This window comes from Pseudobacteroides cellulosolvens ATCC 35603 = DSM 2933, assembly GCF_001262605.1.
In the GTDB taxonomy this organism is placed as follows: domain Bacteria; phylum Bacillota; class Clostridia; order Acetivibrionales; family DSM-2933; genus Pseudobacteroides; species Pseudobacteroides cellulosolvens.
Map to the genome: position 1 here is coordinate 1 of NZ_LGTC01000001.1, position 230,686 is coordinate 230,686.

General features: G+C 35.7%; 221 protein-coding genes and 8 pseudogenes (1 of these 229 cut by a window edge). 177 read left to right on the forward strand and 52 right to left on the reverse strand.

Annotation, left to right across the window (positions count from 1 at the left end):
• The first annotated feature begins 124 nt into the window (after positions 1 to 124).
• From Bccel_RS31920 to Bccel_RS00040, 9 genes are all read left to right on the forward strand, one after another.
• Positions 125 to 475: a recombinase family protein gene (locus Bccel_RS31920; protein WP_082225105.1), complete on the forward strand. Its 351-nt coding sequence runs from the start codon at positions 125 to 127 to the stop codon at positions 473 to 475.
• A gap of 84 nt (positions 476 to 559) precedes the next feature.
• A complete protein-coding gene (locus Bccel_RS00005) occupies positions 560 to 976 on the forward strand; it encodes a hypothetical protein (protein ID WP_160317673.1) in 417 nt (138 codons plus the stop codon).
• 127 nt (positions 977 to 1,103) lie between these two features.
• Entirely contained in the window at positions 1,104 to 1,544 is a 441-nt protein-coding gene (locus Bccel_RS00010) for a recombinase family protein (protein WP_050752920.1), read from the forward strand.
• Positions 1,534 to 1,830, forward strand: a complete 297-nt coding sequence (locus Bccel_RS31925; protein ID WP_160317674.1) for a recombinase family protein — start codon at positions 1,534 to 1,536, stop codon at positions 1,828 to 1,830. Before Bccel_RS00010 ends, Bccel_RS31925 begins: the two co-directional genes overlap by 11 nt.
• Entirely contained in the window at positions 1,790 to 2,833 is a 1,044-nt protein-coding gene (locus Bccel_RS00020) for a recombinase family protein (protein WP_050752922.1), read from the forward strand. The genes Bccel_RS31925 and Bccel_RS00020 overlap by 41 nt, the downstream gene beginning before the upstream one ends.
• Positions 2,799 to 4,406: a recombinase family protein gene (locus tag Bccel_RS00025; RefSeq protein WP_035269295.1), complete on the forward strand. Its 1,608-nt coding sequence runs from the start codon at positions 2,799 to 2,801 to the stop codon at positions 4,404 to 4,406. The genes Bccel_RS00020 and Bccel_RS00025 overlap by 35 nt, the downstream gene beginning before the upstream one ends.
• Complete coding sequence (locus Bccel_RS00030; RefSeq protein ID WP_050752923.1) at positions 4,406 to 4,729, forward strand: recombinase family protein; 324 nt, start codon at positions 4,406 to 4,408, stop codon at positions 4,727 to 4,729. The genes Bccel_RS00025 and Bccel_RS00030 overlap by 1 nt, the downstream gene beginning before the upstream one ends.
• A gap of 125 nt (positions 4,730 to 4,854) precedes the next feature.
• Positions 4,855 to 6,066, forward strand: a complete 1,212-nt coding sequence (locus Bccel_RS00035; RefSeq protein WP_081926836.1) for a phospholipase D-like domain-containing protein — start codon at positions 4,855 to 4,857, stop codon at positions 6,064 to 6,066.
• 39 nt (positions 6,067 to 6,105) lie between these two features.
• A complete protein-coding gene (locus tag Bccel_RS00040; RefSeq protein ID WP_050752924.1) occupies positions 6,106 to 7,098 on the forward strand; it encodes a PDDEXK nuclease domain-containing protein in 993 nt (330 codons plus the stop codon).
• A gap of 361 nt (positions 7,099 to 7,459) precedes the next feature.
• Here Bccel_RS00040 and Bccel_RS00045 read toward each other — a convergent pair whose 3' ends face one another.
• The 4 genes and pseudogenes from Bccel_RS00045 to Bccel_RS32410 form a co-directional block, all read right to left on the reverse strand.
• Positions 7,460 to 7,909: a manganese catalase family protein gene (locus Bccel_RS00045; RefSeq protein ID WP_081926837.1), complete on the reverse strand. Its 450-nt coding sequence runs from the start codon at positions 7,907 to 7,909 to the stop codon at positions 7,460 to 7,462.
• A 70-nt stretch (positions 7,910 to 7,979) separates the two neighbouring features.
• On the reverse strand, positions 7,980 to 8,228 hold the full coding sequence (locus Bccel_RS00050) for a hypothetical protein (protein WP_160317675.1): 249 nt from the start codon (positions 8,226 to 8,228) through the stop codon (positions 7,980 to 7,982).
• Complete coding sequence (locus Bccel_RS00055; RefSeq protein WP_036939259.1) at positions 8,188 to 8,718, reverse strand: hypothetical protein; 531 nt, start codon at positions 8,716 to 8,718, stop codon at positions 8,188 to 8,190. Before Bccel_RS00055 ends, Bccel_RS00050 begins: the two co-directional genes overlap by 41 nt.
• Positions 8,719 to 9,018: 300 nt before the next feature.
• Positions 9,019 to 9,114, reverse strand: a pseudogene (locus Bccel_RS32410) (hypothetical protein); the annotation flags it as partial.
• A gap of 656 nt (positions 9,115 to 9,770) precedes the next feature.
• Here Bccel_RS32410 and Bccel_RS00060 point away from each other — a divergent pair.
• From Bccel_RS00060 to Bccel_RS28520, 5 genes and pseudogenes are all read left to right on the forward strand, one after another.
• A pseudogene (locus Bccel_RS00060) lies at positions 9,771 to 10,859 on the forward strand (ABC transporter ATP-binding protein); the annotation flags it as partial.
• 419 nt (positions 10,860 to 11,278) lie between these two features.
• Positions 11,279 to 12,070 (forward strand): ABC transporter permease, encoded by a 792-nt coding sequence (locus tag Bccel_RS00065; RefSeq protein WP_036939265.1) that lies wholly within the window; start codon positions 11,279 to 11,281, stop codon positions 12,068 to 12,070.
• On the forward strand, positions 12,067 to 12,879 hold the full coding sequence (locus tag Bccel_RS00070) for an ABC transporter permease (RefSeq protein ID WP_036939267.1): 813 nt from the start codon (positions 12,067 to 12,069) through the stop codon (positions 12,877 to 12,879). Before Bccel_RS00065 ends, Bccel_RS00070 begins: the two co-directional genes overlap by 4 nt.
• Positions 12,869 to 14,392 carry an ABC transporter substrate-binding protein gene (locus Bccel_RS00075; protein WP_036939270.1) on the forward strand — a complete coding sequence of 508 codons (1,524 nt, stop codon included), beginning with the start codon at positions 12,869 to 12,871 and terminating at the stop codon, positions 14,390 to 14,392. The genes Bccel_RS00070 and Bccel_RS00075 overlap by 11 nt, the downstream gene beginning before the upstream one ends.
• 195 nt (positions 14,393 to 14,587) lie before the next feature.
• Positions 14,588 to 14,755, forward strand: coding sequence for a hypothetical protein (locus Bccel_RS28520; protein ID WP_242853090.1), 168 nt, complete (start codon positions 14,588 to 14,590; stop codon positions 14,753 to 14,755).
• Between the two features lie 36 nt (positions 14,756 to 14,791).
• On the opposite strand, the gene Bccel_RS31930 is transcribed toward Bccel_RS28520, so the two are convergent.
• Together Bccel_RS31930 and Bccel_RS00080 are read right to left on the reverse strand one after the other, a co-directional pair.
• Positions 14,792 to 14,926 (reverse strand): hypothetical protein, encoded by a 135-nt coding sequence (locus tag Bccel_RS31930; RefSeq protein ID WP_276326137.1) that lies wholly within the window; start codon positions 14,924 to 14,926, stop codon positions 14,792 to 14,794.
• 119 nt (positions 14,927 to 15,045) lie between these two features.
• Entirely contained in the window at positions 15,046 to 15,225 is a 180-nt protein-coding gene (locus Bccel_RS00080) for a hypothetical protein (protein WP_036939272.1), read from the reverse strand.
• Positions 15,226 to 15,911: 686 nt separating this feature from the next.
• Here Bccel_RS00080 and Bccel_RS00085 point away from each other — a divergent pair.
• Positions 15,912 to 17,687, forward strand: a complete 1,776-nt coding sequence (locus Bccel_RS00085; protein WP_036939274.1) for a sensor histidine kinase — start codon at positions 15,912 to 15,914, stop codon at positions 17,685 to 17,687.
• 2 nt (positions 17,688 to 17,689) lie between these two features.
• Complete coding sequence (locus Bccel_RS00090; RefSeq protein ID WP_036939277.1) at positions 17,690 to 18,334, forward strand: response regulator; 645 nt, start codon at positions 17,690 to 17,692, stop codon at positions 18,332 to 18,334.
• A 247-nt stretch (positions 18,335 to 18,581) separates the two neighbouring features.
• Here Bccel_RS00090 and Bccel_RS00095 read toward each other — a convergent pair whose 3' ends face one another.
• A complete protein-coding gene (locus Bccel_RS00095; RefSeq protein ID WP_036939281.1) occupies positions 18,582 to 20,816 on the reverse strand; it encodes a lipase/acyltransferase domain-containing protein in 2,235 nt (744 codons plus the stop codon).
• Between the two features lie 187 nt (positions 20,817 to 21,003).
• Here Bccel_RS00095 and Bccel_RS00100 point away from each other — a divergent pair, with 187 nt between their 5' ends.
• From Bccel_RS00100 to Bccel_RS00115, 6 genes are all read left to right on the forward strand, one after another.
• Positions 21,004 to 21,579 (forward strand): nitroreductase family protein, encoded by a 576-nt coding sequence (locus Bccel_RS00100; RefSeq protein ID WP_036939285.1) that lies wholly within the window; start codon positions 21,004 to 21,006, stop codon positions 21,577 to 21,579.
• An 86-nt stretch (positions 21,580 to 21,665) separates the two neighbouring features.
• A complete protein-coding gene (locus tag Bccel_RS31115; RefSeq protein ID WP_242856977.1) occupies positions 21,666 to 21,827 on the forward strand; it encodes a hypothetical protein in 162 nt (53 codons plus the stop codon).
• Positions 21,828 to 21,829: 2 nt separating this feature from the next.
• Positions 21,830 to 22,390: an endo-1,4-beta-xylanase gene (locus Bccel_RS00105; protein ID WP_050752926.1), complete on the forward strand. Its 561-nt coding sequence runs from the start codon at positions 21,830 to 21,832 to the stop codon at positions 22,388 to 22,390.
• 271 nt (positions 22,391 to 22,661) lie between these two features.
• Positions 22,662 to 24,281: an ArnT family glycosyltransferase gene (locus Bccel_RS00110; RefSeq protein WP_036939288.1), complete on the forward strand. Its 1,620-nt coding sequence runs from the start codon at positions 22,662 to 22,664 to the stop codon at positions 24,279 to 24,281.
• 695 nt (positions 24,282 to 24,976) lie between these two features.
• Positions 24,977 to 25,147: a hypothetical protein gene (locus Bccel_RS30685; RefSeq protein ID WP_162838924.1), complete on the forward strand. Its 171-nt coding sequence runs from the start codon at positions 24,977 to 24,979 to the stop codon at positions 25,145 to 25,147.
• Between the two features lie 76 nt (positions 25,148 to 25,223).
• Complete coding sequence (locus Bccel_RS00115) at positions 25,224 to 26,879, forward strand: recombinase family protein (protein ID WP_036939291.1); 1,656 nt, start codon at positions 25,224 to 25,226, stop codon at positions 26,877 to 26,879.
• Positions 26,880 to 26,885: 6 nt separating this feature from the next.
• On the opposite strand, the pseudogene Bccel_RS31120 reads toward Bccel_RS00115, so the two are convergent.
• Both Bccel_RS31120 and Bccel_RS00120 read right to left on the reverse strand, forming a co-directional pair.
• A pseudogene (locus Bccel_RS31120) lies at positions 26,886 to 27,011 on the reverse strand (manganese catalase family protein); the annotation flags it as partial.
• 10 nt (positions 27,012 to 27,021) lie between these two features.
• Positions 27,022 to 27,420: a helix-turn-helix domain-containing protein gene (locus tag Bccel_RS00120; RefSeq protein WP_050752927.1), complete on the reverse strand. Its 399-nt coding sequence runs from the start codon at positions 27,418 to 27,420 to the stop codon at positions 27,022 to 27,024.
• Positions 27,421 to 27,652: 232 nt separating this feature from the next.
• Here Bccel_RS00120 and Bccel_RS29985 point away from each other — a divergent pair, with 232 nt between their 5' ends.
• Genes Bccel_RS29985 through Bccel_RS00130 form a run of 3 tightly spaced genes read left to right on the forward strand, consistent with a single transcriptional unit; the run spans position 27,653 to position 30,810 of the window.
• Positions 27,653 to 27,808, forward strand: a complete 156-nt coding sequence (locus Bccel_RS29985) for a hypothetical protein (protein ID WP_154673445.1) — start codon at positions 27,653 to 27,655, stop codon at positions 27,806 to 27,808.
• Positions 27,777 to 29,261 carry a recombinase family protein gene (locus tag Bccel_RS00125; RefSeq protein ID WP_036939293.1) on the forward strand — a complete coding sequence of 495 codons (1,485 nt, stop codon included), beginning with the start codon at positions 27,777 to 27,779 and terminating at the stop codon, positions 29,259 to 29,261. The genes Bccel_RS29985 and Bccel_RS00125 overlap by 32 nt, the downstream gene beginning before the upstream one ends.
• Entirely contained in the window at positions 29,224 to 30,810 is a 1,587-nt protein-coding gene (locus Bccel_RS00130) for a recombinase family protein (protein ID WP_036939296.1), read from the forward strand. The genes Bccel_RS00125 and Bccel_RS00130 overlap by 38 nt, the downstream gene beginning before the upstream one ends.
• Before the next feature lie 119 nt (positions 30,811 to 30,929).
• Here Bccel_RS00130 and Bccel_RS00135 read toward each other — a convergent pair whose 3' ends face one another.
• Entirely contained in the window at positions 30,930 to 31,148 is a 219-nt protein-coding gene (locus Bccel_RS00135; RefSeq protein WP_036939298.1) for a hypothetical protein, read from the reverse strand.
• Positions 31,149 to 31,287: 139 nt separating this feature from the next.
• Here Bccel_RS00135 and Bccel_RS00140 point away from each other — a divergent pair, with 139 nt between their 5' ends.
• Positions 31,288 to 31,863 carry a sce7726 family protein gene (locus Bccel_RS00140; protein ID WP_036939301.1) on the forward strand — a complete coding sequence of 192 codons (576 nt, stop codon included), beginning with the start codon at positions 31,288 to 31,290 and terminating at the stop codon, positions 31,861 to 31,863.
• Here the strand turns inward: Bccel_RS00140 and Bccel_RS00145 are convergent.
• Complete coding sequence (locus Bccel_RS00145) at positions 31,832 to 32,914, reverse strand: beta family protein (protein WP_036939305.1); 1,083 nt, start codon at positions 32,912 to 32,914, stop codon at positions 31,832 to 31,834. The genes Bccel_RS00140 and Bccel_RS00145 overlap by 32 nt on opposite strands.
• A 494-nt stretch (positions 32,915 to 33,408) precedes the next feature.
• Between Bccel_RS00145 and Bccel_RS00150 the strand changes: the two genes are divergently transcribed.
• From Bccel_RS00150 to Bccel_RS00175, 6 genes are all read left to right on the forward strand, one after another.
• Positions 33,409 to 34,518, forward strand: a complete 1,110-nt coding sequence (locus Bccel_RS00150) for an AAA family ATPase (RefSeq protein WP_036939308.1) — start codon at positions 33,409 to 33,411, stop codon at positions 34,516 to 34,518.
• Positions 34,511 to 36,817 carry a S8 family peptidase gene (locus tag Bccel_RS00155; protein WP_036939310.1) on the forward strand — a complete coding sequence of 769 codons (2,307 nt, stop codon included), beginning with the start codon at positions 34,511 to 34,513 and terminating at the stop codon, positions 36,815 to 36,817. Before Bccel_RS00150 ends, Bccel_RS00155 begins: the two co-directional genes overlap by 8 nt.
• A gap of 50 nt (positions 36,818 to 36,867) precedes the next feature.
• A complete protein-coding gene (locus Bccel_RS00160) occupies positions 36,868 to 37,068 on the forward strand; it encodes a hypothetical protein (protein ID WP_036939312.1) in 201 nt (66 codons plus the stop codon).
• Positions 37,069 to 37,381: 313 nt separating this feature from the next.
• Positions 37,382 to 38,041: a hypothetical protein gene (locus Bccel_RS00165; protein WP_036939315.1), complete on the forward strand. Its 660-nt coding sequence runs from the start codon at positions 37,382 to 37,384 to the stop codon at positions 38,039 to 38,041.
• Between the two features lie 137 nt (positions 38,042 to 38,178).
• Positions 38,179 to 39,114 (forward strand): hypothetical protein, encoded by a 936-nt coding sequence (locus Bccel_RS00170; RefSeq protein WP_036939316.1) that lies wholly within the window; start codon positions 38,179 to 38,181, stop codon positions 39,112 to 39,114.
• Positions 39,115 to 39,468: 354 nt separating this feature from the next.
• Positions 39,469 to 40,131 (forward strand): hypothetical protein, encoded by a 663-nt coding sequence (locus Bccel_RS00175; RefSeq protein ID WP_036939318.1) that lies wholly within the window; start codon positions 39,469 to 39,471, stop codon positions 40,129 to 40,131.
• Between the two features lie 357 nt (positions 40,132 to 40,488).
• Here Bccel_RS00175 and Bccel_RS00180 read toward each other — a convergent pair whose 3' ends face one another.
• From Bccel_RS00180 to Bccel_RS00195, 4 genes are all read right to left on the reverse strand, one after another.
• The gene (locus Bccel_RS00180; RefSeq protein ID WP_036939319.1) at positions 40,489 to 42,147 is read right to left on the reverse strand and encodes an ADP-ribosylglycohydrolase family protein; all 1,659 of its coding nucleotides are present in this window, start codon (positions 42,145 to 42,147) and stop codon (positions 40,489 to 40,491) included.
• 3 nt (positions 42,148 to 42,150) lie between these two features.
• On the reverse strand, positions 42,151 to 42,831 hold the full coding sequence (locus Bccel_RS00185; RefSeq protein WP_036939321.1) for a DUF4433 domain-containing protein: 681 nt from the start codon (positions 42,829 to 42,831) through the stop codon (positions 42,151 to 42,153).
• Positions 42,828 to 44,243 carry a 3'-5' exonuclease gene (locus Bccel_RS00190; RefSeq protein ID WP_036939324.1) on the reverse strand — a complete coding sequence of 472 codons (1,416 nt, stop codon included), beginning with the start codon at positions 44,241 to 44,243 and terminating at the stop codon, positions 42,828 to 42,830. Before Bccel_RS00190 ends, Bccel_RS00185 begins: the two co-directional genes overlap by 4 nt.
• 300 nt (positions 44,244 to 44,543) lie before the next feature.
• A complete protein-coding gene (locus tag Bccel_RS00195) occupies positions 44,544 to 45,440 on the reverse strand; it encodes a hypothetical protein (RefSeq protein WP_036939325.1) in 897 nt (298 codons plus the stop codon).
• A gap of 1,362 nt (positions 45,441 to 46,802) precedes the next feature.
• Here Bccel_RS00195 and Bccel_RS00200 point away from each other — a divergent pair.
• A complete protein-coding gene (locus Bccel_RS00200; RefSeq protein WP_242853091.1) occupies positions 46,803 to 48,416 on the forward strand; it encodes a recombinase family protein in 1,614 nt (537 codons plus the stop codon).
• Between the two features lie 49 nt (positions 48,417 to 48,465).
• Here the strand turns inward: Bccel_RS00200 and Bccel_RS00205 are convergent.
• The 3 genes and pseudogenes from Bccel_RS00205 to Bccel_RS00215 form a co-directional block, all read right to left on the reverse strand.
• A pseudogene (locus Bccel_RS00205) lies at positions 48,466 to 48,564 on the reverse strand (manganese catalase family protein); the annotation flags it as partial.
• 38 nt (positions 48,565 to 48,602) lie between these two features.
• Positions 48,603 to 48,851: a spore coat protein CotJB gene (locus Bccel_RS00210; RefSeq protein ID WP_036939331.1), complete on the reverse strand. Its 249-nt coding sequence runs from the start codon at positions 48,849 to 48,851 to the stop codon at positions 48,603 to 48,605.
• Between the two features lie 14 nt (positions 48,852 to 48,865).
• Positions 48,866 to 49,072 (reverse strand): spore coat associated protein CotJA, encoded by a 207-nt coding sequence (locus Bccel_RS00215; protein ID WP_152965880.1) that lies wholly within the window; start codon positions 49,070 to 49,072, stop codon positions 48,866 to 48,868.
• Between the two features lie 361 nt (positions 49,073 to 49,433).
• Between Bccel_RS00215 and Bccel_RS00220 the strand changes: the two genes are divergently transcribed.
• Positions 49,434 to 50,810 (forward strand): PhoH family protein, encoded by a 1,377-nt coding sequence (locus tag Bccel_RS00220; protein WP_036939332.1) that lies wholly within the window; start codon positions 49,434 to 49,436, stop codon positions 50,808 to 50,810.
• A gap of 132 nt (positions 50,811 to 50,942) precedes the next feature.
• Here the strand turns inward: Bccel_RS00220 and Bccel_RS00225 are convergent, their stop codons facing one another.
• Both Bccel_RS00225 and Bccel_RS00230 read right to left on the reverse strand, forming a co-directional pair.
• Positions 50,943 to 52,538, reverse strand: a complete 1,596-nt coding sequence (locus Bccel_RS00225; protein WP_322786997.1) for a glycoside hydrolase family 57 protein — start codon at positions 52,536 to 52,538, stop codon at positions 50,943 to 50,945.
• The gene (locus Bccel_RS00230; RefSeq protein WP_036939334.1) at positions 52,535 to 53,107 is read right to left on the reverse strand and encodes a DUF4912 domain-containing protein; all 573 of its coding nucleotides are present in this window, start codon (positions 53,105 to 53,107) and stop codon (positions 52,535 to 52,537) included. The genes Bccel_RS00225 and Bccel_RS00230 overlap by 4 nt, the downstream gene beginning before the upstream one ends.
• Before the next feature lie 543 nt (positions 53,108 to 53,650).
• Between Bccel_RS00230 and Bccel_RS00235 the strand changes: the two genes are divergently transcribed.
• Both Bccel_RS00235 and Bccel_RS00240 read left to right on the forward strand, forming a co-directional pair.
• Positions 53,651 to 54,874 carry a glycosyltransferase family 4 protein gene (locus Bccel_RS00235; protein WP_036939337.1) on the forward strand — a complete coding sequence of 408 codons (1,224 nt, stop codon included), beginning with the start codon at positions 53,651 to 53,653 and terminating at the stop codon, positions 54,872 to 54,874.
• A 146-nt stretch (positions 54,875 to 55,020) separates the two neighbouring features.
• Positions 55,021 to 56,688 carry a ribonuclease J gene (locus Bccel_RS00240; RefSeq protein ID WP_036939339.1) on the forward strand — a complete coding sequence of 556 codons (1,668 nt, stop codon included), beginning with the start codon at positions 55,021 to 55,023 and terminating at the stop codon, positions 56,686 to 56,688.
• A gap of 117 nt (positions 56,689 to 56,805) precedes the next feature.
• Here the strand turns inward: Bccel_RS00240 and Bccel_RS00245 are convergent, their stop codons facing one another.
• Positions 56,806 to 58,089 (reverse strand): nucleotidyltransferase, encoded by a 1,284-nt coding sequence (locus tag Bccel_RS00245; RefSeq protein WP_036939343.1) that lies wholly within the window; start codon positions 58,087 to 58,089, stop codon positions 56,806 to 56,808.
• Between the two features lie 160 nt (positions 58,090 to 58,249).
• Here Bccel_RS00245 and Bccel_RS00250 point away from each other — a divergent pair, with 160 nt between their 5' ends.
• Positions 58,250 to 59,239 (forward strand): asparaginase, encoded by a 990-nt coding sequence (locus Bccel_RS00250; RefSeq protein ID WP_036939346.1) that lies wholly within the window; start codon positions 58,250 to 58,252, stop codon positions 59,237 to 59,239.
• A 72-nt stretch (positions 59,240 to 59,311) separates the two neighbouring features.
• Here Bccel_RS00250 and Bccel_RS00255 read toward each other — a convergent pair whose 3' ends face one another.
• The gene (locus Bccel_RS00255) at positions 59,312 to 60,292 is read right to left on the reverse strand and encodes an ICP22 family protein (protein ID WP_036939349.1); all 981 of its coding nucleotides are present in this window, start codon (positions 60,290 to 60,292) and stop codon (positions 59,312 to 59,314) included.
• 310 nt (positions 60,293 to 60,602) lie between these two features.
• Here Bccel_RS00255 and Bccel_RS00260 point away from each other — a divergent pair, with 310 nt between their 5' ends.
• From Bccel_RS00260 to Bccel_RS00280, 5 genes are all read left to right on the forward strand, one after another.
• On the forward strand, positions 60,603 to 60,899 hold the full coding sequence (locus tag Bccel_RS00260; protein ID WP_036939351.1) for a hypothetical protein: 297 nt from the start codon (positions 60,603 to 60,605) through the stop codon (positions 60,897 to 60,899).
• A 139-nt stretch (positions 60,900 to 61,038) separates the two neighbouring features.
• Positions 61,039 to 61,524 (forward strand): zinc ribbon domain-containing protein, encoded by a 486-nt coding sequence (locus Bccel_RS00265; RefSeq protein WP_050752928.1) that lies wholly within the window; start codon positions 61,039 to 61,041, stop codon positions 61,522 to 61,524.
• A 345-nt stretch (positions 61,525 to 61,869) separates the two neighbouring features.
• Positions 61,870 to 62,559, forward strand: a complete 690-nt coding sequence (locus Bccel_RS00270; RefSeq protein WP_036939353.1) for a TFIIB-type zinc ribbon-containing protein — start codon at positions 61,870 to 61,872, stop codon at positions 62,557 to 62,559.
• Between the two features lie 36 nt (positions 62,560 to 62,595).
• The gene (locus tag Bccel_RS00275; protein WP_050752929.1) at positions 62,596 to 63,180 is read left to right on the forward strand and encodes a 5-formyltetrahydrofolate cyclo-ligase; all 585 of its coding nucleotides are present in this window, start codon (positions 62,596 to 62,598) and stop codon (positions 63,178 to 63,180) included.
• A gap of 30 nt (positions 63,181 to 63,210) precedes the next feature.
• Positions 63,211 to 64,158 carry a CPBP family intramembrane glutamic endopeptidase gene (locus tag Bccel_RS00280; RefSeq protein ID WP_036939355.1) on the forward strand — a complete coding sequence of 316 codons (948 nt, stop codon included), beginning with the start codon at positions 63,211 to 63,213 and terminating at the stop codon, positions 64,156 to 64,158.
• 77 nt (positions 64,159 to 64,235) lie between these two features.
• Here the strand turns inward: Bccel_RS00280 and Bccel_RS00285 are convergent, their stop codons facing one another.
• Complete coding sequence (locus Bccel_RS00285; protein WP_036939357.1) at positions 64,236 to 64,550, reverse strand: hypothetical protein; 315 nt, start codon at positions 64,548 to 64,550, stop codon at positions 64,236 to 64,238.
• A 257-nt stretch (positions 64,551 to 64,807) separates the two neighbouring features.
• Here Bccel_RS00285 and Bccel_RS00290 point away from each other — a divergent pair, with 257 nt between their 5' ends.
• A complete protein-coding gene (locus Bccel_RS00290; protein ID WP_036939359.1) occupies positions 64,808 to 65,212 on the forward strand; it encodes a recombinase family protein in 405 nt (134 codons plus the stop codon).
• On the opposite strand, the gene Bccel_RS00295 is transcribed toward Bccel_RS00290, so the two are convergent.
• From Bccel_RS00295 to Bccel_RS00315, 4 genes are all read right to left on the reverse strand, one after another.
• Complete coding sequence (locus Bccel_RS00295) at positions 65,205 to 66,746, reverse strand: recombinase family protein (RefSeq protein WP_036939363.1); 1,542 nt, start codon at positions 66,744 to 66,746, stop codon at positions 65,205 to 65,207. The two genes, Bccel_RS00290 and Bccel_RS00295, sit on opposite strands and share 8 nt — an antisense overlap.
• 270 nt (positions 66,747 to 67,016) lie before the next feature.
• On the reverse strand, positions 67,017 to 67,574 hold the full coding sequence (gene bamE, locus Bccel_RS00305) for an outer membrane protein assembly factor BamE domain-containing protein (protein WP_050752931.1): 558 nt from the start codon (positions 67,572 to 67,574) through the stop codon (positions 67,017 to 67,019).
• A 15-nt stretch (positions 67,575 to 67,589) separates the two neighbouring features.
• Positions 67,590 to 67,775: a DUF6199 family natural product biosynthesis protein gene (locus Bccel_RS00310; RefSeq protein ID WP_036939366.1), complete on the reverse strand. Its 186-nt coding sequence runs from the start codon at positions 67,773 to 67,775 to the stop codon at positions 67,590 to 67,592.
• 279 nt (positions 67,776 to 68,054) lie between these two features.
• Positions 68,055 to 68,423 (reverse strand): helix-turn-helix domain-containing protein, encoded by a 369-nt coding sequence (locus Bccel_RS00315; protein WP_050752932.1) that lies wholly within the window; start codon positions 68,421 to 68,423, stop codon positions 68,055 to 68,057.
• A 138-nt stretch (positions 68,424 to 68,561) separates the two neighbouring features.
• Between Bccel_RS00315 and Bccel_RS29990 the strand changes: the two genes are divergently transcribed.
• The 53 genes from Bccel_RS29990 to Bccel_RS00560 all read left to right on the forward strand — a co-directional run bounded on the left by Bccel_RS29990 (position 68,562) and on the right by Bccel_RS00560 (position 106,526).
• Positions 68,562 to 68,708 carry a hypothetical protein gene (locus Bccel_RS29990; protein ID WP_154673446.1) on the forward strand — a complete coding sequence of 49 codons (147 nt, stop codon included), beginning with the start codon at positions 68,562 to 68,564 and terminating at the stop codon, positions 68,706 to 68,708.
• 55 nt (positions 68,709 to 68,763) lie between these two features.
• Positions 68,764 to 68,952 carry a hypothetical protein gene (locus Bccel_RS00320; RefSeq protein ID WP_036939368.1) on the forward strand — a complete coding sequence of 63 codons (189 nt, stop codon included), beginning with the start codon at positions 68,764 to 68,766 and terminating at the stop codon, positions 68,950 to 68,952.
• Positions 68,953 to 69,013: 61 nt separating this feature from the next.
• A complete protein-coding gene (locus Bccel_RS00325) occupies positions 69,014 to 69,367 on the forward strand; it encodes a hypothetical protein (protein ID WP_152965881.1) in 354 nt (117 codons plus the stop codon).
• Positions 69,368 to 69,476: 109 nt separating this feature from the next.
• Positions 69,477 to 71,492 (forward strand): hypothetical protein, encoded by a 2,016-nt coding sequence (locus Bccel_RS00330; protein ID WP_050752933.1) that lies wholly within the window; start codon positions 69,477 to 69,479, stop codon positions 71,490 to 71,492.
• Positions 71,493 to 71,524: 32 nt separating this feature from the next.
• On the forward strand, positions 71,525 to 71,656 hold the full coding sequence (locus tag Bccel_RS31935) for a hypothetical protein (protein ID WP_276326138.1): 132 nt from the start codon (positions 71,525 to 71,527) through the stop codon (positions 71,654 to 71,656).
• 27 nt (positions 71,657 to 71,683) lie between these two features.
• Complete coding sequence (locus Bccel_RS29995) at positions 71,684 to 71,827, forward strand: hypothetical protein (protein WP_154673447.1); 144 nt, start codon at positions 71,684 to 71,686, stop codon at positions 71,825 to 71,827.
• A 48-nt stretch (positions 71,828 to 71,875) separates the two neighbouring features.
• Positions 71,876 to 72,061, forward strand: a complete 186-nt coding sequence (locus Bccel_RS00335; protein ID WP_036939374.1) for a hypothetical protein — start codon at positions 71,876 to 71,878, stop codon at positions 72,059 to 72,061.
• 131 nt (positions 72,062 to 72,192) lie between these two features.
• Positions 72,193 to 73,080: a recombination directionality factor gene (locus Bccel_RS00340; protein ID WP_050752934.1), complete on the forward strand. Its 888-nt coding sequence runs from the start codon at positions 72,193 to 72,195 to the stop codon at positions 73,078 to 73,080.
• Positions 73,077 to 73,535, forward strand: a complete 459-nt coding sequence (locus Bccel_RS00345; RefSeq protein WP_036939376.1) for a hypothetical protein — start codon at positions 73,077 to 73,079, stop codon at positions 73,533 to 73,535. Before Bccel_RS00340 ends, Bccel_RS00345 begins: the two co-directional genes overlap by 4 nt.
• Before the next feature lie 3 nt (positions 73,536 to 73,538).
• Entirely contained in the window at positions 73,539 to 73,772 is a 234-nt protein-coding gene (locus Bccel_RS00350; RefSeq protein ID WP_036939378.1) for a hypothetical protein, read from the forward strand.
• A 3-nt stretch (positions 73,773 to 73,775) separates the two neighbouring features.
• Positions 73,776 to 75,242: a DEAD/DEAH box helicase gene (locus Bccel_RS00355; protein ID WP_036939381.1), complete on the forward strand. Its 1,467-nt coding sequence runs from the start codon at positions 73,776 to 73,778 to the stop codon at positions 75,240 to 75,242.
• A 3-nt stretch (positions 75,243 to 75,245) separates the two neighbouring features.
• Positions 75,246 to 75,659 carry a single-stranded DNA-binding protein gene (locus tag Bccel_RS00360; RefSeq protein WP_036939383.1) on the forward strand — a complete coding sequence of 138 codons (414 nt, stop codon included), beginning with the start codon at positions 75,246 to 75,248 and terminating at the stop codon, positions 75,657 to 75,659.
• A 13-nt stretch (positions 75,660 to 75,672) separates the two neighbouring features.
• Positions 75,673 to 75,939: a hypothetical protein gene (locus Bccel_RS00365; RefSeq protein ID WP_036939385.1), complete on the forward strand. Its 267-nt coding sequence runs from the start codon at positions 75,673 to 75,675 to the stop codon at positions 75,937 to 75,939.
• Between the two features lie 10 nt (positions 75,940 to 75,949).
• Entirely contained in the window at positions 75,950 to 78,325 is a 2,376-nt protein-coding gene (locus tag Bccel_RS00370) for a phage/plasmid primase, P4 family (RefSeq protein ID WP_036939387.1), read from the forward strand.
• A gap of 361 nt (positions 78,326 to 78,686) precedes the next feature.
• Positions 78,687 to 78,902, forward strand: a complete 216-nt coding sequence (locus tag Bccel_RS00375; RefSeq protein ID WP_050752935.1) for a hypothetical protein — start codon at positions 78,687 to 78,689, stop codon at positions 78,900 to 78,902.
• A gap of 13 nt (positions 78,903 to 78,915) precedes the next feature.
• Entirely contained in the window at positions 78,916 to 79,323 is a 408-nt protein-coding gene (locus tag Bccel_RS00380) for an RNA polymerase sigma factor sigma-70 region 4 domain-containing protein (RefSeq protein WP_050752936.1), read from the forward strand.
• Between the two features lie 14 nt (positions 79,324 to 79,337).
• A complete protein-coding gene (locus Bccel_RS00385; RefSeq protein WP_036939395.1) occupies positions 79,338 to 79,589 on the forward strand; it encodes a hypothetical protein in 252 nt (83 codons plus the stop codon).
• Positions 79,590 to 79,745: 156 nt separating this feature from the next.
• Entirely contained in the window at positions 79,746 to 80,000 is a 255-nt protein-coding gene (locus Bccel_RS00390) for a hypothetical protein (RefSeq protein ID WP_036939397.1), read from the forward strand.
• Positions 80,001 to 80,095: 95 nt separating this feature from the next.
• Positions 80,096 to 80,254 carry a hypothetical protein gene (locus tag Bccel_RS30000; RefSeq protein WP_154673448.1) on the forward strand — a complete coding sequence of 53 codons (159 nt, stop codon included), beginning with the start codon at positions 80,096 to 80,098 and terminating at the stop codon, positions 80,252 to 80,254.
• Positions 80,255 to 80,258: 4 nt separating this feature from the next.
• On the forward strand, positions 80,259 to 80,459 hold the full coding sequence (locus Bccel_RS00395; RefSeq protein ID WP_036939400.1) for a hypothetical protein: 201 nt from the start codon (positions 80,259 to 80,261) through the stop codon (positions 80,457 to 80,459).
• 43 nt (positions 80,460 to 80,502) lie between these two features.
• Entirely contained in the window at positions 80,503 to 80,727 is a 225-nt protein-coding gene (locus tag Bccel_RS00400) for an HNH endonuclease signature motif containing protein (RefSeq protein ID WP_242853093.1), read from the forward strand.
• A gap of 341 nt (positions 80,728 to 81,068) precedes the next feature.
• Positions 81,069 to 81,821: a hypothetical protein gene (locus Bccel_RS00405; protein ID WP_036939406.1), complete on the forward strand. Its 753-nt coding sequence runs from the start codon at positions 81,069 to 81,071 to the stop codon at positions 81,819 to 81,821.
• The gene (locus tag Bccel_RS00410) at positions 81,790 to 82,020 is read left to right on the forward strand and encodes a hypothetical protein (RefSeq protein ID WP_036939408.1); all 231 of its coding nucleotides are present in this window, start codon (positions 81,790 to 81,792) and stop codon (positions 82,018 to 82,020) included. The genes Bccel_RS00405 and Bccel_RS00410 overlap by 32 nt, the downstream gene beginning before the upstream one ends.
• Positions 82,021 to 82,272: 252 nt before the next feature.
• On the forward strand, positions 82,273 to 82,668 hold the full coding sequence (locus tag Bccel_RS00415; protein WP_050752937.1) for a P27 family phage terminase small subunit: 396 nt from the start codon (positions 82,273 to 82,275) through the stop codon (positions 82,666 to 82,668).
• 22 nt (positions 82,669 to 82,690) lie between these two features.
• Complete coding sequence (locus Bccel_RS00420) at positions 82,691 to 84,412, forward strand: terminase large subunit (RefSeq protein WP_050754021.1); 1,722 nt, start codon at positions 82,691 to 82,693, stop codon at positions 84,410 to 84,412.
• On the forward strand, positions 84,412 to 85,611 hold the full coding sequence (locus Bccel_RS00425) for a phage portal protein (RefSeq protein ID WP_036939414.1): 1,200 nt from the start codon (positions 84,412 to 84,414) through the stop codon (positions 85,609 to 85,611). The genes Bccel_RS00420 and Bccel_RS00425 overlap by 1 nt, the downstream gene beginning before the upstream one ends.
• Entirely contained in the window at positions 85,601 to 86,179 is a 579-nt protein-coding gene (locus tag Bccel_RS00430) for an HK97 family phage prohead protease (RefSeq protein ID WP_322786998.1), read from the forward strand. Before Bccel_RS00425 ends, Bccel_RS00430 begins: the two co-directional genes overlap by 11 nt.
• A complete protein-coding gene (locus Bccel_RS00435; protein ID WP_242853094.1) occupies positions 86,137 to 87,606 on the forward strand; it encodes a phage major capsid protein in 1,470 nt (489 codons plus the stop codon). Before Bccel_RS00430 ends, Bccel_RS00435 begins: the two co-directional genes overlap by 43 nt.
• 32 nt (positions 87,607 to 87,638) lie before the next feature.
• Entirely contained in the window at positions 87,639 to 88,847 is a 1,209-nt protein-coding gene (locus Bccel_RS00440; protein WP_036939420.1) for a carbohydrate binding domain-containing protein, read from the forward strand.
• A gap of 157 nt (positions 88,848 to 89,004) precedes the next feature.
• Complete coding sequence (locus Bccel_RS00445; protein WP_036939423.1) at positions 89,005 to 89,976, forward strand: acyltransferase; 972 nt, start codon at positions 89,005 to 89,007, stop codon at positions 89,974 to 89,976.
• 139 nt (positions 89,977 to 90,115) lie between these two features.
• Entirely contained in the window at positions 90,116 to 90,397 is a 282-nt protein-coding gene (locus Bccel_RS00450; RefSeq protein WP_036939426.1) for a hypothetical protein, read from the forward strand.
• A complete protein-coding gene (locus Bccel_RS00455; RefSeq protein ID WP_036939429.1) occupies positions 90,394 to 90,717 on the forward strand; it encodes a hypothetical protein in 324 nt (107 codons plus the stop codon). The genes Bccel_RS00450 and Bccel_RS00455 overlap by 4 nt, the downstream gene beginning before the upstream one ends.
• Complete coding sequence (locus tag Bccel_RS00460; protein WP_036939432.1) at positions 90,717 to 91,109, forward strand: HK97-gp10 family putative phage morphogenesis protein; 393 nt, start codon at positions 90,717 to 90,719, stop codon at positions 91,107 to 91,109. Before Bccel_RS00455 ends, Bccel_RS00460 begins: the two co-directional genes overlap by 1 nt.
• The gene (gp17, locus tag Bccel_RS00465) at positions 91,106 to 91,501 is read left to right on the forward strand and encodes a tail completion protein gp17 (protein WP_036939435.1); all 396 of its coding nucleotides are present in this window, start codon (positions 91,106 to 91,108) and stop codon (positions 91,499 to 91,501) included. The genes Bccel_RS00460 and gp17 overlap by 4 nt, the downstream gene beginning before the upstream one ends.
• Before the next feature lie 5 nt (positions 91,502 to 91,506).
• Positions 91,507 to 92,247, forward strand: a complete 741-nt coding sequence (locus tag Bccel_RS00470; RefSeq protein WP_036939437.1) for a carboxypeptidase-like regulatory domain-containing protein — start codon at positions 91,507 to 91,509, stop codon at positions 92,245 to 92,247.
• 13 nt (positions 92,248 to 92,260) lie between these two features.
• The gene (locus Bccel_RS00475; protein ID WP_036939439.1) at positions 92,261 to 92,569 is read left to right on the forward strand and encodes a hypothetical protein; all 309 of its coding nucleotides are present in this window, start codon (positions 92,261 to 92,263) and stop codon (positions 92,567 to 92,569) included.
• Between the two features lie 47 nt (positions 92,570 to 92,616).
• The gene (locus Bccel_RS00480) at positions 92,617 to 92,856 is read left to right on the forward strand and encodes a hypothetical protein (protein ID WP_036939441.1); all 240 of its coding nucleotides are present in this window, start codon (positions 92,617 to 92,619) and stop codon (positions 92,854 to 92,856) included.
• 6 nt (positions 92,857 to 92,862) lie between these two features.
• Entirely contained in the window at positions 92,863 to 94,860 is a 1,998-nt protein-coding gene (locus Bccel_RS00485) for a phage tail tape measure protein (protein WP_050752938.1), read from the forward strand.
• A 3-nt stretch (positions 94,861 to 94,863) separates the two neighbouring features.
• A complete protein-coding gene (locus tag Bccel_RS00490; protein ID WP_036939443.1) occupies positions 94,864 to 96,339 on the forward strand; it encodes a hypothetical protein in 1,476 nt (491 codons plus the stop codon).
• Positions 96,332 to 96,799 carry a hypothetical protein gene (locus Bccel_RS00495; RefSeq protein WP_036939444.1) on the forward strand — a complete coding sequence of 156 codons (468 nt, stop codon included), beginning with the start codon at positions 96,332 to 96,334 and terminating at the stop codon, positions 96,797 to 96,799. The genes Bccel_RS00490 and Bccel_RS00495 overlap by 8 nt, the downstream gene beginning before the upstream one ends.
• A gap of 5 nt (positions 96,800 to 96,804) precedes the next feature.
• Positions 96,805 to 97,377, forward strand: coding sequence for a hypothetical protein (locus tag Bccel_RS00500; protein WP_036939446.1), 573 nt, complete (start codon positions 96,805 to 96,807; stop codon positions 97,375 to 97,377).
• 57 nt (positions 97,378 to 97,434) lie between these two features.
• Positions 97,435 to 97,707, forward strand: a complete 273-nt coding sequence (locus tag Bccel_RS00505; protein ID WP_036939448.1) for a hemolysin XhlA family protein — start codon at positions 97,435 to 97,437, stop codon at positions 97,705 to 97,707.
• 21 nt (positions 97,708 to 97,728) lie between these two features.
• Complete coding sequence (locus Bccel_RS00510) at positions 97,729 to 98,493, forward strand: N-acetylmuramoyl-L-alanine amidase (protein WP_050752939.1); 765 nt, start codon at positions 97,729 to 97,731, stop codon at positions 98,491 to 98,493.
• A gap of 2 nt (positions 98,494 to 98,495) precedes the next feature.
• The gene (locus Bccel_RS00515) at positions 98,496 to 98,873 is read left to right on the forward strand and encodes a hypothetical protein (RefSeq protein ID WP_036939450.1); all 378 of its coding nucleotides are present in this window, start codon (positions 98,496 to 98,498) and stop codon (positions 98,871 to 98,873) included.
• A 58-nt stretch (positions 98,874 to 98,931) separates the two neighbouring features.
• Positions 98,932 to 99,684 (forward strand): DNA adenine methylase, encoded by a 753-nt coding sequence (locus Bccel_RS00520; RefSeq protein ID WP_036939452.1) that lies wholly within the window; start codon positions 98,932 to 98,934, stop codon positions 99,682 to 99,684.
• A 203-nt stretch (positions 99,685 to 99,887) separates the two neighbouring features.
• Positions 99,888 to 100,322: a hypothetical protein gene (locus tag Bccel_RS00525; RefSeq protein WP_036939454.1), complete on the forward strand. Its 435-nt coding sequence runs from the start codon at positions 99,888 to 99,890 to the stop codon at positions 100,320 to 100,322.
• A gap of 23 nt (positions 100,323 to 100,345) precedes the next feature.
• Entirely contained in the window at positions 100,346 to 100,804 is a 459-nt protein-coding gene (locus Bccel_RS00530) for an Ada metal-binding domain-containing protein (protein ID WP_036939455.1), read from the forward strand.
• A 51-nt stretch (positions 100,805 to 100,855) separates the two neighbouring features.
• A complete protein-coding gene (locus Bccel_RS00535; RefSeq protein WP_036939457.1) occupies positions 100,856 to 101,653 on the forward strand; it encodes a hypothetical protein in 798 nt (265 codons plus the stop codon).
• Between the two features lie 34 nt (positions 101,654 to 101,687).
• Positions 101,688 to 101,999 carry a hypothetical protein gene (locus Bccel_RS00540; protein WP_036939460.1) on the forward strand — a complete coding sequence of 104 codons (312 nt, stop codon included), beginning with the start codon at positions 101,688 to 101,690 and terminating at the stop codon, positions 101,997 to 101,999.
• A 1,067-nt stretch (positions 102,000 to 103,066) separates the two neighbouring features.
• Positions 103,067 to 103,321: a recombinase family protein gene (locus tag Bccel_RS00545; RefSeq protein ID WP_276326234.1), complete on the forward strand. Its 255-nt coding sequence runs from the start codon at positions 103,067 to 103,069 to the stop codon at positions 103,319 to 103,321.
• A gap of 74 nt (positions 103,322 to 103,395) precedes the next feature.
• Positions 103,396 to 104,079, forward strand: coding sequence for a recombinase zinc ribbon domain-containing protein (locus tag Bccel_RS00550; RefSeq protein WP_050752941.1), 684 nt, complete (start codon positions 103,396 to 103,398; stop codon positions 104,077 to 104,079).
• Between the two features lie 57 nt (positions 104,080 to 104,136).
• Positions 104,137 to 105,921 (forward strand): DUF5050 domain-containing protein, encoded by a 1,785-nt coding sequence (locus Bccel_RS00555; RefSeq protein WP_050752942.1) that lies wholly within the window; start codon positions 104,137 to 104,139, stop codon positions 105,919 to 105,921.
• The gene (locus tag Bccel_RS00560) at positions 105,864 to 106,526 is read left to right on the forward strand and encodes a trypsin-like peptidase domain-containing protein (protein ID WP_050752943.1); all 663 of its coding nucleotides are present in this window, start codon (positions 105,864 to 105,866) and stop codon (positions 106,524 to 106,526) included. Before Bccel_RS00555 ends, Bccel_RS00560 begins: the two co-directional genes overlap by 58 nt.
• A gap of 57 nt (positions 106,527 to 106,583) precedes the next feature.
• Here Bccel_RS00560 and Bccel_RS00565 read toward each other — a convergent pair whose 3' ends face one another.
• Positions 106,584 to 107,810: a cofactor-independent phosphoglycerate mutase gene (locus Bccel_RS00565; RefSeq protein WP_036939463.1), complete on the reverse strand. Its 1,227-nt coding sequence runs from the start codon at positions 107,808 to 107,810 to the stop codon at positions 106,584 to 106,586.
• A 225-nt stretch (positions 107,811 to 108,035) separates the two neighbouring features.
• Here Bccel_RS00565 and Bccel_RS00570 point away from each other — a divergent pair.
• The 8 genes and pseudogenes from Bccel_RS00570 to Bccel_RS00605 all read left to right on the forward strand — a co-directional run bounded on the left by Bccel_RS00570 (position 108,036) and on the right by Bccel_RS00605 (position 113,479).
• Positions 108,036 to 108,634 (forward strand): annotated as a pseudogene (locus Bccel_RS00570) (flavodoxin family protein).
• Positions 108,635 to 108,643: 9 nt separating this feature from the next.
• Positions 108,644 to 109,411: a tRNA threonylcarbamoyladenosine dehydratase gene (locus Bccel_RS00575; RefSeq protein WP_036939468.1), complete on the forward strand. Its 768-nt coding sequence runs from the start codon at positions 108,644 to 108,646 to the stop codon at positions 109,409 to 109,411.
• A 22-nt stretch (positions 109,412 to 109,433) separates the two neighbouring features.
• Positions 109,434 to 110,099 carry an ATP synthase gene (locus Bccel_RS00580; protein WP_036939471.1) on the forward strand — a complete coding sequence of 222 codons (666 nt, stop codon included), beginning with the start codon at positions 109,434 to 109,436 and terminating at the stop codon, positions 110,097 to 110,099.
• A 44-nt stretch (positions 110,100 to 110,143) separates the two neighbouring features.
• Positions 110,144 to 110,839: a PilZ domain-containing protein gene (locus Bccel_RS00585; RefSeq protein ID WP_036939473.1), complete on the forward strand. Its 696-nt coding sequence runs from the start codon at positions 110,144 to 110,146 to the stop codon at positions 110,837 to 110,839.
• A 9-nt stretch (positions 110,840 to 110,848) separates the two neighbouring features.
• Positions 110,849 to 111,055, forward strand: coding sequence for a 4Fe-4S dicluster domain-containing protein (locus Bccel_RS00590; RefSeq protein ID WP_036939476.1), 207 nt, complete (start codon positions 110,849 to 110,851; stop codon positions 111,053 to 111,055).
• 55 nt (positions 111,056 to 111,110) lie between these two features.
• Positions 111,111 to 112,169 carry a 3-methyl-2-oxobutanoate dehydrogenase subunit VorB gene (locus Bccel_RS00595; protein WP_036939479.1) on the forward strand — a complete coding sequence of 353 codons (1,059 nt, stop codon included), beginning with the start codon at positions 111,111 to 111,113 and terminating at the stop codon, positions 112,167 to 112,169.
• Between the two features lie 25 nt (positions 112,170 to 112,194).
• Complete coding sequence (locus Bccel_RS00600; protein WP_036939481.1) at positions 112,195 to 112,941, forward strand: thiamine pyrophosphate-dependent enzyme; 747 nt, start codon at positions 112,195 to 112,197, stop codon at positions 112,939 to 112,941.
• A 4-nt stretch (positions 112,942 to 112,945) separates the two neighbouring features.
• Positions 112,946 to 113,479, forward strand: a complete 534-nt coding sequence (locus tag Bccel_RS00605) for a 2-oxoacid:acceptor oxidoreductase family protein (protein ID WP_036939484.1) — start codon at positions 112,946 to 112,948, stop codon at positions 113,477 to 113,479.
• Between the two features lie 106 nt (positions 113,480 to 113,585).
• On the opposite strand, the gene Bccel_RS00610 is transcribed toward Bccel_RS00605, so the two are convergent.
• The gene (locus Bccel_RS00610; RefSeq protein WP_036939487.1) at positions 113,586 to 115,676 is read right to left on the reverse strand and encodes a glutamine synthetase III family protein; all 2,091 of its coding nucleotides are present in this window, start codon (positions 115,674 to 115,676) and stop codon (positions 113,586 to 113,588) included.
• 399 nt (positions 115,677 to 116,075) lie between these two features.
• Here Bccel_RS00610 and Bccel_RS00615 point away from each other — a divergent pair, with 399 nt between their 5' ends.
• Complete coding sequence (locus tag Bccel_RS00615; RefSeq protein WP_050752944.1) at positions 116,076 to 117,287, forward strand: transglutaminase-like domain-containing protein; 1,212 nt, start codon at positions 116,076 to 116,078, stop codon at positions 117,285 to 117,287.
• Between the two features lie 50 nt (positions 117,288 to 117,337).
• Here the strand turns inward: Bccel_RS00615 and Bccel_RS00620 are convergent, their stop codons facing one another.
• Positions 117,338 to 117,658, reverse strand: coding sequence for a YmaF family protein (locus Bccel_RS00620; RefSeq protein WP_036939492.1), 321 nt, complete (start codon positions 117,656 to 117,658; stop codon positions 117,338 to 117,340).
• Positions 117,659 to 117,943: 285 nt separating this feature from the next.
• On the opposite strand from Bccel_RS00620, the gene typA reads away from it, so the two are divergent.
• The 6 genes from typA to Bccel_RS00650 all read left to right on the forward strand — a co-directional run bounded on the left by typA (position 117,944) and on the right by Bccel_RS00650 (position 125,086).
• Positions 117,944 to 119,767: a translational GTPase TypA gene (gene typA / locus Bccel_RS00625; protein ID WP_036939496.1), complete on the forward strand. Its 1,824-nt coding sequence runs from the start codon at positions 117,944 to 117,946 to the stop codon at positions 119,765 to 119,767.
• A 46-nt stretch (positions 119,768 to 119,813) separates the two neighbouring features.
• Positions 119,814 to 120,905 carry an endolytic transglycosylase MltG gene (gene mltG, locus Bccel_RS00630; protein ID WP_242856979.1) on the forward strand — a complete coding sequence of 364 codons (1,092 nt, stop codon included), beginning with the start codon at positions 119,814 to 119,816 and terminating at the stop codon, positions 120,903 to 120,905.
• 97 nt (positions 120,906 to 121,002) lie between these two features.
• Positions 121,003 to 121,641, forward strand: coding sequence for an O-methyltransferase (locus Bccel_RS00635; RefSeq protein WP_036939779.1), 639 nt, complete (start codon positions 121,003 to 121,005; stop codon positions 121,639 to 121,641).
• A gap of 17 nt (positions 121,642 to 121,658) precedes the next feature.
• Positions 121,659 to 122,882, forward strand: a complete 1,224-nt coding sequence (locus Bccel_RS00640; protein WP_036939499.1) for a peptidase U32 family protein — start codon at positions 121,659 to 121,661, stop codon at positions 122,880 to 122,882.
• Between the two features lie 69 nt (positions 122,883 to 122,951).
• Positions 122,952 to 124,622, forward strand: coding sequence for a peptidoglycan D,D-transpeptidase FtsI family protein (locus Bccel_RS00645; protein WP_036939502.1), 1,671 nt, complete (start codon positions 122,952 to 122,954; stop codon positions 124,620 to 124,622).
• Between the two features lie 107 nt (positions 124,623 to 124,729).
• A complete protein-coding gene (locus Bccel_RS00650; protein ID WP_036939781.1) occupies positions 124,730 to 125,086 on the forward strand; it encodes a sigma-70 family RNA polymerase sigma factor in 357 nt (118 codons plus the stop codon).
• Between the two features lie 76 nt (positions 125,087 to 125,162).
• On the opposite strand, the gene Bccel_RS00655 is transcribed toward Bccel_RS00650, so the two are convergent.
• Positions 125,163 to 125,405: a hypothetical protein gene (locus Bccel_RS00655; protein ID WP_036939505.1), complete on the reverse strand. Its 243-nt coding sequence runs from the start codon at positions 125,403 to 125,405 to the stop codon at positions 125,163 to 125,165.
• Positions 125,406 to 125,632: 227 nt separating this feature from the next.
• On the opposite strand from Bccel_RS00655, the gene Bccel_RS00660 reads away from it, so the two are divergent.
• The 3 genes from Bccel_RS00660 (at position 125,633) to Bccel_RS00670 (ending at position 128,771) form a co-directional block, all read left to right on the forward strand.
• Positions 125,633 to 126,724 (forward strand): Gfo/Idh/MocA family protein, encoded by a 1,092-nt coding sequence (locus Bccel_RS00660; protein WP_050752947.1) that lies wholly within the window; start codon positions 125,633 to 125,635, stop codon positions 126,722 to 126,724.
• Between the two features lie 169 nt (positions 126,725 to 126,893).
• Positions 126,894 to 127,103, forward strand: coding sequence for a hypothetical protein (locus Bccel_RS00665; protein WP_036939507.1), 210 nt, complete (start codon positions 126,894 to 126,896; stop codon positions 127,101 to 127,103).
• A 129-nt stretch (positions 127,104 to 127,232) separates the two neighbouring features.
• The gene (locus Bccel_RS00670) at positions 127,233 to 128,771 is read left to right on the forward strand and encodes a recombinase family protein (RefSeq protein ID WP_050752948.1); all 1,539 of its coding nucleotides are present in this window, start codon (positions 127,233 to 127,235) and stop codon (positions 128,769 to 128,771) included.
• Between the two features lie 269 nt (positions 128,772 to 129,040).
• On the opposite strand, the gene Bccel_RS00675 is transcribed toward Bccel_RS00670, so the two are convergent.
• Positions 129,041 to 129,454 carry an Lrp/AsnC family transcriptional regulator gene (locus Bccel_RS00675; protein ID WP_036939513.1) on the reverse strand — a complete coding sequence of 138 codons (414 nt, stop codon included), beginning with the start codon at positions 129,452 to 129,454 and terminating at the stop codon, positions 129,041 to 129,043.
• Between the two features lie 109 nt (positions 129,455 to 129,563).
• Here Bccel_RS00675 and Bccel_RS00680 point away from each other — a divergent pair, with 109 nt between their 5' ends.
• Entirely contained in the window at positions 129,564 to 130,316 is a 753-nt protein-coding gene (locus tag Bccel_RS00680; RefSeq protein WP_036939514.1) for an MBL fold metallo-hydrolase, read from the forward strand.
• 6 nt (positions 130,317 to 130,322) lie between these two features.
• On the opposite strand, the gene Bccel_RS00685 is transcribed toward Bccel_RS00680, so the two are convergent.
• Entirely contained in the window at positions 130,323 to 131,846 is a 1,524-nt protein-coding gene (locus Bccel_RS00685; RefSeq protein WP_036939516.1) for a recombinase family protein, read from the reverse strand.
• Positions 131,847 to 131,961: 115 nt separating this feature from the next.
• Between Bccel_RS00685 and Bccel_RS00690 the strand changes: the two genes are divergently transcribed.
• Both Bccel_RS00690 and Bccel_RS00695 read left to right on the forward strand, forming a co-directional pair.
• Positions 131,962 to 132,153, forward strand: a complete 192-nt coding sequence (locus Bccel_RS00690; protein WP_036939520.1) for a hypothetical protein — start codon at positions 131,962 to 131,964, stop codon at positions 132,151 to 132,153.
• 81 nt (positions 132,154 to 132,234) lie between these two features.
• On the forward strand, positions 132,235 to 132,522 hold the full coding sequence (locus Bccel_RS00695; RefSeq protein WP_242853095.1) for a sigma-70 family RNA polymerase sigma factor: 288 nt from the start codon (positions 132,235 to 132,237) through the stop codon (positions 132,520 to 132,522).
• A gap of 97 nt (positions 132,523 to 132,619) precedes the next feature.
• On the opposite strand, the gene Bccel_RS00700 is transcribed toward Bccel_RS00695, so the two are convergent.
• Entirely contained in the window at positions 132,620 to 132,922 is a 303-nt protein-coding gene (locus Bccel_RS00700) for a carbohydrate-binding protein (RefSeq protein WP_036939790.1), read from the reverse strand.
• Positions 132,923 to 133,233: 311 nt separating this feature from the next.
• Between Bccel_RS00700 and Bccel_RS00705 the strand changes: the two genes are divergently transcribed.
• Entirely contained in the window at positions 133,234 to 133,677 is a 444-nt protein-coding gene (locus Bccel_RS00705; protein WP_036939523.1) for a cell wall hydrolase, read from the forward strand.
• Positions 133,678 to 133,791: 114 nt separating this feature from the next.
• Positions 133,792 to 134,253: a hypothetical protein gene (locus Bccel_RS00710; RefSeq protein WP_050752950.1), complete on the forward strand. Its 462-nt coding sequence runs from the start codon at positions 133,792 to 133,794 to the stop codon at positions 134,251 to 134,253.
• Positions 134,254 to 134,581: 328 nt separating this feature from the next.
• On the opposite strand, the gene Bccel_RS00715 is transcribed toward Bccel_RS00710, so the two are convergent.
• The 10 genes from Bccel_RS00715 to Bccel_RS00760 all read right to left on the reverse strand — a co-directional run bounded on the left by Bccel_RS00715 (position 134,582) and on the right by Bccel_RS00760 (position 145,814).
• Positions 134,582 to 136,186 carry a spermidine synthase gene (locus Bccel_RS00715; RefSeq protein WP_036939526.1) on the reverse strand — a complete coding sequence of 535 codons (1,605 nt, stop codon included), beginning with the start codon at positions 136,184 to 136,186 and terminating at the stop codon, positions 134,582 to 134,584.
• A 68-nt stretch (positions 136,187 to 136,254) separates the two neighbouring features.
• Positions 136,255 to 138,711 carry a DUF5050 domain-containing protein gene (locus Bccel_RS00720; protein ID WP_050752951.1) on the reverse strand — a complete coding sequence of 819 codons (2,457 nt, stop codon included), beginning with the start codon at positions 138,709 to 138,711 and terminating at the stop codon, positions 136,255 to 136,257.
• A gap of 19 nt (positions 138,712 to 138,730) precedes the next feature.
• Positions 138,731 to 140,413, reverse strand: coding sequence for an extracellular solute-binding protein (locus Bccel_RS00725; RefSeq protein ID WP_036939529.1), 1,683 nt, complete (start codon positions 140,411 to 140,413; stop codon positions 138,731 to 138,733).
• A gap of 120 nt (positions 140,414 to 140,533) precedes the next feature.
• Positions 140,534 to 141,466: a hypothetical protein gene (locus Bccel_RS00730; protein WP_036939532.1), complete on the reverse strand. Its 933-nt coding sequence runs from the start codon at positions 141,464 to 141,466 to the stop codon at positions 140,534 to 140,536.
• A 187-nt stretch (positions 141,467 to 141,653) separates the two neighbouring features.
• On the reverse strand, positions 141,654 to 143,000 hold the full coding sequence (locus Bccel_RS00735; protein WP_036939535.1) for a CCA tRNA nucleotidyltransferase: 1,347 nt from the start codon (positions 142,998 to 143,000) through the stop codon (positions 141,654 to 141,656).
• Between the two features lie 192 nt (positions 143,001 to 143,192).
• Positions 143,193 to 143,570 (reverse strand): GerW family sporulation protein, encoded by a 378-nt coding sequence (locus tag Bccel_RS00740; protein WP_152965884.1) that lies wholly within the window; start codon positions 143,568 to 143,570, stop codon positions 143,193 to 143,195.
• The gene (locus Bccel_RS00745; protein WP_036939538.1) at positions 143,560 to 144,213 is read right to left on the reverse strand and encodes a DUF2953 domain-containing protein; all 654 of its coding nucleotides are present in this window, start codon (positions 144,211 to 144,213) and stop codon (positions 143,560 to 143,562) included. Before Bccel_RS00745 ends, Bccel_RS00740 begins: the two co-directional genes overlap by 11 nt.
• Before the next feature lie 2 nt (positions 144,214 to 144,215).
• Positions 144,216 to 144,644, reverse strand: coding sequence for an anti-sigma factor family protein (locus Bccel_RS00750; protein ID WP_036939540.1), 429 nt, complete (start codon positions 144,642 to 144,644; stop codon positions 144,216 to 144,218).
• A 1-nt stretch (position 144,645) separates the two neighbouring features.
• Positions 144,646 to 145,221, reverse strand: coding sequence for an RNA polymerase sigma factor (locus Bccel_RS00755; protein WP_036939543.1), 576 nt, complete (start codon positions 145,219 to 145,221; stop codon positions 144,646 to 144,648).
• A gap of 233 nt (positions 145,222 to 145,454) precedes the next feature.
• Complete coding sequence (locus Bccel_RS00760) at positions 145,455 to 145,814, reverse strand: DUF5362 family protein (RefSeq protein ID WP_036939546.1); 360 nt, start codon at positions 145,812 to 145,814, stop codon at positions 145,455 to 145,457.
• A gap of 275 nt (positions 145,815 to 146,089) precedes the next feature.
• Between Bccel_RS00760 and rpsB the strand changes: the two genes are divergently transcribed.
• From rpsB to Bccel_RS00855, 19 genes and pseudogenes are all read left to right on the forward strand, one after another.
• Positions 146,090 to 146,845 carry a 30S ribosomal protein S2 gene (rpsB, locus tag Bccel_RS00765; RefSeq protein WP_036939548.1) on the forward strand — a complete coding sequence of 252 codons (756 nt, stop codon included), beginning with the start codon at positions 146,090 to 146,092 and terminating at the stop codon, positions 146,843 to 146,845.
• 93 nt (positions 146,846 to 146,938) lie between these two features.
• Positions 146,939 to 147,586 (forward strand): translation elongation factor Ts, encoded by a 648-nt coding sequence (tsf, locus tag Bccel_RS00770; protein ID WP_036939550.1) that lies wholly within the window; start codon positions 146,939 to 146,941, stop codon positions 147,584 to 147,586.
• A gap of 235 nt (positions 147,587 to 147,821) precedes the next feature.
• Entirely contained in the window at positions 147,822 to 148,529 is a 708-nt protein-coding gene (gene pyrH / locus Bccel_RS00775) for a UMP kinase (RefSeq protein WP_036939553.1), read from the forward strand.
• 16 nt (positions 148,530 to 148,545) lie between these two features.
• Positions 148,546 to 149,103: a ribosome recycling factor gene (frr, locus tag Bccel_RS00780; protein ID WP_036939555.1), complete on the forward strand. Its 558-nt coding sequence runs from the start codon at positions 148,546 to 148,548 to the stop codon at positions 149,101 to 149,103.
• Positions 149,104 to 149,107: 4 nt separating this feature from the next.
• Complete coding sequence (locus Bccel_RS00785; RefSeq protein WP_036939558.1) at positions 149,108 to 149,308, forward strand: hypothetical protein; 201 nt, start codon at positions 149,108 to 149,110, stop codon at positions 149,306 to 149,308.
• Between the two features lie 247 nt (positions 149,309 to 149,555).
• On the forward strand, positions 149,556 to 150,323 hold the full coding sequence (locus Bccel_RS00790) for an isoprenyl transferase (protein WP_457920556.1): 768 nt from the start codon (positions 149,556 to 149,558) through the stop codon (positions 150,321 to 150,323).
• 3 nt (positions 150,324 to 150,326) lie between these two features.
• Positions 150,327 to 151,181, forward strand: a complete 855-nt coding sequence (locus tag Bccel_RS00795) for a phosphatidate cytidylyltransferase (RefSeq protein ID WP_036939564.1) — start codon at positions 150,327 to 150,329, stop codon at positions 151,179 to 151,181.
• Between the two features lie 77 nt (positions 151,182 to 151,258).
• Positions 151,259 to 152,401, forward strand: a complete 1,143-nt coding sequence (locus Bccel_RS00800) for a 1-deoxy-D-xylulose-5-phosphate reductoisomerase (protein ID WP_036939566.1) — start codon at positions 151,259 to 151,261, stop codon at positions 152,399 to 152,401.
• Positions 152,402 to 152,462: 61 nt separating this feature from the next.
• The gene (gene rseP, locus Bccel_RS00805) at positions 152,463 to 153,827 is read left to right on the forward strand and encodes an RIP metalloprotease RseP (protein ID WP_036939568.1); all 1,365 of its coding nucleotides are present in this window, start codon (positions 152,463 to 152,465) and stop codon (positions 153,825 to 153,827) included.
• A 19-nt stretch (positions 153,828 to 153,846) separates the two neighbouring features.
• Entirely contained in the window at positions 153,847 to 154,899 is a 1,053-nt protein-coding gene (gene ispG, locus Bccel_RS00810) for a flavodoxin-dependent (E)-4-hydroxy-3-methylbut-2-enyl-diphosphate synthase (RefSeq protein ID WP_457920557.1), read from the forward strand.
• A gap of 287 nt (positions 154,900 to 155,186) precedes the next feature.
• A complete protein-coding gene (rimP, locus tag Bccel_RS00815; RefSeq protein WP_036939811.1) occupies positions 155,187 to 155,651 on the forward strand; it encodes a ribosome maturation factor RimP in 465 nt (154 codons plus the stop codon).
• Positions 155,652 to 155,679: 28 nt separating this feature from the next.
• Positions 155,680 to 156,891: a transcription termination factor NusA gene (nusA, locus tag Bccel_RS00820; protein WP_050752952.1), complete on the forward strand. Its 1,212-nt coding sequence runs from the start codon at positions 155,680 to 155,682 to the stop codon at positions 156,889 to 156,891.
• A 66-nt stretch (positions 156,892 to 156,957) separates the two neighbouring features.
• Complete coding sequence (gene rnpM / locus Bccel_RS00825) at positions 156,958 to 157,233, forward strand: RNase P modulator RnpM (protein WP_036939574.1); 276 nt, start codon at positions 156,958 to 156,960, stop codon at positions 157,231 to 157,233.
• The gene (locus Bccel_RS00830) at positions 157,223 to 157,573 is read left to right on the forward strand and encodes a L7Ae/L30e/S12e/Gadd45 family ribosomal protein (RefSeq protein ID WP_036939577.1); all 351 of its coding nucleotides are present in this window, start codon (positions 157,223 to 157,225) and stop codon (positions 157,571 to 157,573) included. Before rnpM ends, Bccel_RS00830 begins: the two co-directional genes overlap by 11 nt.
• Positions 157,551 to 161,066, forward strand: a complete 3,516-nt coding sequence (gene infB / locus Bccel_RS00835) for a translation initiation factor IF-2 (protein WP_050752953.1) — start codon at positions 157,551 to 157,553, stop codon at positions 161,064 to 161,066. Before Bccel_RS00830 ends, infB begins: the two co-directional genes overlap by 23 nt.
• Before the next feature lie 138 nt (positions 161,067 to 161,204).
• Positions 161,205 to 161,558, forward strand: a complete 354-nt coding sequence (gene rbfA, locus Bccel_RS00840; protein ID WP_036939584.1) for a 30S ribosome-binding factor RbfA — start codon at positions 161,205 to 161,207, stop codon at positions 161,556 to 161,558.
• A gap of 29 nt (positions 161,559 to 161,587) precedes the next feature.
• A complete protein-coding gene (locus tag Bccel_RS00845) occupies positions 161,588 to 162,544 on the forward strand; it encodes a DHH family phosphoesterase (RefSeq protein WP_036939587.1) in 957 nt (318 codons plus the stop codon).
• On the forward strand, positions 162,545 to 163,432 hold the full coding sequence (gene truB / locus Bccel_RS00850) for a tRNA pseudouridine(55) synthase TruB (RefSeq protein ID WP_036939591.1): 888 nt from the start codon (positions 162,545 to 162,547) through the stop codon (positions 163,430 to 163,432).
• Between the two features lie 9 nt (positions 163,433 to 163,441).
• Positions 163,442 to 164,385: pseudogene (locus tag Bccel_RS00855) on the forward strand (bifunctional riboflavin kinase/FAD synthetase).
• A 6-nt stretch (positions 164,386 to 164,391) separates the two neighbouring features.
• Here the strand turns inward: Bccel_RS00855 and Bccel_RS00860 are convergent.
• On the reverse strand, positions 164,392 to 165,300 hold the full coding sequence (locus Bccel_RS00860) for a substrate-binding domain-containing protein (protein WP_338053624.1): 909 nt from the start codon (positions 165,298 to 165,300) through the stop codon (positions 164,392 to 164,394).
• Positions 165,301 to 165,348: 48 nt separating this feature from the next.
• A complete protein-coding gene (locus Bccel_RS31125; protein WP_242856980.1) occupies positions 165,349 to 165,441 on the reverse strand; it encodes a TetR family transcriptional regulator in 93 nt (30 codons plus the stop codon).
• 352 nt (positions 165,442 to 165,793) lie between these two features.
• On the opposite strand from Bccel_RS31125, the gene Bccel_RS31130 reads away from it, so the two are divergent.
• The 21 genes from Bccel_RS31130 (at position 165,794) to Bccel_RS00950 (ending at position 187,416) form a co-directional block, all read left to right on the forward strand.
• Positions 165,794 to 166,258, forward strand: a complete 465-nt coding sequence (locus tag Bccel_RS31130; protein ID WP_242856981.1) for an acylphosphatase — start codon at positions 165,794 to 165,796, stop codon at positions 166,256 to 166,258.
• On the forward strand, positions 166,183 to 168,120 hold the full coding sequence (hypF, locus tag Bccel_RS00865; protein WP_242857061.1) for a carbamoyltransferase HypF: 1,938 nt from the start codon (positions 166,183 to 166,185) through the stop codon (positions 168,118 to 168,120). The genes Bccel_RS31130 and hypF overlap by 76 nt, the downstream gene beginning before the upstream one ends.
• 28 nt (positions 168,121 to 168,148) lie before the next feature.
• Entirely contained in the window at positions 168,149 to 168,373 is a 225-nt protein-coding gene (locus tag Bccel_RS00870; RefSeq protein WP_036939600.1) for a HypC/HybG/HupF family hydrogenase formation chaperone, read from the forward strand.
• A complete protein-coding gene (hypD, locus tag Bccel_RS00875; protein WP_036939603.1) occupies positions 168,366 to 169,454 on the forward strand; it encodes a hydrogenase formation protein HypD in 1,089 nt (362 codons plus the stop codon). The genes Bccel_RS00870 and hypD overlap by 8 nt, the downstream gene beginning before the upstream one ends.
• A 1-nt stretch (position 169,455) precedes the next feature.
• Positions 169,456 to 170,460: a hydrogenase expression/formation protein HypE gene (gene hypE, locus Bccel_RS00880; RefSeq protein ID WP_036939606.1), complete on the forward strand. Its 1,005-nt coding sequence runs from the start codon at positions 169,456 to 169,458 to the stop codon at positions 170,458 to 170,460.
• Positions 170,461 to 170,595: 135 nt separating this feature from the next.
• A complete protein-coding gene (locus tag Bccel_RS32270) occupies positions 170,596 to 171,147 on the forward strand; it encodes a hypothetical protein (RefSeq protein ID WP_338053592.1) in 552 nt (183 codons plus the stop codon).
• Positions 171,105 to 171,887, forward strand: a complete 783-nt coding sequence (locus Bccel_RS32275; RefSeq protein WP_338053593.1) for a M16 family metallopeptidase — start codon at positions 171,105 to 171,107, stop codon at positions 171,885 to 171,887. The genes Bccel_RS32270 and Bccel_RS32275 overlap by 43 nt, the downstream gene beginning before the upstream one ends.
• Positions 171,888 to 171,955: 68 nt before the next feature.
• Entirely contained in the window at positions 171,956 to 173,248 is a 1,293-nt protein-coding gene (gene yfmH, locus Bccel_RS00890; protein WP_036939611.1) for an EF-P 5-aminopentanol modification-associated protein YfmH, read from the forward strand.
• A 2-nt stretch (positions 173,249 to 173,250) separates the two neighbouring features.
• Positions 173,251 to 173,748 (forward strand): prolipoprotein diacylglyceryl transferase, encoded by a 498-nt coding sequence (gene lgt, locus Bccel_RS31940; protein WP_276326209.1) that lies wholly within the window; start codon positions 173,251 to 173,253, stop codon positions 173,746 to 173,748.
• The gene (locus Bccel_RS31945; protein WP_276326210.1) at positions 173,745 to 174,251 is read left to right on the forward strand and encodes a prolipoprotein diacylglyceryl transferase; all 507 of its coding nucleotides are present in this window, start codon (positions 173,745 to 173,747) and stop codon (positions 174,249 to 174,251) included. The genes lgt and Bccel_RS31945 overlap by 4 nt, the downstream gene beginning before the upstream one ends.
• Before the next feature lie 24 nt (positions 174,252 to 174,275).
• The gene (locus Bccel_RS00900) at positions 174,276 to 175,409 is read left to right on the forward strand and encodes an FtsW/RodA/SpoVE family cell cycle protein (protein WP_036939613.1); all 1,134 of its coding nucleotides are present in this window, start codon (positions 174,276 to 174,278) and stop codon (positions 175,407 to 175,409) included.
• A 229-nt stretch (positions 175,410 to 175,638) separates the two neighbouring features.
• Positions 175,639 to 176,076, forward strand: a complete 438-nt coding sequence (gene mraZ, locus Bccel_RS00905; protein WP_036939616.1) for a division/cell wall cluster transcriptional repressor MraZ — start codon at positions 175,639 to 175,641, stop codon at positions 176,074 to 176,076.
• Positions 176,077 to 176,113: 37 nt separating this feature from the next.
• On the forward strand, positions 176,114 to 177,058 hold the full coding sequence (rsmH, locus tag Bccel_RS00910; RefSeq protein WP_036939619.1) for a 16S rRNA (cytosine(1402)-N(4))-methyltransferase RsmH: 945 nt from the start codon (positions 176,114 to 176,116) through the stop codon (positions 177,056 to 177,058).
• Positions 177,059 to 177,708: 650 nt separating this feature from the next.
• Positions 177,709 to 178,182, forward strand: a complete 474-nt coding sequence (locus Bccel_RS00915; RefSeq protein ID WP_036939622.1) for a cell division protein FtsL — start codon at positions 177,709 to 177,711, stop codon at positions 178,180 to 178,182.
• A 273-nt stretch (positions 178,183 to 178,455) separates the two neighbouring features.
• Entirely contained in the window at positions 178,456 to 180,633 is a 2,178-nt protein-coding gene (locus tag Bccel_RS00920; protein ID WP_036939624.1) for a penicillin-binding transpeptidase domain-containing protein, read from the forward strand.
• 35 nt (positions 180,634 to 180,668) lie between these two features.
• Complete coding sequence (locus tag Bccel_RS00925) at positions 180,669 to 182,120, forward strand: UDP-N-acetylmuramoyl-L-alanyl-D-glutamate--2,6-diaminopimelate ligase (RefSeq protein ID WP_036939627.1); 1,452 nt, start codon at positions 180,669 to 180,671, stop codon at positions 182,118 to 182,120.
• A 36-nt stretch (positions 182,121 to 182,156) separates the two neighbouring features.
• Positions 182,157 to 183,539 (forward strand): UDP-N-acetylmuramoyl-tripeptide--D-alanyl-D-alanine ligase, encoded by a 1,383-nt coding sequence (locus tag Bccel_RS00930; protein WP_036939629.1) that lies wholly within the window; start codon positions 182,157 to 182,159, stop codon positions 183,537 to 183,539.
• A gap of 41 nt (positions 183,540 to 183,580) precedes the next feature.
• A complete protein-coding gene (gene mraY / locus Bccel_RS00935; protein ID WP_036939632.1) occupies positions 183,581 to 184,546 on the forward strand; it encodes a phospho-N-acetylmuramoyl-pentapeptide-transferase in 966 nt (321 codons plus the stop codon).
• A 48-nt stretch (positions 184,547 to 184,594) separates the two neighbouring features.
• Positions 184,595 to 185,704 carry a putative lipid II flippase FtsW gene (gene ftsW, locus Bccel_RS00940; RefSeq protein ID WP_036939635.1) on the forward strand — a complete coding sequence of 370 codons (1,110 nt, stop codon included), beginning with the start codon at positions 184,595 to 184,597 and terminating at the stop codon, positions 185,702 to 185,704.
• An 11-nt stretch (positions 185,705 to 185,715) separates the two neighbouring features.
• Entirely contained in the window at positions 185,716 to 186,810 is a 1,095-nt protein-coding gene (gene murG, locus Bccel_RS00945; protein WP_036939637.1) for an undecaprenyldiphospho-muramoylpentapeptide beta-N-acetylglucosaminyltransferase, read from the forward strand.
• 240 nt (positions 186,811 to 187,050) lie between these two features.
• A complete protein-coding gene (locus Bccel_RS00950) occupies positions 187,051 to 187,416 on the forward strand; it encodes a UDP-N-acetylglucosamine 1-carboxyvinyltransferase (RefSeq protein WP_036939638.1) in 366 nt (121 codons plus the stop codon).
• A 114-nt stretch (positions 187,417 to 187,530) separates the two neighbouring features.
• Here the strand turns inward: Bccel_RS00950 and Bccel_RS00955 are convergent, their stop codons facing one another.
• The gene (locus Bccel_RS00955) at positions 187,531 to 188,097 is read right to left on the reverse strand and encodes a hypothetical protein (RefSeq protein WP_050752954.1); all 567 of its coding nucleotides are present in this window, start codon (positions 188,095 to 188,097) and stop codon (positions 187,531 to 187,533) included.
• 456 nt (positions 188,098 to 188,553) lie between these two features.
• Here Bccel_RS00955 and Bccel_RS00960 point away from each other — a divergent pair, with 456 nt between their 5' ends.
• Both Bccel_RS00960 and Bccel_RS00965 read left to right on the forward strand, forming a co-directional pair.
• Positions 188,554 to 189,312 carry a sigma-70 family RNA polymerase sigma factor gene (locus tag Bccel_RS00960; RefSeq protein ID WP_036939641.1) on the forward strand — a complete coding sequence of 253 codons (759 nt, stop codon included), beginning with the start codon at positions 188,554 to 188,556 and terminating at the stop codon, positions 189,310 to 189,312.
• On the forward strand, positions 189,305 to 191,245 hold the full coding sequence (locus tag Bccel_RS00965; RefSeq protein WP_036939642.1) for a PA14 domain-containing protein: 1,941 nt from the start codon (positions 189,305 to 189,307) through the stop codon (positions 191,243 to 191,245). Before Bccel_RS00960 ends, Bccel_RS00965 begins: the two co-directional genes overlap by 8 nt.
• A gap of 122 nt (positions 191,246 to 191,367) precedes the next feature.
• Here the strand turns inward: Bccel_RS00965 and Bccel_RS00970 are convergent, their stop codons facing one another.
• The 4 genes from Bccel_RS00970 to Bccel_RS00985 form a co-directional block, all read right to left on the reverse strand.
• A complete protein-coding gene (locus Bccel_RS00970) occupies positions 191,368 to 192,123 on the reverse strand; it encodes a hypothetical protein (RefSeq protein ID WP_050752955.1) in 756 nt (251 codons plus the stop codon).
• Complete coding sequence (locus Bccel_RS00975) at positions 192,120 to 193,064, reverse strand: anti-sigma factor domain-containing protein (RefSeq protein WP_050752956.1); 945 nt, start codon at positions 193,062 to 193,064, stop codon at positions 192,120 to 192,122. The genes Bccel_RS00970 and Bccel_RS00975 overlap by 4 nt, the downstream gene beginning before the upstream one ends.
• 113 nt (positions 193,065 to 193,177) lie before the next feature.
• A complete protein-coding gene (locus tag Bccel_RS00980; protein ID WP_050752957.1) occupies positions 193,178 to 193,393 on the reverse strand; it encodes a hypothetical protein in 216 nt (71 codons plus the stop codon).
• 71 nt (positions 193,394 to 193,464) lie between these two features.
• Positions 193,465 to 194,691 carry a hypothetical protein gene (locus Bccel_RS00985; protein ID WP_050752958.1) on the reverse strand — a complete coding sequence of 409 codons (1,227 nt, stop codon included), beginning with the start codon at positions 194,689 to 194,691 and terminating at the stop codon, positions 193,465 to 193,467.
• Between the two features lie 378 nt (positions 194,692 to 195,069).
• Between Bccel_RS00985 and Bccel_RS00990 the strand changes: the two genes are divergently transcribed.
• The 6 genes from Bccel_RS00990 to Bccel_RS01015 all read left to right on the forward strand — a co-directional run bounded on the left by Bccel_RS00990 (position 195,070) and on the right by Bccel_RS01015 (position 200,900).
• Entirely contained in the window at positions 195,070 to 197,343 is a 2,274-nt protein-coding gene (locus Bccel_RS00990; RefSeq protein ID WP_036939651.1) for a DEAD/DEAH box helicase, read from the forward strand.
• A 111-nt stretch (positions 197,344 to 197,454) separates the two neighbouring features.
• Positions 197,455 to 198,699 carry a ribonuclease H-like domain-containing protein gene (locus tag Bccel_RS00995; protein WP_036939654.1) on the forward strand — a complete coding sequence of 415 codons (1,245 nt, stop codon included), beginning with the start codon at positions 197,455 to 197,457 and terminating at the stop codon, positions 198,697 to 198,699.
• Positions 198,700 to 198,859: 160 nt separating this feature from the next.
• On the forward strand, positions 198,860 to 199,111 hold the full coding sequence (locus tag Bccel_RS01000; RefSeq protein WP_036939656.1) for a hypothetical protein: 252 nt from the start codon (positions 198,860 to 198,862) through the stop codon (positions 199,109 to 199,111).
• Positions 199,112 to 199,569: 458 nt separating this feature from the next.
• Positions 199,570 to 199,902 (forward strand): hypothetical protein, encoded by a 333-nt coding sequence (locus Bccel_RS01005; RefSeq protein ID WP_036939658.1) that lies wholly within the window; start codon positions 199,570 to 199,572, stop codon positions 199,900 to 199,902.
• A gap of 177 nt (positions 199,903 to 200,079) precedes the next feature.
• Positions 200,080 to 200,292: a hypothetical protein gene (locus Bccel_RS01010; protein WP_036939661.1), complete on the forward strand. Its 213-nt coding sequence runs from the start codon at positions 200,080 to 200,082 to the stop codon at positions 200,290 to 200,292.
• Between the two features lie 323 nt (positions 200,293 to 200,615).
• Positions 200,616 to 200,900 (forward strand): hypothetical protein, encoded by a 285-nt coding sequence (locus tag Bccel_RS01015; protein WP_036939663.1) that lies wholly within the window; start codon positions 200,616 to 200,618, stop codon positions 200,898 to 200,900.
• Between the two features lie 261 nt (positions 200,901 to 201,161).
• On the opposite strand, the gene Bccel_RS01020 is transcribed toward Bccel_RS01015, so the two are convergent.
• Complete coding sequence (locus Bccel_RS01020; RefSeq protein WP_050752959.1) at positions 201,162 to 202,001, reverse strand: AraC family transcriptional regulator; 840 nt, start codon at positions 201,999 to 202,001, stop codon at positions 201,162 to 201,164.
• 281 nt (positions 202,002 to 202,282) lie between these two features.
• On the opposite strand from Bccel_RS01020, the gene Bccel_RS01025 reads away from it, so the two are divergent.
• The 10 genes and pseudogenes from Bccel_RS01025 to Bccel_RS01060 form a co-directional block, all read left to right on the forward strand.
• Positions 202,283 to 206,785, forward strand: a complete 4,503-nt coding sequence (locus Bccel_RS01025) for a non-ribosomal peptide synthetase (RefSeq protein ID WP_036939666.1) — start codon at positions 202,283 to 202,285, stop codon at positions 206,783 to 206,785.
• A gap of 152 nt (positions 206,786 to 206,937) precedes the next feature.
• Positions 206,938 to 210,060, forward strand: a complete 3,123-nt coding sequence (locus tag Bccel_RS01030; RefSeq protein ID WP_036939669.1) for a cyclic peptide export ABC transporter — start codon at positions 206,938 to 206,940, stop codon at positions 210,058 to 210,060.
• A 56-nt stretch (positions 210,061 to 210,116) separates the two neighbouring features.
• On the forward strand, positions 210,117 to 210,878 hold the full coding sequence (locus tag Bccel_RS01035) for a thioesterase II family protein (protein ID WP_036939671.1): 762 nt from the start codon (positions 210,117 to 210,119) through the stop codon (positions 210,876 to 210,878).
• A gap of 23 nt (positions 210,879 to 210,901) precedes the next feature.
• Positions 210,902 to 214,150: pseudogene (locus tag Bccel_RS32415) on the forward strand (condensation domain-containing protein); the annotation flags it as partial.
• A 180-nt stretch (positions 214,151 to 214,330) separates the two neighbouring features.
• Positions 214,331 to 215,152: pseudogene (locus Bccel_RS32420) on the forward strand (AMP-binding protein); the annotation flags it as partial.
• Between the two features lie 258 nt (positions 215,153 to 215,410).
• On the forward strand, positions 215,411 to 217,327 hold the full coding sequence (locus Bccel_RS32425) for a phosphopantetheine-binding protein (RefSeq protein ID WP_409372121.1): 1,917 nt from the start codon (positions 215,411 to 215,413) through the stop codon (positions 217,325 to 217,327).
• Positions 217,327 to 218,613, forward strand: a complete 1,287-nt coding sequence (fabD, locus tag Bccel_RS01045) for an ACP S-malonyltransferase (RefSeq protein ID WP_036939679.1) — start codon at positions 217,327 to 217,329, stop codon at positions 218,611 to 218,613. Before Bccel_RS32425 ends, fabD begins: the two co-directional genes overlap by 1 nt.
• An 18-nt stretch (positions 218,614 to 218,631) precedes the next feature.
• Entirely contained in the window at positions 218,632 to 224,721 is a 6,090-nt protein-coding gene (locus Bccel_RS01050; RefSeq protein WP_050752960.1) for a hybrid non-ribosomal peptide synthetase/type I polyketide synthase, read from the forward strand.
• A 24-nt stretch (positions 224,722 to 224,745) separates the two neighbouring features.
• Positions 224,746 to 225,867 (forward strand): adenine nucleotide alpha hydrolase family protein, encoded by a 1,122-nt coding sequence (locus Bccel_RS01055; protein ID WP_036939681.1) that lies wholly within the window; start codon positions 224,746 to 224,748, stop codon positions 225,865 to 225,867.
• A 30-nt stretch (positions 225,868 to 225,897) separates the two neighbouring features.
• Positions 225,898 to 230,686, forward strand: partial view of a beta-ketoacyl synthase N-terminal-like domain-containing protein gene (locus Bccel_RS01060; protein WP_050752961.1) — the 5' portion only. The gene runs 14 nt beyond the window's last position; only the first 4,789 of its 4,803 coding nucleotides appear in the window; the start codon lies at positions 225,898 to 225,900; its stop codon lies off the right edge, out of view.

A 230,686-nucleotide genomic window follows, 5' to 3' on the forward strand; every position in this document is an offset into this window, starting at 1 on the left:
GACGAATATGCAGCTCAAGTTGTCCGTGACATTTTCAAGTGGAAACTTGAGGGGATGAGCCAGCAGGGATAGCCAACCGACTAAATGAAATGGGCATCCTGTCCCCTATGGAATATAAACGCTCATTGGGAGAAAGGTACAAACAACCTTTAAAGTAAAACAGCAGGCTCTCTGGTCTGCCGTTGCAGTCAGACGAATCTTAACAAATGAATTGTATATCGTGTGTTGGAGCAGGGAAAAGAACCACTCCGAATTACAAAATAAAACGAGAGTTGAACGTCCTAAAGAAGAGTGGGTGCGAGTGGAAAATGCACATGAGCCTATAATATCAAAAGAGCTATTTACCACAGTAAATGGTTTATTGCTCCATGACACTCGGATTGCCCCTGCTGAGGAAACCGTATATCTTTTTTCAGGTATTATTGTCTGCGGGGATTGTAAAGAAAAATATGATCCGCAAGACGGTTCCTGCTAATGGGAAAAATATTACTACTACACTTGTTCTACCAACCGAAATGATAAAATAGTTGCACTACCCATAATATCAGTGAAAAGGCATTTGAAGAAGCTTTTGGTGGCTTTAAATGTACATATACGCAGTATTCTTGATATTGAACGTATTCTAACATATATCGATACACTACCTTACAAGCAAGAAGAAATATTGAAATTGGATGCTCAAATTGTCAAGGCACAAGAGGAAATAGAAAAGATTCAAAAGTATAAGCTGACATCATACGAACACTTTGTAGATAAAGTAATCACCAAAGAAGAATACCGAAACCATGTCAGCAGATATAATGCTAAAATTCAAAAGGCAGAAAAGCTTATACTAAAGCGTAAACAAGAGATTGAAGATATTATAAACAATAAGACGCCAACTAACTTATGGATTGAGAATTTTAAGCAGTACCAAACATTGAGCAGCTTACACGAAAGTAGTTGTGTCATTGATGGGAGAAATATATGTATATGAAAATGGGAAAATCGATATTCATTTTAAACATCAAGCGGAATATGAAAGTGCTATTCGTTTTATAGAAAGCGCCAGCAAATCAGACTCCTTTGATGCGAGTGTTGCGTTTTAAGGAGGCGATTTAATCATGGCAAGAAAAAGCAGAAGACAGTCTGTGATCGCACAAAAAGAAACGGTAACACAGGAGAAGGTTTTTAAAACAGGACTGTATGTCCGTCTTTCTATTGAGGATGTGCGTGACAGAAAAGATAGTGATTCCATTGAAAATCAGACATATTTGTTGAAACAATTCGTTGAGGAAAGGCCATTTTTGCAGATTTACTCAATATATACGGACAACGGAGAAAAAGGAACGAATTTTGACCGTCCTGAATTTAACAGGCTTATGGACGATGTTAAAGCAGGCAGAGTGAACTGCATTGTGGTAAAAGACCTCTCGCGCTTTGGCAGAGATTATCTTGAAACCGGAAACTATCTTGAAAAGATTTTTCCGTTTCTTGGAGTCCGTTTTATATCTATCAATGATAATTATGACAGCTTTAACCCTGAAAACAGTAATGAAGCTTGATTATTTCTTTGAAAAATCTTTGAATGATGTTTATACAAAGGACATATCCAAGAAATCATCTCTACCTTCAGGAGAAAGACAGTCGAAGGGTGAATTTTTAGGTGCACACGTGCCTTATGGATACAGCAGGCCGGATGACGGCACTTATAAACTTGTAGTTGACGAGGAAGCTGCTTTAGTCATTCGGCAAATCTACCAGTGGAAAGTAGAAGGGCTGAGCGATACTGCAATAGCTCGTCGCTTAAATGATATGGGAATACCTTCTCCAAGCAGTACAAATATTTAAAGGCGAGTGGAAAAATGCCCGTTATAATAACAATATCTGGCAGCGTCAGGCAATTAAAGCTATAACAGAGAATGAAGTATATTTAGGACACAAGATATATGGCAAAATTCAGGCATCCCTTTATGAAGGCAAGCGAAAATCAAGAGTGCCAAGAGATGAATGGACAATTATTGAAAACGACCATGAACCGATTATCGATCAAGAAACTTTTGATATTGTCCATGCTAGACGATTGGAAGTATATAAAGAATTTACTGAACGCTTAGAGCAAAACAAGCATTTTGAAAATACTGAGAATATTTTTAAGGATATTGCTATTTGCGGAGATTGCAAATGTAAACTTGTTCGCAGGAGAAGGATTAAAAATGATGAGCTTTATTATTATTTTTCATGCACTACTTACGAAACAAATAGTGGTTATAAATGCACGAGAAAGCATATAGTAGAAACTGATATGATTAAAGCAGTATATGCTGCTATTCGCAGTCAAATAGATATGGTTGCATCGGTGGATGATATTCTGAGAAAAGTAAATTCCGATGCGAGTTATGAGAATAGGAAAGACAACTTGGCTAATGAAATCAGAAAGGTTAAAGCACAAATTGAAAGGCTGCCTTCCTTGCGAAGTTCTCTTTATGATGATTATATTGAACAACTGCTTACTGAACAGGAGTATCTATATGCAAAAATTAAGTATGAGAAAGATGAAGTTGCATTAAAAGACAGACTAAATGAATTGTTGTTACAACAGAAGAAGTATGATCAAACATATTCCTATGAAAACCAGTGGTTATCTTCTTTTAGAGCATTCCGAGATGAAAAAGAATTAACTAAAGAAATGGTTGCAGCCCTCATAGAAACTGTGGAACTGTATGCCGATAGGAGTATACAGATCAATTTTAAGTTTAAAGACGAATATGAGGAATTACTTGATTATCTTAACACTATAGAAGATGAGGTGAAGCCTGATGAACAAGAATGTCTCAGTAGCTATGTACATTAGGCTTTCCAATGAGGATGCGGACATTTCAAAAAATGATGCAAAAATTGAAAGCAACAGCGTTAGTAATCAGCGTGATCTGTTGATGGATTTTATAAGTCGCCATCCTGATTTGGCAGATTCAAACATCTTGGAGTTTTGCGATGACGGCTACAGCGGTACGAATTTTGAACGTCCGGCAGTACAGCAGTTGTTAACCAAAGTAAGGCAAGGAGAAATTAACTGTATTGTGGTAAAAGATTTTTCACGATTTGGCAGAAACTACTTGGAGTTAGGGGATTATCTGGAGCAAGTATTTCCGTTTTTAGGAGTTCGATTTATATCTGTAAATGACGGATATGACAGTGCAAAAGATAATGGTATAACGGCAGGCCTTGATATTGGGTTGAAGAACCTTATCTACGACCTTTACAGTAAAGACCTATCAAAGAAAGTAAAGACAGCTAAAACAGCTAAAATGAAAAAGGGCGAGTATATTGGTTCTTTCGCTCCATTTGGGTATCTCAAAGCGAAGGATAAGAAAAATGCAATTGTTGTTGATGAGGAAGCTGCAGTTGTTGTTAAGCGAATCTTTCAATTGGCAGCCGAGGGGAACAATACAAGTGCGATCGCTAAAATACTCAATGCAGATGGAGTACCTTCACCTGCAAGGCACTACCAAAAAAATCATAATAACAAAAAGTGGAGAAAAGCCAAAGGAGATTTGGTTTGGCAAACTATGGCTGTCTTAAAAATCCTTAAAGATGAAACTTACACAGGAAAGACAATCAACCATAAGAGGGAAAAGCCTGACGTTAACAGTATGAGTACGGTGGCTGTTCCGAGGGAACAATGGATAGTGGTTCCAGATACGCATGAGGCTATAATAAGCGAAGAATTGTATTTGGAAGCTCAGAAGGTGATTCGTAAGATATCCAAACGTAAAGAGTACAAGATTGATAATACAAGAGTTCTTTATGGTAAAGTAAAATGCGGTATTTGTAAGAAGAACCTTCAACGCTCACATACAAAGGTGCCTTATTATATTTGTAAGAGCAACTATTTTGATGAAAACAGCCTTTGCTATCATGGAAGAACAGAGGAGCCAATGATTCTGGAAGTGCTATTGGAAGCAATACGGCAACAGGCTCAAATAGCCAACAAAGCAGAAAAGCTTGTACTTAAGGAAAAAGAAAAATCAGAAAGTGAAGTGGCTGATTTATTACAATCTGCAAGGAAAGCTCAGCAACATCTTGAAAGGCTAAATGCTTTAAAAATTGAAGAGTATGAGAAATATTTGGATGGGAAGATCGGAAAAGATGACTATCTGAAGCAGAGAGAAATGTACAATCAAGAGATTGAACAAACATCCTCGCAGATTAGCAAACTGGAAGCCGATTACGAACTTCAAAAACTAAAGAATAAGGAGTCGGAAAACCAATTTATCGAACACTTCAAAAGAAAACAGGAAATCAAAGAACTAAGCAGGGATTTAGTGAAAGAACTTGTTGATTCAATATACGTGTTCGGTGAAAATCAGATTGAGATTGTGTGGAACTTTGCTGATGATTATAAAAAAATATTGGAGATGTTATAATGAAGAAAGTATGGATCTACAGCAGGATTGCTAATGCTGAAAATTTAAATGATGTTTATCTGATTGGGCAAGAAAGATCGTTAAAGAAATTGGCCGAGCAACATTGTTTTAGCATAGTTGGATATTCAAAAGATATTGGCAGTGGGCTGAATCTCAATAGGAAAGGACTCAAGGAAATTGAGAATGCCATATCTGTAAATGCGATTGATACCGTTATTGTAAAAGATATGAGCAGGATTGGCAGAAATGTTTTTGATGTTCTTTCTCTTTTAAGAGAATGGAAGGAGCAAGGTATTGAATTGCTTACGGCAGATGAATTATAGAAATATCAATAAACCAAAGCAAAGGACGGATGATTCTTAATAATCTTAAACCGGGTGGTTTCGTTGAAGAAATCGCTCGGTTCTATTTTTTTATGTGAAAAATTTAAAAATTTTTTAGTTTTTACTTGACACAGGCTGATGAATGCCATCACGTTTCAGCATTTAGCTTTGAAAAGGTACTAAAGACTGCAACATCAAAGTATGTTTATGGATTATCTGCTACACCTAATCGGAAAGATGGTCACCATCCAATAATATTCATGCAGTGTGGATCAATACGTTTTAGGGATGATGCAAAGAAACAAGCTGAAAAAAGACCGTTCGAGCATTATGTTATTCCAAGATTTACGTCTTTAAGAGTTCCACTTTTTGAGGATGAGAAGAATGTTACCATACAAGAACTTTATTCTGAAATTGTTATAAATGAAGTTCGAAACCAAATGATTGTTGATGATGTAGTTAACTGCTATGAAAGTGGAAGAAATTGTATAGTGTTAACTGAAAGGACTGCTCATGTTGAATGGTTTGTAAAAAAACTAAATGAAAAAATACCAAATGTTATTTCACTTACAGGCGGTATGGGGGTTAAAGAGACAAGAGAAACTATGAAAAGAATAGAAGATATTCCTACTGATATAAACTTGGTTCTGGTGGCTACTGGAAAATATATCGGAGAAGGATTTGATGAACCACGCCTGGATACATTGTTTTTGGCAATGCCTATATCTTGGAAGGGTACATTGCAGCAATATGCAGGAAGGCTCCATAGATTATACAAAAATAAAAGCGAAGTTCAAATATATGATTATGTAGATATTCATATAAAAATGCTTGAAAGAATGTATCACAAGAGAGTTACAGGTTATGCATCCATTGGTTATAAGGCTAAGGGTGAAAACATAGAAACTGAAGCCATAAATATCATATTTAACAAGAGTAATTTCTTGCCAGTATATACTAACGATATTTTGAACTCAACAAGGGAAATATTAATTATTAGTCCCTTTATTTCAAAGAAGAGAACAATAGATATGCTTCAATACTTGGAAATAGCAATTAAAAATAATGTAAAAGTATTTTTAGTAACAAGGCCTGTAGATGACTTTAAATGGAAGGATTGTGCATTACTTCAGGAAGTGCTTAATTTACTAATTAATGCAGGAATAAATGTTGTTTTTAGGTCAAATATTCATCAGAAATTTGCAGTTATGGATCAAAAAATTGTTTGGTATGGCAGTATAAATCTGATGAGTTTTGGTAGTGCTGAAGAGAGCATAATGAGACTTGAAAATTCAAATATTGCATTTGAATTAATAAAAAGTATGGAAGAAAATTAGGAACGAATATTGTCAAATAGTGAAAGAAGGTTGTGCTTAATGGGGGCTGAAAATCTAAGATTTAATAAAATTATAGAGTTAATACATAGTGCAAGGGAAAATGCACTTCGTAAGGTTAATGAGGAGCTAATCATACTTTACTGGAATGTGGGAGAATATATATCAAAGGAACTTGAGACAAAAAGTTGGGGTGCCTCATATATAGATGAAATTGCTAAGTATATTTCAGAAAATTGTCCGGAAATCAAAGGCTTTAATCGCCGTGGGCTATATAGAATGAAACAATTTTATGAAACTTATAAGGACAATGAATTTGTGACAACAGTGTTGACACAAATTAGCTGGTCAAATCATTTAGAAATTATGTCAAATGCAAAAACAGATGAAGAGCGTGAGTTTTATATCCGGCTTTGCATTAAAGAAAAATATTCAGTGAGAGAACTGCAAAGGCAGATTGATAGTGGATATTTTGAACGATATATGCTTTCAAAGGTTACTCTTGCACCAGAATCAGTGCCGAGTAAAATTAAATCAAAATTCTTAGATACTTATGTTCTAGAGTTTTTGAATTTGCCAGATAAATTTTCTGAATTGGAATTCAAGAAAGCCATTATCGGAAATTTAAAGAATTTTATATTGGAGGTTGGTAAAGATTTTACATTTATAGGAGAGGAATATCGTGTTCAGGCTGGTGGTAGTGATTATTATATAGACTTGTTATTTTATCACAGAGGACTTGCCTGTTTAGTTGCTTTTGAACTAAAAATTGGTGCATTTAAGCCTGAGCATTTAGGTAAAATGAATTTTTACTTGGAGTGCCTCGATAGAGATCATAAGAATCCAAAGGAAAATCCAAGTGTAGGTATTATACTTTGTGCAAATAAAGATGACGAAATAGTGGAATTTGCATTATCGCGAAGTTTATCTCCAACAATGATTTCTGAATATACTCTTAAATTAATAGATAAGAAACTACTAAAACAAAAGTTGCATGAATTAACTGAAATTGCAAGCTTCGAAGATAAGGGGTAAAATGTGGGAACATACAGTAATTTATGTAAATGCAATAGACTGTATCCAAGTTAATTTGCGTTAATTCCTGTCTAGTGTGATTTTTATTACCCTAAAGCCAATTATAGGATAAAATAAATCGCACTACTCCAAAATGCAATTTTAAAATAATATTAATATGAAGAGAAGCTCAACAAATTATCCAACGGATATTCCACTAACCACCGTTCATTGAAAACATAATATTTATTATTTTAGGTACTCTCCACAAATGTGAGAAAAAGGCTTAAAGCCGTTAGGACACTTGGAGCACAAGTGGTTTTGGCAACAAAAATAAATTAGCCTTGGTTGACTAAATCTCCCAAGGCTATACTATCCATTACTACTTCTTATTTGCCATACAATCCGGTTTTTTAACAAAACATTTCTTTTCAGCCAGCTTTCTCTGAACAATATCCAATGCCTCTCCAAACCTCTGGAAGTGTACAACTTCTCTTTCTCTTAAGAATCTTAAGGGGTCTATAACATCAGGGTCATCGCACATATTTATGAGATTTTCATAAGTAGCTCTAGCTTTTTGTTCTGCCGCCAAGTCTTCTACCAGATCAGCAATTGGGTCGCCCTTTGACTGGATGTAAGCTGCTGTAAAGGGGTTACCTGCTGCACTCATAGGATATATTGCGTGGTCGTGGTCAGCATAGTAATCACCCAGACCTTCTGCTTCCATTATCTTTGCAGGAACACATTTGGTTAGTTGGTGTACGATTGAGCCCACTATTTCAAGGTGTGCAAGTTCTTCGGTACCTATATCATTAAGTATTGCCTTTGACATATTAACGAAATGTATGTAGACAAATTAACTAAATCCTTTTGCATCTTTCATTTTTTCATCTTTTACTTCACTACAACCTTATAGAAGTAAAAGTATGCCAAGTATCAATGAAATAATACTGTTTTTTTGAAACATCACATCTGCTCCGTTCTTTAATCTCATCATTTATATATGTAAGACTATAAAAATAATCTCCAACTTTTTTCTCTTCCAAGCTGGACAGGAGCTGTGGGTTCATCTGGCGTTCCAACAAACCAACCTGCTTACCTTTATCCAGTCTATCTTTTACATTTATATTTTTCAATAGCAGTATAGTCATATGGAAAGCAATCTAACACTTCTGGACTACTTACAAAACACCGATTTTTAAGTAATTCCATTTGTTGTTCTTGAGAAAGCTCATCATCTTCTATATTAATAATATCATCTTTGTCTTTTACATTATAATACAAAATATCGTCACTCCAATAATCGAGTCGAAACCTTGTTCTACATTGGGAGCTACTACCCCAACCGTCAGCTAAATCAGCCCTAGGCCTATTATTTCGACAATGGCTCCAATACAATGTTGAGTTCTCGGCTGTACTTTTATCAATTAAATTTGGACTTGATTTAATAAAAACACCCGAACGTGAAAAAAGTAAATCCCCAAACATCAAATAAGGCCATTTTGTGTTAACAATTTCAGGATGATGATCGTGGGCTAAATATTCTTCTACTTGGTATATCTCACAAAAAAATGGGTGGTATTCTATTGGGTCAACTATATTCAATCCTATCTTTTGCCAGAATTCAACATATTGTTCCAATGTGATTTTTGCAACATCATTGCCTTGCCTGCGTTTTTCTTGAAAGCTTAGGAGTAAAACATCATTTATCCTGCTTAATGCATATAACTTAAATTCTGCACCAATATCAGGTGCAGTTTTGCTAAATAAGCTATAATCATTATAATTGCTTAAACTTTTGAATACATCTGAAAGAAAGGGGATGCTTTTTACAAGTTCATCGTGATATAAGTTATATCCAGTATACTCCCAGATTCGATAATATATCTGTATTTCTGACTCTACCCAATCAGTTTGGCTTATACAAGTTGTTTTAAAAGATTATCTAGGGTTTGCTCCATTTCTGATTAGAATTTGAGTAGTTCTAATTCTATTTTCTGAAGTACAATTCCATGCCCGAACTGCATGCATCAACGGAGTATATCCATTAGTATGAACGCAATTTACATCTGCACCTTTGCATAATAATTCATTAACTTTTCATAGTTACCGGTTTCTACAGCATTATGCAAATCTCTATCAATATCTCTCACAATAAACAGCCTCCATAATCTATCTATCCAGATGATCAATATAGTTTCGTTTAGTCAAAACCATATACCCTGGCATAAAAACCATATTTCAACCAATATTAATAAATGTATTTGCTTTTTCTCCACGAAGAACTGATGGATTTAAGGCGTAGTATTTTTCCTTTAACCCTATCCATTCTTCCAGTGATTTTTTATATCTTATCAATGAACTTCTTTTTATTCTATGACTTTTTAACCCAATATGCTATGAATCAGGCTCTGTCAAATTAAGGGAAAATGAAGTTGTAAAAAAATTATCACGAATTGCAAAAATTAATTGCATTCACAAGTTTAAATTGGCATCACAATTTGATATAATTGCAAATGGTAATAAAATAAGAGCAATGGAGTTATTATTGATGTGACGTAGTTGCTATTTTTATATGAAATTATCTTTTTTGATGTCTAGGAAATTATGGTGTCTTTGACACCATAATTTCTCACGACGAATTTTCAAGGAAACAAAAGCCGCTTTGCGGTTTTGTTTAGAAGGGATCCACAATGAATAACATTAGTTCGGAAAATATTATAGAGATAAAAGGCATCAAAAAGTGCTTTGATGCCTTTGTTGCTGTTGAAGATTTCAACCTTGAAGTGAAAAAGGGAGAGTTTGTAACATTTTTGGGTCCTTCTGGGTGTGGCAAAACAACAATGCTGCGAATGATAGCGGGATTTGAACTGCCAACAGAAGGTCATATTCTTTTAAATGGGAAAGACATAAGCAGCCTACCTCCTAACAAAAGACCTATTAATACAGTGTTTCAGCGATATGCCTTATTTCCACATCTGAATGTTTTTGAGAATATTGCATTTGGTTTAAAAATGAAAATTGTAGAGGTAACATATAAAAATAAAAACGGAGATACAATTATTCGAAAAGAAAAATTATCTCGGACGGTAATCAGGGAGAAAGTGAAACGTGCACTGGAAATAGTAGATTTGGAAGGTTTTGAAAAGCGAGATATTTCTACTCTTTCCGGTGGGCAGCAGCAGAGAATTGCTATTGCAAGAGCCATTGTAAATGAGCCGGAAATTTTGTTGTTGGATGAACCTCTTGGTGCTTTAGATTTAAAAATGCGTAAAGAAATGCAACTAGAACTAAAATCCATGCACGAAAAACTCGGCATTACTTTTATCTATGTAACCCATGATCAGGAAGAAGCACTTACCATGTCGGATAAGGTTGTAGTTATGTCCGATGGAATGATTCAGCAAGTTGGAACACCGGAAGCAATTTATAATGAACCGAATAATGTGTTTGTAGCGGACTTTATCGGGGAAAGTAATATTTTTGATGGAAAAATGTACGGTAATAAGATGGTTCATTTCTGTGGAGCTGAGTTTACATGCATGGATGATTTGCCTGTAGGCTCGGATGTTGATGTTGTTGTAAGACCTGAGGACGTAGAGATGACAACTATGGAGAAGGGACAGATTAAAGGAACGGTAAGATCTGTTATTTTCAAGGGAATGCATTATGAGATTGCCGTTCAATCAGGGGACAATGAAATTTTGATAAAAAGCACCAAGAGTGCCGTTATAGGGGAATTGATTGGACTAAATATAGAACCGGACGGAATTCATGTCATTCATTCACAAACCAATATTAATGTTTATGACGGGACCCTTACGGCAATCGATAAAGTGTCTTTTGCAGATGGGGAATTTGATTGCAATATTATGAAAATATTTCCAGGTGCTAAGATTGAAAATAATTCTTTAGTAGATAAGGATGGAAACAAGATCAATGTGAATGGAACTAAAGTGACGGTTAAGGTTTCTGTATCAGCACCTTCAATGAGTGATGATATTGATGCAGGTGGAACAAAGGGACATATTATATCTCTTATTTATAAAGGTGATCACTATCGTTACATAGCTCGTACAAAAAGTGGAGAAGACATTCATTTGCATGATCAAAGCTTGTGGAATGAAAATGATTATGTCAGTATCATTATTCCAAAAGATAGTATTGAGTTGTCATTGAAAGCAGTGGAGGTGTAGTGAATATGAAAGTTCATTTTTCACGTAAACAACTTTGTATTCCTTATGCAGTATTTCTGGCATGTTTTGTTATTGCTCCGCTTATTGTTATAGTTTATTATGCCTTTACAAACGGAGATGGCAGATTTACAATATCAAATTTAGCAGACTTTTTCACTAATAAAAATACAATTGGAACACTTTTTTACAGTGCTCTAATTTCAGTTACAACAACATGCATATGTCTTCTGATTGCATATCCTGTAGCGTACATACTTGCACGAAGCAAAATGAAGAAAAAAGCTGTATTACTAGCTATTTTTATAGTTCCTATGTGGATTAACTTTACATTGCGAATATTAGCGTTAAAGGAAGTTCTCACCATGCTGGAAGGGAACCTTGCCTTTCATCCATTTTTAAACACAATAATAGGAATGACATATGATTTTTTACCTTTTATGATACTACCCTTGTATACAACTTTAATAAAACTGGACCATCATCTCTTAGAAGCTGGATATGATCTTGGTGCGAACAAAATTACTGCATTTTTTAAAATTACACTTCCTCTATCAATTCCTGGAATTGTAAGTGGAGTTATGATGGTATTTCTTCCGGCAATGACCAATTACGTAATTCTAGACATGTTGTACAACAGCACATTTAACATGGGAAGTATGATTGGAAGCTATTTCAATGCATACAACTGGAATAGCGGAGCTATGATATCCATCGTGTTACTGATGATCATTTTTGTCATAACCTGGGCGACGAAAGGTTTTGCTGAAAAGGAACCAGATAGAGAGGCAGTGCTATGATGAAGAAGATATTGAGTTCTGCTTGGCTTGGAATTGTTTTGCTGTTTATCTATTTTCCCATATTGGTACTCGTCGTTTATAGCTTTTTGGATACTCCTACAATTGGAGCATCAGGTAATTTTTCTATTCAAAATTATGTAAGGCTTTTTACCACACCAGAGTTAATTGAGATGATTTGGGGAACAATGTCACTGGCTTTGAAATGTGCTGTTATTTCTACAATTTTAGGAACCATGGGAGCAATTGGCAGTTTTTATTCTAAAAAAATGATGAAAGGATTTGTGGCTGCATCCAATCAGATTCCTATTGTGAATGCGGATGTAGTAACCGGATTTTCTATCTGTGTTCTACTGATTGTTGTTTTTGGTATGGATAAAGACACATCCATTCCTTTACTAATAGGTCATGTTGTTTTGGCTACTCCATTTGTTTATCTTTCTGTTATGCCTAAATTGAAGCAAATGGATCATTCTCTTTATGAAGCAGCACTGGATTTAGGTGCAAGTGCTGCAAAGGCCCTTAGAAAAATTGTAATTCCACAGATTATTCCTGGGATTGTTTCAGGTTTTCTATTGGCTGTAACACTTTCTTTGGATGATTATTTCATTACTACCTATACAAAACCTGCAACATTTAATACTATCAGTACTTATGTGGTTAATGCCACAAAAGGCTCCCAGACAGATATAAAAACCGCACTTTGGGCATTATCTACAGTGATATTTGTCGTTATACTTATTGCAGTACTGATTAGTAATTTTACTATCAATAGAAAGGCTGGTGAGAAGGATGGTAGAAATGAAATCTAATAGAAAAATATGGGGACATCCTTTGCTTTTCATATTATTAATTTCTTTGACAGTATTATTATCCGGAATGATACAAGTATCAATAGTGAATGCGGAAAGTAGCGATACTATTGTTCTGAAAATAGGCAATTGGGAAGAATACATTGATCAAGGTGGCTGGGAAAGTGACGAAAACATAGACCTGGAAAATGAGACGATTACCAGTGAAAATGGGATGATTTCGGATTTCGAGGATTGGTATTATGCAACCTATAAAAAACATGTGAAAGTCGAATACTCCACTTTTGGTACCAATGAGGATTTATACAGCAAGCTTATTTTAGGAGAAACCTATGATCTTGTATGTCCCTCTGAATATATGTTTTCAAAGTTGATGAAAGAAGACATGCTTCAGCCTCTGTCAGCGGATTTTTTTGATTTATCAAATGAGTATAATTATTACTCTAAAGGAGTATCTCCTTATATTAAAGGTATCTTTAACAGAAATAAAATGGACGGAAAAACCTGGAGTTCCTATGCTGCCGGATATATGTGGGGAACAATTGGGATAGTTTATAATCCTAAAAAGGTAAGCGAAGAAGATGCATCAACATGGTCGATTCTTGCAAATCCTAAATACGCAAAACGAGTAACTATTAAAGACAGTGCGAGAGAATCCTATTTCCCTACACTTGCTGTTTTAAATAAAAAATTATTGCTAAGTAAGGAGTTTAAAAGCAGTGTGGATTATTCGGAAAACTTAGCAAAGGTTCTAAATGATACCAGTCACCAAACTATTGCAAAAGCACAAGAACTATTGCGGGAAATCAAACAAAATGTATATTCTTTTGAAACTGACAGCGGTAAATCAGATATGGTTACAGGAAAAATTGTTGCTAATCTACAGTGGTCAGGAGACGCAGCGTATGCAATGGATCAAGCAGAAGATGACGGTTATTACCTGAATTATTCTGTTCCAAGGGAATGTACAAATCTATGGCTTGATGGGTGGGTAATGCTGAAGTCAGGAATCAAGGGTGATCCTGTGAAACAGAAAGTGGCAGAAGCATTTATTAATTTTATATCAAGACCGGATAACGTAATTAGAAATATGAATTTTATCGGATATACTTCCAGTATTTCCGGTGGAGATAACACCTTGATTTATGAATATGTCAAATGGAAATTTGAAGCGGAAGATGAAAAAGACACAGTAGAATACCCATTGGGCTATTTCTTTAGTGGTGATAATAATGATCGAAAATATGTACTTACGGCATCAGCTGATCAGGTTAAGCGGCAACTGTTTGCTCAATATCCGCCTAAGGTTGTTATTGATCGGAGTGCAGTAATGGGGTATTTCCCAGATGATATTAATGAGAAACTGAATCAAATGTGGATTAATGTAAGGTGCTTTAATTTTGATCAGGTACCGAAGGCCATCTGGCTAAAAGTACTTGCTGTCATTTCTATAGTTTTAATACTGACTTTTGCTCTTATTTATCGGGATAGAATATTCAGGAAACCTATATAATCTGGATATTTTAGAGTCGATTGATACTATATGAAAAGTGTTAGTAATCTTACATTTGTCAGAGCAAATAACGAACGCTTTTACGGGATTTGCGATAGACAAATGTAAAAGATTATTCACTTTTCATATAGTCATGAATTCTGGTTAATGTATTGCTATTGTAAATGCAATAAAGTAAGGAAGGAGTGGTTTGGAATGGCTCTTGAGATTAAGCTTCCTGCTACTAAACCTAAAGATGTTTCAGAATTAACAGAATCTGAACTGGATGCGGAGTTAGAGAAAGGGTTTACAGATTTGGTGAAAGGTAATATAAAACCTGCTTCGAAAGTATTTTCGGATATCCATAAGGATTACGGGATATGAAATATAATATATTTTTAACCCCCCGAAGGCTTTATTTTAGTTATCATTTTCTTTATATTGATTCACAAGTTTTTCAAACTTTTCTGTATATGATTTTATCTTTTCAGCATCTTTTATTGATGATAGGAACGGTTTCCTTTTCCCGCAAATAAGCACATCTTTGCCATCCATCAAACCATCTTCAAACTTTATGTAAGGTCTTAGTGCCCAGCCCTGAACATTAGGTAGTTTTGCGGTTAACCATGCTAATTGTTCTGTTGTGTATAAATTACTCCTAAAATCAAGTATTTCTAAACAAGCATTTTCGTATAAACGCTTATGTCTTCTTGTTTTACAGCTTTGCCGCCAAAATGGAATTCTTTTAGTTGTGAATTCTCTAAAGGATTTAAATCATCCAACATGCATGTATTCCATATGGCATTTCCAAAATAAAATCTTTCAAGATTTGTAACTGTGATTGATATATTCATATATTCTCCTTGCTTTTATAATCTTGTACATGCTTCAGTTTAAAATCCAAGCCCTCATATGCCCTGATATGTAGGCCTATTTGAAGGACTACCCCAAAAATGGGTATAAAAATACCGTGATATAGCAACCACGGACGTCTTTGGGGATCGAAATCCAATTGTTGAAAAATGGCAAAAACAAATCATGAAATTGCGGTGTTGTAAACACCATAATTTCCTAGACAATAAAAAAACACGATAACGTATCGCACTTATATAGCAAAATTTAATATTGCTATCGGGAGACGGTTACTTTTCTGTATGGCCATAAGAACAGATACAGGCTCTTTTGGCCCAATATTAAATTATAAACTAAACACCTCAAAATTTATTGTTAGCCGCATTTCCAACACTCCTCTTCAGGTTGCATGGACGAACAGTTGACAAAGACAACGACCAGTCACCTGATTATTTAGGTTTAAAATGTAAGTACTATATTATGATATTATGGTATTAGCATGAATATCAATATGCGTAATATTATTGTTTTCATTTAAAATATTTGGTTAATTGAAACATATACTATTTGTTTCATCATATTGCAATATATTGCAATAATGACAAATGACATGGCTTCTTAAATAGTATATACTTAGATATTGGGGATTTAAATATTATTTTATGGAGTAGCTTAAAGATAAATAATTATGGAAATAAAAATTGTTTTAAACCTCAGGTCTGAGCTTTTATTGATTTCAATATTAACTACGCTGATTGGTATTCTGTTCCTAGCAATTAATGCCAAACGGAATCGAGTTACTTATCTTTTTGGTGTTTTTCAATTTGCTGCTTTATTATGGTCCATTTTTGAATTTTTAGAAGTGTACTCAGGTGATACCAAAAGTAAATGGCTTGTGACACAGTTAAAATTTTTCCCTATATCTTTTGTTGGGGCAATTTGGTTAATATTTTCTTTATATTATTCTGAACAAAAGATATTAAAAAACAAGAAGACAATACCTGTTCTTTTATTTACTCCAATTATATTTTATATTTTTTGTGTAACAAACAATTATCATTATCTTTATTTTAATGTTTTTAACTTTAATGTTACCGGTTTTGGGTACATATTTTGGATGCATGTTATTGAAAGTTATATTTATGTGCTGATTGGTATAGTTCTTCTTATCAAACAAAATTTCAAATTAAGTAAAGATACCAAGCAGATATTTATATCTATAGCAATGATTGTTCCATTAATAATAAATATATTGCATGTTATAAAAGTTATTTATACTCCTTTTGATGTAACGCCTCTATTTTTTCCTTTATCTATGACAATATTTGCTATAGCCACATATCGCATGAATTTTCTCAATATATTGCCTTTTGCATACAAAAGAATTTTTGAAAACTTGGAGGAGGCTGTTATTGTTGTTGACAATCAGAATAAAATTATAAATTTTAATGAAATCTTTAAAAATACATTTTCTAAGAAGTACGAATTTAATATTGATACGGATTTTAATATTTTTACACAAAGTATGAGATTAAATACAAAAAATAACCATGCTATTGAAAAGAGTTTGCGTATTTTGGAAGGTCATGAAGGTTTATTATTTGATGGCGAAATCGAGCTGGATATTCCGCAAAAAAGAGTTTTCCAATTGAAAGTTAGACGTATATTTGATAACAATAAGGAATTAGCTGGAAGGTGTATTTTATTTCAAGACATTACTGAGTATAAGGAATTGATTGAAGACGTGGAATATAAAAATGAGGAATTAACGGCCATCAACGAGGAACTTACAACTGTTAATGAAGAACTGAACAAATACCTTTCCATTGTTGAAGAGCTTACTCTATCCAAAGAAAGAAACCGGATTGCACGGGAAGTTCACGATACGCTGGGCCACTCATTGACTATGATAATGATGATTACCAAAATTATTAAAGCCAATTTATCCGAAGATAAAAGGGTTGATGCTGTAAAACGGCTGGTTGATGTTGAAGAAATATCTCAGAATGCATTGTCTGAAATCAGAAATTCTATAAAAGGCTTGAGGCAGGAAGAAGAAAATAGCAGAGATATTGTTTATGCCATTGAAAAGATAATAAAATATTCTTCCAGCTCCAATGTTAAAATTGGCCTGGCGATTATGGGTCAGGAGTATTATCCGGATGTATTGAATTCAAGAAATATTGAAAAGCTTGTAGAAATAAGTTCCAAGGTTTGCAGAGAGGCTGTCACTAATGCCATTCGTCATGGTAAAGCTGGAGAAATAAGCATTTTTCTAAAGTTTTGTAATGATAAAATTAAAATTTATATTTTGGATAATGGTAACGGCTGCCAATCAATTAAAAAGGGATATGGTCTTATGGGTATGGAAGAAAGAGTAAAGGAAGCTGCAGGCACCATTGCATTTGGAGCAGGGGGAGAAATGGGTTTTAATATACATATTGAATTGCCATTGGAGGGCTAAAAGTGATAAAGGTTGTTTTGGTAGATGATCAGGAGATTTTCCTAAATGCACTGAAAATAATGATTGAGTCGGATGATGAGATAGTTGTTGCAGGCACTGCAAAAAATGGCTATGAGGGAGCGGAGATTTGCCGAAGACTAGATCCGGATGTTATTTTAATGGACATAATGATGCCGATTTATGATGGAGTAAAAGGTGTTGAACTTATTAAAGAGTTTAATAGTAAAGCAAAAGTAATTATGTTAACTACCCTGGATGATGATGCACATGTTTATCAGTCATTAAAAAAAGGTGCTGATGGGTATGTCTTAAAAAATACAGGCGATAAAGAATTAATTAAAGTAATCAAAGCTGCTGCTGCTGGTTTTAGCATAATACAGCAAAAGATCTTTGAACAATATAAGGAAAAGCAGCACATACCTGAAAAATATATTTTAAAAACGGAAGAATCCAATATTAAGCTCACTGAAAGAGAAAAAGAGGTACTAAGTCTTATTGTGGATGGTATGTCAAACAGAGATATTGCTGCGAAACTTTTTCTGGTTGAAGGCCGAGTAAAAAATATAGTTTCTTCATTGCTTTCAAAATTGGACGTTGTAGACCGTACCCAATTGGCTGTTTATGCCATAAAACATAATATTGTATAATATCAAAATCAGTATAGTTAATAATAATTATTATTAATGATATTTTATAGCGGATTAAGGGTGCTGTTGCACTACAATAGTGAAACAACTCCCTTAAACCTTTCTTTGAGTAATAACAGACATTTAAGTGTGATAATAAAATTACTTCCAATATACATTCTGTTAAAATTTAAGTTCCTATGTTGAATTAACTCGTCAACGCCTGCACAAAAGCGGAAGTAATCTTATATTCGTGCCTGAATCTACATCAATTTACTGTAAAGGAAATTTTTTCGGAGTACCCAATGTAAATTGTATTTGAGTTAACTTTTTTATAATTTGAAATACAATCTAGTATGTAAGTACCTTTTGGTATTCGAAGTGCGGCTAAATCGATATCAGCTGTACCTATATATTTATATTTATCCTGATAAGTAATCGTTGGTAAAACTGTATAACCGGAGCTACGGCTATTGGGATTATAAATTCTGATCTTGAGAGATTTTAAATCTATAGATGGATTAGTATTAAAAGAGGTATGTACCTTAAATGATGAATTTTCACTGATTGAACTTATTGGCGATGAAGTAAGTAAATTGTCAAAATAACAGGACGTAGCCGTTGGGGCATTATTTAATGTATAATTATCCATTATCCCAGCTTCACCCCATGTTACTCTACCTCCATAAAGTGTAAATGCCATACCACTAATCGTTCTTCCGCCAAGTCCTACTGATTGCACTGGAACTTCAAGTCTTATCCACATTCCGGTTTTAGGCAATGGCCCCATATAACGTCTGCTAACTGATCCGTTTGTTCCAAAGTTAATTTTATCCTCACCCCAATAAGCTCTATGCTCCCATGAGCCATCATTCCATTGAAGCATTAATTCTTTCGGAGGATTCGCTGGATCTATGAATACATTACAGTATAAAACTTGAGAATCATATGGTAGTATTTTATTACTGCTATTGTAAAAATAATGCTGATGCATTCCGTCATATAAACTTGACTGATGAGAGTATCTGTTTTTCAGAGCTTTTGGATTTTCATCTACCCAATTCCACGAATCGTAATCTGCTCCTGTGGATGCTGATGAAGGAATTGATCCTGATATCCAAGCATAACCCTTATTACTTTTTGCTTTTATTGTTTCAATAATCTGAATAATTATTTCTGGAGTTTTAGGTAAATCCATATGCATTACGTTTTTATAGGTAGTAATATTACTTACAAGTCCACCAGCTCTGGCACTGCCTGAAGGTATTGTACCATCACAGTCTGAGGTAGTAGTAAAACTATCATAAATAGGTGTCCTATATCCTAATAGGGTTGAGTGACCATCACTTTTGTATGTATATTTACGTTTCAAAAAGTTTAATGTACTTACTGCAAATGTTTTGCCGTCGCTTCCGCCTTCTATCAGGTGAGTATCTACCATATTGAGAACGTATGTACCATTGATAAACAAACTATCCTGGAACCTTATAGCATCATCAAAAATAGCTCCTATAGCACTATTCGCACTAATAAAACTTTCTTTTTTAATTTGTTCCGTGGTTTCATTAAAATCCAGAAAAGTTGTTTCTGTAATTTCACTAGTTCCATTTGGATAAACTGCTTTATTAATATGAGACATATATTTTCCTACATAGTCAATATACTTTCTGCTTGGAAGTAGATAATAAGTTGAAGGGGTATATCTGGAAAATTCCTTAAACTGACTACGAAAAATATCATCCAATTCATTACCAAAATAGTTACCACTTTGCATTACTTCAAATGGTTTGGGTATCCCAAAATTTGGAGTGCCTAAGTTAAAAAGTGTTTCAACCTTTTTTCTGTTATCTTCAGATAGTGCTAAGTATCCAGCTGCTACAAGTCCTCCAGCACTATGAGCAACTAATGTTACACTATCAAAACCTTTATTATTAATAAATTCCTGTAATTTTTTTGCTGTTTCTTCAAATGATAATCTCCAGTCATAGGGGAAAAAGCAAACTTCGCAGCTTGTCGACTCAAATACTTGCTTTAATTTCGTCATTATTGGACCGTATGTGTTTATGGTTCCATATATACCGTCTTTAGATACAGATGGCTCTGTTGTAATGTTATATTTAGGGTTTCCATTTGTATCAAACTCTAATCTTGAAAATTGATTACGTGCTGAAGAATATACTTCCTGAGTTTTCTTTTCAACTAATCTGTTTACAATCAATGTCCCAAGTCCAGGTAATAAAAGGTTAGCAGCAATATACTTGCCAGTTAAGCTTTGTTCTGTAGGATTTCCATTAGAATCAATATATGGATCCATAGCTTGAGGCGGCCAAACCTTAGTAGAACCTTCATATAATCTGGTACCAATATGACCAGGTATAACAATAATTCCCTTTTTATAATAATTATCAGCTCTGACAATAGTAAAATTGGATATCATAACTGTTAATAAAACTAAAAAGGCTATTATTTGTCTTACTCCCTTAATATTTATAATTCTACTCATACTTCTACCTCCTAAAATATTGTTTTTATCTACATTTAATAATTAATAAATTGTCTGGCCAGATAATATTAATTTAGATTTATTATAGCAATTAAGTAAAATATTGAGTAGTGCCTAAAGTCACGGTTTGTCTAAAGAATATATAGAAGGAAATCTAATATAATGTTATTGAGGGAGGAGATTAATTATGTCAAACTTTGCAAAAAATGAAACCTTAAAAACTATTTTAAAGAGAAGAAGCATCAGGAATTTTAAACTCGAGCAAATTAAAGATGAAGAACTTCTGTCAATTCTGGAAGCAGCAAAATATGCTCCAAGTGCAATGGGTCAACAGCCTTGGCATTTTACCGTAATTCAGAGTAAAGAAGTAATTGCTAAGCTCAACGAATTTGGAAAAAAAGTTTTTTTAAACTCAGGAGTTGAGAGGTTTGTGGAATGGGGAAAAGCAGCAAATTTCAGCCTTATCTATCATGCCCCAACATACATAATTGTATCAGGGGATGTTAATGCTATAGCACCCGTAAATGATATATCCCTTGCCATTGGTAATATGTTTATAGCAGCTGAGTCTTTAGGACTTGGTACTGTTTGGATTCATGCGGTAAATCATCTTAAGGCAATAGATGAAGGAAGGAAACTATTTAAGGAACTTAGAATACCCGAAGGATATGAACCGTTCGGGTCTTTAGCTCTAGGATACAATGGGGGAGATATACCAGAACCTGCACCAAGAAGAGAAGGAACTGTAAACATTATTAAATGATTTGTCAGTGTAAAAACGGGTTGATGCATACTTTAATTTGTATATAATATTGACATTTATTAAGGAATATAGAGGTGGTAATACCTTTGCTATTCCTTATTTATTTCGGTAAACAATGCATATATACAGATCATTCTGCCATTTTGAAAGAGGAGTTGAATATTATGAAGAAAAAGAAGATCAGAAGAAAGAAATATCAGAGTAGATATCGTCGGCTGGGAAAAGATATGAAGATGCAGATTTTATAGATGTGGTAAATGAGCCTATTAATTCGAAGCCTTTATATATTGACGCAATAGGGGGGAAAGGAGACACAGGATGGGATTGGGTTATTTGGTCATTTGAGCAGGCTAGGATACATTTTCCAAAATCAAGATTAACAACAGCTACAATGTTAACTGTTTTGGATATGCTGGCTGAAACTGGCTTGCCAATTTATATTTCAGAGCTTGATATTACAGGAGACGATGCAACCCAGCTTGCAAGATATAAAGAAAAATTTCCGATTTTATATGAGTATTCACTTGTTAAAGGTATTATGCTGTGGGAATGGATTAAGGGCCAGACTTGGCAGGCAGGTACTGAGCTTATAACAAAAGATGGTGAAGAACGCCCTGCCCTTACCTGGCTTAGAAAGTATTTGAGCCAAGTTGAGACAACCCTGACAGTAACAGCTGCAACTACTCCAACACCAACAGAACTAAAGCTTTCTGGAGATGCAAATTATGATAATGTAATAAATATGTTGGATGTGATTGTTATAGCGGGAAATTTTAATGATCAACTTATCTTTATTAAGAAGAAAACTTAAAAAATAGACTTAAAATTAAAATTCAAGTCATTGGGGTCCAGGTCGAAACAAGTGTGAATCAGGAGGGTTGTAGTAAAACAGCCTAATATTATTGCACTCTCCTTTTATTTTATGCTTTAAAAAATATAAAAAATGTGATATATTGGAAGTGAATACTAGAAAAAAGTTACTAAGAAGTGATTTAGTTAAACAATACGTTCACACTTGGGGCAGCGATCGTAATTACCTTATTTTATTTTAAAGTAAAGAATTATATAGAGGTATATGATTAATGATATATTTTTGGGGTTGTTTCAAAACTAAATTTTTAAGCCGCCATTTTTTGTGGAACGACAACACGATCCTTATCTATCTGGCTTTAGCAAAGTTAATAATTCATTTGTTGACCAGCAACGGCTATGGGTATTTTGGGGATGAACTGTATTGGCAGGCTCTGTCTAAACATCTTGATTTCGGTTATGTTGATGTTCCACCATTGGTGGCATATTTAACAGCTTTATCACGCTTTTTAATCGGCACATCATTATTTGCTATTCATATTTTACCTGCTATTGCTGGAGCAGTAATGGTCTATTTCACTGGATTGGTAACCCGGGAACTTGGTGGGAAGCGTTTCGCACAATGGTTTTCCGCCTTGACGGTGTTAGTGTCTCCCTTTTTTTTATGGGTCAATTCCGTTTCAACTTATGATCCCATTGATCAACTTTGTACTATCATTCTTTTTTATTTTGTGATCTGCATCATTAACCAAGAAACATCGGCCAGCAGTAGTATACGTCCATGGTTGCTACTTGGGGTTGTTGCAGGACTTGGTACTATGACCAAACTGTCAATGATATTTACGGTTGGGGCTATCATCTTCGCAGTACTTTTAACTTCAAGGCGAAAAAGTTTTCTCACAATCCGACCATGGCTGGCACTCATAATCGCGGCACTAATCTGCACACCATATCTGGTATGGCAATCGGTTCATGGCTGGCCTTTACTTACTTATTTTAATAATTATGCTCAAAGCTCTATCAAACCGCACCCACAACCCGTAGAATTTTTTAAGGGAGTAATTTTCTTTTTAAATCCATTCCTTCTCCCGGTTTGGCTATTTGGGTTATGTTATTTTATGTTTCACCCAAAAGGGAAAAAGCACCGAATTTTAGGCTTTACATTCATTATTTTAGCAATATTCTTTACCGGTTTGGAGAAGTTAGAGCAGAGGCAGATAGTATCCGCATGCCTACCCTTATTGGCGGGGGGGGCAATTTGGATTGAAAGGATCCTTACAGTTTCCGCTGTCAGAAACAAAAGAATTTTCTGGATCAAGCGGATTTATATTGGGATTACATTAGTTTATAGTGCTTTAGTTGCTCCGTTTTTTCTTCCCATTCTGCACATTCCAATCTTGGAAAAATATTTGGCAGTCACTCCCGCTTTTATAGAAAAAAGCATCTCTGATATACCGACCAAACTACCGTTCCAGTTTTCATTCCAGTTGGGATGGCCGGAGATGGTCAAAGAAGTCGCCGAAGTTTACCATAGCTTACCTGAAGCTGACAGAAAGAAGTGTGCAGTATGGGGCGGTTATTATTGGGATGCGGGTGCTATTGACTTATTAGGGAAGAAATATGATCTTCCCTATGCGATTAGCAATTGTCAATCCTATCAAATATGGGGATCAGAACAACTAAACTCCGGCAATGCCCCTGAAGTTGCAATTATGCTAAGGACAGCTCCCGATTTTCCTGCATATGATTATTTCGACGAAGTGACTTTGGTTAAATCATTTAATATAAGCATATATAGCGTATATTCGTCCACTAATTTGCAGGTTTATATCTGCCGTAAGCCAAAATCCAATTATAAAGATTCTTGGAAAAAACATTATCTATACTTTTGAATTAATTGGACTAATATTCATAATGACGAAGAATAAGGAATATTCTCACTTTTTTGATAGAAGAATATGATGTTGAACTGTATTTTGAAACTAATGTATCTTGGCAAAAGGAAATTTTATTTGGAGAATGGTAATGCCATTATGACACTTGGAAACCACAAGTGGCTTGAGATAATTAAATAAAACTTTTGTGTAATGATAGATCTAATACCTAAATTGACAAATGATTAGGTATTAGATCTGTCATTAACATTTATTGTGGTTTAGATTTTTATATACAGATATCTTTTCGTGGAATAACAATCTTAACAAATACCTATCAGAATAACATTAAATCAATTTTTGCAAGGCAAGTCAACAGATAGAGAAAATTAGCCCAATCTAAATTAAAAGTGCTATAAATCTTACATTTGGTATAGAAAAATAACGAACGCTTTAACGTTATTTTGTCATAGACAAATGAAAAAGATTAGTCACTTTTAATTCATTATGTTATTTCAAGAAATATGTTAAAGACTATTCAATATCAATCAACTCGTTTTAAAACATATTAATTGGCAATCCAATCATATTATCAATCTACAATTCAATTACTTAATAGTCAATAGCTTATCACGAAATCAATTATAAAAATGTCATTTCCTATTTCAAAACAATATAATAATTTAGGTTAGTAGTGTGGAGGATCAATAAGAATGTTAACAGGCAGGCAGTTTTATCTTTTAAGAACCATTGATAAAAAGATAACCAGGGAAGAATTATCGGAACTATTAGAGATTACTTATAACGATGTAGTTCTATTTGAAAACGAGAAAAAAACAATTCCTGATGAACTTTATGATAAATGGCTAAAAATTGTTAAATAATTATTGATTCTATTTAACTAATAGTATAATATTAAACACAAGGTTAGTATTGTTTAATGACATAGGAGATGTTTCCATGAAATGTGTTGCTTACTGCAGAGTTTCAAAAGATACGTCAGATCAGTTGAATTCACTGGAAAACCAGATAAGGCATTATAGTGAGTTATTTAAGAAAAAAGGGTTTGAAGGTGCTGAATGCGGCATGTATTATGCAAAAGAGGGGAAAGAAGAGATAGTCAAATATATTCCAGCTATATTTGCAGATGAAGGCATATCCGGAACCAAGTTAAAAAACAGGGAAGCTTTTAAGTATATGCTTGAGTGTGCATACAGGAAAGAATTTGACATTATTTATGTAAAGAATACTCAAAGATGGGCTAGAAGCGTCGAAGACGGTGCAGGTATATTAAAAAAGTTGAAAGTCATCGGGGTAAAAGTAATATTTGAGGATGGTAATATAAATAACTTTGATCATGAAATGACCATCAATATTCTCCTTTCAACTGCACAGGAAGAATCAAGGGCCAAAAGTGCGGCTGTCCAATTCGGGATAAAAAAAGCCCAGGAACAGGGCAAGTTTACAAGTGCTATTCCATATGGTTATAGAAAGGAAAATGGTTTTTTAAAACCCATTTCAGAGCAACTGGAGATTGTTAAAACTATTTTTAATCTGTATTTGCAAGGATGGGGAGGCACAAAGATATCCAGGCACCTTAATAACCAGAATATTCCCACTCAGAAGGGGAAAAGGTGGACTCAGGTTCAAATACATGATGTAATAACAAACCCTATATATAAAGGCATGCAGGTAACGCATACTGTTCAGAATACCGATATCAACGTTTCAGAGACATCTTATTCTGATGGAGAAAAGGAATATAAGTATAAGAGTATTAAAAAATTGGATGAAAGCGATTGGATAGTCAATCAAATTGAAGAATTACGGGCTGTATCTGATGAAGTATTCAATGAAGTTCAGGAAGAGAATGAAAAAAGAAAAGAATTGAATAAAAGAGGAAATAGGCAAAGCAATGAAAATATATTCAGTAACTTATTGTATTGCCAGCACTGCGGACGAGCTATGAGGCGGAAGAAGCTATGGGGATGGAAACGTAAGGATGGAACAAGGAATTTTGGAATAGAGTGGGTATGTGTCAGCCATGATACATATCACAATGATATTTGCAGGTTCAGAAACTCATGGCATGAAGATGTTCTGGCAAATAGAATTAAAGAAGAAATTGATAGCATAAGAAATAACCAGGAAAAGCTTGATAATACATTTTCTGAATATATGGTTCAATTCTTAAGCTCAGAAGATGTTTCGGACAGAATGACCTACCTTGAAGTAAATTTGGAAGAAATTAATGCTGAAATAAAAGCCAATTTGAAGCTGTACACAAAGAATATCATCGATGATGAGCAATATAAGGAGCAGAACGATGAACTTCAAACTCAGAAAAAAGAACTCGAATCCGAACTTGCAAAGCTAAAAAGAATTGACGAAGCAAGGGAAGAAGCGAAGAGGAAATTTCATAACTATATAAAGTTTATTAATAAAATAGATTTGGAAAATCTGGATAACTCTTTATTAAAAAGGATTATCAAAAAGATAGAAGCATACACCTATATCAATGATAAAGGTGCTGAGGAAAAGGATATTATGATAATATGGAATATGTTAGAGAAGTCTTTTGATGATATATTCTATAAGAAAGCAAAAAATCTATAGTCATTAAGTAAATATGCCCTTTGCTTCGTTGGTGGGCATGCTAAATCGCTGACTCAAATACCTTAATGAAGCTGCAAGCTCACCGTCCGGTCCGCCCGATTTCACGTTTTTATAATATGTAAAACTTAGTATTGTTAGGGCTTTACGGCTCTTCGATGATTTTTAAAACCTGTATTATTTTCCTGATCTTATCTTCAGGATAATCTTGCACTTGCATCAGTAATTTTTTTAACTCAGTACTTATCAATAATTTATTTATGCTTTCTCTCAAGTTGGCATCCGAATCAAATCCATTTAGTATGGCAGCTGTAATCTTCTTAAGATCTTCAGGATTTCTTGTGTCGGATAAGCCAGCAATATAATCCAGTGATACTTTAAAAAATTCTGCCAGTTTAATAGCTGTGAAAAGGTCAGGTGACCTATTGTCATATTCCCAGGACGAAATTGTTGTTCTGGGGATATTCATTTCCACACCTAAACGATTCTGAGATAGCCCTTTTTCCTTTCGAAGTATTCTGATACGTTCCGAAAAATAAGCCATTTCATCACTCCCAGTATTCATTTGTCTCGAATTAGTATTAGCAACATTTATGGTTTATATAGATCAAAGATTTATCCATTAACTTCCGTTGATTTGACTATATGAATGTCAATATAATTAATTTAGACGATGTTATGTCAACTGAATGAAGGTTAATTATCTGCGGGGGATTATAACCTTAGTATTTATGCCTAATATGCTGAATTCCATAATATAATTTAAAGGAGAACCAATGGCAGAAGAGCAAAAGATTACAATTATCAGCGTTAAATATAAGGATGATGAGGATGCAAGGCAAAGATTTATGGATTTTATAATTGATTTTCTCTTAAAAGATAAATCGGAGGAAAAAGAAAGTGGAAGTAAAGAGCCTGGAGACGAAACTTAAACCTGAAGATTATGCAGCCATATACGCAAGAAAGTCTATAAAGAGTGAAAATAATTCTATTCTTTCACAGCTGGCATTGGCAAGAGATGTTTTGTATAAAAATAATCTGATATTGTATAAAGAGTACTGGGATGAGGAATCTGCGACTAAGCTGCCTCCAAGTAAGAGACAAGGCTTTAGCAGGCTCCTTAAAGATGCAAAGGCAGGCAAGTTTAAAACAGTAATTGTGTTTAGAAGGGACAGATTAGCAAGACGGGTTCATGATCTGATAGAAATAAAAAATACCTTCAAAAAGTACAGGATAAAAATTATCTATTCAAATGATGGTGAATATCAACCTTCAGAAAGCTATTTATCAGACTTTATTGAAAACATAATAATGGCAGTAGATGAGCTGGAACCACAAATTGTAGCAGAAAGAACTAATACTGGTAGAGTCAAGAAAAGAGAGAGGAAGGAATATTCTGGAGCAGGAAAACTTCCATTTGGCTTTGAACGTATCAGTCAAAATGAGAAAACTTTTTACAGGTGCAACTATCAAACGGTACCTTTAATAAGGGAGTTGTTTGAAATGTATTCAAAGAACAATGATAGTAAAAGCATGATGGATATAGTTAAGGCATTAAATAATTTCTATGAAAATAAGCTGCCAACTACTTCTAACCAAGTTGGTAAAATTATTCGAAATCCTATTTATGCAGGCTATCAATTTATTAGTAGTAAATATACTGTTTTCGACTTATTTCAGTCAGACGATGTGCAAAACAACTTTAATCCGGATTTACTGCAGAAGTGTGTAAACGTACAGCCTGTGATTGATTTCGATTTGTGGGCAAAATGTATTACTGTCTGGAGAGTAAATTATAAGGCTTTCAAAAGAAAGAAGAATCAGGAATATTTATTTAAGGGATTGCTATTATGCGGCGTATGTAAAAAGCCAATAAAACTGATTAATAATAAATACAGGTGTATTTCAAAGGGTTGTTCAAGCTTTAATGCAGACTATTTCAAAAAGGAATTAATAAAGTATCTTCTTGATAATATTATACAAACTATGGGATTAGAGTCGTTTATATCCCATAAAATTACTCAACTTAAAAGAGGAATCCAAACTTATAACCGGCAGCTTAAAACAGTCGGTAATGACTTGGAGAAATATACTTTGGATTATGTAAATAATTTTAAAGATAAATACATTGCAAAGGGCTGCAAAGAACTTATATCAGATACCATGACACGAAGAGAAGATGTAAAAGCTAGAATATATGAGCTTGAAGCCAGAATCTACAGACTTCAGGAAGAAAAAGAGAAGCTGAATGGTTCTATAAACAGAAAAGGACTAACAAGGTATTTTCTTAGCAATCAGGAAAGGGCACATCATTTAATATCTACTTTAGTTGATCAGGTGATAGTTAATGGAAAAGAAAACGAGCTCAAAATCGAAATCCGCTGAACCTAATAATATTGCTGCAGCTTATATCAGAGTGTCAACAAAGAATCAGGAAGAGAAAGGTTTTTCCATTGAGGTTCAGAGAGAGAAAGCTATATCTTATGCTAAAGAAAAAAACTTGGTACTTTCAAATGATATGATTTATGAGGAGACTAAGCCAGTATCCAAAACTTCAAAGGATGACGATGAAGGCGATGGTTTTTATGAGAGGTTAAAAAGAAGACCAGCCTTAAATGAAATTATTCAGCTTATTAATGAAAATAAGATTAGCCATTTGATAATTTATACAAGGGACCGCTTAACGAGGAACTTCCAGGATTTTATTACTTTAAAGTCTTTCTTTAATAAGGCAGGAGTTACTATCCATTACAGCAGGCCCGGAGAAATATATAAAATTGAGGACACAAAAATCAATAATTTTCTGGAATTAATATTGGCCAGCGTAGCAGAACTTGAGGCTAATACTATAGGGATAAGGGTAAAGGGTGGAAATCGTTCCTGTATAAAAAAAGGATTTTGGGCCGGAGGCAAAGTTCCTTTTGGCTTTCATTCTATTCATGATCCACAAAACAAGAAAAATTCTATTTTGCGAGCAGACAAATATGAGAAGGCAATAATTGAAGAGATATTTAATATGTATTCAGAATATGGTTTTGGATATAGAAAGATATCTGATTTTATGAACGAAAAATATCCATTTATTAAATGGACTAAAAGTAAGATAGAATCAATTATTAAGAATGAAACTTATACAGGATATATTGTTTGGGACCGGAGAGGGGGAAGAAGATCTCCAGGAAAACATCAGGAGCACGATAAGTCACCATTTTTAAGTGAAGCATGTATCATATCTGCGAATCAATGGGATAAGGTAACTTCATTGAGAAAGAAAAAGGAGATTTTAAAAGATGCAAAATATTTTAATACTCCTTTTATTCTTAGAGGCAAGCTTGTTTGTGGTATTTGTGGGTCGGTTATGAAATGCAAGAATTATGGTAAGGGTAAAAAGAGTGTATATAAATGTCCTACACTCAACACAAAGGGAATAGCTGAAATGATTATTGAGAAAGAAGAAATCGAGCAATATTTTATTCAGGAACTTAAAAAACTTTTTACATATAATATGGATAAACTCTGGGATTTATATAGTGCTAGGCTTAAAGAGCAAGAAAACAATAATATGCAAATGATGAAATTAATCAATAAAAAGCTTAAGGAAATCGGTGTGCTAAAAGGCAGAATTGATTCTGTAATAGATAAGAATATAGAGGAACCTGTAAAATCAAGTATTCTCGAGCAGCGTGTTATGTTGAATAAGAAGGAACAAAGCCTTAGGAAACATTATGATGAAGTGGTTAATTTTTCGTATGAGAAATATAATAGTAAGAGTGAATTTTGTAGTGCATTAATAGGGATTAATGATAAAGTTAATATGTCTACGGATAGCAATAAACGGATGCTATTTGATATTCTTGTTGAAAGAATAGTAACTATGGAAAAGGCGGGAGGATTTAATATTGATATAATTCTAAATCCGCCGAAGGAGATATAGGCACATTAAAATGATAGTTGCATTTCTTGTTAATAGATTTGAGGTGCAAACTATTAAACCACAGACTTTATAAAAACAGTCTCATTAGTAATATTATAAAAGTAAAAACAGTTTTGCGTTTATGACATACCTTTGGATTTGAATATTTTTTTAACCTCAAGAGATATCATTTCTTTTAATTTTTTCTCATCCCAAACTAAACCCTGTTCTCGGTTCATTTTTTCCTTAATGGCTTCAGATATATAATGGCCTTTACTTCTGACTGGTAATTCTTCTAGTTTTTTAATAACAGTTTCATCATTTATAAGAACCGTAAATTTTTTTGTCACTCTAGGCATTTTTTCACATCCTTTGTAATAAATTATACTACTTATTGCGTAGTATTACAACAAATGATATAATTATTATTGTAATATAAATATAAAAATAGTAGAATTGAATTGTTTAAAATTAAAGAGTTAAGAGGATAATAAATATATGAAAACTCGTGACATTGATATAAGAGCACAATTGCATTTAAATTTAAAACACGAGCATGCAGGTGAACACGACACGCTAATAATTGATGAACTTGGACTATGTCAAGGTGATGCTAGAATAGATGTTGCTGTTGTAAACGGTTCTATACACGGATTTGAAATAAAAAGTGAAAGTGATACTCTAGAAAGGTTACCAGGACAAATAGATATTTATAACAAAGTTTTAGATTCCATAACAATAATAACTGGAAAATGTCATAACGAAGGTATTCTTAAGCTTATTCCTGAATGGTGGGGAATAGTTATTGCTGAGAAAATAAATGATGACGAAGTTTCATTTTTGGTTTCGAGGCAAAGTAATCCAAATCCTCAAATCGACCCATATTCCGTGGTTCAATTACTTTGGAGAGACGAAGCGTTAGAACTTTTAAGAAGGTTTGAATTGGAAAAGGGCTATATTAGTAAGCCAAGAAATAAAATATGGGAAAAACTTGTTGAAAGTTTTTCCCTTGAGGAATTAAAATATCATGTAAGAGAGCAACTTAAACTTCGGAAAAACTGGCGAGTTGATTAACAATAAAAGTTATGTGATGATTTGTACCGACCTTTCGCCATGTTTCTGCATTTCCGGTTGAACATTTTTCAGTAGCACAAATATAGATATAACTATCACCCCAACTGAAGTCTTTTCCACAATATAGAGGGTGATTTATCAACTTTTCTGATATAGAACAAACTTGTTTCCAGCCATTTTTCTTTATTGCCTTGCCTTTAAAAATTAAATAGTCATCATTTGTTGTGTAACGAATGTTTGCACTCATTCTCATCAAGCGTGGGTCTATTTCATTATATAATGGATTTGCTATTACATAATCACTGAAGGCTGGAATTCTTTTAATAGATTTCTTTCTATTTATTAATTCCTTCCAAATTTTCCACTCAGATCTGGGGATAACGCCAGTACTGTCAGCAGACACAGCGGAAAGTGTTTCGGGAAATGTAGTAAAAGCTAGTGTGATAGATCTCCATTCATTTACATGAGGTATGGAATTGATTATGCTTATTATTGTAAGGATATTCTTCTTTTCGTCATCAGGAGAAATTTCTTTTAAATCAATTAATATATCTACCTGTGATTGAATAACCTCAAGATATTCCATTAAGGAATTCAATCTGCTATCAATGTCTAAGAAGTCCTCATCTTCAAGTCGTATACATACTCCTAACCCGTCTTCTTTGATAGCATCTTTAACTTCGCATTTGTAATCATCATCTCTTTCATAACCGATTACAGGGATTGCAAGACACTTTTTTTTTCTAACTTCATTCATTATGAAATATATTGGATGACTGCCGTCTTCCATTCTATCATCTTCATCAAGCCAACATAAATCAATAAATAACGGTTTTTTTGGCAACCAAGAGTCCCTAATTTGTTCCCCTATGTTTGCTAAGTGTTGGTCGATTGTTTTAGCAGGAGTATCATTTACAAAATCGTATGGAACAGGAACAATTTCGATTAAGGGAGTGAATTTATCTTTTATTGAGTTTGGTAATTCTTGAAGTGCCCTTTGTTCACCCCTTTTCCATTTCAAAATTGGAATATAATGATTGCTATTAAACATTTTATTACCCCCAAATCATTCATGTATTTTAAGTAACATTATTCAACAAATAATATGTAAATTCCTGCCTGGGTGACTAATATTTAACGACGTAATTCGACATTTATAGTTATGTTGTTTTTTATTTGATTGTTTGGGGTTGCCTTGTATTGCTGACATGATAACTATAGCTACTGTTTGGGAAAATGTGCAATGATTAGTTGTGTAAAATTATTATAATTAGACAAAGTTTTTGGAAAAGCATGTAGTTGTATAATTATATTTTTTAAGGGTACTCCGAGATTGAACAAATAAGGGGATATTGGAGATGCATAAATTACAATTAAATAAGTATTTTTTTACATAAAAATTCGAAAAACTATGTACAAAAACAAAAAAATGTATTAAAATAATTACAGAACAGTCGTTTGTAATACAAAAGTGCGTGAAAGTGGCTGAAATCAATAATGAAAAATGTATTAATAAATAATGATTATGCGAAAGGATAGTACAAAATGGAAAAGGAAAGTTTTTTTCCTAAGTTAATAAGAGCAGGATTAGATAATGATCAACGTACTATACGTTCTCTATCGATGAAGTTAATAAGAAGGTTCAAACAAACTAATCCAGCAGTTGCAGAGGAGATTGCAAATGCATTAAGTTATAATGGTGTTGGGATAGAGGCAAAAAGATCAATTGGGATTGAAAGTTCTCCTTTAGATAGTGATTCGAGGCTTAATTTAATCACAGTTGAAGAGCCTTACAATACAAAGAGGCCGATTTTATCAGAGAAATTAAATATTGCTATTGATGACTTTATAAACGAAAGACAACAGTTATCAAAACTGATATCTGCTGGTCTTAATCCATCTTCTTCAATAATAGTTTATGGACCTCCTGGTGTAGGAAAGACTTATTTGGCAAGATATTTGTCAGGAGTTTTTAATTTGAAATTTGCTACTTTGAATCTTGCAACATCAATATCAAGTTATTTAGGTAAGACAGGACAGAATTTGAAAAGTGTTTTAGATTATGCTCGCAAAGAGCCGACCTTGTTGTTGTTAGACGAATTTGATGCCATAGCAAAAAAAAGAGACGATGCATCAGACCTAGGAGAATTAAAGCGTATTGTAAATGTACTATTAAAGGAATTGGAAGATTGGCCGCATTTTTCAATTATAATAGCTGCTACAAACCATCCAGATTTACTAGATAAAGCAATTTGGAGAAGGTTTGATATTAATCTAGAAATAACTTTGCCGGCCAAAGAACAGAGGTATCAAATTTTAAAGAGGCAGTTCGAGTCTGAAGAAATAAATATTAAAGACTCTGTTTTAAATGTTATAGCAGAAATGATTGAAAACTTATCCGCCGCAGATATTTGTAAATTAGCTGAACGCTCCAAAAGAAAAGCGTTAATTAATAACCAAGATTTAGTTAAAGTGTTAATTATTGAGCTTCTTGGCTTGTATGAATCTGATAATGTTGGATTTAATAAGAAATTCTGTAAATTGGTTAGACAAGAGGCAAAAGTCCCAATAAGAACTCTAGCCAGTTGGCTTGATAAAAGTCATTCTACAATTCAATACTATTTAAAAGAAAGTGAGAGTGAAGAGAATGGATGATATCAAAAGACCTATATTAGGAAATGGGCAAGAATATATCGCTCCTTATGATAAGGATTCAGGACAACTAAAAGAAGACAAACGACCTTCTTTTGATGAGGCTAAGAGTAGATTGCTTAGTGAATTAGGAAGAATTAAGGGAGATATAAAACGAATTTCTGAAGATTATAAATTGGATGAGATTATTATCAATTTAAGAATGAATGTTGATTATTCTTCAAAGTCCTATTATCCTGAGGCACTTATAACACGTTCAGCAGCAGAAGAAGTGGGATCAAAAAAATGGTCTAAGACAGTAGTTAATAAAAAAAGTCAGCGAAAAGTAAAGTTTGGTAAAGATATTTTTCTTAAAATATCTGAAGATAAGTTATCTGAATTTGAATCCTTATTATTACAGAATGATGTAAATTTTTCAAAGAAGTTTGCAGAAGATATAAGAAATGTTGAGGAAATGTATTTTGATGACCATTCAACGATTATTAATATTTTTGGCACGGATTGGACTGAAGGACGTATCGAAATTGTCATTCATCCGTTTGGCAAAAAGGAAAAAGATGTGATTAATAAATTGCTGGATTTGATTAAGAAGAATGGAGGTGATACAAATAAAGTAAGTATAAGGAGCTATTATCCTGGACCTATATTTATAAGTGCATATTTAAGGAGAACGACATTAGAGAAGATACTACCATTTAATCCGATTAGGACTGCTCATCCGTTAGAATTTAAGGGATTACCTAAGATAAGAGGTGGATTGACGAACTTTACACTACCAAGACAATCCAATAGTAATATGAAATCCAATATAATTCTTGGTGTTTTTGATGGTGGGATAAACCCAGATATACCTCATCTTGAAAGCTATGTTTCTGAATTTGAGACTATTAAAACACAAAAGGATAAAGATTATTTACAACATGGTATTGGTGTTGTTGGAGCTGCATTATACGGAGATTTAAAAAAATATTCTTCAAATGATATTCTTCCAACTCCGCCAATATCAGTGCATAGTTTTAGAGTATTCCCATTGTCTGATCCGAAAGATTACGATTTATATGAGGTTATTGATATTATAGAAAAGGAGGTTCCTAAGAATCCTAATATCAAAGTTTATAATTTATCATTAGGCCCATATGGACCAATTGAAGATGATTATATATCTAGATTTACCTATGTTATTGACGAATTGTCAAAGGATAACAAAAGGTGGTTTGCAATAGCAGTTGGTAATGATGGCGATTTGCCTAATGACGATGATAAACGTATACAAGCTCCTGCTGATGCAGTTAACAACCTTGGTGTTGGAGCATTTACATATGATAATTGTAATAATATTATAAGAGCTCCCTATAGCTGTATTGGTGATGGTAGAGAGGGATGTAAAGTGAAACCTGATATTGTTGCATTTGGTGGTTGTGATAAAAATCCATTTCAATTAATTGGAGTAGATGGAGCTTGTAAATATTTTGCACAGGGAACAAGTTTTGCATCACCTTTAGTTGCGAGAAAAGCTGCTGAAATAATAGGAAGATGTAATATGGTAGACCCATTATTGGCTAGAGCATTACTTATACATACAGCAAAACATCCTAACGGGAAGCATGACAAATTTTTAGGATATGGAGCACTCTGTGAAGATACAAGTGAAATTTTAGGCTGTAACAGCAATAAAGTAACTGTTGTATACCAAAGTACAATATTACCTTCAAAATATGCGAAACTTAATATTCCTTTTCTAAATAATTTAGACTACAGTGGTAAAGTTGAAATAGAATATACAATTGCAATTATGACACCTATAAACCCAAAGGATACAGAGGACTATACTTTATCATGTATTGAAGATACTTTTTATCCTAACATAAATATTTATACTTATTCATATAAGGACCCAAACACTGGGAAAGTGGGTAATAAAAAACGCCATAAAATTAATCAGAGGGATGATATTGAAAGACTTTTAAGTGAAGGATGGTCAGAAAGTAAGGCACCTGCATCAGATTCAAAAAATAGTAATAAGTATAAAACAGAGCAAGAAAGAAGAGCAAATTTTAAATGGGATACAGTGGTTAAAAGGAGATTACCTTATGCAAGATATAGTGCACTAGAATATCCATACTTAGTTATTCACGCTATGGAACGTCAAAATGGAGTTGTTGAAAAATTACATTATGCTGCTGTAATAACAATTAATTATTGTGATTATGATGGCAATTCTTATGAAGAAACGCAACAAATTTATAACAAGTTAGAAGCAGCTAGAGTGCGTGGAGTTAATGAAATTATGATACATTTATAAAAAATAAAAATATTTTGTAAATAAATATAAGTTTGAAGGGAGGTGATGATATGGCTAAAGATGCTCCAGGAATGAAGGGTTATCGTTCTAGAAATCAGAACGGAGAGCTAAGACAGAAAAGAGGAGATACTCATGTCTCGACAATAGAAAAAAAGTATAACAAAGACTTTGATGTAAGATCGGACATGCATTTACAAACTCTTCTTGAGAAGGAGAATGTAAGTTCTCTGGATCAATTGCTAAGAAAGTAAAATTAAAAGATTCCTTTCAAAATATTTTTGACTACCACCAAAGTATAGTGAGAGGGATTGAAAATTGAAAGAGGTGTGTTTATGTGGGAGATAAAATAAAAAAGAGCTTAATATTTAGCCCTTTTTCTGAATTGTATTGACACTAAAAATGAGATTCGAACTTAATATGAAGATATACTTACCGGCTACCACCCCAAGTAAATGTATCTTTATTTAAGCATTACTCTTTTCATAATATAATTATACATTATATTATGGTAACTTGCAAGATAGAACTTACATTTTAAATTTATAAAACAAGGAGGCAGAATTTATGTTTAAAATAAATTTTCAAGATCTTACAGCTATCATAAATAATACTTCAGCTCATGGACTTCCATATGATATGGTTCATGTAGAAACTATGCTTATTACAGATGAACCACTGCCAAATGATGCTTGTTGGTATGTTCCAGCAGGTGTCTCTGTTCCACCAGAGGTATCACAATTTTTTAATGCTGCAAATATGGGAAATTTACCAATGTATCCCATAAAGGAAGAAAACTTACTTGCAGGAACCGATGATATAAGACAACAAGCAGAAGCAGGAAATCTCCAGGAAGTAATGTCTGATGCTGCAAGATATCTTATAAGAGCTATTATGAAAAAAACATCTATATTACCTATAGCTGGTTCAACTAATAAATACATAGTTAATTATGATTATAAACTTTACCCAACTACCCAAAACACCTTCGAGTTTAAGTTTGTACTTCCTTTTGATGGTCTTGAACTAAATCCACAAGGTGGGAGAGTTCAAGCATCAATAATAACTCCAATAGGAGCTGTTATTGATCCGAATGGTACTAGAGGTAAAGCACAAGACGGTCAAGAAATAACTGAGTTTATTGCCCAAATTCAAAACACAGGCAGGAATATAATAAGCTTCTATTATCAGCTTGATCCAGAATTTATCATTCAATATAGGTATTAATTTCAGAAATTCAAACATTAAGGGATATAATTCCCTTAATGTTTGAGCAATTCTTTTATCTAATAGCTAATATTTCTTATTTAAAGTTCAATATATTCATAAAAATAAAGCAATTATTTGTAAAGGAGAGATAAATTATGTCTTCAAGTGATATTATTGCAATTATTGGAATATTGATAACAATGGCGTTTGGAATTCCAGCATTATTTATTAATTCAAATAAAGGCAATGTTTATAAAACAAGTGTAAAAGGTAACAACAATAGAATAAATAATAGTAATACTATTGTTAATAAAAAAACAAACTCCCATGATCTAGAAAGCCATAATAATAAAGGCGAAATTATTAATAATAGTAAGATATCCGGCAGCATTTATATAGACAAGTCGAAAAAAGAAACTCATATAAATTATTATAACCAAAGAATAAAAGATGAACAAAATGATGATGGCTTATTTTGGATGATTTTGATTGTAGGTATAATCAGCATCGGTTTGGCTATTACATATTATACTAAATATAAAGAGGTTATTTTGAATATATTACAATTGCCTTCTCTTGTAGGATTTATTTGTGCTTTTGTGTGGGCATCTAAAGTAATTAAACATCAATCTTATATGGAAAATAAAGTATTCAATCCATACACATTATTCTCATTACCAATGTTGTTTTTAGGTACATATGCATGTATAATGTTTCAAAAGTATTCTTTTTGTACACCACCGTTGTTAGAGGAATTTATTGCAAAATTCAAAAAAGAGGGTATATTTTCTTATCTATTTGATACTAAATATAAAATTGAAAGTATGTATTTGATATTCCAGATACTATCTACTATTTTCATTGCTATCTTCATTTTCTTATTGGTTGGTGCATTATTATATACTCTATCAAAGTGGAAAATTAATACTTCTGAACAAGAATCAAAATGGTTTAAAATATGGAAAAAGGTAGATTCATTAAAAGTTATTTCATTTGACAAAAAAATATCGGTTATTTATACTGTGGTTTTGTTTATGGTAATATTTCCTATTTCAAGTGGAATTTGGACTTTATTATTTAATAATAAATAAAACCATGCTCTCTAAGTAAAAAAAATTTTATTCAATGAGTTTTTCATTAAAAGCATATTAAAAAGGATATCTTAATTCATTTCTTAAATATAATCATGGAGCTTTAAATCCTAAAATATAAAATCATTTATAAGTACAAGTAGGCAATAAGTCTGTCACGGTATACCGTGACAGACTTATTGCCTACTTGTACGTTTCTCCAAGATGGTAGTATAAATATCCTTGTTTTATCCTACTTTTATCCTACCAAAATATTTTAAAAATGAAAATTATAAATTAAGAACATGTTTCGTAATAAAACGGTTAATTCTCTCGTATGCTGTATCATGAACATTTTTAAAGAAGTTGATTTAATTGAGAGGACATATAACAATTGATCCTGAAACTTTAAGTATTATAGAAAAAATGATTAATCAGAATTTTAATTTAAATAAAATCACGAATGTTTTAAAAAAAGATAGAAATATATCACTTTCAAATACTACTGTTGGAGGAATAGTAAAAAGAAATTTTCAAAAGGTTTGGGATAAAGAACTTAAACTATGGGTTGAGCTGAGGATAGATCCGAAAGGTTTCACATCTAATTCCCAGATAGGCATTGATGATATATTCCAATTTACATCTTCGCCAGAAAAGAAAGATAACAACATGTTACTCATTAAAAGTGAACCAAGTTCAGGACATTCAAAAGAAACACAAGTTAACTCAAACCCAAAGCTTGAAGATTTAATAAATACTATTCTTCAAAAAACTTACCGGCTGGAAAAAGGAGTAGAAGATATTAAAAAAGCACTTTCTCGCATTGAGGTTGATAACCCGAAAGAAAAACTTATTAACTTAAACAACGACTTTGTAAAAATCTTCGCCAGCGAAAAAAGCAAGGCTTCGGTCTCTATAAATTCCGAGCTTAAGGAAAAGACTAAAAAGTTCATAGAAGAGGCATATGGAATTAAGGATAATGACTCTCTAGCCATTAATATAGCATTACTGTTGGCACTTTACAACAGAAACCGTTAAATCCAAATTTTACCACTGGATTAAAGTGAAATTCTTTGCTATTATTGAAATTCTTATCGATATTTTGCAATATGTATAGGCAATATTTGCCATATTTCTGTGAAGCTCTGACGCTTAGTCCACTTTTTCGTAATTTTCCAATCTCTTCTAAAATTTAAATCTCTATTAGGCATTAGAAAACCTCCTGTCTGATATTTATTATTTCTAATAATATCAAGCACAGGAGGCTTTTACACTGTGGTATTTGTTCCACCGCTTACTCAATAGTCGCGTAGGTCGCCAGTGTCAAATGCTCCGCCATGTTCCATCCAATGTCGGGGATTTCAGTCGTTCTAATTTCACAGTGTCGACAAAGTATTATTTTTTCACAAAGCCTTTTATGAGGTCTATCATCGCTTTTTCGACCTCAAACCGCTTTGCAAGGATATCGCTTGCCTTATCACCATCTAATATGGCTTGTATAATATTCATCACTTTTCCGACAGTAATGTTCTTTTTGAACTGGGGGTTGCTGAGTAATGCAGCAATGGCGTTACTGTCCAAGACAAACTGCCGTTTCGCATTTTGCGAAGCAAGCATCTCCTGCACAGGTTCTTGTGCAGGTATTTTTGTCTGATACTGAGTCGCTGGTTGTTGTTCAGCTTTGAGTTTCGACTGGTCTGCCAAATCGTATAAGGTGGGCTGATGAGGTTGCTTCATCTCCACACCAGGTTGACTGGTTTGTTGTTTCCGCGTATCGTTAGGCTTGAAATCCTTTGTGTATAAGGTTTGCCCAAGCATGGTCTGCCACTTTTCGATTATCACGATGCCGTACTTGCCATTTGGTACGCTTTTTGAATCGACAAGCCTCATCTTACCAATTGGCGTAGTTCTCCATCGATTGTCTTGAGCTTTCGCTTCTGCGACTTCCTCCTTGGTGGCTTCTTTTTTGTTGTCCGTCAAAAGCAACTCTGTCATTTGAATAAGGCAATCATAATCCTGAACTGCCTTCCATTCTGTTGGAATCCAGTTCGTGCCACTGAGCATTCCCAATAATCCGCCAGTTATAGAAGCAATAGTATCGGTATCTGCGCCAAACGAAAACGCCGGAACTTTAATTCCGAGAGATGGATTATTGGCGTATCTTGAAGTTAAATAGATGGCGGCTAATGCAGCAACGTCTCCGGCACCGTTTGCCTTCCCGAAGCACTCTAAATCGGTCAGTACTTTTGTGTCGTCAAGGATTAAGCCCTTCTTTAGCGAAACCCTTATAAACTCAAGTTGACTTACCATGCGGGCACGGGTGTTTTCCCATTCCGTGTAAAAGTCGTATTCACGGTGTTGTTGGGCGATGCTAAGCCACTTTCCGAAAACATCAGGATTAAGGTTCGCACCCCAGTCATTCTGACCATTAATTACGGCAGTAACTAGTTCTCCATATTCCAGAACCGTCTCTTTCCTCAAAAGATAATCCAGTGCATAAGCATAACAAGTTGCACCTAAAAATGCACGTGGGTGGCCGTGAGTTATAAGGGTATCCTTAACGACGTCCATCATTACTTTAGTGATATTGGGTGTTTTCGCTGCCGCTATAACATGCGGTAGAATGCGCATTGTAGCACCGTTACCACCTGCATTAAAGTAGTCTCGAGTATAGTTGGATTGCCATAGCAAGAATCCATCTTTACAGGACTTGGCTGCCTTCAGTATAGCACTTCCACCACCACGTTCATAATTCAGCCAGAAGGGAAGTTCCTTTTCAGCGAGAAACTTCTCCCAGTCGCCTGTAATGATGCTTCGTGCCACAGATAATGTCAACTGAGTATCATCACTGTACTCGCCGGATAGAATCTTCTCGTCATGCCAACGCGGACTTTTAGAACTACGCGTCCACTCAACAAAGTAGTCGACGACCTTTGGATTTTTCGCTCTGTTTTTAGATCGCGGCTCATTAGGCCATCCCAGAGCGTCACCAATGGCGGTGGACAGCATTGCTCCTTTACATTTTTCTATTTGGGTTGGTATCACCGTACACATAGTTTAATCCTCCTCTGACCAGTCGCACTGGATCTCGTCTGGTCGACGACCATTCTTAATCATATTGCTCCAATTCGTAGTCAGCACATCTGGAGCAATGTAAAGGGGTATATGCCCCATACCATACATTGTAAGTATCGCATAGACTCGTTTTGCAACGTCCTCATTTCCAACAGCGAGTCCGTTTATATATTCTCGCGGGATGCTATCTTCTATCAGTATTTCCGCTTGCCCGTCTGTCGGGCAGGAAGAGAGCATCTTCGGCGACCTTGGATAAGCAAAAGTGGAAACAGAAGTAGCGAAAATAGAGTCGATGTTATCCATATTTCCATTTATATAAGCTCCACTTGATTTGCTCGCATTGCAAGGACAGAATTTTGCGTTTTTATATTTTAGTATGCTCAAGTCGACATACAGAACAACCCAATCTTTAAAAATTTTATCCAGATTATTCTGCATAGCCTTTTTTAAGAACCACGAGTTCGGGTACTGCACGGAGCAGCACACAAAATTCAATTCGCCGTCATAACGAGCTGTGTCGTTCACGTTTTTCGTATCTTGGCGTATTGAACTGCTCGCCAAAACACCATTCTCAGAAGTGACGATATGTGTTAGGCTCTGAAGTTTCGTAAAGTGGCATAAGCGGGTGACTCCGCGTGCTGTCAAGACATCATATGCACTCATACCACATCCTCCTCATCATGGAAATCGTAGCTGTCAGAATCCTCTGGGAACAACGGCGACAACGTCCCGCTGTAAGTCATATAAAGCCCATATTTGGATCTGGTTGCGGCAACGTAAAGAAGTTTTATCTCGTCGGCATATGCATCCTCTTCTGAGACTGCACTTGAAACCGTATCAGGGTCAGGAAGTTTGTCCACTGTCAGATATGGAATAAACACATTGTCGAATTCCAGCCCCTTTGCGGCGTGATAGGTTGTAAGGTAGACCTTCTTCAAATGAGCAAAACCAGGAGTGTCCTTGTTAATCTCAGTTGCATCACAGCCCTTGTTTTTAAGAACAGGTAAAAAAGTATCAATATCAGCCCTATTTCTGCAGACAATTACAGTGGACGATGTCTTCCCAGTAGCAATTGCTCGTTCAACGACCCAAGCCATTTCACGCTGCTTGCGTGAGAACTTCACCAGTATAGGCTTTGGCCCTTCAGCAATCTGAGCAGTTGCCTCGACCATATCTCCATCTTGCCGCCAGTATTCACTTTCGGTTATGGCTTTCGTAAATGCTGTGATGGTCGCAGGATTACGGTAGTTCACATCAAACCGCCATATTTTGTTTGCGTCCACACCTGAATCACGCCAAGACAAACGGCTGCCGTAAATCTGTTGTGCCACATCCCCAAAGAACGTAAACGAGCCACCGTCGGCTACAGCCTCTACCAATGACTTGATCATCATCGGCGAGAAGTCTTGCCCCTCGTCTACAATGATATGGGTGTATCTACGTTCACCATCATCATCCTGCAACTCGTTGAAGACGTAGAATGCCAAGTCATCCCAGTCATATTTCCGGCCAACGGCTTCGCGCAGTTCCATGTATTTTTCATATACTGCAAAAATCCACTTTCGGTTTTCGCGCTTAATGTTGGAGGAGGCACGACCGATACGCTCAGTTTCTCTGTATTCGGCGAGATTAGCAAAGCCAAATTTTTCTATAAAGGTAATCTCTTCAATAAAGAACTCCTTGGGACGTTTAAAAGTTGACTCTGTCTGGTATTTCGTTTTCAAAGCTTCTATGGCTTGCTCTATGTAGTAAGCTTTTTCTTCGGGACTCAGAATTCCATTCCAGCGCGGCATTTTCCCGCGGCTATTTAAATAGCCACGTGCGAATTTGTGGTAATTTTCGACAACGAGCTTTGTTGATTGAGAGCTACTTATCCCACGCATATATTCGACCAAAGCACCATTAAATGTGACTAGCAGCACTTTACCGCCATTTGGAATATTGGCAAGGTGGTGAGCACGCAGCAAAGCAATGGTCGTTTTGCCGCTACCGGCAGTTCCCAAAACAACGATATGTCCTTTTGCGGGAAGAGCCATGACCTCTTCCTGCTTTCCTTTTGGCGTAATTCCAAACATCACTATATCCCCCTTAGATTGTCCTCATCGACATTACAATATTTTTTCAGCAACCGAAGAATTTCTTCTTTTTTAACATTTGCCTTGTAGAGTGCAGTGGCTATGGTTGATTTTTCTCTGTGTTCTCTCTTTCAATGAACTTATGAACATATGTCACCACTTCTAAAATGTTAATTTCAAGAATATTTTATTATCTTATGGAAAAGTATACAAGTAAAATTTTTAACTGATAGTGCCATATCGAGTTCCTATTCTTTATGCCTAAATTTTGTAATCAAAAGTGTAACTGTATTGGTAATCTCAAATAGAACTTGAACTTTGTTCTATCATTTTTAAGATTTTATTCCAACCTTCCTTACTAATTATACAATTAACTGCACAATTATTTATATAATCCGACTTCACATCGTCAAAATCATATAAATTAAGAATTTTTAAGCTTAGCACGGTAACTGACAAGGATAGCCTCATCAATTGATCAATACTTTCATAATATTTATTCAAAATTTCTAATATTTGTTTATTATCAGATATTGTACTTGTTATCATATAAGAATAATTTTCTGATACAATTACTTCGGACGTAAAACAAGATATTGATTTTAATGAAGGGTGCGTAATTTCACATAATAAAGAATATAGTTCCTTCGTTTTTAAATCACTGTACATATCAAATAGTTCGATATATTTGGCACTTTTAAGTGCTTTTTTTACGTTTTCATATTTGTCTTTACTCTGAGCTGCGAATTGAAAGTGTAGTAATTTATTTTCAAGTTCATTAGATAGTAATGGCTGATTCAATTCTCCTTTTATTGCTTGATTTATATTTCTAAAGTTCAATGATAAACTTGTTGGAACTGATTCCAATGAGTAATAACTATCAGTAACAGCTTCTAAAAAACCACGAAGTGATGAAGCAAAAATCATAAGATTTTCACTTTTAATACCATATATAACACCACTAAACCATTTTTTATTTCGAATAATGCTAGTAACTGATGCAAAGTGGACTCTTAATAACATTTCCTTCCAATACACCTGCATGCTTTGATTTATTTTTCCATCGAATAATTCTTTTACATATAATTGTGAGTAGGATCCGGCTTCCATATAGTAGTATTTTTTATGATCCATATTATTTGTAAGGTCTGTAAAGTAGTAGTGAAATACGTGGATATTATCTAATTTGTTCTCCATCTAATCCCTCTCTTTTTATAATCAGACTGAAATGATCGAAAATTCTATAACCTAATTCTCTTATTAGCACCGCTGGTATCGAATTCAATGACATTTTCGGGTGTAATCTTAATGCTAAAGTCATTCAAGCTATCACCTTCTTTTTTAAATTATACCATATAAGTGTATAAAATAACCGACAAAAAGGTTGCAATTTAAAAGCAGGTATTTATCTTTGAGTTAAAAGAAATATATTTTTCGCCAAATAGTTTTTAGATGATTTTATATTCAAGGATTTATGATCCATGATTATATTTCAAGAAATGAATTACTTGAGAGTTAAAAGTTCTTAACAGAACTCATATATAATAAGCTTTATGTATTTGATTGCCCGTGTATTCTAGGTAGAAAAAAATCAAGATGTTTTTATTCCTGATTTCTTAGAGTATAAAATACGTTTTGCTGCTAGTCCTTACATATAAGGATTAGTTATAGTATTTTTTACAAATACTCTTTTTGCCTTTGATTAGCAGAATATGCTTTTTAACCGAAGCTATCATGAAGACTATAATATTTACTAAAATAACTGATAGTATTATATTAAGCCAATTTATACTAATTGGGTATTCCCAAATAGATTTAATTCCAGTATAGTAAGGAAATTTTGGTGGGTCTAGTGTAAATTGTTGTGTAACAAAATGAAACGGTTAACCCATTTTTAATCCCCTTAATTCACTTATATTACTTGCTTTAGAGGGAATAAATAAAGTTGCTATTACTAAATTAAAGCTGATTAGAAATGTGATACTAGAAAACTTTTTTTATCCATTCAATCACCATCTTAAACCTTTTTGTAATATGTTTTAATGCAGAATTCAGAGAAATTGTCCCAAAATCCGTGGAATTTGAAGTGGCGTTCCTGACGACAGTTTGATAAACTGTTGTTTGGGAAAAACAAATAACAAGAGGAGACGCCACTAATGGAATTATATCACGGAAATGAAACGAAAGTAAGAAATGGATTGAATTTATCAGTAGATTTATCAGTACTTTAGGGAATAGCAAGTAAAGGATAAAGGATAATGACTCTCTGGCGATCAATATAGCATTGCTGCTGGCACTTTACAATAGAAATGGCTAAAACAAAATTTTACCACTGGATTAAAATGAAATTATTTGCTATTTTATAAATATCCCGCAAATATAATTAACCTCATTCTGTAATCATACAAGCCATATTTTGAATATTATGGCCTAGACGATATTATGAAATGGGGTTTAAATTATGTCTAAAATTGAAATTCTTGATGATGTTATTGAAATTCTTATCAAACAAATACTTCTGGAAGAAATTAATTCAAATGAAGATAGAAGTGTGTCGGTATGGACAGAGAAATAAAATATGTTCCTCCTCTTGTCAGCGGCAACAGGTTTAAAGAATATAATGACCAGCATAAAACACTGGGGAAGTGTAATCTGGATGTTGGCGGCTATATAAGAGTATCAACTGCTAAGGAGTCCCAGAAGTCTTCTATTGAAAACCAAAAGAAGATATTAAAAGAATGGGCAAGCATAAACGGATATAACCTGGTGCGTTTTTATATCGATGTTAAAAGCGGTGCATATTCATATCTGAGGAATGAAATGCAGCAACTCAGAGAAGATATAAAAAAAGGGATAATAAACGGTGTTATTTCTAAAGAAATTGCCAGAACTTCCAGGGATATAATGGATATTCTTGAGCTTAAGAGAAGCCTCGGTGATTATGGTGCATTTTTTATTTCTCTTAAGGAGAACTATGACAGCCGGACTGATGACGATGAATTTTTGCTGGTCATTCATGCAGGGCTTGCCCAGAAGGAGCGGAAAACTACAGCCAGCAGAGTTAAGGTAACTCAGCTTTTAAAGGCCAAGGAAGGTAAAACCAATGTAGCCTCGCCAGCTTTTGGCTATATGCTGACTCCAGATAAACAGTACCTTATGGTTAATGACGAGACATCAAAAATATACAGGCTAATTGTTGAGAAGTTTCTGGAGGGGTGGGGACAGCTTAAAATATGCAAATATCTAAATAGTCAGGGGATACCCTCTAAAAGAGGCGAGAAATGGCATACAAATTCAATTAGGACAATACTAACGAATCCTGTATATTTGGGGATTACTATTTACAATGCTACAACCATGGTCAGAGACAGTACAGGCAGGCAAAAGAGGCTAGTAAGACCTGAATCGGAATGGATAATAAGACATAATACCCATGAGCCATTGATTACTAATGAAGAATATGAAAAGGTTCAGCAAATCATAAATGAAAGAAAAGAAAAAGATAGCAAGGAATGGAGCTGTGAAAAGAAATACTTGCTATCCGGATTTCTCTATTGCAGCGTTTGCAATGGTAAGATATATGGTGGCAAGCAACCAAGTAAAGCCAAAAATCCAAAAGAACCGTATTACTTCTATTATGTAGATCAGAACCGCTATGGGATTTGTGATACAAAGTCCAAGTATTGGGATATGGGAAAGGTAGACAGCCTTGTTATGGAGCACTTAAAGAATTTCTTTAAGGATAGGGAATTGCTTGAGGAGAGCATCAGGGCCAAGCAATACCTTTTTGATAAAAAACTTATACAGGAGAAAAAACTTCGTGAGGAATTGCAAAAAAGTCTTGATAAAATAAATGTAGCTATAAGGAAACAGCAGGAGGCATTTGAAAGTGAAGTCATATTAATAGACGAATACAAAGTTAGAATGTCTGAGCTGCGGGAAAAAAAGAATGAACTGATTCAAAAAATTGATGTTTTGAATAAAAAGCTTGAGAAAAGTGACAGCATAGATATAAAGCTTAATACTATACTTGATAAAGTAATTGGGTTAATTGAAAATTTAGACAAGCTGGATTATAATTTAAAAGAGGTCGTTCTTAAAAAACTTGTAAAGCGTATTTTTATTTCTGCTGATTATTCACTTAAGTTTGATTATACTTTTGAGGAAGATTAAGACTTAGAATGAATTTCATATGTAGGAAATTTGTTTATAAAAACCTTAAATCCGGCCCGCCGTATTGAGTAATAATATATTTTGCCATTCTTGGATTGGGGGTTACTATCTTAACTGGATACTCCAATTTTTTTTCATAAATCCACATTGATAAGCCTCCTTTTTGATTCTACATTCAAATACACACTATTTCTCCCATGGCCATGGACTGTCAATCCACTTCCAGGTGTTACCGTAGTTAGGACTTTGCTGGGTTAGGGGACCGTACATCTTTTCATATTTATCCCTCAGCATTCTTGACTTTAAAACACTTGAGTTAAAAAGCATTATTGCCCGCTGATCCCAAGGGTGTGTGTTTAGATATAAGCCAAGTTCAATAGATGTAAAATCTACGCTCATAATTTCTTTCAATAGACAATCACGGTTTGTATCCATATCAATACCTCCAATCAAGCATCAACCGTATATTCAGGATCTACACCATAGGGCCTGTCGAGCTCAGGGAAAATAGTTCCTCTCTTTAATCCCACTTCAGGTGTATATAAGCAGGATAGATACTGGAAAGGAACATAGGCATGAGCAAGCTTGGGCATTTCCATTGAAACCGGATATAAATCATTAGGACCATTGTAATTGTTGTTATTCATTATGTTCATTCTATTCCCTCCGAAATCTTAGTTTAATTAATGTCTAAGAAATTATGGTATATGTTATACCATAATTTCTTAGACAACCATTAAGGTTGACAAAATCATTTCATGATTTTGTATTTTAGGTTATAGGATTAATATCAGTATATGATTGTTTACATAAAGCTGTTACAAAAGATGACAATAGTGATTTTTTGAATGTTTAGGAATTATGGTGTTTTATGAATTTTGAAATATAGAGATAGCGATTTTGTTATTTGCAAACTGGAAGCTTATTCTTTATAATTAAAAGACCGATATAAATAGTAATAAATGAAGTTTGCTTTTAATACTGATAAAATATTAGGCATTCAAAGGGGTGTATTAATTGACTAAAACATATGTACTTGATACCAATGTATTGCTTCAAACTCCCTATGCATTATATTCTTTTGGTGATAATACCATAGTTATACCGGAGATTGTTTTGGAGGAACTTGACAAGTTTAAGAAAGAAAATTCAGAATTAGGAGCAAATGCAAGGCACACTGCAAGGCTTATTGATTCGCTTAGAAGTAAAGGTAATTTGAATGAAGGAATTGAACTGGAAAATGGCGGTACTCTTAAGGTTTATATGAATGACTTGGGAGGCAGGCTCCCTGAAGGTTGGGAAGATAATAATGACAACAGGATCCTTAGACTCTGCAAAGGACTTAAGGAGAAGGGTGACAATGTATTTCTTGTAACCAAGGATGTATTTGAAAGGATTAAGGCCGATGTAATTGGCATTGTAGCTCAGGATTTTTTTGCTGAGCAGGTTGCGGGATCCGAAGAGCAGTATAAGGGCAGGCTTAAGGTCTATGCCTCAGAGGAGAATATAAATGAATTTTATAAAAAGGGAAGAATGAGTATAGATGACGTTTTTTGCTATTCTCCCGATTACTGTAAAAAAGATCTTGATGAGAAGATTTGCAACCAGTTTTTTATTATTCATTCTACTACAAATGAAAAGCAAACGGCATTAGGCCGTTTTGACGGGAAGGAAATAGTTGCTTTAAAGTACCTTCAGGAGAGGCCTTTTGGAGTTACGCCAAGGAATGCAGGACAGAAGTTCATGCAGGAAGCATTGATGATGGATGCAGATAAAGCACCTCTTGTTATAATAAAAGGGCCTGCCGGTACAGCAAAAACTTTTTACTCTCTTGCAGTTGGGCTTCAAAAAATAATGCTTGATAGAAGCAAGCTATATAGAAAGATACTGGTTTGCAGGCCAAATGTCAAACTTGATGAGGACATAGGCTTTCTTCCCGGCACAGAACAGGAAAAGATAGCACCTTATTTAAGGCCAATTGTAGATAATCTGGAAGTGTTAATTGATAATGATGAAGAAGAGCGTTATAAAAGTGAGAAAGAACTTAAAGATAAAGTAGATGAACTTTTCGACAGAAAAATCATAAATACTGAAGCCATAGCATTTATAAGGGGAAGATCAATTGTTAAGCAGTGGGTTATAATTGACGAAGCACAGAACCTTACACCAAAGCAGGTTAAGGGAATAATAACAAGGGCTGGGATGGGCACAAAAATAATTCTTTTAGGCGACCCGGAACAAATAGATCATCCCTTCCTTGACATAAGGACAAACGGCTTGTGTTATGCATCTGAGAAAATGAAAGGAAGTCCTTTGTGCTATCAAGTAACTCTTACCGATGAAGAGTGCGAACGTTCTGAGCTTGCTTATGAAGGTGCAAAGAGAATGCTATAGGGCAAGGATATGATAAGATTCTGCTGCCAAGTCATGATCAAAAAATTAACTTCCGCTATAAATTTCGCTTATGTGTTGACTTAGCTCGTCAACACTTGCGAAGAAAGCGGAAGTTATTTTTTCATTCAGGCTTTACATTGTCTTATAAATTCTATAATCGATCTCAGGAAAAATATTATCCTTATTCTTCATATCCATAAGCCATTCTTCATCAATATTGTTTTCCTTGATATCATGATAGAGCCTTAAAAATCTTCCAATATGGTCAGTTGTCCTTTTGACAGCATATTGCACCATTGTGCCTGTCTTCATTATGAAAGCCCAATCACTGCTTTGAGCCAGAAGAAGCTCACGGGCTGCCTGGTTTAGTGCTTCTTTTTTTATACCTTCGGCGATCTTATTTTCATTGGCCAATTCAGTCATTCGTTCAGCACCCTTGTGGAGGTGCTTGTAAATCCAGTCATTGGAACTGTTTAGCCAAACTTCATTGTAACCATTATAGCCCCAGCTTGATGCACATGGAACAGATACTTGCATTATGGGGTTGTTGTTCATGTACTCCTTTAATGTAGTGAGATTGAAAGCACTTTGATTGGTATGAATCTTTTTAAACATTGAATATAGCCAATGGGGACCTTCATACCACCAGTGACCTAAGAGCTCAGCATCATAGGGACACACTACAATGGGTGGCCTGTCCATGATCTTTGACAGGCAAAGAATTTGTTTTTCTCTGTTTTCGATAAAATTTTCAGCATGGAAGACTGCTTTTTCTTTTGCAGCATCAGGGTTGTAGGGAGATTTATCATTGGTTTTACCGGTTATGCTGTAGTATTTTATACCTGTTTGTATCCTGTGACCATCAGGAGATATATGATCCTTAATGTATTCGTAATCCAGGTCATATCCAATATCCCTGTAAAAGTCTCTGTAGCACTTGTCGCCGGGATAGCCGTCATGAGAGCTCCAAACCTGTTTTGAAGATTCAATATCCCTGGCGAATGCTACAATACCGTTTGTAGTTACAATTGGAGCAAATGTTCCATATACTGGCTTGGGATTTGCAAAAAGCAGTCCATGGGATTCAGTGATAAAGTATTCTATTCCGTTTCGTTTTAGAGAATTTTCGACCATAGGAGTATAACCGCATTCCGGTAGCCACATTCCCTTTGGCTTAACTTTGAAAAACTTTTCATAAGTGTCAACACCTATTGTTATTTGGGCGTTTACAGCTTCAGGTGAATTGCTGAGAATTGGAAGATATCCATGGGTAGCAGCACATGCTATAATCTCTAATTTACCTGTATCCTGAAGTTTTTTAAAAGCTTGTACAATGTCACATTTACATTTGTCCCTGAACATAATCAAATCGCTTTTAAACTTATTATTGTACATTTTAGCCAAATGATTGAATTCTGGTTGGCTTTTTGTTCTATGTATTTCTTTTTCAGTCAAGTCAATAAGTTTTAAAAGGTGATCGATATACCTGTTTTGAAGTAATGTATCTGTAAGCATAGTCAATAGGGGAGGAGTAAGGGACATGGTTATACGGAAGTCTACTCCTTCATTTAATAGAGACTCAAAACATTGGATTAATGGTAAATAAGTTTCAGAAATAGCTTCAAACAACCATCTTTCTTCCAGGAAATCTTTGTGTTCCGGGTGTCTTACAAATGGAAGATGTGCATGGAGTACTATTGCAACATGACCTTTATGCAAAGTTATCATTCCTTTCCAAACAACTCAAGGGAGCTTATTCCAAAGCATTGTTCAAATTTTGAATTGAATGCAAATTCCATTGAGCTGATTCCAATATTTTTATAATAAGATTCCATGTCCAGCATTTCATAAATATACCTGCTTTCTTTTTCCAAGCCGGATTTGGAGAAATTCCTGTAATCCATAAAATAACAGGAAGCACTACTACTGACTGAATTACTTGGCGTCAGAACATAGTTGGAAGAAACTATAGGTATAAAGAATCGTTCAGAAATTTTTCTTCCATATTCAACCTCATAAAAACTGTTAATATTATCAACATGAATATACCAGTTGTTAGCATAATCATTAATTACTATTATAAAATTGCTGCCATTGGATAGATTTTTAACTTTTAATGCTGGTGATGATTTTTGCCAGAACTCAATCCCCAGCTCATCAATGAAACGTCTTGTTTCTATTCCGGATATTTCCCAATATGCAAAAAGGCAATTGGGATCCCTGGCTACAAGTACAATTTTGGTTTCACCGTAGCTTTCAGGCAGCTTATATGTATTTGGAGTGTTCGAATGATCCATATCTTTATTCCTCCTTTGTCTATTAAATGGTTTGCATTTTATTTACATTTTATTCATAAGCTAATCGAATTTTAGTATTATTTTAATAAGACTTATTTTACTATATTAATTTTTATTGTATAATGTATATGAACAAAATCGCTTGCGATTTTGCAACCTTGGTAGTTGTCGTGAGAAATTGTGGTGTAGAATACACCATAATTTCCTAGACATTAAAAAAGCAATTTTATCTTACATAATATAAGTATTGTATTTTAAAAGAAGGATTTTTTCTATATTTACAGAATATATCCGTATAAATTCAATAAATATAAAACATTATATATCTTTTCCTTGGTTAAATACTTACGGACTAAATGTGTAATAGATCAATTGTTTTAATTAAAACATATATTAAATAAAGTTATACACATAAATTGAAATAAAATACGCAAAATATTTATAAAGGAATTTTAATTATATTAAAAAGTTTATTTTAATATAACATTTTATTCTCATAAATATAATTGAAGATTTTCCGGCTAGTTTTGAAAGGAGCCGATTATGAAGATATTAATGCTTTCTTGGGAATACCCTCCAAGGATAGTTGGTGGAATTTCAAGAGTTGTTTATGATCTTGCACAAAAACTGGGAGAAAGAGATAATGAGGTTCACGTAGTAACCTTTTGTGAACCTGGAACTAAAGAATTGGAAAAGGACAAAAATGTTATAGTTCACAGAGTTCATTCATATGATGTAGGAACATACAATTTTGTCGATTGGGTTTTGCATTTGAACTTTGCTTTGACAGAAAGAGCTGTAGCTCTTATTAATGACATTGGAAAGTTTGATATAATACATGCTCATGATTGGATAGTTGCTTTTGCAGCTAAGACTATAAAGAATGCATATTCAATTCCTTTGGTTTGTACAATTCATGCTACTGAGTCGGGTAGAAACTGGGGAATACATAATGATATCCAAAGGTATATCAGTGGTGTTGAGTGGTGGCTTGGATACGAATCATGGAGGGCAATAGTAAACAGCAACTATATGAGAAACGAGGTTAAGAGCGTATTTTCTCTTCCTGATGATAAAATAAGGATAATTCCTAACGGAGTTGACTTAAATAAGTTTAATGGCTATACAAAGAATCTGGAAGTTAGAAGAAAATATGCAATGGACCATGAAAAAATAGTATTCTTTGTAGGCAGACTTGTTAATGAAAAGGGTGCTCATGTATTGTTGGATGCCGTACCTAAGGTACTCCATCATTATTATGATACCAAGTTCATCATTGCAGGGAGAGGTCCTCAGTTGGATCACTTGAAATGGATTACTGCTTCAAAAAATTTATCACACAAAGTATACTTTACCGGGTATATAAGTGATGAGGATTTGCTGCAGTTGTATAAAGTTGCTGATATTGCAGTGTTTCCAAGCCTTTATGAGCCGTTTGGCATAGTGGCATTGGAAGGTATGGTGGCTGATGTACCTGTAGTAGTTTCGGATACTGGCGGATTGGGTGAAATAGTCCATCATGGAGTAGACGGCATGAAGGCATACACCGGAAATGCAAATTCTCTGGCTGACTGTATACTTGAGCTTCTTTTTAATCCTGATAAGGCAGAGGAGATGGGAAGAAGAGCACTTGAAAAGGTTAGAAGAGTATACAATTGGGAATATATAGCGGATCAGACTATGGATGTTTATAAGGAAATAGTTGAAAGCTGTAAGCAATCATCATGGAATGTAAAAAGTATTAAGGAACAATTGGACATATTATAGCAATATTTGGATGTATTTTGTCTTTAAAGCATTAAATATATTATAAAAATCATATAGTATTGGTGTATTTATAAAATAAAACTTAGATTTATAAATACTAATTATGCTATAATATTAAAAGTTATTAATTATTTGGAGGTTAAATTGTGGCAAAAAACAGAAAGAAACTAAAGATAATTCCTCTTGGGGGTTTAGGGGAAATTGGTAAAAATATTACTGCCTTTGAATACGGCGAGGATATTATTGTAATTGACTGCGGTTTGGCATTTCCCGAAGATGAAATGCTCGGAATTGACCTAGTTATACCTGATGTTTCATATTTGGTTAAAAATAAAGACAAGGTGAAGGGTTTTGTCATAACCCACGGCCATGAAGACCATATTGGAGCACTTCCTTATGTACTTAGGGATATTAATGTACCAGTTTTTGGTACAAAGCTTACTTTAGGACTTATCCAGTACAAACTTGAAGAACATGGTATGATAAATGATGTAGTGCTGCAGAATGTAATGCAGGGGCAAACAATTGAACTTGGTGCATTTAGGGTTGAATTCATCAGATCAACTCACAGTATTGCTGATTCTGTAGCAGTTGCTGTTCATACTCCTGTAGGGGTTATTGTTCATACCTCGGACTTTAAAATAGATTACACGCCAATTGAAGGTGAGCCTATGGATTTTGCAAGGCTTGCAGAGCTTGGTAAAAGTGGCGTGCTGCTTCTTATGGCAGATAGTACCAATGTTGAACGTCCTGGATATACCATGTCTGAAAGGACTGTAGGAGATACTTTTGAAGAGATATTTATGAATGCCAGAAGCAGAATACTTGTAGCTACATTTGCATCTAACGTTCACAGGGTACAACAGGTAATCAATGCCTCAGTTAAGTTTGGAAGGAAAGTTGCTATTTGCGGAAGAAGTATGGTTAATGTTGTTAAGGTTGCTATGACTCTGGGGTATCTAAATGTGCCTGAAGGAGTCATGGTGGATATAGACAATATCGATAAGTACCCATCGGAAAAACTGGTTATAATAACTACAGGCAGTCAAGGTGAGCCAATGTCCGCACTTTCAAGGATGGCTGCATCAGAGCATAAGAAGGTTGAAATCGTGCCGGGAGACCTTGTTATTATATCTGCTAACCCAATTCCCGGTAATGAAAAGTTTATTTCGAAAGTAATAAATGACCTGTTTAAAAAAGGTGCGGAAGTAATTTATGAATCCCTTGCGGATATACATGTATCAGGTCATGCATGTCAGGAGGAATTGAAGCTTATACATAGTCTTGTAAAACCGAAATTCTTTTTTCCTGTGCATGGCGAATACAGGCATTTGAAACAGCATGCAAACCTGGCCCATAAACTAGGTATGCCTATGGAGAGGATTTTTATCATGGATATAGGCAAGGTTTTGGAGCTTACTGAGGATTCTGCAAAAATAAATGGCAATGTAGCATCGGGCAAGGTTCTTGTTGACGGACTTGGCGTTGGAGATGTAGGCAATATTGTACTTCGTGACAGAAAGCATCTTTCACAGGATGGATTGATTGTAGTAGTCATAACCTTGGAAGGTGATTCTGGAAATGTAGTTGCAGGGCCGGATATTATTTCAAGAGGCTTTGTGTATGTAAGAGAGTCTGAAAACCTTATGGAAGAGGTTAAGGAAGTTACAAAACAGGCACTTGTAAAATGTGAAGAGAAGAAGAAAAATGACTGGGCTTCTAAGAAGAATATTATAAAAGATACATTAAGAGATTACCTTTACGAAAAAACAAAGAGAAAGCCTATGATTCTGCCGATTATAATGGAAGTTTAAGAATATAATTAAGAATATAACAGGTTTTTATAAACCCTGGGAGACTAGCTCTCCCAGGGTTTTATATATGCCAAGTCAAATATGGTGTATATTGCACAACAATTTCTCATTGACCGATTAATTATTTGATAATACTTTATCAATTATAATGACTGGATTTTGGGTATAGTCCTGTCCGCCTTTCTTAAAAATGGGATTACTATATCCTAGCACATACAAGTCGGTTGATACTGCTTCTAGTTGCAGCATTTTCCTTAATAGTGGGTTGCACGAGTTTTTGTATTGTGAAGTCTTAGTTATTACAGGAAGCATACAGCTTGATTTCAACTTCTTTAAAAGCATTCTGCCGTTATCATTAAATCCCAATATCCTTACATACTGAGGCCCGCCGTAACTGTTGAAAGTTTCGAACATTTCCCTATTAAGACCTGTAAGTACACTGAAGGCAATCCTTTGTATTCTCGTGCGTGTAAACCTTTTGGTAGCTATTTCATCGATGAGTTTTTCAATGGAACCTGACTCATCTGCAGCCTTTTTGATTCTGTTTTCAAGTCCTTCGCTTACATATGGGAGATTTTTGATATTTTCCAGGCTCATTTTACGTAATTGACCTATTATATAGTTTTCAAAATGCTGAGAAAAAACCGGACCCCTTCCGGCAGAAAATTCGTCCATCAGTACATTTAAGCTTGCTGGAGGTACAAAGTTCCCCAAATCTTCCAATGAATTTGTGTTATGGTTGATATCTATAAATTTTCTAACGGCTGTTGCACTTGATATACTGCCTGTAACCTCTTCGTTATTGTAATTATTGCTCACTCTTTTGATAGTATGAAATTCTATACTGCTGTTTAGCCTTTTAACTGCTTTTATATACTCTATTCCCAGTATATTATTGGAAGACGATAGTGTGTTTAAGATTATGTCAGGTTTGTATAGGTGATTCTTAAAGTAATTTTCCAATGCGTTTTCACGGGATAGGGGATATGAATATCCTTTACTAAGGTTTTCCTGCAGATAACTCTTAAATTCTTCAGGTTCCTTAATAAGAACATCTGCGATTATTTCCAAATCACCTACATTGCCGTTTTCACTTCCAAAACAAATATAATCAACACATCCAAGGCTGTCCAGCAATTTTACCGCACCATATGCAAAATATTCAGCACTGGCCATGGAATATGCCACAGGGAGCTCTATAACCAGGTCTGCACCAGACATAAGGGCTATTTTTGTGCGTGCCCATTTATTAATAATTGCAGGTTCACCTCTTTGTATGAAATTACCGCTCATTATACATACAGTATAATCTGCACCAGTCAATCTTTTTGCTTCTTCCAAATGGTATAGATGCCCGTTGTGAAATGGGTTATACTCTACTATTAAACCTAGAACTGTCATTTAAGGTACTCCTGTAAATTTGTTAATGTCTTACCCTATCAATAATAATATTATTATAACTTAAAAATCTGTTTTTAAGAAATAATTTGTACAGCTTATGGATATATTACAACTATAACATAAACACATTAGTTTAAATAATGGACAGGAGGTTTATTTAATGCCTGTTAAAATGGTTGAGGTCCTAAGATCAGGAGTTATTGAAAGCATTCATTATGGAGATGCAGTTGTAGTAAGGGCTGATGGGCAAGTTATCTGTAGTATTGGAGATCATAATAGACTTACATTTTTCAGATCCACATCAAAACCACTGCAAACACTATATTTTCTAGAGACTGGGATTGCTGACAAATACGGCCTGGATTTAAAGGAAATTGCTGTCATAACTTCTTCCCACATTGGTGAGGATACACATATAAGTGCCTTAAGAGGTATATTAGGCAAGATAGGTGAAAGTGAAAGTGCTCTTAAGTGCGGTATCCACGAGCCTATAAGCAAGGAGGCCAGCAGCAAAATAGCAGCCGCGGGAGAGAAATTAACAGTTTTACATAATAACTGTTCGGGAAAACATATAGGCTTTATAGCAGCAGCAAAAGCAAAAAAATATGGGATTGAGAATTATTACAAAGAAAGTCATATGGTACAGAAAGAGGCATTAAATACTGTTACTGAGTTTGCAAATATGGAGCCATCCATGGTTCACAAAGGATTTGATGGCTGTGGTGTACCTGTTATTGCAGCACCTCTTAAAAATCTGGCATTGGCATATGCTAATTTATGCAATGAAGGATTTAAGGATGGAAAATATATAAAGTCCCAAAATTATTTGATAAGTGCTATGACTATGTATCCTGAAATGGTAGGAGGTAAGGGCAGAACCGATACAGAACTGATGAGACAATTTGGCAGCAGAATTATTTGTAAATTGGGGGATGAAGGTGTCTTTTGTGTAGGTATAATCGGTAAAGCAACGGGAATAGCATTAAAGATTGAAGATGGAAGTATGAGGGCTTTAGGGCCTGCGGTACTGAATTTGCTTATAAATCTTGGCATTATTGGTGCTGGAGAGATTGATGAGATAGAAGGCCTCTGGAAACCGCCGTTAATTAACCACATAGGTGACGTAGTTGGGGAGATCCACCCCATATAAAATAAAAGTGTTATATAGTAATGGGCGTTTCAAGGATTGATAAAACGCCCATTTGCTTTATGTGGTGGGAAATTACTTCTCAGAAGCTTTTTCCAAGGCATTTATGTTTGTTAGTACTACTCTTCCTTTTATATCTATGAGAGGCTGATTTTTGTCTTTGATAACCTTTTCGAGCTCACTAATAGAATAATCCAACTTGCTGACATCCTCATTAAGCTTCTTATCAGTAGTGTTTTTAAATGTAGACAAGGAAGATTTGAGGCTTGTGATATCTGCTTCTGCCACAGACCAGTTGGGTGTTAATGAATTTAAAACAGCATCCCTTGTATAATACTTAACCCTTTTAAGTTCGGGAGAAGTTTTGCTTTTATATAGGTACAAAATGTCAGGAATATAAGAGTAAAGCTTGTTTGAAGCCATGAGAGTGCCTTCTTTGTTTTTGGTAATTATGGTATTTGTAAGATTGTTGAGCGAATTGCTAAAGTTGTCTGTAAGTTCTCTTGAAGCACCTTTGCTTGATGCATCTGGCCTAAGTTCATTCCATTGATAATGAAGGCGATTAACTAATGGTGTTATTTTTGTCCATGGGTCCTGCTGTGGGGATTTTCCAGGGGATGACTGGGGTTTGTTGCCGGTATCACCCTCTTTAGGAGAAGGAGTGTTTTGAGCAGGGCTTGGGCTTTCTGAATCTTTGCTTTCACCGCCTTGGTCACTTCCTTCACCGCTTTTTTTGTCTCCCTCCTGATTGTTTTTATTGCCGGACTCATCTGTTGGAGAGTTTTTCTCCTTATCTTCCTCATTGGGGTTGGCGGTGTTTTTGGAGCCTTCATCATCCTTTGGCACAGAAGGACCTTTAAGGGCAGTAATAATGCTCTCTATACTTTCTTCAATATCTGTTAGTTGTTTTGGTACTTCTTCGTTATTTTGCCCGTTTTGGGCTGATTGCTGTTGTCCTGTCTGTCCGTTATTTTTACTTCCACAGCCAGTTATAGGTAATGAAATAATTAGTGATACAGCAAATATTCGAATTAATGTTGTTTTTAATCGTAGCATTTCGTATTCCTCCGGTTTGATCTGTAATTTCTCACAATGACATTAAGGCAAAAAAGTCACTTTGTTACTTATAGTATTTATCAATAATACTGACTTATACAAGCCATGAAAAAATTACATAAAGGGTTTTTCATCGATTATGTTTAATATTACTTAAGACATGATTATTTTTTGATCATGACTTATCATGCTATGCCCAATTAATTGATTATTTGTTATTGAAAACTACCCTTTGTTTATGTCCGACAAATTATGGTATATTTTGCACTGCAATTTTTTAAATTTTTATAATCAGGGAGGCTATTTTTTTATGTCAATAACCGTTAGCATGTGGTCAGGTAAATCCGGAGAAATTAAAAGATTTTTAAAGAGTTTTTTCCAAAAAGAAGTAAAATCAGAGGATGATATTTCTCAATGGATTTATGTATATAATAAGCCTCTTGAGGCAATAGATATAATAAGTGCACTTATGGATAACAAAGATAAGTATAAAATTTCTATGTTTATACAAATTGACAGAGGAGATTTATACCTTGTTAATGAATATAATCATAATGATATAATAAAAAGTTTAATTCAACTTGTCCATTCAAAATATATTGTATAATAATTAATAATATAATTAAAATATTTAATTAAATCATCAAAAAAATTAATATACATATTGATTTTTTTAAACAAATATTATAAAATAATAACAAGGGTAGTTGTTAAAATAATCATTTGTAATTAAAGGAGGCATATACATGTCAATGTTAGAAAGTTTTACAAGGAAAGTAACTGATACTGCAAAAGCTGCAGCAAAAAAATCCAGTGAGCTTGTTGAAGTCACAAAACTCAATATGAGTATAAGTTCTGAAGAGGATAAAATTGAAAAGTTATATTTGGAAATAGGAAAAACAATTTATGAATCCTATGCAAAAGGTGAAACTACTAGTGATTTGTTTGTGGAAAAGTGCAAGCAGATAGATTCATATAACAGCAATATTAAGGAAATGAGAAGGAAAATTCTTGAGCTGAAGAATGAAAAAATTTGTCCTAGCTGTCGGGAAGAGTTGGATATAAGTGCTCTTTACTGTTCGAAATGTGGAGCAAAACAAGAGGTTATTGAGCCTCCGGTTGCTGAAGTACAGGAAATCGTAGAAAAGAAATGTTCTGGCTGCGGTTCAGTAGTGGAAGAGGATTCATTATTCTGCACAAAATGCGGAACTAAATTAGAAGAAATAGAATAACTTAGATTGATAATTGTACTTAATTATTCAAATAATTTTACAATATTACTTATAGCAAAATCACAATTAATCCTTGTATAAGAAGACACCATTATAATGATGGTGTTTTTTTGTTTGCCAAATACAATGTTTTTATCTATAATATCTATATGAAAAGTGCTGTCTTTCTTTTGTATGTATTTGTAATAAATAACGTTTAATAACGGTTTAATAATATAAGGTATTAACAAATAATTAACTGGTCAATGGGACATTTCAAAAGTCTGAATTAATGAAATTATAAAAAATGCTTGAATAATGTATTTTTTGAAATGCCCTAAATCCTATATTTGGGAGGAATAAAAGTTGAATAATAATAGTTTAAGAATATGCGAACACTGTAAAGAGGAAATTTCATATAATGCAAGAAGGTGTCCTTATTGCGGTAGCTTGCTTGGGAACCCGGTTCAGACCGGATATTACGGGCAGCAGGGTACAGCTAAACAGTACGAGAATGATAGTAATACATTTAGTCAGGATACTGTCAAGCCGGATAATACTGATTATAACGATTATCAAAACACCAATAATAACACAAACACCAATACTAGTATAAGCACTGACACTAATATAAACACCGATATACAAAGAATTTCGCTGGATAAGCCCGACTTGTCCAAGGATAACGGACAAGCTTATACTGAGCATAACTATCAAAATAATGTACCTGATAATAATGAAGCTCATCCGGTTAAAACAAATGATACCGGGGATTCATCGGGATATAAATATTATTATAGCCATATTAATGAGATGGATTCTTATGACATAAGGCCTTTGAGCAATAGAACGAAAGTGTTTCTTACAACGTTCAGCTCTTTTATTCCATGGTTAGGCCAGCTTGTCGGTATTATTGCAGCTATTGTTTATATGAACTCGGAAGAGGATGATGATAGAAGATCATTTGGACGCTCACTGCTTGTGGCATCACTTATTACTTTTGTGATTGCAACATTTTTAATACTTTTCACAATATCAGCATTTATAAATAACTAAGGAATGACATGATCAATATAAGCTGTGGAGGTTTGAGTGGAGCTGAATAAGGAAGTTCTAAGAAAAAGTGTTTTAGAAATAAGAAAATCCATAGGACAAGAGGATAGGATACAAAAGAGCCAAAGAATTATAAGTAAACTTATAAACCTTAAAGAATATAAAAACGCAGCAACCATAATGTGTTATGTTGATTTTAAGGGTGAGGTTATTACAAGCGATATACTAAATTCAGATATTAACCGGAATAAGACAATGTGTGTACCTGTTGTTTCGGATGCAGAAGATGGAAGCAGGCATATTATTGCTTCTGTCTTAACAGATACCAAATCTGAATTGTGCAAGGGATGTTTTGGAATTATGGAGCCTAAAAGTGAATATATAAGATTATTGGATCCTAAAAAAATAGATCTTGTAATTGTTCCGGGAGTTGTGTTTGATGAAAACAGAAACAGGATTGGGTTTGGTGCCGGATTCTATGACAGGTTTTTAAGGAATGTAAGGAATGACTGTATTAAGGTAGGCTTGGCTTATGAATTTCAAATTGTTGATGATGTGCCGGTAGATGATTTTGATATTCCTATGGATATAATAATAACCGAGAAAAGGGTAATACAAAGTTAGTATATTTTATAGTCTTGAAAGGAACGTATTATGAAGAACAAAATAACAGTAACAGGTGCAAACATAACATTTTTCTCATTTACTATGGCATATATACTATTTTCCGTTGTGGCTGTTTTATTTGAAACCATATTTGGCGGTAATAGTTTAAATGCTAACTTTATATTAATTACTTTAGTCACTCAATACGTGGTTATTTTAGGCCCTGTGTTTGTCTATATGCTTATCGGTGGCATTAACATCAAGGATGTTTTTAGACTTAATAGCCCAGGACTGGCTCCAATGGTTATTATTTTGTTTGCTGCTATTCCAGCAAGTTTTGTAGGTAATGCTCTCAACATGCTTATAATTTATCCCTTGAGCCTTATAGGGAAGCTGCCTGAAACACCAATACCTGTTCCGCAGAATTTAACGGATGTTTTGCTTATGATTTTTGTGATAGCTGTTACGCCAGGTATATGTGAAGAAATACTCAACAGGGGTGTAATTTTAAAGGCATATGAGAAAAGAGGAACATATAAAGCTATTGTAATTTCGGGGATACTTTTTGGTATATTCCATTTTGATATGCAAAATCTTCTAGGTCCCATTTTCTTGGGAATTCTGTTTTCTTATTATGTTATAAGAACCAATTCCATATTTTCAAGTATGTTTGCCCATTTTCTGAATAATACTTATGCTGTAGTGATTATGTATTTAGCAAGGAATCAAGAAATTTCAGGCGGTTCCCAAATAACATTCCAGCAATTCGGATTTTCCATGTTACAAGGCATGATAGCTTTTGCACTGCTGGTTGTACTTCTGTTAATATTTACAAAGATAACTGATAATAAATCAAGATTAATTCCTCCAATAAGTAATGCGAAAAGAGATTTTATTTCTATTATTTCTCATTGGCCAATAATAGTAATATTAAGTGTTTATATTTTTATTAATGGTTTATTGCTGCTTACTATATTGGCTTCAAACCTAGGATAGAGATGAATATAGGTAATGAACCGTAAAAATTAAAGTTCATTACCTATATGTGTATATGTATAGAATTTTTGGTATTTCTAGAAAGGCCAACGAGCTGCTGGGAATGAAGGGGAAGTATGATCGGACAGGAACCCAAGGACACCTCGGCTGCCGAAAATTTCATGTTCAATTTCCTTAATCCTGGCTTCGGTATAATAATTGATTTCTCCTACCTTTTTTACTTTTTCTGCATAATCTCGGAGCGTCTCAATTTCCATATCATTAAGTGATAGTTGGCAGTCGTCGGAGTTTAATATTCGGTTGAGCTCTGTTGCATATTCATAACCATCTTCCATGTCCTTTGCCATGTCTTTGAAAAATCTGACTAGTTTTTCTGGAACATTTTTAGCCATATTTCTTCACCTCGTTTTTGTATATATAAGTTATGAGTAAATTCTTTTTAAAAGTAATCGCATATATTTTTTCGGACAAATTTAAATAAAGTTTAATATGAATATATTTATTACAGCTAATATTTTATGGAAAAAAAGCAAAATGGGTAAGAAGAAAGCTAGAAACATAATAAAAATTTATAAAAGTAGAATAAAATGCGAAAAAGTGCTGTATAGTCTATTAAAACAAAAATTGAGCCATTTAGGATGTGATATGGATGATGGGATACAAAGTGGGGATTTATGTAAGAGAAAGCAGAGATGATAATGATGAAAATTATGAAACTATTGAAACCCAGAGAGATATGCTTGTTGATTTTGTATCAAAGAATGGATTAGGAGAAGTGGCTGCAGTCTATATCGATAATAATGTTTCCGGGACAGGATTTGAAAGAGAAGGGTTAAAAAAGTTGGAGGATGATGTAAAAACTAGAAATATCAATTTGCTGTTGTTGAAAGATTTATCAAGGCTTGGAAGGAACAATGCAAAAACCTTGCTGTTTCTTGATTTTCTTGAAGAGTATGGAATAAGGGTTTTAACAACTGATGGCAGATATGATAGTACAAAGGATAATGACATGGTGGGAATAGAAACCTGGTTTAACGAGCGATATGCTATATGAGGGACGTATTGTAATTAGGGTAGATTTCTAAGCTGAAATTATCTTCTCTTTGGCCTTTGACCTTGGTATATACTGCTTTTTCGAGAACCTCTTTTAACAACGTGTTCTTTTTTACAGGATCATCTATATCATAATAAGCAGCAACGATATTTTTAATCTTATCTAACATATTAACTTCTATATTTGATTTTTCTATTTCAAGTTTAATTTTTTCCTGAGTTTGCTTTATTGCCTCATTTGTAGATAATAATCTATCTGCAATGTTTTTTGAACGTTCCAAAAAGGTGTCAATATCATATACACCCTGTTCAAGCAGATCGTGGAGCCTCTCTCTTTGGACACCCAAATCTTTCATTTCTTTCTCTAATACACTTAAATTATAAGTTAATGCACTTATTGATTTTTCTCTATCTTTATTAGAATCCATATCCAGATTGGCACTTATTTGATCGGCATACTCATCAAGGAGTTTGATTATCCTTGCTTCAATATATTTATATTTGCTGCTTTTATTTCCGCACTTTCTTTCACATATAAGATGAGCGTCCACATTAGGGTATGGCCTATATTTCATTTTGTAGCCGCATACACCACATACAACCAATCCGGCTAGACAATTACTTAATTTATTTGATGGTTTGACAGGGGGAATATACTTACTTTTATTAATAATCTGAGCCTTCTCAAAAGTGTCTGCATCAATTAATGCTTCGTGCTTTCCATCAACAACAATCCAATCTGATTCAGGGCGTGTTCTTGTCTTTTTCAATTTGCCTGGTGTTGTGGACCTGGAAGTAATGACTTTCTTCCAGCTGATTTTCCCAATGTAAACAGGATTTTTGATTATGTAGGATACAGCTCCTGTAGTCCAAGCTTGGTTCCTTAGTGTTTTCAATCCCATGGAATTGAGGTTGTTTGCAATAGTATTGAATCCTACTTTATCATTTACATACCAGTCAAAGATCAGCTTGATTATATGTGATTGCTCCGGATGCTGCACAAGAGTCCTGGAAAACTTATCTTCTTTAATCAGGTAACCGTATGGTGGCCTGGCAGGAAGATAATTTCCTTCATGAACAGATCTTATAACACCTCTTTGAAGTCTCTTGTTAATCATCTTATATTCTTTGCGGCTCATAAACGCTTCAAATTCGCTATATTCTTCATCAAATTCATTATTAAGGTCATAAGTCTTGTCAGGCGTAATGATCTTTGTATTAGCCTTTTTGAATGTTTTTAGTATGATGCCCTGCTCTTCCATATCACCACGGCCTAACCTTTGCTGATCCATAACAATAACACCGGCATACAATCCCTGTTCAACTTCCTTGAGAAGTTCCAGCATGGCAGGACGGTATAAAAGACTTTCACCGGATACAAGTTCCTCGTGAATTTTAACAATATTGAACTGCATTTTTTTAGAAAATTCAAGCAAGGTTTTTCTGTGCTTGGCAAGGGTTTCACCTTCTCCAAGTGTTTTTTCAATTTCCTCGTCAGCTCTGGATTTTCTCAAGTAGATACAGTAATTTTCCAACAGAAACACACCTTTCTACGTACGTCTAATAATAAAATGAGCATATGTAAAGAATAAAAGTAACAATAACTAACGGAATAATAAAATGAATAATTCTTTGTCTTCTTCTTAGGCTTGAACCCTTTTGAGAAGCTGGTTTCACTAATTTTCTAAAATACCAATCCCAATTCAGGATTGATGCGAGTATACATATCGGAGCAATTATAAATATAACAAGTGAGTAAAGCATAAAATCCATAATATAATTCACTCTCCTAATAAGTTTGCCTATCAGTCTCTTGAAATATTAAATTCCTTTACTTTACCATTGTCAAACTCAATTACAAGCCATTCACTATCTATTTTTAAACCTCGTTCTGGACCTAAATAATACACATAATTATTTGGAGTTTTAAAGTATTCAGTGTTTGTAGGCTCGCCTAATAAACCTTTAATTTCCTCTTTGCTCATTCCTTTCAGGTTATATTCCTTTAACATATTATCAACCATATATACTCTTTTATTAGGCTTGTTGCTCCATCTTTTCTTGTCAAAAAATGTATTTGAATAGTTTGTTAACATATTTGAGCCAAAGTATATACAAGGTACAAGCATTACTAATGAACAAATAGTAAGTAGCACTTTTCTTTCTTTTTTGCTGGCATCAAATGAATTCAATATAGACCATACACTTAAAAGTACTAAAAAAATAGAAAAAGAGAGAATTCCTATTATAGCGATGTCTGGTAAAAGCTGGTCGATAAATAAACGCATAAATAAGCAAACAATTAACATAATACCTAAGGCAATTAAAAGAAATAAAATTGATACTATTTGACTGATTATCATTTGATACACCTCTTTTTAAACACTTAAAAGACAGATTACTCCACCAATAACAAAGGCTATACCTACAAACCTAATATACTTTAGGAGATATGGATTTGTAGGCGGTTTAAATCTAAATCCATCAAACATTCCTATAACATGTGGCTTGAATATACATAGCAATCCTATAATTATAAATAATGAAGCTGTAGCATATATCATTTTAGCACTTCCTTCTAAGAAATATTCAATTTCTCTTAGGTGAAACAAGTGTAACTCATGCGAAAATTTCTTGTTGAAAATAGTCGTACTTTGTCATATAATATTTTTAGAACTAATGTTCGTTTTTTGTTTTACATAGGGGAGGCTTTACTCATGGATGATAAATACAAACAATTAATAATCGATATGGTAAAAAAAATAAATGATGTAGAATTATTAAAAAGAATCTATAACCTGGTATCCTACATCTACTTAAATAAAGCTGATAGATAGTCAGCTTTATTTTTTTGCTACCTCATCAATTATCTTTTCTATTGTCTTCCATTCATCTTCATCCAACTTGGAGAATGCCTTAAATATTTTTTTTGCAGTTTCATTATCACTTGCCATTATACGATCAAACATAGCTGTAGTATCATCAAAAGAAGTATCGAACATTTCACCTTCACCAGTCTTTAGCCATGCATAGGATACGTTAAACTCACGGCAAATTAATTTTATAAAATGTTCTTTTACTTCAACTAAATTCAACTCCATATTTTTTATAACATCTCTGCTTACACCTAATCTATCACCAAATTTTTCTTGAGATAATTTAAAATGATCTTTTCTTAAAAATCTTATTCTCTCATATATTTCAGTCAACATTATCACCTCATAAACAGTATAATTTATCCTTTTGTACATGTCAACCCAAAAAATAATCAAAAAGTATTGACAAGTACAAAATGGGAGTTTAAAATGTACATATCAACACAAAATACTATTAAAAGGAGGCAATTTTATATGCAGGATAAAACAAAACTTATGGAAACAGTCGCTGAAAAGTTCAGCAAGCTAGCTACTGATGATAAAGCTTATGTAATGGGAATCATGCAAGGCATTTTATTGACAAAGGAAAAAGCGGATAACCATTATAAAAAAACAGGGTAAACGAAGCATAGGACGGGCATAAAAACAAATAAGCTATAAGAAGGGGGGATGTTGTGTGAAAGGGGATATATACCCAGATAAACCCACAAAGGAAATGAAAATAGGAAATACAACAATCAAAATTTATGAACCTCAAATCACGAGAGAAGAAAATATAAGGCGATTAAAATCCCTTGAAGATACGATCGGTAGGATTTATGGGTGTAAATGTACGTTATATGTAGGTGGAAAGAAGTTGCCATAATTTTTTTAATAGAGGAATGGACAAGCATTTCAATATGCGAAAGGAAAGGATGGTGATAGATATGGAAGAAAACAAGGCAACCAATCTAAAAAACGTTTCAACAAACGATTTAATAAAAGAACTTGAATCAAGAGAGGGTATAGAAAAAACTACAACTGGATTATATCAGCCATATCGATTAACAAGAAAATATTGTAAGGATAGAAACGAAATTTCAGCTGATTTATTGATTATTAATCTACAGTTAAGAGAAAAAGAAAGCCTAGCTAATAGCCAGGCAGAGCAAGATTTATTTAGACGATTTACTCCAAATAAAGATACTCATGAACTTGAAACATTATGTAGAGAAAAAAATATTACACGCGATGATCTTTTGTTAATATGCGGAACGTTAAGTCTTAATGATTTTGAGTAGAATACTTGTCAGTTGCTTTCTGTAAGTGATTCTTCAGATCATCAGACACCTCCGCTTAAGAAGGTTTTACCAGAGAGGATGAATTTGCACAGGAAAGGAGGACAACCAGTTGAAAACTACTTACTACACTAAATGCGGTAAAGTTGCATTTGAAAAGAATAGTACTTCTGTGGTAACACGCTTTGAAGATGTAAATGAGCATTGTGGGCAATGTCCATTTATCCAGCATACCAATACAACTAGGAAGGGCGAAGAAGTCCACATTACATATTGTCAGGCTGGCAGCAAGAAGCCAAATCACAAGACAGAATATCATACATGTAGTGAAAATGATTCAACAACACTTGATATCATAAGCCTTGACTGGGAGTTACTCAAGGAAATTTATGAATATGCTACCAGCGTAGCCGGATGTACAGCAACAGCAGAGTCTTTCAAAAATGCATTTCATGCAACTGATAAAGCAGATTGCAGGAAAAGCCTACCTATATATTTTGAAAATAATAAAAAAGGCAAAGCAGCAAAGAAGACAATCATTGATAAGTATTTCAAAAAAACTGAATCAGATCCAGAGATCACATGTAAAGAATGCAAATCCTTTATACCGGATAAAGCATTTTCTAAAATTGGTAAATGTGAGGCAAAACATTCAATAGTTGAAATAATTCAGGCAGACAAATGTGGGAAATTTGAACCAATAAGGGAGGAGGTTAAAGAAGTGAATTGTAAAAAAGATAAATGTAGTTTTAACAATGGGGAAGGAGCGTGTGGCTTTGATGACAACGATGCAAATAATGCAATGTTTGCCCAATTGGCTCAGGAAGCAATCAAGCTTGGATGCAAAAACGCTAAGCTAAAGAAAGCCTTTCATGATCAGCCATGCATAATACAAGATGCTCCAGAGGATAAGTTTAAAGAAGAATCTGTTGATACATCTAATTTTGATAGTGAACATGTGGAACAAAACATTCCTGATACTATAAATGAAGTGTCCAACAATGTCCAAACCTTTGACTATTCCAGTGTTGATAATGATACTGCAGCTTTCCTTCAGGATAAAGCAAACAGGATTACTGAAATAAGAATCAAATCGGTTATTGCTATCGGTAAGGAGCTCAAAGAAGCTCAGGAAAAGCTTGCAAATAATAAGACGGGAACATTTCAGTCATGGGTTGAAAGTCTGGGAATTACTCCTAAAACCGCATATAACTATATAAATGGTTTTGATTATATTGTGAAAAATTTTCACAATATAGAAGATGCACAAAACATTCAACCATCTTTATTATTTGCCATATCAAAGCCTTCCTCACCAGTAGAGCTTCAAGAAAAGGTGCTTGACGGTACCGTTAAAACTCATAAGGAATACAAAGAACTTGAAGCACAATTAAAGGCTGCTAATGAACTAGCTGAAACATATAAAGCTAATTGGGAAAATGAGCGTTCTGAAAATGATGAATTAGAAGATAAGCTTTACCAAAAGAAAGAAAAGATTGATAAGTACATAAAAGAAGTCGAACTTTTAAAATCCCAATTATCCGAAGCAAAAGCATCTGGCAATGACGAGGAAGTCCACATGCTACGGGAGGAGCTGGAAGAAGCAGAGAAAAAAATATCTGACCTGGAGCAACAGCTCAAAGATACACCTATCGAAGTTCCAGCAGTTCAAGAAGTTATTCCAGATCATGTCCAACAGGAGCTGCAGCAGCTCAGGAACAATAATCAAAAAAATGCAGATTACAACCTGGTAAGCAATTTAATGGCTGGATTCAATGCCCTTCACTTTGGACAACTCCAAAATTACGCAGTTGTGCTTAGATCAAATAACAGCCGAATGGGAATTGACCGAGTTAAGGAAATGATTAAGGATTTTCGCATGAAGATTGAAAGCCTTGATGATTATCTTGATGAAGAGTCTGACCCATCTTTAAATTATCTTGAAGATACTGATCAAATAAGCATTGATAATTATGGGCATAGCTTTTGTTCTATGTGCCAGCACACGGATCCTGACCAGGTAAGTGATGAGGACCTTGATAATAACAAAGTTTATTGCTTAATTTCCTGCACATCTGTGGGCATGGACGATAAGGCTTGCAGTAATTTTGAACAAATTAATTTTTAAAACTATAACACACACGAAAGGAGATAGATCAAATGTTAAAGTGCGTTGAATGCGGTAAACCAACATGGAATTTGACTCAAATATATTGTGAATGTGGAGGTTTGGTAGAAGTAATACCTCAAAAGAAAAAGCCGGTTGCAAATCCAAAAACTAAAAAGAAATAAGTCAGGAAGGACTAAAGGTGATGAACTATGAAACAGCTACTATTTTGGATGTTGTTAATGTTAGTTGGAGGAGTATTAGAAAACTGTAGAGCAGATGCGGCAAGAACATATAGAGAATCAAGGCAGCCTTTAATAAAGAAAAACCCGGCCAACGAGGACCAGGGCAATTAAAAAAATACTTATCAAATCAAATATATCACGAAAAGGGGGCTTTTGACAATGGGTTTAATAGTTGGCGATCAAGTAGTAATGCATACATGCCTTGAAGCAGAAAAATATAAAAACAAAATATGGACAGTCAGAACGGATCCTTGGAAGTTAGAAGGCCATACAGAGGTTGTTATGTTGGAAGGTTATAGCGGATGTTTTGCGACAGAGTTTTTAACGAAATTGGATGACCCTTGAATTGATAGGGTCATCAATAGACAATGGGTGGACTCATTTGAGGATCGAAGGTGGTGGTGATTATCAATAGGCCACAGAATATCCCCGAATGTTAACTTCTTCAAAACACTCAAAGAATTGGAGGGAGATAAATGCCAATCAAAGGAATCTCAGACAAAAGAAGAATTCCAAGAGACGGAAAAATCAAACTTGGAACAAAGAAAGTAAGTCAAAGAACCGGTAAGGAATATCCGGTTCAGACCGATTACTTGGTAGTCCCTGATCCTATTAAGGAACTTTATGGGGAAAGGCCTAAAGAAATAGACATCATGTTTGCTTCAGATGATGAAGAGCAGATATTTCCACAGTATTACAAGTGTTATGGGGCCACAGGCTTAAAATGCAAAGGTGATGGAATTACAGCCATGGTTATGGCCCAGGGCGAACTTATACATAAAGATTGCACTCCGGAGGATGAGAGGTGCAGGAAGGAAGGATGCAAGCCAGTCGCAACATTAAAAGTATTACTTCCTAAAATCCCAGGCTTTGGAGTATGGGAGATAAACACAAGCAGCTGGAATAGCATTGTTAATCTAAACAGCTGCATAGAGACAATTAAGACAATGACCAACGGCCGGATATCATTTATTCCTTTAAAGCTTAAGTACGAACCCCATACCGGGCAGATCTACGATAAAAAGACAGATAAGCACATTAAAAAGGAAGTATATGTTTTATCTATCACTGTTGATGAAACTATTGAAAGCTTTTATAAGCGTTATAGACTTCCTTCACCGGAGGAAATTCCAGAGTTGGCACACATGCTTGAAGTAAATAAGAAATTCCAAATGATGCTTGAATCAAAAAATAAAGTTGAAAAGCCTGATGCATGTGCTGAGTGTGGGAATGAAATTGTTTCAACAGAAAGATCAACAGCGGACCAGCTTATTGATTATAGTGTTAAACATTATGGCTGCGAATTGTGCGAGGCCTGCTTGATGAAACGATACCAGGGGGAGAATGGAGGGGCTGCACAATGAGTTTTTCGCAGAAAGATAAGCAAGAGCGTGGTGCCAAAGGTGAGGCAGATATAACTGCCTCCCTGAAAAAAGCAAACCTCTGGAATCATAAATTTATTAATGCTGGTTACGGTACCGTATTTGATAAGTTGGTTATTCCTCCAGGTGGTGGATATGCTTTAGAAATTAAGGTAAGAGAAAAGCCAAACATTGCGTACAACAAAGGCAGCATAACCCTAAATGAGAGGAAAGGGTTAACTAAATTTATGAATCAAGTCGGACAGGACCATGCTTTTATATTGGGGATCTGGAAAACTAAAGAGTTTGAGAGAGCTTTCTTGATTCCCTGGTACATGGTTAAAGATGAGGTTTGTTCCGGGATAAGAGGCAGCATAAATATGCTGGATTATCCTGAGGTTTATAAGAAAGACGGAGTTTGGGACCTTTATTGGTTTGCAAAGACGAAGGAGGCTTAGTAAATGTCATTGTGCAAGGATTGTAAAGCAAAAATCAACTGGATATTGGGCGAATCAGGAAATTCAATACCAGTTGATACAGAAGAGATATGTATCATGCCAGACAACGAAGGTCATGTGGTTATAGTTAAGTTAGACGGCCAAGTTGTTAAAGGAAACTTGACAATGAAGGGAAGCCCTGGGAGCGTAATCGGTTACACAAACCATTATGATACTTGCCGAGCTTCCAGGAGGTGAATCATGAAGGTAACTATTGATAGCGTTCTTAGGATGAAAGAAGTTCCTCCAGATATACTGGAAAAAATCAAATCGGAGCTTACTTTGAAAAATCCTCAATACATAAAAAAGAAGCAACTTGGATTGCCTGTCTGGAATGAGCCAGAATTAATAAAACTATGGAATGAAGTGGATATTGATAATCAAAAAATATACACATTGCCAAGGGGTTATTATGCTAGGCTTTGGGAAATTGCCAGTACCAGGATGAAAATTTTTGACGAGAGAGTTGGATTTGCTAACCATATTGAATTTACATCAAAGCCAAACCTCAGAGATTATCAAAAGCCAGCAATAGACAGAGCTTTTAACTGGCAGCAAGGGACAATAATAATGCCATGTGGAGCCGGCAAGACTGAAACAGCATTGGGAGTTGTTACAGAGCTGAAGCAGCCAACCTTATGGATAACCCACACAATGGACTTACTCAAACAAAGTATGGACAGAGCAATAGAACGCTGCGGCTTAACCGGTGACCAAATAGGAGTTATCCAAGGGAAAAAATTTAAAGTAGGATCCCATATAACATTCGCAACCGTTCAGACATTAGCCAAAAGAGACTTAAAAGAAATACACAACATATTTGGCTGTATTGTTATTGATGAATGCCATCTTACTTTTAAAGACCAGGTAAAGGCAAGATTATTTGAATCGGTTATATCTCAATTTCCTGCTTTTTATCGCATCGGTATTACTGCATCAGAAAATAGAAGTGATGGGCTGATTGAAACGATGTTTCATGTAATAGGGCCAAAGATTTACGAAGTGAAACAGGAAACACTTAATGAGCTTGGAAATGTTGTGGTGCCTAGGGTTGAATTTATTGATACATATTTTATATATAATCCAGATCAGGAGTCTGACGGCGAAGAAAAAAAGGATGAGGATCCCGATGATAAAGAAAAGACTCTGCTTAATGTCAAACAAATGGTTTGTGAAATGAAGATGGACCCAGAAAGAAATGATCTTATAATGAGCTACCTCAGGAAATGCACAAATCAGGATTTTGTAATAGTTCTTGGGGATAGTCTGGAGCAGCTTGAAACACTTAGGAACATAGTTCACAGTGATGCAACACCTTCGGCCTTCGTTTGTGGAGAGACTCCAAAAAAGAAACGTGAAAAAATTATGGAGGATATGAGAAACGGCAAGTATACATATTTATTTGCAACATACCAACTGGCCAAATTGGGATTAGACATACCTCGGTTAAATAAGTTGTTTCTTATCACTCCAAAGAAGGATAAAACCAGCATACAGCAAGGTGTCGGAAGAATAATGAGAATGTGGGAAGGTAAAGAAACACCGGTTGTATATGATTTCTTTGATTACCAGGTCAAACAGTGTGTTTATTGGGCAAAAGAAAGACGGAAAGTTTACAAGAATTTAGGATGCCAGATATTTGGCGGTCCAAAGATAAGGGGGATTTAATATATGAATAAGGTTACTTTGATGGGGAGATTGGTTAGGGATCCTGAGCTTAGGTATACAACAGTAAATAATGTACCGGTTTGCAGCTTCACCCTTGCGGTTGATAAATATGTTAAGCAGGGAGAGGAAAAACAAGCTGATTTCATCCCATGTATAGCATGGCAAAAGTTAGCTGAAACAATTAGTAATTACCTTGAGAAAGGCAGAAGAATTGTTATTCATGGAAGGATCCAAACAAGGTCATGGGATGACAATGAGGGTAAAAAACACTGGGTTACTGAGGTTGTTGCTGATGAAATGCATTTTGCAGATGATAAAAAGAAAGGCGATAACCAGTCCCAATATCAGGGACAACCCCAGAGCGGAGATAATCCTCCCTGGATGAATAGTGATGAAGACTTAGACCTTCCATTTTAAGGGGTGATTACCTATGAAAATAGATATTAATACGCGTTTTGGAATTGAAATTATTGTGAATAAAGATGAAAAGCAAAAAATGCTTAATGACTTTATTGGAGTTTATAAAAAAGCAGTTCCGTTTTTAAAGTGGTATAAGGATCCTGCAAGAACTAAGGCCGAAAAAGACAAGTATAGGCAGCAAAATAAAAATGCAACCTGGTCAATTACTTGGGCATATAAGATTTTAAAAATTGCAGGATATACAGATGATGAATTAAAGAAACAATTAAAAGTTTAGGATGTTGCGTATGTCATTTAATAATATACCTAGTGAGTTAAAGCAACTGAATAGATGGGTTTGCTGGAGGATAGAAGAGAGAAACGGTAAACCCACCAAAGTTCCTAAAAACCCTATTACAGGAAATAACGCTATGTCAAGTAATCCAAGTACCTGGTCAAGTTTTTCAACAGCTATAGCAGCTGTTCAAAAATTTGGCTTTCTTGGTATAGGGTTTATGTTTAACGGTGACGGGCTTGTTGGGGTTGATATAGATCACTGTTTGGATCCTGATACCGGGATACTGAATGATACAGCTAGAGACATAATAACGACCATGGACAGTTACACGGAATATAGCCAAAGTGGTGAAGGTATTCATATTATCTGCAGAGGAAAGCTTCCGGAAGGTAAAAAACGCAAAGGACCTGTTGAAATGTACGAAACCCTCAGGTTTTTTGTCATGACTGGAAAGATTCTTGATGATGCCCATACCGACATTGAGGAAAGAACAGAGCAGCTGCAACAAGTTCATAAAACTTATCTCTTTACTGAGGAAAAGAAAAAGCCGGCTGCAGCTCCTGTGGAAATTAACCTGTCAGATGATGAACTTATACGAAAAGCCTCCGATGCTAAAAACGGCAGGCTTTTTAAGTCACTTTTTGATGGAGATTGGAAGGGCTTATATAATAGCCAATCCGAGGCTGATATGGCATTGTGTAACATGTTGGCATTTTGGGGCGGTAATGATTATAACACCATAGACAGGATGTTCCGCAGATCTGGGTTATTCCGTGATAAGTGGGATGAAAGACATGGGCCTGATACATATGGAAATATGACTATAGCCGAGGCGATTTCCAAGTCTAGCAAAGTGTATACTCCAAGGGAAAACAAAAAGCCGGCTGTAGCTCCTGAACCTCCCCAAATAGATACCGGTATTGATTATTTGGTTAATCAAGAAGAGTCACTTCCTGACTGGATAACAGGTCCTTATAATGACATGTGGAATGCGGAAAGGCTTGCAAGCAAGTATGGGAAGATACTCAAATATAATAACAATATGGGCTGGTTAATCTGGAAGGGGAAGTATTGGGAAGAGGATAGACAAGCACGAATAAGGATTCTTGCTGATGAGGCAATTAAAGACCTTTATCAATTTCAGGATCAGGTTATTAGAAAATATGGATTTGAGTCTAAACAAAATAAAAGCTTCTATGACTGGTTATGCAAGAGCCGGAATACTGGAAGAAAAGACAATATGATCAAAGAAACTCAAAACTGGGAGGGGATTTGTATGTTACCTGAAAAATTTAACAGTAATATATGGCTGCTTAATTGCAGAAATGGGACTGTGGACCTTAAGACTGGCCGTATTTATGCCCACAGCAAGGACGATCTTATTACAAAGATGATAGACATAAATTATGATAGCAAAGCAAAGGCTCCGACCTGGGATAAGTTTATGGACAGGATTTTTGATGGAAACAAAGCACTTATATCATTCCTGCAGCGTTCAATAGGTTACAGCCTAACCGGCAGCATAAAGGAGCAGTGCATATTTATCCTTCATGGAGTAGGAAAAAACGGAAAGAGTACATTTCTGGACACAATCAGGGCAATGATTGGAGGAGGTTACTCCAAGAATGCCAATTCATCTGTATTTATGAAAAGTCAAGGACAACAAAACCTGGAGGAAGTTGCACGGCTCCAGGGAGCAAGATTTGTTACAACGACAGAACCGGAGGAAGGGGAGAAACTTGCTGAAAGTTTTATCAAACAGGCAACCGGAGGCGAACCATTGACAGCAAGGCACTTGTACAAATCATCATTTGAGTACGTTCCTGAATTTAAGGTCTGGATGGGTACCAATCACAAGCCGAAAATTTCAGGATCCGACCTTGGTATTTGGCGAAGGATTAGGCTGGTACCATTCTCGGTAATTATACCGGAGGAAGAACGGGATCCTGACTTAGTTGATAAACTTAAGAATGAATTGCCTGGGATCCTGAATTGGGCAATTGAAGGTTGCCGGCTCTGGCAGGAATCAGGATTGAAGGAACCTAAGGAAGTTCTGGCAGCAACATCGGAATATAGAGGTGAAATGGACTCACTGCAAGTTTTCCTTGATGAATGTACAGAAAAAGTTGAGGGAAAGACAACTAAATCCGGGGAGCTTTATACTGTATATGAAAAGTGGTGTACCATCAATGGCGAATATCAATTAAGCTCCACTAAATTCTCCTTAAAGCTGAAGGAAAGAGGAATTAATAAGGGAAGAACAAGGACAATGCGTACATGGGAAGATATACAGCTTTCACCAACAGGAAGAAGGATGCTTTATGGAGGAACAGATAAAGAAGAACATTATGAACAGACTTCATTGCCTTGGGAAGAATTAAAATAATTATGTTAACATAAACATATGTTTTGTTTTGGTGTTGAAAGTTAGAAAAACCTATGTTAAAAATTATGTTAACTTAAACAGTGATATATTATAGGTGTAAAAATGAGTAAATAAATGGTACAAACTGGACTGACTTGTCATGCTTTTTGAAACCTGACACGCCTTACATACTCTAAGCTTTAATATACTTTTTGTGACAAGTTTATTTACTTTACTATAACTTTTTCAAAAATAAAAAAAATTATAGAAAAGTTATATGAAATCGAAAAAACCTGTCATCAAAACCCATTCAAATATAGATAGCTGTAAGGTGTGTCAGGTTTAAAATGTGTGACAGAATTAAAAAATGGAGATGATAACCATGGATAAGTATTTTGTTATAAAAAAAGATGAACTTTCAAGATATACGCATCGATTTTCAAGGGAAGCGGTTGAAACAGCAGCTAAGTTGATTGAGTTGTCAAGAAATGAAAAAGGTAAAAAGCCTAACTCATATATAGTTATTAACCGAGACGAACCCTATGCGGATCAGGTTATTGAAATTATGAAACAGCATGGCCATGATATTAACGATTGATTGGAGGTGCAGGATGAACAAAGAAGAATTATTAAAAATATCTGCAATACAACGTGAAATCGAAATAATTAAAATACAGATTAGCAGTGCAGATTACAGGTATACAGCTGATAGTGTTAGAGGATCTGAAAATGTGTTTCCGTATGTTGAAAGATCATTTTCTGTTAAGGGCTATGATTACGATTCTTACTATGCAAAACTGAATCGATTGCAAAGTAAACTTAAAAGAAAACTTGAAGAGCTTATGGATGAGCGTGACAAAGTCTTGGAGTACATTGAGACTGTACCCGATAGCATTATGAGGCAGATATTAATGCTTAAGTATATAAATGGCATGACATGGGAGCAGATCGGTATGAAAATTGGGTATTCTGCAAGATCTGTAAGACGTAAACATACATGGTTCTTTACTAAAAATTGAAAGGATGATATTTAATGAAAATATGGGAAGTTAAAATGCCAGTAGCAGGATATGTAAAATTAGAGATTGAAGCAGACGATTATCAAGAGGCCATACAAAAAGCATGGAATAAAATGAGTGATACAAGCAATGACGAATTTATGGAGCATGTTGAAACATTGAGCGTTTTGGACAAATTAGCAGATAGTGATAGTAAGATTTTATCAGATGAGGTTGAGGTTTATAAAATTGAAACACATTGCATTGAAGATCCTGACAATTTTTAAAAAGTTGGCCACCCATGGCCACTTTAAATATGTTATATTAGTATTGTCAGAAGTATGACAAAATGAATAATACCTTTTAAAAACACACAAGCAGAAAACCGCTTTAGAACAGAGACTAAGGCGGTTTTTTATTTTATCAGAAAGGAGGCAATTACAATGGTTAGATGTAAAGTAACAATTGGACCTAAAACTGAGTACGTAGCAGGCATGGTTAAGATTACAGCAACTCCAAAATCAGGTGATCCTGTGTATGGTAAGTATACCCCATCTGGCTCTGTTACTTTAGACATGGTTAAAGAAGCTGCTGATCAACTAATAGTTGGTAAAGAATATTTCTTGGATTTCAATGAAGTACCAGCAGTGACTCAGGAAGTAAAGCCTGAAGCAACATGCCAGAATACATGTAAATAGTTTTATATTGTTTTGTACAATATTTAGTGTAGATTTAACAGGCATCCTGAGTGCAATCAGGGTGCTTTTTAAGTTTATACGATGGGTGATTTATTATGGAAGACATGGTTAAAGAAGCAAACAAAGTTGTAAGCAGATATGCAGCAGATCAAATACTGATTAAGCAATGGTTTAAAAATGTATTGGGCTTTCTGGTACTTGAGATTGTTGTAACATTGGTCGTTATTAGTGCAGTAACGTTGATAAGGATGTGATTATATGATTACGAGATTTAAATTTATTCGTGAAAGTGAATTTGAGGCTTTCGAAAGAAAGCTATGGGAAGTAGTAAAAGAGGCGGATAAAGCGGGGTATGAGGTTGATATAAAATATCAGATGGCTCCAGTTGGAACAACACTTATTTATACAGCAATAGTCATTGGTAGAGGTGAGACATATGAACCTATACAAGACACCTAAATGGATCCGTAAAAGGATTGTAATTCTTAAGCGTGATGAGTACATGTGCAGAGAATGCAAGCGATATGGTAAGACTACTGCTGCAACAACAGTACACCATGTCATACCAGTCGAGAAGGATCTTAAGCTAGCCTTTGTAAATAACAACTTGCTAAGCTTATGTGCTTCGTGCCATGATGCAATGCATGACAGGATAACAAACGAGTTAACAGCACTCGGATCACTGTGGGTTACTAGGCTGGGGTTATCCCCCCACCTTGAAAAATAATTGGCACACGCCTACAGACCGGAGGGTGCCGCCTTTTCCAACTCTGAAGAAATTTTAGAAAAAGGGGGGAACAAATAGAGTAATCCTTCTACAAGGACTTTTTATTTCAGAGTTACTATTGTTGAATCAGATTAGTTTATATGGTAATATTGAATTGTAAAAATATTACTGGATGGATACTTATTTAAATAAGGAAGAACGGCATTTCCATAAACGACGCTTGTCAGAAATGCAAAGTTAGGCAAAAGATGGTGCAGTTAATATATATGTGCCGTCCATGGGTGCGAAAAAAGATTTTGGATATGTTTTTATAGTATTTATAAGTAAAGGCTGTGATTTTTATGGAAGATGTTATTAAAGAAAAAATCGATGAATTAATTTATAATTTAGGTTCGCTTTTTAGTGAGTTATTATCTGCTAAAACATTATATGATATTGGAAGAGTGAATATAGATAGCATTTCAAATGATATTTGTATTTCTCCAATTGTAGGTCCAGATTTACAAATTGAACCTATTCATATTTCAGTAGTTAAAAAATACAAAGAAAAATATCCTCACTTTATTTTTGAGGTTTATCACGGTAAAGTGGTTCAATTATTAAATAATCTTTTAGATGATATATTTGAGCAGTTAGTTAAATTTCATTTCTCTGGACAAAGGGTCTTTTCCGAATTAAAAAAGCAAGATGTAAAAATTGATTTTGCTACAGATACTGATCATAATATACAAATTAAAGATAATTTGCAGAAAGATTATTCTTTTAAAGACTTTACAGAAAGAGTAAGAATAATAAATAAAGTCCTTAATCCAAGCAATAACGGAAATACTGAGTTGGATAATGTTAAAATGAATGTAATTCTTCGTAATACTGTTCAGCATAGAAATAATATATTGGATGAATATATTTTTAGTAAATTGGGACGCTCAGAGATTCATTTACAAAATGATCAAGGTGAAAAAGTATCTTATAAAAAGGGGGATCAAATCAGTATATCTATTCCTGATATACATTTATTCATTAGATCTTTATTATTAATTATTCAGATATGGAGGAAGGGAAATGAGCAATTATTCACTGGAAGTGGTTTCTGAACCTAAACCTGGCACAGCTACAGTCTTTGTTCATACAAAGAAAGGTAAGTATTCTTTTATACAAGGTTATGGAAATGACAATTATCAATGTGGTGTATGTAAAAATATCCTTGCGGAGAAAGTTGATAGAGGACAAATTACTAGCATAGTATTCAAATGTCCTAACTGTGATAGTTTCAATGTATTAAAAGGAACCTAAAAATGAGGCACAGACGTTCGTGTCTGTTTGGCTATGTGGCACATACTTCGCATAATGCCTTGGAGCCATTGCGATATTGGGCAAAGCATTTAGAACTTTCTTAGGAGTATCGCCTCTCAGAGTTTTTGGTTCAATATCAAGTTTACCTATTAAATTACCTAATACTTAACCAAGTACTAGTTTACAAACATACGAACATTGGAGAAAATATAGGAGTAGAAAGCAAAAGATACCTTATAGGAGGGGGAACAGATGGAAGCGTCGAATAGCTTAAAGCTCATTCATGAAGATAAATTTTCTGAAATATTTTCTCAGACTGTTGAGGACATGAAAAAGCTTGGAACTTACAAACAAGAATTTTCCCCCGCAATTACCAGGTATGCAGAAATGCGATTGCAGTTTGAAATATTAATGTCCCAATGGTATTCGGAAGGGTGTAAAATTACTGAGAAATACACAAACAAAGCTGGAGCTACAAATAACAGAAAAACAGCATTATACCAGTCGATTGAAACATTGAGAAAAGAAATAACAGATTTAGAAAATATCTTTGGCCTAACTCCTGCGGGACTGAAGAAAATTAAAAATTCTGGGCTTGATGATAAAAAAACAAGTCTATTGGCAGAGGCATTAAAGAGTCTTGAATAAATTTAAAAACTTTGACATTGTAATGAAATATGCTAACGATATTGTAAGCGGGAGAAAAGTTGCATGTAAGAATCAAATTCTTTGTTGTAAAAGGTTTTTGAAGGACTTAGAAAATCCGGAATATGAATTCAATCCCAAAAATGCTGAGTTCGTTATTGGAATAATTGAAAAGACATTTTGTCACCAACAAGGCGAGAAACTTGACGGAACACCGTTAAGAGGAACGCCTTTTTTATTGGAACCGTTTCATAAGTTTATAGTATATAACCTTGTGGGCTTTTACCATAAAGGCACTGATATTGTAAGATTTCATGAGGCCCTTATTTATATACCTCGAAAGAATATTAAAACTTCTTTTGCTGGTGCTCTAGCATATGCTCTTGGTTTACTGTACCGGAAAAGCGGATCCAAGATATATATAACTGCTGCTGCATTAGCTCAGACCTTGGAAAGTTTTAATTTTATAAAATACAACATTGTAAGGATGGGCGAAGAGGATAGCTTCAGGATTATTGATAATAACAATGAGCATTCAATAAGCACTGAGTTTGAGGACGGGTTATTTTTTGTTAGGGCATTGGCAGCCAACCCAGATGCCCAGGATTCATTTAACTGCAATATTGCAATTGCAGATGAGATACATGCTTTCAAAAAACCTAAACAATACAATTTGTTCAAGGAGGCAATGAAAGCATATACAAATAAACTGATGATTGGTATAACTACTGCTGGCGATGATATGAACAGCTTTTGTTATCATCGCTTGACATATTGTAAGAAGGTCCTCAATGGTACTGTTAAAGACGAGCAGTATTTTATTTTTATCTGTGAAGCTGATCCGGATGAGAGTGGGGATATTGATTATACAAATCCTATAGTACATGAAATGGCCAATCCTGCTTATGGTGTATCAATAAGGCCAAATGAGATACTTAATGATTCGCTTCAGGCTCAGAATGATCCGCAGCAGAGAAAAGACTTTTATGCAAAGTCTCTCAATGTTTATACTTCAGCACTTAAAGCTTATTTTGATTTATATGAATTCCAAGTAAGCAACCATGAAGCAGAAAAAGCACTTGGAATTGATCCATTATGGCCTCTGCAGAAAAAGATTGAGTTTGTGAGAAAGTTGTTAATATCATTTTATGGAGGATCCGACCTGTCCAAGTTGCACGATCTAACAGCCGGATCCTTGTATGGCAGTTACAAAGACATTGATATTATATTGCCTCACTGCTGGTTTCCGATTGTTGCAGCTCATAGAAAAGCGGATGAGGATAATATCCCGCTATTCGGTTGGAAGGATGATGGCTGGTTAACAATGAGTAATTATCCAACTGTTAACCATGCAGAAATAATTAACTGGTATAAAGACCTGAAAAAGCAGGGCTTTAAAATAAAGCAGATTGGCCATGATAGAAAGTTTTGTCGTGAATATTTTATCGGTATGCAGGCAGCTGGATTTAAGATAGTTGACCAGCCTCAATACTTTTATAAAAAGTCTGAGGGCTTCCGGAGGATTGAGAAAAAAGCCAAAAACAAACAGCTGTATTACTTTGGTGCTGAGCCTTTTGAGTATTGTGTCCAGAATGTCCTGGCGATTGAAAAGACTGATGACATGATACAGTATGAAAAGGTTGAAGAAAAAAGCCGTATAGATGTATTTGATGCGGCTGTTTTTGCATGTGTAAGAATGTTAGAAGATTTAGAGCGAAGTCAAAATGCAAAGGGGTGGCTTGATTAATGAGTAAAAACAAAAAGCTTAATAACAACACAAGGGATGCACCGCAAAAGAGAAATTTTGTTGGTCTGTGTACTATGGATGCTTACAACATACTTACTACTTCGGGGTATACGAGGTTATCTAATTGCCCTGAAGTAAAAATGTGTGTGGACATATACGCTGATCTTATTAGCAGTATGACTCTGTATCTTATGCAGAATACGGATAAAGAGGGAGACATAAGGGTTAAAAATGCATTATCCAGAAAGCTTGACATTGAACCTAATAACCTTATGACACGTAAAGCTTGGATGTATAACATAGTATGGACAATGATGCTTGAGGGTAATGGAAATCAAGTTACATATGTTAGGTATTCTCCAGATGGCTATATAGAAAACCTTGAACCACTAAAACCTTCACAGGTTTGTTTCGAAGATATACCAGGAGGATATCAAATAAGATACGGTGGTGTTACATTCAGTCCCGACGAGGTTTTGCACTTTGCTATCAATCCAGATCCTGAAAAGCCCTGGATAGGTACTGGATATAAAACAGTGTTGAAGGATGTTGTAAAAGGATTGAAGCAGGCAAGTACAACAAAGCAAGCTCTAATGGAAAGTCCCAGTCCATCAATAATTGTTAAGGTTGACGGTCTTACAGAAGAGTTTTCAAGCAAAGAGGGAAGAAAAAAACTTTCTGAACAGTACCTTGATGCAAGCGAAAATGGCCGACCTTGGTTTATACCAGCAGATATGTTTCAAGTGAACCAGGTTAAGCCTCTTACACTTAATGATTTGGCTATAAGCTCAAATTTGGAAATAGACAAAAGGACGGTTGCCGGTATATTCGGAGTACCGCCTTTTTTAGTTGGTGTGGGTGACTTCAACGCTGAAGAATATAACAACTTCATAGGCTCAAAGATTTTGGGGAAAGCCAAGGTAATTGAGCAGGAGCTTACAAGAAAGCTTTTGTATGCTCCAGATCTATACTGGCGATTCAATCCTAGGAGCTTATACTCATACAGCTTACCCGACATTGTTTCTGCCGGCTCCGCTATGGTTGATAGGATGGCCATGAGGCGTAATGAGTGGCGTGATTGGATTGGAATGTCTCCTGATCCTGAAATGGATAAGTTACTGGCATTAGAAAATTATTTGCCGGCTGACAGATTGGGGGATCAGAAAAAATTAAATGGGGGAGGTGGTGATGATGAATAGAGGCGTAAGGCAAGCCCGAAGCCAAGCGACTCAGTTTAGGGCAGCTGAGGATAACGGAGAGAAGTATATTGAAGGTTATTTTTCCGTGTTTGGATCCACATATGAACTTTGGCCAGGAGCAACAGAGAGCATTGACACTCATGCATTTGACGGTGCACTGAACGATGATATAAGGGCCTTGATCGATCATGAAACAAGATTGGTCCTTGGCCGTAATAAATCCGGTACCCTTGAATTGAAAGTTGACTCAAGAGGGTTATGGGGAAAGATCAGGCTCAATCAAAATGATACCGATGCGATGAATTTATATGCCCGTGTGGAAAGAGGGGATGTAGACCAATGCTCTTTTGGGTTCGACATTCTGGAAGAGGACACAGAGTACCGTGATGATGGATCCGTTCACTGGACCATTAAAAAAGTAAAGTTGTATGAGGTAAGTTGTGTAACCTTCCCAGCATACAAGGACACTTCAATTTCCGCAAGAAAGCAGGATTTTGAAGCAATTAAAAAACGAAAGACTGATGAATGGAAAAAGAGGATGAAAGAGAGGTTGAAGAAAGAATGTTAAAACAATTGATATTAACCAGGAAGCTTAATGAGCTTAGAAAAAAGCTTGATGCACTCAGGACCAAAGATGCTGATTTTGAGACACGAAAAGCAGCTATGAAAAAGAGAGAGGAAGAACTGGAAGCTGCAATAAACGAGATCACAGATGAAACTCCTAAAGAGGATCAGGAAGTAGTTGATCAGTCTGTAACAGAGTTTGAAAATGATAAGACAGCTCTTGAGACAGAGGAGGGCGAGCATGATAAAGCAAAGAAGGACCTTGAGAAGGAGATCCAGGACCTCCAAAAAGAACTCGATGAGGTCAACAGCAGAGCAGCAGATCCAGACAAAAATAAAAGGCAGGACTACAAAAACGATGAGCAAAGAAAGGACAGTGAAAAGTATATGAGAAATAGAAATATTTTTGGCGAAAACCTTAGAAGCGTTGTCACTCAGGATGATGTAAAAGACTTTTTACAGCGTACCAGGGATTTAAGGGGACAGAAAAGAGCAGTAACAGGAGCTGAGCTTACAATCCCTATAGTAATGCTGGACCTGTTAAGAGATAACCTTCACAGGTATAGCAAATTGATAACAAAAGTAAGACTTAAACCAGTTAAAGGTAAGGCTCGTCAGAATGTAGCCGGAACAATTCCTGAGGGTATATGGACTGAGGCTATTGGAAAACTCAATGAATTAGCCCTTGATTTCAGCCAGATTGAAGTTGACGGTTATAAAGTTGGTGGATATATTCCGATTCCAAATTCAACTCTTGAGGATAGTGACTTAAATCTTGCCAGTGAAATCATGGATGCCCTTGGTCAGGCCATTGGTTTAGCAGTAGATAAGGCAATATTATATGGTACCGGCACAAAAATGCCTTTAGGTATTGCAAAAAGATTAGCACAGACTGCCAAACCAGCGGATTGGGATGCTGATGCACCTGATTGGGTAGATCTACACTTAACTAACTTGATTAAGATTGATACAACAGATTTGGTTGCAGAGGAATTCTTCGCAGCTTTGCTTCTTAAGCTTGGTGTTGCAAAACCAAATTACAGCGATGGCAAAAGTTTCTGGTGCATGAATAGAAAAACAAGAATGAAGATACTTTCAAATGCACTTACAATCAATGCTGCTGGGGCTATTGTGGCAGGAGTAAATGGTACAATGCCAATAGAAGGCGGAGAAATTGTAGAACTTGATTTCATACCTGATGGGGATATAATCGGAGGTTTTGGGTCTCTATACTTGCTGGCAGAAAGGGAAGGGTCACAATTGGCCGTATCTGAACATGTGAAGTTCATCGAGGATCAAACAGTATTCAAAGGTACTGCAAGATATGACGGAGCTCCCGCAAAAGGCGAAGGATTTGTGATTATCAACATTGATAATGCAGCACCTACAACGGCGGTTACATTTGCAGCTGATACAGCAAATGCAGGCTAATAACTTCCTATACATGAAAGGAGGAACACAAGATGCATGATACACTGGCTCGCAGAAAAACGAGCAAAAATAAAAAAGAAATTGATTTGCAAAAGGCTGATACGAAGAACTTGCAAACTAATTTAATACAGCAAATATCTAGTGTAGCACTAACAAATTTAGTTAGTAACGGCAATTTTGCTAGTGACACTACGGGATGGACATTTTCAGGTTGTGCAGGAAATGCTAATAATGGTTTTGTTGGGACAGTTAGTGCTTCGCCAGCTAAAGTTATACAGGTTACTACAAAATCACCAGTTTCCCCACATGTACTTTATATAAGTGGAGAAGCCACTGTCAATGGACCAAATTGCACAAAAATTACACTATACCTATGGAATGATGCTTTTGCTGGAACTACAAAATTATATTATGTAAATAACCCAGTACAAGGCACAACATACAAGCTTGGAGGATATTTTACAATTCCTTCTACTTGGAATGCTGGGAAAATTAGGGTAAGCATGCAGTATGATTTTAGTAACTCCGGTGCAGGCGTTGAAATTAGAACCAACAATATGATGTGCATTGATTTAACGGATGCATTTGGTGCGGATAACGAATATCGTTATAATCTTGATGCTTTACTTGCACAGTATCCAAATAAATATTTTTCAGACACAGTAAATACGCCAACAATACCAGTAGTAAATGTATTTAAAAAGGAGACTACAATTGACCCAACACATTTGCAATGGTCAGACGATATTTTTAGCAAAGGGTTTTTGCCGGCTATTACCAATGTGTTAAATAAACATTTTGGCAGTGTGTATATTGAAGGTGTTTATATGGCCCATTGCAGTCCGTTAAGTCGTTGGAATAAAGCTAATTATAATAATGGTGGTCATGTTTTTGAGGGTTTTGCGAAAGACAGGACACACAGAATAACGTTATTGGTTGTGAATAATTCTAATGAAGATAACCTTTACAGATCAGCAATTCAAGATTTTGACATAATCAATGGTACTTATGGTTGGTTAATGGTTGGATCAGATGGAGATAACCAAGCGTGGGAATTTCACAAAGATATGGCAAGGGCAAATGTGCCTTTATACATGAGGCCAGGTGCTCTACCAACAAAAATGCCTGGTAAGGATGCTAGCGGAAATGATATACCTATCAAAGACGGAGTCTTAGCGTTTGATGGAACTGGTTTAAAATTCCGGATTGGTGGAGTTTGGAAAACAGTAACCCTTTCATAAATGCGAGGTAAGGTGATGTTAGGTTAGGGGTATGGAATTATTATGGTGTATTTCCATACTTATACACAAAGCCTTACTAAAGCTGTGTAGTATATGTATACTTATTTGGATTAAAATGTTATTATAGTTAAAAATAACATTTTAAGGGAGTGGTTGTGTGGACAGGGATTTGTTTTTTGAAAATTTGCGAGGTATAGCAATACTTTGTGTAATTGCTATACATGTAATCAGTAGTGGTAATATTAATGGTTATTATGGATTGACAGTAAGGCAATTAATAGCTTTTGCGGTTCCAGTATTTGTATTTATATCAGGATACTGGATGGGCAAAAAAGAAATAGAGACAACAAATCAATACTTTGAGTTTATAAAAAAAAGATTGAGTAAAATATTAGTGCCGTATATTATATGGTCTATTATCGCAATTGCATTTAAAATGCTAATGGGTGAAAGCTTTAATCTAGTAGACATAATAAAAATATTTGTATTTGCAGAAGGTATGGGGCCGTTTTACTTTATAATAGTTATTATGCAATTATACATATTATTACCATTACTTAAAAAAATGTCTTTATGGTTAGCATTAACTATAAATTTAATGTCGATAAGTGTTCTGTACATTATGCATTATAACGGTTATGAATTTCAATCGATACGCTATGCATTGCCTTGTACTATGTGGATATTCTTTTTTGTATTAGGTATATGGTTCAATAAAAAGAATAGTTTTAATAATGCTTTTGTTTGTATATTTTTAATTGCAACTTTTGCATTATCGATGATTGAAAGTTTAGTATTAAAATATTTTGCGTTTAGTACAATAAAATTAAGTTCATTTTTGTACTCAATAGCAATAATAATTGCATTTTTTACATTAAAAGATAGGTTTAGATCCAAAACGATACTAACGAGTATTGGAGAATTTTCGTTTGGGATATATTTTACACATATGTTTGTATTAATACCTATACTTAAAGTTTTGGGGAAAGTGAGTTTTATACGTAACATAGAACCATTATACCATGTAATAGCTATTATGATTGTTGGAGCAATTTGTTATATTGCTATATTTGTAAGCAAAAAAACTATTCCTGGAAGAATTAATCAATCTGTTGGGTTTAATTTGTAGGAGGTGATAACAGAAAATGATTGTGGTATCATAACACGAAAAAGACGGCTGGTAATTAGTTCACATAAGGAAAATTTAACGATAGAGACTATCTTCCAAGGTAGTCTCTTTTATTTATCAGAAAGGTTGGTGTGTATCTATGGACAATAATTTAGTTTTGTCACTTGTAAAGGAACGCCTGGGAATCAGATCAATAGTCCGAGACACCTACTTGACAGCAATCATTAACGGAGTAGTAAAAGAGCTTGAAGATGAAAAAGGGCTTACCCTTGACAGTGCAAACAGCAGTCATCTTATGTTCCTTGTGGACTATGTCACTTGGAGGTACCAAAGCAGGGATTCTGAAATCGGTATGCCAAGACACTTACAATTCCGCTTACACAATTTAATACTTCACAAAGAAGTGGCGGTGGAAGGATGACAAAGGATTATGAGCTGGTATTGATTGATAATTCGGCATCAACGGTTAATGACATAGGTAATGTAATAACTACTGAGGTTCGCACACCGGTGCTGTGTGGGATTAGATCAGTCACACGGTCTGAACATTATGCAGCAGCAGCCAATGACCTAAAACCTGAAATTGTATTTATTATTAACAAATATGAATATACAGGTCAAAAAGAGGCCGAATTTGAGAATGCAAGGTACCGTATAATAAGGACATTTGTTCCCGATAAAAACAAAGATATTAGTGATTTTGAAGATATGGAGCTTGTTTGCAGTGGGGTGATGGAATAATGGCACGACAACAAATATCATATGAATCCAGGGTGGAACTTGTAAAACAAAAGATAAAAGAAAAGCCTGAAAATGCTCTCAAGGAGATAGGCAAATTTCTTACAAAAGAAATAAGGGCCAATACACCACGAGGCATCAAGCGAAAAATTAAACTTAAAAGTGGTAGTACTATTGAGATTAAGCCAGGACGGTTAAGGAAATCAGTTGGGTATTGGTACCGCAAAAAAGAAGGTGATCTTCAGATAGGCCTCAAGGCTTTTTATGCGGCTATGATTGAATTAGGAACATCAACACACAGAGCACACCCGTTTTTCATGAAAACTGTTGAGGCGAATATAGGGGTTATCCAGAGTATGATAGAAGAGGCACTGAGGGAGTTGAATAAAGAATGAATACTATAGAATTTTCTAAGGCAATTCGGTCATATCTGCTTACAAAACATCCTAGAGTCTACAAAGAAAAAGCACCTGCGACAGCAACATTTCCGTATATAACTTTTAATCTGCCATCAAGCTCCAATACCTACCCCAGCGAGGATTTCACCCTTGAAATAGACATTTGGGATGATAAAGAGGACACAACATCACTGGAAACATTAACAGATAGTATTGATGGTGATGGGGACGCACTTAATCCAACCGGACTAAATATAAAAACTATAGTTTCAAACGGGTTAACAGCGACTTTCTACCGGGAAACCAGGGGAGAAGTCATTGACGATGACCCGAGAATCAACCGCAGACAGCTGCGGTACAGAGTAAGAACATACTATAAAGGAGTGTGAGATATATGGCACAAGGAGATATTTTACTTGGTGAAGGCGTATTTTCTATAGGTGGTGTTGATATAGCTCTCGTTAGAGGTGGGGGATCCTTTGTTATTGAAAGAGAATACCGCCCGATTGAAGCCGATGGAGACTACGGACCTGTAAAAGGAAGAATAAGAAAAACAAAATCAGTAGCAAAACTGGCCTTGAAAGCTCTTGAATTATTACCGGCAAACTTGCCGAAGTTTTATCCTGCCATGAACCTGAATACATCAGATACTGCAAAGGATGTATTAACAGCTGCTGCAGATGTATCTGCTACAGATTATAATACAGTTTCATTTACTGGCCGGAATCTTGAAGGTAAACAGGTGTATATAGAAGTCAAGGATGCAATAAACCTTGAAAACATCAACTGGGAATTGGTTGATAAAGAAGAGGTTATATCAGAGCTTAATTACACAGGAACTTATGATCCTGCAGCCAGGACAACAGAACCTTGGAAAGTTGAATTCGCTAAAGGCACCACTTATACAGTTACATTTACAGTAACATCAAACGGCTCTGCAGCTATTTCCGGGGCCTCAGTTACATTTAATAACCGGACATTAACCACTAATGCCTCAGGGGTTGCGACTTTTGCTGGTGTTTCTGTTGGCACTAATAAACCATTTAGTGTAACAAAAGGCGGTTATAAACTGTATCAAGGAGCTGTGGATGTTGATAGTGCTGAATCCGTTGCAGTTACTATGACAGTCATATAATGGAGGGATATAGATGGAAATCAGACAGCTAAAGACAAATGATTTATTTAAAATGTCAAAGATCCTCAAGAAAATGGGTTTAAAGCTTGATACAAAGGGAAAATCCCAGGAGCAATTAGGGGCTGAACTAGTTATGTCGGCCATTGAAAATATTCATTTGGCCCAGGATGAAGTCAATGAGTTTCTTGGGGATCTTGTTGGAATGACTGGACCTGAATTTGGCGAGCTGCCAATTGATAATAGTTTTGAGATTATTCAAAAATTCAAGAGCATTCCTGGCATCGCAAATTTTTTCAAGAAAGCCGGTCAGTTGATGAAGTAGAAACACTAGATTTGTTACTGAGCCGGTACAACAATATAGATTTTATTATGCAGCTTTATTGGGTTGATGGTATTAAAATAATCAATAAAGCAGAAGAGAAACGGGAAGAGGAAAAGGCCTGGCAGATGTGGTTAACTAAGTTTCCACATATGACAAGCAAAACCTTTATCCCGTTTTCTAGTTTTTTTAAAAAAGCAAGAGAGCCTCAGGAGCTTATAAAAAGATCTGCAGAGGAAATATTGCAGGAAGCCAAAGAAATCCGGAAGGAGCTGGGGAAAGGTTGGTGATAATTAATGGAGCTTTTTAGGCTGTTTGGATCTATTTTTATACAATCAAATCAGGCGAACCAGCAACTTGATGAAGTAGACAAAAAGGCTTCCGGAGTTGGTTCAACACTTGGAGGATTGGTAGAAAAGGCTGGTAAAGTCGCACTTGGTTTTGCTGCTGCAGGTGCAGCTGCCGTAGCAGGGTTTGCAATTAAGGGTGTTAGTGCATCCGAAGAATTGCGAAAAGCCTTAAATAGTGTGCAGGCATCTACAGGGGCTGCCGATGAAGAAATGGATAACCTTAAAGGCAACATGCTCAATATTTATAATAATAACTTTGGGGAATCCTTCGATGATATTGCAAGATCCATTTCAACTGTTAAACAGCAAACTGGACAAACAGGAGTGCAACTTGAGAAATTAACTCAAAATGCTTTAATGCTTAGAGATACATTTGAATACGAGGTTAATGAGTCAACTAGGGCAGCAAATTCCTTAATGAAGAATTTTGGAGTTACCGGAGAGGAAGCAATGAACTTAATAGCTCAGGCTACTCAAAACGGTGCAAACAAAAATGATGACCTCCTGGATACTTTCAATGAATATTCAGTACAGTTCAAAAGCCTTGGTTTTTCTGCAGAACAGTTTGCAAATGTGCTTGTTGATGGTGCCAAGAATGGAGCATTTTCAATTGACAAAGTAGGGGATGCAATTAAAGAGTTTAACATCAGGGCGAAGGATGGAAGCGACAGTTCTAAGGCAGCATTTGAACAGTTAGGGCTTGATGCTGATAAGTTAACAGCCAGCTTTGCAAAAGGAGGTCCGGAAGCACAAAAGTCATTCCAGCAAGTTATACAGGCTTTGGATGCTGTCAAGGATCCTGTTGCTCAGAATACAATTGGAGTAAGTCTTTTCGGTACTCAGTTTGAGGATTTGGAAAAGCAAGGCGTGCTTGCATTTGCTAATATCGGAAGCCAAGTAAGTCTCTCCAAGTCAGCTCTTGAAGATATAAACACCGTAAAGTATGACACGTTTGGCGAGGCTTTAGCCGGATTAGGGAGAAATTTCGAAGTAGGAATATTAATACCATTAGGCGAAAAAATACTTCCTATTTTGGGTGTTTTCTCAGGCTGGATTAGCTCAAATATGCCAGCCATTCAAGGAGCGGTTGAAAAAGCGTTTAATGTAATAAGCTCTGTTATGGATAAGGTATCAATTGTGGTTATCCCATTGTTACAAACGGCATTTGATAACATATCTAATAATACGATGCCATTTTTATCAGAGGCATTAAGCTTTATAACAAATACTATCATGCCGCCTTTAATTGAAATATTCAATTTTGTTGCTACCAGCATTGTTCCGTTATTCGCCCAAAAATTCAAAGAATGGATTCCACAGGTGGGGCAGATTATGAAAGGCCTTTGGGATATAATCAAGCCAGTCATTGATAACATTGTTAAGGCATTTCAAATCGCATGGCCGCTTATCCGTGATATTGTTTCTTCATCCGTAAAAGTTATAGGGGATGTTATTTCAGGGGTGCTCAAAGCATTAAAAGGTGTAACTGATTTTGTGGCTGGTGTTTTTACGGGTGATTGGAGAAGGGCTTGGGACGGTGTCAAACAAATATTTAGCGGTGTTTGGGACGGTATAAAAGGTATTCTAAAAGGTGCTGTAAATATAATTATTGATGTTGTAAACAGCATGATTAGAGGCTTAAACAAAATACACGTATCAATACCTGATTGGATACCCGGTGTAGGAGGGAAAGATTTTGGAATAAACCTTGCCGAGATACCCCATCTTGCCGAAGGCGGAAATATTACAAAAGGTGGGAGAGTTCTTGTAGGGGAAAAAGCACCTGAAATACTTGATCTGCCGAGAGGTGCCAGAGTAACACCTTTAGACAAGGCTAATAGCGGTATAAGCATAACAATTAACGATCCGATTGTTACAGATGATTACGGACTTGACAGGCTTATGGATAGAATAACCCAGCGGATGGGAATTCTGGGGGTGTAAATAATGGGAAGAACTTGTGCAATTTACACTGAAGATTCAAGGTTGATAACTCCCAACTGGACCATAACAGATAAGTTAAATGCCAGAACAACGTTAAGTTTTACGCTTATTTCAATTGACAATGTGAATATAGGAGATACAGTGTTTTTTGAGATAACTCAAAACAGCATCTCGGTGTATAAAACATATTGCAAGATACTTACTATAGACAAATATGAGGCTATGCCTGGAAGAGTATTTTATAATGTTTCTGCTGTAGATGATTCCAGTATTGCAGATAAGCGGCTAATCGCAGCTGTTGCTGAAAACATGACAGCAGGTGACATTGTTAGAAATATTATTTTGCCTGTGCTATCTGCAGATGGGGTAATTGCTGGAAATGTACAGGATGGCCCTATAATTAAAAAAGCTGTATTTAACTATATAAAATGTTCCGAGGCACTGGATTATCTTAAGGATATCACCCAGTTTAATTGGAATATCATCCAGGAAGATGCAATTAGCTTAAACTTTTACGAAAGAAGTACCAACAAATCACCATGGATATTGTTCGATTCGGTACAACACAGTAACTTCAAACAAAAATCAGACATGACTAAATACAGAAATACTCAATATATCCGAGGTGGGAAATGTAAAACAGCTACCCAAACAAATGAAACTCCATCACCGAAGCCTGATGGTGATTCTAGAAATTTTATTTTGCGGTATCCTTTAGCAGAAAAACCTGTTATAGAAATTAATTTGAACGGAACTGGATGGACTGCTATTAACCCAGCATATATAGGAGTAAACGGAATAGACAAGAATAAAAAGTGGTATTTTGCATATAACAGCAACACAATAACTCAAGACTCAACCGAGGCTGTTTTAACTCCTAATGATGCTGTAAGAATAACATACAAAGGGCTGCGTGATCTGTTTGTCAAAATAGATAACCCTAGCGAAATTAATAATAGAAAAATGATTGAAAGCAGCTCAGGTATCTACGAAAACATCATAAAGGAAACCAGTATTAATGATACAGATCAAGCCATACAGTACGCTCAGGCTCTACTTGAAAAATACGGTGAAATAAAAGACACAATTGACTTCAATACTAACGTTCCAGGCTTGCAAGTTGGCCAATTACTTACAGTACAAAAGCCTTTATATGGTATCAACTCGGATTTTTTAATTGAGTCAATAACAATTAGGCCTGACGGTCCAGAAGAGGTTATTTACTCCGTACATGCTTTGGACGGGGCAGCAGTTGGGGGATGGGAAGAATTTTTTAAAGGACTGCTTAAAACTGACAAAGAGTTTGTTATTGCAGAAAATGAAGTTATTATATTACTGCAAAACCAGTCAGAAATCAGTTCGTTTGCAGGGCAGACCAATATAAAAGTTTTTTCTGCTCTGTATCCTTCCGAAAGTTTATATCCTTCCGAGAACTTATATCCAAATACCGCAGTTAGTGAGGTGATTATTAATGATTGATAAAGTAGGATGGGATGGTACTTGGTATATAACAACTAAAAACAAAATAACTGGTGCTATTACAGAAGAGAAAATAAAAAATAGAATCATGAATGCAGCACTTAATGCTTTTGCTGATTGCTTACTTGGTATTACACCAAATTATGAAATTAAGTATATGGCTGTTGGGACCAGTTCGGCTCCAATTACTGATACTGATACAAAATTAGGTTCAGAAATATTTAGGGTTCAGCCTGTAGCAGCCCCAACACGGACTAATACCGGCGAAATCACAACGGAATTTCAGATACTTGACAGTGAGGCTGTTGCGACCATAGAGGAAATAGGGATATTTTGCGGAAGTACTGCAACATCCTCTGCAGATACGGGAAACCTTTTAAGCCGGATATTATGGCATAAAGTAAAGAGTAGCAGCGAAGAATTAACATTCAAAAGGGTTGATAAAATCCAAAGGGGGTAATGTAAATGGCTTATGAAAAAACGATTTGGACAAATGGAGGCACACCATCCATTAATGCAACAAATCTAAATAAAATTGAGCAAGGCATACATGAAATACATAGTAGGCCAAACGCAAAACTAGTGGTTCCGCAAGACATACCAGTATTAAATTTTTCAGGAAAGAAAGTAGTATGGGGGCATGCAAATTCTGCAGATTATGGAACTCATAGAATGTCTTATGACACTCATGGGATGTTTAATGCATCAATACCAGATGAACTTGAATGCAAAGTATCCGGTAAGTATATGATTACGGTTTTCTTGACCTTTCATGGGTTGACTATTGGAGGTGGTTTACAAGCAGAGTTCTTTTATTCTAATTATCCAGACAATGAACTAGAAACACCCTTTGATCAATCATATACTTATATTCACAAGATAGTTATGCCGCTTCGCTTACAATCCAGCGTTGAACTGCATCAGGGCGATAAATTAAGATTATATGTTTATGGGTTAAATGCAGGAGAAAATGCTGTTATTATGCAAAATGGTATTTTATCTTCTTGGATAGCAATTGAATGTTTTGAACTGATTTAGTTATAAGGGGAGCCGGTTGTAATACTCAATCAACTGAATAAGAAAGGACTGAGTACAATGCCACCAGGGAATGAAGTATGTAATGAAAAACACAAGAGAGTTGACGAACAATTGAAGCACCATGAAGCATGGTTGGGAGAGCATGAAAACAAAATAGATAGGCTTGATAGGTCAGATGCAGCAAATACTGCAAGTATCAATAACTTATGTACTAAAATTAGTGACTTGGTAACAACCCTAAAATGGCTGATTGGCTTTGTAGTAGCACCATTAGCAGGAGGCTTGATAGGTCTCTTTTTTTATGCTCTGCAAAAAGGAATGTTTAGATAATATGAAGGGAGGACGATTAACTTGCGAAACGACATCCAAATAATTATCGATCCAGGACATGGTGGGACCGAAACTGGAGCTGTGGCCAATGGATACAAAGAAAAGGACCTGAATTTAGAAATTAGCCTTGAGCTTGCAAGAGTGCTTCGAGGCTATTTTTCTGGGGTTCTAATGACCAGGACAAAAGATGAATACTTTGATCTGTCCCGGAGAGCTGCTTGGGTAGCAAAAAAGGCTGCAGAGTTTTCCGGAAAAACGATATGCCCTTGTGTTCATCTTAATGCCTATAACGGTCAGGCTAGAGGGGCAGAGGTTATATACTCAATCCATTCCGATGCAAAATTAGCTACTTGTATTGTAGAAAAGATTTGTTCCTTGGGTTTGCCTTTCAGGAGAGTATTTAGCAAGGAATCTAGTGTTAACAAAGGCCAGGATTATTATTGCATGCACAGGGCAACCGGATCGGCTCAAACAGTTATTATCGAAAGTCTCTTCTTGGATAACGCATATGATGTGGCATTTTTGAAACAACCTGAATTCATTCCGAAGTTGGCCCAGAAGATAGGCGAAGGACTCCTTACTTATCTGCAAATTCCGGAAGAAAAACCAAAGCCAGCAACTCTGCAACTACAACAACCACCAAAGATCCATCAATTCAAAAAGGACAATGATGAGTTGATGGCTGCCGGGATCCTGAAGAGCGATCACACATTAACACTTGATAACCAAGCCACCGAAGGCTTTGTTATAGCACTTGTAAACAGATTAAGAAAGGATGGTAAATAATCATGAATCAATTTTTAACGCCTGAGGTTGTGAGCCTCATTATTACAGCCGTAATCGTGCCGGCACTGGTTAAAGGAATTAAGCTTGCAGGGAAGGCACTGGAAAACAAAATAGGTAATGATAAGTTTGATAAGTACATAGTTATCGCAGAGGATGCAGTGGAAACAGCGGTTGTTTCTGTGGGCCAAACGGTGGTTGATACGCTAAAGAAAAACGGTGAGTTTGACCAGGCAGCCAAGGAAGAGGTATTTACTCAAGCTAAACAATTGGCTGTTAATATAATGGGTTATGCAGCAAGAAATGAGTTAGCTAAGTTATATGGGGACTTGGACGCATGGCTTGATAATAAAATAGAGTATTATGTAAAAAAGACAAAATAACAATAGCAGGGGAAACCCTGCTTCTAATTTTAATTTAAAACATAGGGGGATACTAATTATGAAAAGCTTTATTAGTTGGATAGGTGGTAAGAACTATCTTAAGAAAACTATTTGCGACAGAATGCCAGCACACTTTGGACGATACATTGAAGTATTCGGTGGTGCTGCATGGGTACTATTTCATAAGGATAGACATGCAGAAATAGAGATTTATAATGATTATAACAGCGACCTGGTTAATTTATTCCGGTGCGTTAAATTTCATTGTGAGGAGCTGCAGAGGGAGCTTTCCTTTATGCTTAATTCCAGGGAGCTATTTGAGGATTTCAAAGCTCAGTACAATACAAGAGGTTTAACAGATATACAGAGAGCTGCAAGGTTCTTCATAGTTTTAAGAATTTCTTATGGCTCAAACGGCAGGAACTATGGATGCGTTAAAAAGGATATCCAGGTAATGGCTCAATATCTTAACAGCATATCAAAGCGGCTTTCCAAGGTTGTTGTGGAAAACAAGGATTTTGAGGACCTTATAACAGTATATGACCGTCCTGATGCACTGATCTATTGCGATCCACCTTACTATGGCACTGAAAAATATTATCAGGCTCAGTTTACCCATGAAGATCATGTAAGGTTGGGCCAGAGGCTGGAAAATATAAAAGGCAAGTTTATTCTTTCATATAATGATCATGGGTACATAAGGGAGCTTTATAGAAATTATCATATTGAAGAGGTCGAGAGACTTCATAATTTGGTTAGTCGATACGATCAGGATCGGAGCTATAAGGAATTGTTGATAAGAAATTATTGAAATTTCCAAGCGTTTGAAAATATGAAAACTTTATATGATACAAATTAAAGTTTTACAGAAAAATCTATTGTTTTTGCAACTACATTGTCAATATTTATTTATATATATATTGCTGCTGCTATATAAGTGTAATATAATTATGGTGGATTATGTACTATCTGGTAGAGAGTATTTTGTTTAATAGATATTGTTTGGAGGTATAAATGGATTCAGTTACTAAATTTCTTAATAATCAGTGGATATCAGGAGTATGTGCTTCATTAATAGCAGCAGCTATCGTATCATTGTTAAGCCGAAAATTTTTAGGTAAGAAAGCATCAGATACTGGTTATAGTATTTATTGCCTGTTCTTAGGTATGATGGGTTTTATATCAGTTGCATTTATATTTATCCTAAGTAGCGATGTATTTAAGTCTCAAACGCTAAAAATGGAAAGTGAAGGGTTTTTTGCTTTTGTTAAAATTTATATGAGTTTATTCTTTCCCATAATTTTAGGTGTGGTTTTTGTTACTCTCTTTATTATTTATAAAGATTTTTCTGTTAGATCCTTGGATTCGATAGACAAGATGGTTAAAGGAAATACAGATATTATAAAAAAATCTCTAAACAAACAAAAGGATGCTTCAAAAGGCAATTAAATAGCAGTTGTTGGGGTGTTTATATGAAGAAAATGTTTATTATAGGCAGCACCGTTATATTACTTATTGGCTCTGTAATAGGTTTTAGGCTGTACAAGTATTACAACTATTCTGGCGAGCTTATAGGCATAAGAGGTACTTACACATATCACAGGGATAATTGTGCCTTTGTTAAAAAGGCTAGTGCCGATAAGCTGATATTTATTGATAGCCTGAAAGAAGCTGCAGAACATGAATACAGGTCATGCAAAAGCTGTAATCCTCCAGCCAATGATAAGTATGTTGCAGAAATTGAAAAGCAAAAGCAATTAGTAGAAAAAGAAAGATTATCTAAAGTTAGACAAGATTTATTAGATGGTAAGTCTTTAAAAGCAGCAGATGTAATTGAACTATATGAAAAGGGATTTATAACAAAGGAAGAATATGATAAATATGAATCAAAATTTTCTGTGACTACATCAAGGTATTCCTTACCTGAATGAAGAATTTACATGCCTTAATATTTTAGATAAAATAAGGAATAAGGGAGATTTATGGATATTCAACCAACAGCTAATAAAGAAAAAATAACATCCAAAATAAAGAATTTCTTCTCGAATCCTTGGGTTGGAATTATTACTTCAATTTGTACAATTCTAGGTTTTATTTTAGCCTTTTATTTTTATTATTCATCAATAAGTAATAGGGAACTGTCTTATGCAGTCTATCCTTTAAAGGTATCAGCACTAAAGAGTGGGCAAGTATCTGACCTGAGAGTATCCTATAAAGGCAAAAATATAGATGGTGATATTAGTATTGCTCAAATAGAGATATGGAATAAAGGTAAACTATCAATAAGGCCAGGTGATATACTTGAAAATCTTAAAATAAGTACTGTTCCAACTGTTCCGATTTTAGAAGCATCAATTAGGAAAAAGAGTAGGGATATTATTGATTTAAAGCTTGATGATAGGTATTATGATAAAGGCTATGTTCCATTCAATTTCAAAATCATGGAGAAAAATGACGGTGCGGTTATTCAGCTTATTTATGTGGGAAAAGACGATGTTGAATTTAAAGTTCAAGGTATTATTGAAGGACAGCCAACTTTAAAATCAATTGAACTTACTAATAGATCTAATAAAAAAGCAAGTCCAATCCTTGAATTTTTAGGAATGCTTTTTATTGAATTTTTTATTTTTGCGATTTATATCATTATTTGTATAGTAAAAAAAGTGAAAATTGACAATGTCATTACAAGGATCATTTTATTTGCTGCTGGGATATTCGGAGTACTATGCTTACTAATTGCATTTATATCTTACACTCAAATACCTTTGAATTTTGAATAAAAATATATAGGTTCTAAATAAAGGAGATTTCACTATGAGATATGGACTTTTAGTAATTATAAGCTTAGGGGTATTATATTTTATATTTGGTTTTATTTTAGTCAAGATTGGTTGGCTTGATGCAAATACCTATAATTCATTCTCAACAATTGTTGGTGGTGTAGCCACCTTATGTGGATTATTTACATTTGCATTGCCTAAATTAACACCAAAAGATATTGAAAAATTAGAGATAGACTCCTTTCGCCGAATGTCCAAGGTAGGTGAAGAGTTGATCTCTAAGAATAAAGAAATAGATTTAAAAACCACTCCTAAAGAAATCAAAACATTAAGAATTCCAATGTAAGTGTTGATGTACATAGCTGATGTATTTTCTGGTTGTCCCTTGTATAAGCTTTCTAAAAAGTTGTATATGTTAACCAAATCTTTTTTGTCTTCATATAATTTTTTTATAAAGTAAAGGAGCAATTTCAAATTGTAAGAAAAGTCTTGTCGCAAATTACAAATCATATAATTTAATAATTCTTTCATGTTGCTTATGCCATTTGATGTGATAATGTCATCATCGTTTGAATTTACAATGAAAGCTTGTATTGTATAATCCATGTTTTCTATTTTGGTTGTAACACTTTCTTCGAGCGAGGCTAACACCAAAGATCCATCAATTTAAAAAGGACAATGATGAGTTGATGGCTGCCGGGATCCTGGAGAGCGATCATACATCAACACTTGATAACCAAGCCAATTATTTTGTTTGGTTATAATCATCATTAAAATTTATGATAATACTGGAAAATTGGTTTCAGCAAAATAAGGTGACGGGTATTGCTTTTTTTGCTATAATTAATTAAAATAGCTTGGAGGATAACTCCAAGCTATTTACTAAGTAGTATAACAATATGTACATAGCTAACAGGTAGCTAACAAACAGCTTTTGAAATGGCTTGTTATCAACGAGGACAGTTCTCAAAGAGATAATTGAAAGTCTTCGAATTGAAGAAATCTCCAAACGTTTGGAAATTTGATGTTAAGTTATACCATCTTTAACCGATATACATATTGCCATTAGTTTATTAGTAATATCAATATACATAGTATATCCTTTTCAACCCTCATTGAGGGTTATTTTTTTAATATGATATTGTAGTATTAATATAGGTATACTATAATATAAATGAGGAAATATTTTTGACTTTTCCTCCCCTTAATATATAGCTCCCAAATCGGGAGCTTTTTTTATATGTCCTTCATATAGCATATAACGAACGATACGCAAGAGACATATCGCGAAAGATCAGGGCAAATCTGAGATTTAAAATATCCAAGGGTGAATATATTGGTCATGCTCCATACGGCTATAAAAAGTCGGCCAGCACTAAAAACAAGCTAGTTGTCGATGCAGGCCAGGCTCCAATTGTAAAGAAGATATTTGAGATGTACAAGCAAGGTTACGGTTATTCATATATTGCAAGGTATCTTGATTTGCAAGGCTGTTCTCCGCCATCAGCAAAAAGCAGTTTACAAAATGGTAAGTCAGGCTGGAATGCTGTGGCTGTTCAGAGGATACTTTTAAATAGGGTTTATATTGGTAACACTGTCCAGGGTGTAAGTGAAAAGGTGAGTTTTAAGAGCAAGAAGACTAGACGGCTGCCCAGCATAGATGGGTAATAACTGAAAATACACATGAAGCTATAATAGATAGAAATGATTTTGAAGAGGTTCAGAAAATACGTGAAGGAAAATTGGTTAGGAGCCAGAGGCACAAAGGCAGGCCTAACCTTTTTGCTTCTGTTTTGTATTGTGGTAAATGTGGAAGCATTATGTACGCTAGAAGAAGAAATGGTACTCCAACAGCTTATGTTTGCAGCATCTATGCTAAATACGGAGCACAGAAGTGCAAAAGCCATCACGTTTATGAAGAAGATCTGTTAAATATTTTGTATGAAGAATTGAAATATGCTTCAAATGATAGAGAGATAGTGGAAAAAGTAAAAGTACTTATCAAAGACTATGTTACAAGAGAGTCAAACCTAACTAGAATTGACGAATTGGAGGGGATTATTGAGGAAAAGATTAGGCAGCAGGATATAATGTATCTTGATAGACTAAATGGAAAAATAAGTGAACAGCAATTTATAAGAATTAATAATGAGATTGAATCCCAAATTAATGCTGTTAAAAATGACATAATTGCCTGCAAAAACAGATTTGATACTTTTAAATTAAATGATATTGATAATTTAATTAAAAGTATTGATGTTAAAGATATTAATGTTGAAATAGTAAAATTACTTGTGGAAAAAATAATTGTGTTTGATAAAGAAGATGAGGCCGATAAAATATATGACAAAAATAAGTTATATTTTAATGATTTGGAAAATGGCAAAAATGATGGCCTCATAGTTGTCTATTTTAATCATACCTAAGGGTTTGGTAATTCATAACTGGGTTAGTGAATCTATAAAGCCAAGGAGATAAGGCATATGATTAGAAATATCTATATTGTCTTTGTTGTTGTAGTGCTGATGCTATTCCATATGGATGTCAATGCACAAGATGCCTCAAAGGATATTAGGGTTATGGTAAGGGGAGATTTCCTCACAATGGAAGACACGCCATGCATGGAAAATGGAAACACGCTGGTTCCTATGCGTGATATATTTGAGAGTCTTGATGCTTACTTGATATGGGATAACAAGTCGCAGTCAATAACAGCCTTTAAAGGTAAAAAGACTATAAAATTAAAGGTAGGCAGTAGAGCAGCATCGGTAAACGGCAATGATTTTCCATTGGATATTCCGGTTAAGGTTATAGGTGGCAGAACAATGGTGCCGCTGAGGTTTGTTGCTGAAGTTTTGGGTGCACAGGTGGAATGGGATGATGAGGATAGGATAATTAAAATTGAAAGTGGCAAAGAAGCAACGGGAAACTCTTCCGGAAATATCTTGAACTATGGATTTGCCGCCCAAGAGGGTGAGTATACTTATATTTCTGTAATTGGCAAAGGGTTATATAGAATTAGCAAGGATGGACAGGAGAAAGAAAAGATTTTAGGTGATGAGGTAATCAATATTAATGTCATTGATGGGTGGATCTATTTTACATATCCTGAAGATCATCTTTCAAAGGGTGAAAGAGGGCTGCTTTATAAAATGACAACAAAAGGGGAGAACATTACAAAACTTACAGCTTTTGCAGTTCAAAGTGTACATATCATTGGAGACTGGATTTATTACATAAATAGTGAAGACAGCAAGTTATATAAAGTCAGGATTGATGGGAAAGGAATGGAATCAATATATGATAAAAATCCTATAGGAAGTTTTACAGTCAGTGACGGCTGGATATATTTCAAGGAACAGTATGATAATGCTTTATATAAAATTAGGACAAATGGAAGTGATAAGAAGTTTTTATGTAAAGGGTTGGGGCTTGATGCACGAATAGTTGCCGAAGGAAATTGGGTTTATTATGATTCATATGGAAATATAGATGGAGTTTGTAAAGTAGATATAGATGGAAAAGAACAGCAGCAGATTATATTTGAGGTTGTAGATTCATACAATGTAGATAACGGGTATGTTTACTATAATGATTCATTTAATAATTTATATAAGGTTAGAAGTGATGGAGGCAGTAAGGTTAAGGTTGGCAGCAACATAGATCTGGATATAAATATTGCGTGTAACTGGATTTATTATAAGAATTGGGATTCAAAAGACAATGATGGCAAGGATTATAGAATAAAGTCAGACTCTACGTTAAAACAAAAGGTTATAATGGATGGACCGTTCATTGATTTAAAGGTAAATTACCTGTCAGACAAGCCAACACCAAACCCCATTACCTTGCCTTCTCATGAGTCTAAGAAGAGTAACCTTAGTACAAGGGAAGTTGCACGTGAAAAAGATGCTGTGGCTTATATAAAAACCTTTGATGAAAATGGTAATCCTATTGCCTTTGGCAGTGGATTCAATATAGACAGCACTGGCGTAATAGTTACTAATTTTGGGATATTAAAGGGAGCCGCATCTATTAAGTGTACGCTGGCAAATAACTTAACCTTTGATGTAAAGTACATTTTAAATTATAATCCTGTAAGGGACATAGCAATTCTGCAGCTTAGCGATGCGGACAATCTGCCGGCTGCGAAGTTGGGGCTTCGGCTAAAACAGAATTGGGAGAAAAAGTTGTTGCTATTGGCAATCCTATGGAATTTCACAACACTGTTTCAACAGGGGATATCAGCGGTTTTAGAAATCTATTAGGTATAGATTATATACAAACAACAGCTTTTATCGGTTCAGGAAGCGGGGGGGGGCCTCTTTTCAACATGAAGGGTGAGGTAGTAGGTATAATGGCTTTTATGTTATCAGGTACTCAAAATATTAATTTTGCAATACCAGTAGATGATCTTAAGGAGTTGTTTCCTTCGTCTGTTTTGATGCCTGTTGAAGGTATAGGTGAGCTTGAGAGTTCTATTTTTGAAAGTGAGCCTGATGATTTCTATGACAACGCGAGTGCTGCAAGATTGGAAATGGATATGGAAGGTATGTTAAGAGATAAAAAAGATGAGGATTTTTACAAGATTGAAATTAATAAACCTTGTAAAATAATAATTACCGGAACAACAAATGTATATGATGATAGAGCAAAAGATATCAGCATGATTTTGACGGACCAGGATGGCAATGAAATATGTAAAAGCCAGCTTCAGAATGAATTGGGTCAGGATTTTTTGGATATAAAAGCAGATATAAATAATGGAATATATTATCTCATTGTGAAAGCAGCTGATTCATTGGATGACACGGTGAGAAATGTTTATTATAAAGTGAGAATAACAGAAGGATACGAAAGCACCGGCGAATGATAAAACCGGTGCTTTTTCATGATGCCAATCAAAGTTTGCAAGATCACAAGTGATCTTTTATAGATCACTAAGATTTTTTAGCTTTATAAAGCTATCCATCAGGGTATAACCTTCGTCTACCATTATGCCTGTCTTTGCTGCCTGAAACTCATCATAACCATTGCTGCCTGAATCTATCTGATCACTTTTTTGGTATATGAGAAATGGCACAGGTTCTGATGTATGAGTCCTTAAGGATAATGGAGTGGGGTGATCCGGAAGAACCATAATCCTGTAATCGGGGTATTTTTCCAGTCCTTTTAAAAGTGTTCCCACTACCAATTCATCAATTAGTTCGATAGACTTGACTTTATTCTCAATTTCATGTCTGTGACCACATTCATCAGGTGCTTCCAGATGAACATAAACAAAGTCCTTTCCACTGTCAATTTCCTTTAATGCAGCCTCTGCCTTGCCGAGGAAGTTTGTGTGAACATTGCCGGTTGCTCCTTCAACATCAATGGAATCAAGACCTGCACATATTCCTATACCCTTAATTAGGTCAACTGCAGATATCACTGACCCGGTTATTTTGTACTTGTCATTGAAACTTGAAAGAGCAGGTTTTTTACCTTCGCCCCATATCCAGATTGAATTGGCTGGTCTTAGTCCTTTAGCAATTCTCTCCAAATTCACAGGATGGTCTTTTAAAATGTTGTAGCTTTCAACCATCATTTTTTCAACCATTTTACTGTACGGCCCTTGTGGCATGTACTCGGTTATTTTCCTGTCTAATATGTCATGAGGAGGAGTCAATTTAAACTCCAATGAGCCGTTATTCCAAACCATACAATGACGATAGCTTATACCGCCAAAAAATGTAATGTCTGATGTACCGAAATGACGTTGAATTTCCGCTATCAGTTCATGAGCTTCTTTGGTTGAAATTTCGTCAGAACTGTAGTCTATCATTGTTTTTTCAGAATACTCTTCCCCGTCGGAAAGCGTAACAAGGTTGCATCTGAATGTAACATCAGTATCCTTTAACTGAATACCCATGCTTACAGCTTCTAGCGGTGAACGTCCTGAGTAGTAAATCTTTGGATTATATCCCATAACAGAGAGGTTTGCTGCATCACTTCCCGGAGGTATTCCGTCAGGTACTGTCTTAACCATTCCAAGTCTTCCTTTTTGTGCAAGCTTGTCAATGTTGGGTTTCTTAGCCTTTTCCAAAGGTGTCAAATTATCCAATTCAGGCATGCGGTAGTCTGCCATACCATCTCCAAGTACAACAATATATTTCATAAAAATCGTTCCTTTTCGTTATTTATTTATATTCTTATATTGCGTTAAATCTGTAGTAATATATAATATAAGGCTTACAGAAAATAATTATATATCATAATTTTAAAAAATTCCATATTTAAATATGAATGAACTTTATTAATCTTGAAGTCAGGTTGAGAGATTGGGAATAATATCATATAATAATACATAATATAAAAATTCATAAGGCTGAGGTGCGAGAATATGTTGATTTTAGGTTTAAACGGGAGTCCGAATAAAGATGGTAATACAAAATTTCTGCTTGGGAAGGTTTTGGAAAAGGCAGCTGAATTAGGTGCAAAGACGGAAATACTTGAAGTGCCGGAGCTGTTACAGTCTGCAAAACACAGTTTTTGCAGTGTTTGCTCAAATCCATGCTCAGGAGCTTGCTATAAAGGTACAAAGCTGGAAGAAGCTTTTGAACTTATGAAAAAGGCAGACGGATTGGTTTTGGGAAGCCCTGTTTATTTTGGAACAGTAACCGGACAATTGAAAGCTTTTTTTGATAAGACAAGAAAATTAAGGGGCGAAAAGGCCTTTTACAATAAAATTGCGGCAGGGGTAACGGTTGCTACATCAAAATATGGTGGACAGGAAACTACAATGAAGGCTTTGCATGACATTATGCTGGTTCATGGAATGACTATTGTAGCTGATGGTTATTGTGAGGATGACTGCGGTCATCATGGTGTTTGTGCCCATAGGCCTGCCAGGATGATGATTTTGCCATTAAAAGAGCATCCATACTTGCAAAACGTATTGTAGAGGTTTGCGGAGCTACAAAGGTATTAAGGAAAGGATAGTTTAAATAAATGTTACATGAGTTTTCAAGAACAGAGTTATTGATCGGGAAGGAAGCATTAAAAAAGCTTGCTGATTCAAAGGTGGCGATTTTTGGCATAGGCGGAGTAGGTACTTATGCTGTTGAAGGTTTGGCTCGGGCAGGAGTTGGAAAGTTTGTGCTTGTGGATGATGATTGTATTTGTCTTACAAATATAAACAGGCAGCTTCATGCAACAAGAAAAACAGTGGGAAAGCCTAAAGTTGATGTCATGAAGGAAAGGATACTGGATATTAATCCAAAAGCCGAGGTTATTACACACCAGATGTTTTATCTTCCCGAAAGCTCTGATAAACTGATATTTGATGACTATGATTATATCGTAGATGCCATTGACACTGTTTCTGGAAAGATAGATCTTGTTGTAAAGGCTAAAAAAACGGGTATACCTATAATAAGCAGTATGGGTGCAGGTAACAAGATGGATCCTACAAGATTTGAAGTGACTGATTTATTCAGCACTTCAGTCTGCCCCCTTGCAAAGGTTATGAGATATGAACTTAAAAGGCGGGATGTATCTTCACTTAAAGTTGTTTATTCCAGGGAAGTACCGATTAAACCACAAGAAACAGAAGAATCAAGCTGTGCTGTGGGCTGTATATGCCCAAAAGGAACTACCAGAAAGTGTACAAGCCGTCACCAGATACCTGGAAGCATATCCTTTGTGCCTTCTGTGGTAGGGCTTATTATAGCAGGGGAAGTAATTAAGGATCTTATAGGCTATACTTATTCCAATTAATAATTTTAGGAAGTGGTAATTTATGTTTGATAAAAGAGTGCTAATATTTACAGGTCATTTTGGCAGCGGCAAAACCGAGGTGGCTGTTAACTGTGCAATGAAGCTGGCAGAACAATATAAAACTGCTATTATGGATTTTGATATAGTTAACCCATATTTCAGGACTGCGGATGCTAAAGAAGTATTAAAAGAAAATGGAATCAATATTGTTACTTCTGTTTATGCCAATACAAATGTCGATGTTCCTGCTGTACCAGCAGAGGTTAATTCGCTTTTTATAAATAAGGACCAGAAGGTGGTTTTGGACGTTGGTGGTGACGATATTGGAGCAAGGGCACTATCCGCCTTTAAGGAGCAAATACAAAATGATGAGCATGAAATGTATTTTGTAATTAATGTTAGAAGGCCTATGACGGACAGTGCAGAGAAAATAGAGGAAGTTATAAATGAAATACAGTTAAGCTCAAGGCTTAAGGTAACATCACTTATCAATAATACAAATATATTAAAAAGCTCTACAGGTGATGAAATCATTGAGGGCCAAAAAATAATTCAAAAAGTTTCGTCAAAGCTTGGAATTCCTATTGCTTTTACGTCAGGTTTTTACGATATATTAAATAGAGTAAGAGGAAAAATAGCAGGTGAAGTTCTGGAGATGGAAAAGTTTATTAAGCTGCCTTGGGACTAAACTTTCTTATTATCCGGAAATTATGAAAGGTATGGTTATATCTTATGAATAAAGAATTGCTTGGAAAGTATTTGAAGGTAGGTAGTATAATCAAGACAAAAATAGATGCCAGTCCTGCATGGATTACTAATATTGTATATTCAATAAGCGATGACTTTATTCAAGTTAATATAGGTTTGGAAAAAAATTATATAGAAAACTTAATCATGATTGGTGACACGGTTAAGTGTAAGTATACATCTAATGAGATTGAAATTATGTTTATAGGCTGGGTAACAAAGATTCATATGGATAATCCCCAAAGAATAACAATAAAGGTCCACCAGTTGAATGTTTTTGATAATAAGAGGGATTATGCCAGGTATGATGTATATTTAAGTGCTGTTATAAGAAAAGACAGAGAGAATAAAAATGGGGTATTTGCCATACTGACCAATATCAGTAAAGCAGGTGCAGCCTTTATCGTGAGGGAAAGTATAGATTTAGATCAGGATTATTTAAAAGATAGTATCTTATATTTTGAGGTTAATTTAACCCGGGAAAGGACTTTTACTTTTGAGGGTAGTTTTGTAAGATGCGATATAAAAGAAAAAGGCATAGAATATGGTGTTAAGTATGATTATATTGAACCCCTGAGCATAATATTACTGGAAGAGTTCTTAACTGAGCTTGCAAATGAGGATAAAGAGTTTTATAATAAACGGAGTGGATTTTGGTCTAAAAATAGTAAAATGAAGTAGGGGGGTATTATGGCTAAGGTAAAATTTAATGAAGAAAAATGTAAGGGATGCAAGTTGTGCGTTGAAGTGTGTCCCAAAAAAATAATTGTAATTAACAGCGATAAACTAAATACCAAAGGGTTTCATCCTGCAGGCGTAAAAGAAATGGATAAATGTATCGGATGTGCATTTTGTGCTACCATTTGTCCTGATGTAGTTATCGAGGTGGAAAAGTAAAAGGTTATCAAAATTGCCTTGATATTTTTTATTTTTAGAAAGGGGGATATATTTAATGGGAGAAAAAATTCTAATGAAAGGAAACGAAGTAATAGGCGAAGCAGCGTTAAGAGCCGGATGCAGACATTACTTCGGTTATCCGATTACTCCACAGACAGAAATAGCTCACTATATGGCAAAGAGAATGCCGCAGGAAGGCGGAACTTTTTTGCAGGCTGAGAGTGAGGTTGCTGCTATAAATATGGTTTACGGTGCTGCAAGTGCAGGTGTGAGGGTTATGACCTCATCATCAAGTCCAGGTATAAGTCTCAAGCAGGAAGGGATTTCATATGCATCGTGTGCGGAGCTGCCTGCTGTTGTAGTAAATATAGTTCGTACCGGACCAGGTCTTGGAGGAATATTACCGGCACAGTGTGATTACTTTCAAGCTGTTAAGGGGGGCGGACACGGCGACTATAAGATGGTAGTTCTGGCACCATGCAGCGTTCAGGAGCTTTACGAGCTTACAGTTGAAGCTTTTAACATAGCCGATAGGTACAGAATTCTGGCCATGATAATGGGAGACGGTATACTTGGCCAGATGATGGAACCTGTGGAGTTTAGAGACAGTGAAGAAATAATAAAAGTTGATAAGAATTGGGCTACTAACGGGACCAATATGTCTAGGGAGAACAATGTTATCACTTCAATTTATATTGATCCTGAGAAGATGGAGAATCATAATTTAAAGCTTCAGGCCAAGTATAAAGAAATAGAATCAAAAGAGATCAGAGTTGAAACTTATAATTGCGAAAATGCAGATATAATTGTTTCAGCTTTCGGAACAGTTGCCAGAATTATAAAAAATGTTATTACAATGGCAGAGAAAGAAGGAATTAAAGTAGGCCTCATAAGACCTATTACACTGTGGCCTTTCCCTGTCAGCGAATTCCAGAAATATGCGGAAGTACCAAAAGCTTTCCTGACAGTAGAAATGAACGCAGGGCAGATGGTAGAGGACGTGCGTATGGCGGTAAATGGTAAGAGAGAGGTTCATTTTTACGGAAGAATGGGTGGTATGATACCAACTCAGCAGGATATTCTAAATAAGATTAAGGAAATATTAAAGGGTTGATTTGAATTTTGGGAGGGAAATTAAGATGCCTATAGTTTTTGAAAGACCTCATGCATTAAAAGACGTATCGATGCATTATTGTCCCGGATGTACTCACGGTATCGTTCATAGACTTATTGCAGAAGTTATAGATGAGCTTCAAATAGAGGGAAAAACCATTGGAATTTCGCCTGTTGGGTGTACCTACAATAATTATGAATATTTTAATTGCGATATGGTACAGGCGGCACATGGACGTGCTCCTGCAGTTGGAACAGGGGTTAAGAGAGCTAACCCGGAAAATGTTGTTTTTACCTATCAGGGAGATGGAGATTTAGCAGCAATTGGTACTGCGGAGATAGTACATGCTGCAGCAAGAGGAGAAAAGATTACTACTATATTTGTTAATAATGCCATTTATGGAATGACATCTGGCCAAATGGCCCCAACTACCCTTATTAATCAGGTAACAATGACTACACCATTTGGAAGAAGTGCAGAAGCACACGGTTTTCCGATAAAAGTGTGTGAAATGCTGTCAAGCCTTGAAGGTGCAGTATATTTGGAAAGAGTAGCTGTAAATGACATAAAAAACATAAAGAATGCTAAACAGGCAATTAAAAAAGCATTTCAGGTCCAGATTGCAAAGAAGGGTTTTTCACTTGTTGAGATCCTTTCAACTTGTCCTACAAACTGGGGACTAAACCCCATTGAGGCTATAAAATGGCTTCAGGATAATATGATGCCGCATTATCCTTTGGGTAATTTCAAGGGAAAGGATCTGGAGGTGTAGGATAATGATAAAAGAGGAAATTATTATAGCAGGTTTTGGCGGACAAGGAATCTTATCTGCCGGAAGAGTGTTGGCAAATGCAGGATTGATTGAGAAAAGGAATGTTTCATGGCTGCCATCATATGGGCCTGAAATGAGAGGCGGAACAGCCAACTGCAGTGTGGTAATATCCGATGAGCCAGTAGCATCTCCAATATTAAACAGTGCTTCATCACTTATTGTTATGAACGGTCCATCACTTACAAAGTTTGAAAATTCAGTCTTAGAGGGTGGCGTTATCATTATAGACAGCTCTTTGGTAGATGTAGAGGTAAAGAGAAAAGATGTCAAAGTTTACAAGATCCCTGCCAGCAAAATGGCTGATGAGATGGGTAATGTAACATATGCCAACATAATCCTTCTTGGAAAACTCATTGCCCACACAGGTGTAATATCGACAGAGAGCTTTGAAGAATCATTAAAGAAGGTTTTGCCGGCTAGAAAACATCACATGATACCTGAAGAAATGGAAGCGTTAAAAATGGGTATAAATTTCTAATATAATAAGATAATTTATATGAAAAAGGAATTCAAACATAATAAAAAAGGGCTAAAAGCCCTTTTTTGATTTGGAAAATTACTGTGAGTGAATACTACACTATTTATTATATGTTAAAGAGTAAGTCACTGTATGTGGGTATTGGCCATAAATCTGAATCAACCAATGTTTCAAGCTTGTCAGCATCAGCTCTTACTGCAGTCATCTGTGTAAATACAGTGTCTCTGTAGTAGCAGGCTTGATTGTATGAGTCTCCATGCATGCTGGCAGCTTTTTCTGTAACCTCCTGAAGGATCTTTATATTCTTTTTCAGGGAGGACAATGAAGAAGAAACTTCAGTTAACAGTTCTGTCTGGGCTGAAATATCAGCCTGGATACCAGTATTCTTTATAGCGATTATTGAATTGGCAAGATCGGTTGTGAAAGCAATAACTGCCGGTACAATCTGACGATTAGCCATTTCAAGTGCTGTTAAAGCTTCAATATTTATTGTTTTGATATAATTTTCGAGGTTTATTTCATAACGTGATTCACATTCAGCTTTGCTAAGTACTCCATGCTTGCTCAATACTGACATGTTCTTCTCTGCAATAAGAACAGGAATAGCAGCCACAGTTGAACGAATATTTGGAAGGCCTCTTTTTTCAGCTTCTGTAACCCATTCATCAGAGTATCCGTTACCATTGAAGATAACCCTCTTATGGCTCTTGACCATTTCCTTAAGCAGTGATTGAACATCTTTGTTGAGGTCTTGTGAACCTTCAAGTTTGTCAGCAACCTGGCTTAGTATTTCAGCAACAATTGTATTCAATATAAAGTTAGCACCGGCAATTGACTGTGATGAACCCACCATTCTGAATTCAAACTTGTTTCCTGTGAAAGCAAAAGGTGATGTTCTGTTTCTATCTGTGGTATCTTTTGGAAGTGGTGGAAGAGTAGTAACACCAATTGTCAATTCTCCGCCGGATTTTGAGCTTTTAGCTCCGCCGTTCTCAATCTGATCAAGTATGTCTGTAAGCTGCTCACCGAGGAATATTGAAATTATGGCAGGAGGTGCTTCGTTTGCTCCAAGGCGGTGGTCGTTTCCAGGATTTGCAGCCGAAAGCCTCAATAAATCTGCATATTCATCTACCGCTCTTATTACTGAGCAGAGGAATACCAAGAATTGTGCATTATCATGTGGAGTGCTTCCGGGTTCTAAAAGGTTCTGGCCGTCGTTTGTAGCCATTGACCAGTTGTTGTGTTTACCGGAACCGTTAACGCCTGCAAAAGGTTTTTCATGTTGCAAGCATACCAAACCATGTCTTAATGCTACTTTTTTCATAAGATCCATAGTAAGCTGATTGTGGTCTGTAGCTATATTTGTAGTTGAGAAAATTGGTGCCAATTCATGCTGTGCAGGAGCAACTTCGTTGTGTTTAGTCTTTGCAGATATTCCAAGTGCCCACAGCTCTTCATCCAATTCTTTCATGTAATTGGAGATTCTTTCTTTTAGTGAACCAAAGTAATGATCTTCCATTTCCTGACCTTTAGGAGGCATAGCTCCAAAAAGCGTACGGCCTGTAAAGATAAGGTCCTTACGTGCATCATATAAACTCTTATCAACAAGGAAGTACTCCTGTTCAGGACCTACAGTGGTTATAACGTTTTGTGCTGTTGTGTTTCCAAATATTTTTAAAATACGCATTGCCTGTTTGTTAAGAGCTTCCATTGAACGGAGCAGAGGCGTTTTCTTATCCAATGCTTCTCCAGTGTAAGAACAGAATGCTGTAGGTATATATAAAGAGTCATCTTTTATGAAAGCAGGTGAAGTACAATCCCAAGCAGTGTATCCTCTAGCTTCGAATGTTGCTCTTAGGCCGCCGGATGGGAAAGATGATGCATCAGGCTCACCTTTAATCAATTCTTTGCCTGAAAACTCAAGTATAACCTTTCCGTCTGAAGTTGGTGAAATAAAGGAATCATGCTTTTCGGCAGTTATTCCTGTCATTGGCTGGAACCAGTGAGTAAAGTGAGTTGCACCGTTTTCTATTGCCCAATCCTTCATGGCACTTGCAACAACTTCAGCTACAGCTGGATCTAGCGGAAGACCCTCATCAATTGTCTTTTTCAAAGCTTTATATGTTGCTTTCGGAAGACGCTCCCTCATAGTTGCATCATTGAATACTTTTGAACCAAAAATTTCTGATGGACTCATGTTTTTAACCCCTTTCTGAATATACAATATGATAATATACTTAAGAGCAAAATAAAAAGAGCGAATTAAAGTAATTCAAAACGCCCTCGTTTACTCATTAATTAAGCTTCAGTAAATAATTGACATCTTTGCCTATTATTGTGAAGACTATTGTTATAAAATTTTCTTAGCTTTAATAATACCCTGTTTTTAATCAAAATGCAAGATAAAAATTTTGATCATATACAAAAATCACATATTCGTAGTATTATATAAGTATGTTACGTTAATGCTCTATGAAAGGTGTTAATAATTTTTCATTGACAGAGCAGTGATAGTGACTAAATGGATTTGTCATAAGCAAATGTAAGGGAATATTTATTCTTTATATATAGTATGGTACGGAATGGAGATTTATTAATGGATATAAACTTTGTGACAATTGCATTTGTATTGATATTCTTATTACCGATTATATCAGGTGCTTTAAGACCGTTTACAAGGGAGAGAATCTATTACTCACTTGAATCACTGTTTGAAAATATGGAGCTTATTCTTTTATTGTTGGTATCGGTATATTTAACTAAAAATATATACTTTGAACATGGGAACGGTATTTTCTACAAAGTATATGAAATGATACCACCAGGCCTTAAAAATGTTTTTACCGGAAGGGACATACTTGTGTATGTTTTTAATGTCCCAATCGTACTGGCTATTCTTCTTATTTTAATGTGGCCAATAAAGGAATTGATTTACAAATTGTTAATTGCACCTGTATCTGAAGCAGTTTATGAATTGCTCAATCCTTTAGGCAACGGGATTAAAGTATTTATTGGCGGTATGGTGCAGATTCCGAGATCAATATTGATAACTCTCATAATTGGACTGGGATTGAATTTCTTCAACTATTATTATCAGCATCCCCAGTTATCTAATCTAATGAAGGAATCTCTAGCCTATAACTTAATATATGACAAAGGGCTTACTCCTATTTTGGATTCAAGTATAGCAAAGAAAATTCCGGTACTCCTAAATGACTCTTTTGGAAATGCCAGCAGCACAGGGAACTTTATTCCTGTTCCAAACGGTAAACAGGGGGATATGGCAGATCTGGCTAAAAAAATAGCAGGACAAAATGTGAGGGTAATAGAGTACTTTAACGGAGTTACATTAGATCAGGCAATTAAATCAAATAGTGAAATTGATGATACTGCAAAGAGTATTACAAAAGGTGCTAAAAGTGATTATGAGAAGGCACAAAAAATATATAAATGGATTACAAGAAATCTCACATATGATTATGATAAGGCTGAAAGAGTAGGCATTAATCCAAGAGGAATAGAGTCTGGTTCCATAATAGCATTTAAAACCAGAGAAGGAATATGCTTTGATTATTCCTGCCTGTATATTTCCATGTGTCGGGCAACAGGATTAAAGGTCCGGATGGTTACTGGGCTTGGTTACAGTGGTGTAGCATGGGGTGACCATGCATGGAATCAGGTTTATTCAGTTGATAAGAAAAAGTGGATCAACGTAGATACCACTTTTGGAACTATGGCAAACTATTTTGACAGATCTAATTTTGATACAGACCATAAAAATGCAGAAATTCAGGGGGAATGGCAGTAATAATAGTAATAATAGTAATAATAGTAATAATAGTAATAATAGGCACAATTCTATATGAAAGCACCCTTTAATTTTGGCCTGTTTATATAGGCTATATCCTCATAGGTATAGCCTGACAATAAATGTTCATGCAAATTATTTGTTTCTAAAATATCCTCAATCTTATGAACATGACCATTGGCAGTTTTAATCGGGAACCCTGTGAACCCGGAAAAATAATGTGTATGGTTGCTGTATGAAGATACACCATAAAAGAAGTGTATATGGAATGAGTTTATTCCAAGCATACTGTCGGTATACCCTTTTACTTTGTGTTTATGCCCCTTTGAAGTTTTGGAATCTATTTTGTATTCATGTATATGAGGATTCATAAGTACCTCCATATTAATACTGTTTATCTACAGATATCGAACTGTAAAATAGTTATATCTATTTTATCTATATTAAATTGTGCAATTTATCAAAATTTATTATTATTATTTTCTGCCATGTTTTTATGCACCTTGTCTCATTTAAAATAATATGGTATAATTTCTTGCACGTAATTTATAGTATATAAATTACATTAGGTAACAATTGTATGCCATATCTTAGATTAATCACTTTTAATCTATTGTGAATATAATTGAAATTTTTTATGATAGAAAGGGATTTTTGTGAATAGTATTAGAGAAAATTTAAGAAATATTGCAATTATTGCACACGTTGATCACGGTAAGACTACGCTTGTTGATGTTATGCTGAGACAAAGCGGTATATTCAGAGAAAATGAGCAGGTTCAGGAAAGGGTTATGGACTCGAATGACCTTGAAAGGGAGAGGGGAATAACCATTCTTGCCAAGAATACGGCAGTATGTTACAAGGATACAAAGATAAACATAGTGGATACACCTGGACATGCGGACTTCGGCGGTGAAGTGGAACGTATATTAAAGATGGTTGATGGTGTATTGCTCTTGGTTGATGCTTTTGACGGGCCAATGCCCCAGACTAGATTTGTTCTTAGAAAAGCTCTGCAGCTGAACCTAAAGCCTATAGTGGTCATCAATAAGATTGATAGGCCTGAAGCAAGACCAATGGAAGTTATTGATGAAGTTTTGGAATTGTTTATAGAACTCGGTGCTGATGATGAGCAGTTGGAATTTCCGGTTGTATATGCATCTGCAAGAGATGGTTATGCTAATTTGGAATTGAATGATGGAGGCACAAATTTGGAGCCTTTGTTTGAGACCATACTAAAAAATGTTCCAGCCCCTAAGGGATCTTCAGATGAGCCTCTTCAGCTTCTGGTATCAAGCATAGACTATGACGAATATGTTGGAAGGATTGCCATAGGAAGAGTTGAGAGAGGAACAATCAAGGTTGGACAGCAGGCAGTTACATGTAGGATAGACGGATCTCTTTTTAATATGAGAATAAGCAGATTATATATGTTTGAAGGGTTAAGAAGGGCTGAGGCAAACGAGGCGACATTTGGCGACATTGTTGCGGTTTCAGGGGTTGGAGATATAACAATCGGTGAGACAATTTGTGATGTAGATTGCCCTGAAGCACTTCCGTTTATCGAGATAGACGAACCAACCATAAATATGACATTCAGTGTTAACAACAGTCCGTTTGCAGGACGTGAAGGTACTTTCGTCACATCCAGGCATTTGAGGGACAGGCTTTTTAAGGAACTTGAGACAAATTTAAGCTTAAGGGTTGAAGAAACAGAATCGGCCGACTCCTTCAAGGTGTCTGGAAGAGGAGAACTGCATCTTTCAATACTCATTGAAACAATGAGAAGACAGGGATATGAGTTTCAGGTTTCCAAGCCAAAAGTTATTTTCAAGGAGATTGACGGGGTTGAGCAAGAGCCTATTGAGCATTTGACAATAGATGTACCAGAAGATTTTATGGGTGTTGTTATGGAGAAGCTTGGAACAAGAAGAGCTGAGATGATAAACATGCACTCATCCAATCAGGGGTATATGAGGCTTGAATTCAAGATTCCGGCTAGAGGTCTTATAGGGTATAGATCGGAGTTTATGACAGACACAAAAGGAAACGGTATTATGAATCACATTTTCCATGGATATGAACCATTTAAGGGAGAGATATTTGGAAGACAAAGAGGTTCCATAATAGCATGGGAAGATGGGGAAGCTGTAACATACGGGCTTTACAATGCTCAGGATAGGGGAACATTATTTATCGAACCTGGTCTAAAGGTATATGAGGGTATGGTTGTTGGAGAAAATGCAAGAGCCGAGGATATAGTAATAAATGTTTGCAAAAAGAAACATGTAACAAACATGAGAGCATCCGGTTCAGATGAAGCATTAAGGCTTACACCGCCTCGCCAGATGAGTCTTGAACAATGCCTTGAATTTATAGCTGATGACGAACTTGTTGAGATAACTCCAAAGAATATAAGAATCAGAAAGAGAATTTTAGATACAGAAATGAGAGCAAAATACAAAAGTAAGCTAGGTTAGATTAAAAGCTTTTAAAAAGCGATTATTGTGTAAAGTGGTGGTTGATTTGGGTAATTCTAAAAAAGCAGTTAAAAAGAAAAAGTTCATAATAAGATTTGTAATAATTTTATCTCTTATTTGTGTGTTTTTTACTAGTGCTGCGTTTTCATACAACTATGTATTGAGAAACCAGGATGATAGTCTTGATAAACCATTACCCGTCATTCCTGAAAGCAAGGGGATACAATTTGAGGTTCCAAGAGGGGCTACATCAGCTCAGATTACTGATAAGCTTGCTGAAGAGGGGATAATTAAAAATACCTTTATGTTTAAGATGATATCAAAGATAAACGGATTTGATGGAACATATAAGTCCGGGACCCATATACTAAGCAAAGACTTGGATTATGATTCCTTGATGAGAATTTTATCCAGCGATCCTGTTACTTCAAAGGTATTAATACCTGAAGGATATACCTTAAATCAGATTACTGACAAGCTTTACAAGGATAAGCTTATTGATAAGGCTAAATTTGCAAATGTAGCATTAAATGAGAAGTTCGATTACAAGTTTTTAAAGGGCATACCTCAAAGAGAGAAAAGGTTGGAAGGTTACTTATTTCCCGATACTTACAATTTTGATGTGAAGAGCGGAGAAAAAGCCATCATAGACCGGATGCTATCAAGATTTGATGAAGTTTTCAAACCTGAGTATTATGAAAAGGCAAAAGCATTAGGTTTAACAGTTCATGAAGTGATAATTCTAGCATCAATAATTGAGAGGGAAGCTAAAGAATATGAGGAGAGAAGGCTTATATCGGGAGTTTTCTATAACAGGCTTAAAAGCAAGAATCCGATACATAAAAAGCTTCAATCCTGTGCAACAATACAATATATATTATTAAACAAGACTGGCGAGGTTAAACCAAAATTGACAGACGCCGATACAAAGATAAACGACCCCTATAACACATATTTGCATGAAGGGTTGCCGCCTGGTCCCATATGCTGTCCTGGTAAGGAATCTATTGAAGCAGCTTTAGAGCCTGAAACAACAGATTATTACTACTTCGTGTCAAAAGGGGACGGTACCCATGAATTTTCCACAACTTTAAGCCAGCATCAAGCAGCTGTGAAAAAGTATGGTTTGTTCAACTGATTGCTTATTAGAGTTATATGCTTAAATATAACAAAATTGTTGTGAGGCCATGTGCCTCACAATTTTTATAGAATTAAAGCCGGAGACATATGTTATTATGATTATTTATGACTATATCAATGATTATATCAGGAATACTATTAAGGAAAATGATATCATACTAAAAGAACTTGAGATGTTTGCAAAGGAAAATCATGTTCCCATTATCCAGCCGGAAGTTGCAAAGCTGCTTTTGGTTACAGGCAAACTTCTTAAGCCTAAGAGAATACTTGAAGTTGGAACTGCTATAGGTTATTCGGCCATTATTCTATCAAAGGTTTTGGATAAAGGTGGAAAAATAGATACAGTGGACAGGTATGAGCTCATGATAGACCGTGCCAGGGTAAATATAAAAAGGGCGGGTCTTGAGGATACGGTAAATATCATAGTAGGTGATGCTGTTGATGTCCTTAAGTGCCTTGATAAAAAATACGATATGATATTTTTAGACGCAGCAAAGGGGCAGTATCCCGAGTTTTTGCCTGAATGTATGAGGATGCTTAATAAAGGCGGGCTTTTGTTTTCTGATAATGTTCTTTACAAGGGCATGGTAGCAAATGATGATCTTGTTGTAAGGAGAAAGAAAACAATTGTAAAAAGGCTCAGGGATTTTCTAAGCACAATATGTGAAAGTGAAGAGCTCGATACCAGCATACTGCCTGTAGGCGACGGAGTTGCTTTAAGTTATAAAAAGTAAGCATGGGAGATGTAAGTATGAAAAAAGTAGAATTGCTGGCACCGGCGGGCAGCCTTGAAAAACTCAAAATGGCTGTTCTTTATGGGGCTGATGCTGTTTATATAGGAGGGGAAGAATTCGGCCTTAGAGCTTCAGCTGAGAATTTCAGCAGGGAAGAAATGATGGAGGGTATTAAATTTGCCCATGAAAGAGGTAAGAAGGTTTACCTGACCATGAACATAATTCCCCATAATGAAGATCTGGCCAATATGCCTCAGTTTGTTAATGAAGCTAATAATATGGGTGTTGATGCAGTTATACTATCAGATCCGGGTACATTTTCCATTGTGAAGGAAAACGCATCTGGCATGGAAGTTCACTTGAGTACCCAGGCAAACAACACCAACTGGATGAGCGCAAAGTTTTGGTATGATCATGGTGTAAGAAGAATTATTTTGGCAAGGGAGCTCTCTCTTTCTGAAATACAGGAAATCCGCCATAAGCTGCCAGAGGACCTTGAGTTGGAGATATTTGTGCATGGTGCAATGTGTATATCATACTCCGGAAGGTGTCTATTAAGTAATTATATGACAGGCCGTGATTCCAACAAAGGATATTGTGCACACCCATGCAGGTGGAAGTATCATCTGGTTGAAGAAAAACGACCTGGTGAGTATATGCCAGTTTTCGAGAATGAAAGAGGAACCTTTATATACAATTCTAAGGATCTGTGTATGATAGAATATATTCCGGACATTATAAGAACAGGTGTCACAAGTTTAAAGATAGAAGGCCGTATGAAAAGCTCTTACTATGTTGCAACTATTGTAAAAGCTTACAGGGATGCCATTGATGCATATTATGAGAATCCTTCAAATTATAGTTTTGACCCACATTGGATGGAGGAGCTTTCAAAAGCAAGCCATAGGGAGTATTCAACAGGTTTTTATCTTGGCAAACCTACAGGTAAGGGACAGATATACCACACCAGCTCATATATAAGGGAGTATGAATTTATTGGAATTGTACTGGAATATGACAAAAATACCGGTATAGCTAAAATAGAACAGAGAAACAGGATGTTTGTGGGAGATGAAATTGAAGTAGTAAGGCCATTGGGAAAATACTTTACACAGAAAATCAAAGCCATGAAGGATGAGGAAGGCAATGACATAGATGTAGCACCACATCCGCAGATGATCCTATACATGCACATGGAGGAGCCTGTTGAAGAATTTACCATGCTCCGAAAAAAAGCCTAATAAAACAATATGAATACACATCCTCTTTCCAGGTAAAAATAAGAGAAATTACCTGGAAAGAGGATTTTTATGCCTTTAAATAAAAGATTCAGTTTAGTTGTTAATTTTTTTATAATTATATTCGTATTACTTGTATCAAGAATATTTTATATACAGTTTTTTCAGGGAGAAAAGCTGGATTCTGATGCGTCTGCACAAAGAATTTCTGCTGCTACTATTGAAAAACCAAGGGGAAGTATTGTTGATAGAAATTTTATTCCTTTTACAAACAGAGCGGTGGAGAGTTCTCTTGTACTTGAACCATTACTGTTAAGGGGCAAGAATGAATATATTCAAAAGCTGTCTGGAGCTTTAGGTATAAATGTTGAAAAGTTAAAAGGAGAGATCGCTTGTAAAAAGGTGCCTATAATTATGGAAATTCAACCGGAAAAGATAGATGAAGCCCATAGCCTTAAAGGAAGAGGAGTTTCGGTCTTAAATAAATTAAAAAGGTATGGCGAATATTCGTTACTGGCTCATGTTTTGGGTTACCTGAATAAGACAGATCATGTTGGGGCAGCTGGATTGGAAAAATTCTACGATAATGACTTGAAAGCTTCAAATGAAAACTCTATAAGGATTGTAACCAATGCAAACGACAAAATTTTACAAGGAATTGGATGCAGGATAAAAAGAGCTGGGACCGATGGTGGGATGCTTGGTGTAAAGCTTACTGTTGATTACCATATACAGAAAATAACTGAGGATATAATGGCTAAGTATAGCATGAATGGTGCTGTAGTAGTGGAAGATGTAAATACAGGGGATATAGTTGCTATGGCAAGCAGCCCTGAGTTTAATCAGAATGATGTGGGAAGGTATCTTAAAAGTCCACTGAATGAGCTTTTTAACAGGGCGGTTGCATCCTACAATATTGGATCTGTCTTCAAAGTGGTTAGTGCTGCAGCAGCTTTAGAGTCCAATATTTCGTTAGGCGATGACTATATTTGTAATGGAATTATAAAGCTTGGAGACAGGGAATTTAGATGTTCCTCATATGATAGGGGAGGACATGGGAAAATTGGTTTTAGTGAGGCATTTGCAAATTCATGCAATACATATTTTATTGATCTTGGAATAAAAGTAGGTTCAAAGAGACTTATAACAATGGCAGAAAAGTTTGGATTCGGTAAGGTGACAGGGATTGGATCTCAAGGTGTTGATGAGGCAGGCGGCAATATACCGTCTGTAAAAGACAGTTATACAGACGGAGATATAGCCAATATGTCCATAGGTCAGGGAGGTATAATGGCAACGCCTGTTCAGGTTGCGGATATGATTGCGACAGTAGCAAATGGAGGTATTAAGAATCAGGTTAATATTATTGATTCAATTATTGATGCAGATGGAAAAGAGGTAAGAAAGGTCCGGAGATCGGGCTGGAATAGAGTTATTTCTAAAAATACGGCACAAAAGCTAAGTGAAATGATGGCTGCTACGGTTGAGCATGGAACCGGTACAAAAGCCAAACCGGAGGAGAATTTTATTGCATGCGGAAAGACGGGCAGTGCTGAAACCGGTGTTTATATAAATGGCGAAAAGGTTGTGCATGGATGGTTTGCGGGTTATTTTCCGGGAAATAATCCTAAATATTCGGTTGCTGTTTTTGTAGAAAACGGGAAAAGTGGAGGACAAGCGGCAGGACCCATATTCAAGGAAATAGCAGAAGGTATTTTTCGAAGTCAATCGATACCGAATTGAAAAATTCATTAAAAAAAATTATAAAAAAATGATGATAAGAATATGCACACATTCAATACTCAATATCATATATTTATAGAGTAACCTATTTTTAGGAGGTGCCCAGCTTGTTATCTGTCTTATTTCCAATGGTTGCTAATACCCTAAATAGTATGATTTTTTTGATAGGCTATGTCTCAAATGGGAACTCTTTTCCACAACCATTATCTCATGAAGAGGAACTTGAATATCTGGGTAAATTTAAGAATGGAAGCGAAGAGGCCAGAAATATCCTAATAGAGAGGAACTTAAGGCTTGTTGCCCATATTGTAAAAAAATACAATTCTTCAGGTTATGACAGCGATGACCTTATATCAATAGGAACCATAGGGCTTATCAAGGCAATTTCCACTTTTGATCAGACTAAAGGAGCACGTCTTGCAACATATGCTGTACGTTGTATTGAAAATGCTATACATATGTAGAGGAAACATATATAATATCTAAAGAAATAACTTCCTCTACAAGCTCGTAAGGGGAAGTTTATTTCTTTAACATTAGTTATTTCATATTGACGGTTTTAACGTTGACTCCCTTTAGGGATTCCAATTCTTTAGAGAGACTTTCGATTTTTTCTTCTCTGTCACGTATGTTTAATGTTATAAGGCCATGATCTTCTTCACCTGGGTCATGTATACCCACTCTGGATAAAATGCTGTCTCCAAACTTGGTCAGTATCTCCTGAACCTTTGGAGCAGATTCGGTTCTTCTGTCAACCAAAATTCCCATAATAGTAAGGCTCATACAAACTCTCCTTCATAAAAGATTTTGTTAATGTCTCTGAAATTACGGCGTATTCTACACAACAATTTCATTCTTAAAATGTACAAGTTAGGTTTTATTTATACTTGTATTTAAGCAAATGAGTGCTACGCATAATAAAAACTTCAATACAAATAATAAGAAAAACTAAAACTTAATGATAATCAATTTGGTTATCTATAAGTATTTTTAAATACGGAGGTGTTTCCTTGAAGAAAATAAGATTAGGTGTTATTGGGACTGGATATGCGTGGGAACGACTTCACTACCCGGCACTTAGTGAATTAAATGATAAGTATGAAATTGCGGCACTTGTAAATCGCACTAGAAGCGATGCAGAGCAATTCGCTCAAAAGATAAATCTTGATACAAAAAATGTATATGATGATTATAATGAGATGTTAAAGAGGGATGACATTGATGCAGTGGACATTTTAGTTCCCATAGAGGAAAACTATATTGTATCGGAGGCTGTTGCAAAAGCTGGGAAAGACTTTATCTGCGAGAAGCCGCAAGCACCCAATATGGATCAGGCAAAAAAGTATCTTGACCTTTCCAAAAAGTATAAAGTTAAAATTATGATAGCCGAGAATTTCAGATATAATGAAGAAAATAACAAAATCAGGGATATGGTTGCAAATGGAAAAATTGGAGAGGTGGTATATTTCATTAGGAATAACATAAGCTGTTTTCCTTGTGAGATGACAAAAGATACCTTTGCAGCTACTGAATGGAGGCAGCATCCCAAGTATTACGGAGGTGCCTTTCTAGATGCAGCTATTCACGATCTTGCCGGATTACGTCATATCTTTGGTGCTGTTGAGTGTGTTCAGGCGTTTGGAAAACCGCAGAGAGAGGATTTTAATCCTTTTGTTTCAGTAAATGCAAACATTTTGTTTAAAAACGGAGTAATCGGACAATACACTTATTTCCCCTCAGGACAGGAGCCTCAAAGACCTCTTGTGGGGTTTAGAATTTTCGGCACCAAAGGCGAAATATATCTGGAGGAGAAGAGCTGCGGAGTTATCAATGTTGCATATAATGACAATACCTCCGAGCAAATCAAATATACACCTGAGAGAGGTTTTTACAACGAGCTGCTGAACTTCTACAATACGTTAAATGGTACTGAAGCAATATCCGTAACACCTGAAATAGAGTATGGTGATGTTAAGATGGTCTTTGATATTTTAGAGTCCATTAATAGTAGAAATATCGTTTTTGTTGATGGTTCCAGAAAGGAATTGGAGTTTTTACACCAAAAGACAATGAGTAACCAAACACCAAAGTTTATTCAATAAATAATAGGGCTGCTAAGTTCAACTTTAGCAGCTCTTCTGCTGTTACCACATTCTCATGCTGTCTTAATTTTTGTTAACAATCGCTCGAAATCGGAAGTAATATTTTAGTCATTCCTTACTAAATACCGCATATACATTTGATAGATAGGTCAGCATCAGGAGGAGTCTAATGGCCAGGCCAAAAGATTCTTACATAATAGAAGTTCATTATCCAAAAAGCCAGGGAGGGCTTATTGAATTAAGACGGAGACTAGGGAAGGCCTATATTGAGTTTATCAAGGGTTATATAATGGGGTTGCCCATATGTGGTGAAGAAAAAGACGAATTGTATATAAAAATTATAGAGCGAATAAGGCTAAACGGTGAGAATTGTGACTAGGCGTGTTGAAAATATAACTTCCTGTATAATTTCGCTTTCTAAGTTAGCTTAACTCGCGAACAAACGCTCAAAACGGGAAGTAGTATTTCAACCATGCCTTAGTAAAAGTTTGATGAAGGAATGCTTAGCATGAAGGCAGCTATATATTCAAGGAAAAGTAAGTTTACCGGAAAAGGTGAAAGTGTTGAAAATCAAATTCAGCTTTGTAAGGAATATGCGATAAAGTACCTTAACTTTGATGAAAGTAGTTTCCTTATATATGAAGATGAGGGCTTTTCAGGGGGGAACACTAAAAGGCCGGAGTTTCAAAGGCTTTTAAAGGACGCAAAAACAAATAAATTTCAGATTTTAATATGCTACAGGCTTGACCGTATAAGTAGAAATGTTTCTGACTTTTCACAACTGATTAATGACTTAAATAAGTATAATGTAAACTTTGTATCAATAAGGGAACAATTTGATACAACTACACCTATGGGACGTGCAATGATGTACATTGCTTCTGTTTTTGCACAGCTTGAGCGGGAAACCATAGCTGAAAGAATCAGGGATAATATGATTCAGTTGGCCAAAACGGGACGTTGGCTTGGCGGGATAACACCTACCGGATATAAATCGGAGCCGGTTATTACCATTGACCAAAGTGGAAAGCAGCACAAGATGTACAGGCTTTCACCGGTTATAGAAGAGATAGGCATAATTAAGCTGATCTATGATAAGTACATAAGCTTAAAATCTATTACAGGAGTCGAAAAGTATCTGGTGGAATATAATTTTTCAACTAAAAATGGTGCAGACTTCCATACTGGCTCCATAAGACCCATATTGTCGAATCCTGTATATGCTGTTGCGGACAAAGCTTTGTACGAATATATGCTTACGAAAAATTATGATGTGTATTCCCAAATTGATGAATTTAATGGTGTTAACGGACTTATAGCATACAATAAAACCAGACAGCAGGGTAAAGATTGCAAGGACAGGTATAGAGACACCAGTGAGTGGATAGTAGCAGTGGGGCTGCATGAAGGAATTATTCCAAGTGGTAAGTGGATAAAAGCTCAAGAACTGCTAAGGTCGAACAAACAAAAGTGCTATCGCAAAGTAAAAAGCACTCAATCACTGCTCTCAGGCGTTTTGGTATGCTCAAATTGCGGCTCCTTCATGAGGCCTAAAACTGTACAGAGGAAAAATGAAATCGGGCAACAGGTTTTTTATTATATATGTGAGATGAAGGAAAAGAGCAAGAAAATCCGCTGTGATGTGCACAATATTAGTGGTAACATACTGGATAATCTTGTATTTAATGAGCTTATAAAAATTGCATGGAAAAATCCGCCTTTTATTGATGATATAAGGGTAAGCAAAAATTTGTTTTCAACTGGTCATATGTCACTTGAACTGGAAAAAGAGACACTTCAAAAAAGAATAGGTGAAATTGACCTGGGGATTCAAAATCTGGTTTTAGCTATATCAAAAGGCCAAAAAGGTGAGGTGGTGGAAGCACTCACAAAAAACATGGAGGATTTAACCGGGAAAAAGGAAAAATTGAAAAGGAAATTATTAGACCTTCAGGAAAGAGAAAATGAAGAAGGAGATGGAGATTATAATTTTGAACAGATGGCAGATAGATTGGGAGATTCAAAGATAAAGCATGGGACCTTATGAAGGTTGAGGATAAAAGAAGGATGATAAAAAGTGTTGTTGACAAAATATCCTGGGATGGTGAAAAAATTGATATGATTTTATACTAAGGAATACTTATTAGACTATATGAATTTGTTTCCGTAATGAAAGGATTGCAAATGAAATACTTATGCATATAAGATCAACTAAGAAAAATCAGAGTGAGGTTTCTCTTCAGGATCCTATCGGGTAGACCGTGAGGGTAATGAAATAACGTCTACAGGAGTGATGTATAATAATATATTATAAGATTACTTTATTTTATCAATGGATAAATTAACTCTGTAATTACCGTATTTAAGTACACCATCCAAAAATGTAAGAAGCTCCTTCTGGCTGGTTGTATTAACTTGAAGTAAGTAACAGCCCTCACCGCTTATTCTGTATGCTTCATTTATTAAATCAGACTGCATGAGGTATTTTTTAAAAGATGCATGATCTGTCGTTTTCATAAATACAGTTACAAATGCTTTTATTTCCATACCTAATTTATCCTGATTTAACTTCACGGTATATCCCTCAATAACTCCAAGTTTTTCTAACCTGTCCACCCTGTTTTTCACAGCCTGACCTGTGAGATGAACTTTTTCACCAATATCCTGCCACTGCATTCTGGAATTTTGAGTAAGAAGTTTTATAATTTCCATATCTGTCTGGTCAATCATGCTTAAAAAAATCCTTTCATCATTCAAGTAAAATGGATGTTTATCTTTCTCTTTTCAATAACTTAAAGGGGTATAATAAATATATCACAAAATGTGGGAGTGAAAAACTATGAAAATTCATTTTATACGACATGCAACTATGATATTACACTTTAAAAGTAAAAAAATATTGGTTGATCCAATGCTAAGCTCTAAAAATACTTTGTCAGCTGTAGAAAATGTTCCAAATCAAAATGATAATCCTCTAAATGACCTTCCTGTTAGTTTAGATTCACTTATGGATTGCGATGCTGTATTAGTTACCCATACCCATAGAGACCATTTTGATGATATGGCTGCAAACTTAATTCAAAAAAGTCTGCCGGTTTTATGCCAGCCGGAAGACGAGGCGAAATTTAAAGAACTTGGTTTTACCAGTGTTATACCTGTAACAGATCATTTTGAATGGGAAAATATCAAAATTATCCGCACAAAGGGTAGACACGGCCATGGTGCTATAGCTGTTAAAATGGCACCGGTATCAGGCTATGTAATTTCAGCACCTGATGAGCCCGTTGTTTATTTATCGGGAGACACTGTATGGTACTCATGTACAAAAAAGGTTATGGAAAAATATCAGCCTGAAATTGTGATAAGCTTCTGCGGTGAGGCAAGATTCGCTTATGGTAAAGCCATTACAATGGATGCACAGGATATTCTATCAATTTGTAAAATATCTCCAAAAGCTAAAGTTGTTGCCGTACACATGGATGCCTGGAACCACTGCAGATTGACAAGAAGCAATCTTCGCAATTTTTTGGAGAGCAATAATATTTCAGATCAGGTATTTGTACCGCAAGACGGTGAAGTTTTATCTTTTTAGTCATAATCAAGGGAGTTTAGGATATACAATCAGTGTAAAATTATCATTTCTTTGTTCCTTTGATTTTATATATTCCACCTTTTCAATGATATTCTTTAATAGCTTGTTTTTTGACGGAATATCATCAGTATTCCTGTATATATCCAGCAGGTGATTAAGCTTAGTTGGGGATTGCTGGATGCTGATGTTTTTTTCTTCCTCTTGAGCTTTGGACGTGACATAGCTTATGTTTTGGTTTAGCTCATCAAGGCTCTTGGCAAGGCTCTCTAATCTGCTGGTAAAAGTTTCGAAATTGTAAATGCCTTGTTCAAATAAGTCATGTATTTTGGCTTTTTGCTTATGTAAGGCAGTTAGCTGAGATTCAAGGGCAATGAGATTCTTTTTAAGTATGTTTAATCTATCGCTTACATATGATGTATTCTCCTTTGGGAGTAATTCATATTTCTTAAAATATTCATCCATAGACTTTAGTAATGACTCCTCAAGATACTTTAATTTACTGCTTTTACAGCCGCATTTCTTTGTACAGGCTATATGTGTGGCTTTATTACCATAGGGCCGCATTTTCATCTTTGAGCCGCATTGTTTGCATATCACCAAGCTTGCTAACGGGTTGCTGAGTCCACTTGTCACATGGTATGGTGCATGATATTTTCCTTTCAGTATATTCTGGGCAGCATTAAAGATATCCTCACTTACTAGTGCAGGATGCTTTCCCTGTGAGATAATCCATTCGTTTTGAGGACGCGTGTATGTTTCCTTTGATTTATCAGGTGATGCTGATTTCCTGATGCATTTTTTTTTCCAAACAATTTTTCCAACATATACAGGATTTTTGAGTATGCTGGATATGACTGAGCGATCCCATCTGACACCTGTATATGTGTTGTAGCCGAGTTTGGTCAATTCTTCGGCAATTCTTGTTGTGCCTATATTATCATTTACATATAAATCAAATATCAACTTTACGGCTTCAGCTTGGTGCGGATTAGGGAGAAGGGTGCGTGTATGTTTTTCTTCATGGATCAAATAGCCATATGGAGGGTAAGTGCCTAAATAATTTCCTTCTTCAGCAGAGCGGACTCGTCCTCCCTGAAGTCTTCTGTTGATCATTTTAAACTCTTTGCGGGACATAAAGGCCTCAAATTCTGAATATTCTTCATCAAAGTCATTAGTTAAATCATAGGTCTTTCTTAAAGTAATTATCTTGGTTTTAGACTTTTTAAAGGTATCAAGTATGAGTCCCTGCTCCTGCATGTTACCTCTGCCCAGTCTTTCCATATCCATAACAAGCACAGCTTCATAATCACTTTGACCTACTTCCTTAAGGAGCTGGAGCATTTGAGGTCTATGTATAAGGCTTTCGCCGGAGACTATTTCTTCTCGGATTTTAACTATGTTGAGATTCTTATCGTTGGCAAACTTTAATAATGCTTTCCTGTGTTTAGATAGGGTTTCGCCTTCTCCAAGCTCCTTTTCAAGCTCCTCATCAGCTCTGGATTTTCTAAGATAAATACAAACTCGGTTCATAAATTTCACTCTATATAAATACCATTCTATATATAAGTTATATTGATAACTTACAAAATAGTACTAATTATATCTATATTAATAACAACATAATTATTTTGGAAGGGGTGGTTTTGTGGGAGATAATAACCTTTATGATAAGGAATTAAATTTGTATTATGAAAGTGAAACCAGAATTGGAGATACAAGAATACTTATTGTTAAACCTGAAATAACAAAAGAGGAGACTGGGAAGCGATTAGAGCAGTTAAGCAATGCAATCTCATCAATCGTAGGGTACAGAACAGGCTTAGATGTTAAGGAATAAAGGCTGAAGCATTTGCAGTGCTGATGTAAACAAGCATATTGCCGAAATAACCCCAATAGCCGAAATATAAGTGTCACTCATGTGAGTGGTAATGAAATAACTCTGATTGATGTAATTGGTGACAATTCCGAGTCTGTAGTTGATGAAGTGGATTTAAAGATGCAGGTTGTTAGATTATATAATAAGATGAAAGCTGTGCTGAAAAACAGAGAAAAAATAGTGCTGGAGCTGCGGTACGGACTTTTAAGCGGTGTGGGAAAAACACAGAGGGAGGTAGCTTCCATGTTAGGCATCTCCAGGTCATATGTATCAAGAATTGAGAAAAAGGCAATAAAGAAGCTAAATAAAGAATTAAAGGTTGAAAATTAAAGGAAAAGTACTTAAAACCCCAAAAGCATCGGTTAGCCAAAGCTTTTGGGTTGTTCATGTTTATGATTTCAGAAAACCAAATACACTTTGTGGTTTTCTACAGCCTTGATTGTATTTCAAATGTATAATTCCGTCCGCCGTTATTGTCCCAATTGTCAGCACAATCTTTAAATGCCAGTTTGAGAGGTTTGTCATCCGATATAGGTAAATTGGCTTCGAAGCCTTCTTCGGTCTTTTGCATTTTTATGTCTTTAGTATTTTCCCAATTATCACCATATCCTACGTGCATATATACTGAATGAGCTCCTGAGTCGCTTAATATGCCTTTGTAAGTTACTGATGCATCATCACCTTTGACAACGACATTCGGGGTTATATAAACACCGTTTTTATAGTACATGTTATACAAATTTATTCGCCTCCAACTATATAGAATTTGCAAATATTAAATGAAATTAATATAAGAATCAATTGGTCCTTATATTAAAGCATGAATGAAAAATTACTTTCGCTTTCTACGAAGGTGCTGACGAGATAAGTCGACACATGAGTAAAATTTATAGCGGAAGTTATTTTTTGATCATGATTAATTTATAAAAGTGCTTAATGGCACTTATCATTTAGTATTGGTCATAAAAAAATAATTATTCTTTGTATCATAATGGTTGTTATGTAAATATAATATATAAAACATAGTTTAAGGTGGTTAAGATGGCATATTCAGAAAGAGAGTTATTTGCAAGGCTCATTAAATGTGAGGCTGGTGGGGAAGGCCTTAACGGCATGAAAGCAGTTGCTACTGTTGTCATGAATAGAGTACATGTTGCCTACGGCGAGTATCTGAGAACCGGTCAGGGGAACTTAAGGAGAGTCATTGAGCAGCCGTATCAGTTTACATGTCTTATGCCGGAGGCTTATGGGGAAGTAAATCCCCAAACAGTCTGGTCCAACGAGCCTGAGCAAATTCATTATGAGGTTGCAGACTGGGCTCTTGCCGGTAACCAACACTTTGGAGCCGGAGATTGTCTTTGGTATTATAATCCTTATAGCCCCACTTGTTCCAATTACTTTCCTTTCAACAGAACAGGAAGTTACTATAACAGGGTAGGAGAGCATTGTTTCTATTTACCGACCCCACGATATGCAGAAACATAAATTTTTATATAAAAAACAATTAGGAATATACTTCAAAAGATAATGAGTAAAAAGGAATACATTTCTTGAAAGTATCATTAAAATCAAAAATATATTAAACGAGGAGGAATTTTTGTGATATATCCACCTTTTATGCGTCCATGCGGTAATACTTACAGCAATGGCACAGCTGGCATGCAAAATTTTAGTACCAACGGAACAGAACAAATGCAAGGTATGGTGCCGGCTGGCACAATGTCTGCAGGTGCACTTCCTGCATTACCAACAGGCATGGGTACCGGCTATACACCGGGACCAGTTCCAGCACCTACAAATCAACAGGTACAGGGAATGGGCCAATCTGTTCCGATACCCCCGACTGTTCAAAGCACAATGTACACACCGGGTTTTCTTGCAACGCAGATAGGAAAATTGATGCGTGTGGAGTTTTTGATAGGGACTAACGGGCCTCTCATTGACAGAGTCGGAATTTTGATATCTGTTGGAGCAAGTTATATTCTATTAAGACCTACAGGCTCTGATGATGTTTTATTGTGTGATATCTACTCAATAAAATTTGTAACCATATTGCTTTAATGATAAACAAAAGAGTTGAATATTAAATTTGTAAAAATAATTGTTTACAAGCACCAATTAATAAAAAAAGAATAATATATAGTATCATAAATTTATGGAGGTAATCAATAATGTCTAATGGTTTATTTAAAGGATTTTTAGGTGACAACAGCGAAATATTATTCTTCATACTCATTTTCTTGTTATTGTTCTTCAATGGAAGAAACTATGATGTCTGCGATTGATAATGTAATATCTCGTAGTACTTAAAAAGTTAAGGAGATAGAATTGACTATCTCCTTGGCTTTTTTTTTATGCTTAGGTAATTATGGCACCTATATTTTGTTCTTTATTTCAAGTATTGCATGATGTTATCCCAAAATCCCTTACCCGAATTGAGTTCATTCTTGAATGATTCCAATTCATTGGCAACAATCTCATCCAATACTTTTTGCCCCATGATTTCAACCGGTGCCACTTCATCTGTAAAAACCAGTTTGGATTCTTGTATCTCTGAAAGATTTGATTTAACATATTCGCAAACCGATTTTAAAGGGCTTTGATTTTCCATTTTTTCTGAGTTATCAATAAAATAGTTTAGGGAATTAGTATCTCTTGAAGCAAATACTATTGTGTTAGTACTGTTTTTTAGTTCACATTTATATACCTTTTCCATTTGACTCTTAATGGTTTGGCAAATGTAGTCGTTAATCTGGGAGTCTTTTTTTGAGCGGATATTGATATTTACAACAATAACACCCCCAGGTTTTAAAGTTTCTTTCACAAGTCCGAAAAATTCTTTGGTAGACATATGGAATGGTATTGTTATGTCATGATATGCATCTACCATTATGAGGTCATATTTCTTGTCTTTATGGGTGTTTAAAAATGTCCTTCCGTCATTTATATAGATATTGGCCTCATCTTCCTTCAAACTAAAATATCTTTTCGAAAGGTCAACTATTGTTGGGTCTATTTCAACACCATCTGTCTTGGTGTTAGGAAAGAAGTGTTTAAGCTGTTTTGCATAAGTACCTGTTCCAAGTCCAAGTATTAAAACATCTTTGCCGGATTTAAAGTCGGTATCTTTCATAAACAGGGGAGCCATAAGAGCATAGTCATAGTATAAACCTGTTACGGTACTGTTTTTTTTGTAAATAGATTGAACACCGAAGGCTACGTTGGTGGAAAGTATGACGGACTTTGAATCCTCCGATACCTGCAGGTAATTATACAATGACTCACCCTCATAAATAATGTTTTGCTTCCAAAATGCATATGAATCATGAAAAGGTGTGACAGTCAGTACTAATACTATAAAACTCGTTATAACAGACTTTGCAAGCCTTGTTTTCTTGGAAACAAAGTAGTAAAGGCAGATTAAATTTAGGATCAAAGAAAATATTAGGAATGTTTTACTTGTTCCAACTAATGGTATAGTTATAAATGTTGGTATAAATGTTCCTATGATGCTTCCGATGGTTGAAAGGGCATAAATTTCGCCTGCTGTTTTACCGCTTTTATTAATATCGGTAATACCTAGTTTTACCAGGTATGGAGTCACCATGCCAAGTATGACAAGAGGTATGGAAAATATAATGAGGCATGATAGTATTGATCCTGAAACAACAAGGTTGTTAGGAGAAATCCACATAAAAATTGTAACTGATAGAATAATTATATATTTTCCAACAAAGGGAATAAGTGCTATATAAATAGCAGCAGTCCATATAAGTGCATAAAGCCTGTCCATGCTATTATGTTTATCTGCAGACCTTCCGCCTAGTATGTTACCGAGACTTAAGGATATCATAATAAGACCTATTACTATAGTCCATATTATGCTTGATGTACCGAAGGTAGGTGCAAGAAGTCTTGTTGCACTAAGTTCTACAGCCATTACTGACATTCCGCAAAAGAATGAAGTAAGATAAATGTAAATATTTTTACTCATGATAACCCCCATAATTTTTACTTTTATTATTTGTATAATTTTAACGCATTATTAAACTTTAGTCATGATCAATCAGTTACAAAAATAAGTTGATAGTCGCTAAAAGAATTGTTTTTATACTGGGCTGAGGGTTTGACTAAAACCTTATAATCGCCTGGATTTAACTCAATGGTTATGTTTTGAGTGGTATATTCGCTTTCATCCTTAATTATGCTTTTTGCGATATCATTACCACTTTTATCAATTAGTGAAAGATCCAAGGCTGCAATGGTACTTGTTGTATAAATTGATATTTCATTTAATCCTATAATTGTAACCTTGGTTTTAGTGTTTAATGTGAAATTAAAATAGTCAAGATCCTTTGCATCTTTAAATGTTCCTATCATATTAGTGTTTGGAAAGAAATCATTGGCTTTTAAAATTGTATTGTTGGGTTCTGATTCCTCATAAGCTTCATCAACGCTGCTTGCAGCCGAAAGTGGGATTATTGATGCAGTCGGAAATAACTTTTTTACACTGTTTATTGGAACCGCAAAGTTAATATTCTGTGAGTCTGATATGGACATGGTTGTTATGCCGATAACTTCACCATATGAATTTATCAGAGGACCGCCGCTGTTGCCGGGTGATATTGAAGCATCGGTTTGTATATAGCTTACACCGAAAATTGTTCTTAGTTCACCGCTCACGATACCTGTTGTAACTGAGTTTTGGAGCTGAAGGGGATTTCCTATAGCCACAACTTCTTCACCAAGCTCAAGCTTGTCGGAATCCCCAAGGTCTAAAACAGGCAGGTTGGAAGCATTCTTCACCTTTAATACTGCAATATCTCTTAATGTATTATAATTTAAAACATAATCAACATCATATGTTTTTGTTTTATCTATGCTGCATTTTATCGTAAAGGCTCCTTTTATTACATGGTAATTTGTTACTATAATTCCGCTGCTTTCAATGTTAAATCCTGTGCCTGAACCAATTGGTTCGCCGTTTTCATCAAAGGTTTTTATAAGGAAGATAGCTCCTGTATTTTTTGCAATGTCCTTTGGAGATAAGGTCGTTTCTGGACGTAGAGTTGATGTTATTGCTATAGGCTTTGGAGTAGTGAAGGTGGTTCCTGGCATATAGATGGGTATTGCCAGAAAAGGACCTTCATTATCCATGTTTTGCCTGACAGAGCCATCGGTCATTACTCTGAATTCCTTTGTTTTGAGGTTCGCCCTAATGTCGGTATCCATATCACTGATTGATTCTATCGGTGTTTCAAATATATTGCTATCTGATGAACTCTTTGGCAATATATAATTTGTATAATATATCCAGTGGCCTGATACATTCAAGCCGCCTTTTACTTGATTAGCTATCTTTTTCTTTCCGCTTCCATCCTCGTTTGTTTTATAGAGATTTCCTTCAAAATCATTATAATATAGTAAACCGTCTGAGGGATTGATGCAATTTACCTCAGTACTTATAAGCTTGTTTTTATTGGTTCCGTCAGTTTTAATTACATAAATTCCACTATTACTATAGCTGTCCATGCTAAAATAAATCTTGTCTTTATCATCGTTAAAACTCATGTATCCCGTCGATTCTTCGCACAAGACAGAATAATCCTTACCGTTAGTTCGCATGCGACAAATATTGCCATCATTTATAAAATAAATCCATCCATTTGAAACCATTAAATTTGAGGCGGTATAATTACTGATTTTCTGTCTACCTTTACCATCGAGCCTTATTTTATATGGTCTGCTGCTATCTGTGTTATTGATGTAATAGATCCAATCATCTACAATCAAGGCACATGAAGTAGTATCTGAGGCCAGCTTTTCAGCTGATGTTCCGTCGGTTTTCATTCTGTAAAGTGTTTTTCTTTCAGATTTTACAGGATATTTGTCCGAGTTAACAAAATAAATCCAATCTCCTATAACATTTATAAAGGATACAGGATTCACATTGATCTTTATTTTTTCAGATGTTCCATGTTTTATCTTATAGGTACCAAGATTGTAAAAGGATATGTAATCATATTCACCGCTTGAACATACGAATCCGCCATTAACAATATTTCCGGTGGTATTGTATGTCTTCTCAACCCAACTATCGGTGGAAATGGTAATGGTGCTGGTAGAATTGTCCCATTCTACTTTTGAACCCAAGGCTTCTCCAACAAACCTCAAAGGAACCATTGCTTTGCCATTTATCATGCGAGGACTTGCATCCAACATTACCTTGGCATCATTGATAAATCCTGCATTATCTCCGATTTTAAGCTTAATGACCTTGCCGCATCTTGTTGCTGTTATGGACTTTGTTTTGGCGTTCCATTCAACATACGCATCCAGGCTTTCAAATATATCTCTCACAGGAATAAGTGTCCTTCCTGATGAAACTACAGGTGCAACATCCATAGTGAGGGCTTTTCCCCTTACTATGACTTTAATTTTTGCCGGGGCAGAGTAGGAGCTGAATGAAACTATCGACTGCAATAACAAAAAAGCAAAGACTATAATGATTTTTTTCATTCTACACCTCAAAATAGGTTTATTTTATGTAAATATCATCAACATAGGTTTTGACTTGATCTTTAAATATTCTTATAGCTTCATCTCTGGATTTGATTTTTCCTGCCAGATAAGACCGCATAATGTTAATATATACATTTTCTATTATAGTATCGTATTGAGTCAGTAGTTTCCCATTCACCTTTGGAGTTAAGGATAAGAATATTTTGTAGTTATTTTGGCCTGTTATTTTGGAAATATTTTTTGAGTCAGATGAAAGCTGGTTCATCAAGCTTTTGTGATTGGGATGATCCTGATTTTCAATGCTCCACTTCTTCATAAGCTCCTGATTGGAGGTAAAAGCTTTAATGAAGTCAAAAGTGTTTTGCTTATTAGGGCTCTTTGAATTAATTCCAAACCACGTACCACCCCAGAATCCTTGATAAGGCGGATTTGCCAGTGCCCATCTTCCTCCATTGGCAGATTTCTTGTCGTTACAACCAATAATCCAGGGAATACCCCATGTTGGTATAAGCCAGCACATGGATGTTGCATCATTTGCTATGGCCACGGACCAATTAGGAGACCACCTCTCAAGGCCGGATTCATATTTATTATCACGCATTTTTTTTGCAAGATCCATAAAATCAAGCATCTTTTGGTCCATTACAAAATTATTGTTGCTTGAGACCCAGCCTTGTGATCGTGAACCCAGAAAGGAAATTAACAGTTCTTCAAATGTGGGGAAGAGGGTAACTTTTCCACCGCTTTTTGACTTTAACTTTGCAGCAGTTTCAAGAATCTTGTCAGGGGTAGAAATCATATTGGATATTTTTGCAGGATCATTTGTACCTAAATATTTTAGAGCCAATTGTTTTTTAAATCCAATTGCTATAGAAGTTATTTGATGGCTTAAAGCTCTTAATACACCATTTTTGTCTTTTCCTACATCAATGGTGTATTGATACATATTACTTGTAATGTTCTTGGATTTCTCGGTAAGATTGTCCAAAGCACCTGGCATATCAACAAATTGTTTTACAAAGGCAGACTCAAGTCCTACTACATCAGGTGTACCCGACCCGGATTTGAAGGCTGCAGTAAGTTTATTCTGATACTGCTGATCTTTATCGGGAATTAGTGTAAGGTTAACCTTTTTGTTAGGGAATAGGCTATTATATGCATCTACTATGTAAGGTCCTTCATCCTTATTGAAGTACCAGAATTCAATAGGGGAATCAGGTTCTGTATTAGTTGGATTTGTTGCTTCTATGTAGCTGTTATCCAATGAAGTATCAATTTTGTCACTTAATAGGACTACAGTGCTTGAGGCTTTGTTCCAATATACCCGCACACCAAGATTTTCAGCTACAAATCTGGTAGGAACAAATGTCCTTCCGTTTTTTACCTGAGGTGCTGTGTCAAGCCCAACGTTTTCACCGCTTACTGTTGCTTGCGGGCTATTAATAGTAAGTACAATATTTAATTCACCCTTTGTACCAGTGACAGTATTTGAATCTGCATTCCACTCGACTGTAGCTCCAAGAGCTTCAAAAATTGCTCTAAAAGGTACCATAGTCCGGCTGTTGCTTATAAATGGGTCGGCATCAAATGCCAAAGTTGTACCGTCGAGTGCAACCTTTATTTCCGATTCAGCTAAAGAGGGAGCAATAGATGAGAAAATTAAAATCAGTGAAACTGCGATGGATATTAATCTTTTCATTTCAAGTAATCCTTTCTTGAAAACATATAAGTGTATTAGGGAATGATTAAATATTAATAATCATATAAACAAAAAGGGGACATCTGCAATAAAGCTTGTCCCCTTTGTATCAAATCAATATTATTTTTTGTTGAGTTTAGTATCTATCTCTGTGGAATATACTTTCTTTGCATTTTTGCCATCAACCTTAAAAATTTCAATTGTGGAGGTATTTAAATTCTTACCTTCAACTATTATTTCCATATTATTGTCATTGTCTATATCAAGAACCATTGGTGCTAAATAAATGCATTCTTTAGCAGGCTTGGACTTTGAATATTGTTCGCGTATAACAATATTCTCTTCTTTACCGTCTATAACTTTGTTAAGTACAACCATTGAGTACGTTCCCTGACCTTCTTTACCTTCACTTTTAAACCAGGTCGCTGTGTTATAATCATATGCACTTACAAGCTTTTCAACAATTCCGTCTCCATCAAGATCTATTTCAGCTGATTTTTTAATGGATATATTGCTATCAGATAATTTGTTTTTATCAAGAACGTCTTTAACAATTTTTCCATAGGTTATGAGGTTTGATCCTGACGAATTTGGAACTCTTGGCAATGCATTCCAAGGACCGCTGATTCCAAGCTGATATATGAAAACTTTTGCGTTAAGTTCATCATTGTTGGAGTATGGGAAGTCCTGAGCAATATCAATGGATTTGTCTTCTTTGATCTTGGGTTTTATACCTGTTCCCAAAACTGAGTCATATGAGTAGTAGGTAAAAACTTCATCACCTTTTAGAAGTTTTTGAGAATCAGCTGCTTTAACCCATTTTTTGTTCTTTAAATCAAATGCACCAAGTATGTTCCCTCTGTTTACTACAATTGAAATATCACTTTCCGGTTTTTTGATACTCAAAGGATCAATTGGAGTTGGTGTGGGCTGGGCAGCAGAAGCTGACGGCTCAGGGCTGTTGGTGTTAGCATTATTGTTATCAGAGCTGCAAGAGGTAGTTACAGCTGAGAGTAATACTAACAGTGATATAAGTAGTAAGTTTTTTTTCATTTTTGGTTGCCTCCTGTAATATATTATTATGAGATAATACTAATTTGCAGTATTATTTAAAAAGCAAATATTGCCAACCATAAAGCAAATTAGGGTAACATTAAAATTATATACCTAATAAAAGTACATTACAATCCCCTTATTAAAACTATTATTTGTTTGCTTGCGGCTAACTGTCAGAATTATACTAATGAATATTTAAAAAATGGGACCTTACAATTTGACATAATTGCGAATATGTATTTAGTTCAGGGCTTTCTATCACCATATCCAGCAGCTTGTTTAAAATAAAGCCAATATCTTTGCCTTGTTTAATGCCAAGTTCAATAAGATCATTACCTTTAACTGCCAAAGCATTCAAGGTGTAGCATTCATTTGATTTAATTATTCTTTCCGATAAACATCTTATATTGTCTAATTCAACAAGCCTTGGTTCAAGATAAATTAAATTTTGTGCCCGCATATCTGCTTCTTTAACCTTTAACAGCATGAAAAATATTTCTTTTCCCATTATTCTTAATGCACTTTTTATTGATTTAATGTCACAATCAATTTTCATATCATGATACTGAACTAGTTTTAGTATAAGGTCGATTGACTTATTATCAAACCTAAGTCTTTTTAATATATCAAGTGATAAATCCATACTGACTTTCTGGTGACCGTAAAAATGGTCTGTTCCTTCCAAATCGGTGCTTTTTGTAATTGGTTTGCCAATATCATGAAGCAGCATTGCCCATCTGAGAACTTTATCATTCTCAATGCTTAATACAGCATTAATTGTATGCTCGGAAACGCTATACATATGATAAGGATTGTTTTGCCGCACTCCAATACAGTTTTCAAATTCAGGCAGAATGAATTTCAGAAGACCTGTATCATGGAGTAAAAGAAGCTTATGTGGATTTGGAGATACAAGCATCTTGGTAAGTTCTTCCCTAATCCTTTCGGGACTTATATTATTAATAAGTTCCTTGTTTTCTGATATAGCTTTTAATGTTTTTGATTCTATTTGAAAGTCAAGCTGAGCAGAAAAACGAATTGCTCTTAGCATTCTAAGTGCATCTTCCTTAAATCTTTCGTCAGCGTTTCTTACAGCACGGATGATTTGGTTATCAAGGTCTTCCATGCCTCCAAAATAATCCATTATTCCCGAGGCTGGATTATATGCAAGAGCATTTATGGTAAAATCCCTGCGGCTTAAATCGTCCTTCAATGAAGTAGTGAACTCAACCTTATCAGGCCTTCTGTTATCAGAATACTCACCATCAATCCTGTAAGTGGTTATCTCATAGTTTTCATTATTGATAACGACAATAACTGTGCCGTGTTTCAGACCAGTGTCTATGGTTTTGACAAACAGTGCTTTCGTGTCATGGGGGAGAGAATTTGTCGTTATATCCCAATCTTTAGGTTCCTTGCCGAGGAGACTGTCCCTAACACAGCCGCCTACTACGTATGCTTCATAACCTTTATTGTTAAGTTTTGCTATAATATTTTGTACATCTTCCGGTATAAATAAATCCTTTTTCATAACATCCTTTCCTTGGCTGCTTGTTTTAATGAATTAATTATACCATAAGAAAACAGTGCGGCAAAGACAGAGCAAAATCCCCTGCAATTATCCAACCTTGATTGTTGCGGTGAGAAATTGTGGATTAGAATACCCCATAATTTCCTGGACATAGAAAAAAAGCTATCGGGGTGACCGACAGCTTTAACATATTTATAATTTCTCTTCCTTATCGCTATTCTTATCACAGTTTATATGTGAAACTATATCAGGTACCATTTCAATGAGCTTATCAAGACCGCCTGTTTTTTTGATTGGCAGAAGCTGCACATCATCGCCTTTTATTACCAGCACTGCTGTAGGGGCTACTCTTGCACCCATGCCGGAACCGCCGCCAGTGCCGTTTGCTCCCTTGGGATCTTTTCCGTCACCGCCGCCTGCACCTAATCCGAAGGTGACTGTCAGAAATGGAATTATTGTTGTTTCACCGATTTTGATAGATTCACCTACAACTGTTTTGGATTTTAAGAAGTTCTCCAACTTTTCAAAAATCATGTTTATGTTTTCGTTTACATTTAAATCAATTGACATATGCTTTTTCCTCCTTGGAAAATAATATTTTTCTTACATTTTTATTGAAAATTGTTTTTAACCCGATAAATACTATTGCGATCAATATCAGTCGTCCCTTTATAAGAAAGTTACCCTCTAATATTTCTTCTTCGAATACTGCATTCACATTAACATCATATTTCATAAAAAGCGGCCGCATTATGTTAAAGGATGCAAGGGCTACTCCTGTATAAAATGGGTCTTCAAAACCATACCTCCCTTCAAGTTTGAATTTTTGTGGTTTTATATGATAAAAAAGCTCTTTTACAGCTTTCATCATGTGTTTTAAAAAGTTCTTGTCCAAAAACCTGCCGTTATTTTTTCCTGGTTTCTTATCTTTTTGCGGATTATCCGATTCTATCTTTAATGATTGCTTATCTTTTTTCCTTTTGTTAATTCCAAAACGAATATTTAGTAATCTTACATATAACATACTTTTTCTGCCGTATCTTTTGGAAAATACAAATCCCAGTAACCCGCAAAGCCAACTTCCGCTTGCCTTTATAAAGATATCTTCGTGTTTTCTGGCAATTACAGAATACCTAAATGGGATGAATAAAATTAAGAGTATAAAAATCAAAATTAATATGCAAATAACTTTTAGTACAAATAAAATAATCATGTTTATGACCTCGATTGTATAATTTTGATACTTTTTTTTATAGCCTTTCCTGAAGCACTATATATGAATGAGGAGGACTTCCTTATGCCTTTTTCCAGGAACTTCTTTCCTGGAAGATAGTTCATATACATATTTGAGTTTTCTATGTTCTTTTTCTGAAGTTCAAGAAGCTTTTTTATGCCGAAGTCACTATTATCATCAACCATGATATTGTCAATAGTTTTTTCCCGTATTGATTCCAGCTCAACAGGAAGCTCAATTTCATCAGCATTAATTTCATTAAGTTCCCAGAAAAGAAGCTTTAACATAGTTAGCTCCTTTTTGCATTTTTTACACACTTTAATATGTTCGTCAACAAATATTCTGTCTAAATCATCTATTGTTCCTTCCAAATAGTCATGCAGTAAAGCTGTATCAAACTTACAGTCCATCTTATACCTCCCAGATCCCTTTTTTAATAAGGTTTTCCTTAAGAATATTTCTTCCCCTATGTATATAGGTTTTTACAGTACCTTCGGGACAAGACATCAACTCGCCTATGGCTTTGTAGCTGTAGCCCTTTATATGCCTTAGTATTATTGCCATTCTCATTTCATAAGGCAGCTCTCTAATGGAGTTTTCCACAATAATTTTTGTGTCCTGATATATGAGCCGGCTTTCTGTATTATCTGACGAAGCCAGCTTTAGTTCTAAAGGCTCATCTTCAGGAATGATACTCTCATTGAGCGATATGTTATCGGTATTATTTTTCTTTAAAAAGTTTATACAAGTATTGACTGTGATTTTCTTTATCCAAGGAAGCAATGCCCTATCTTCATCAAAGCTATCAAGAGATTTAATAATTTTCATGTATATTTCCTGCACAAGATCCAAGGAATCATCTCTAGACGGTGCGTAAAAGTAACATATTTTATATATGTAGCGTTCATATTTTTGGATTAAGAGATCATAGCCTTCTCGATTTTTTCTCTTGCAAAGATTAACAAGTTCCTTATCTGTTACCTCCAAAGCTACACCCATCCTTTGTAATAATTTGTTTAATTTTGCTTATGTATATAAATACAATCCAAAATTAAAAAAGTTTCAAAAAAAATTAAAAAAATTAATTTTTATATTAAAAAAATTATTTAGGTATAAAAAAACGGAGAAAATCTCCGATTAGAATTAAAGACATAAATCTTCCAGGCAGCAAGGCTCCAATAGTACATGTGAAATTATATTAAAGAAGCTTATAGAGACAATTATATAGTTCCTGAAAGCTTTAGGATTATTCCTGTAATAATTCCTAAAACGAGGATACATAGGCTAATTGAAAATATAACACCTGTTAGCTTAAAAAATATATTAAGATTGTCAATTGCATTAGTTAAATTATAATAACTGTTAGATTGTGAGAAGTTCTTCATATTATCATATGCCCTAATTATTTGGCGTCCTGCAATTATAAGAGGTATGCCTGCAATTGCTGTTATAATACCTACACATAGTATTGAGCCGAAAACTATATATAGAATTCCCACATTTCTGACCCAGCTGCATAAAGGCTTACCCTGTACCACTGAAAAATCTGCTGAACTTTTTAGGAAATTAATATCTTCCATAAAATCCTCCCAATAAAAAATATTAATTGTAATATAATAGTAGTCCATACTTGATATAATTTCAAGTATGCATCAATTTATAAGTTTTGCAATAGGCTAGGAGATTTTAAAAAATAAATTATTATTTGTTTGAAATGGTTGATAATATAATTTTCTTGTGTTATACTATTTAACGGTAAAAATACGCACACCGACTGATTTCTGGAAAAGTGCTCCTAAATGAGTGTTCCTGAAAGATGAAGAGGTGGAGGTATAACTAAAAGGAGGATTATAAAATGTCAGTAATTTCTATGAAACAGTTATTGGAAGCAGGGGTTCACTTTGGTCATCAGACAAGAAGATGGAATCCTAAAATGGCGGAGTTTATCTTTACAGAGCGTAACGGTATTTACATCATCGATTTACAGAAGACTGTAAAAAAGGTAGAAGAAGCTTATTACTTCATTAGAGAAGTAGCAATGAACGGACAAGATATATTGTTTGTAGGAACAAAGAAACAGGCACAGGATTCAATCAAGGAAGAAGCTTTAAGAAGCGGACAGTACTTTGTTAATGCAAGGTGGCTCGGCGGAATGCTTACAAACTTCAATACTATCAAGAAGAGAATTGATAGATTGAACAAATTGGAAAGCATGGAAAAAGATGGGGTATTTGACGTTCTTCCTAAGAAAGAAGTTATAAAGCTTAAGAAGGAAATGGTTGATCTTGAGAAGAATCTTGGCGGAATAAAGAACATGAAGAGATTGCCTGGAGCTATGTTTATAGTGGATCCTAGAAAAGAAAGAAATGCTATTTTAGAAGCAAAGAGACTTGGAGTTCCTGTTGTTGCTATTGTAGATACCAACTGTGATCCTGATGAAGTTGATTTCCCAATCCCAGGTAATGATGATGCTATAAGAGCTGTCAAATTGATCACAGCTAAAATAGCAGATGCTATTCTTGAAGGCAGACAGGGTGAACAATTAACAGATACTGCAGCGGCAGCTGTTGAAGCTGAGGAAACTGTTGAAGTAGCAGTTGAAGCTGAATAATATTGATTAGATTAATCAATTTTGATAAAAATAAAATAAAAATAAATCATATTAAAATAAATATTATATTAATATTTTTATGGAGGATTTACTATGGTTACTGCAGAATTGGTAAAGCAGCTCCGTGAAAGAACTGGAGCCGGAATGATGGATTGTAAAAAGGCTCTTACGGAAGCTAACGGAGATATGGAAAAAGCAATAGAAGTTTTGAGAGAAAAGGGTTTGGCAGCAGCAGCAAAGAAATCTGGAAGAATAGCAGCAGAAGGATTGGTAGAAGCTTATATACATGGCGACGGAAGAATCGGTGTACTTGTTGAAGTTAATATAGAAACAGACTTTGCAGCAAAGAACGAAGAGTTCAAAGCATTTGTAAAAGACGTAGCAATGCAGATCGCAGCTGCAAAACCTGAATATGTTAGACGTGAAGAAGTGCCTACAGCAACATTGGAAAAAGAAAAAGAAATTTTAAAGGCTCAAGCTTTGAATGAAGGTAAGCCTGAGAAAATAGTTGAGAAAATGGTTGAAGGAAGAATAGATAAGTATTATAAAGAAGTATGTCTCTTAGAGCAGCCATGGATAAAGGATAATGACAAAACAATTCAACAGCTAATGACAGAAAAAATTGCTACAATCGGAGAAAACATAAACATCAGAAGGTTTGTAAGATTTGAAAGAGGCGAAGGTATTGAAAAGAAACAGGAAAACTTTGCTGACGAAGTTATGAAACAAATCGGTGGCTAATATTAAAGCAAATAATAATATCAAAATATGGGAACATAATAAATGTTCCCATATTCATATATAAAAATATTGTATATTAAATTTATTTAGTCATGATTAAAAAATAACTTACGCTATAAATTTCGCTTATGTGTTGACTTAACTCGTCAACACCCGCTTAAAAGCGTAAGTAATTTTTCACTTATGCCTTATATAATGACAATTGCTTTTAATATAAGAATCGGAGGAATTTTTGATGCTGACACCTAAGTATAAAAGGGTTATGTTAAAAATCAGCGGGGAAGCTTTAGCTGGAAATAATAAGGTTGGGATTGATACTGATACTATTAATGGAGTTTGTGACAAAATAAGTGAGATTTATAAGCTGGGAGTTGATGTAGCAATTGTTGTTGGCGGGGGAAACTTCTGGAGAGGCAGAAGCGGCAAAGGAATGGATCGTACAACCGCTGATCATATGGGAATGCTGGCAACAGTTATAAATTCTCTGGCATTGCAGGATGCATTGGAATCGAGGAATATACCTACCAGGGTTCAAACAGCTATCGAAATGAGGCAGATTGCTGAGCCTTACATAAGGAGAAAAGCTGTAAGGCATCTTGAAAAAAGAAGGATTGTTATATTTGCCTGTGGTACAGGGAATCCATATTTTTCTACAGATACAACAGCGGCATTGAGGGCAGCTGAGATCGACGCAGAAGTAATTCTTTTGGCAAAAAAGGTTGATGGAGTATATGACAGTGATCCAAATATTAATCCCGAGGCTAAGAAATTTGATAAGCTTACATATTTGGATTTGCTTCATAAAGAGCTAGGTGTAATGGACTCAACAGCAGCATCACTATGTAAGGACAATAACATACCTATAATTGTATTTGGTCTTGATCATCCGGACAATATTATTAAGGTAATTCTTGGAGAAGAAATAGGAACATCTATTAGGTAATCAGGAGGTTATAAGTATGAATAAGGAAGATTACAAACCGTTTGAGGAGAAAATGAAAAAGACAATAAACGTCCTCAGGGATGATTTGGGAGGACTCAGAGCAGGCAGAGCAAACCCGTCCATATTGGATAAGATTACAGTGGATTATTACGGTGTACCTACTCCAATAACACAGTTAGGAAGTGTTACAATACCTGAGGCAAGAATAATATCAATTCAGCCCTGGGATGCAAAAGTCCTAAAGGAGATTGAGAAGGCTATTCAAAAATCCGATATTGGCTTAAATCCAAATAGTGACGGAAAAATGATCAGATTGGTATTTCCGCCTCTTACCGAAGAAAGAAGAAAAGAGCTTACAAAGACTGTTAAGAAATATGGCGAGGATGCAAAGGTTGCTGTCAGGGCTATAAGAAGAGACGCAATTGAGCATTTTAAAGCTCAAAAAAAGAATAATGCCATAACAGAAGACGACCTTAAGACAGCAGAAAAAGACATTCAAAACATAACAGATAAAAGGATTGCTGAAATAGAAAAGGTTGTTGAAGAAAAGGATAAAGAAATTTTAGAGGTATAAGATATTGAGTTTACCCGATTTAACAGGATATGTTTTGAAAGACGGCTTGGAAATAATAAAAAAATTTTCATGTGAAGTAGATGAAATTAAGGTAACAAGTGAACCTAGAAAAACTTCAGCTGAGTACGATATGAGTTACAGGATACTTAGGTGTGATGTTATCGATAATAAAGTAAAACTGCTGTTAGCAAAACCCCTCATATAGAGGGGTTAATTATTATATGGGGATTAGTTTGTTATTGTTTTATTAGGTAAATTAATGTATTATATATATTGGCAATGACAATTAACAGATTTTATTAATAAAAATTAATGTATTTGGGTATATAAAAAGCAAATAATGTTTTACATTTGCATATGGCAAAATAAAGCTAAATCGTTCGTTATTTGCTCAGTCAAATGTAATATTATTAGTGTGTTTATTGATTAATTGCAGTGATATTTTTGGAGGAATGATGAGTTTATTTAACAGATTGTTAAAAAAAAGGGGAATTGAAGGGGAAAGTACTGGGATTGACCCTCAAAATGTACCAAACCATATAGCTATTATTATGGATGGTAATGGAAGATGGGCAAAGAAAAGAAAGCTTCCCAAGATTTTGGGGCATAGAGAGGGAAGCAATGTTCTGAAAAAGATTGTTAAGTATTGTGATAAAATTGGAGTTAAATATCTTACTGTTTATGCCTTTTCCACAGAGAATTGGAAAAGGCCTGAAAAGGAAGTTGATGAGCTTATGGATCTGCTTCTAGAAAAACTTAAAAATGCAGAAAAGGAATTAGGTGGAGACCAGGCTCAAATAAAAGTTATAGGAAATATTAAAGGACTTTCAACGGAAATCCAAAAAGAGATAAAGAGGGTCGAAGAGTCTACCGGCAAGAATTCTGGAATCTGCCTTAACATAGCATTAAACTATGGGGGAAGGGATGAAATTGTAAATGCCGTAAAGGACCTTATCACTGATGTAGAAAAGGGTATAATAAAAAAGGCTGAAATAACAGAAGAATATTTTTCAAAAAAACTCTACACATGGTATTTGCCCGATCCTGATCTTCTTATACGTACGAGTGGTGAGAAAAGGCATAGCAATTATTTGTTATGGCAGATGGCTTATACTGAATTCTGGTACACGGAAGTGCTGTGGCCTGATATAAACGAGTCATATATTGATGAGGCCATTATAGAATATCAAAAGAGAAATAGACGTTATGGAGGAGTGTAACTTTTGAAGACTAGGATAATAAGTGGGATTGTTGGTATAATAATACTTTTTGTTGTTGTTTTTTCAGGCAGTTTTTTTGTTTCTTTATCGGTTTTCCTTTTATCCCTAATAGGGATATTTGAATTTTATAATGCTGTATCTAATGTCGGATATAAACCTGTCAGGATCTTTGGATATATAGCCTGTCTGCCTGTTATTGTTATAGGACTTAAAACAGAAAACAGGGTTGTGACTGACTATCTGGATATCATAAAGTCAGCAAATTATATATCATTAGTATTATTCTTAATTATAGTATTTCTGTTTTTAGTGATAATTTTCTTTCATGAAAAGTATAACATTATTAATATAGCACTTACTGTGTTTGGAATGCTTTATGTACCATTTTTGTTTGCATTTGTTGTTTTGACAAGAAAGCTGGATAACGGCTTTTACTATATTTGGCTTATTTTTATAGGTGCTTTTGCTACCGATATATTTGCATATTTTACAGGTAAGTTCTTGGGAAAAAGAAAAATTTTACCGATAATAAGTCCAAAGAAGACAATTGAGGGTTCTTTAGGAGGAATATTGGGCAGTATGGTTCTAACCTTTGCTTTCGGGTTATTCGTGAATTATCAGCTTGAAAATGAGTTGGGCCAAACCATGCCATACTATCATTTAATTGTACTGGGAGGAATTAATGGTGTCGTTTCCCAGGTAGGTGACTGGGGGGCTTCAGCTATAAAAAGGTTTTCCCGCATAAAAGACTATGGAAATCTAATGCCTGGTCATGGTGGTGTTTTGGATAGGTTTGACAGTATCTTGTTTGTTGCACCAACTGTTTACTTTTACATAACAGTGGTTTTGTCCATTTAGAAATAAGCAAATAAAGGCATTTATCAAGGTTGCAAAATTGTCGGCGATTTTGAATTTAGCAGCAAGGAGTTGAAGTTATGGCTAAAAACATATCAATATTGGGCTCAACCGGTTCCATCGGCATACAATCACTGGATGTTGCAAGAAATTTGAAAATAAAGGTTTCAGGTTTATCAGCAAATAGTAATGTAGATTTGCTAGAAAAGCAAGCCAGAGAGTTCATGCCCAGGGTTGTGGCAATAAATAACGATTCTTTAAGATCAGATTTGGAATCAAGATTAAAGGGATTGCCAATAGAGGTTTTAAGCGGTCTGGATGGTTTAAAGGCGGTTGCTGCAATGGACGAAATAGATACTGTGGTAACATCTATAGTTGGAATTGCAGGACTTATACCTACATTGGAAGCTGTAAAGAAGGGTAAGGATATAGCTCTTGCAAATAAGGAAACCCTTGTTACAGCAGGCAATATTGTTATGTCTGAAGCAAAGAAGTATAATGTGAAAATTTTACCTGTTGACAGTGAACATTCTGCAATTTTTCAATGTTTAATGGGTAATAATTTAAATAGAGTATCAAAATTGATACTAACAGCATCTGGAGGACCTTTCAGAGGCAGATTCTATGAAGAACTTAAAGAAGTGACATTAAAAGATGCATTAAATCACCCTAATTGGGTTATGGGAAGTAAAATAACCATAGATTCGGCGTCTCTTATGAATAAAGGGCTTGAAGTAATCGAGGCCAAATGGCTTTTTGACATCCCAATAGAACGGATTGATGTCCTGATACACCCTCAAAGTGTAATTCACTCCATGGTTGAATACAGCGATGGTTCTGTGTTGGCACAGCTTGGTTCACCGGATATGCGTATACCCATACAGTTTGCACTTACATATCCCGACCGATGTCATAATGATTTTTCAAAGCTTGATCTTTTAAAGACAAGAAACCTTACATTTGAAGAGCCTGATATAAAGTCATTTCCATGTTTAGGGCTTGCTTTCTACGCATTAAAGGAAGGCGGCACAATGCCAGCTGTTTTAAATGCAGCCAATGAAGTAGCTGTTCGTTTGTTCCTTGAAGAAAAGATTAGATTTATTGATATTCCGGTTATAATAGAAGAAGCTATGGGAAAACATCAAAAGAATAATAATCCAAGCCTTGAAGATATAATAGAAGTAGATAATGATACGAGAATCATGATTTTAAACAAATCATGATTTCCTATAATAAAGCATAACTAAAATAACCGTCTGATGTTTAAATGACAGGAGGTAAAGTATGACATTACTATTATCAATAATTGCATTCAACATTATTATTATCGTTCATGAATTAGGGCATTTTATTGTAGCAAAGCTTTGTAAAATTCAAGTTCTTGAATTTTCCCTCTTCTTTGGACCCAAGATTTTCAGCATTAAAATAGGCGAAACAATGTATTCATTAAGGCTTATTCCGGCTCTAGCATATGTGAAGCTTGAGGGGGAGGAAGAGGAATCGGATAGTGAAAGATCCTTCGGAAATAAGTCTGTATTTACCAGGATGGCAGTTATTGCTGCAGGTCCTATAGCTAATATTCTTTTAGCTACAGTTCTTTTGATGGTTATTATATCCACAAGTGGTTATGAGACTACAAAAGTTGGCAAGGTTCTGGAGGGATCTCCTGCATATGAGGCAGGTTTAAGAGAAGGCGATATAATTAAGTCTTATGATGGCAAAAAGGTTTATGCTCCTGCTGAGGAAATGTTATTCTTAATGGCATCCAAGGGAAAAGAAGCTAACGTTACAATAGAGAGAAACGGTAATGAAGAAGAACTTTCTGTAAAGCCATTGGTGATTCCGGCAAATAGATTATTATTAGGCTTTAGAGCAAAGGAGTCTTATGGAAAGGAATCCAATGTTGTCAGCAGCGTTATAAGTAAGCAGGCTGATGAAAATAATAACCTGAAACCAGGAGATAAGATACTAAAGATAGATAATCAGGAAATTAAATCTATGCCTGATATTTTGAATTATTTAAAGAATGTATATGATCAAAAGCTGAAAGATGAACAGGCCGATAGAAATAAAGATGATAAAAGCAAGGAGAGTAACATTGTTCTTAATGTCAATGTTTTAAGGGATGGCAACATTGTGCCATTACAAATTAAACCATTCTTTGAACAAGGCCGGTCAGATAGCTATGATATAGGAATGGCATTTGCTCCAAGTGTAAAGGGTGGGGCTGGTGATATCGTGAGGGAAGCTTTTATAAGCACCTATTCATACACCAGGGTATCCATCTATTCTATAATATACCTTTTCCAGGGCAAATTCTCGTTTGCAGAGGTTACAGGACCTGTTGGTATGGTAGCAACTATGAATGAAGTGGTTCAGATGGTTCCAAGCATGATGGATAAGATTCTTAGCATCTTGAACTTAATGGTGTTTATATCAATAGCACTTGGTATAGCAAATCTTCTTCCGATACCGCCTGCAGACGGAAGCAGACTCATTTTATTAGCATTGGAGGCTGTAAGAAGAAAACCTCTTCCTGTAGAAAAGGAGAGGATGATTATGGCTGCAGGATTTGTATTTATGATGATATTGTTTGTTGTAGTATTGTTTAGTGATATATTCAAGATATTTAACGGAATTGGAGTATAATAATATGGGGAATTTTTCAATAAGCCGAAAGAAAACCAGAAAAATACCTATAGGCTCTTTGTATATTGGGGGAGATGCTCCTATACTTGTCCAATCTATGACAAATACCGACACAAGGGATGTCAAGGGAACTACCGAGCAGATCAAAAGGCTGGAGGCGGCAGGTTGTGATATTATAAGGGTTGCTGTTTTGGATATGGAAGCAGCTGAGGCTGTTGGCGAAATTAAGAAGGCAATTAAAATGCCTTTGGTTGCGGATATACATTTTGATTATAGGCTTGCCCTTAGGTGTATGGAAAAAGGTGTAGACAAGATAAGGATTAATCCAGGAAACATAGGCGGTATGGAGAGAGTCAGAAAGGTCGCCCAAATGGCAAAGGAAAGAAATATACCCATAAGGATCGGTGTTAATTCCGGCTCTGTTGAAAAGGATATACTTGAAAGGTATAACGGAGTTACAGCTGAAGGGATGGTGGAGAGTGCACTTTATCATGCTTCACTTTTGGAGGAGTGTAATTTCCAGAACATTGCTATCTCAATTAAGGCATCCAATGTGCCCCTTACATTAGCTTCCTACCGTATGATGTCTCAGAAAGCCGATTATCCGCTTCATTTAGGAGTTACGGAGGCGGGAACGGTCTATAAGGGAACTGTAAAATCTTCAGTGGGTATTGGTGCACTTTTAGCAGAAGGGATTGGGGATACAATTAGGGTATCCCTTACAGGAGATCCATTAGAGGAGATCAGGGCTGGCATAGAGATACTCAAGTCTTTGGAGCTTAGAAAAGGCGGAATAGAGTTCATATCATGTCCGACATGCGGTCGGTGTAGGATTGATTTAATAGAAATTGCCAACAGTATTGAGGAAAAGCTCCAGGGTGTAGAGGCGAACTTGAAAATAGCTATCATGGGGTGTGCTGTGAATGGACCGGGGGAGGCCAGGCATGCTGATATTGGTATAGCAGGTGGAGAAGGAGAAGCACTACTGTTTAAAAAGGGTGAAATAGTTCGTAAGATCCCTCAGGAGAGGGTAGTTGAAGAGTTTTTGAGCGAAGTCATGAAGATGTGTTAAAATATCTGATAATATTAATTTGCTTATAAAAGGCCCTTAAATATTGTAATATTGTAATAAATCTGTTGCTTAATGCACATAATAGTGATATAATACTCTTGGGCAAAATTTTAAAGTTTCTTTAAAAGTAGAGAAGAGTGGGAAAATCCCACTCTTTCGCATTGTTTTTCGAAAAGTTTTGAGAATTACTTGGAAAATAATTGTGGGGGCGTATGCCCTTAGCTTTTAGTGATGTTAAAAAAATAGCACTTGGTGTTAATTTTTATAGATTAAGATCGGAGGTAAATATGGCCAGGCGAAAAATTGAGGATATTGTAACGGAAATGGTTTCACCGATTACAGAAAAGAACCATTTCGAATTGGTGGATGTAGAGTTTCTTAAGGAAGGAGCCAATTGGTACCTCAGAGTTTACATAGACAAAGAGGGTGGGATATCAATAGATGACTGCCAATTAGTGAGTGAGGCACTTGGGGAGGAACTTGACAAAACTGATCCTATTTCCCAGCATTATTTTCTGGAGGTATCATCACCTGGAATTGAAAGACCTTTAAAAAGAGATAAAGATTATATAAAGTATAAGGGTGAACAGGTAGAAGTGAAGCTTTTTCAACCTATAGACGGCAAGAAAATTTTCGAGGGTAAATTAGAAGGACTGTTGGACGGTAAAATATCAATTATTGGGTCAAACAATGAGACACTCGAATTCGACAGGGAAACGGTAGCAGTTGTAAAAAGGACAATAAAATTTTAAGATTTATTTTAGGGAGGTTTAGGAATAAATGAGTGCGGAATTAATCCATGCATTGGATCAACTTGAGAAAGAAAGAGGAATAAATAAGAATATACTGATCGAAGCCATAGAGGCTGCTTTGATATCTGCATATAAACGTAACTTTGGTTCTTCACAGAGTGTTAAGGTTACATTTAATGCTGATTCTGGTGATGTTAAGGTTTATGCCTTAAAAAGAGTAAGCTCGTTGCCTGCTAACGACAACATGGAGATATCACTCGATGAAGCAAAGAGGCTGGATGGTATGCTGACTGATGGCGATGTGGCTGAAATAGAGGTTACACCAAAGGATTTTGGCAGAATAGCTGCACAGACTGCCAAGCAGGTTGTTGTTCAAAGAATAAGAGAAGCTGAAAGAGAAATAGTATATGATGAATTTTCAAACAAAGAGAGCGATATAGTAACAGGTATAATTCAAAGGTTTGAGAGAAAGAACGTAATAATAGATATGGGAAAGGCTGAGGCTATTCTTGCTTCAACAGAGCAAACCCCTGGCGAGGATTATAGATTTAACGACAGGATAAAAACTTATATTCTCGAAGTTAAAAAGACAACAAAAGGGCCTCAGATTGCAGTTTCAAGAACACATCCAGGTCTCGTTAAGAGGCTCTTTGAATTGGAAGTTCCTGAGATACATGAGGGAATTGTTGAAATTAAAGGTATAGCAAGAGAACCGGGATCAAGAACAAAAATTGCTGTTTTTTCCAAAGACCCTAACGTAGACCCTGTTGGTGCCTGTGTTGGTCAAAAAGGTACGAGGGTTCAAGCAATAGTTGATGAACTTAGAGGTGAAAAAATAGATATAATAAAATGGAGCAGTGATCCGGAAGTTTTTATATCTGCAAGTTTAAGTCCTGCAAAAGTAATAAGGGTTAATGTAAATGAAGCCGAGAAAAGTGCAAAGGTAACGGTTCCGGACTTCCAGCTTTCCCTGGCTATTGGAAAGGAAGGACAAAATGCCAGGCTTGCGGCAAAAATGACCGGATGGAAAATAGATATAAAAAGTGAATCCCAGCTTAGGGCTACAATAGAGCAGCAGCTTCTAAATTATAGTGATGGGGTGCAGGAGCAACAGTACAGTCACTTTGATCTCTTTAAACCTGTGGAAGATGAGTATAACGGGTATGATGATTCGGAAGACGAACAGGGTGAAGAACTTGAGCCTACAGAGTTTGATAACTATGATGATGAAAATAAATAATAATGTTAATTGAATGATTTTCAAGTATTAATGTTATTTCAAATAAGAAGGGAAAGGGATAAATAAGTGAAGCAAAGAAAAATACCTCTTCGGATGTGTATTGGGTGTCAGGAAATGAAGCCTAAAAAAGAGCTCATGAGAGTTGTTAAAAATAAAGAAAATGAAATATCTTTGGACCCAATAGGAAAAAAGCCGGGAAGAGGGGCATATATTTGCAACAGCCTATCTTGTTTTGAGAAAGCTAAAAAAGGTAAAAAATTAGAACGTGCATTTGAAGCAGCTATAAGTGAAGAAGTTTATAATCAACTAAGAGATCAATTGGAGGGTTTGGATGGATCATAACATATACTCATTCATGGGTTTAGCCGTAAAGGCAGGTAAGTTATTATCGGGGGAAGAAGCTTGTGAAAGAGCGATAAAAGGCAATAATGTTAGTCTTATAGTGGTAGCGGCAGATGCGTCTTTAAATACAAAAAAGAAATTTACAGATAAGTGTAAGTACAGGAATGTGGAAATTCGTTTTTTCGGTACTAAGGAACTTATGGGGAGGTATGTCGGAAAAGATATCCGTTCTGTAGTTGCGATAGTAGATGAAGGATTTGCAAGGAAGTTGGCTGAAAAGATTGACAGCTATACTGATGAATTTGGGGGTGAGCATATTGGAAAAAGTCAGAGTATATGAGCTGGCGAAAGAACTCAATACAACAAGCAAGAGACTTACTGAAAAGTTAGCAGAAATCGATATACATGTAAAGAACCATATGAGCCTTTTAAGTGATGAGGAGATTGAGGCTTTATATAACCATATAGGAATTATTAAGCAGGACAAAGCAAAGAAATTAGAAGTAGAAGAGAAAAAGGCAGTACACGCTTCAAACCCTATATTAAATTCAAACCCTGTCCCTTATGCGGCGGCAGGTGCTGACTTAAAGGATAAATCGAAGAAGGTTGCCAAGCAGGCACCTAGAATAATCAGAAAGACTGAAATAATTATCGATACAAACAATGAGACAGTAGATGAGAAGGTTGTATCAGCACCGAATACTGTTAAGACAAATGCACCTAGGGAGTCCAACAAAGATGGGAAAAATCAGAGATCATCATTTGTAAGGACTGCAGAGGCAAATTCGGGGTTAAGGGCAGGATTTGTCAGAAATACAGGTTCTGATTATATTAAAAACCAAAGCTTTAAAAATAATTACAATGTTGATAATGATAAGAGCGATAACACAAAGCACAATATAAACAAGGATAATAGAAGTAACTTAATACAGGAGTCAAAGGCTTCTTTAAACCCTGTTGAAAGTACCTCGACTGTAAAAAGTCCTACGATAAACCAAAATGAAGATATATCGCCTGAAAATGAAAAAATTGAAACAAAGAGTATTGAAAAACAGTCTGGTAATGATGGGGTGAGTAGTATAGTCGAGAAAAGTAATTTGCATGGAGCAGAAAAAGGTAAGTTGGAAGTTAATGTTTTGCATAATATTGATGTTAAAGAAACTGCTGATATTATGAAGGATGGAAGAACAGCAGATAAGGATAATGTCATTTTAGACAGACAGTCTGGTGGTGATATTAAACCTGAAGCTAAAAATCAAGAGGTTAGGGAAAAGCCTGTTAATAACGCAAATACTGATAGAAGACAGGGACAGTCATCATTTAATAGAACAGATGGGCACCATAACCAAAATCAAAATCAAAATCAAAATCAAAATCAAAATAGAAACTTCAGGTCTGATAACAGAAATGACAATAGATCGGACAACAGAAATTTTAACAGGCAAAACGATAGGCCGTATAACAACAGGCCATATGACAAGAACGCAAATACAAATAGAAATAATGACAGAAATACAGCTGCTGGTACTGGTGACAATAGAAATACAGTTGACAGGTCCGGAAACAGGCAGAATGACAGGCCATATTTCAGGCAGAATGACAACAGACAAAACGACAACAGGAATAATAACAATAACAGGCAGGGTGACAGGCCATTTAACAGACCTAATGATGGTAACAGACCATATAACAGGCCAAATGACAGACCAGCTGCAAAGCATGGTGACAGACAATTCCCTGAAATCCCTAAAGCTGATTTGACAGCTGTCCAAAAGGAAGAATTATCCTCTGCGAAGAACGAATTAAAACGTGAGTTTTCGAGCAAGGATAATGATAAGGATATAAAAAGAGATCAAAAGAAGGACACTGCAAAACCTCATGCTAATAATAAAAATGAGAGATTTAAGCCAAGCACAGTTAAGCTTACTGAAAAGAAGGGTATTTCAGAGGTTTTATCAGAGGATTTCATATTGCAGGAATTCTATGACACTGATGATTTTAAGAGGACTAAGAAGTCTTCAAGGCCAAGAAAAGATGGCAGGGGTTCAACGGAAAACAAGCATATACCGCCTAAGGCTGTTCTCACTCAGGTAAAAATAAGAGAGAGCATTACAGTTAAAGATTTGGCAGAGACTCTTAAAAAGACAGCAACAGAAGTTATTAAAAAGCTTATGGCACTTGGTGTTATGGCAACATTAAATCATGAATTGGACTTTGATACCGCAGCCATAGTATCTGAGGAATTTGGTATTAAGGCTGAGAAAGAAGTAGAAGTTAGTGAAGAAGAAATTCTCTTTGATGATGCAGAAACCAATGATGATGAAGAATTAGAACCAAGACCGCCGGTTGTTGTTGTTATGGGTCACGTTGACCACGGTAAAACATCACTTTTGGATGCTATCAGAGAAGCTGATGTTGTTAAAGGAGAAGCAGGAGGAATAACACAGCATATCGGTGCTTACTCGGTAAAAATAAACAACAGGAATATTACATTCCTTGATACTCCTGGCCATGAGGCTTTCACTGCAATGAGAGCAAGAGGTGCTCAGGTTACCGATATTGCTATTTTGGTGGTAGCTGCCGATGACGGTGTGATGCCTCAAACGGTTGAAGCAATAAACCATGCAAAGGCCGCTAACGTATCAATAATAGTTGCTGTAAATAAGATAGATAAGCCTGGTGCGAATCCTGAGAGGGTTAAGCAGGAATTGACTGAATATGGTCTTGTAGCAGAGGAATGGGGCGGAGACGTTATATGTGTAAATGTATCTGCCAAGAAGAGGGAAAATATAGACGGACTTTTGGAAATGGTTCTTCTTACTGCTGATATGTTGGAGCTTAAAGCTGATCCTAATAGGCAGGCAAAGGGTACTGTAATAGAGGCAAAACTTGATAAAGATAGAGGTCCTACGGCTACAATGCTTGTACAAAGAGGTACTTTGCAGCTTGGCGATTCAATTGTTACAGGTACCACAGTAGGTAGAATTAGAGCCATGGTGGACGATAAAGGCAACAATATTAAAAAGGCAGGTCCTTCAACACCGGTTGAGATATTGGGATTGCCTGAAGTGCCTGAAGCAGGCGAGACGTTCTATGCTATTACTGATGAAAAGGTTGCAAAACAGCTTGCTGAAAAGAGAAAGTTCAAAATTAGAGAGCAGCAGCTAAAATCAAGTGCAAAGGTAACATTGGAAGATCTCTTCAGTCAGATTAAAGAAGGTAAGGTAAAAGACCTTAACATAATAGTTAAAGCTGATGTGCAGGGTTCTGTAGAGGCTGTTAAGCAGTCTCTTGAAAAGCTCAGCAATGAAGAAGTAAGGGTAAGGATAATACATGGTGGAGTTGGAGCAATTTCCGAGTCTGACGTGACCCTGGCTCAGGTTTCAAATGCTATAATAATCGGATTTAATGTTAGACCTGGTACTAATGTTGCTGAGAAGGCAAAGGATGAAGGCGTTGATCTAAGATTGTACAGGGTTATTTACAATGCGATTGAGGACGTTAAGGCTGCCATGAAGGGTATGCTTGAGCCTACATTTAAGGAAGTAATCCAGGGGCATGCTGAAATTAGGCAGATATTCAAGGTTTCCGGCATAGGTACAATTGCAGGATGCTATGTGACTGACGGCAAATTTACTAGAAACTCTGAAGTAAGGGTGATAAGGGATGGAATAGTCGCATTTGAAGGTAAACTTGCTTCTTTAAAGAGGTTCAAGGATGATGCCAAGGAAGTTATGCAAGGCTTTGAATGTGGTATGTCCTTTGAAAAATTTAATGATCTGAAAGAAACTGATGTCATTGAGGCATATATAATGGAAGAAGTGGCAAGATAAAAGTACATTAAGTAAGATAATTTGGAATGACTAAAATTTGTTAGCTTCCGCTATTGATTTGGAAGTGATATTTTAGTCATTCCTTGATATCTGGGAAATTATGGTGTGTAATACACCGCGAATTTGAGGAGTGTTTTTATGGGAGATAGAACAAGCAGGATCTCAGAGGAAATGAGAAAAGAAATCAGCGGTATAATTATGAGTGAATTGAAGGATCCACGCCTTCCAAGCATGATTAGTGTTGTTTCTGTTAATGTTACGAAGGATTTAAGGCATGCTAAGGTTTATATAAGCGTTTTAGGCAGTGCAGAAGATAAAAAGAATGCTCAGGAAGGATTAAGGAGTGCTGCCGGGTTTATAAGACGTGAGGTAGGACATAGGATGCAGCTTCGCTATACACCTGAGATGCATTTTGAGATTGACGATTCAATTGAGCATGGTGTTTACATGACAAAGCTTATAAATGAAACTGTAAAAGGTGATAGCGAGTAAGGCGATAAGGAATAAGGCGGTGTATTGAAATGAATTTAGTTGAGATTATATCTGTTATTAAAGATTGTAATAGTATTGCCATTCTTCCACATGTCCAGGCAGATGGGGATGCATGGGGGTCTTGCCTTGCTCTCGGCACTGCATTGAAAAAGCTTAATAAGAGTGTAAAAATTATATCTGAGGAGATAATACCGCGGATTTATAATTTTCTGCCGTTAGAAGATTCTTTGATTTATGACGAAAATGCCCATTATCACTTTGATCTTGTGATAGCATTGGATACAGGGGATACCGGCAGGCTAGGAAACAGAATTAAAGTGTTTGGCAGTACAGAAAACACTGTCAATATAGATCACCATGGTACAAATACAGGGTTTGCTCGCTATAATTATTTGGATGCAGAAGCAGCAGCTACAGGTGAAATTGTATATGAACTTATAAATATTTTAAATGTTGAGATTGATACCAATATGGCTACATGCTTGTATGTTGCGATTGCTACCGATACAGGGTGCTTTAAGTTTAATAACACAACTTCCAAAACCCATGAAATTGTATCGGCTTTAGTAAAAAAAGGAGTCAATGTAGCTGAGGTGGCACAAAGAGTTTTTGATTCAACAACAAAGGAAAGAGTAATGTTAATGGGATATGCCATTAATACATTGGAACTTTTCGAAGAAGGCAGGCTTGCTTTCATAAGTATTACCAATGAAATGATCAAAGCTGCCAGTGCAAAGGAAGAAGACTGCGACGGTATAGTGAATATAGGTAGAAATATAGAAGGTGTTGAATCTTCGGTAGTCATTAGAGAAAAATCCCAGGGTGAGTATAAGGTTAATTTAAGATCCAAGTCTTATCTTGATGTTGGGCAGGTTGCCTTTAAGTTTGGTGGCGGAGGCCACAAAATGGCTGCAGGCTGCACAATAAAAGGGGATATGGATAGTGTCAAGAAATCTGTATATGAAGAATTGAAGAGGTTATTATAGGTGGATGGAATAATAAATGTATTAAAGCCTCCAGGCATGACATCTTTTGATGTTGTAGGTTACTTAAGAGGAGTGCTGAAGACTTCAAAAATTGGTCATACGGGAACATTGGACCCGGCTGCTGTTGGTGTTCTTCCTGTATGTATAGGTAAGGCTACAAAGATTATTGAGTATATGACTGATAAGGATAAGGTATACAGGGCGGAAATGACCCTTGGAATAGAAACTGATACACAGGATGGCTTGGGGAATATTATTGCTGAAAGACCTGTGAATGTTACTGGAGATGAAATAATCCGTGTATTTAATGATTTTACAGGAAAACAGCAGCAAATTCCTCCAATGTACTCAGCTGTGAAAATTAACGGCAAAAAGCTCTATGAACTGGCACGTAAAGGAATTACAGTTGAACGTAAGGCCAGAGACATTGAAATATACTTCTTAAAAATAATAAATGTTTTTGGGGATAACAGGATTTTATTTGATGTTGGCTGCTCTAAGGGGACATATATAAGGACCTTATGCTCCGACATTGGACAAAGGCTTGGAACAGGTGCACATATGTCTTTTCTTGTACGGTTGGATGCGGGCGACTTCAAAATTAAAAATGCACTGACAATTGAAGAAATAGATGAATATGCAAATAAGGGGACTCTGGATCAATATATAACTCCTATCGATAAGGCTTTCTATGGCTATAAGTATAAAATGCTGGACGAACAGCAGGAAAAAAAGCTAATGAACGGCTGTATAATTGAAAGTACTGGAGATAATTTTACTGATGGGGATCTTATAAGGCTATATAACAGGGATAAAGTATTTATTGCCATAGGTATGGTTAATATAAAAAATGGAAGGGTACTTTTAAAGTCAAAAAAGTGTTTTTAGGTGAGTAGAATGCAGGTTATTTATGGGGATCAGGATAATACAAAAGTAAAAAGAGATTCAGGAGTAGGTCTTGGGAACTTTGACGGTTTGCATATAGGTCATATGACACTGATTAATACACTTATAAACGAGTCGAAGAAACTTGGAATTGATTCGGTGGTATATACTTTTTCGAAGCATCCTGAGAATATATTAAGAAAAAAATTGAATACCCCTATCATTACAACCACAAAGAAGAAAATTGAGCTTCTCCAAAATACCGGACTTGACTACCTGTATTTTGATGATTTTGATGAGGCTTTTTCTAGAATGAAGCCTGAAGACTTTATAAAGGATATACTTTTTAACAAGCTGAAGGTTAAACTTGCTGTAACAGGCTTTGATTACAGGTTTGGGTATAAAGGGCAGGGTGATGTAAGACTACTTAAAGGTGCTGGAGAGGAATACGGTTTTGGTGTTATAGTCGTACCGCCTGTAAAAATTGATGAACATGTAATAAGCAGTACATCCATAAGACAATCTGTAACAAAGGGAAATATTGAAAAGGCTAATAGATTTCTGGGAAGACACTTTTCCATTTCAGGAACTGTAACAAAAGGAAGGCGAGTAGGAAACACAATAGGGTTTCCTACTGCAAATATTTCTTATTATGATAAAATTATATTGCCTCATACCGGAGTTTACATAACTAGTACACTTGTGGAAAACAAAATATATAATAGTGTTACAAGCATAGGATAAATCCTACGTTTAAAGAAAACCTTCCTATAAGCATTGAAACCCATATTTTGGACTTCAATGAAGAAATATATGGCAAGGAAATTGAAGTTGCTTTTATAAAACGCTTAAGGAATGAAAAGGATTTTGGAAGCGTTGATGAACTTATAAGACAGATAAAAACTGATGTATCCGATGCCAGAAAATATTTTGACAGCATGAAACCAACTAAATAGTTTAAATTATTTATCAAATTGTTTTTTGCTTTTCAAATTTTTTACAGACTGCCTTTCTATAATTTCTGCAGAAAGAAGTATTTTTTCCTTCGGGCCACTAGGTAAATTTATTCTCTCAATAAGCTTTTGAACAGCCTTTGTACCCATAAATTCCTTGTGAACATTTAAAGTGGTAAGTCGTGGTGTAATGCTGTGGGATAAATCAATATTGTCAAAACTGATTATTGAAATATCATTAGGAACCTTATATCCTAAAATGTTAAGGACTTTAATTACGGAAATGGCCTCATGATCGCAACAGCAGAAAAAAGCTGTTGGCATGGAAGGCAGTTTTTTCATCTCATTAACAGCATTTTCAACGCTTTCGTTAGCCACTACTCCAATACATTTATCAGTTATAAGGTAATTGGGGTTAAGCTTTAAATTATTAATGTCCAGTGCCTTTAAAAATCCAACATACCTGTCGTAAAAACTTACTGCCGCTTTTATATCACCAGTAAAACCCAATTCAGTATGTCCGTGATTTATAAGATATTCGGTAGCTATGTAGCCGCAGTTTTGGTTGTCGCTTAATACATAATCTATATAGATATCCTCATAGTAGTGATCTACCATAACCATAGGTATATTTAAAGAATTAAGTGTTTGAGCAGTACTCTTTCTAACGCGTCCAATTGTAATTACACCTGACACAAGCCCTTCTGTTATGCACATCGGAACTTGGAAATTTTCTTCACTGTCATCATATACATGCAGCATCAGATTAAGACTGTTCTTTTTTGCTTCAGATTCGATTCCAAGCTGAATAAAAGCAAAAAAGCCTGTTGTGTCATAAGTACTTTTTGATTGTAAAAGGCATATATTTCTTAATGGAGTTTTTTTAACATCAAAATTTTCAAATCTTTTTATATTTATAACCTAACTGTTTTGCGGTTTCCAAAACAGATTTTCTTGTTTTCTCACTTATTCCGGCATGTTTCTAAATACCAGTGAAACGGTATTTTTTGTAATACCTAGCTTTTCGGCAATATCCTCCATGCTTACCTTATCTTGCATAATTCCTCCAGATAAATAAATAATTCCATAATAGTATACAGTTAGTTAAATAATTTGTATGTATTAATGGTTAAAGTAAATGTTATTGTTATAATGGTATTATACTCTATTAATTTAATTTTAGAAAGAACTATATGTTTTGCAATAATCATTTTACATATTTAATTATTGCAAAACATTTTCCTACATAAAAATCAGTAATAATGTATTAATCTACATTTGGTAGAACCAAATAACAAAAGCTTTAATGTTATTTGTATTTTTTGAAATGCCCTTATTGAAACTTTTTCATCAGAAATATATACTTATACTAATTGCTTCAATATAATTGGAAATGCGGGAAAGGGGCAGTATGGAAAGGGATATTGTTTGTGTTAAAATTAAAATTTCAGGTATTGTTCAAGGAGTGGGGTTTAGGCCTTTTGTACGGAGGCTTGCTAAGGCTCTTTCCATAAATGGACTTGTAAAAAATACAGATAGCAGTGTAGAAGTTACTGCAGAAGGGAGCAAGTCACATATTGATAAATTTTGCAGTAGGATTAGGGAGGATGCACCTAAAAACTCATGGATTAAGGAAGTTATTATAAACGATCATGACATATGTGGATTTGAGAATTTTGATATTATAGAAAGCAATACTATAGGGGAAAGAAACACCTATATATCCCCTGATTTATCCATTTGCAATGAATGCAGGGAGGAATTTTTTGAAAAAAAAATAAAAGATACCTCTACCCTTTTATTAACTGCACCAATTGCGGTCCTAGATTTACAATTATTGAGGGTATACCTTACGACAGGGACAAAACAACAATGAAAAAGTTTAATATGTGTCCTTCGTGCAAGAGGGAGTATGATGATTATGGTGATAGAAGGTACCATGCACAGCCAGTATCATGCCGGGATTGTGGACCTACCATAAAGCTGTGTGACAGTACGGAAGAATGTATGGATGATAGGAACATATTTACGTATTGCGGTCAAATTATTTCGGAAGGTAAAATTTTGGCAATTAAGGGTATTGGAGGATATCATCTTGCTTGTGATGCTATGAATACTGAGGCCGTTAGGAGACTTAGACAAAGAAAAATTAGAGATGATAAACCCTTTGCAGTTATGGTAAAGGATTATGAAACAGCTAATAAATATTGCCATATAAGTCCCTTTGAAAGAAAGCTATTAGAATCAAAGGAAGCACCTATTGTGCTTCTTAAATTAAGAGATAGAGGCATGCTTCCATGTATGGTAGCACCTGGCAACCCATACCTAGGAGTAATGCTTCCATATACACCTATACATTTAGGGCTTATAAATGCCATTGACTCCCATATGCTGGTTATGACAAGCGGGAATAAAAGCAGTGAACCTATTTATTATAGGGATCAGGATGCTATTTCTAATCTTCAGGATATAGCAGACTTAATTCTTATCCATGATAGGGAAATTTATATCAGAACTGATGACTCTGTAACTAGAGAAGTCCTAGGGAAAGAATATATGATAAGAAGGTCGCGAGGATATGTTCCTTTGCCTCTTACCATAAATTTAGAAGGTAAGGTTTTACCAAGAGTTCTAGCTTGCGGAGGTGAACTTAAAAATACGTTTTGCATAACAAAGGGTGATGACTTTTATATAAGCCATCATATTGGAGATCTTGAAAATATGGAAACCAATAAATCCTTTGAAGAGGGTATAGAGCATTTTAAAAATATATTAAATACAGACTTTGATATAGTTGCCTGTGATATGCATCCGGAATATCTATCTACCAAATACGCACTTACTCTTAATAAGAAAGTATATTTTGTTCAGCATCATCATGCACATATAGCTTCATGTATGGTGGATAATAATTTGTCCGGTGAAGTTATTGGTGTTGCTTTTGATGGAACGGGGTATGGTGAGGATGGCAATATATGGGGTGGAGAGTTCTTTACCGGTGGTTACAGGGGTTTTAAAAGGGCAGCACACCTTGAATATATCAAAATGCCTGGTGGGGATATGGCAGTAAAAGAGCCCTGGAGAATGGCATTAAGCTATATTGGCAACAGTATAAAGGATAACTATGGTAAAAATCAAGACGATGATGGAATAAATATAGAGGGAGATACATTCTTAAGGGATATTGACTATAAGGCCATCAGAACCATTGAACTTATGATGGAACGCAATATAAACTGCCCAGTGACTTCAAGTATGGGCAGGCTTTTCGATGCGGTTTCTGCAATTTTAGGATTGAGAAATACTATAAGCTATGAGGGACAGGCTGCTATAGAGCTTGAATATCTGGCCTTAGACAGTACTTTGGAAGTTGTGGAGCCTTACAGTATTTCAATTGAGCATAAAAATAATGTTTATATTATAAGCACAAAAGAGTTAATTAGTGATATAATCAGGTCAGTTGTAAATGGTGAGAAAAAGGCTGATATTTCATTAAGGTTCCATGAAAGCATAGCAGAAATGGTGCTTTGCTGCTGCAGTAGAATAAGGGAGGCCTCAGGATTAAATAGAGTGGTTTTAAGCGGTGGTGTGTTTCAAAATATTACACTTTTGAAAAGTTGCATTAAACTTCTTAAGAATAATGACTTTGAGGTTTTCTACCATGAAAAGGTGCCGTCAAATGACGGTGGTATATCTTTAGGTCAGGCTATGATGGCTTGCATGGACAATATCGATTGAAGATAGAGGCTTAAAAGGAGGAGTTTATATGTGTCTGGCTTTGCCGGGTAAAATTATAGAGATTAAAGGGAAAACAGGTCTAGTTGAAATGCTAGGAGTAAGCAGAGAGGTTTCATTGGAGCTTATAAAGGATTATAAGCCGGGGGATTATGTGCTGGTACATGCAGGCTGTGCTATTTCCAAAGTTGACGAGGAGGAAGCAATAAAAACCATTGAGCTTTTCAACGAGTTAAAGGAGATGGACAATGGATAATTTATCTACAGCTTTCAGAGACCCCAAAATGGCATCTTTGATATCTGAGAAGCTTTCAAAGTACAAGGAAGGAAAAATAAATATTATGGAGGTATGTGGCACACATACAATGTCCATTTCCAGGTATGGTATAAGATCTCTTCTCCCTGAAGGTATTAATCTTATTTCCGGGCCGGGCTGTCCTGTATGTGTTACACCATTGTATTATATAAATTCTGCGATAGAGTTATCAGAAGCAGAAGATGTTATAATTACTACGTTCGGAGATTTGATGAAGGTACCGGGAACCAGCTCAAGCCTTCTTAAGGAAAAAGCAAAGGGAAAAGATATAAGAATAGTATATTCGCCTTTGGATTCATTAAAAATTGCTTTGGAAAACAAAAGTAAAAGGGTTGTCTTTTTATCAGTGGGATTTGAAACCACAACACCAGTAGCGGCACTTACCGTACTGAAGGCCAGTGAGGAAGGTATCGGCAATTTTTCTGTTCTATCTGCCAATAAAACCATTCCAAATGCTCTAAAAATATTAGCATTGGATGAGGATGTAAAAGTCCACGGCTACTTGTATCCTGGACATGTCAGTGCCATTACAGGAACAAAGCTATACCATGAGCTTGCTTTGCAGTATGGCATTCCAGGTGTTGTAGCTGGGTTTGAACCGCTGGATATTTTACATGGTATATTAACCCTTACTGAGATGATAAATGATAATAAAAAAGCGGTTGTCAATGAGTATAAAAGGGCTGTTAACGAAGAAGGAAATCCAGAGGCATTAAAAGTTACCGATCGGGTATTTAGTGCATGTGATTCTGTTTGGAGGGGCATTGGCAATATACCTCTTTCAGGCCTTGTTATAAGGGATGAATTTCAAGCTTTTGATGCATGGAAGGTTTATGATCTGAAGCCTTGCATTACAGAAGAAACACCAGGATGTAAATGCGGGGAAATATTGAAGGGAAGACTTAAACCGACAGACTGCAAATTATATGGTAAGAAATGCACACCGGAAAATCCTGTGGGAGCTTGCATGGTTTCCTCAGAAGGAACTTGTGCTGCTTATTACAGGTATCAGGGGGTATAATATGTCGGATATAATTACACTTGCTCACGGCAGTGGTGGCAAAACTACCGGAGACCTAATAAAGAATATTTTTGTAAAACATTTTAATAATGATATATTGATGAAAAATGATGATGCGGCATCCTTTATGCTCTCAGGTAAAGTCGCATTTACAACCGATTCTTTTGTAATAACCCCTGTTTTTTTTAATGGAGGGAATATTGGAAAACTGGCTATATGCGGTACTGTTAACGACCTTGCTGCCCTTGGGGCAACTCCTTTATTCTTAAGCTGTGGATTTATAATAGAAGAGGGTTTACCTATAAAGGAGCTGGAAGCTATAGTGGAGTCCATGGGAAACACAGCAAAAGAAGCAGGGGTTAAAATAGTCACTGGAGACACAAAGGTAGTACAAAAAAATGCTGCAGACAAAATATTTATAAACACGTCGGGTATTGGAATTATTCCTGACGGAATAGATATATCGGGAAATAATGCAAAACCTGGCGACAAGGTAATAGTTACCGGGACTGTTGGTGATCATGGATGTTCCATATTACTGGAGAGGGAAAGGCTTGACATATTCACAGACCTAAGTAGTGACTGTGCACCGCTTAATAAGATGGTTGGAGAGGTTATGGCAAAGACGGGCAATATACATGTTATGAGGGACCCTACAAGAGGGGGAGTTGCAGCTACTTTAAATGAAATTGCAGTCCAAAGTAAAGTAGGTATAAAGCTGTATGAAAACAGAATACCTGTCAAAGATCAGGTAAGAGGTGTTTGCGAGCTTTTAGGCATGGACCCTCTATATATGGCTAACGAGGGCAAAATGCTTATAATAGCACCCGATGACTCTGTAGATACTATAATGAGTGTATTAAGAAATTCGGCATACGGTGCCCAAGCCTGCATCATAGGTGAAGTAACAGATGATCATAAAGGCAGGGTTGTAATGAATACACTTGCTGGTGGTAACAGGATAGTTGATATGCCTGTTGGGGATCAATTGCCGAGAATATGTTAGATAAAATCAATAAATAAAAAATAAAAACCAATAATTGAATATTATAGCAATAATTTATTATACTATATATGTTGTGAAAAAGATTTTACTTTAGCAAATGCAGCGAATATATTACTTAAGAAAGGTAGGTTTAGTATGGATTATATAAGTTCTGAAGAAAAGGTAGATAAGATTGATTCTTTCAATGGCATAGAAGTATACAGGGTAACAGTAGATAAGTTCAAAACAAATTCCATAAACATATTTTTTCAAGATAATCTCTCTAGGGAAAATGCAACAAAAAATGCATTGGTCCCAGCTGTTTTAAGAAGGGGAACCAATAAACACAAATCCTTTAAGGAAATTGCCCTGTACCTTGAAGAGCTGTATGGTGCTTCATTTGACTGTGCCGTTTCTAAAAAGGGCGAATATCAGATAATGCAGTATTATATAGATCATGTATCTGATAAGTATACAGGTACCGATACAAACCTTTTTGAGGACTGCATGAACCTGCTGCTGGAAATAATAACTGAGCCTTTATTGGAGAATGGGGTTTTCAGGAAGGATTATTTGGGCCAGGAAAAGGATAACCTTAAAAAGATAATCGAAGGAAGAATGAATGACAAGGTTCAATATGCAGTTGAAAGATGTTTTGAAGAAATGTGCAAGGTGAGCCTTTTGAAATATATGAAAATGGTTTTATAGAGGATTTAAATAAAATACAGGAGGCGGATCTTTTCAATCATTATAAATACATATTGGAAAGCCTGCCTATGAAAGTATTCATATCCGGTGATGTAGATGATTCCAAAGTCCAATCGGCTATAGCCAAACTGAAAAATTTAAAAAGAAGTAATATAAAAGATTTATCCCAACCTGTAATAAATAAACCTAAAAAGGATACCAACTTTGTTACTGAGAAGCTTGATGTTTCTCAAGGCAAGCTTTCAATTGGCTTTCGGACAAATACGGCACCTAACGAAAAGGATTATTACAGCCTGGTAGTTTGCAACAGTATATTAGGAGGCGGTATCCATTCAAAGCTTTTCCAGAATGTAAGAGAAAAGGAAAGCCTGGCCTACTATGCTTTTTCCAGGCTGGAGAAGTTCAAGGGCCTGATGATGATAAGCTGTGGTATTGAAATAAGCAAGAAGGATAAGGCACATGAGCTGATTCTAAAACAGTTGGAGGAAATAAGACAGGGAAATATTTCTGACTATGAATATGACTCCAGCATTAAGTCCATAAAAACCGGTCTGGAGTCCTTAAAAGACAGTCAGTTGGCCATAGTTGATTTTTATCTCAGTCAGAAAATATCCAATACAAACGATACATTAAAGAGTTTGTATGAAAAGTTTGAAGCTGTGACCAGGGGTGAGATAGTTAATGCTGCCAAGAAGGTTGAGATTGACACAGTTTACTTTCTTACATCTGAAAACCAATAATAATGGGTAAAGTTGTGACTAATTTGAGCCATTCATAAATATTTCAAACAAGGAAGGGATGACTAAATATGGAAATCAAAAAAGTAAAATATTCAAAAATAAATGAAGAACTTTATATATATGAGCATGAAAGCGGTTTAAAAGCCTTTGTAATACCCAAAAAGGGATACTCAAAAAAACATGCATCTTTTGCTACTTACTATGGGTCCATTAATAACAAGTTTATAGCACCTTACGAAAATGATGAAACTTCAGTGCCTGACGGCATAGCACACTTTTTGGAACATAAGCTGTTTGAACAGAAGGATGGCAGTGTCATGGACAAATTTTCAATGACAGGTGCAAGTCCTAATGCTTATACAAGTTTTACCCATACTGTTTATTTGTTTTCCTGTACAGATAAGTTCGATGAGAATTTCGACATGCTTTTAGATTATGTCCAGAATCCTTATATTACTGAAGAGAGTGTTGAGAAGGAAAAGGGCATAATAGGTCAGGAAATAAGAATGTATGACGATGACCCAAACTGGAGGGCGTTTTTCAATCTTTTAGGAGCATTTTACAAAGATCATCCTGTGAGAATCGATATCGCAGGAACCGTTGAAAGCATAAGCAAAATCAATAGGAGCAACCTGATGAAATGTTATGATACATTTTATCACCCATCAAACATGGTAATTGTTGTTGTCGGGGATGTTGATCCGCAGAAAACACTTAAAAAGGTGGCTGATGGAATCAAGAGTACAGAGCATAAGCCTGAGATAAAAAGAATTTTTCCGGAAAGTCATAAAGGAATCAACAAGGATTATGTTGAACAGAACCTTTCTGTATCCATTCCTATTTTCCAGATGGGCTTTAAGGATGAATTGCATGGAGAAAAGGGCTTTGATTCGTTGAAAAGGGAAGTTGTTATGAAGCTGCTATTGGAGATGATAATGGGCAGAAGCTCTTCACTATACAATGAATTATATGAAGAAGGCCTTATAAACAGCAGTTTTGATTCTGATTATACAATAGAGGAAGACTATGCTTTTTCAATGTTCGGTGGTGAATCTACGGAGCCTTTAACAGTAAAAAACAAAATTTTGCAGGAAATAAAGGCAACTAAAGAAAAAGGCCTTGATAAAAGAAATTTCGACAGAATAAAAAATGCCATGAAGGGTAGGTTTATCAAACAGTTAAACTCTGTAGAGAAGATATCCCATCTCTTTATACCTGCATATTTCAAGGGAGCTACAATGTTTGATTATTTTGAAGTATATGATAAAATAACTTTTGAAGATGCAGTAGATGTATTTTTAAAACATTTTGATGAGGAAAATTTTGCTTTGTCAGTAATAAAACCGATTAAGGGGGATTAGGGATGAACACTATTAGCTTTCCCGGGCTAGGAGATATTAGTTTTCACATTAACAGGGTTGCATTTAATTTGTTTGGCTTTCCACTTCACTGGTACGGCATAATAATTGCAACAGGATTTTTGCTGGCGGTACTGCTTGGAATGAGGGTCTCCAAAAAACTAGGAATTAACCCGGATGATATTATTGATCTGGTGCTTTATGCAGCACCAATTTCTATAATATGTGCAAGGCTTTATTATGTAATATTTAGCGGGGATAGTATGTACCTGGAAGATCCCATGGAAATAGTGAGAATTTGGCATGGCGGACTTGCCATATATGGTGGTATAATTGGAGCAATCGGTACAACTTTTGTATTTTGCAAAATAAAAAAGATCAATGCTCTCAATGTTTTGGATTTTGGTTTGCCATATTTTGCGTTGGCACAGGCTATCGGCAGGTGGGGTAATTTTGTAAACCAGGAAGCATTTGGAGGTCAAACTGACCTTCCTTGGGGATGACAGGAAATGTTATACAAGAGTATTTAAGCGTAAATTTTCCGAACTTAGACCCTAAAATACCTGTGCATCCTACGTTTTTGTATGAGTCATTGTGGAATTTTGGAGTGTTTGCATTTCTTATATGGTTTAGAAAAAGGAAAAAGAGTAATGGGGAAGTTTTCTTCCTATATCTGATTTTGTATGGTGTAGGCAGAATGTGGATCGAGGGTCTCAGGCTTGACAGCCTTATGTTGGGTTCTACGAGAATTTCCCAGATAATATCAATATGTTGTATAATACTTGGAATTGCAGCCTTTATTGGACTTAGGAAAATGAAAAATGATGCTGTTTTGGAAGCTGCAAACGAACCTAGTAGTTATAGCACTATATTGGAGGAGCTCAAAAATAGGGATAATGATTCTGATGAGCATGGCATTGAACTTAATGAAGAACAAAATGATAAAAATGATGATGAAAATAATGAGGGCACTGAAGCTTCAAGTAAAAATAATATAAATGATTAGTAGTTTAAAATAAGGGTGACATGTATGTATTTTGTCGAAAAAACGAAAGGTTTAAACATAGTAAAGAACTTTGATTACCTTCTCTTTTCAGCAGTTTTGCTCCTTTCGACATTAGGATTTTTAGTTGTTAGAAGTGCTACTCTTACAAGGGCTGACGGCGGTTTTAGAATTGCTGTAAGCCAATTGGCTGGGCTTGTTATCGGAATAACTCTTGCAGTGATAATGAGTTATATTGATTACAAAGACTTCAAATTATTTGGAAGTGGCCTTTATATTGTAAGTGTAATACTGCTTATAGTCGTTTTGAAATTCGGTTCGGGTGAAGAACTGGGGAGCAGGAGTTGGCTGGATTTAGGGTTTGTGACTTTGCAGCCTTCGGAGGTTGCAAAGGTGGCATTTATAATGGTCGCTTCAATATTCCTGGAAAGGATACTGGAGGGACAGCGAAGAGGCAGCTTTATTAAATTGATTTTATACTCTTCAATTATTATAGGACTTGTTGTTATACAGAAAGATTTTGGGACAAGTATGGTATTTATGGCCATATTTTTGATTATGTTATTTATCTGCAGGGTACCGATAAAATATTTTGTATCAATGGTTGCAGCAATAATACCTGTAGGTCTAATTATGTGGTTCTTTGTTTTAAATGAAAAGAGAAAGGGAAGGATAATTTCATTTCTTTATCCGGAGCTCGATCCCCAAGGTGCGGGGTTTAACGTTTTAAGATCAAAGTATGCCATAGGATCAGGGCAGTTATGGGGAAAAGGGCTTTTTGAGGGAATACAGACACAGAATAACATGGTCCCTGTTAAAGAATCGGATTTTATATTTTCGGTAATAGGTGAGGAATTAGGATTCATAGGTGCGGTTGTCATAGTGTTTTTACTTTTTTTTATACTGATAAGATGCATCTATATTGCAAAGAATTCACGGGATAAATATGGATCGATAATGGTAATAGGTGTTGCAGGCATGATTGCGGTCCACACCTTTGAGAATATCGGGATGTCAATAGGTATTCTTCCGTGTACCGGTATCCCTCTACCGTTTGTAAGTCAGGGAGCTACAAATCTGGTTACCAATTTCATGGCTATAGGTATAGTTTTAAGTGTTTCTGCAAGGAGAAAGAAAGTAATATTTAATTCATCACAATAAAGTGATTTTATTATGGGCAATAAAATCACTTTAATTCTTAACGGAAGATTTTATTGCAAAGCCAGAAATGTCAATAGCAAAAGATAGGACTAAAGTCCTATCTTTTTATTTTTTTGAATTTTTTTTTGTAATATGACTTGATTATTATAAAAAATTAGAATAAAATTAAATACAAGTGGAGGAAAGTGGTGAAAAGTGGTGAGCGTTCCCAAAATGTGAGGTGAAATTATTGTTTTCAGGTGAATACCAACACTCGGTTGATCCCAAGGGGCGTTTGATAATGCCCTCGAAGTTCAGAGAAGGCCTTGGGGATAAATTTATGATAACCAGAGGACTGGATGACTGTTTGTTTGTGTATTCCATGGCAGATTGGGAAAGCTTTGAAGCCAAGCTTAAATCACTTCCGATGACAGACAACAATGCGAGGGCATTTGTAAGGTTTTTCCTTTCAGGTGCGACAGAATGTGAATTGGACAAGCAGGGAAGAATATTAGTACCACAGAATTTAAGGGATTATGCAGGAATTGATAAGGATGTTGCAGTAGTAGGCGTATCTTCCAGAGTAGAAATCTGGGATAAGGACAAGTGGCAGAAGTATATTTCCGATGTCAACGATAATCCGAATGAACTTGCAAAGAACTTAACTTCAATTGGTCTGGTATTTTAAAAAATTTGAGCTATAGTGAAATAATTTAAGGTGCAAAATGGAATTTAATCATAAGCCTGTAATGCTAAATGAGTGCATTGAATATCTGAATATTAAGTCCGATGGCATATATGTTGACGGTACTCTTGGAGGTGCTGGACACTCATCCCATATTTATAAAAGACTAAATGAATATGGCGTATTAATCGGCTTGGATCAGGATTATTTTGCTATAGAGGTGTCCTCCAAACGCATAAAAGAGTTGGGTGGACAAGGTAAGGTTTACCTAATTAACAGTAACTTCAAAAATCTTAAGGATATTTGTATTGATCTCAAAATCAGTGGTGTTGACGGGGTTCTTTTGGATCTTGGGGTATCATCACATCAACTGGATGAAGCTGAGAGAGGTTTTGGATACCAGCATGATGCGCCATTGGATATGAGAATGGATAGAAGTAATGAATTAAATGCTGAAATTGTTGTTAATGAATATGATGAAAAAAGAATCAAGGAAATTATAAGGGATTACGGTGAAGAAAAGTGGGCTTCACGAATTGCCGAGTTCATAGTAAGAGAAAGAAAAAAGAAAAGAATTGGTACCACTCATGAGCTTGTGGAAATTATTAAGGCAGCTATACCGAGTGCAGCAAGAAGAGAAGGGCCTCATCCGGCAAAACGAACCTTTCAGGCAATAAGGATTGAGGTCAATAATGAACTTGGAATACTTGAAAAGACCATAGATGATATAGTATCTGTCTTGAATCCGGGAGGAAGGCTTCTTATAATAACTTTCCATTCCCTAGAAGACAGGATTGTAAAAAATGAATTCTTAAAAAAAGCAAAGCCTTGCACATGCCCTAACAGTTTTCCGGTGTGTGTATGCGGGAAGAAACCAGAGGTGGAATTGTTAACAAGAAAGCCTATAGTTGCTTCAGAGGCTGAATTGGAGGAAAATCCCAGAGCTCGCAGTGCTAAATTAAGGGTATTAAAAAAATTAACATAAATACTATCAGCAAAATACTAATGATAAAAAGTACCAATGAACAAAAGAAAAGGAATAGAAGTTAGCTAAACACAAAAGAAAAGTTTAATAAGAAAACACAAAGGATAAAATTGAAAGCATCGCTAAAAGTACAAAAGAAAAAGATTTTAAATTACACAAAAGAAAAAAATTAATTACAAAAGAAAAAAGATTTTAATTACACAAAAGAAAAAGATTTTAATTACACAAAAGAAAAAGATTTTAAATTACACAAAAGAAAAAAATTAATTACACAAAAGAAAAAAGATTTTAACTACACAAAAGACAAAAATGAATTTTTACTAAAGACAAGGGTTAAATAATTAATCTAAATTACAAATGAGAAGCATTACAAAGATTTAAAGAATTAATAAGGGAAATGGATGAAACAATCATTATTTCATTTACATTTCTTGGTGCCTAGGGGATTATGGTGTCTTATTGCATTAACTTATTGACACCAAGATTTACAGATATCGTATTTCTCCTGGCAGGTTTTGTTAATTACATTTCCGGGAGAGGCATTGTTAGTCAACTCTCGGATTTATTGTCCCCTTAAATGTGTTATTAATTTGAGAGGATAAATTTAGGTGGGTAATTCTGTGAATATTTCGAAAAAGAGGTGAATAAAATTGTTAGCGGAGAAAGAAAAATACTATTACGGAACAGCTGCTCCCAAGATCGACTATGATGTTTATGAGAACAACAAAGTACTAAAAGCTAAAAAAAGATATAAGAAAAACAACAAAGTTAAGCTGAAAGCTGTTTTCTGTATATTGATATTTTTTGTATCCTTTACCCATATTATTTACATGTATGCACAGATTACCGAAATGGATTATAAGCTCAATAAAGATAATAAGGAATTAAACGAGCAGAAGAATGACAATATCAGATTGAGTCTTGAAATACAAAAGCATCTTGATTTAAACAGGATAAGGGATGTTGCACAAGCACGCCTCGATATGCAAAAGCCTGATAAACATCAAATAATATACGTTAATGTACCTAAGACCGATTTTACTGAAATTCCAGAAAAAGAAGGCGGCATAAATAAAGGAAGTTTGTTTTCTTATGTAGAAGACATGTTCAGTAATCTAGATTAAAAGATTAATCTAGTAGGTTAAGATATACAACTGATAAACCTTGCGAATTTTCAGTGCAAGGGACAAAAATGCCAGCAAGTTTTTGAAGGATAAGGATAAGTAACGATGCTAAGTAATGCCTTAGAAATAATTCGTATTCTCAAGGACGAAATCCCGACAATTTAACGGGGTTTTGGACGATGAGAATCGGATATTATTTCTTAGCCATTACTAATCGTAACTTAGTAGTTTATCCTTTTTTTGCAGGAGAGTTTTTTCAGTGGAGGTATAATCTTGACAGGAATAGGGTTAATCATAAAAAAAAGACTTTTGATTGTTTTAATGTTCTTTTTGACAGTAATAGTGCTTCTATTGATAAGGCTTGTGTTTATACAGGTAATTGATGGTGAATGGTACCAACAGCAAGCCTACGAGCAGCAGAATTCCGGTATAGAAATAGGTGCTGGAAGAGGAACTATATTTGACAGGAATGGAAAAGAGCTTGCCGTAAGTGCGAGTGTTGAAACGGTATCCATAAACCCACAAGAGGTAAGAAAATCCAAAAAAGACAAGTATATGATAGCCAAAGGGCTTGCGGATATAGTGTCAATGAAGGAAGAAGATATAATTAAAAAACTTGATAGAAAAAGCCGATATGAAAGGATTATAAGGAAAGTTGATAAAGATGTCGGTGATAGGATAAGAAAATGGATTAAGGATGAACAGTTAAGCGGAATATATGTAGTTGAAGATACTAAGCGGTTCTATCCCAACAGAAACCTGGCTGCACATGTTATTGGCTTTACAGGAACCGATAACCAAGGACTTGATGGAATAGAAGCTACAATGGATAAATACCTGAAAGGAAAATCAGGAAAAATACTCAGTGAGGTTGATGCAGGTGGCAGGGAAATACCTTTCAGTGAGCAAAAGCATGTTGCTCCTAAAAAGGGAAATAATGTAGTATTAACAATAGACGAAACTATACAGTATTTGGCTGAAAAGGCATTAGAAAAAGCAATTAAGGATTATAAGATTTTAAGAGGGGCAACAGCCATAGTAATGGATCCTAGGAATGGAGATATCCTGGCTCTTACATCAAAGCCTGATTTTGATTTGAATGCACCATTTGCAGCACCGATTGGTATTGATAAAAGTACATGGAAGGGAACAACAAAAAAGGATATTGAAACCCTCCAAAAAACTGTTTGGAGGAATAAGGCAGTTGTTGATACATATGAGCCAGGGTCAACATTCAAGGCGGTAACTTCAGCAGCAGGGCTCCAGGAAGGTGTTGTAAGACCTGATAGTCCTGTAACTGATGCTACAGTTAGGGTAGGAGGCTGGAACATTAATTGCTGGAGGCCAAATGCCCATGGCAACGAAACTTTTACCGAGGGAGTATACAATTCATGCAACCCGGTTTTTGTAAGGGTATCCCAAGCTCTTGGGATAGAGAAGTTTTATAGCTATGTAAGGAAGTTTGGATTTTTTGATAAGACCAATATTGATTTGCCTGGTGAAGCAAAAAGCGTTATACATAAGAAGCCAACTGAGGTTGATATGGCTGCTGCATCATTCGGCCAAAGGTTTCAGATATCTCCCATACAGCTCATTACTGCCTATGGGGCTATTGCCAATGGGGGAACTTTGTATAAACCCAGGCTGGTCAAGGAGCTAACTGATGATGATGGCAATGTAGTAAAAACATTCCAGCCTGAGAGCGTCAGAACAGTCATAACAAAAGAGACAGCCCAGACTCTGAGAACTATCTTGGAGGGGGTTGTAGCAGATGGTACCGGAGGAAATGCTTACATAAAAGGATATAGGCTGGCAGGTAAGACAGGTACTTCGGAAACCCTCCAGACCAAGAAATATGGAAGATATATTGCATCATTTATGTCCTTTGCACCGGCAGATGATCCGGTTATTTGTGCCCTTGTGGTACTGGACCACCCGGACGTTTACCCCCACACAGGAGGTATGGTGGCGGCTCCTGTAGCAGGCAAACTGGTTGAAGATATTTTAAATTATCTTGAGGTGCCAAGAAGATATACTGAGAAAGACAAGGATGCACTGCAGGTTGATACAACAGTGCCTGAGGTTACAGGACTTACATTTGAGAATGCAAAAAAGCTATTAAATGAAAAAGGTCTTACATATGAAATAGTAAATAAGGGAAATACTAATGCTACAGTTGTGATGGAACAAATGCCAAAACCTGATGCTATTGTTCCAGAAAAAACAGTTGTGCTATTATATAAATATAAACCGGAAAATGAACCGACAGTTATTATGCCGGACATTTCAAACCAAACGATTGATGAAGCAGCAAAAACACTGCAAGCTGCAGGACTTAATATAAAGGCGGTTGGTCTGGGCAATGCGGTAAAACAGTCGCATCCTCCTGGAACAAAGGTGATAAAAGGCCAGTTGGTTGAAGTTGTTTTTAGAAAGCTTGATACGGAATAAGAGCTAAGAGATTTGATAAAATGGAGGTTTCGGATATGATACTTAAAGAGCTTGTTGAAGGATTGGATATTTTGGAGATATGTGGGGATATAAACGCTAATATTACCAATATTGCTTATGATTCAAGAAAGGTAAGAAATGATACTTTGTTTGTGTGTATTGAGGGCTTTAAAGTGGATGGACATCAATTTGTAGCAGCTGCAATTGAAAATGGAGTTAAAGCTTTGCTGGTACAGAAGAATGTAAGCGTGCCTGAAGGTATAACAGTTATACGAGTTGCTGATACCAGGCTGGCACTGGCACATGTATCAAATGCCTTTTTTGAAAACCCGTCCGATAAGTTTACCCTGTTTGGCATTACAGGCACAAAAGGTAAGACTACCACTACATTTATGATCAAGTCAATCCTTGAAAAAGTGGGTCAAAAGGTTGGGCTTATAGGTACTGTTGCAAATTTTATCGGAAATGAAACAATACCCACAGAAAGAACTACTCCTGAGTCCTATGATCTGCAAGCTCTTTTTGGTGACATGGTGGAAAAAAACGTTAACAGCGTTGTCATGGAAGTATCATCTCACGCATTGGAGCTCCATAGAGTAAGCTGCTGTAATTATGACATAGGGGTGTTTACCAACCTTACTCAGGATCATCTTGATTTTCATGAAACCTTTGAAAATTATTTCAATGCTAAAATGAAGCTGTTTAAAATGTGCAGCAAGGCCCTTATCAACATAGACAGCGATTATGGAGAAAGGGCATGGGAAGCTGCATCAGCAGCATCGGGAAAGGTGTATACATTTGGGATTCACAAGGAAGCGGACTTTAAGGCTGTCAATATTGTGACCAATCCTGATAGTGTAGAATTTGATCTTGTTTCCATGTGGGGAAACGGACATCTGAAGGTGAATATACCAGGGGTGTTTACAGTATACAACGCTTTGGCTGCTATTGGCTGTTGTATTTTAGGCGGAATATCTCTTGATGATATCAGAGAAGGACTTCTAAATACACGGGTTCCCGGCAGAGCAGAGGTGGTATATACCAATGATAAATTCACTGTTATAATTGATTATGCACATAGCCCTGACAGTTTGGAAAACATACTTAAAACCATAAAGGATTATTCAGTGGGAAGGGTGGTTTGCCTGTTTGGCTGCGGCGGTGACAGGGATAGAACCAAAAGACCTATAATGGGCGAGATTTCCGGGAGGTTAGCCGATTTAACCATAATTACATCTGATAATCCGAGGACTGAAGAACCTGAAAGCATAGTTAGGGATATTGAAGAAGGCATCAAAAGGACAGATGGAGCATATATAACTATTGTGGACCGGAGGGAAGCAATAAAATATTCCTTGGAAAATGCTCAAAAAGGGGATATAATTTTGCTAGCAGGAAAGGGACATGAGACTTACCAGATATTCAAGGACAAGACAATTCATTTTGACGAAAGGGAAGTAGTTCTGGAGTTGCTTGATCTATGTTAACAAAAAATAAACTGGTGAGAGAGGTAATTATATTATATGCAGACACTTGGATTGAAAGAAATAATTGAGGCAACAAAGGGCGAATTGATTTTTGGTGAATTAGAAAAGGGAATTAACGGGATTTGTACAGATTCCAGGAAAGTTGTTGAAGGAAGTCTTTTCATTCCCATAAAGGGCGAAAACTTTGACGGTCATGCATTTATTAAGGACTGTCTTATGAAAGGGGCCGCAGCTTCTTTGACTTCAGAAGATGTGCAAGGTTTGGATGTCATGAATGGAAAGGCTGTCATTAAGGTTCAGGATACTTTGGCTGCATTAGGTGATATTGCAAGGTATTACAGAGCTTTGTTTAATATACCCCTGGTTGGTATAACAGGCAGTGTTGGCAAAACAAGCACAAAAGACATGATTGCCTGTGTACTTCAGCAAAAATTTAATATACTAAAAACATCGGGCAATTTCAACAACCATATAGGACTGCCTCTTACAGTGATGAATATGGAAAGAGATTATGAGGCAGCAGTTTTGGAAATGGGTATGAGCGGCTTGGGCGAGATCAGCTACCTTACAAAAATAGCAAAGCCCAGTATTGCTGTTATTACCAATATTGGAATGTCACATATAGAGAAGCTTGGTTCAAAACAAAATATTTTAAAGGCCAAGATGGAAATAATGGAAGGACTGCCTGACGACGGCATTGTTATATTAAACGGTGATGACAGTCTTTTATACGGATTAAAGGGGTATTTGAAGTATAAGACCGTTTATTATGGAACAGAAGATGGACTTGATTTGCAAGCTTATAATATTAAAACGATGGGTGAAAGCGGTACCTGTTTCGAAGTAACAATCGGTAATAATGATTATAAGGTACATATTCCGGTACCGGGAACACACAATGTTTATAACGCATTAGCAGCAATAGCAGTTGGGCTTCATATGGGTATTTCCATTGAGAGTATTATAAAAGGGATTGCTTCATACAGTCCGGCTAATATGAGATTGAATATAGTTGGACATAAAGGCTACAAGATTATTAACGATGCCTATAATGCAAGTCCTCAATCAATGGAATCGGCATTGGATGTCTTAAAGGATACAAGTGAAGGCAACAGAACAATAGCTGTGCTTGGAGACATGCTGGAAATGGGAGAGTGGGCTTACAAAGCACATGTGGGAGTAGGTAAATATGTTGCTTCAAAGGAGATAAACTATCTGGTTACTGTTGGTGAAAATGGCAGGAACATTGCACATGGAGCGTTGGAGGCAGGTATTCCTGCAAAGAGAGTTTTCTCATTCCGGAAAAATGATGAGGTTAAAGAATTTTTAAAAAACTTTGTGGAAGAAGGAGATTTTATCCTTATAAAAGGTTCCAGGGGAATGAAAATGGAGGAAATAGCACAAGGTTTAATGGAATGATTGAAGAAATAACAGGATGAAATACGGGGTGAAGTATTAAAATGCAATTATCAATTCAAGTTGTGGTATTTATTATATCATTTGCTATGGCTCTTATTGCAGGGCCTATTTTAATTCCAGCTTTGACAAGGCTTAAATTCGGTCAGACAGTTCGCGATGACGGACCTGCTACTCATTTGAAAAAAACAGGCACTCCAAATATTGGCGGATTGATTTTTTTAATACCAATTCTTTTGCTTTCCATTTATTTTGGAAGGATTTATTCAGAAATTATACCTATGGCTATAGCCACTATTGGGTTTGGATTGATTGGTTTTATAGATGATTTTATCAAGGTTAAGAAAAGAAGGAAGGATGGACTTTATCCAAAGCAGAAAACAGTTGGCCTTTTGCTGGTAGCTGCAGTTTTTGCAATATATACAGCATACTTTACCGATCTCGGTGTAGATATAACCATTCCTTTCTTGGGAACAATAAATGAAAAATGGTTTTATGTTTTATTTGTAATATTCGTGTTGTATAGCATCACAAATGCTGTCAATATTACCGACGGGTTGGACGGTCTTGCAGCAGGAACGACCCTTATAGTAATGGTGTTCTTTACACTTATTGCGATGACTAATGCCGAATGGGAATATAGTATGGTATTCTCAGCTTTTGTAGCTGGAGGATGCCTTGGGTTTCTTACATTTAACATTCATCCTGCTAAGGTTTTTATGGGGGATACAGGGTCATTGGCATTAGGCGGTGCGGTTGGCACCCTTGCAATTATGATGAAGATGCCGTTTATAATACTTTTGGTTGGTGCTGTGTATGTTACTGAGATACTTTCGGTAGCAATACAGGTTGTATCCTTTAAGACCAGAGGAAAAAGAGTTTTTAAAATGGCACCGCTGCATCATCATTTTGAACTTTCAGGCTGGAAAGAGACCAAGGTGGTATACTCTTTCTGGGCTGTTACATTGGTGTTATGCGGGATTGGTATTGTAATATACACAGGCTTTTAGTCAGTATGCTGTTTTAGGGTTTTATTATGTTTTTTTGGAGGGTATTCAATGAAGGGGAAGAGACCGTTTGATTTTTGGATATTCATATCAGTACTGATGCTGCTTTCCATAGGCTTAATTATGCTTTTTAGTGCCAGTTACCCTAGTGCTTATAGTTATCATAAAGGAAATGCCTACTACTTTGTTGAAAGACAAATACTCTTTGCGATTGTTGGTGTAATAGGAATGCTTATTATATCAAGGATTGACTACCATAAGCTTGGCAAAATATCCCCCATTTTGTTTGTTGCAAGTTTGGTTTTGCTTGTATTGGTAAGGATACCTGGTATAGGAACAAAACTTAACGGTGCTTACAGGTGGATTTTTATAGGACCTCTCTCTTTCCAGCCTTCGGAGCTTCTAAAAATATCTATGATTTTATTTTTTTCATATAGTTTATCCAAGAGAAAGGATGACCTTAAATATTTCTTTAAGGGCTTATTTCCTTATCTCATTTTAATAGGTTTATTCTCCGGGCTTCTTCTTATCGAGCCTCATCTTAGCTGTACAGTTCTGGTTGTTATTGTTGCTACTATTATTTTATTTTGTGCCGGTGCTAAGATAAAACATTTTGTGTTGTTGGGAATGCCTGCTATAGGTGCTTTTATAGTAGCTATAACGACTATGGAACATGCAAGAAAAAGGCTTACTACTTTTTTACACCCCATGGAGGATAAACAGGGGGATAGTTGGCAGATTATCCAATCTCTCTATGCAATAGGTTCCGGCAAATTGTTCGGTAAGGGGTTGGGAAAGGGTATGCAAAAGCATCTCTATTTGCCTGAACCATACAATGATTTTATTTTTGCTGTTATAGCTGAAGAATTGGGATTTATCGGTGTTGTTGCAATATTGATGCTATTCTTTGTATTTATATGGAGAGGTATAAAGGTAGCAATCAATACGCCTGATGTTTTTGGAAGCCTTGTTGCAATTGGGTTGACTTCTCTTATTGGAATGCAGGTGGTTATTAATGTAGCTGTTGTTACATCTTCTATTCCTGCTACAGGGATTGCGTTGCCGTTTTTCAGCTCAGGAGGAACATCGCTTACTTTTATGCTCTGCAGCATCGGGATTCTTTTAAATATATCAAAACAGGCAAACTATGAGAGAATATGAGGTGAATAAAATTGAAGGTATTAATAGCTGGTGGAGGCACTGCGGGTCATATTAATCCAGGGCTTGCCATTGCCAAGTATATAAAATCAAAAAGTACTGATACTAAAATAATTTTTGTGGGTACCGAAAGAGGGCTTGAAACTAAACTAGTACCAAGGGAAGGTTTTGAGCTTAAACTCATAAAAGTAAGGGGTTTTCGAAGAAAGCTTTCAAAAGAAACATTTATTTCAGTAAAGGAGATGTTTCAGGGATTTCATGAGGCACGCAGTATAGTAAAAGAATTTAAGCCTGATATAGTAATCGGTACAGGGGGCTACGTTTGTGGTCCTGTTGTTTTTTCAGCGGCTATGAGAAAGATTCCAACTCTCATACATGAACAAAATGCGTTTCCTGGTGTTACCAACAGAATACTTTCCAGGTTTTCCAATATAACAGCCATCAGTTTTAAGGAATCGGAGAAATTCTTTAAGGGTGCAAAAAAAATAGTACTTACCGGTAATCCCATAAGGAAAGAAATGCTGGAGATTGACCGTGCCAAAGCAAGAGAAAGCCTTAAGGTTGACAGCAGCAATCCCCTTGTGGTGATTTTTGGGGGAAGCCTGGGTGCTGAAAAAATTAATCAGTCAGTTGTTGATATGCTTAAAACACATTATCGAGAAGGAACATTTAAGCTTATTTATGCAACAGGAGAGAAACAGTATAAAAATGTTATGGAAAAATTGGAAGGTCTCTCCTATAAGTCGGTTCAGGTGCTTCCGTATATATTTGACATGGCTGGGGTAATGGCTGCCGCAGATCTGGCTGTCTGCAGGGCAGGGGCTATAACAATTAGTGAACTTACAGCACTGTCTGTTCCTTCAATCATGATACCTTCACCCTATGTTACGGCAAATCATCAGGAGCATAATGCCAAAGCACTTGAGAAACATGGTGCGGCATTGGTGATTTTGGAGAAGGACTTAAATGGGGAGGTTCTCCATAAAAAAATTATTGATACTATAAAAAATAAAGCAAAGCTTAAGGAGATGTCAAAGAACGCGAGTATGATAGGTGTCAGAGACGCAGCAGATAAGATATACAGCCTTGCTATGGGTATAAAGGTATGATTAAAAAATTGCTAACGCTGTTTCGCGGCTGGTCGTTTAGCTTCGCTAAACTGCTCGCCATGTATCCTGAGTGTTGAAGAATTAAGTCAACGCATATCTCGTCCTTTTTTTGTAAAAATAAAAAAGTAACATTTTTGTAAACCCAGCATAATATGTAACATAAATAAAAAGGATTAAAGTCTTCTTTAATCCTTATATAATTATAATTATTTCCACCGGGTTTTCGGAGGTGTTGTAAAAATGAGTAAACTTGTTATTAGCGGTGGACAGAAATTAAAAGGCGAAATAGTAGTCGAAGGTGCAAAAAATGCTGTTTTACCCATACTTGCAGCGACTGTATTAAACGAGGGTCTTAGCGTCATAAAGAATTGTCCCAGATTGAAAGATGTTGAAGTAATGGTAAATATATTAAAGAGCCTAGGCTGTAAGGTTAATATGGAAGATAATATTATCCTTATTGATTCTTCAACAATAAACAATACCTTCATTCCCGAAGAACTGGCTGTCGAAATGAGGTGCTCAATTATCTTTATGGGTGCAATCCTATCAAAGTATGGGAAAGTTACTATAAGTTACCCAGGTGATTGTGTTACTTTATGGGTATAAAGTTAATGTATATGAAAAATGTTAAAATGTTATTATATAAAAATCAAATAAAATTATTATATTAAAAGTGAATAATCTTTACACTTTTAATTTTGTTAAACATGTAAAGCTGGTTTAACAGTATGTCTTAAAGAAGTTTTTTAATCTATTGGTATCCATTGCTTTTATTATTTCTGCATCTATTTCAAGTGCTGATGTTAAAATATATGTTATATCCTTATGCAATTGGATAAATCTTTCTTCCAATGGCAAAACCTTTTTAAAGGAATCGGCAAAAACTATTATCATAGCTATTGCGATTTTTAGTCTAAGTATGCCAGTGTAAACATCTGCCGATTTTGCTGCGGTTTTTCGTTTTATTCTTATTCTTTTCCCATCTTGCAAATCTGCCAGCTTCTGAGCCATCTTATAAAGCTTTAGCCTATTGCTGTCCGATAAAATCCAGGGATTAGACTCGCCTGCTCTTCCGAAAAGCTTTCGTGTCTCACTGTTTACCTCCAAAAGCTCTTTATGAATTAGCGGTATAACATCGCTGGACTCACGCATGTAGAGGCCAAATTCATTTATGGATGCCAATCTTGCAACAGTTTCCCAGAGTGGAATTTTTGTATTCTGAAAGGGTTCATAAGATATTAAGGCACTATAGTCTTCACTATTTATATTACTGCTAAATACGTCCAATTAGAAAACCTCCTTTAATATATGAAAATAATAATGGTAGAAAATAACTTTAAGAGAAATGCAAGTATTTTATCGGCAATAATATCTTATAACATTATGCCTAAAAAAGCTATTTGTTTCAGCTTATTCAATTTATTAAATTTTTATAAATAACTATAAGCTTTTATAAAATTTTCATAAACGACCTAAAAATTATTTTCATTCGAATATTTATATAGAAGTTATTTGAATTAATATGCCGATAAATATATTGATTTCTTGTTAAAAAAGTAAATAATTTACCTTATATTTAACGGCAGTATTTGTGGCTCTTATATTGATATGATATAATTCAAAATAAAATGAACGTAAAATTTGATAATTTTAATCATTTTTAACTTTTCATTACAATTTAATACAAAATCACAAAGCGATTTTGTTTACATAAATTCCTGCTTATAAAAGGGGTGCTTTATTTTGATTTTTACTTTTACTGTCTATAATTCTGACAAAGAGCATGCCGGACACTTGATTGACAGAATTAAAGAAGGAGATGAAGAGCTTAGGGATAAGTTTATAAACGATTACATACCTTTTATTTTAAAGGTTATTTCCAATGCAGTACCAAACAAGGAAGGTCTTAGGAATTGTGATGAATACAGTATTGGGCTTATTGCTTTTAATGAAGCTATCGATAAATTTGACAGCGACAAAAGTTTCAAAACATTCAACTTTTTTAGTTTTGCTGAACAGATTATAAAGCGTAGGATAATTGATTATATAAGAATTGTATCAAAAAGGAGTAAGGAAATACCTTTTTCGTATCTGGAAGAAAAAGAAACTCAATTTGATGAAAAATATATCAATGAGCCTGCAATATCAAAGTATGACAGGATAGAGCTTTTTCAAGAGATTAAAAGTTTTGATGAAGAATTAAAAGCATTTGGAATAAAGTTAAGTGATCTGCATAAGTATACACCTAAGCACAGTGACTCAAGAGAGATGTGTGTTAAAGTCGGCAAAAAGATTGCACAGAATAAGGAAATATTTAAGAAAATAATAAATAAAAAATATTTTCCAATGAAAGAACTGACCAAGATTGTTGATGTACATCCAAGGACTATTGAAAGAAATCGAGAATTTATTATATCTGTTTCAATAATATATGGAAATGACTTTGAGCATCTACAGTCCTATCTTGGCCGTACGTTAGGGGGAAGGGGTAAAAATGGGTAAGAAAGGTATAATAATAGATGTTGAAAAACATTTTGTTACTGTATTAACTGAGGATAATGGATATTACAAATTGGCTAGAAAGCCTACCATGTATGTAAGTCAGGAGATATACTTCAATAAGAGTGATGTCATAAATACGGCTTATATTATAAGAAGGGCTTCATTAGCAGCAGCTATAGTATTTATTATAGGAATATCCATATTTGTAAGTATGATGTTAAACAAAAATACTTATAACGACAAGATTTTGGCATATGTCAGTCTTGATATAAATCCCAGTATTCAGTTTGCTATTGACAAAGATTATAAGGTTATGGATGCTGATTATATTAACAAAGATGCCATGGAACTGATGGCGGATTTAGAACCTGAGGGTATGAAAATAAGTGAGGCTTTCTATATAATAATTAATAGATGTGTTGAAAAAGGTATAGTCAAAGAGGATACTAAAAATTATTATTTAATATCAGGTGCTGTTAAATCAAATAAGAATTCAGATAGAGATGTAGCTAAAACAAATGAGAATAAGCTAAACAGCCTTCTTTACAGTTTAAAGAAAAATGTATCAGCAATGCATGGAAAAAACAATGAGGTAGATGTCTTCCAGCTTGATAGAAATGATATTGAAGCTGCAAAAAAGAGTGGAATCTCATTAGGAAGATATGCTTTATATAAAGAAATAGTAAAGACAGGCAGCAAAATATCACTTAATGATGCTAAAAATTTTGAAGTTTCGGATTTGATGATAACTTATCAGAAAAACAAGGGTAATATGGCATATAACACACCAACTATGGATAATATGGAGACAGCTGCCAATAGTCCGTCAACCGATATTATTAGGACACCTTTTCCATCAGGTTTGGAAAGTAGTTCAATACCCGGCAACACACAAAACATATTGAGCACCCCTGATAATTTAAATACAAAAAGTATATTAAGTACTCCAATAAAGGGCTCAAATAATAATTCAAACAGTATAAGACCATCAGCTGATGTATCAAAGAGTGCTGCTGCAGCAACCCCAAAGCCTGAAACAGGTACAGGGTTATTGGCAGAGTACTATGATAATATAGACCTGACAAAACTTGTAACGACTCGAGTCGACAAGCATATTAACTTCTTCTGGTTTTCAGGCATGGAACCGGCGCCTGGGGTAAAGAAAGATGACTCATACAGTGTCCGATGGACAGGGTATATTAAGCCTCCATATACAGGGGAATACAAGTTTTATGTTAATCGTGATAACGGAGTTAGGCTTTGGATAAACAATGAGCTGGTTATAGACAAATGGAATGAGCAATGGAATGTGATTGATACAGGAAAAATAATACTAGTAGGAAATCAAAAATATGATATAAAAGTTGAGTTTTACAACAATACCGGTAATGGGATAATTTCCTTATGGTGGACCAGCATTTTAGTGGAAAAATCTGTTGTTCCTGCTTCATGTCTATATCCTGCTGCAAAACAGCCTGAACAAGCTGTATTGCCCGGTGAAGGCAAGGGGTTAAGCTATGAATATTATGATAATACCGATTTAACTGTACTTAAAGCAACAGGCACTGATAAGGAAATCAATTTTAACTGGGGAACCGGTTCACCGGACCAAAGAGTTCATCAGGATCAAAAGTACAGTATAAGATGGACAGGCTATGTAGAGCCTCTTTATGATGAGAGTTATAAATTTCACATTGATTATGACGGCGGCATTAAGCTTTGGGTAGATGATAAACTGGAAATAAACGAATGGGTTGATTCTGACAAATCCTCAGCAGCAACCAGAGAAATAAAACTAAAAGCTGGAAATAAGCATAAAATAAAGCTTGAGTATTTTAATGGAAATATGTATGGAAGGGTTAAACTTATGTGGAGCAGTCCTTCTACTGAAAAGTCGATAATTCCTATGACCAGGCTATTCGCTAAGGAATGATTAAAGAATTTAAGGACCTTATAGATAACTTAAAGTTTAGTTTCTATAAGGTCCTTTTGACCTCTTGGGAAATTATAGCATTTTATAAATCAGGCAATAAGGGCATTTCAAAAAATACCTAACTAATCTGTCACAATCATTGTTAATGTTCCGCTGGAACTTGATCCGAAATCATTAACAAGTTTCCATTTATAATTGAAAATACCTTTTCTTTCAGCGATAACAGCTACACTTCTTGATTGTGGTTCAGGGCTTTTATCGTCCATTGAGCTTGTTGATATAACTTCATTGTTTTCATATAGTATAAGAGTAGTTCCATTATTTCCTCCAAACATGTTCATTGTCAATGTGAAATATTCTCCTACTTTTGTTGTATATGTATCTGACGATATTTGAACTGTTCCTGGAACTCCCTGTGCTTTTGCCACAATAGGAACTACAGTTGAAGGTTTTGGCTTCGTTGAAGGCTTTGAAGAAGGCCTTGAGGATTGAACTGTCTTTTTCGGAGTTGCCTTTCTTACTGTTGGCGTAGGCCTTGGTGCCTTGGTACTTGTAGGCTTCAGCTTTGTAGTTTGAACAGGTGCAACTGTAGAAACTGCAGAAGACGAAGTGTTTTCAACATTTACAGAACTGCTGCCATCATTTGAGTCTAGTGGGGAACCAGCTTTAGGAGACAGTGTTTGTTCTACTACAGCAGGGGTGGGGATTGTTTCTGGAGACTCAGTAACTTCAATAACTTCTGTAGCTTCCGGTTGTTCAATATCTCCAGTATCATCACTATCTTCATTTTCTATATCTGCTTCTTCTGCCTGCATATCATCCAGCACAATTACCTTGCTTGAAGGAGAAGGGGATGATGTTTCAGCAGATTTATTCAAGAATGCTTTGCCCCAAATAAGATAACTAATATAACTGCAGCAGAGCCTATCGCAATAGCACCAAATCTTATGAACTTACTGTAATATAGCTTGGAACCGTCTTTGTTCAACTGAACCTGTTTACCTATACTCCTATTATTACTCCTGTCAACTTTTATAATAACGAATTGTCCTGAAAAGTTCATAACAATTGCGTCTTTTTTGAATAACTCAAGAATGATACCGATATTCTCTGTAGTTTTACCCTGTTCAATATTTATAAGGTAGCTTTTTAAAACCTTCAGATCACTTTTTAAAATAATAGAAATGGCAATTATGTACTCCTTATTCTTTTCTACTAATTTTTTTTGAATTTTAAACTTTTCATCCAGATCATCTATAGGGATGGCTTTAATACTAAACATATTTTTGTATAGGATTTTACTGCCAGCAATGGATTTAGCAACATTTAATGAAAACATGATTTGGTCTACTTCTCTTGGACCTAAAAAATACAAATCCCTCAATGTTATTCCAAACTCCCAAAGCTTTTGCTTGAATACAATGATCTCATCCTTATTTTCAAAATTACGGTACAGATACTCTTTAGAATTATCATTGGAAGAATCATCAACGGACATGCTTTTGGAATTTTCCTCCCATAAAAAGTGGTATATCCATTCCTTAATGATTTTTTCAGAATATGCAGCAAAAGATTCATTATCGTTAAAGTCATAATGATCAATGCAGTAGTTGAAAGCGGTAATAGCAGCATCGTATTCCTTACTATTTGTAGGAATGGCAGATTTGCCTAATACTTGGGACACAACCTTCATTATCATATTCTTGTTTTCTTCAATAAAGCGTTCTCTCAGGGCAATATCTCCCTGTCTTATTTTATTAATGTAAGCACTGAAACTATCATTATTAAAAACATCATTATTTTGAAAATCCGAGCTCATCTTATCATCTCCAAGGTAAAATTTGTTTAGGAATGGATTTATTCTGTTATATTTAAAAATGATTAAATATATTTTTAATCATCCCTATTATTCGTTCGTTAGTAAAGAATTACCTAATTTACTGCTATAGCAATAGTTTCGCTGCTTGCTGATCCTTTGGCATTAAGCAGCTTATACCTATATTTGAATGTTCCTTTCGATTTTGCCTTAAATGACATGGACTCAGTTTGTTGGTTTGGTGAGTTGTCTTTATGTCTTTTATAAAGCACTATTTTATCGTTTTCATAAAGAACGATAACTGTGCCGTTATTTCCACCAGCCATGTTCATTGAAATGTTATAAGAATCACCAACATTGACACTTTCTATATCACAACTGATTACCGGAGTATCCGGCGGGCCTACAGCTTTATCTGTTGGCGGTGTTGGCTCAGGTACTTTTTTAGTTGCTTTTGGTTTTTGGTGTCCGTTGGTTTTATTGGTGTACTTGTGTATAAAGGTTCTGATGTTGGTACTGCAGGTACAAAGCTTGGGCTTTGTGTACTTACCTTTGGGGTAGGACTAAGTAATGCTGATGCAGTAGCAGTAACCACCGGAACCGTAGGATTTTTATCCATGCTGCCATCACTTACGGCAACATTTTTACCATCCGGATCTTTTGGTGAATATACTGTGGTTGAATCGTCCCTTAACAGGTAAGTAAAACCTACAAGAAGAGTAAGGGTTATAATAAAAAAGCTGGCAGCAAATACCGAATATTTGGTGATATTTGACGGCCTTTTTATGTAATCGCTGTTTATGAGCATTTGCTTACCAATATATAGGGTCGGGTTGCTTTTTATATTGTTAATGGTAAATTTGCCCTCTAAAGTAAAAAATAAAGCCTTATCTTTAAAAAGTTCAAGAATTATACCTACATTATCGGAGGGTCTATTGCCCGATTCGGTATTCTTAAGGTAGCTTTTAAATATCCCCAGGTTACTGTTTAATATAAGTGCTAGGGCAATAATGTAATCCTTATGTTTTTCAATAAATTTTTTATTATTTTTAGTATCCTTGTCAAGCATATCATATGGAATGCCTGACTTTGATGTAATCTTCTGGAAAACCTCATGGTTTGACAAAAACTTTCGCACAATAGAGAGTGAAGTATTGATAGACTCTTTATCAACAGGGGTAACTTTAACCAACGAATCTAAAGTGATACCCAATTCCCATAATTTAAGTTTGAATCTGGAGATTTCGTCCTTGTTTTCATAATCTCTGTATAGGTACTCGCTTTCAATTTGTGCATTATAAGTTGTTGAATTAGAGCTCTCAAATTTTATAAAATCATAAATGGAGTTTTTAATAACCTTTTCTGCATAAGTTAAAAAGTCATCATTACTTTCTAAATCATATGTATCAATGGCATAATTAAATGATGACAAGCCTATTTCAAATTCCTTGCTGTTTTGAGGTATTGTCGACCTTTTTAAGGCATTGGACACGACCTTAAGAATAAAACTTTTGTTTTCATCAATAAAATCGCTTCTAGATTCATTATCTCCTAATCGTAAACCCTCAATAAATGTTTTCAGGTTTTCTCTGGATAATTTATCCCTACTAAAAAAATTTGAACTGCTCAATTGACTTCCTCCATATGATATTAAACAATGTTGATTATATTAATTATAATTATTAATGATATAATCAACATCGTGCTAAATTTTCCTCTACATGAATTATATATTAATTATCTGTATTCTTCAATAATTGATATAAAAAATAAAATACATAGCAAGCATTAATATGTAAAAAGTTGTCGTTTTATTATATCTGATGTAAAAATGAGTTAAGTAAGATTAAAGAAATATCTGGAAGTAATATTTTAGCCATTCCTTAAATTAAATCTATTAATTAAATAAAAAAATTATTATAATTAGATATATAAAAATTAATTAATTTTTTATATAAAAAGTGTTTTTAATTTAAAAATCAAAAGATAAGGGTTATTGGAGAGCAGTATGAATCTTGAACAGATTTTAGAAAATTTTAAAAATTCTGAAGAGTTGATGAAAAATATAACAGCTTGGATTGAAATACCTCCTAAAGATGCTGTTTATTCAGATTTTCCCGAATGTATGGATATAAGGCTAAAGGAAGCCCTCAAAAGGAGGGGGATAACAAGGCTTTATTCTCATCAGGCTTGTGCAGTCAGGGAAGTGGAAAACAATAAAAACGTTGTAGTAGTTACCCCGACGGCATCGGGTAAAACAATGTGCTACAACATACCTGTTATAAATAATATTTTAAAGGATCCTGAATCAAGGGCAATTTTTCTGTTTCCGACAAAAGCACTTTCTCAGGACCAGACAACCGAGCTGCATGAGCTTATCACAGAGGTAGGTGTAGATATAAAAACCTATACATATGACGGTGATACTCCACAATCAGCTAGAAAGGCTATAAGGCAGGCGGGACATATAGTTGTCACAAATCCCGATATGCTCCACAGCGGTATACTTCCCCATCATACAAAATGGAACAAGCTGTTTGAGAACCTGAAGTTTATAGTGATTGATGAGGTACACCATTATAGGGGCGTTTTTGGCAGCCATCTTGCAAATGTAATAAGAAGGCTGAAGCGAATATGTAATTTTTACGGCTCCAACCCTAGGTTTATTTGCTGTTCGGCTACAATAGCCAACCCGGATGAATTGGCTTGCGGAATTACAGGAGAGGATGTTGTGCTGATTGATAATAACGGGGCACCAATGGGTAAAAAGCATTTTATTTTTTATAATCCGCCAGTTGTCAATAAAGAACTGGGAATCAGGAAAAGCAGCACTATAGAAGCCAAGATAATGGCTCAGAACCTCATAAGAAACAATATACAGACAATAGTATTTACCAGAAGCAGGTTAAATGTTGAAGTTTTAGTAACCTACCTTAAGGATGTTTACTCAAGTAAATTCGAGGGTGAGCAAAGAGTAAGGGGATATAGAGGTGGATATCTTCCAAGCCTTAGGCGTGAAATAGAAAGAGGACTTAGAAACGGCAGTGTTACAGGCGTAGTAAGCACTAATGCCCTTGAACTGGGTATTGATATAGGTAATCTGGAGGCATGTGTCATATGCGGGTATCCGGGAAATATTTCCAGTACATGGCAGCAGGCGGGAAGGGCCGGCAGAAGGAACAGTGTCTCAGCTACATTCCTTATCGCCAGCAGCAGTCCCCTTGACCAGTACATTGTGAGCAACAGCGATTATTTTTTCGAGAAGAGTCCCGAATATGGACTTATTAATCCGGATAATCTAGCCATACTTTATAATCATATAAAATGTGCGGCATTTGAGCTTCCATTTACAGAAGATGAGAAGTTTGGAGTTGAAACAACAGGAGAAATACTGTCATTTATGGAAGATGCCAAGATTTTAAGGCATGTAGGCTCAAGATGGTATTGGATGAATGATGTTTTTCCTGCAGGTGATATATCCCTTAGAAGTGCTTCAAATGAGAATTTTATAATAATTGACATATCGGAACCAAAACACAGGGTTATAGGGGAAACAGACAGATTCAGTGCACCTATGCTCCTTCATGAGGAAGCCATATATATGCATGAAGGTCAGCAATATCAAGTTGAGGAACTTGATTTTGACAATAAAAAAGCATATGTGAGGAAGGTTGATGTGGATTACTATACAGATGCCAACCTGGCAGTTGACATGAAGGTTATTGATGTATTCAGAAGCGAGGAAGGAAAACTTACAGACAGGTTCAGCGGGGAGGTAATGGTTTCTGCCATTGTAACCATGTTCAAGAAGATCAAGTTATATACCCATGAAAACATAGGTTCAGGTCCTGTTAATCTTCCTGAGCTTGAAATGCATACAACTTCCTATTGGATAAGCTTTTCCGAAGAAGCAACAAAAGGCCTGTCCCAATTGGAAATACAGAATGGTCTTTTTGGTCTTTCAAACATCATCGCAAATTGTGCACCTATTTATCTGATGTGTGACCCTGGAGATATAAGGGTAGTATATCAGGTAAAGGCACCTTTTACAGTTAAGCCTACACTTTATATCTATGACAGCTATCCTGGGGGAGTAGGATTTAGTGAAAAACTATACAATATTCACCAGGAATTGTTTATTGCTGCAGGTAAAATGATTGAGCAGTGTGAATGTGAATGCGGCTGCCCGTCATGCGTCGGACCGCTGAACGAGTTTTCAGGCAGTGGAAACCCCAAACTTTTAACCTTAAAGCTTATAGGATATACTTTAAGTAATGATTAACTATGAGTTTTTAAATGTCTAGGAAATTATGCTGTATACTACACCGCAATTTCTCACGACAACGATTAATGTTGACAAAGTCACCAACGATTTTGTTTTGGGAGCATGGATATGTATTCTGATTTAAGAAGCAAACTGAAGGAATTTGCTGAGAAACAAAAAATTAAAGAGGCTGTGATTGAGAGTAACTCTGACATTGAAAGCACCTGTGAAAATGCCTCTGAAATAGACAAGCTTATGGATGGAACTATTGAAACGGGCCATTTAGGAACATTTTTCATACATAAAAATCAATTTTCCCTAGACTATGCCCATGGGAATTGCATATTGGGGGAATTTACAAAGCTGGATTTTGAGTATCTTTTAAGGGCTTTTAACAGTAATAGCAAATTGGACCTTAAAGATATGATATTCCTTGACACTGAGACAACAGGACTTGGCGGGGCGGGAACAGTAGCTTTTCTAGTGGGGATAGGATATTTCGAAAAAGAAAATTTTGTTGTAAAACAGCTTTTTATGAGAGACTATGATGAAGAGCCTGCCATGCTTTGCTATTTAGAAAATGAACTCGCTTCTAGGAAAGCACTTATAACTTTCAACGGTAAGGCATTTGACTGGAACCTCTTAAATTCAAGATTTATATTTAACAAAATTAAATGTCGGCAAAAGGATCCTGTACATCTGGATTTATTGCACATATCCAGGGCAATATGGAAAAGGAAGCTTGAAAGCTGCAGGTTGATATCACTTGAAGAAAATTTGCTTGGACTAACAAGGAATGATGATATACCGGGTTACCTTATACCAGCGGCTTATTTCAAATATCTTAACGACAGAGATGCAAAGGATATGAAGAGGGTGCTGGAACATAACAAATCAGATATCATTTCAATGGTATCTCTATTTGTAAAAATCGGAAGGCTATTAAATAATCCTATGGAAGAAGCATCTGATTATAATGAATTATTTGGTGCTGCCAGGATTTATAATAAAGCTATGGATTATATGAAGGCTGAGAACTGTTATAAGCATTGCTCCATCTCAAACAACAATATTATAAGGACCCAAGCATTAAAAGAGCTTATTGTATTGTACAAAAGCGGTAAGGATTATGACAGCATAACCAAATGCCTTGAGCTCATCATTAACTCGTCAAAAACTCCCAATATTCCCATAATGATACAACTTGCAAAGCATTATGAGCATAGGGTCAAAGATTTTTCCAGGGCAAAGGAGATAACTGAAAAAGCTTTTGATATATGCTTAGGCAGTGGTATGTTAAGACATGCATATTATAAGGAGCTTAAGCACAGATTGGAACGTTTGGTAAGAAAGACAGCTAAAGTAGCTAAGTAATAATAATACATTTGAACTGGAAATGCAAAAAAATGTATTAACTTCTTGGAGAAATATGCAAATTAAAACCATAAATAGTAAGAAATGCGTGCAAAAAGTTTGACTGTTGGGAAAAATATGGTATAATTGGTTTATAATATTTTTTCAAGGGGGAAATGTTATGGAACGATGGAAAGGTAAACTCAGAGCAAGGGAGTTTGAAGCTAATGTGGAAGTTTTTTACGAAATGCCTACTTATTATAGCTTAGGTGAGTGGTACGGGTACGGAACTGCAGCCAAATCCATTGAAGCAAAGGAATACGATACAAACCTTGGAAGTATTATAGTAAATAATATCAAGGACATTAACTACAGTAAATCATTATTTGGTTTTATAGGAAATGGAGATTTAAATTTACCGAAAGAAGAATAAATTAATTATTAGCTATTTTGTTTAATTATGTAATTTTGTGGGTAAATTAAATTACGATAGACTTTGCAAATTATCCTAAAAAGGGGAACCGGATTTCATATGAATGGTTCTCTTTTTTAGTGTCGTATTATAATTTACAAACTATTCACACTTTTTTAAAACTTAAAGAATAGAATATTTTTAAAAGATAATATAGGTGAAACATTATAGAGAGATATATCTGTTTCATAGTACATCGATTTCTCCCTAAAAGAGCTGTTAATAGCTCTTTTTTTTTACACTGCTTTTGAACAGGATTATGAAATGTTTTTTTCCGAGACATTAAAAAACTTATTTAATAGGTTCTAGGATTTATAAGAATTTAATATATAATAATGCTGCAGCATTTTAAAAAATTTTTTTATAATTGCAGGAATTTACCTTCAAATGGAGAATTAGGAAATTGGGAGGGTGATATTATGTATAATGAAGATATTAAAGAGACTTTAATTAAAGCAATAAGTCAGAGAAAGCCTATCAAATTCCGTTATAATAGCCCGGATGATGATGTAACCGGGGAGAGAATCGGCTACTCACATGCGATGTACATAAACTATTATACGGGAAATATTCTTGTAGATATATATCAAACTGCTGGTGATTCAAATGAAAAGAAAGTCATTCCTGAGTGGAGGCAATTTAAATTAAGCTGCATTGATAATATTGAGATACTTGCTGACAAACAGTTTGAAGTACAGAAAGACTATAAGCCCAACTCTCCGAAATACAAAAATTGTATTGCTAAAATATAGTGTATAAATAAGTTTATAAGCCTCTTAGAAATAGGAGGCTTTTTTGACGAGAGTTAGAAGTAGGCATATATTAAGTAAGAACAAGGCAATATCTTTGTAAATAAGTCCTAAAGTTTAATGTAAAAATTACCGATGATTACCTTAGTGTTTTATATTTAATTTTTGGAGGTGGAATTTATGAACATTATTAATGCTGTTGATAAGGCATATGAGACAAAGAGTCTTAAGGAATTGGTAAATGCTCCTGTAGATGCTTTAAAAGGTGTATCGGAGAATGATGCAAAATTACTCAAAGATGCATTTAATGTAAAAACTATAGGTGATTTAGCTCAACTTAAATATGTAAAATGGGCACAGGCTATTGTAACTCTTGCTGAAACTGAAGGATAGCATATATTATATATTGTGAACCTCTGGCTTAATGTCAGGGGTTTTTTATCTTTCCAAGTATGAGTGTGATAAATTCATTGATTCTTAAAATATGATATAGTATAATAGAAACATTAGGCAATACAATTTCTTGAAATTCCATTCCAAACAATTTCCACATGGGTTAAGCCACAAATTATATGAGTTAAATAATCGTAGTTTAAAATGCTATTTTTAAACGTTGAAGTAGGTAGGATTTATATGTGCTGAATACAGATAGATAATCTGGAAAATGTCTTACACCTCGGGGGAATTTATCAGAAGAAAGGAATAAAGGTGATTGAATGAGTGATTTAAAGGTCAGATATAGTGTGAAAGAAAGCAAAGAAGAGTATCCATGCATAGAGGGAAAAGATACTTATAACACTATAGAGGAAGCGAGTATTGCCGTAGATTACATCTTAAAGAATATTATGCAGAAAAATTCTAAAAGTATAAAACATACTGGACTGCTGATGGTTGATACTATCTGTGAAGATGGCACTGTTGTTATTGGAAGGCTTGATGGAACTTTTGACGGTGAAGATTTCTTTATTGAAATAATAGAGCTGCAGAGAAGTATAGTATGATGATGCAGCTTTCAAGGCTTTTATTGCAGTATAGTTGAATTATTGGAAGTGAATCCAATTGATTCTTATATAAGTAGCAGTCAGACTATACTTGGTTGTATTTTACTATAATACATCAATAGAAATTACCACATTTAATTTTGAGTAGTTCCTGGTAACATGTCTCATGGATGGCTCCTTTACTAAGATTAGGTATGTATATTGCTTAACACAAACCTAATCTTAGCTAAAGGAGTTTTATTTTTCTTCTCAAATGTTTTCCTATAATTTTAATGCAGCTGCATCCTTGTATTTTTTTGGCGATATTCCTTTGGATTTTTTAAATATCTTTGAAAATTGAAGAGGATCATTATATCCTACCGCATTTGAGATATAACTGATAGTATTGCTTGGGTTTGTTAGCAACTCACATGCTTTTTCTATTCTGTATTTGATAATAAATTCTTTTGGAGTAGTATTTAGGATTTCGTGAAATATTTTTGACAGATATTTCCTATCTAAGCTTAAATATTTAGCAATATCATGAACTGTAATTTTCTTGCTGTAATTTGAGTATATAAATTGGGTTGCTTGATTGATATATGAATATCTTGTATTATTGCTTCTTTTGTTAGTGTTTATTATTTTTGCGTTTTCAATAAGGAATAAGAGAAGCAAATATAGCAAACTATGTAATTTAATCTCTCTATTATCATCATTTGACTGAGTTTTCAACATTTCATTAAAGCAACTTTTCACAAACTCGGTTTTTTCAAATGTAAAAATAGGGTTTTGCTGATCAATGTATGCACGTTTAAGATAATAAGAAGCATTTATGCCGTCGAATCCAATCCAATAATATGTTAAAGGAGTTTCAATACTTGACTTCAAATATGAAAGACAATCTGGGGGAATAAGAAAACCAGAGCCTTTTTCTAAGGAATAGTTCTGGTTATTTATATTACATGATCCCGTCCCATCAAGAATAAAGTATATGGAAAACTGGTCCATGATATCTTGTGTCCCAAAATACCCAGGCTTGCAATGTTCTAATCCGTAGTTATATAAGCTTAAATCAATATTTGAATTCATATAGTTTGAACAAACATTAAACTGAGCCATGTTTAAACCTCTTCAAATGCTATTACCAAAAATATATATAATATATAAAACTTGGTTTGATTAATAAATCTAAAATAATGTGCATTTTTTACAAAAATTATGAAGAAAATCAATTTAACGACATTATAACATAAGATTGTGACAAATGTCTATTTATTGTTATTTTATTATAATTTATAATTAATTGTTAAAATAAGGTAATGATTCGGATGTGGAGAAGGGTATATCCGGTAATGACCTGATGTTCATGAAACTAAAGTATATTAAGGGGAGTTTGGTTTATGAAGAGAGAACTCAGTGAAAATGTGAAGTTGTATCCATTGACGCATCCGCAGAAGAGGGTGTGGTATATAGAGAAAATCAACTCAAGTACTCCCTTGCATAATATCGGGGGCATAGTAAGAATAAAAGGGAAAGTTCGTCCGGATCTTCTTGTGGAAGCTATAAATATTTTTGTCAAAAAAAATGACGGAATAAGATTGTGCTTTGTGGAAAAAGAAGGTGATGTATGGCAATATGTAGGAGAATATAAAAGAAATACAATAGATATTATGGATTTTTGCATATATGAGGATACTGAAAAAGAACTCAATCTTTGGATGGAAATGCAAGCTTGCAAGATTTTTGACATATATAATGATGAACTTTACTATTTTTCTTTATTTAAAATGGGTAACGATGAATACGGAGTTTTTGCAAGATTTCATCATATAATTTCAGATGGATGGTCTGTTTATCTTTACCTAAACAGGGTTTGCAAGCACTATATGAGCCTGGAAAGAGGGGAGGAGATTGGAGACGAAAACCAATCTTCATATATAAACTATATTTTTCAGGAACAACAGTACTTGTCATCTCAAAAATTAAAAAAATACCAAGAATACTGGAAACAAAAATTTAGTGTGTTACCTGAAACATTTATGCATAAAAGCATGCAAAATACAAAGGGACAAAGAAAAAGCCGTATATTGGATTCTTTAAGGCTACAAGCTATCAAAGAGTTTTGCAATTTCCAGCATTGTTCACTGAATACATTTTTTATTATGATTATATTACTTTACATATATAAAACTACAGGTGAAAAAGACATTGTTATAGGTACCCCGGTACTGAATCGGTCGGGTAGGAAGGAGAAGGGGATTTTTGGAATGTTCACCAGTACCATGCCATTTAGAATAAAATTGGAAGGTGAGTATTCATGTATCCAACTCTTAGGTGAGGTCGGAAAAGAGTTAAAAAACTGCTACTTAAATCAAAAGTATCCCTATGATTTCCTTGTACAGGATCTAGAATTGAGAAAAAAGGGATATGACGGACTATTCAATATCAGTGTCAATTATTATAATACAAAAATGGAAACGCAACTAAATGGAATGCCGACGGAAATTGTTGAGTTTTACAGTGGAAATCAGGCTTATCCGCTTCAAGTTGTCATTAAGGAATGGTCAAGTGACGGATTGACAGTTTATCTTGATTATCAGACCGAATCCTATAAAGAGTACCAGATAGAATATATGATGCAGTGTATATTTACATTGGTGGAAAGGGTTTTAGCCAAACCTGAAACAATACTTGGAAATATCAGTTGTCTAACCCTGGATGAGGTGCGGAAAAATATCTATGAATATAATTTTACTACTTCCATATACCCAAAAGAGAAAACCATTATCCAATTATTCGAGGAACAAGTAGATAGGACACCGCAAAACATTGCAATAGAATTTGGGGAACAGCAGTTAACTTTTACCGAGCTGAATCAAAAATCTAATCAACTTGCCAGGTGGCTCAGGGACAAAGGAATCGGACGGAATGATATTGTAGGAATCATATCAGTCCATTCTATCGAAGCTATTGTAGGAGTATTAGGAGTATTAAAAGCAGGAGGTGCGTATTTGCCTATAGACCCGGAATGCCCTGCCGAAAGAATGGAGTATTTGCTTAGAGATTCACAGGCAAATGTTTTATTTGTACATTGTAATATGAGTAGTATTCCGGATTTTCAAGGAGAAATTGTTTTCCTGAACGACACGAACATTTTTACCGGAGAGGGAGCAAATTTGCAAGCGGTAAATAATACAAGGGATCTTGCTTATATTATTTACACATCAGGATCGACCGGTAAACCAAAAGGTGTTATGGTTGAACATCAGGGAGTTGTCAACTACATATGGTGGGCGAGGATGGTGTATATAAAAGAAGACAGAGATGTGTTTGCCATGTACTCTTCATTAGCTTTTGACTTAACGGTAACGTCCATTTTTACCCCGCTTATAAGCGGCAATAAAATGGTAGTGTATTATGACGATAAATCTGAATTCATACTGGATAAAATTATGCGTGAAAATAAGTGCAGTATTATCAAATTAACACCGGCTCATTTGTCCTTGTTAAAAGATAGAGACAATAAAGGTTCGTCAGTAAAACGCTTTATTGTTGGAGGAGAAGATTTAAAAGTAAATCTGGCAGAGGCTATTTATCAAAGTTTTGCCGGAAATATTGAAATTTATAATGAGTATGGGCCTACCGAAACGGTAGTAGGTTGTATGGTACATCGGTATGAGTCTGGAAAAGACACAGGAATATCAGTACCGATTGGAGTACCTGCCGATAATGTTCAAATATATATTCTGGATACCTACCTCAACCCTGTACCCACAGAAAGTATTGGTGAAATGTATATATCAGGAGATGGTGTAGCTAGAGGGTACTTGAACAGGGAGGATTTGACACGGGAGAAATTTATAGAAAACCCTTTTGTAATGGGAAAAAAGATGTATAAAACCGGTGATCTGGCTAGATTTTTAACCAATGGCAAAATAGAATATGCAGGAAGAATTGACCAGCAGGTAAAAATCAAGGGATATCGTATTGAGTTGGGCGAAATAGAAAAGCATTTGTTACAGCACGAAAGCATTCAGGAGGCTGTTGTTATAGACCGTGAGAATGAAAGTGGTATGAAATACCTTTGTGCATACCTTGTTGTGATTGAACCTGTAGAAGAAAGTGAGATTAGGAAATACCTCTTAAAGATGCTTCCCGAGTATATGATACCTCAAAATTACTGCTACCTTAAGGATATTCCATTGACCGGCAACGGAAAAGTAAACAGGGCGTTATTGCCTGAACCTGATAGAAAAATAAAGACTGTAACGAAGTATGTTGGACCTGCAAATGAATTGGAGGAAAAACTGCTGGATACAATTAAAAGTATTGTAAACATGGAAAAAATAAGTATGAAGGATGCTTTTTATGAGCTGGGCGGTGACTCTATAAAAGCAATTCAACTTGCAGCTAAAATGAGTGATGCAGGATTTAAATTAAAGGTGAAAGATATTTTGTCTCATCCTGTGATTGAGGATATGGTATTATATGTAAAGTATAGACAAGAAATGTATATGATCCAAAAGGAATGTAAAGGTCATATACAGCCTACGCCAATATCGGAATGGTTTTTTTCCCAGAGATTAAAGAATGTAAACCATTATAATCAATCTGTGGTGCTTGCACTAAAAGAAGAGCTTAGTGTTCAAATCCTTGAACAGGCTTTTCAAAAGGTTATCAGTGTACATGATTCTTTAAGGATCAATTATAATATCGAGGAGCGGCAATTATTTTATAATGAGTTCCATCTGGAAAAAACTCATACAATTGAGGTGCTGGACTTGTCTGGCTTGAACCGTTTTCAACAGAAAGCTGAGATGATTAAAAAGGGCGGGGAATTAAAAGCGTGTTTTAATATAGAGAATGACATTCTTATAAAACTCTGTATCTTTAATCTGGGACCAAACGGGAAGAGGCTCTTGCTTACAGCTCATCATCTTGTTGTAGATGGGGTTTCATGGAGGATCATTATAGATGATTTGGCTTGGTTTTACAAGCAATTATTACATGGAAATGATGTGAAAATTCCGTCAAAGACCAATTCAGTGCAAGACTGGGCAAGTGTATTGGCGGCTTCAGGTAAAAGTATGGTGAAGGAAGAGATAGACTTTTGGAACTCTGCCTTAAGGGACAACCGGAACTTTCCTATTGACTTTGATATGGGCGAGGATACTATCCAGTTTTGTCAAACTGTTGAAGAATGGCTTGATGAAAAGTATACGACGGATTTATTATTTAATGCTGTCCAGACTTATAAAACCGAACCCTTTGATTTACTTATCGTTGCGTTGGCTCTGACTATCCGCGATTTTACGCAAAGTGACAATGTGACTATCGAATTGGAGGGACATGGAAGAGAAGAAGTGTTTGATCAAATTGATATCTCCAGAACCGTCGGGTGGTTTACAACTATATATCCTGTAAAACTGAAGGTTGATAATGAGCTTTCTGTCAGTATAAAGTCCATTAAGGAACAAATCCGAAAAATACCGAACAGAGGATTGGGGTTTGGGATACTAAAGTACCTGTCGGGAGAAATTGAAGATGAAAGAGGCAATTCAAGGATTCGCTTTAACTATATGGGGGATACGGTAATTTCCGGTGATAATGAATTGTTTTCGTTTTCATGGGATGATTCCGGAGACGAATGCAGCAAGATGAACAATATGACATGCTTAATAGACATTACTGCCATGATTATCGAAGGTAGAATGAAAATAAATCTGGCTTACAGCATAAACAAGTTTAAACATGAAACAATAAAAGAGTTTATGGAAAGATATACAGGGTATCTAAAGGAAATTATCCGTTACTGTTGCGAAAAGGAAGAGAGTGAATTTACTTCATCTGATTTCGATACGTTAAACCTTTCGGAATTTGATCTTGATACTCTATTTAACTAAACCAGAAAACACTTGTGTATTATTTAATTCCTTCAAAAAAAGTTTGCTAATGAAAATACTTTTGAGGAATTAAACCTTGAAAGCCCACCATATCGGTCTGGGTTTCATGGGTAATCAACGCTATAATTATTTGTTTGATTGGGGAGTATGTTATGGAAATATGTAAATTGAAAATTCTGATGTTTTTAGTCGGTTTGATATTAATGCTTCCGATTTACTCGGCAGCGGCAGAACAACAAGCGTTCCAGAATGAGAGTTTAAAATTAAAAGATTCTGAAATAAACCTGATAGAATCATACATTGATAAACAAATGAAATCAGGTAATATTCCGGGAATGTCAGTTGTAATAGTAAAGGGAGACAGTACTGTTTATGAAAAAGGGTTTGGGTATGCTGACACAAAGCTAAAGAAACCTATAACCAAAGATACACTATTCGAGCTTGGTTCAAACAGTAAAGCCTTCACAGCATTAGGGATATTGCAGCTTCAGAAAAAAGGATTGCTTCATCTTGATGATCCGGTTGATAAATATCTTCCATGGTTACACATGAAATATCAAGGGAAAATAGCGAAATTGACAATAGAGCAGCTTCTTTACCATACCAGTGGAGTTCCGTTTAAAACTATCGGATATATTGATGCAGATGATGGGGAGAATGCTTTAGAAGCTGCAATCAAAAAACTGGTTGGTCAGGAACTGGATTTTAGGCCTGGAGAGCGTTTTTCATATGCTACAATAAATTATGATGTCTTGGGTTTGATAGTACAAAAGGTTTCAGGACAGCAATTTGAAGCATATATCAAGAATAATGTCATAAAACTCCTTCGAATGGATAATACATACCTGTTCAGAAGCGAGGCTGCTTCTCACGAAATGGCGTTTGGATACAAGATAGGTTTTACAAGGGCACTAAGGTATGATGCACCGATGTACAGAGGGAATACTCCTGCCGGGTATTATATTACCAATGCTGAGGATTTAAGCAGGTGGCTGAAAGTTCAGCTGGGATATTTACAACCAGAAGGGATGGATGACGGCATAATTCTTCAAAGCCATATTCCGAACAGGACTGTAGGTCCGTGTGCGGATGGTTCCTCCTATGCATTGGGATGGTTTGTTTTTCAAAGCGGAGAAGGCGATTTGTGGCATGGGGGAGAAAATCCCAATTATTCTTCATTTATTGCGTTTAGGCCAGGTGAAAATTTTGGAGTTGCTGTACTTGCCAATATGAATTCCAGCTATGCAAGAGATACGGGAAGAGGAATCGTTGATATTTTAATGGGCAAAGAACCCCCTACAACAGAATCGGATATGTACAAGAATCTGGATAAAGTTGCTACTGCTGTAATATGTAGTGCAATTTTTATCATCATTCTGATATTGTGTTTGACAATAGTCGCTTTGATAGAGACTTTTAAAGGAGTACGGAGATATCAACGTTTTAGAATAAAGCATTTGTTGCACATTGTCACAGCAGTTACGAGTTTAAGTGTTTTTGGATACTGTTTGTATATTGTCCCTGATATATTATATGGTGGGCTGCCATGGAAATTTGTGTGCGTATGGGCACCGGTCAGCTTGGTCATCGCTTTGATTCTTTTAGTAGCAGTTGTCCTGCTATTTTTTATATACCTCATTTTGACATCATTATTTCCTAAAGACAAAGACAAATCACTGTTTACTATTGCAGCATTAAGTATTGCCAGCGGTTTTGGCAATTCACTTGTCATTTTTACTGTAAATGAGGTGTTAAACAGGAGCAATGATGTTTTTGAAAGTGGCCTCTTCCTTTATTTTCTATTGGGAATGCTGCTTTATGTATATGGACAGCGCTTGGTCAGAACACGATTGATAACAATTACAAACGATCTGGTATATGCCAGAAGAATGGAGATTGTAAACCGGATTCTAGGAACGTCCTACCAAAAAATTGAGGAAATCGAAGATGGTAGAATACAGGCGGGTTTAAATAATGATACTGAGACTATAAGCGGTTTTGCAAATATTTTTATAACTGGAATCACTAGCATGATTACATTGTTATGCTGTTTTATATATCTCGGTTTTATAAGTTTTTACGGATTATGCCTTTCTATAGCAGTGGCACTGATAGCCGCTTCGTTGTATTTTTTTGTTGGAAGGTCGGCAAATCGGTTATGGGAGAGCACGAGAGACATTCAAAATATATTTTTCAGTTTTATCAATCATATTACCGCAGGATTTAAAGAGTTATCTCTGAACAGAGCAAAGAGAAGCGAGTTTAAGAACGACATGCTGTATAGCTGTGCTCTTTACAGGGACAAGCGTGTTCTGGCTGATATGAAGTTTGCTAATGTTTTTGTTATTGGAGAACTTTTATTTACGTTTGTGGTAGGAATTGTTGCATTCTTTTTCCCGATACTGTTCAAGGATATCGGAAATTCTTCACTCAGGACTTATATCTTTGTGTATCTTTACATGACAGGACCTGTTCATGGAGTTTTGAATATAATTCCCAATTTAATCCAGATGAAGATAAGTTGGAAAAGAATTAATGAACTTATTGAGCAGATTTCTATTTATGAGCCTGATAAAAAAACACCGGATGAAATAACTGTCAACAAGGAAAATATCAAGTTGGAACTAAAAGGGGTAAAGTACAGCTATGGGGATGTGAATGGAGATACATTTTCAGTAGGACCTATAGATTTTGATTTCCATTCAGGTGAGATTACTTTTATCACTGGGGGAAACGGAAGCGGCAAATCTACATTGGCAAAGCTGCTGACAGGCTTATATATTCCCCAACAAGGTGAGATCAGAATTAATGGATGCAAAGTCAATGCTCAGGGGTTGGGCCAGCGATACTCAGCAATATTCAGCGATTTTCACCTTTTTGATAAGCTCTACGGGCTTGATTATGCTAAAAAAGGTGAAGACATAGTCAAGTATCTCAGACTATTAAAAATGGAAGATAAGGTTGAAATACAGGATGGAATATTTAGTACGACCAGACTCTCTACAGGGCAGAGGAAAAGGCTTGCACTGTTGATCAGCTATCTGGAGGATAAACCCATATGTCTGTTTGATGAATGGGCTGCAGATCAGGATCCGGAATTCAGACGTTTTTTCTACCAAGTATTACTGCAGGATATGAAAAAAAGGGGAAAATGTATTATTGCCATAACGCATGATGATAGATACTTTGATGTCGCAGATAAAGTTTTAAAGATGGAAACAGGAAGGATTGCAGAAAAAGAGATTCATCCTATTCTGGAATTAACTAATGCCTAAGTATATATAAAATTACACTGATAGAAAGTAATTAATCAATCAAGGTGGTCGATAGAGTGGAAAAGATAATGTTATTTTGTCTTCCTTATGCAGGTGGGTCGGCAATGGTGTATAACCGTTGGAAAGATCATTTGAACAATAAAATTAAGGTGATGCCGATTGAGTTGGCAGGTAGAGGAAAACGGTTTTGCGATCCTTTTTACAAATGTTTTGATGAAGCTGTAGTGGATGTTTTCAATCAGGTGAAAATGGTGTTGACCGATTCTCCCTATGCTTTTTTTGGACATAGCATGGGAAGTCTTCTTGTGTATGAAACAATAAAAAAAATTAAGGATGCAGGTTTGAACTTGCCGCAGCATGTATTTTTCTCGGGACGCTATCCTCCTCATATTATCAAGCGGGAAAAGATTCTTCACACAATGTCAACAGCCAATTTTATTGAAGAAATTAATAGGTATGGAGGAATGCCTAAAGAGATTTATGAAAACAGGGAAATGTTGTCTGTGTTTCTTCCAATCCTTAGAGCTGATTATACTATTTTGGAGCAGTATGAATTCAGAGATGCATGCTGTCAATTTGATTATGATATTACTGTATTTACAGGGCTTGAAGATAAGGATGTTACATTAAAAGATTTGGAAGAGTGGAAAAAGCATGCTCTGAGGGAGTGTACAGTTTATTCTTTCAAAGGCGGACATTTTTTCATCAACAGCGAAACCAAAAATCTGGTTCAAATTGTGAATAAAACGCTTTTAAAATGTTATGAATCAAGTGATGAACTGGATATCGAAAGGCTATTTGAAATACTTTGTGAATAAATAAAACATGGGGGGGTAAATTTATGAGTACATCTAAAAAGCTGGATAAACAGAATGTTGAGGATATACTTGCTCTTACACCGGTCCAGGAAGGAATGCTGTTTCATTACTTAAGCAATCCTGAGAGTGAGTTGTATTTTGAACAGATGAGTTTTGGCCTTTTGGGAGAAATTGAAATTAATTTATTCAAGAAGGCATGGAGTTTTGTGGTGGAAACAAATGAAATGCTGCGTACGGTTTATCGCTGGGAAGGGATTGAAATGCCTGTACAGGTAGTGTTGAAAAAGCAGGAGCTTTTGATCAGGGAATATGACGTTTCCTCTGCCAGTGAAGAAAAAAGGCAGGAATTATTGGATGAAATCCGGATAAAGGATAGAAAAGAAAGGGTTGATATAAGCACAGAGCCTTTCAGAATTACCATTTGCAAGGTGGATAAAAACATTTATGAAATGATAGTAAGCAGTTATCATATTATATATGACGGATGGAGCAACGGAATTCTATTAAAGGAGTTTCTAAAAGCATATAATGAATTGTATTTTGGTTTACAGCCGCAAAAACAGGTAAAGACAAGGTATAAGGAATATATAAAGTGGTATGGAAAACAGGACAAAGAAGAAAGAGCAAAGTACTGGAAACGTTATCTCGAGGGTTTCCAAAGTAAAACCATACTTCCTGTAGACCGCAAAAAGCTGGACAAAACTGTTATAGCACAAAACTATACCAAGGTAATTAATAAAACATTATCCGATAAGGTCAAAAGTTTTGCAAAAAGCCAGGGTATAACTTTAGCGTCGCTGCTATATTGTGCATGGGGAATATTGCTTAAAAAATATAATGATTCATACGATGTTGTATTTGGGACAACAGTATCGGGCAGAACACCTGAGGTCAAAGGGATAGGAGATATTGTTGGTTTATTTATCAATACACCTCCTATTAGAATTCAATCGAGCCCCAATGAAGCTGTTTCAAACCTCATCTCAAAAGTGGATACAATGCTGAGGGAACGGGATGATTTTGAATACACTCCGCTCACAGAGATTAAACCATTACTTGAGATTGACAGTATGGAAGAACTTTTCGATTCCATTGTAGTCATAGAAAACTACCCTCTTGACAGTTCCTATAATGAAAACGACAGCAAAATAAAAATCAGGTTAAACTCTATATTTGAAATGACAAATTATGATTTGACCTTTGTAATATCTACTTTTGACAATATAGGAATCAGAATCATTTATGATGCAAAAATATTTGATCATGAAACAATGGAAAGACTGTCGGATCAGTATATTAAGATTTTGAAAGAGATGCTTGAAAAGCCTTGGCAGAGCATTAGTGAAATAGATATTTTGACTGAAGCTGATAAACAGCAAATTCTCTTTGATTTTAACAACACCGGAGCCCTCTATAACATAGACAAAACGATGCATGAATTGTTTGAGGAACAGGTCATCAATTCACCTGATCGTATTGCAGCTGTTTTTGAAAATCAATCCATTACTTACAGCGAGTTGAATGAAAAGTCCAACCAGTTGGCTAGATTGCTTCAGAAAAAGGGTGTCAAAAATGAAACTATTGTAGGAGTTATGGTTGAGCCTTCGCTGGATATGATTATAAGCGTTTTAGCAGTATTGAAGGCAGGGGGTGCTTATTTACCCATAGACCTGCATGTTCCTGCAGATAGAATTACTTATATTCTGGAGGATTCAGGTGCAAAGGTTTTGATAACTACCAGTCATGCCGTACAGAATATTCATTATACGACTCTCCAGAATTTTGAGTCCAAAGACGGCAGTAACATTGTTGTGACCAGTCCCAGGAGCCACATTCAGGAATTTGATGCACTGCCTGTGCCTGACAGGTCACTGATTGATATCGGCAGTTATAAGGGTAAAATCGGCATGGCGAGTGTAAATAATTGTATTTCTCTGCAGACTACCAGAGGATGTCCATATAAATGTTTATACTGTCACAAGGTTTGGTCCAAGCACCATGTTCGGAGATCGGCTGAAAATATATATGAAGAAATAGAATATTATTATAAAAACGGGGTTAGAAACTTTGCTGTTATAGATGACTGTTTCAATCTAGATATGAAAAATAGTGCGGAACTATTCAAGCTGATTGTGAAGAATGATCTTAAGATACAGATTTTCTTTCCCAATGGCTTGCGGGGAGATATCCTGACGCCGGAATACATAGATTTGATGGTTGAAGCCGGTACGAGAGGAATAAACTTATCGCTTGAAACAGCCTCTCCAAGGCTTCAGCAGTTGCTTATGAAAAACCTTGACCTTGATAAATTCAAAAATGTAGTTGATTATATTGCAACAAAACATTCAAATATTATTTTGGAAATGGCCACCATGCATGGTTTTCCTACCGAGACAGAGGAAGAGGCTATGATGACGCTGAACTTCATCAAGGATATCAAATGGCTTCATTTTCCTTATGTCCATATTTTGAAAATATTCCCCAACACTGAGATGGAGGCTTTTGCTCTGGAAAACGGGATCTCAAAGGCCGACATATTAAAGTCTAAAGACAGAGCGTTTCATGAACTGCCCGAAACACTTCCCTTTCCAAAGAGTTTTACCCGAAGATACCAGGCCAGTTTTATGAATGAATACTTCCTGTCCAAGGAACGTCTAAAGCATGTTCTTCCTGTGCAAATGCGGATTCTTGACGAAGGGGCACTTATACAAAAATATAATGCATATTTACCGGTTGAAATCAATAGTATTGCGGATATTATAAAATTTACAGAATTGAATGACTTTATTCTGCCTGAAGATTGCAGAGAAACAATTGAGATTCCGTATTCGGTTTTTGATAAGCCAAAGCAAGAAAGAAAAGAAATTATCGGAGCTAAGAAAATTATGTTTTTGGACTTATCGCAGCATTTCAGTTCAAGTAATATGCTTTATAAGGTTGCTGAACAACCCATAGGACAGATTTATCTGTTAACTTATTTAAAAAAGATATTTGGAGAAAAGATTGACGGCAGAATATATAAATCGGGAAATGATTTTGACAGCTTTGAGGAGCTGAAAAATCTGGTTAATGAGTATAAGCCAGATATGATAGGTATAAGAACCCTGACATATTTTAAAGAGTTTTTTCATGAGACCGTTTCACTGCTAAGACAATGGGGGATTAATGTTCCCATAATAACGGGGGGACCTTATGCATCAAGTGACTATGATACCATACTAAAGGATAGGAATGTAAACCTTGTGGTTTTTGGGGAGGGTGAGTATACATTAGCCGAACTTGTGAGCAAAATGCTTGAGAACAGTTTTAAACTGCCTGAAAGCATAGTCTTAAGGAATATTAACGGAATTGCTTTTGCAGAAGAATCGCAGCATTTTACCGATACAAGTTGTCAGATATTTATGATAGACAGAATCAAGGATATTTTGGCTGAGGAAGAAAAGGAGAATCTTTGCTTAAGTGTAAGTTCGAAAAACATGGCTTATGTAATGTACACTTCCGGTTCCACAGGAAAGCCAAAAGGGGTAATGGTCGAGCATAGACAAGTGAATAATTGCATATCCTGGATGCAGAATGAATTCGGACTAAAAAGCAGCGATATAATTGTACAAAGGACTAATCTTACTTTTGACCCTTCAGTTTGGGAAATCTTCTGGCCGCTTTATTCAGGTGCGTGTGTCAGACTTATTACTCAGGAACAAAGCAGGGATGCTGAATTCCTGTTGAATTTAATGAGTGAGGAAAACGGACCGACCATGATGTACTGCCCTGCATCTCTGGTAACCGGAATGTTGTACATGCTAAATAACAGGGCTGAGAGTCCAAAGCTAAAAATGCCTTGGCTTATAATAGGTGCAGAGCCTATCGGTATTGAAACGGTAAGAGGATTCTATGATTACTATGATGGTAAAATTGTGAATACTTATGGACCAACCGAATGTACCATAAATAATACTTATTATCATATTGACAGGGATGACAAAAGATCTGTTGTTCCTATTGGTAAACCCATTGCCAATAATATGATTTATATTCTTTCCAGAGACAAGCAGTTATTACCAGTAAAAGCTCCGGGGGAAATATATATTGCCGGAGACAGTGTGGCAAGGGGGTATATTCACAATCCTGAAAAGACGACAGAGTGTTTCATTGAGAACCCTTATGGAGAGGGACGGCTTTATAAGACAGGAGATATAGGAAGATGGCTAAGGGACGGTAATATTGAGATCATGGGAAGAGTGGATGAGCAGGTTAAAGTCAGAGGCTACAGGATTGAACTGGGAGAGATAGAATCTGCGTTATCCAGGCACAAATCGATAAAAGACTGCGTTGTGGTTGTTAAGGGAGGAATAAAGGCTCAAACAGTAGTAAAAGAGTGTAAAAGCTGCGGAATTACTTCGAAATACCCGGGAATAAAAATCAGCGAAGAGGGTTTATGCGATATTTGTCAGGATTCTAGCATCTACAAGAGCTACATGAATAAATATTTCAAGACCCTGGATGATCTGAATATGCTTCTAAAAGAAAACTCCATGTCCCAAAAGGGAAAATACGATTGCCTGCTTCTATACAGTGGAGGAAAGGGCTCGGCTTATGCCCTGTACCGACTGGTAGAAATGGGATATAAGGTTCTTGCTTTGACTTATAACAATGGTTATTTTACAAAGTCCGACATGGAAAATATCAGGATGATTACAAGCAAATTAGGGGTAGATCATGTTGTATTGACTCACAAGAATACTGATGAAATCCTTAAAGAAAGCTTAATTGCTGCACATACAGTCTGCCGGGGATGCTTCCATATTTCATCTTCCCTTGCAGGAGATTATGCATATAGAAACAACATTTCTCTTGTAGTAGGAGCAACGTTATCAAGAGGACAAATTTTGGAAAACAAGCTTTTGATGTTTTATAAGCAGGGGATTTCGGATGTAAGTGAAATTGAGAGGGAACTTCTCAACATCCAGAAAGGTGCAAGGCAAATGGATAAGAGCATTTTTGACCACATGGACATTGAGAGTATCAGCAGCGGGGCAGTATATGATCAAGTGAAATTTGTAGATTTCTATCGGTATTGCGATATAACGAATCAGGAAATGATTTCGTTCCTTAACCAGAAGGACGAATATTGGATTGGCCGGAAAAACTATGCCATATATTCAACCAATTGTCCCGTCAAACAGATTGGAGATTATGGTCATTTGCATGAAAGAGGTTTCCACTATTATGGAAGTGCAACAAGCTGGGAGAAGCGTTTGAACCATATCACTATAGAAAATGTGAAAGAAGATTTAAAGTGTTATCCAACGGAAAAGGCCTTTAAGAACTTCTCGAAAAGGGTAGGATATGAACCGGTTCGGCAGGAACAAAAAATTGATACCAGCTATATATGTGCATATTATGTTTCGGAGTCTGAAATATCAGCAACAGAGCTAAGGGAATTTCTGACGGACAAGCTGCCGGGTTATATGATTCCAACTTATTTTGTTGAAATGGAAAAGATTCCTTTTACATCAAATAACAAAATTGACAAAAAGGCTCTTCCTGAGCCTGAAGAAAACATAAACTCGGGTGTAGAGTATGTGGCTCCCGAAAGTGAGACTGAAGAAATTTTAACAGAAATTTGGCATAGGATTCTTGATGTAGACAAAGTTGGTGTAAAAGATAATTTTTTTGACATTGGCGGTAACTCAATCCTTTTGATACAGATGCATTCCCAGGTGGACAGAAGATTTCCGGGTAAGACAATGATGATGGATCTTTTCGCATATCCCACGGTATCAAAACTTGCCAATTTTATAGATTCAAAAAATGAGAAAATATGTAAATACATATCAGTGGAGCCGGTCGACCTTCCCGTTTCATATTTTTGCGGAGGGGAGAAGGACTTGAAAGCAGCTTCTTACAGCTTTACATTAAATAAACAGATGTCAGAGAAAGCAAAGCTGATGTCAAAAACTGAAAATATTACGACTGATGATATATGGGTTGCCGTGTACTCGTATCTTTTTGCCCAAATGGCCGGAAAAAAGGAAATTGCGGTTCAGAGCATTACTGGTGATGTCAACCGGGTTGTTTCTGTAAAAAATGATTTTGATGCAATGAAGGACTTTATCCAGTTGTTTAAGAATGTAAATCGGCAACATAGGGATGAGAATCAGGCTGAAGCATATGAAATAGAAGAAATTAAATCTATTGTTATGAACAAAGGAAATGAATCTGTCATACCTCTGATTTTTAAAAAAGGGCTGACAAATGTAAAAGGAAACCTCATGGATATTTACGATATTTCTCTAGAATATGATGATGGTGAGGAAGAAATGCAATTTCAGTTTGAATACAACGGAAAAGTGCTTAAAAGTGACAAAATGAAAGAATTGGTTAACAGTTACTATAAAATCACCAAAATGATTATAGACCAGTATGAGCCAAAAGGAGTTGTTTTATAATGAAAAAGATTGTTTGGTTGTTTCCCGGACAAGGTTCGCAGTATGTCGGGATGGGAAAGAAACTCGCAGAACAGTTCCATGCGGTGCGAGAGGTTTTTGAAGAGGCCAATGATGTTATGGGGTTTGACTTGAAAAGGCTATGTTTTGAAGGCAGTATGGACGAACTTACAAGAACGGAGAATACTCAACCGGCTATTTTGACGGTCAGTGTAGCTGCTTGCAGGGTGTACATGCAGGAAATAGGCATAGAGCCTTATTATTGTGCCGGACATAGTCTGGGAGAGATATCTGCATTAACATGTGCATATGCAATAGAATTTCATGATGCTTTGAAAATAGTAAGGCGAAGAGGTGAATTGATGAAGGAAGCAGCCGCGGCAGGCTTGGGTTCTATGGCTGCCGTTAGCGGAATAGATAAGGCTGAACTCCAGAAAATTTGTGATAGATATACTTTTAGAGAAAATGTGGCAGTTATTTCTAATTACAACTCTCCGGATCAAACAGTCATATCCGGACATAAGGCTGCAATTTATGAGATAAATGAACATCTTCAGGGTTTGGGTGCAAAAGTAGTACCTTTAAAAGTAAGTGCACCCTTCCACAGTCCATTGATGCAGAAAGCAGCAGACAAGTTTGAAATGGAACTTGCCGGATATAAATTTGGAGATTTAAAATACCCGGTAATATCAAATACAAATGCTTTACCTTATGAGGGAAAAGCCAGTATCGCCAGCCTTTTAAAAGCTCAGATAACAAGACCTGTACAATGGGTAGAATCTATGGAGTATTTGAGGCAACATGAGATGGAAATCGCTGTAGAATTAGGACCCGGAACGGTACTGAGAAATCTGATGAGTAAAAATACTCCTGGTATCAAAACATTTTCTTTTGACAAAGAAGATGATACTGAGGAATTGAAAAAGGTCTTGTCTGAAAATCAAATATCTTTCGAAAATCAGATTAAACGTTTTGAGCACACCGTTGTTACAAAGTGTATTGCAGTTGCTGTGTGTACCAGAAACAGAAACTGGAATTATGATGAATACCTTAGAGGTGTCATTGAACCTTATAAAAAGGTTCAGAAAAGACAGGAAGAGCTGGAGAAGGAAGGAATACAACCGACATTGTTCGATATGCAGGAAGCACTGGATATGCTTAGTTCGGTATTTGTTACTAAAAAGGTTCCGGTGAAAGAGTGCATTGAGAGGTTTAACGAGGTATTCCATGAAACAGGGACTCGGCACTTGTTTCCTGACTTTAAAATGCAGTATAAAGATGAACTGTGATCTGGAAGGGGGATTCGTGTGCTTGATTTTAGTATGTTCAAATTGACGGAAGATTACTCTGGACAGGACAAAATAGAAATAAAAGAGGTTTCTGCAAAAGAGATTGCTATAATTGGAGTTGCTTTGAAGTTTCCGGGTGCAGAGAACACTGATGAATTCTGGAAACTACTTGAGAATGCAGAAGACTGTATTAGGAGCATTCCTGAGAAAAGGAGGAAGGATACCGATGCGTTCTTGAAGGCTGTACAAATGGAACAAAAGAACGCGGAGTATTTCCAATGTGCATATCTGGATGAAATAGACAAGTTTGACTATTCTTTCTTTCGTATATCTCCAAGAGAAGCAAGCTTAATGAGCCCAAACCAAAGGTTGTTTTTGGAGACAGCATGGAAAAGCATCGAAGATGCAGGATACGGCGGCAATAAACTGAGAGGAACCAAAACAGGAGTGTATGTTGGGTTTGGATCGGATAGCCCTTACGATTATAAAAATTATGTTGCACAAATGGAGCCTTCATTCGCATCCGAGGCTGTTACAGGAAATTTATCTCCTGTAATTGCAAGCCGCATATCTTATCTGCTTGATCTGAGAGGTCCTAGCATGTCGATAGATACGGCATGTTCTTCTGCCCTGGTTGCTGTACATACAGCATGTATGGCACTGAGAAATGGGGAGTGTGACATGGCTATCGCAGGAAGCATCAGAGTCAACTTCTTGCCGGTAAAGGGCCAATTTGATTTGGGTGTGAATTCATCTGACGGGAGAGCACGGACTTTTGATGAAAGTTCGGACGGAACCGGAAGCGGGGAAGGGGTTGCAGCTGTGATGCTTAAACCCTTGAACAAGGCGTTTAGGGACGGAGACAATATCTATGCAGTTATCAAGGGAAGTGCAATCAATCAGGACGGAAGCTCTATAGGGATTACTGCTCCGAATGTTTTAGCACAGGAGGATGTTATTATTGCAGCATGGAGAGATGCAGGAATTGAACCGGACACTGTGTCATATATAGAAGCTCACGGTACGGGGACAAAACTAGGCGACCCTATTGAAATAGATGGGATTCGAAGGGCTTTTGCCAGGTACACTGACAAAAAGCAGTTTTGTGCAATCGGATCGGTAAAAACCAATATGGGACATCTGGACAATGCAGCAGGAATGGCTGGGTTACTTAAGGCAGTAGAGGCATTGCGACGCAAAAAAATTCCGCCAAGTCTTCATTTTAACAAGCCTAATAGAAGAATTCCGTTTGAAATGTCACCGGTTTATGTTAATGATCGTTTGAACGAGTGGGAAACTGATGGGTTTCCAAGGAGGTGTGGTGTTAGTTCTTTTGGTTTCAGTGGAACCAATTGCCATATGATACTCGAAGAAGCACCTGAACCGGGAAAAAAAACACCGCAGAAATCCTTTGATGTACATCTTTGGACATTATCTGCAAAAAGTGAAGAAGGCCTGAAGGCTTTGATATGTCAATATAAGTTGAATCTGGATGGAGACTTGGATATTGATCTTGCTGATATATGCTTTACAGCGAATACCGGAAGAGGGCATTATAATTACCGATTGGCAGTGATATGCAGGGACTTGAAAGAATTAAAAAACACTGTTTCCAGATTGGATATCACAAATATGGATGAAGCACTGCCTACTAATGTATATTTTGGTGAACATAGACTTGTTTCACAGGATAAAGCGAAAATTAAGCGGGTGGAGATTACTGATAGTGAAATAAAGCAGCTAAATGAAAAAGCAAGCCGTAAAATAAAGGAATTAAAAAAGGGTACTTTTGAGTCTTGCTGTATACTGGATGAGATATCCCGCCTCTATATTGCAGGAGCTGACATAGACTGGGAGGAAATGTACCGGAATATGGAGGTAAAAAGGGTAAGTTTGCCGTCTTATTGCTTTGAAAGAAATAGATGCTGGGTGGGAGTGCCAGATAAATGCAGCAACAGAGGTTCCGGGAATATAAAGGATCTTTTGGGATTCGAGGATATACCACACAATTTGAAAAATGAAATTGAAGAGCAGATAAAAAAATGGAAGATGCAACTGGCGGTTTCTTTACCTTCAGATAGTATCATGCTGCCAAAGATAGTAGAGATTAAAGGAAGAGATACTGAGATATATACCGATAGTGAAAAAAGGATTGCCGAAATTTGGGGAGAAGTCTTGGGCTTTCAGGAATTAAATATTCATGATAATTTTTATGAACTGGGAGGGGATTCCATTCTTGCAGCAAAAATTGTCAATAGAATCAATTCTCGTATCGGTACTGAAATAAGTGTGGCAGATTTGTTGATTTCTCAGACTGTTGCAGAACTTGCAGTGAACCTGGATATAAAACATACAGCACAGGATAATGGAAACCAATTATATTCCATAGCCGATAAAAGGGATTTCAAAGAGTATTTTGCAATATCACCAAGCCAGAAAAGGATTTATATCCTCCAAAAGATGGATGAAGGCAGTACTATCTATAATTTGCCTGTATTCCTGTCAATAGAGGGAAATATGGATATCGAGTGCTTGGAGACTGCTATCCGTGAGTTGGTGGGAAGACATGAATCTTTGAGGACTTTTTTTGAACTCAAAGAAGGTAACATATATCAAAAAGTGAGCACCACAGTAGAAGTTCAGGTTGAATGGCCGCCATTTGACGGAAAAAACCTTAATGACACTCTACAAAAGTTCATAAGGCCTTTCGATCTTTCAAAGGCTCCGTTATTCAGAGTCGGGATAATCAGATTAAGTGAAAAAGAGTATATTTTTATGTTTGATATGCATCATATTATATCTGATGCTACTTCTCTGGACATTTTAGTAAGTGAATTGATCAGGCTTTACAAGGGCTACATTCTGCCTGAATTGAAAATCCAATACAAGGATTTTGCAGAGTGGCAGCTTCAATTCATAGATTCAGGTACTGTCCAGAAACAAAAGGAATACTGGTTGAACCTATATAGAGGGGATTTACCTGTACTGACAATTCCGACAGATTTCTTGAGACCTGCAGTACAAACTTTTGAAGGTGATAAGCTGCATTTGACTGTTAGCAAAGAGCTTGGAGCTGATATTATTAAGTATGCCTCGGCCAATGGAGTCACACTGTTCATGCTGTTGCTAGCTGCATACAGCATACTGCTGTCGAGGTACTCAGGGCAGGAGGATATTATCGTAGGTACTCCTGTGGCCGGAAGAAACAAAGCAGATGTCGAAAATATAATCGGAGTATTTTTAAACACCCTTGCAGTCAGAAATTATCCTTGTGGAGAAAAGACCTTCGAGGAATTTTTAGTGGAAGTCAGGGATAACACTTTAAAAGCTTTTGCAAATCAGGACTATCCGTTTGAGGAACTCGTTGAAAGTGTTGCAGCAAAGAGGGATTTAAGCCGGAATCCGTTATTTGATACCATGCTGATTCTGCAGAACACCGGTAAGATTAAATTTGACATTGACGGTTTAAAGGTAAAAGCGTATGAGCATACGCATATGGTATCCAAATTCGATATAACGGTAGAAGCTATTGAAATACATGGCAGCATACGTTTCAGCGTGGAATATAACACCAGGCTTTTTAAGAAAGACACTATTCAAAGGTTTTTGGACCATTATGTCAATATTCTGAAGGAAGTAGTAATGAATCCAGGATTAAAACTGTGCGAGATTGAAATGTTGTGCAGTGAGGAGAAAAATCAAATCCTTTTTGAGTTTAATGACACAAAACGCCACTACCCGAAAAATACAACCATTGATAAATTATTTACCGAGCAGGTTAACAGGACACCGGAGTCTATTGCTTTAGTATTTGGAAAAAAGAAAATGACTTACCGGGAGATGGAAGACCGGGCTAACTCTCTTGCAAGAACATTAAGGGAACGAGGAATCGGAAGAGATGATATTGTTGGAATCATGGCAGAGAGGTCTCTGACAATGATGATTGGAATTTTCGGAGTATTGAAAGCAGGAGGGGCTTATTTGCCGATAGATCCTCAATACCCAAAAGAGCGGATCGGTTATATGTTGGAAGATAGCAATGCAAAAATGCTGCTGACAATGGGGCACCTTATGGAGCAAGTACAATTTAAAGGTTTAATGCTGGATTTGGAGTCGGAAGATGTTTATAGTCCTGACCGATCTGCAATACAAGCAGAAAATACTTCGGAAGATCTAGCATATGTTATTTATACTTCCGGGTCAACGGGCAAGCCAAAGGGGGTCATGATTGAGCACAGGGAAGTTCTTAATTTTATATATGGGGTGGCTGAAAAGATAGAATTTTCCTCAGATAAAACCATTCTTGCATTAACTACTATTTCTTTTGATATTTTTGTACTGGAAACGCTGCTTCCTCTAACGAGAGGGCTTAAGGTAGTTATTGCGGATGAGAACCAACAAAGGAATTCAGCTTTGTTAAATGATTTGATTGAGAGTAAAAATGTCGATATGCTTCAAATCACACCGTCACGTCTGCAACTTCTCATGACAGGTGGGGTAGAACTTACCTGCTTTCAGAGTCTGAAAGAAATTATGGTGGGTGGAGAACCGTTCCCTAAGAAGTTACTCGGAGACCTTAGAAAAATGACAAACGCAAATATCTACAATATGTATGGACCTACAGAGACAACGGTGTGGTCTACAATTAAGAAATTTGAACTAGAAGAAGACATCAATATAGGTAAGCCTATTGCCAATACCCAGGTATATATACTGGACAAATACCTAAGACAGCAGCCTGTAGGTGTAGCGGGAGAGTTGTTCATCGCAGGGTATGGCCTGGCAAGAGGGTATTTAAACAGAATGGATTTGACTAAGGAGAAATTTGTATGCAATCCTTTTGATGAAGGAAGACGTATGTATCGAACGGGTGATCTCGCCAGGTGGCTTTCGGATGGAAATATTGAGTGTATGGGAAGGAATGACCATCAGGTTAAAGTAAGAGGTTACAGGATTGAGTTGGGAGAGATAGAAGAGGTTTTGCTAAGATATCCGGGAATTGAAGGATGTACTGTGGAAGTGAGAGAAAGTTCAGAAGGTAATAATATTCTGGTGGGATATTATATTTCCCAAGGCAATATACCGGTTTCAAAACTGATGAACTATCTGGCAATGGAATTACCGGATTATATGGTTCCGGGAATCTATGTCCATATGGATAAGTTTCCTATGACACCTAACGGCAAGGTCGATAGAAAAGCTTTGCCTGAGCCTGATGCAAGTCGCCCGGAACTGGAAACACAATTTGTAGCTGCCGGAACAGAAACCGAAAAAGTACTTTCGGATATTTGGAGAGAAGTACTTAAAAAAGATTTGGTAGGTGTTCGCGATAACTTTTTCGAATTAGGCGGAAACTCTCTGCTGCTTGTCCAGATGAATGCCGCAATCAATGAAAGGTATCCCGGCAAGGTAGATGTCGCAGACATTTTCTCACATCCTACAATAGAAAAACTGGCACAGATGATTGAGAAAGAAAAGGCTTTTGATATAAACTGTCTAAATCTTGGTTTTATGCCATTTCCGCCTGAATTCTTCAGTGAAAGAAAAGGCATAGGAGAAGAAAGTGTGCTGAGATTCAAAATAGAAGAACCTGTTTATCGGGCCATGGAAACGGTGACAGCCAAGAGAGAACTTGAGTTTGAGGATATACTGCTTGGAGCATATATATATTTACTTTCTGAGGTTTCTGGTGAACAACTTGTTCATGTAAATACAGTTTGTGATAATAAAGGCTACTTGAATACCATTACAGTAAATATGAATGATGCTAGGAACCTATGGACATTTTTCCAGGATGTCCACAGTCATATTGAAGAACTTCGGCATAAGGTTGGATTTACTGTTGAAGAAGTGACAAGGGTCCAAGTGGACAGAAAGGAAAATTCCATTATTCCATTGTTTATTACCAAATATAACAACTCCGGCTCCATGGATAATTTTGACATGGTTCTTAAAATGGATTCGGGATCTGGTGCCATAGATATTGTATGCGAATATAACGGCTCCAGGATTGGAAATGAAAAGGTAAAGGAATTCATTTTGAATTATTCAAGATTAGTTGAGATGATGGTCAGTCAAATGGAACAAATTGCTTTTCAGCAGTTATAGAAAACAAAGCAGGAGGAAAAACAGATGGCATCTTTATATTGTAAAAAGTGCATTATGAAAAGTGAAAATTCGGGTATAACATTCAACGAAGAGGGGATTTGCAATATTTGCACCGGAAATACCATGTCAAACCCTGTGAGCCATTACAGGAAAGCCATGAAGGACTATATGGAATTCGATATCAATTCAAAGAAAAATAAAGGTAAATACTTTTTTGATTGCATGCTGATGTTAAGTGGAGGCAAAGACAGCACATATATGCTGTACAACCTGATAACAAAAAGGAAGCTTAAGACTTTAGCCTTTACAGTAAACCATCCTTTCGAGAGCAGAAATGCTATCGGTAATATTCAACGGGCAGTAAAAAGACTGGATATTGAACACATCAATTATACTCCGAAAATTGGTCCATACAGGAAACTCATGAAGCATGTCTTTACGACAAATTACCGAGAGACTTCACTTAATATTGAACGGGCGGAAAAAATCCCATGTATAATCTGTACTCAGTTTATGCAGTTGCTTTCGTTTCTGGTAGCTTTTAAGATGAGAATACCATATATACTTTACTGTGCAGATCCCATGCAAGCTGCGGCCATATTTACCGATGTGGAGGAAATCACTAATAACATGATAAAATTTTGCGGTAGTGAGCTGCTAGGTGAACTTTTAGGGGATGATATTGAAATCTTATTGAATTTGAATAAAGAAGAATTCAAGCCCAAATTTGTACTTCCATATGTTGCTGACAACAATTATGACATAGAAAGGATTATTTCAGAATTAAAAGAGCTGGGGCTTTACAAGAAAAACCCTACTGAGACACATTGTTCATTATATTCCTTATTAAGCTATTATTCATTTTCCAACTTCGATAATCATTTCTATGCTGCAGAAGTCTCTTCAAATGTCCGGTCAGGAAATCTGGACAGGGAGAAAACCATTGAATTTATGGAAAAATACAAGGATATACTGTTGAATATCGCTGTAAAAAAGGAGATTAGCGATAAGGAAAAGGAGTATGTGAGAGAGACGCTAAAAAGCTGCTATCCTGATGCGGATACCCGTTTGGAATGGGAGTATGACAATATTTTGTCTTTTAGAAAAACTGCAGAGGATCTTGGGGTTGAGTTTTATGAGATATAGTAACTATTTTTTGGGCTTTGGGGGGTATTTATGGAAAATAAACTTTTGAATTTCAAAAGTATAAAAATAGGAGATATGGATAAAGACTATCTATCAAGAATAAATGACATATCTAAAAGAGATGTTGCGGTTATTGGTGTTTCTGGCAGGTTCGGATGTACTAACAGTGTAGATGAGTTCTGGGAAGCATTAAAGACAGGTAAGGACTTAATAGGAGAATTTGGCGGCTTAAGGAAAGAAGACAGTGATGCCTATCTGAAATTCTGGATGCAAACGGGTTTGCTTGCTATGAACCCCCAATATAACGTGGGTGCATTTCTTGAGGAAATTGATAAATTTGACTGCGGCTTCTTTAATATTTCTCCTAAAGAAGCTAATGGAATGGACCCGAATCAGAGGATATTTCTTGAAACAGCATGGGAAGCAATTGAAGATGCGGGATATGGCGGTCAAAGAATTAAAGGTTCCAGAACAGGAGTTTATGTTGGTTTTAGCAATGATTCGGGAGATGAATACAAAAGATACATACAGATGCTTGCACCTAACCAGACAGCTTTAAATGATCCGGGAAATATTAAATCAATCATCGGAAGCAGAATAGCATATTTGCTGGATCTTAAAGGACCCAGTATGATGATCGACACAGCCTGCTCCTCGTCTTTAATTGCTGTACATCTGGCATGTCAGGGAATTAGAAATGGTGATTGTGATATGGCTATTGCCGGGGGGATAAAGGTGTTCATAACTCCGTTAAAAACAATACATGAAAATGACCGTATCGGAATTGAATCCTCTGATGGCAGGGCTAAAACCTTTGATGACAGTTCTGACGGCACTGGAGTTGGCGAAGGTGTTGGAGCGGTACTGTTAAAGCCCTTGAACAAAGCGGTAGAGGATGGCGATCATATATATGCAGTTGTTAAAGGAACAGCCATCAATCAGGACGGGGCCTCAGTGGGGTTGACGGCTCCTAATGCGGCCGCTCAGGAAGATGTAATACTTAGAGCGTGGAAAGATTCAGGTATAGACCCCCAGACTATTTCCTATATTGAAGCTCATGGTACGGGGACTAAACTCGGGGATCCCATAGAAATTAAAGGTATAGAGAAAGCATTCAAGTGTTATACAGATAAAAGACAATTTTGTGCAATCACTTCTGTAAAGACCAATATCGGACACTTGGATAATGCAGCTGGAATTGCAGGATTCATCAAAGCAGTGATGGCATTAAAACATGCACAGCTGCCTCCTTCTTTGCATTTTGCAAAGCCGAATAGAAAAATAAGTTTTGAGGATTCTTCGGTATATATTAATGATAGACTTGTTCAATGGGACACTAAACCTTTTCCTAAAAGGTGTGGGATCAGTTCATTCGGTCTTAGCGGGACCAATTGTCATGTGGTTCTGGAAGAAGCACCTGAAATAAAAAACGATACATGGTCCATTGAAAATAAGATTTATGTTTTGCTAATATCGGCAAAAAGTGAAACTTCATTAAAAGAGAGTATAAGAAGATATGCCGAACTGCTCAAGTCCGGGAAAAGCCCTGAGTTGGCAGAATTATGCTATACTGCCAATACAGGAAGGGGACATTATAGTTATAGGCTGGCAGTCATAACAAAGGACAAACTTGAATTACAGGAAAAGCTATATAAACTAAGTGATATGCACTCCGGTTCAAATGACGAAGGGGTTTATTACGGAATTCATAAGTTGGTTTCATCCCGAAGAGAAGTAAAGGAAGCTTATGAGTACACGGATGAGGAAATAAAAGAACTGAGTATTCTGGCAGAGAATATGGTTGAAACCTTTCTGAAAAGTGGAAAAACCAGCATGGGAGCATTGGAAAAGGTTTGCAGCTTGTATGTTAAAGGTGCGGAAATAAATTGGCAGGATTTTTACCGTGACGAAAAGAGGAAAAAAGTCAGATTGCCTGTATATCCTTTTGAGAGAACGAGATGCTGGATTGACCTGCCCAAATCGGAAAACCTGATGCTTCCACACCACTTTCAGAACTTATATTATTCTGCTGTCTGGAGAAAACGCAAACCACAACAGGCAAAGAACGAAGCAAAGGAAGGAAGTACCATTGTTTTAAAGGGTGTGGGAGAAAAAATTGAGGAGATTGTAAAAAGATTGAGACAATGCAGGAAAGACATCATTGAAGTGAAACTTGGGGAAGGATTTCAAAGCCTTAATGACGGTAACTTTATCATTGACGGCAGCCTGGAGAGCTTTAAAAGGCTTCTGAGTAAACTTAAAGACAGGAATATATCTCAGGTAATCCATCTATGTACAGCACAAGGCTCTGTTGAAATAAAGGATGTTATTGAAATAGACGAAAGTCAGAAAAAAGGTGTTTACAATCTTCTGTATTTAAGTCAGGCGATTTCAAGCCGTGAAATAAAAGAACCTATAGACTTGGTCGTGATATCGGAAAAGGTCTATGAAATTACCGGTATGGAGCAGATGATATACCCCCAAAATGCAACTTTATTCGGGTTGGGAAAAGTGGTAAGATTGGAAAATCCTATGTTGAAATGCAGATGTATTGATATTGACAGAGAAACTGGGATTGATACAATTCTCATAGAAATCAATTATCCATCAGACGAGTATTTGACAGCCTACCGAAATGGAGATAGATACACACAGGAAATTGGACATGCAGATCTTTCACGTTTGGATGATGATGAAATTGAGGTTAAAAATGACGGCGTTTATATAATTACCGGGGGTACGGGAAGGTTAGGCTTGAAGATTGCCCAGTGGCTTGCTTCTCAAAATAAAGTCAACATAGCGTTATTGAATCGTACCCATTTCCCTGATAGAAACGTATGGGAAAGAATCATAGTTGAGGGAAAAGACCCGGAATTATGTCAAAGGATAGAAGCAATACAAAAAATAGAAAGTACAGGCACAGCCATTACACTTTGCAGTACTGATGTCACTGAAATAACTGAGTTAAACAGTACATTGAGTAAATTGAGAGAATGCTATGGAAAAATTAACGGCATTATACACTGTGCAGGTATCGGTGTGGGAAGTAAGGGCATTTTACTGAAGGATGAGCAAAGGGAAACATTTGAAAACATATTGGCTCCAAAAGTTTATGGAACATGGCTTCTTGAAAACCTTACGAAAGATGACAATCCGGACTTTCTTATATTGTTCTCATCTGCTATTACAATAACAGGCGGAGTAGGGGCCGGCAGTTACACAACTGCCAATACCTACTTGGATTCTTTTGTTTTAAAGGCAAAGAAATATTTTAAGAAGGTTCTTTCTATAAACTGGACTACATGGGAGAGTGTTTTAAGGTTTGCAGGAGTGAAAATCGACAAAGATAGACTAATATTCAAGATAATACCTGATGACACGGCGCTCAAGGCATTTGACATTGTGGTGCACAAGAAAATCAATAATGTTATTATTGGAGAAATGAATATAGGTAGCTCGATTTTTGATATAAAACCATATATGCCATTTACACTGTCTCAAGATACCCAATCGGAAATAAAGCAAAACCGGACACAGATAAAGTTAGATTCTTTTTCAGATGCATTACCCGAGGTAACGCTTACGGGAAAGGCTGAAAATGAGAGCTACACTGAAATGGAAGACCGGATAGCAAGGGTCTGGGGAAAGGTACTTGGGATTGGAGAAATCAATATATATGATAGTTTCTTTGACCTGGGAGGGCACTCTGTTCTTGCGGTAAAACTGGAAGTTGAAATGGGAAAAGCAGGAATGCCTGTGGAAGGTGCTGACATTTACAAGTATCAAACAATAAAGGATATGGCATCTTATTTAGGCACAAAGGAAGCTTGCCCCAATGTACAAAAATGCATATTGGATAATATAGAGCCTTTTAATGAACTCTACTACAAGAGCTGTTTTTACAATGCACTTTTTCCAGTTGTTCGACATTTCAACAAAAGTCTAATACCTGTTTTGATAAATGATATGATTTTATATTGCATGAACAGGGATAAAGAGAATCCGGATATCGAATACAGAGCTGTTAAAAATGTTGAATCGGTTCTGGATGAACAAGGAATTACTGTTGTTAAAAAGCATCAAAGTTTGGATGTTATCGGCGATATCTGCAAATCGGTCTCTGGCGGAAGGCCTGTAATCTTATGGGTGGATTGCTTTTACGCATCCATTAGGCCAGATACATATGAAAAAGTTCATTGGGCTCATACATGGCTTGTTTATGGCTATGATGATAACAAAAGGGAATTTCATATTTTAGAACACAAGCATCGTGATAGCCTGACTTATGAAAAGCGTGCTATTAGTTTTCAGGGTGTTGTGGATTCCTATAATGGGTTTATCAATTTCTTCCAGCCAGACAAAAACACGTCAACCTATTATGAATTCTATCCGGACTCAACAAGCAGTGAAGACGATTTGGGAATATACTTGCGTATTTTTAAAAAGAATATGTTGGATTATAAAAAGACAATTGCTGAGGGCTTGCAGGAGTTTGCATCTTTTATTGATTTTTTCAAACTAACCGTGGCCGACAGGGAAATACTTGCAAAATACAGCATTGAAGATTGTATTCAAGGTATTAACAATATTATTAATGCTAAATTAGTAGAAAGATTTAGAGCTGAAAGATTGATAAGTGATAATTCCGGAATCCTTGAAATACTGGACAAAATCATAAATTATTGGAATTCTGTCCGAAGTGTGTTGGCCAAGGTTTTATATTCAAATACTTACAAGGATGATGATTTTGATTATATATGTGATCAACTTGAATTGATTTTAAGAGATGAATTAAATCTTCAGAAGATACTTGTTACAA

Excerpts from the sequence above, each read along its gene's own strand:
- Bccel_RS00010 (WP_050752920.1), top strand. The coding sequence starts at position 1,104 with ATGGCAAGAAAAAGCAGAAGACAGTCTGTGATCGCACAAAAAGAAACG.
- Bccel_RS31925 (WP_160317674.1), top strand. The coding sequence starts at position 1,534 with ATGAAGCTTGATTATTTCTTTGAAAAATCTTTGAATGATGTTTATACA.
- Bccel_RS00020 (WP_050752922.1), top strand. The coding sequence starts at position 1,790 with ATGATATGGGAATACCTTCTCCAAGCAGTACAAATATTTAAAGGCGAG.
- Bccel_RS00025 (WP_035269295.1), top strand. The coding sequence starts at position 2,799 with ATGAACAAGAATGTCTCAGTAGCTATGTACATTAGGCTTTCCAATGAG.
- Bccel_RS00030 (WP_050752923.1), top strand. The coding sequence starts at position 4,406 with ATGAAGAAAGTATGGATCTACAGCAGGATTGCTAATGCTGAAAATTTA.
- Bccel_RS00040 (WP_050752924.1), top strand. The coding sequence starts at position 6,106 with ATGGGGGCTGAAAATCTAAGATTTAATAAAATTATAGAGTTAATACAT.
- Bccel_RS00045 (WP_081926837.1), bottom strand. The coding sequence starts at position 7,909 with ATGTCAAAGGCAATACTTAATGATATAGGTACCGAAGAACTTGCACAC.
- Bccel_RS00050 (WP_160317675.1), bottom strand. The coding sequence starts at position 8,228 with ATGACTATACTGCTATTGAAAAATATAAATGTAAAAGATAGACTGGAT.
- Bccel_RS00065 (WP_036939265.1), top strand. The coding sequence starts at position 11,279 with ATGAAAGTTCATTTTTCACGTAAACAACTTTGTATTCCTTATGCAGTA.
- Bccel_RS00070 (WP_036939267.1), top strand. The coding sequence starts at position 12,067 with ATGATGAAGAAGATATTGAGTTCTGCTTGGCTTGGAATTGTTTTGCTG.
- Bccel_RS00075 (WP_036939270.1), top strand. The coding sequence starts at position 12,869 with ATGAAATCTAATAGAAAAATATGGGGACATCCTTTGCTTTTCATATTA.
- Bccel_RS28520 (WP_242853090.1), top strand. The coding sequence starts at position 14,588 with ATGGCTCTTGAGATTAAGCTTCCTGCTACTAAACCTAAAGATGTTTCA.
- Bccel_RS31930 (WP_276326137.1), bottom strand. The coding sequence starts at position 14,926 with ATGGATGGCAAAGATGTGCTTATTTGCGGGAAAAGGAAACCGTTCCTA.
- Bccel_RS00080 (WP_036939272.1), bottom strand. The coding sequence starts at position 15,225 with ATGAATATATCAATCACAGTTACAAATCTTGAAAGATTTTATTTTGGA.
- Bccel_RS00085 (WP_036939274.1), top strand. The coding sequence starts at position 15,912 with ATGGAAATAAAAATTGTTTTAAACCTCAGGTCTGAGCTTTTATTGATT.
- Bccel_RS00095 (WP_036939281.1), bottom strand. The coding sequence starts at position 20,816 with ATGAGTAGAATTATAAATATTAAGGGAGTAAGACAAATAATAGCCTTT.
- Bccel_RS00100 (WP_036939285.1), top strand. The coding sequence starts at position 21,004 with ATGTCAAACTTTGCAAAAAATGAAACCTTAAAAACTATTTTAAAGAGA.
- Bccel_RS00110 (WP_036939288.1), top strand. The coding sequence starts at position 22,662 with ATGATATATTTTTGGGGTTGTTTCAAAACTAAATTTTTAAGCCGCCAT.
- Bccel_RS30685 (WP_162838924.1), top strand. The coding sequence starts at position 24,977 with ATGTTAACAGGCAGGCAGTTTTATCTTTTAAGAACCATTGATAAAAAG.
- Bccel_RS00115 (WP_036939291.1), top strand. The coding sequence starts at position 25,224 with ATGAAATGTGTTGCTTACTGCAGAGTTTCAAAAGATACGTCAGATCAG.
- Bccel_RS00120 (WP_050752927.1), bottom strand. The coding sequence starts at position 27,420 with ATGGCTTATTTTTCGGAACGTATCAGAATACTTCGAAAGGAAAAAGGG.
- Bccel_RS29985 (WP_154673445.1), top strand. The coding sequence starts at position 27,653 with ATGGCAGAAGAGCAAAAGATTACAATTATCAGCGTTAAATATAAGGAT.
- Bccel_RS00130 (WP_036939296.1), top strand. The coding sequence starts at position 29,224 with ATGGAAAAGAAAACGAGCTCAAAATCGAAATCCGCTGAACCTAATAAT.
- Bccel_RS00135 (WP_036939298.1), bottom strand. The coding sequence starts at position 31,148 with ATGCCTAGAGTGACAAAAAAATTTACGGTTCTTATAAATGATGAAACT.
- Bccel_RS00140 (WP_036939301.1), top strand. The coding sequence starts at position 31,288 with ATGAAAACTCGTGACATTGATATAAGAGCACAATTGCATTTAAATTTA.
- Bccel_RS00145 (WP_036939305.1), bottom strand. The coding sequence starts at position 32,914 with ATGTTTAATAGCAATCATTATATTCCAATTTTGAAATGGAAAAGGGGT.
- Bccel_RS00150 (WP_036939308.1), top strand. The coding sequence starts at position 33,409 with ATGGAAAAGGAAAGTTTTTTTCCTAAGTTAATAAGAGCAGGATTAGAT.
- Bccel_RS00155 (WP_036939310.1), top strand. The coding sequence starts at position 34,511 with ATGGATGATATCAAAAGACCTATATTAGGAAATGGGCAAGAATATATC.
- Bccel_RS00160 (WP_036939312.1), top strand. The coding sequence starts at position 36,868 with ATGGCTAAAGATGCTCCAGGAATGAAGGGTTATCGTTCTAGAAATCAG.
- Bccel_RS00165 (WP_036939315.1), top strand. The coding sequence starts at position 37,382 with ATGTTTAAAATAAATTTTCAAGATCTTACAGCTATCATAAATAATACT.
- Bccel_RS00170 (WP_036939316.1), top strand. The coding sequence starts at position 38,179 with ATGTCTTCAAGTGATATTATTGCAATTATTGGAATATTGATAACAATG.
- Bccel_RS00180 (WP_036939319.1), bottom strand. The coding sequence starts at position 42,147 with ATGTGTACGGTGATACCAACCCAAATAGAAAAATGTAAAGGAGCAATG.
- Bccel_RS00185 (WP_036939321.1), bottom strand. The coding sequence starts at position 42,831 with ATGAGTGCATATGATGTCTTGACAGCACGCGGAGTCACCCGCTTATGC.
- Bccel_RS00190 (WP_036939324.1), bottom strand. The coding sequence starts at position 44,243 with ATGTTTGGAATTACGCCAAAAGGAAAGCAGGAAGAGGTCATGGCTCTT.
- Bccel_RS00195 (WP_036939325.1), bottom strand. The coding sequence starts at position 45,440 with ATGGAGAACAAATTAGATAATATCCACGTATTTCACTACTACTTTACA.
- Bccel_RS00200 (WP_242853091.1), top strand. The coding sequence starts at position 46,803 with ATGGACAGAGAAATAAAATATGTTCCTCCTCTTGTCAGCGGCAACAGG.
- Bccel_RS00210 (WP_036939331.1), bottom strand. The coding sequence starts at position 48,851 with ATGGATACAAACCGTGATTGTCTATTGAAAGAAATTATGAGCGTAGAT.
- Bccel_RS00215 (WP_152965880.1), bottom strand. The coding sequence starts at position 49,072 with ATGAACATAATGAATAACAACAATTACAATGGTCCTAATGATTTATAT.
- Bccel_RS00225 (WP_322786997.1), bottom strand. The coding sequence starts at position 52,538 with ATGATAACTTTGCATAAAGGTCATGTTGCAATAGTACTCCATGCACAT.
- Bccel_RS00230 (WP_036939334.1), bottom strand. The coding sequence starts at position 53,107 with ATGGATCATTCGAACACTCCAAATACATATAAGCTGCCTGAAAGCTAC.
- Bccel_RS00235 (WP_036939337.1), top strand. The coding sequence starts at position 53,651 with ATGAAGATATTAATGCTTTCTTGGGAATACCCTCCAAGGATAGTTGGT.
- Bccel_RS00245 (WP_036939343.1), bottom strand. The coding sequence starts at position 58,089 with ATGACAGTTCTAGGTTTAATAGTAGAGTATAACCCATTTCACAACGGG.
- Bccel_RS00250 (WP_036939346.1), top strand. The coding sequence starts at position 58,250 with ATGCCTGTTAAAATGGTTGAGGTCCTAAGATCAGGAGTTATTGAAAGC.
- Bccel_RS00255 (WP_036939349.1), bottom strand. The coding sequence starts at position 60,292 with ATGCTACGATTAAAAACAACATTAATTCGAATATTTGCTGTATCACTA.
- Bccel_RS00260 (WP_036939351.1), top strand. The coding sequence starts at position 60,603 with ATGTCAATAACCGTTAGCATGTGGTCAGGTAAATCCGGAGAAATTAAA.
- Bccel_RS00265 (WP_050752928.1), top strand. The coding sequence starts at position 61,039 with ATGTCAATGTTAGAAAGTTTTACAAGGAAAGTAACTGATACTGCAAAA.
- Bccel_RS00280 (WP_036939355.1), top strand. The coding sequence starts at position 63,211 with ATGAAGAACAAAATAACAGTAACAGGTGCAAACATAACATTTTTCTCA.
- Bccel_RS00285 (WP_036939357.1), bottom strand. The coding sequence starts at position 64,550 with ATGGCTAAAAATGTTCCAGAAAAACTAGTCAGATTTTTCAAAGACATG.
- Bccel_RS00290 (WP_036939359.1), top strand. The coding sequence starts at position 64,808 with ATGATGGGATACAAAGTGGGGATTTATGTAAGAGAAAGCAGAGATGAT.
- bamE (WP_050752931.1), bottom strand. The coding sequence starts at position 67,574 with ATGATAATCAGTCAAATAGTATCAATTTTATTTCTTTTAATTGCCTTA.
- Bccel_RS00310 (WP_036939366.1), bottom strand. The coding sequence starts at position 67,775 with ATGATATATGCTACAGCTTCATTATTTATAATTATAGGATTGCTATGT.
- Bccel_RS00315 (WP_050752932.1), bottom strand. The coding sequence starts at position 68,423 with ATGTTGACTGAAATATATGAGAGAATAAGATTTTTAAGAAAAGATCAT.
- Bccel_RS29990 (WP_154673446.1), top strand. The coding sequence starts at position 68,562 with ATGCAGGATAAAACAAAACTTATGGAAACAGTCGCTGAAAAGTTCAGC.
- Bccel_RS00325 (WP_152965881.1), top strand. The coding sequence starts at position 69,014 with ATGGAAGAAAACAAGGCAACCAATCTAAAAAACGTTTCAACAAACGAT.
- Bccel_RS31935 (WP_276326138.1), top strand. The coding sequence starts at position 71,525 with ATGTTAAAGTGCGTTGAATGCGGTAAACCAACATGGAATTTGACTCAA.
- Bccel_RS29995 (WP_154673447.1), top strand. The coding sequence starts at position 71,684 with ATGAAACAGCTACTATTTTGGATGTTGTTAATGTTAGTTGGAGGAGTA.
- Bccel_RS00335 (WP_036939374.1), top strand. The coding sequence starts at position 71,876 with ATGGGTTTAATAGTTGGCGATCAAGTAGTAATGCATACATGCCTTGAA.
- Bccel_RS00340 (WP_050752934.1), top strand. The coding sequence starts at position 72,193 with ATGCCAATCAAAGGAATCTCAGACAAAAGAAGAATTCCAAGAGACGGA.
- Bccel_RS00345 (WP_036939376.1), top strand. The coding sequence starts at position 73,077 with ATGAGTTTTTCGCAGAAAGATAAGCAAGAGCGTGGTGCCAAAGGTGAG.
- Bccel_RS00350 (WP_036939378.1), top strand. The coding sequence starts at position 73,539 with ATGTCATTGTGCAAGGATTGTAAAGCAAAAATCAACTGGATATTGGGC.
- Bccel_RS00355 (WP_036939381.1), top strand. The coding sequence starts at position 73,776 with ATGAAGGTAACTATTGATAGCGTTCTTAGGATGAAAGAAGTTCCTCCA.
- Bccel_RS00360 (WP_036939383.1), top strand. The coding sequence starts at position 75,246 with ATGAATAAGGTTACTTTGATGGGGAGATTGGTTAGGGATCCTGAGCTT.
- Bccel_RS00365 (WP_036939385.1), top strand. The coding sequence starts at position 75,673 with ATGAAAATAGATATTAATACGCGTTTTGGAATTGAAATTATTGTGAAT.
- Bccel_RS00370 (WP_036939387.1), top strand. The coding sequence starts at position 75,950 with ATGTCATTTAATAATATACCTAGTGAGTTAAAGCAACTGAATAGATGG.
- Bccel_RS00375 (WP_050752935.1), top strand. The coding sequence starts at position 78,687 with ATGGATAAGTATTTTGTTATAAAAAAAGATGAACTTTCAAGATATACG.
- Bccel_RS00380 (WP_050752936.1), top strand. The coding sequence starts at position 78,916 with ATGAACAAAGAAGAATTATTAAAAATATCTGCAATACAACGTGAAATC.
- Bccel_RS00385 (WP_036939395.1), top strand. The coding sequence starts at position 79,338 with ATGAAAATATGGGAAGTTAAAATGCCAGTAGCAGGATATGTAAAATTA.
- Bccel_RS00390 (WP_036939397.1), top strand. The coding sequence starts at position 79,746 with ATGGTTAGATGTAAAGTAACAATTGGACCTAAAACTGAGTACGTAGCA.
- Bccel_RS30000 (WP_154673448.1), top strand. The coding sequence starts at position 80,096 with ATGGAAGACATGGTTAAAGAAGCAAACAAAGTTGTAAGCAGATATGCA.
- Bccel_RS00395 (WP_036939400.1), top strand. The coding sequence starts at position 80,259 with ATGATTACGAGATTTAAATTTATTCGTGAAAGTGAATTTGAGGCTTTC.
- Bccel_RS00400 (WP_242853093.1), top strand. The coding sequence starts at position 80,503 with ATGTGCAGAGAATGCAAGCGATATGGTAAGACTACTGCTGCAACAACA.
- Bccel_RS00405 (WP_036939406.1), top strand. The coding sequence starts at position 81,069 with ATGGAAGATGTTATTAAAGAAAAAATCGATGAATTAATTTATAATTTA.
- Bccel_RS00410 (WP_036939408.1), top strand. The coding sequence starts at position 81,790 with ATGAGCAATTATTCACTGGAAGTGGTTTCTGAACCTAAACCTGGCACA.
- Bccel_RS00415 (WP_050752937.1), top strand. The coding sequence starts at position 82,273 with ATGGAAGCGTCGAATAGCTTAAAGCTCATTCATGAAGATAAATTTTCT.
- Bccel_RS00420 (WP_050754021.1), top strand. The coding sequence starts at position 82,691 with ATGAAATATGCTAACGATATTGTAAGCGGGAGAAAAGTTGCATGTAAG.
- Bccel_RS00425 (WP_036939414.1), top strand. The coding sequence starts at position 84,412 with ATGAGTAAAAACAAAAAGCTTAATAACAACACAAGGGATGCACCGCAA.
- Bccel_RS00430 (WP_322786998.1), top strand. The coding sequence starts at position 85,601 with ATGATGAATAGAGGCGTAAGGCAAGCCCGAAGCCAAGCGACTCAGTTT.
- Bccel_RS00435 (WP_242853094.1), top strand. The coding sequence starts at position 86,137 with ATGGAAAAAGAGGATGAAAGAGAGGTTGAAGAAAGAATGTTAAAACAA.
- Bccel_RS00440 (WP_036939420.1), top strand. The coding sequence starts at position 87,639 with ATGCATGATACACTGGCTCGCAGAAAAACGAGCAAAAATAAAAAAGAA.
- Bccel_RS00450 (WP_036939426.1), top strand. The coding sequence starts at position 90,116 with ATGGACAATAATTTAGTTTTGTCACTTGTAAAGGAACGCCTGGGAATC.
- Bccel_RS00455 (WP_036939429.1), top strand. The coding sequence starts at position 90,394 with ATGACAAAGGATTATGAGCTGGTATTGATTGATAATTCGGCATCAACG.
- Bccel_RS00460 (WP_036939432.1), top strand. The coding sequence starts at position 90,717 with ATGGCACGACAACAAATATCATATGAATCCAGGGTGGAACTTGTAAAA.
- gp17 (WP_036939435.1), top strand. The coding sequence starts at position 91,106 with ATGAATACTATAGAATTTTCTAAGGCAATTCGGTCATATCTGCTTACA.
- Bccel_RS00470 (WP_036939437.1), top strand. The coding sequence starts at position 91,507 with ATGGCACAAGGAGATATTTTACTTGGTGAAGGCGTATTTTCTATAGGT.
- Bccel_RS00475 (WP_036939439.1), top strand. The coding sequence starts at position 92,261 with ATGGAAATCAGACAGCTAAAGACAAATGATTTATTTAAAATGTCAAAG.
- Bccel_RS00480 (WP_036939441.1), top strand. The coding sequence starts at position 92,617 with ATGCAGCTTTATTGGGTTGATGGTATTAAAATAATCAATAAAGCAGAA.
- Bccel_RS00485 (WP_050752938.1), top strand. The coding sequence starts at position 92,863 with ATGGAGCTTTTTAGGCTGTTTGGATCTATTTTTATACAATCAAATCAG.
- Bccel_RS00490 (WP_036939443.1), top strand. The coding sequence starts at position 94,864 with ATGGGAAGAACTTGTGCAATTTACACTGAAGATTCAAGGTTGATAACT.
- Bccel_RS00495 (WP_036939444.1), top strand. The coding sequence starts at position 96,332 with ATGATTGATAAAGTAGGATGGGATGGTACTTGGTATATAACAACTAAA.
- Bccel_RS00500 (WP_036939446.1), top strand. The coding sequence starts at position 96,805 with ATGGCTTATGAAAAAACGATTTGGACAAATGGAGGCACACCATCCATT.
- Bccel_RS00505 (WP_036939448.1), top strand. The coding sequence starts at position 97,435 with ATGCCACCAGGGAATGAAGTATGTAATGAAAAACACAAGAGAGTTGAC.
- Bccel_RS00515 (WP_036939450.1), top strand. The coding sequence starts at position 98,496 with ATGAATCAATTTTTAACGCCTGAGGTTGTGAGCCTCATTATTACAGCC.
- Bccel_RS00520 (WP_036939452.1), top strand. The coding sequence starts at position 98,932 with ATGAAAAGCTTTATTAGTTGGATAGGTGGTAAGAACTATCTTAAGAAA.
- Bccel_RS00525 (WP_036939454.1), top strand. The coding sequence starts at position 99,888 with ATGGATTCAGTTACTAAATTTCTTAATAATCAGTGGATATCAGGAGTA.
- Bccel_RS00530 (WP_036939455.1), top strand. The coding sequence starts at position 100,346 with ATGAAGAAAATGTTTATTATAGGCAGCACCGTTATATTACTTATTGGC.
- Bccel_RS00535 (WP_036939457.1), top strand. The coding sequence starts at position 100,856 with ATGGATATTCAACCAACAGCTAATAAAGAAAAAATAACATCCAAAATA.
- Bccel_RS00540 (WP_036939460.1), top strand. The coding sequence starts at position 101,688 with ATGAGATATGGACTTTTAGTAATTATAAGCTTAGGGGTATTATATTTT.
- Bccel_RS00555 (WP_050752942.1), top strand. The coding sequence starts at position 104,137 with ATGATTAGAAATATCTATATTGTCTTTGTTGTTGTAGTGCTGATGCTA.
- Bccel_RS00560 (WP_050752943.1), top strand. The coding sequence starts at position 105,864 with ATGGAATTTCACAACACTGTTTCAACAGGGGATATCAGCGGTTTTAGA.
- Bccel_RS00565 (WP_036939463.1), bottom strand. The coding sequence starts at position 107,810 with ATGAAATATATTGTTGTACTTGGAGATGGTATGGCAGACTACCGCATG.
- Bccel_RS00575 (WP_036939468.1), top strand. The coding sequence starts at position 108,644 with ATGTTACATGAGTTTTCAAGAACAGAGTTATTGATCGGGAAGGAAGCA.
- Bccel_RS00580 (WP_036939471.1), top strand. The coding sequence starts at position 109,434 with ATGTTTGATAAAAGAGTGCTAATATTTACAGGTCATTTTGGCAGCGGC.
- Bccel_RS00585 (WP_036939473.1), top strand. The coding sequence starts at position 110,144 with ATGAATAAAGAATTGCTTGGAAAGTATTTGAAGGTAGGTAGTATAATC.
- Bccel_RS00590 (WP_036939476.1), top strand. The coding sequence starts at position 110,849 with ATGGCTAAGGTAAAATTTAATGAAGAAAAATGTAAGGGATGCAAGTTG.
- Bccel_RS00595 (WP_036939479.1), top strand. The coding sequence starts at position 111,111 with ATGGGAGAAAAAATTCTAATGAAAGGAAACGAAGTAATAGGCGAAGCA.
- Bccel_RS00600 (WP_036939481.1), top strand. The coding sequence starts at position 112,195 with ATGCCTATAGTTTTTGAAAGACCTCATGCATTAAAAGACGTATCGATG.
- Bccel_RS00605 (WP_036939484.1), top strand. The coding sequence starts at position 112,946 with ATGATAAAAGAGGAAATTATTATAGCAGGTTTTGGCGGACAAGGAATC.
- Bccel_RS00610 (WP_036939487.1), bottom strand. The coding sequence starts at position 115,676 with ATGAGTCCATCAGAAATTTTTGGTTCAAAAGTATTCAATGATGCAACT.
- Bccel_RS00615 (WP_050752944.1), top strand. The coding sequence starts at position 116,076 with ATGGATATAAACTTTGTGACAATTGCATTTGTATTGATATTCTTATTA.
- Bccel_RS00620 (WP_036939492.1), bottom strand. The coding sequence starts at position 117,658 with ATGAATCCTCATATACATGAATACAAAATAGATTCCAAAACTTCAAAG.
- Bccel_RS00635 (WP_036939779.1), top strand. The coding sequence starts at position 121,003 with ATGATTATTTATGACTATATCAATGATTATATCAGGAATACTATTAAG.
- Bccel_RS00640 (WP_036939499.1), top strand. The coding sequence starts at position 121,659 with ATGAAAAAAGTAGAATTGCTGGCACCGGCGGGCAGCCTTGAAAAACTC.
- Bccel_RS00645 (WP_036939502.1), top strand. The coding sequence starts at position 122,952 with ATGCCTTTAAATAAAAGATTCAGTTTAGTTGTTAATTTTTTTATAATT.
- Bccel_RS00655 (WP_036939505.1), bottom strand. The coding sequence starts at position 125,405 with ATGAGCCTTACTATTATGGGAATTTTGGTTGACAGAAGAACCGAATCT.
- Bccel_RS00665 (WP_036939507.1), top strand. The coding sequence starts at position 126,894 with ATGGCCAGGCCAAAAGATTCTTACATAATAGAAGTTCATTATCCAAAA.
- Bccel_RS00670 (WP_050752948.1), top strand. The coding sequence starts at position 127,233 with ATGAAGGCAGCTATATATTCAAGGAAAAGTAAGTTTACCGGAAAAGGT.
- Bccel_RS00675 (WP_036939513.1), bottom strand. The coding sequence starts at position 129,454 with ATGATTGACCAGACAGATATGGAAATTATAAAACTTCTTACTCAAAAT.
- Bccel_RS00680 (WP_036939514.1), top strand. The coding sequence starts at position 129,564 with ATGAAAATTCATTTTATACGACATGCAACTATGATATTACACTTTAAA.
- Bccel_RS00685 (WP_036939516.1), bottom strand. The coding sequence starts at position 131,846 with ATGAACCGAGTTTGTATTTATCTTAGAAAATCCAGAGCTGATGAGGAG.
- Bccel_RS00700 (WP_036939790.1), bottom strand. The coding sequence starts at position 132,922 with ATGTACTATAAAAACGGTGTTTATATAACCCCGAATGTCGTTGTCAAA.
- Bccel_RS00705 (WP_036939523.1), top strand. The coding sequence starts at position 133,234 with ATGGCATATTCAGAAAGAGAGTTATTTGCAAGGCTCATTAAATGTGAG.
- Bccel_RS00715 (WP_036939526.1), bottom strand. The coding sequence starts at position 136,186 with ATGAGTAAAAATATTTACATTTATCTTACTTCATTCTTTTGCGGAATG.
- Bccel_RS00720 (WP_050752951.1), bottom strand. The coding sequence starts at position 138,711 with ATGAAAAAAATCATTATAGTCTTTGCTTTTTTGTTATTGCAGTCGATA.
- Bccel_RS00725 (WP_036939529.1), bottom strand. The coding sequence starts at position 140,413 with ATGAAAAGATTAATATCCATCGCAGTTTCACTGATTTTAATTTTCTCA.
- Bccel_RS00730 (WP_036939532.1), bottom strand. The coding sequence starts at position 141,466 with ATGAAAAAAAACTTACTACTTATATCACTGTTAGTATTACTCTCAGCT.
- Bccel_RS00735 (WP_036939535.1), bottom strand. The coding sequence starts at position 143,000 with ATGAAAAAGGATTTATTTATACCGGAAGATGTACAAAATATTATAGCA.
- Bccel_RS00740 (WP_152965884.1), bottom strand. The coding sequence starts at position 143,570 with ATGTCAATTGATTTAAATGTAAACGAAAACATAAACATGATTTTTGAA.
- Bccel_RS00745 (WP_036939538.1), bottom strand. The coding sequence starts at position 144,213 with ATGATTATTTTATTTGTACTAAAAGTTATTTGCATATTAATTTTGATT.
- Bccel_RS00750 (WP_036939540.1), bottom strand. The coding sequence starts at position 144,644 with ATGGACTGTAAGTTTGATACAGCTTTACTGCATGACTATTTGGAAGGA.
- Bccel_RS00760 (WP_036939546.1), bottom strand. The coding sequence starts at position 145,814 with ATGGAAGATATTAATTTCCTAAAAAGTTCAGCAGATTTTTCAGTGGTA.
- rpsB (WP_036939548.1), top strand. The coding sequence starts at position 146,090 with ATGTCAGTAATTTCTATGAAACAGTTATTGGAAGCAGGGGTTCACTTT.
- tsf (WP_036939550.1), top strand. The coding sequence starts at position 146,939 with ATGGTTACTGCAGAATTGGTAAAGCAGCTCCGTGAAAGAACTGGAGCC.
- pyrH (WP_036939553.1), top strand. The coding sequence starts at position 147,822 with ATGCTGACACCTAAGTATAAAAGGGTTATGTTAAAAATCAGCGGGGAA.
- frr (WP_036939555.1), top strand. The coding sequence starts at position 148,546 with ATGAATAAGGAAGATTACAAACCGTTTGAGGAGAAAATGAAAAAGACA.
- Bccel_RS00790 (WP_457920556.1), top strand. The coding sequence starts at position 149,556 with ATGATGAGTTTATTTAACAGATTGTTAAAAAAAAGGGGAATTGAAGGG.
- Bccel_RS00800 (WP_036939566.1), top strand. The coding sequence starts at position 151,259 with ATGGCTAAAAACATATCAATATTGGGCTCAACCGGTTCCATCGGCATA.
- rseP (WP_036939568.1), top strand. The coding sequence starts at position 152,463 with ATGACATTACTATTATCAATAATTGCATTCAACATTATTATTATCGTT.
- rimP (WP_036939811.1), top strand. The coding sequence starts at position 155,187 with ATGGCCAGGCGAAAAATTGAGGATATTGTAACGGAAATGGTTTCACCG.
- nusA (WP_050752952.1), top strand. The coding sequence starts at position 155,680 with ATGAGTGCGGAATTAATCCATGCATTGGATCAACTTGAGAAAGAAAGA.
- Bccel_RS00830 (WP_036939577.1), top strand. The coding sequence starts at position 157,223 with ATGGATCATAACATATACTCATTCATGGGTTTAGCCGTAAAGGCAGGT.
- rbfA (WP_036939584.1), top strand. The coding sequence starts at position 161,205 with ATGGGAGATAGAACAAGCAGGATCTCAGAGGAAATGAGAAAAGAAATC.
- Bccel_RS00845 (WP_036939587.1), top strand. The coding sequence starts at position 161,588 with ATGAATTTAGTTGAGATTATATCTGTTATTAAAGATTGTAATAGTATT.
- Bccel_RS31125 (WP_242856980.1), bottom strand. The coding sequence starts at position 165,441 with ATGCAAGATAAGGTAAGCATGGAGGATATTGCCGAAAAGCTAGGTATT.
- Bccel_RS31130 (WP_242856981.1), top strand. The coding sequence starts at position 165,794 with ATGGAAAGGGATATTGTTTGTGTTAAAATTAAAATTTCAGGTATTGTT.
- Bccel_RS00870 (WP_036939600.1), top strand. The coding sequence starts at position 168,149 with ATGTGTCTGGCTTTGCCGGGTAAAATTATAGAGATTAAAGGGAAAACA.
- hypD (WP_036939603.1), top strand. The coding sequence starts at position 168,366 with ATGGATAATTTATCTACAGCTTTCAGAGACCCCAAAATGGCATCTTTG.
- hypE (WP_036939606.1), top strand. The coding sequence starts at position 169,456 with ATGTCGGATATAATTACACTTGCTCACGGCAGTGGTGGCAAAACTACC.
- Bccel_RS32270 (WP_338053592.1), top strand. The coding sequence starts at position 170,596 with ATGGATTATATAAGTTCTGAAGAAAAGGTAGATAAGATTGATTCTTTC.
- yfmH (WP_036939611.1), top strand. The coding sequence starts at position 171,956 with ATGGAAATCAAAAAAGTAAAATATTCAAAAATAAATGAAGAACTTTAT.
- lgt (WP_276326209.1), top strand. The coding sequence starts at position 173,251 with ATGAACACTATTAGCTTTCCCGGGCTAGGAGATATTAGTTTTCACATT.
- Bccel_RS31945 (WP_276326210.1), top strand. The coding sequence starts at position 173,745 with ATGACAGGAAATGTTATACAAGAGTATTTAAGCGTAAATTTTCCGAAC.
- Bccel_RS00900 (WP_036939613.1), top strand. The coding sequence starts at position 174,276 with ATGTATTTTGTCGAAAAAACGAAAGGTTTAAACATAGTAAAGAACTTT.
- rsmH (WP_036939619.1), top strand. The coding sequence starts at position 176,114 with ATGGAATTTAATCATAAGCCTGTAATGCTAAATGAGTGCATTGAATAT.
- Bccel_RS00925 (WP_036939627.1), top strand. The coding sequence starts at position 180,669 with ATGATACTTAAAGAGCTTGTTGAAGGATTGGATATTTTGGAGATATGT.
- Bccel_RS00930 (WP_036939629.1), top strand. The coding sequence starts at position 182,157 with ATGCAGACACTTGGATTGAAAGAAATAATTGAGGCAACAAAGGGCGAA.
- mraY (WP_036939632.1), top strand. The coding sequence starts at position 183,581 with ATGCAATTATCAATTCAAGTTGTGGTATTTATTATATCATTTGCTATG.
- ftsW (WP_036939635.1), top strand. The coding sequence starts at position 184,595 with ATGAAGGGGAAGAGACCGTTTGATTTTTGGATATTCATATCAGTACTG.
- Bccel_RS00950 (WP_036939638.1), top strand. The coding sequence starts at position 187,051 with ATGAGTAAACTTGTTATTAGCGGTGGACAGAAATTAAAAGGCGAAATA.
- Bccel_RS00965 (WP_036939642.1), top strand. The coding sequence starts at position 189,305 with ATGGGTAAGAAAGGTATAATAATAGATGTTGAAAAACATTTTGTTACT.
- Bccel_RS00975 (WP_050752956.1), bottom strand. The coding sequence starts at position 193,064 with ATGAGCTCGGATTTTCAAAATAATGATGTTTTTAATAATGATAGTTTC.
- Bccel_RS00980 (WP_050752957.1), bottom strand. The coding sequence starts at position 193,393 with ATGAACATGGCTGGTGGAAATAACGGCACAGTTATCGTTCTTTATGAA.
- Bccel_RS00990 (WP_036939651.1), top strand. The coding sequence starts at position 195,070 with ATGAATCTTGAACAGATTTTAGAAAATTTTAAAAATTCTGAAGAGTTG.
- Bccel_RS00995 (WP_036939654.1), top strand. The coding sequence starts at position 197,455 with ATGTATTCTGATTTAAGAAGCAAACTGAAGGAATTTGCTGAGAAACAA.
- Bccel_RS01000 (WP_036939656.1), top strand. The coding sequence starts at position 198,860 with ATGGAACGATGGAAAGGTAAACTCAGAGCAAGGGAGTTTGAAGCTAAT.
- Bccel_RS01005 (WP_036939658.1), top strand. The coding sequence starts at position 199,570 with ATGTATAATGAAGATATTAAAGAGACTTTAATTAAAGCAATAAGTCAG.
- Bccel_RS01010 (WP_036939661.1), top strand. The coding sequence starts at position 200,080 with ATGAACATTATTAATGCTGTTGATAAGGCATATGAGACAAAGAGTCTT.
- Bccel_RS01015 (WP_036939663.1), top strand. The coding sequence starts at position 200,616 with ATGAGTGATTTAAAGGTCAGATATAGTGTGAAAGAAAGCAAAGAAGAG.
- Bccel_RS01020 (WP_050752959.1), bottom strand. The coding sequence starts at position 202,001 with ATGGCTCAGTTTAATGTTTGTTCAAACTATATGAATTCAAATATTGAT.
- Bccel_RS01025 (WP_036939666.1), top strand. The coding sequence starts at position 202,283 with ATGAAGAGAGAACTCAGTGAAAATGTGAAGTTGTATCCATTGACGCAT.
- Bccel_RS01030 (WP_036939669.1), top strand. The coding sequence starts at position 206,938 with ATGGAAATATGTAAATTGAAAATTCTGATGTTTTTAGTCGGTTTGATA.
- Bccel_RS32425 (WP_409372121.1), top strand. The coding sequence starts at position 215,411 with ATGTCCCAAAAGGGAAAATACGATTGCCTGCTTCTATACAGTGGAGGA.
- fabD (WP_036939679.1), top strand. The coding sequence starts at position 217,327 with ATGAAAAAGATTGTTTGGTTGTTTCCCGGACAAGGTTCGCAGTATGTC.
- Bccel_RS01055 (WP_036939681.1), top strand. The coding sequence starts at position 224,746 with ATGGCATCTTTATATTGTAAAAAGTGCATTATGAAAAGTGAAAATTCG.